We start from the raw sequence: 229,434 nt of genomic DNA, 5'->3' as shown, positions 1-229,434 counted from the left end.
GCGTCCTCCGGGACGTGGGCCGAGTGCCTCTATCCCACCCGCATGATAGCGCTTCTCCCAGCCCGCCAGGCAACTGGCATTGCGGATATTGAACAACGCCGCCGTCTGGCGATACGACAGACCTTCTCGCCACATCCGCTCGAGCACTGACAGCTTGAACGTCGCGTCGTAATGATCGTATTTGCCCGACAGTCCCGCCCAGCCATGCGCCTGGTACAAAGCCACCCACTTGCGGACAGTCGCCGCGTCAACTCCACGCTTCGACGCCGCACTCGCGTAGCTTTCATCCCCGCACAAATAGCTATCGACAACCGAGCGCTTGAAACGCGCACTGTGTTTGGACATGCAAAACCCCCGAAGGTTGTGTCCAACTTTCGGGGGTCAGTTCATTTTGGGCGGGGCGTTTTCTTGGTCTGTCAGCGCGTCAGGCGCTTGTGGCTCATCCGGTGCGGGGTGGCCGCATCGGCGCCGAGACGACGGATCTTGTCCTTCTCGTACTCTTCGAAGTTGCCTTCGAACCACTCGACATGCGCATCGCCTTCATAGGCCAGCATGTGGGTGGCCATGCGGTCGAGGAACATACGATCGTGGGAGATGATGACGGCGCAGCCGGCATATGCTTCCAGTGCGTCTTCGAGCGCGCCCAGCGTCTCGGTGTCGAGATCGTTGGTCGGTTCGTCGAGCAGCAGCACGTTGCCGCCGTTCTTCAGCATCTTGGCGAGGTGGACGCGGTTGCGCTGACCACCCGACAGGTTGCCGACGCGCTGCTGCTGGTCGCCACCGCGGAAGTTGAACGACGAGCAATAGGCGCGACTGTTTACTTCATGCTTGCCGAGCTTGATGACTTCGGCGCCGCCAGAAATCTCTTCCCAGACCGTCTTGGTCGGGTCGAGCGCATCGCGGCTCTGGTCGACATAACCGAGCTTGACGGTCTCGCCGACGCGGATCGTGCCGCTATCGGGCGTTTCCTGGCCGGTGATCATCCTGAACAGCGTGGTCTTGCCCGCGCCGTTGGGGCCGATGACGCCGACGATGCCGCCGGGCGGCAGCTTGAAGTTCAGGTTTTCGATCAAAAGCTCGTCGCCATAACCCTTGTTCACGCTATCGACCTCGATCACCACATTGCCGAGGCGTTCGCCGGCCGGGATGACGATCTGCGTGTCGGTCGGCTTGCGATTCTGCGACTGCTCGACCAACTCCTCATAGGCCTTGATACGCGCCTTCGACTTGGTCTGGCGTGCCTTGGGCGAGGATGCGATCCACTCGCGCTCGCGCCAGATCGCCTTCTGGCGCGAATCGTCTTCGCGACCTTCCTGGATCAGGCGCTTGGCCTTGGCGTCGAGATATTTGGTGTAGTTGCCCTCATAAGGGATGCCGCGGCCACGATCGAGTTCGAGGATCCAGCCGGTGACGTTGTCGAGGAAGTAGCGATCATGGGTGATGATCAGCACCGAGCCTGGATAGTCGCGCAGGTGCTTTTCCAGCCAGGCCGTGGTCTCGGCGTCGAGGTGGTTGGTCGGCTCGTCGAGCAGCAGAAGGTCGGGCTGTTCGAGCAGCAAGCGGCACAGCGCGATGCGGCGGCGTTCGCCACCCGACAGCTGGGTCACTTCAGAATCGCCGGGCGGGCACTGCAGGGCGTCCATCGCCATCTCGACCTGCTGTTCCAGGTCCCACAGGTTGAGACGATCCATCTCGTCCTGCAGCTTGGCGCCCTCGTCGGCGGTCTCGTCGGAGTAGTTCATCATCAGCTCGTTGTAGCGCTCGATGATGGCGGTCTTCTTGGAGACACCGTCCATGACGTTCTCGAACACGGTCTTGGCCGGATCGAGATGCGGCTCCTGCGCCAGGTAGCCGACGGTGGCGCCGTCAGCCAGCCAGGCTTCGCCCGACCATTCCTTGTCGAGGCCGGCCATGATCTTGAGCACGGTCGACTTGCCCGCGCCGTTGGGGCCGAGGATGCCGATCTTGGCATCCGGGTAGAACGACAGGTTGAGGTTTTCCAGCACCTTCTTGGTGCCGTAGGACTTGGTCAGTCCCGACATGTGATAGATGAACTGGCGTGCCACGCGCGCGTATCCTGCTTCAGGTGAACGGAGATTTGCGCGCTATGTAGGCCATCCTACCCCAAACGGCAAATGCTTTCGGGGCGAACATCGCGATGACACGCGCGTCCGAGCACTGTCCGGACACCACGCCTCGGTCGTGCCCGCGCCAACAGGCAGAGGACCATCCAGATCACCTTGGTGGTATTCTTGCCAAGGCAATATCTAAGGTTGCCAATGCCTCCCATGGGACTACATTAACTTCGCTCGAAGGCTGATGGGGGATGCAATGCTCCGGTTAGGTCAGAAGTACCAGCACCTCGTTCACGGAACCGGCTGCAGCTGCTTCAGCCCCGAGATTCAGCAGGCATCGCGACGCCTCGAGGCCCTTACGCGACGCGGCTTCATGGCGGGCATGGGAGCAAGCTTTGCCGCTCTTGCCTCGCCTTCCCTGGCCCAGGCACCCGGCCCGTCACAAAAAACCCTGTTCAGGCAGGTCAGGCTGTTCGACGGCACCTCCGACACACTCAAGACTGGCGTTCAGGTCCTGGTCGAAGGCAACCGTGTCACAGCGGTAGACACGAAAAACAGCGCAGCACCCTCCGACGCAACTGTCATCGACTGCGGCGATCGTGTGCTCATGCCGGGCCTGATCGACGCCCACTGGCATACGGTGTTTGCGGCGGTGCCGTTGAACGTACTGCTGGCGGGCGATCCGGGCATCATCTTCGCTGCCACCACCGCCGAGGCAGAGCGTACCTTGCTGCGCGGCTTCACCACGATCCGGGATTTGGGTGGTCCGGTTTTCTCGTTCAAACAGGCTGTCGACAGCGGCATCGTTCCGGGCCCACGCATCTTTCCCTGCGGAGCGATGATCACGACGACAGGAGGCCACGGCGATTTGCGCATGCCGACAGAGATCCCGCGAGATGGCAACCAGCTCAGCGTCGGCGAACTGATGGGAGCCAACGCGGTCGTCGATGGCATTCCCGACTTGAAGATGCGCATCCGCGAGCAGCTGATCCAGGGGGCATCGCAGATCAAGCTTGTCGGCGGTGGCGGGGTTTCGTCGCCGCGCAGCCCGCTCGACATGTCGACCTTTGCCGAAGACGAGATACGCGCTGCCGTCTCTGTGGCAAAAGACTGGAATACATACATCACCGTCCACGCCTATGCCCCCAACACCGTTCAGCGGGCGATCAACGCCGGAGCGGCCTGCGTCGAGCATGCGCACCTGATGGATGAGGCGACGGCAAAGCTCTTTGCCGAAAAAGACGTATGGCTCAGCATGCAGCCATTCCTCACCGTCGAGGATGCTGAGCCTCAGACCGGTCCAAGCGCGGAACGCATACAGCAGCTGTTCGCCGGCACTCCCAAGGTCTACGAGTTTGTTCGCAAGCACGGCATCAGGACCGCGTGGGGTTCCGACGTGCTGTTTTCGCCGGCAATGACCGCGCGCCAAAGCGTCATGTTCACCCATCTCAGCAATTTCTACTCCAATGCCGAGGCACTCCGCATGGCAACTTCGGGGAATGCGCAGCTGCTGGCGCTGTCCAATCTGCGCAATCCCTATCCCGGCAAGCTCGGCGTGATCGAACCAGGCGCCCTCGCCGACATGCTCCTTCTGGACGGAAATCCGCTCGAAAATATCGACCTGATCAGCGAGCCAGGAAAGAACATGGTCGTGATCATGAAGGACGGCACGATCCACAAGAACACACTTGGCTGAATGTCCCACCAACGTGCCAATTGCAGCCCAATCAGGCCCGTGCGACAGATGGTAAGCATTGCGCTTGAACAAAGGTTAGCTGGGAGGCAGCAGGCAGGTGTGGCCCGTATTCAGAAAGCTGTTCTCCCGGTCAAAATCTCTGAACGCTCTCCTTGGCGACGTCATTTTTGCAACGCCGCGAGAACGTGGCACCAACCTGAGCTCGTTCTTTGAGTGGCGCGTGAAGAAATCTATAGATGGCGCCAAATTCTACATATCGCTCGCCATGATACCTGACGGCTATGCCGGCGCGCAGGGCTCCCCTACCAATTACATCAACTTCGACCTGGAAACTGCTGAAAGGGTGCGCGAGCACCTGACCGAGTGCATCGACGTTGCACGCCGCAGCCAGAATTCGCCTGCCGCAGCGAGCGCCGACAACAGCTGATTTTTGGTATTGGCAATTTGGCTATACGCGTACGGCTGGAGCAGCCGAGCGCGAGCGCGACACATCGCTCGGACGCAAAGCAAAAATTAACCACATTTGTCCATCCTTTCTCCATCGTTCTGTCGAGTTGGGGACATTCCGGAAATCACGCACTGCGGTCGCTTCGCCGGCCGCACGATGTTGCGGGACAACTGGTCTGCTACGCGTTTTGAGTAAAATCGTTCGTCCACAATCCTTGCGCCGTCTGGTGCGCCCGTTTGTCATCGCTTGTGTCGGCACGGCTTTCGCCGGCATGGCAGCGTGGTCGATGGCCGGCATGGCCGCATTAAGCAATGTCAGCGCCTTCGATCCGGCCCACCTGGCGCCCAAGCCGCACGCGCAGCCGGTGATCGTCAAGCAGGCGCGGCTCACGGCCTATGTCAGTACCGACAAGGCATCGCGGCTCGCCGCCTCGACCAAGCCCTTGATATCCGCCAACGGCGCCAAGCCCGCCGCCATGGCCAGCCTAGCCGGCAGTCTGGGCAAATCAGCCCGCCATGCAACCGTAGCGGCTGCCGCGCCCGCAAACAGCAATGCCGCCCGCTTCGACACCATAGCCAGCAAGGCTGATCTGAGCTCCAAGAAGCTCGCCAGCCTGTTCGCGGCCAGTTCCGTCGAACTGAGACAGCTTGCCGACGCCGCAGAGAGCGCCGATCAGCCGGTATCCTTGCCAGCTTCGGTCGCAGAGCGCCCGACCATCCTCGCTTATGCTGATCCGTCGCCTGGCGGCGCTGCCGACACTGCACTGTCGACCCTTCTGACCGGGTCTTCCGAAGAGGAACTCGCCGCGGCACAAGCTGAAGCAGAAGCGGCCGCCCTGCCCGACTATGCCGAAACCCCGTCGGCCGGCCCCCGTCCGGAACTCCGCCCCGAAGTCGCTGCCGCCGAGCCTGCAGATGTCGGCAAGGCGAACGTCCCCGATCCCGAGGTCAGTGCACCGAAGGTGGTCGAAAAGCCAGAAACCCGAAAGCCGCAAAAACTCGCCTATGCGCGCCCGGAAATTCCCGAGGACAAGCCGGGCAGCACGCTCGGCCAGTCGCTGCGCAGCCTGTTCGGCGGTAAGACCCGCGCCGGCAACGGCGTAGCGGTCTATGACATCAGCGCCGCCAAGGTCTACATGCCCGACGGCAGCGTGCTCGAGGCACATTCGGGCATCGGCAACATGGCCGACAACCCGCGCTACGTCCACGTCAAGATGAACGGCCCGACCCCGCCCCACACCTACAATCTCAAGATGCGCGAGAGCCGCTTCCACGGCGTCGAGGCGATCCGCATGCTGCCGGTCGACGGCAAGAACAAATATGGCCGCGACGGCTTCCTGACGCATAGCTATTTGCTGCGCGGTGGGCGCGAGGAGTCGCATGGCTGCGTCGCCTTCGCCGACTACAAGCGCTTCCTCACCGCCTTCAAGCAGGGCAAGGTCAAGCAGATGATCGTGGTGCCGAGCGGCGGCCGCGAGAGCTTCCGCCTGGCCTCGAACGGCAAGGCGATCTGAGGCAAGACCGCCCTCAAGCCGTCAGCGATGGACATCCGCAGGCGGCTATTTCATAGCTGACCCATGAAAACCGAAACAAATCTGCTTCGGATGTCAATCGCCGTGACGTTCGTCGTCGCGCTGTTCGGCATCGTCTTCGGCGTCCTCAGCGGCTCCTTCTCCATCGCCTTCGACGGCGCCTATTCGCTCGCCGATGCGACGATGACCATCCTGGCGCTGATCGTCGCCCGCCTCATCACCAGCAATGCCACCCACAACCGACGCCTGCACAAGCGCTTCTCGTTTGGCTTCTGGCATCTCGAGCCCATCGTGCTCGGCCTGAACGGCATCGTGCTGATCAGCGTCTCCTGCTACGCGCTGATCAATGCTGTCGCCAACCTTTTGGCCGGCGGACATCATCTCGAATTCGATTTCGCCATCATCTATGCGGCCGTCACCCTTGCCGCATGCCTGACGATGGCGACCATCGGCAGCCGCGCCAACCGGACGATCCAGTCCGACTTCGTGGCGCTCGACGTCACCGCCTGGATGATGTCGGGCGGCATCACCGCGGCACTGTTGATCGCCTTCATCGGCGGCTGGCTAGTCGAAGGCTCAAAGCTTGCCTGGACAGCGCCTTATGTCGATCCGGCTGTGCTCGCGCTTGTCTGCCTGGTCATCATCCCGATGCCCATCGGCACAATTCGCCAGGCCTTCTCCGACATTCTGCTGATCACGCCCGAGGCGCTCAAGGCACATGTCGACGAGGTCGCACGGGCAACGGTGAAGAAGCACGGCTTCGTCTCATACCGCGCCTATGTCGCCAAGGTCGGCCGCCTGATGCAGGTCGAGCTCTATTTCATCGTCCCGCCCGGCCTGCCCGCTAGGACCATCGAGGAATGGGACGCCCTGCGCAACGAGATTGGCGACGAACTCGGCGACGAAGGCCCCGACCGCTGGCTGACGATCGCCTTCACCGCCGACAGGGAATGGGCCGAGTAAGCCTCCGCCCTTCTGTTACACCTTGATGCGCCAGCCAGTCCTGAAGATCCACCAGACGGCGGCAAGGCAGGCCGCCAGGAACACCAGCGTCATGCCGAGGCTGATGCCGACATTGACGTCGGAGACGCCGAAGAAGCTCCAGCGGAAGCCGCTCACCAGATAGACCACCGGATTGAACAGCGACACCGTGCGCCAGAACGGCGGCAGCATGTCGATAGAGTAGAAGCTGCCGCCCAGGAAGGTCAGCGGGGTAACGATCAGCAGCGGCACCAGCTGCAATTGCTCGAAGCTGCGCGCCCAGATGCCGATGATGAAGCCGAACAGGCTGAAGGTTACCGCCGTCAGCACCAAAAACAGCAGCATCCAGACCGGATGCTGGACCTGCAGCGGAACGAACAGGGCCGCGGTGGCAAGGATGATCACGCCTAAAATGATCGACTTGGACGCCGCCGCCCCGACATAGGCGATGACGATCTCCAGATAGGACACCGGCGCCGACAAAAGCTCGTAGATAGTGCCGACGAATTTCGGGAAGTAGATGCCGAACGATGCGTTGGAAATGCTCTGGGTCAACAGCGACAGCATGACCAGGCCGGGCACGATGAAGGCGCCATAGCTGATGCCGTTGATCTCGCTGATGCGCGAGCCGATGGCCGCACCAAAAACGACGAAATAGAGCGAGGTCGAGATGACCGGCGAGACGATGCTCTGCAGCAGCGTGCGCCACGTACGCGCCATTTCGAACAGATAGATTGCGCGGATCGCGTAAAAATTCATCGCCGTTCACTCACCAGATTGACGAAGATCTCTTCCAGCGAGCTCTGCTTGGTCTGCAGGTCGCGGAAGCGGATTCCGGCGTCGTTGAGGTCCTTGAGCAGGGCCGTAATGCCCGTCCGCTCGCCTTGGGTGTCGTAGGTGTAGATGAGCTCGTTGCCGTCCTCGGACAGTTCGAGCCCGTGGCTCGAAAGCGCCGGCGGTACCTGCTCCAGCGGCTGCTGCAGCTGCAGCGTCAGTTGCTTGCGGCCAAGCTTGCGCATCAGCTCGGCCTTTTCCTCGACCAGGATGATCTCGCCATGGCTGATCACGCCGACGCGGTCGGCCATCTGCTCGGCTTCTTCGATATAGTGCGTGGTCAGGATGATCGTAACGCCGGTTTCGCGCAGCAGGCGCACCACCTCCCACATGTCCCGCCGGAGCTCGACATCGACGCCTGCCGTGGGTTCGTCGAGGAACAGAATCTGCGGTTCATGCGACAGCGCCTTGGCAATCATCACGCGGCGCTTCATGCCGCCCGACAAGGTGATGATCTTGTTGTCCTTCTTGTCCCACAGGGAGAGGTCCTTGAGGATCTTTTCGATGTGGGCCGGATTGGCCGGCTTGCCGAACAGGCCGCGGCTGAAGCTCACCGTCGCCCACACCGTCTCGAAGGCGTCGGTCGTCAGCTCCTGCGGCACCAGGCCGATCAGCGTGCGCGCCGCACGATAGTCACGAACGATGTCGTGGCCATCGGCCAGTACGGTGCCCGAAGTCGGATTGACGATGCCGCAGATGACGCTGATCAGCGTCGTCTTGCCGGCACCATTGGGCCCGAGCAGCGCAAAAATCTCGCCGCGGCGAATGTCCAGATTGATGTTCTTCAGCGCCGAAAAGCCCGACGCATAGGTCTTGGAAAGATTGGAAACGGAAATAATCGGCTGCATGACGATCATCACTTCAGCTGGGAATGGTACGGAAAATCGCGAAAAATGCCGGCGGGGGCGGCCGGTTCTGAGGTTAGCGCAATATATGGGCTGGCTTCCGCCGAACAAGGGACGTCGTGACAACTCCTGACATTGTCCCTGTGCACCACGGTTCGCCGGCCTTGACGGGCGCACCTGACATCCCCGACAGTCCGCACCGGGGGAGACAGCAATGCCGTTCGACACCACCACCACGCTTGCCTCCCCGACCGGGGCAAAACTCAATCTTTATGTCAGGCACGCCGACACACCTGCCCGTGCCGTCGTCCAGATCAACCACGGCCTCGCCGAGCATGGCGCGCGCTACGCCCGTTTCGCCGATTTCCTTGCCGCGCGCTGCTGCCATGTCTATGCGCACGACCATCGCGGCCATGGCGCGACAACTGCCCCCGATGCGCCCAAGGGCCGTTTCGCCGGCAAGAACGGCTTTGACATCGTGGTCGCCGACATCGCGGCGATCCACGACCATATCGCCGGAAAGCATCCCGGTCTGCCGGTGGTCGTCTTCGGTCATTCGATGGGCGGGCTGATCGCGCTCAATTTCGTCCTGCGCCACTCCGAACGCGTTGCTGCTGCCGCGATATGGAACGCCAATTTCTCCGCCGGCATACTTGGCCGCCTGGCGCAGGCGATCCTCGCCTTCGAGCGCTTCCGGCTGGGCTCGGACGTGCCCTCCCGCATGCTGCCCAAACTGACCTTCGGCGACTGGGCCAGGAAGATTCCCAACCGACGCACCGAATTCGACTGGCTGTCGCGCGATGTCTCAGAGGTCGACGCCTATGTCGCCGATCCGCTCTGCGGTTGGGATGCGTCGGTGTCGATGTGGATCGACGTCTTCGACCTCGTCTTCGCCGGTGCCGACGACGGCAACTTCGCCGGCGTGCGCAGGGATTTGCCGTTCAATCTGGTCGGCGGTCAACGCGATCCCGCAACCGATGGCGGCAAGGCTGTCGAGGCGCTCGCCGGGCGGCTGCGCCGGATGGGCTTTTCGAATCTCGTTTCAAAGGTTTATCCCGAGACCCGCCACGAAAGCCTGAACGAGATCAACCGCGAACCCATCATGGCCGATTTCGCCGGTTGGCTCGACCGGACGCTTCCCCGGTGAATGGCAGGGCTGGCCCAGTCCAACGCTGTGGCGGCCAATCGGGACTCCTGTTAGAGCCAATTGTGTACAATCTGTTGAAATGACATCTGGTGCCTCATGAGCAATCCGCCTCTTCACGGAATCCGCGTCATCGAACTTGCCCGCATCCTTGCCGGTCCCTGGGCCGGGCAATTGCTGGCGGACCTCGGGGCTGATGTCATCAAGGTCGAAAATCCTGACGGCGGCGACGACACCCGCAAATGGGGCCCGCCTTTCGTCACCTCGCATGACGGCGAAAACCTTTCGGCGGCCTATTATCATTCCTGCAACCGCGGCAAGCGCTCGATCGCGCTCGACTTCTCGACGCCGGAAGGGGCCGAGATCGTGCGCAAGCTGGTCGCAGGCGCCGACGTGCTGATTGAGAACTTCAAGCTCGGCGGCCTGAAGAAATACGGCCTCGACTATGACAGCCTGAAGAAGATCAATCCGAAGCTGGTCTATTGCTCGATCACAGGCTTCGGCCAGGACGGACCCTACGCCCCCCGCGCCGGCTACGACTTCATCGTCCAGGGCATGTCCGGACTGATGTCGATCACCGGCCCCGCCGGTGGCGAGCCGCAGAAGGTCGGCGTCGCCGTCACCGACATATTCACCGGGCTCTACTCCGTCATCGCCATCCAGGCGGCACTGCGTCACGCCGAGGCCACCGGCCAGGGCCAGCATGTCGACATGGCGCTGTTCGACGCCCAGATGTCGGTGCTCGCCAACCAGAACCTGAACTACCTCGTCTCGGGCAACTCGCCGGTGCAGATGGGCAATGCCCACCCCAACATCTCGCCCTACGAGGTGTTGCCGGTGCGCGACGGGCACTTCATCCTTGCTGTCGGCAATGACGGCCAGTTCCAGAAATTCTGCGCCATCGTCGGGCTCGAAGCCATCGCCACCGACCCGCTCTTCGCCACCAACTCGGCCCGCGTAGCCAACCGCGTCGCGTTGCGCGAAAAGATCGTCGCAGCCCTGGCCGGCTTCGGCCGCGAAGAGTTGCTGGCAAAGCTCGAGGCTGCGGGGGTGCCGGCAAGCCCGATCAACACCATCGGCCAGGCTTTCGCCGATCCGCAGGCGATCGCGCGCGGCATGCGCTTGGACCTCGACGACGGCCTCGGCAACAGGCTGCCGTCGGTGCGCGCGCCGATGGTGATGTCGGAGACGCCGCTTGCCTATGACCGCCCGTCGCCGCGCCTCGGGCAACACACCGCTGAGATCCTTGCCGAACTGGAGAAGACTGCGAAATGAAGACCGGCGGAAAACTGATCGTCGAGGCGCTCGAGGCCAATGGCGTCGACCGCATCTATTGCGTGCCGGGCGAATCCTATCTGGCCGTGCTCGATGCCCTGCATGATTCCAGGGTCCAGAGCATCGTCTGCCGCCAGGAAGGCGGTGCCGCGATGATGGCCGACTGCCACGGCCGCCTCACCGGCAAGCCAGGAATCTGCTTCGTCACCCGCGGTCCCGGCGCCACCAATGCGTCGGCCGGTGTTCATATCGCCATGCAGGATTCGATCCCAATGATCCTGTTCATCGGCCAGGTGGCGAGCCACGCCAAGGAGCGCGAGGCCTTCCAGGAGGTCAATTACCGCCGCTTCTTCGGCGACATCGCCAAATGGGTTGTCGAGATCGACGACGCCGCGCGCATTCCCGAGCTGCTCACCCGCGCCTTTTCGGTGGCGACGTCGGGCCGTCCCGGCCCGGTCGTCATCTCGTTGCCCGAGGACATGCTGACCAGCGAAGTCGAGGCACCTGTCGCCCTTCCCGCCGTACAAGTGGAAACCCATCCTGGCGAGGCCGAGCTGGACCGGGTCGAGGCGCTGCTCAACGCAGCCAAGCGCCCGTTTGTCATCCTCGGCGGCACGCGCTGGGACCAGCGCCTGGCTTTCGATGACATTCAGGCGATATCAGAGAAATGGTCGCTGCCGGTCGGCGTCTCGTTCCGGCGCCAGATGCTGTTCGACCACCTGCACGCCAACTATGCCGGCGATGTCGGCATCGGCATCAATCCAAAACTCGCCACGCGCATCAAGGAAGCCGACCTCGTGCTGCTGATCGGCGGCCGCTTCGGCGAAATGCCGTCGTCCGACTACACGTTGCTCAAGAGCCCCTATCCGGACCAGCAGCTCGTCCACGTCCATGCCGATCCGGACGAGCTCGGCCGCGTCTACCGGCCAACGATCGCCATCAACGCCTCGCCGGCCGCTTTCGTGCGAGCTTTCGCCAGGCGCAAGGGTCCGGCAGTACCAGGCTGGGCCGAGGAGACGAAAAAGGCGCATGCCGACTATCTCGCTTGGTCGACCCCGCCGCTCACCGGCCCCGGCCCCGTGCAGATGGGCCCGATCATGAACTGGCTGGAAAAGGTGCTGCCCGAGGACGCCATCCTCACCAATGGCGCCGGCAACTACGCCACCTGGGTGCACCGTTTCCACCGCTTCCGCCGCTACGGCACGCAGGCAGCGCCGACCTCCGGCTCGATGGGCTATGGCACACCGGCAGCGGTTGCCGCCAAAGGTCTGTTCCCGGAGCGCGAGGTCATCGCCTTTGCCGGCGACGGCTGCTTCATGATGAACGGCCAGGAATTCGCCACCGCCGTGCAATACGGCCTGCCGATCATCGTGATCGTCGTCAACAACGGCATCTACGGCACCATCCGCATGCACCAGGAGCGCGAATATCCCGGCCGTGTCGAGGCAACCGACCTCAAGAACCCTGACTTCGCAGCCCTTGCCCGCGCCTATGGCGGCCATGGCGAGACGGTGCGTGAGACCGACGAGTTCGCCGCAGCCTTCGAACGCGCACGCGCCAGCGGCAAGCCGTCGATCCTCGAGATCAAGCTCGATCCCGAAGCGATCACGCCGACGCGCACGCTGAGTGACATCAGGGACAAGCGCTGAGCATTGCATTGGGGCAAGGGAGACCTTGCCCCAATGGACATCTCGAAAAAGTGAGACCTGCCCCAGCAGTCAACTGGGAACTTGGCTCAGGGAAAGGCGCAACCATCGTGGCAAAGACGCGGCTTTATGCTATTGAGGCCGCGAATTTCGCCATCCTGTTGTAACCTTCCCCAGGCAAACTGATGATTTCAATCGTCATTCCGTGCAAGAACGAGGCTGAGAACCTGCCGATCCTGATCGGCGAGGTTCACGCCGCGATGGCCGGCCGCGACTACGAGATCATCGTCGTCGACGACGGCTCCACCGACCGCACGCCAGACGTTCTCGCCGAGCTAGCGCGCAGCGCCGGCCGCCTGCGCCATGTCAGGCACGACCGTTCCGCCGGCCAGAGTGCGGCCGTCCGTTCCGGGGTTTTTGCCGCGAAAGGCGACGTCGTCGTCACCATGGATGGCGACGGCCAGAACGACCCGGCCTACCTGCCCAAGCTCGCCGACGCGCTTGTTGCCGCCGGCCCCACCGTCGGCATCGCCGCAGGGCAGCGTCTCAAACGCACCGACACCAAGCTCAAGCAGCTGTCTTCGCGCTTTGCCAACGGCCTGCGCGAGCGGATCCTGCACGACGGCACCCGCGACTCGGGCTGCGGCCTCAAAGCCCTGCACACTGACCTGTTCCGCCAGTTGCCGTTCTTCGACGGCTGGCATCGCTATTTGCCGGCACTTGCGCTGCGCGAAGGCCGTGGCGTGGTCCATGTCGACGTCGTCGACCGCTCGCGAATCCACGGCAAGTCCAACTACGGCATCCTCGATCGCGGCCTGCGCGGCGTTCTCGACCTCTTCGGCGTGTGGTGGCTGCGCCGCCGCCGCAAGGTCGTGCCATCAGTCACGGAGCTTGGCCAATGAACCTGATCTCGGAACTCGGCACCTGGCTGCACGACGTTTTCATCGCCCAGTTCGACGGCTGGATCCTGCTCGGCTTCGTTGCCCAGGGCTTCTTCACCATGCGCTTTGTGGTGCAGTGGCTCGCTTCCGAACGCGCCAAGCGCTCGGTCGTACCGATCGCCTTCTGGTTCTTCTCGCTCGGCGGCGGCGCGCTGCTTCTGATCTACGCCATCAAGCGCCAGGACCCGGTCTTCATTGCCGGCCAGGGGCTTGGCCTGTTCATCTACATCCGCAATCTCTGGCTGATCGCCAATGAGCGGCGCCTGGCTATGTCCAAGACGGACTGACCACGGGCATGTCGACCATCGGACTCAAAACCTCCGCAACGTCCCGCAAAACGTTGACGCCGCTGACTTATCTCCTCTTGGGCCTGCTCGCGTTGTTCGCCTTTGCGCCGGGCACCTCGACGTTGCCGCCGACCGACCGCGACGAGTCGCGCTTCGTCCAGGCGACCAAGCAGATGGTCGAGAGCGGCGACTATGTCGACATCCGCTTCCAGGACGTGCCGCGCTACAAGAAGCCCGCTGGCATCTATTGGCTGCAATCCACAGCGGTGCTTCTGAGCGGCCAGGGCAGCGACGCCCCGATCTGGGTCTACCGCCTGATCTCGGTGCTCGCCGGTACCTTCTCGGTGCTGGCGCTGGCCTTCATCGCCGACCGCATGTTCGGACGCAGCGCCGGGGTCATTGCCGGCCTCGGCATGATGGGCATCCTGATGTTGGGCGTCGAGGCGCGCATCGCCAAGACCGATGCCACCCTTCTCGCCACCGCCCTGCTCGCCCAGGGCGCGCTAGCCACCATCTATCTCGGCCACAAGGCCGGCAGGCCGCAGGGCAACGCCAACTGGCTGTTCTGGGCCGCACAGGGCCTGGCGCTGCTGATCAAGGGACCGGTGATCCCCTTCCTCAGCCTGCTCACCATCTCCGCCCTCGTCGTCTTCGACAAGGACCGCGCATGGTTGCGCAAGCTTCGACCATTCACCGGCCTGCTGTTGACCCTTCTGGTTGCGGCCCCTTGGCTGATCCTGATTACGCTCAAGACCGGCGCCGAATTCTGGCAGGAGTCAGTCGGCAAAGACCTGCTGAGCAAGGTCGGCTCCGGCCAGGAATCCCACGGTTTCCCGCCCGGCTATTATTTCCTGACCTATTCGCTGTTCATGTGGCCCTTCGCGCTGGTGGCACTCGAAGGCGGGCTCAAGGCGCTCAACAACTTCCGGCAGGACCCGCGCCTGCTGTTCTGCCTTGCCTGGTACCTGCCCTACTGGGTGGCGATCGAGCTGATTCCGACCAAGTTGCCGCATTACGCCCTGCCGGCCTACCCGGCGATGATCCTGCTGATGGCCTGGCTGCTGACCTCCAAATCGGCCGCCAGCATCGAGCTGTCGCGCTGGCAGCTCTGGCTGCGCCGCGCTTGCGCCTTCGGCATGTTCGGTATCAGCATCGGCCTTTCGGCAATCGCTTTCGGCATCACGCCCTACTTCCTCGGCTATGTCTCCTGGTGGGGGCTGCTGGCCGCCGTGCTCGTCCTGATCGCCGCCCGCTACGGCATCGGCGCGCCTGATGGCATGGACCCGGTCAAGCGCATCGCCTTCGCCGCGGCGGCGGCTGCTGCGGTCTTTGGCGTGCTGACGCTGAAGATCCTGCCGCCGCTCAAGCCGCTCTGGCTCAGCCCTGAGATCGCCGAGCGCTTCGAGAAGCTGAAGCCCTGCCCGACCTCCGTGCTGGCCTCGGCCGGCTATGGCGAGCCAAGCCTCGTTTTCCTCGCCGGCACGAACACCCAGCTGACCGACGGCAAGGGTGCGGCTGCGGCACTCATCGCCGATCCCGCCTGCGCCATCGCCGTCGTCGCAGAAGCCGAAAGCAAAGCCTTCCTCGCCGCCATTCCCGGTGGTGCCGACGCGCTCCGGCAGCGCGGTATCATTGAAGGCATGAACTATTCCAAGGGCGAGCCGCGCACGCTGACCTTCTACACGCTGGCGAAGTAGCGTCCGGCTGCCCGACGGGCGCACCTTGGTCGTGCGCGGGTCCTTCGAGGCCCGCTTCAAAGGCACTCAGGACGCAGGAGTTGGCCCCGCTCTCCTGACGGCGCTACGCCCTTCCGGGAAGCGCCTCTGCCACAACGGCCCTCGTCCTGAGGTGTTCGCCTGAAAGGCGAGCCTAGAAGAGGAGGCACCTCGAGCGCCAACCTCAAACAAAAAAGGGGCGGTCGCCCGCCCCTTTCCGATTTCCGAAATCATCCAAAAGCTTACTTGATCGCCTTGTCGGTGATTGCCGAAGTCCAGGCGCCCGAAGGCTCCTTGGTGATGATTTTCTGTGCCAGCAGCGCGTCGGCGGTGCGCTTGTAGGCCGCCTCGATCAGCTTGCCGTCGGCATTGTCGATCAGCTTGGCCACCTCGCCCATCATGCGCTTCTGGTGGTTTTCGTCCTGGCCGCCATTGTCGACGACGATACCGGCAGCCTCGTCTGGATTGTCGACGGCATATTTCCAGCCCTTCATCGAGGCGCGCACGAAGCGAACCATCTTGTCTTCGAAGGCCGGATCCTTGAGCTTGTCTTCCATGGCATAGAGGCCATCCTCGAGCAGATCGTTGCCCATGGCGGTGTAGTTGAAGACAGTCAGCTCTTCCGGCTTGAAGCCGGCGTCGATCAGCTGCCAGTACTCGTTGTAGGTCATGACCGAGATGCAGTCGGCCTGCTTCTGAATCAACGGCTGCACGTCGAAGCTCTGCTTCAGCACCGTCACGCCATCGGCGCCGCCCTCGGTCTTGAGGCCAAGCTTGTTCATCCAGGCGAAGAACGGATATTCATTGCCGAAGAACCAGACTCCCAGCGTCTTGCCCTTGAAGTCGGCTTCGGTCTTGACCGGGCCGTCCTTCGGGCAGACCAGCTCCATGCCGGCCTTCTTGTAGGGCTGGGCGATGTTGACCAGGCCGACACCCTTCTCGCGGGCGGCGAGCGCGCCGCCCATCCAGTCGACGATGACGTCGGCACCGCCGCCGGCGATCACCTGCTCGGGCGCAATGTCGGGACCGCCCGGCTTGATGTCGACGTCGAGGTTTTCCTCGCCATAGAAGCCCTTCTCCTTGGCGACGTAGTAGCCGGCGAATTGCGACTGGGTCACCCATTTGAGCTGCAGCGTCACCTTGTCGGCGGCGAGTGCCGCTTGTGCTGCGGCCAGCGACATCGCTCCCGCCATCAACGATACCATCAGTCTTTTCATCTTCTTCTTTCCCTCTGAAGTTGGACCGCGGCCCCGCCCAAGGAGCTCAGGTCACGCCCGCCCACCACGGACAGACGGATGCCAGAAAGTGGTGGCCCTCTCGATCAGGGCGACCACGCCATAGAAGACGGAACCGGCCAGAGCCGCAACAGCGATCTCCGCCCAGACCATGTCGACATTCATGCGCCCGATCTCGGTCGAGATGCGGAAGCCCATGCCGACGATCGGCGTGCCGAAGAATTCGGCGACGATGGCGCCGATAAGCGCCAGCGTGGAGTTGATCTTCAACGCATTGAAGATGAAGGGGGCGGCGGCCGGCAGGCGCAGCTTGAACAGCGTCTGCCAGTAGTTGGACGCATAGGTGCGCATCAGGTCGCGCTCCATGTGGCCCGATGCGGCGAGGCCGGCAACGGTGTTCACCAGCATCGGGAAGAAGGTCATGATGATGACCACGGCGGCCTTCGACTGCCACTCGAAGCCGAACCAGATCACCATGATGGGCGCCACGCCGATGATCGGCAGCGCCGATACCATGTTGCCAATCGGCAGGAGCCCGCGGCGCAGGAACGGCACGCGATCGGCCAGGATCGCGACGACGAAGCCCGAGGCGCAGCCGACGACGTAGCCGAACAGAACCGCCTTGAAGATCGTCTGGCGCACGTCGGCGGCAAGGGTCGGTAGCGATGCGCCGATGCGCGCGGCAATTGCGCTCGGCGGCGGCAACAGGATGAAGGGGATGCCCGCTCCGCGGGTCACCGCCTCCCATATGATCAGGATCCACGCCCCGAATATCGCCGGGATAAGCAGCCTGAGCAACGTCCTTGCCTGTTTCGACACCGGGCGGACTGCCGACAGCACGGCGACGCAACGCCAGGCCAGCAGCCAGGCGGCGGCAAGCAGCAGGAAGTATGGCAGGCGCGCCATGCCTTCATTGCCAGCAACACCCGCGATCAGCAACCAGGCAGCGCCATGCGCGCCGACGAACAGCAGGGCGGCACTGGCGATGCCGGCAAACATGGCGAAGGAGGCAACGCCGCTCAATGCGATCAGCCCGATGACAAGTGACGTCGTGCCTCTCGACATCGGTGCCGTAGCCTCCGTGGCGAGCATCGGCATTGTCGCCATGGCTACGGCGCAAAGCAGCACCGCCAGCCCGACCTGCCAGGACGGCTTGGAGTTCATCATGCCGGCCTCCCACCCATCGAGCGTTCGACAATCTTGCCGACGATCCCCACCAGCACCACCAGCATTGCCGCCACCACCGATCCGGCGACGAGCGCTGCCCACATGTCGATGGTCTGGCTGTAGTAGGAGCCCGCGAGCAGTTTTGCGCCGATGCCCGCAACCGCTCCCGTTGGCAGTTCACCGACGATGGCGCCGACCAGGCTTGCCGCCACCGCCACTTTCATCGAGGCAAACAGGAACGGCACCGAAGCCGGGACGCGCAGCTTCCAGAAGGTCTGCGACGCACTCGCATTGTAGGTATGCATCAGGTCGAGGTGCATGAGATCGGGCGAACGCAGCCCCTTCACCATGCCCACGGCGACAGGGAAGAACGACAGATAGGTCGAAATCAGCGCCTTGGGGATCAGCCCGGTAATGCCGATTGCCGCCAGAACGACGATGATCATCGGCGCCACCGCAAGGATCGGGATCGTCTGCGAAGCGATGATCCACGGCATCAGGCTGCGGTCGAGCGCGATCACATGCACGATGCCGACGGCGATCAGGATGCCCAGTGCCGTGCCGAAGGTGAAGCCGAGCAGCGTCGATGACAGCGTCACCCACGAGTGGTAGACGAGACTGCGCGCACTGGTGACCTTCCTGAGGAAGGTGTTTTCAAAGAAGTTCTGCGCCACCTGGTGCGGTGCGGGCATCGTCGGCTTGGGCTGCGACAGCGTCTTGCCGATGAATTCCATTGTCGTCGGCGTCTCGCCCGCCCGTCGGTCGAGATCGCGCTGGAACGGTGCGTTCATGAAGACGGCGAAGGCATACCAGGCGACGACGATGACAGCGAGGATGGTGATGACGGGCACGACCCGGTCTCGAACACGATCCATTGTGGCTCAATCCTCGTAGGAATGGCCGGCGCGCAGCCCGTCGCGGACGCGCGCGGCGATCGCCAGGAATTCCGGGCTCTCGCGGATGTCGAGCGGCCTTTCCTTGGGCAGCGTCGACTCGATCACGTCGGTGACCCGGCCCGGGCGTGGCGACATGACGACGATGCGGGTCGAGAGGTAGACAGCCTCGGGAATCGAGTGGGTGACGAAGCAGATCGTCTTGTTGGTCTGCCGCCACAACCGGAGCAGCTGTTCGTTGAGATGGTCACGCACGATCTCGTCGAGTGCGCCGAACGGCTCGTCCATCAGCAATAGATCGGCGTCGAAGGCCAGCGCGCGTGCGATCGAGGCGCGCTGCTGCATGCCGCCGGAAAGCTGCCAAGGGTACTTCTTTTCGAAACCGGAGAGATTGACCAGGTCGAGCGTGCGCTTGATGCGCTCCTGCTGCTCGGCCTTGGGCAGGCCGATAATCTCGAGCGGCAAGCCGACATTGCTCTCGATCGTCCGCCACGGGAACAGTGCCGCCGCCTGGAACACGTAGCCATAGGCGCGCGCCTCGCGCGCCTGCTCGGGCGACATGCCGTTGATCGAAATCTTCCCTTCCGTCGGCTGCTCGAGATCGGCGATGACACGCAGGAAGGTCGTCTTGCCGCAGCCCGAAGGGCCGATGAAGGAGACGAACTCGCCCTTGTTGATGGTCAGATTGACGTCCGACAGCGCCCGCACCGGGCCGTCATTGGTCTGGAAGGTCAGCCCCAGTTGTCTGGCTTCTACGACGGCGTTCTGATCGACACGCGTCGCCGTGGCTTGATTGACTGTCATGAGCATTGCCCGACTTTACCCCACATCATGCCATCCTCTCCGAAGTTGAGGTAGGCGTCCACTTGATCGGGATGTTTTTGCTGGCTTGCAGAACCCGGTTGTCGTCCCGGTGCCATCCTTGCGACCGCCATGCGGTCGCCATCCCTGTTCGGTACATGGAAATAGCCTGCGAACCGCAGGGGCCTACACTCCGGTCGCCGGGATGCCCGTGCGTTCGACCTTGCGCGGCGCGGTGATCTCCTTCCACTGCGACAGCGCCCGGTTGACGGCTGCATGCGGTTCGCGGGCGACGAATTCGCCATGGCCGGGATGAACCTTGACCTCGTGCTCCTGGATCGCCAGTTCACCGCGGGTGAAGACGAAGCGCGGCAGGCCGGTCAGCTCGATGCCCTCGAAGACGTTGTAGTCGATCACCGACTGCTGGGTCTTGGCGGCGATGGTCTTCTTGCGCCTCGGATCCCAGACGATGATGTCGGCGTCAGCGCCTTCGACGATGGCGCCCTTCTTCGGGTACATGTTGAGGATCTTGGCGATGTTGGTCGAGGTCACTGCCACGAACTCGTTCATCGTCAGCCGGCCGGTGTTGACGCCCTTGGTCCACAGAACCGGCATGCGGTCCTCAAGACCACCGGTGCCATTGGGAATCTTGGTGAAATTGCCGACGCCGGTGCGCTTCTGCGCCGTCGTGAACGAGCAATGGTCGGTAGCCACCACCTGGAGAGAACCCGCCTGGAGGCCGGCCCACAGCGAATCCTGGTGCAGCTTGTTGCGGAAGGGCGGGCTCATCACCCGGCGTGCGGCGTGATCCCAGTCCTTGTTGAAATATTCGGTCTCGTCGAGCACCAGATGCTGGATCAGCGGCTCGCCATAGACGCGCATGCCCTTCTGGCGGGCCCGGCGGATCGCCTCATGCGCCTGCTCGCAGGAGGTGTGCACGACATAGAGCGGCGAGCCCACCATATCGGCGATCATGATGGCGCGGTTGGTCGCCTCGCCCTCGACCTCGGGCGGCCGCGAATAGGCATGCGCCTCGGGGCCGTTATTGCCTTCGGCCAGCAACTTGGCCGACAGCTGGGCGACGACGTCGCCGTTTTCGGCATGGACCAGCGGCAGCGCGCCGAGCTCGGCGCAACGCTTGAACGACGAATACATCTCGTCGTCGTCGACCATCAGCGCGCCCTTGTAGGCCATGAAGTGCTTGAACGAGGTAATGCCCTTGTCGACCACCTGAGCCATCTCGTTGAACACCTGCTCGCCCCACCAGGTGATCGCCATGTGGAACGAGTAGTCGGAGCAGGCCTTGGAGGTCTTGTTGTCCCACATCTGCAGCGCTTCGAGCAGCGACTGGCCAGGCGACGGCAAGCAGAAATCGACAACCATGGTCGTGCCGCCGGACAGCGCCGCGCGTGTGCCGCTCTCGAAGTCGTCGGCCGAATAAGTACCCATGAACGGCATTTCGAGATGGGTGTGTGGGTCGATGCCCCCGGGCATGACGTAGCAGCCAGTGGCGTCGAACTCGTGGTCGGCATGCAGGTTCTCGCCGATGGCGACGATCTTGCCATGCTGGATCAACACGTCGGCCTTCCACGTCCGGTCGGCCGTGACGATGGTGCCGTTTCGGATGACTTTGGTCATTGTTCAGTTCCCCTATTGTTGCCGCGCTTCTTTGCGAGCGCTTCAGCAAAGTTTCACATCATGTAACGGCAGACACTCCACGCAGGCCAAGCGCAAGCCGCCCTTCCCCGTGATGGGAAAGGGCTGCGAGCGTGGAGATGTCGGCCCAAAGAATCACTCAACGATCTCCGCGGTCTCGACCACGGCGTGGAACAGCACGTCGCAACCAGCGGCGGCCCATTCCGGATAGATCTCTTCGTCTTCGTTGTGGCTCAGCCCGTCGACACATGGGCAGAACACCATCGCCGTCGGCGCGACGCGGTTTATCCAGCAGGCGTCGTGGCCGGCACCCGAAACGATGTCGCGGTGGCTGTAGCCGAGCCGCTCGGCGGCGTCGCGCACGGCCTTGACGCAGCTCTCATCGAAGGCGACCGGGTCGAAATGGCCGACCTGCTCGATCTCGTAGGAGATATCAAGCGCCTCGCAGATCGTGGCGATGCCCTCGCGGATGCGCCCGTCCATGGCGTCGAGCACTTCCTTCTCCGGCGAGCGGATGTCGATGGTGAAGACGGTTCGCCCGGCGATGATGTTACGCGAGTTCGGATAGACCTCCATGTGGCCGACGGCGCCGACGGCGTCGGGCTGGTAGTCCATGGCGATCTCGTGCACCAGCTCGGTCACCCGCGCCATACCGAGCCCGGCATTGCGGCGCTTGTACATCGGCGTCGAGCCGGTATGGGCCTCACGCCCCGTCAGCGTCACCTGCAGCCACTTCAGGCCCTGGCCGTGGGTGACGACGCCGATGTCGATGTCCTCGTCCTCGAGGATCGGCCCCTGCTCGATATGCAGCTCGAAGAAGGCCTTCATCTTGCGGGCGCCGACCTTCTCGGTGCCCTTCCAGCCGATGCGCTCGAGCTCGTCGCCGAAGCGCGCGCCATGGGCGTCGGTGCGTGCGTAGGCATAATCCTGGTCGAGCACGCCGGCGAATACGCCAGATGCCAGCATGGCGGGGGCAAAACGCGTGCCTTCCTCGTTGGTCCAGTTGGCGACGACGATCGGATGCCTGGTCTTGATGCCGAGGTCGTTGAGCGTGCGCATCACTTCGAGGCCGCCAAGCACGCCGAGCACGCCATCGAACTTGCCGCCCGTCGGCTGGGTGTCGAGATGGCTGCCGACATACACCGGCAGCGCATCGGGATCGGTGCCTTCGCGACGGGCAAACATTGTGCCCATCTCGTCGACGCCCATTTCAAGCCCGGCCGCGTCGCACCATTTCTTGAACAGATGGCGGCCCTCGCCGTCCTCGTCGGTCAGGGTCTGGCGATTGTTGCCGCCGGCAATGCCGGGGCCAATCTTCGCCATTTCCATCAGCGAATCCCACAAACGCTCTGAATTGATTCGTAGATTTTCGCCTGGTGCGGACATGGTTCGGACCCTTATGCTTTCAACTCGACTTCAACGAACGACATTGGCTTGTCGCCGGCATTGACCACATTGTGCTCGACGCCCTCGTCGCGCCTATAGGCGACGCCGGCAGCCATGTCGACGCGTCGCGTGCCGCCGCCGGGCTCTTCCAGCAGGAAAGCGCAAGGCGTGATCGTCGTTACGACATAGTCCATGCCATGGCGGTGCCAACGCGTTTCCGCGCCGGGATCGAAATCCCAGCGCGTGACGCGGACCCTGTCGTCGTCGACGAGCACTTCGCTCGTCGCCTGCTGCCGCGCCTGGTAGGTCAATCCACCATCCTCAGCACTTCCCGGACGTGGTCGATCAGCTCGTTGATCTGGCCCTTGGTGATGATCAGCGGCGGCGACAGGGCGATGATGTCGCCGGTCGTGCGGATCAGCGCGCCACGCTCGAACGCCTTGACGAAGGCCGAGAAGGCACGTTTGGTCGGCGCGCCAGCCATCGGCTGCAGCTCGATCGCGCCGATCAGGCCGATGTTGCGGATGTCGATGACATGCGGCTCGCCCTTGAGCGAATGCAGCGCCTCCTCCCAGTAGGATGCAAGCTCCGCGCCGCGGGTCAAAAGGCCCTCTTCCTTGTAGGTGTCGAGCGTGGCGAGTGCCGCGGCCGAGGCAATCGGATTGCCCGAATAGGTGTAGCCGTGGAAGAACTCGATCATATGCTCGGGGCCGGTCATGAAGGCGTCGTGGATCTCCTTCTTCACGAACACGGCACCCATCGGGATGACGCCGTTGGAGACGCCCTTGGCGGTGGTGATGATGTCGGGGATGACGCCGAAATAGTCGGCCGCGAACGGCGTGCCGAGACGGCCGAACCCGGTGATGACCTCGTCGAAGATCAACAGGATGCCGTGTTTGGTGCAGATGTCGCGCAGCTTCTGCAGATAACCCTTCGGCGGGATCAGCACGCCGGTGGAGCCGGCGACCGGCTCGACGATGACGGCGGCGATTGTCGAGGCGTCATGCAGCGTGACGATGCGCTCGAGTTCGTCGGCCAATTCTGCGCCATATTCCGGCTCGCCCTTGGTAAAGGCGTTCTTGGCCGGCAGGTGGGTGTGCGGCATGTGGTCGACGCCGCCAAGCAGCGTGCCGAACATCTTGCGGTTGGTGACGATGCCGCCGACCGAGATGCCGCCGAAATTGACGCCATGATAGCCGCGTTCGCGGCCGATCAGGCGGGTGCGCGCGCCGTCGCCCTTCACCCGGTGATAGGCCAGCGCCATCTTGAGCGCGGTTTCGACCGATTCCGAACCGGAATTGGTGAAGAAGACGTGGTCCATGCCCTTGGGCGCGATGTCGACGAGGCGGTTGGCCAGCTCGAAGACGATCGGGTGACCCATCTGGAAGGCCGGCGCATAGTCGAGCTCTGCCGCCTGCTTCTGGATCGCCTCGGTGATCTTGGGCCGGCAGTGGCCGGCATTGACGCACCAGAGACCGGCGGTGCCGTCGAGAACCTTGCGGCCGTCGCTCGAGGTGTAATGCATGTCCTTGGCCGCAACCATCATGCGCGGCGACTGCTTGAACTGCCGGTTCGAGGTGAACGGCATCCAGAATGCGCTGAGATCGTTGGGCGTAACTTTGAGCCTGTCCGACATGACCAAGCTTTCCTTTCTTCCCCTGTTTAGGTACGGCCAACGCTTGGTCTTCGGTGCGTTTTCATGCTACGCAATTTTTTGACCGAATGGACAAACGTTAGCACCGCCGCACTGGCGGTCAAGGGATTACTACCGGAAATGCGGCTTCTGAGGCGCGCTCCACAGGTCGGCAAGAACTGGTCCAGCGGATTGGTCCAGATGCGATCTCCGTCCACCCTCCAATGCGGGATGTCATGACCATGGAAGGCTCGACACCGCGCGGCCGCACCCGCATCCAGAAAGAGAAGCGTGAGGTCATCCTCGAAGCCGCCCTGGAGGTGTTTTCGACCAACGGCTTCCGTGGCTCGACCATCGACCAGATCGCCGAGGCGGCGGGCATGTCGAAGCCCAATTTGCTCTATTACTTCAGGCGCAAGGAAGACATCCACGAGACGCTGATGCACCGGCTGCTCGACACTTGGCTCGCGCCGCTGAAGGAGCTCGACAACATCGGCGACCCGATGACCGAGTTGCGCAGCTACATCAGGCGCAAGCTCGAAATGGCGCGCGACTATCCGCGCGAGAGCCGGCTCTTCGCCAATGAAATCCTGCAAGGCGCGCCGCGCATCATGCCGATGCTGGAGGGCGAGCTGAAGGAACTCGTCGACGAGAAGGCCGAGGTCATCAAAGGCTGGATGCGGGCCGGCAAGATCGCCAGGACAGACCCCTGGCACCTGATCTTCTCGATCTGGGCGACGACCCAGCATTATGCCGATTTCGACGTCCAGGTCCGCGCCGTGCTCGGCCCGGACCGTGGCGGCGACGGCCGCTTCGAGGATGCCGCCCGGTTTCTCGAACAGCTGTTCCTCGAAGGGCTCAAGCCGAAGGCTGGCTGACCGCGCTATCACGCCACTTCCGTGTCGTTTCCAGCGATCCTGCTCGAACACAAGGCCGTGGGTCGTCTCTCGGAGGCGCGATTGCGCGTCCTTGGGACGGTTTGGCACTCCAGCCACGGCGGCCGGAGCGCCGTCACCCACTACTCCTTCGGCGCCATGAACTCCTGGGGCGACAACCTGCCGTCGGCGTCGCGGTCGAAGGCGGCAACGAGAACAGCGCGATCGCCGTCACCACCGACCTCTCCCGGCGACAGGAAGCCGTCCTTGTCAGCGTCGACGGCAGCGAAGGCCCGGTCGACCAGCGCCCGGTGATGCGCCTCGAACTCCTCGAAGTTCAGCTTGCCGTCGCCGTTGAGATCCATTGTCCTGAACTGGCCGGCGCGATCCTTGGTGCCGCCGCTGTCGGGCACGCGCACTGACAATACCACCGGCTTGTCCCCCGTCTCGGGTGCCGCACGCATGACGAACATCAGTCCCGGCTGGGCCTTGTCAGCCTTGGGCGGTGCCGGCGGTTCGGCCGTATTGGCCGCTGGCCCGATCCGGAAGGTTCTTGACAATGTTCCGCCAAACTCGTCGGCGCTGAGCGCGCCATTGCCATCGGCGTCGGCTTCCTTGAAAGCGGCCTGCAGGTCCGGCAGTGCGGTGGCTGGCGAGACGGCGAGCCCGACGCCGCCTACGGCGACGAGGGTGGCAAAAAGGGCCATGGATGGCCGGGCGTAGAGGCGAAGTCTGGTCATGTTTCTGTCCCATGCTGAGGGGGTTGAACATGCCGCTTCGGACAGATAGGCGTCGATGAAACCGCGCACGACCTCGCTGGCCGGCCTCCCCTCTGCCCGACTGCGGGCCATCAGGGCCTGCTTGGTTTCGTGCGGAATCCGGATTTCCAGCGTTTCGCTTTTCTTGGGCGTTCTGGTCATGGCGTGTCTCGTCTTCGCCGTCGGCTTGGCGGCCCGCCAATGAGGACAGGCTGCAGCGTTCATTGAAACATGAGAGGCGTCCCGATGCAGGCGTTTTCGTGTCCGGACAAGGTGATTTCACCTTGTTTGAAGAGCGCAACGCCGCTGACCACAGGCCTTTCTCAAATCAGGAAAGCACTTTTTCTGGCATGACTTGGCAGCACAGATTGAATTTGTTCCTTCGCTGCAAAGCAGCTTAACCGCCTGTTGCGATCACCATCAGAAAACTGCCGGCCAGCGCCACGTTGCTGACCACGCCATTGATTCGCGAGGCGCGATCCGGCCCCTGATGATCCCAGAAATTGTTGAACATCAGCGTCCCGGCAATCAGGAACACGATCAGGGCCGCGGCTGCGTAGGCGGCATGAAAACCGACGACCAGCATCAGCCCGGCCACGACCTGCAACACGATACCGGCCCTTAGGACCAGCTTGGCCTGCGGCACCCCACGCGCGGTCATCATGCCGCTAAGCAGCTGGGTGTTGGCAATGTTGCGCAGGCCGGCAAAGACGAAGGCGCCGCCGAGCAAAAGACGGCCGACTGCGGTAAGCACGGAAATATCAGTTTCGAACATGCACAGCTCCTTGCGCGGCCGCCATCGGCGACCGCTGAAAATACGTCTGATTTTTTGGGAAGGCTGGAAAACTCAGGCGGCCTTGGCGTCGGCGACCGGATGGACGGCATGGAACGTCACGCAAAGCCGGTTCCAGGTATTGATCATACCGACCGCCATGGTGAGCTTGACCAGTTCCTCACCGGAGAAGTGCTTTTGCCCCTCGGAATAAAGCTCGGCCGGAACTCCGGCATCCGCAATGTTGGTGACCGCCTCTGTCCAGGCAAAGGCCATGCGCTCACGCTCGCTGAAAAGCGGCGATTCCTTCCATGCCGCAACGAGCCAGAGGCGCTGCTCGGTCTCGCCATCCTGCTTGGCCTCGCGGCTGTGCATGTCGACGCAATAGGAGCAGCCGTTGATCTGCGATGCGCGCAATTTGATCAGGTGCAGCAGGCTGTGCTCGAGGCCGCATTCATTGATTGCGGTGTTGAGCGAGACCAAGAGCTTCGTCAGGTCGGGTGCAGCGGTGTAGAAATTCATCCTTGGTTTCACGGTATCTTCCTTTCGTTGATGGTTCTCTTTTGCGGCCGCTGGTTCAGCGCGACGAATGCGCAACTGGCGGCAACGATGCGCTGGTCGGTGTTCTCGGTGAAGTCGGAGACGATATCGGACAGCTTTGTGCCTGCAAGTGCGGCGCGATAGGCACGCTCGGCCTTGAGCATGGCGACATTTATGCCGCAGGGCTTCACATAGGCCGAGGGGTCGAGGGCATATTTGCCCTTCTGCCTGATCTCGCCGCAGCGGAACGCCGGCTCCCTGCCCTCGACCGCCAGCACGATATCGAGCAGCGTGATCTGCTCGGCCGGCTTCGCCAGCCTGTAGCCGCCACTCGGACCCGGCAGCGATTCCAGCACCTTCGCCGCCGTCAGCGCCTTCAAGTGCTTGAGCAGGTAGCTCGGTGACAGGCCGAAGGCTTCGGCCATGGCATTGGCGGGCAGCGTGCCGTCGCCATCGACGCCGGCCAGCATCGCCGCACAATGGATCGCCGCCTCCACGCCATCACCCAGCTTCATCGTGGTCTCCTTATCGTGGATATGTAATATCGTGGATAAGCAATATCCGCAATAGGCGCATGCAAACAATCTGGGAAAAACCGTCCACGGCTCACTTCTTCGGCAGCTGCTCGATGGTGAAGATGCCATCGATCTCCTGTGCCGCGATGTAGGTCACGCCAGGCGGCAATCTCGTCCATAACAGGAAAGGCTTTGGCGCAGGCCGGGTCGACATCGATCTGCAAGCCGCCGATGGTCATCTCGCGCTCGAGCACGACATCGCAGCTCCTGTCGCCGGCCTCGTTGCGGATCCGCCATCTGCCGAGAAAGCCGTCAACCTCGGCCTTGTCGAGCGCATCGAGGTCGAGCGACTGAAGATCGTCGGCCCACGCCCCACGCGAAAGCAGGCTCGCCGCGACCATCACCCCAGCCCCGATCAGACGCATCGCCTGGTCCCTCGCTCGCCGCGACGATATCGACACAAGCGCAGCAGGGCACTCGGCCGAGTTGGCCGGAGCGAGTGTCAGTCGATGTCGGCCTGGCCTTGCGCTGCCGGCGTCACGTGGCTGAGCACGCATTTCCAGCCGGTTCCGTCGCGAACGAAGACATCGCTTGTCCATTCGTCGGCAGCAAAACGCTGTCCGCGAATATGACCGTTGTTGATCACCCGGGCGGTGTAGACCGCAGTCGCACCGTAAAACGCGACCCTGGCATCGCCGACCGTATGCATCATGTCGTGGGTGAGATCGCCCGAGGCGACAAGGCCAAGAAAATCCGCCCTGGCGGTCGCGCCGTCGGGGCCGATGATCACCCAGTCGTCGGCCATGAAGGGGCCGATGGCGGCAGCATCGTTGGCAACGATCGCCTCCGCCCAGGCAAGAGCGAGTTCAACGATCTCGCTCCTGTCGTCCATGGTTTGCCGCCCCTACTCCGCCGCCACCTTGGCCATCGGATTGTTGGGGTGCGTCGTCCAGTTGGCATAGTGCGGCGACACCGGCTTTCCGGTGCGCTTGTCCATGGCGCCCACGGCCAGCGGTTCCATGGTGATGCAGCCGTCGACCGGGCAGACATTGACGCAGAGATTGCAGCCAACGCACTCTTCCTCAATCACCTCGAAATGGCGCGCGCCGTCGAGCATGCTGGTAATTGCCTGGTGCGAGGTGTCCTCGCAGGCGATGTGGCAGCGGCCGCACTTGATGCAGGCGTCCTGGTCGATATGCGCCTTGGCGACGTAATTGAGGTTGAGATACTGCCAGTCGGTGACATTGGGCGTGGCGCGGCCGACGATGTCGTCGAGCGACTTGTGGCCCTTCTCGTCCATCCAGTTTTCGAGGCCGGCGATCATCTCCTGCACGATCTTGAAGCCATAGGTCATGGCGGCGGTGCAGACCTGCACGTTGCCGGCGCCCAGCGCCATGAATTCGGCAGCATCTCGCCAGGTGGTGATGCCGCCGATGCCGGAGATCGGCAGGCCCGCGGTCTCTGGGTCGCGCGCGATCTCGGCCACCATGTTCATGGCGATAGGCTTGACCGCAGGACCGCAATAGCCGCCATGCGAGCCCTTGCCGTCGATGGTCGGCATCGGCGCGAAGTTGTCCAGGTCGACGCCGGTGATCGAATTGATGGTGTTGATCAGCGACACGGCGTCGGTGCCGCCCGCGAGTGCCGCCCGTGCCGGCTTGCGCACATCGGTGATGTTGGGGGTCAGCTTGGTGATGACCGGCATGCGGGTGTTCGCCTTACACCAGCGCACGACCATTTCGATGTATTCGGGCACCTGGCCGACGGCGGCACCCATGCCACGCTCCGACATGCCGTGCGGACAGCCGAAATTAAGCTCGATGCCGTCGGCGCCGGTCTCCTCGACGACAGGCAGGATCGCTTTCCAGGCTTCCTCGACGCAGGGCACCATCAGCGACACGACGATCGCCCGGTCAGGCCACTCCATCTTGGTCTGCTTGATCTCGCGCAGATTGGTCTGCAGGTCGCGATCGGTGATCAGCTCGATGTTGTTGAGGCCGAGCAGGCGCCGGTCGGCGCCCCAGATCGCGCCATAGCGCGGACCGTTGACGTTGACGACGGGCGGGCCTTCTTCGCCCAAGGTCTTCCAGACCACGCCGCCCCAGCCCGCCTTGAAGGCGCGGACGACATTGTAGGCCTTGTCGGTCGGCGGGGCGGACGCCAGCCAGAACGGATTGGGCGACTTGATGCCGACGAAATTGTTGCGGATGTCTGCCATCTTGTCCTCCCTCAGCCGACCAGGGCGCGGTGGATGGATTCAGCCGCGTCGCGCCCTTGCGCCACAGCCGAGACGGTCAGGTCGTCGCCTCCCGCAATACAGTCGCCGCCGGCCCAGACCTTGGCGAGCGACGTGCGGCCTTCGCCGTCGACCTTGATGCGGCCGCCGTCCATGGCAACCGATGGACCACTGCCGTTGAGCGCCGAAGGCTCGAAACTCTGGCCGATCGCCTTGAACACCTGGTCGGCAGCAAGGCGCACGGTCTCGCCGGTGCCGGAGAGCTTGTCGCCCTTCATCGCAGTGTATTCGAGTTCGATGGCGACGACTTTGCCGCCTTCGGAGATGACCTTCTTCGGCTGCAGCCAGTGACGGATGACGACGCCATTGGCTGCCGCCAGATCCTGCTCGAATTCCGAGGCATTCATATGCTCCTGGCCGCGGCGGTAGCAGATCGTCACCTCTTCGGCTCCGAGCAGCTTGGACTGCACGGCAGCGTCAACCGCTGTCATGCCGCCGCCGATGACGACTACGCGGCGCCCGACCGGCAGGCCCGCGAGATCGCTCGACTGGCGCAGCGTCGAAATGAAGTCGACGGCGTTGGAGACACCCGAGGCGTCCTCGCCTTCGGCGCGCAGCGCGTTGACGCCGGCAAGGCCGAGGCCGAGGAATACCGCATCATAAGAAGCGGTGAGATCGGCGAGATGGTAGTCGCGGCCGAGCGCCTTGCCGTTCTCGGTCTTGATGCCGCCGATCGCGGTGACGTAGTCGACTTCGGCCTGGGCGAAATCGTCGGTGCTCTTGTAGGCGGCAATGCCGTATTCGTTGAGACCACCCGACTTCGGCCGCGCCTCGAGGATGGTCACGTCGTGGCCGTGGCGCGCCAAGCGGTGTGCGGCGGCAAGGCCCGCCGGGCCGGCGCCGACGATGGCGACCGTCTTGCCGCTCGGCTCGGCGCGGCTGTAAAACTGCTTGCCCTGCGCCATGGCCACATCGGTGGCATAACGCTGCAGGCGGCCGATCTGCACCGGCTTGCCTTCAGCGACCTCGCGGACGCAGACCTCCTCGCACAACGTTTCGGTCGGGCAGACGCGCGCGCACATGCCGCCGAGGATGTTCTGGTCGAAGATCGTCTTGGCCGATCCGATCGGATTGCCGGTCGAAATCTGGCGGATGAACATCGGGATATCGATCGATGTCGGGCAAGCCTGCATGCAGGGCGCATCGTAGCAGAAATAGCACCGGTCGGACTCCACCAGCGCCTCGTGATGGTCGAGCGGCGGGTGCAGGTCGGAGAAATTGTCGGCGTATTGTGCAGGCGCAAGGCGGCCGCCGACGATGCCTTCCTTGAAGTGACCTTCTGCCATTCCAGTTCCCCAATTTATTCTCATTTTGAGGAAGCGTAGCACGTTCTGTTTTTTTATCAATTGGTCAATTTTTTGCGTAAGTATCTGCTTTTACACAAAAATAAGATGATTATTTTGGTCATGATTTGACGATTCTGGGGCGTTCGCTTCCGTGGGGATAGGTGGGGCGTTGGTGAGACTTTCACCCGATGCGGGAGAAGGCAGGTTGCGCGCGTCAGAGTTGCTGACAGGTGAGCGTCGAGCGTGCCCCACGAAGCCAACCTTTGGCGCTGCGATCCGTCACACCCCCCGCTGACCTGCCGGCTATCTCCCCCACAAGGAGGGAGATCAGTCACGTCGCCGGCGGCGCTCGTCCTGAGAAGTTGCAAGGACTGCCCGTGCTGTCGGCTATGTTGGTGATTGGTTGCAGGGCAGATGACGCCCTGATCTCCACCCTTGTGGGGGAGATGCCCGGCAGGGCAGAGGGGGGTGTGAAGGATCGCGGCTAGGCGTTCTGCGGGAGTTCCGCTTGGCGATTGGTGTTAAAAAAGCGAGCGAGGAGAACCTCGCCACGCTCTCACCTGGTCAAACCGACGGTGTCACCTGCCCGTCAAGTTCCTCCAACCGCCCGCCCCTCACGCCTCCGGCGTAATGTCGTGCGCGCCTGAAGTCGCGCCCTTGCCGAGGCTGATGACCGGTTCCATGGCGTCGAAGGCGCTGGGCGGGAGGTGGCACTTGATCTGGTGGCCATCGCCGAACTCGCGCACCGGCGGCACCTGGGTTTCGCAGAGATTGCCCGGCACCTGGCTCTTGTAGCGGCAGCGGGTCTGGAACGGGCAGCCGGACGGCGGGTTCATCGCCGAGGGGATGTCGCCTTCGAGCACGATGTGCTTCTTTACCACCGACGTGTCGGCGATCGGGATCGCCGAAAGCAGTGCCTCGGTGTAGGGGTGATAGGGCGGGGAAAATATCTGGTCGGTGGTGCCCTGCTCGACGATGTGGCCGAGATACATGACCACGACGCGGTCGGCGATATAGCGCACGACGCTGAGATCGTGGCTGATGAACAGCATCGTTGTCTTCGACTTGCGCTGGATGTCCATCAGAAGTTCGGTCACGGCCGCCTGAACGGAGACGTCGAGTGCAGAAACCGGCTCGTCGGCGACGACGACCCTGGCTTGGCCCGCGAAGGCGCGGGCGACGCCGATACGCTGCTTCTGCCCGCCCGACAGCTGGCGCGGCATGCGTTCGGCGAAAGCGCGTGGAAGCTTGACGAGGTCGAGCAGCTCCAGCATGCGCTGCTTGCGGTCGCCAGCGGTCTTGCCGACCTTGAACTTCTCCAGCGTGCGCACGATCTGCGAGCCCACCGAATGGCTGGGGTTGAGCGTGTCGAACGGGTTCTGGAACACCATCTGGATCGACGCGACGGTGGCGACGTCGCGGTCCTCGATGCCGGTAGACTGGATCTCCTTGTTGCCGAGCAGCACCTTGCCGGAACTCGCGGTCTCAAGGCCGAGCAGCACCTTGGCGAGCGTCGACTTTCCGCAGCCGCTTTCGCCGACGATGGCGACGGTTTCGGATTCGCGCGCCTCGAAACTGATGGTCTCGTTGGCCTTGACAACCCTGCCCTCGGCTCCGCCGAAGACCTCGTTGCCGCCGACGCGGTAATATTTTTTGAGGTCATCGATCTTGAGCACCGGCGCGCCCGGCTTGACCGGCTCGTGCTTCTTTTCGGCGCCCGGCGGCATCGCAGCCCAGTCGATCTCGTTGAAGCGCACACAGCGGCTGAAATGGCCGTCATGGCCGGCCACAGGGATCATCGGGATCTCGGCGGCGTTGCAGACGCCTTCGACGAAATGGTGGCAGCGCGGGCCGAAATTGCAGCCCTTGGGACGCTGGTGCGGCAAGGGCAGCTGGCCGGGAATGGCAACCAGCGGGCGCGAGTTCTTGTCGGCGCCGGGCAGCGGGATCGAGCGGAACAGCCCTTGCGTATAGGGGTGGCGCATCCGGTCGAAGACGTCCTTGATCGAGCCGGTTTCCACCGCCTCGCCCGAATACATCACCGTTATGCGGTCGCAGGTCTCGAGGATCAGGCCGAGATTGTGCGACACGAAGATCATCGAGGTGCCGAACTGCTTGCCCAACCCCTTGACCAGTTGGACGATGCCGGCCTCAACGGTGACGTCGAGCGCTGTCGTCGGCTCATCGAGCAAAAGCAACGCCGGATTGGACAGCAGCGCCATGGCAATGACGATGCGCTGCTGCTGGCCGCCGGAGAGCTGGTGCGGGAAAGAGCGCATCATGCGCTCGGGGTCGGGCAGCTTGACGGAGCGGACCATTTCGAGTGCGCGTTTGTAGGCCTCCTCCTTCGACACCTTGTCGTGGATCATCGGCACTTCCATCAGCTGCTGGCCGACCTTCATCGCCGGGTTCAGGCTGGCCATCGGCTCCTGGTAGATCATGGCGATCTTGTTGCCACGGATGGAGCGCAGCTCGTCCTCGGACATGTCGCCCATGTCCTTGCCTTGGAACTTGATGCGGCCGCCGACGATCTTTCCGATGTTGGAGAGGTCGCGCATGATGCCGAGCGACACTGTCGACTTGCCGCAGCCGCTTTCACCGACGATGCCCATCGCCTCGCCCGGCATGACGGTGCAGGAGAAGTCCATAACGGCGGGGATCTCGCCGCGACGGGTGAAGAACGAGATCGACAGGTTTTCGATCTCGATGATCGGTTCCTGGGCGGTGGCGTTTCTGACGGTCTCGTTCATGACGCTCTCCTTCAGTCCTTCATCGATTGTTCGCGCAGCGCATCGGCAAGAAGGTTGAGGCCGAGCACGAAGGACATCAGCGCGATTGTCGGCGGCAATGCCGGGTGGATGAAGGAGCGCAGCAGGCGGCTGGCGTCCTTGATCGCGGTACCCCAGTCCGGGCTTTCGGGTGCCAAGCCGAGGCCGAAATAGCCGAGCGTGCCGAGCAGGATGGTGGTGTAGCCGATGCGCAGGCAGGCATCGACGATCAGCGGCCCACGCGCGTTGGGCAGGATCTCCCACAGCATGATGTACCAGGGCGTCTCGCCGCGGGTCTGTGCGGCGGCGACGTAGTCGCGCGTCTTGATGTCCATGGTCAGGCCGCGGACGATGCGAAACACGCCCGGGCTGGAAGCGAAGACGACGGCCACGAAGATGTTGAGCTGGTTGGGATCGATCGAGATGATGCCGAGCGGGTCTGCGTTGAAGACCAGTCCGACATAGACCCAGCCGCCGAGCAGCAGGGTGAGCCCGAGCAGCAGGTAGATACGTTCGGGCCGGCTCTTGAAGCGGGTGTAGAACAGCACAGAAAAGAAGATGATCGGGAACAGGAAGAACACGCCGGCCATGGCATAGGGAATCGGCGTGTCCATGATGCCGGGGGTGACCAGCAGGTAGAACAGAAGGATCACCGGGAAGGCGAGCACGAGGTTGGCGAGGAAGGACAGGAACGAGTCGATCCGTCCACCATAATAACCGGCCGGCAGGCCGAGCGTGATGCCGACCATCAGCGCGAAGGCGGTCGCGGCAGGTGCGATGATCAGCACGATCTGGCTGCCAAATACCATGCGCGAGAACACGTCGCGGGCGAGCTTGTCGCCGCCGAACAGATAGACCTGCTTCGACGCGGGTTCGATGGCACCGGGCAGCGCGTCCTTCATGACAGGGATCTGGCTGAGCGGATCGAAGGGCGCAACCTTGGCGGCAAAGATCGCCGTGAACAGCCAGAAGAAGCAGATGCCGACGCCGGCGATACCGACGCCCGAATCGAAGAGCTGACCGTAGAGGCCGAGATGCTTGCGGAAGTTGAAGCTAGCGACCAGCACGATGGCCATCGCCAACCACACCGGCCAGAAGCGGGCGAGCACGCCGAGGACAACCTGGAAGGCGCCGATATATTCGAGCTGCATGCGGCTGTCTCCCTACTGAACGCGGATGCGTGGATTGAGGTAGGCGTAGCCGACATCCGAGATCAGCTGGGTGATCAGCACGATGAAGACCGAGACCAGCGAGCAGCCGAGCAACAGGTCGATGTCGTTGTTGCCGGCGGCTTCGACCAGCGTGTAGCCGAACCCCTGGTAGCGGAACATCACCTCGACGATGACGACGCCAGTGAGCAGCCAGGGGAACTGCAGCATGATCACGGTGAACGGCGCGATCAGCGCGTTGCGCAGCGCGTGCTTGACCACGACATTGCCGAAGGACAGACCCTTGAGCCGGGCGGTGCGGATATATTGCTGGGTCATCACCTCGACCATCGAGGCGCGCGTCATGCGGGCGATGTAGCCGATGCCGTAGATGGCGAGCGTCATGACGGGCAAGGTGAAGTTGTAGAAGGTGATACCCTGGCTGGCGGAGGCCGCCGAGCCGTTGAGCCAGCCCAGCCACGAGGCGAAGATGACGGTGAAGATGACGCCCGAGACATATTCAGGCGTCGCGGTCGTGGCGATCGAGGCGACCGACAGCGTCCTGTCGGTGCGCGAGCCCTCGCGCATGCCGGCGAGGATGCCGATCAACAGCGATATCGGCACCATGGTGACGAGCACCCAGAACATCAGGATGCCGGTGGCGCCGAGTGCGGGGAACAGCTTGGTCGCAACCGGCGTCTTGAATTTGGTCGAGCAGCCGAAATCGCCCTGCAGGATGCCGGAATAGGTCGGCTCCGCCGCCTCGTTGCAGAAGCGGAAACGCGGCACCGCCTGGCCGGTGGCCGGGTCGATATTGGGCTGTTTCTGGACGACGCCGAGCCACTGGCCGTAGCGGACGAAGAAGTTCTGGCGGTAGCCGTTGCGCTGCAGCCAGCTTTCGAGCTGTTCGGCCGTCGTGCGCATTTCGGTCTGGCTGATCGCCAGCTTCTTCAGGTTGGGCTCGAGATTGATGAGAAAGAACACCACGAGGGTCAGGCACAGCATGGTCAGTGCCATGGTGCCGAGGCGGCGCGAGATGAAGGATAGCATTGGCGTCCCCTGCCTTTGTGGGTTTGGGGTCCGTGGCGATCAACCCGGTTGCGGAAGGCGGGAGGGGTGCAGGACACCCCTCCCTGAATTGCGGCCCGGCTCAGGCCTCGTCGAGCCACACCTTGCCGTAATCGTGCTCGAAGGTCGGATGCATGCCGCCACCCTTCACCGCAGCGACCGAGTGGTTGTAGAGCTTGCGCCAGAACGGCTGGATGATGATGCCGGAATCCTGCAGGGTCTGTTCGATGTCCTTCATCATTTCCTTGCGCTTGGCGACGTCGGCGACGGCAAGTGCGGCGTTCAGCTTCTTGTCCCACTCAGGGTTCGACCAGGCGCTTTCGTTCCAGGCTTCACCGGTGCGGTAGGCCAGCGCCAGGACCTGCACGCCGAGCGGGCGCATGTTCCAGTTGGTCATCGAGAACGGGTACTTCGTCCAGTCGTTCCAGAAGGTCGAGCCGGGCAGAACGGTGCGCTTGACCTTGATGCCAGCCTCGCGCAGCTGGGCGGCGATGGCGTCGCCGGTGTTCTTGTGCCAGTCCTCGTCGACGGTGATCAGCTCATGCTCGAAGTCGGCCTGGCCGGCTTCCGCCATCATCGCCTTGGCCGCCGCCGGATCGCGGGCCTGCTTGGGCAGCTCGAAATATTCCGGATGGATCGGCGCGACGTGGTGATTTTCGGCGACGGCACCCGCATTGCCATAGCCGAGCTGCAGCACGACCGCGTTGTCGACGGCCTTGTGCAGCGCCTGGCGCACCTTCTGGTCGTCATAGGGCTTGTTGGCGACGTTGGTGCGGGCGACGATGGTCGCCGCGGTCACGACTTCCGACTTGACCAGGCCGAGGCCGTCAAGGATCGACACGTAGTCGGCCGAGGTTTCGAAGTTGGTGTGGACTTCGTTGGCCTCGAAGGCGCTGACCATGGCGGCCGGATCGGTGCCGTAGTCGATCAGCTCGACGCCGTCGAGATAGACCTCGCCGTTCCACCACTTGTTGTCCTCGCGGCGCTTGTAGACCACCTTCGAGCCGACGTCATAGGAGACGAGCTCGAACGGGCCGGTGCCGATCGGGCAGGCTTTGAAGTCGCCGCCCTTCTCATCGAAGGTCTTGTGGACGATGAGGCCGGGATAATCGCAGAGGTTCGGGATGATCGAGATGTCGGAGGTGGTCAGCTTGAGCTTGACCGTCATGTCGTCGACCTTCTCAACCGAGCCCTCGCGCAGCTTGCCGGTCTTCTCGTCGACCAGCGTGCCGAGGCGGCCTGGCATCGAATTGCCTTCTGCGCTCTTGTCGGCCCAACGCGTGAAGTTGAAAATCACGTCGTCGGCGTTGAACACATCGCCGTTCGACCAGGTCACGCCCGGACGGACATGCAGGACATATTCGGTGGCGTCGTCATTCACTTCCCAGCTGGCCAGCAGATAAGGCTCGAAGGTGTATTTGTCGGTGTATTTGACCAGCGGCTCGATCGCCTGGCGCTCGGCATTGGCGATCTCGGACCAGTCCGCCTTGCGCGGATCCTTGGGGTCCTTGATCCACTGTGCGACCTTCAGGACGCCGCCTTTCTTGGCTTCCTGCGCCTGGGCTTCGACAGGCATGGCAAGACCGATCATGCCATAGGCCATGGCTGCGGATGCGCCAAAGGTCGTTGCCATCGCGAGGAACTCGCGACGGTCCATCTTGCCGTCGACGACAGCACTTGCCAGCTCACGGATGTGGCCGGGAACAAGATCAGAGTTGCTCTTGTAGAATGTCATTTCCGTCTCCCATTGCAGCTGTAACGTTACCATTTCGCATCCGATTGCCGTTGTCAAAACGGTCGGACGTCATCGTTCCCATAGGTAAGTCTGCAATTTTGAACGGAGAGCAGTTCGCGTGATAGCGACAGAGTTGGCGCAAAAATGGTAATGCGTTGCGGATTCGTCGGAATCTTCGCCCCAAGCTAATATGCCCGGGTTCCGACAATCGCCGGCAGTGCCACGACACATCGCCTGATATGTCAGTGCAGGGGTTACCCGAGCGGCAGCCCGCTCAGTATTCCTTCTCGTAGAAGATGCCGCCCTTGGCCTCGCCGGAGTCCGTCGCCTGGCCGCGCAGCTTGACGCCGCGGCCGACATTCAGGTCGATCGTCGCCTTGCCCGAGCCAGGCTGGTCGCCGGCCTCGATCGACAGATAGGTACGGTCGTTCAGATACTTGCCGACGGCAACCGAAGTATCACCTTGCTCGTTGGTCTTGATGTCGAGGTCGTCGACGCCGAGCGTCGCACGCAGGCTCGACAGCAGCGACGTCGAACCACCGATGCCGGCCATTTGGGCAGCGGCGTCGGCAAGCTGGGCGATCTGCAGCGGCGACAGATTGGACATCGAACGGCCGAAGATCAGCCGCGCCAGCACTTCGTCCTCCGGCAAAGCCGGAACCGAGGAGAAGGCGAATTTCGGATTGTTGGCCTCGCCCGAGATGCCGATGGTGACGGTGGCGTCGCCGGCTGTCGTCTCGGCGGCGAAGTTGATCGTCGGCACGAGCGAGCCCGAAAAACCGACCGAACCCTGGGTGAAGTTGAGTCGCTTGCCCAGAATGGACAGGCGGCCACGGCGCAGCGTGAACTCACCCACCGCCTGCGGCGATGCCGACGAGCCCGACAGGCGCAGCGAGCCACCGAGCTCGGCGTCAAGACCACGGCCCTGGACGAAGATCTGGTTGGGCGCGTTGACGGTGACGTCGAGCATCAGCGCGCCGCTGCCTCCGCTGGCCTTCGCCGGCGGACGCATCGCGTCCTGCTGGGCGACGACCGCCTTGGGCGCGTTCTTGTGCTTGACGTCGACGGCGGTCAGCGCGCCGGGGAACTTTTCCGGAATGCTGATGACGGTGCGTGCCAGATTGATTGTGCCCGACAGCACCGGCGCCGAAACCAGCGGTCCTTTGATCGCGATGTCGCCGCCAAGATTGGCGGTGACGACGCGGCCGTCGGTGTAGCGACCGTCGGTCAGCTTGATGGAGATGTCGGCCGGGAACCCCTGCGCCGCATTGGTGCCGACAGTACCGCTCGCGGTGAGCTGGCCGCCCGTCGACAGCGCGCCGGTCAGGCGGTTGATACGGGCAACGCCGGCGGCAATGCCGATGTCGAGATTGATGTCGTTGATGGCGATGCCCGACTGAGCAATCAGAAGCCGCGCACCGGAAGCGCGGATGCTGCCGCCGATGACAGGTGACGTGGCGGGGCCGCGCACCTGGACGTTGACGTCGGCGGAACCGTTCAGCGCCATGCCCTGGGCGGCCAGCGTGCGGCCAAGGAACTGGAATGGCACGGGCCCCTGGAAATTGAGGTCGAGCGCCACCGGCTTGGCAGTGGTGACGACACTGCCGCCCCCCTTGATCGCGAGGCCCGACCCTTCGCTGATCGTCGACTGGAAGGTGAGCTTGCCACCGGCGAAAGTGCCGGTCGAGCCGATGTTCATGGCGCCGAAGCCGGCCCCCGTTGTCTGTGCGGTCGCGGCACCCGCGACCTTGAGGTCGTAGCCGACTGTCGGATTGGCGGCAGCGCCCGAGACCTTGACCGTACCCGAGATCGAACCGGCGGCACCAAGACCAGGCGCGAAGGAATTGGCAAGCGAAGCCGGCACATTGGCCAGCGTGGCGTTGAGGTTGAGCGCCGAGCCCGCCGTGCCGGAGACAGTCGCCGTGCCGCCGCCGAGATTGAGCGCAAGCTTGTCGAGGCTCGTCGTACCGCCTGATATCGAAACCGTCGTCGGCCGCGCGATGGCGGCCTTGATGCCACGCATGACGGCTTCGCCCGAGGCGAGCTCGATGGTGGTGGTGCCGCCAGCGAGCTTGACGCGACCGGCGGCCTTGGCCGGAATGTCGGCAACGGTGGCACCACCGGAGAAGCCGGTCCATTCGCCATCACGCTTGAGGTCGACATCGATGCCGGAAATGACCGTCTTGCCCGAGGTCACCGACTTGGCCTTGATCGTACCAGAGATCGCCGGCGCCTTGAGGTAGTTGAGGATGTCGGCGTTGATGGAAACGCCATTGGCGGCGAGATCGCCACGCTTGAGCGAAGCGGTGCCCAGTTCAAGGCGCGCCTGCGGGACATCGCCTGAACGCGTGAAGTCGATCTTGCCGCGCAGATCGCCTTCGGCCTTTTCGAGCGCAAGTGCTGCAAGTGGGCCGATATCGGGCATTTTGATGGTGACCGTGCCGAGCGGCGCGAAATCCTGGTCGAGGACCAGGTCGCCCGACAGCTTGTTCTCGCCCAGCGACAGCGACAGGCCCTTGATCTCGCGCTTGCCGTCTGATGTGGCGAGCACGGCACTGCCCTGGAGCGGTTGACCGGCGACGTTGCCCGAAAGTGCCACATTGGCGGCCGGGTTGGCCGGGTCGACCTTGCCTGTTGCCTTCAGGCTGAGCCCGGTGATTTCGCGCGCCGCCGCTTCGATGCGGTCGCTGGTGACGGTCAGTGAGATGTCGGGGGCGGTGCGCGCGCCCTTGGCGGTCAGGGCGAAATCCACCGCACCCTTGGCATCCTTGGACAGAAGCGAGATGTCGGCGAAGGAACCCTTGAGGTCGGCATCGACATCGGTGCCTTTCATGCGGGCCGTGCCGCTGGCGGTGAGCGCGCCCGAGGTGAATTCGATGGCGTTGGCGGCGAAGCTGCCTTCGGCATCGCGGCTCGCGGTGGCCGAAAACTGCGTGCGCTCGGCGAGCGCAATACGGACGCCTGCCGGCAGCGCGCTGGAAGCTACGTCGGCCCTGACGCCGAGTTCGAGCGACAGGTCAGCCAGGTTGAGCTTGGCGTTCAGCGCGCCGTTGAGCGTGTCGCTGCGGATCGTGCCTTCGTCGACGGCGACCTGATCCTTGCTGATGGAGCCCGCCATGTCGACCGCGACACGGCCGGCGACCAATGGTGCAAGCGTGGCGACATCGGTCTTGAGTTCGGCGACGCCGAGCTTGATCGACAGCGGGCCGCTGCGGTTGGCAATGTCGAAGCCTTCGGAATGGGCGGCGGCGGCGATGTCGCGCAGCTCGGTATTGCCGGCGATGACCGACAGCAACGAGGCGCTGAAATCGACCCCCGGCTCCTTGCCGTCGCCGAAGGCGCGCAGGCTGGCGGCGTTGATGGCAACGGTGACCGGCTGGGCATCGCTGCCGAGGCTGAGCACGATCGGCCCCTCATTGGCCTTGACGTCGAGCGACAGGTCAGCGGCACCTTCCGGATCGAGCGAACCGGCTGCTGTGGCCGTCAGCGCGCTGCTGGCGACGGTGGCGCGTTCGATGTCGAGGCCGCCCGTCGTCGTGCGCGTGCCGGCGACGTCGAAAGTGGTGTTGCCGGCGAGCAGCGGCTTGAGCGCTGCGGGCAGGAAATCCTCGAAGGCGCCGTCGCCCTTGGCCGAGATGACGTTGCCGTTGTCGGTCAGCTGATGGGTGCCGGAAATCCGGGTGACGACCTTGCCATCGACGGCGAAGGTGCCGTTGCCGCTCCAGTTGGCAGCAGGCCCCTCACCCGCAACGACGAGTTCGACCGCCGGCTGGTTGGGCAGCTTTAGGATATTGGCGATGATGCCGCCAGCAGGCTCAGAGGCGCGGATGTTGAGCGCGATGCGGTTGTCGGCGGGCGCAAAGGCGATGTCGGCGTCGACGACGCCCTGCTTCCCGTCGCTGCGCGAAACGTTGAGCTTGGTCTCGATGCCCAGCGGCGAACGGTCGGCGCGCAGCATGCCCTTGGCGGCAAGCTCGGCGATGCCGGTTCCAGCCAGCGCTTCGCCGAGCGCGATCTCGGGCAACTCGATCGCCTTGATGTCGACGGAAACCGGCAACGACAGGCCGCCACCGCTGCTATCCTTCTTCGTGCCGCCCTGCGGCAGGCGGGCAAGCTCGATGCGGTCGGCGGCGATCCTGCCGGCGCGGAAGGTGCGCGACAGAAGCGCCAGCGGCGACCAGTCCACAGAGACGCCGCGCAGAGCGAGCCATGCGCCCTGGGCGTCTTCGATGACCACGTTGTCGAGCCGGAGATTGCCCGACCAGATGCCGTTTAGTCCGCTCAGCCTGATCTTTTGGTCGGGCGTCGAGGCGACGCTGGAGATCAACCCAGCGAGGTTTTCGCGGCCCTTCGAGGTCAGCGTGAAGACGGCGGTGGCGCCAATGACGAAGGCCAGCACGACAAGAACCGCGATGCGGAGGATGCGCAGGATTTTCTTCAGCATAACCATCGCGGTCAGAACGCCTGGCCGACGCCGGCGTAGAAGCCATAGCTGGGGTCGCCCGGCCCCGGATTGAGCGGCACGGCGACGTCGACACGCAGCGGGCCGAATGGCGTGAGATAGCGGACGCCGATGCCGGCGCCGACCTTGACGGTTCCGAAATCGGGGAACTGCCTGGCGGAAACCGTGCCGGCGTCGATGAACGGCACGATGCCGATCTTGTCGTTGTAATTGTAGCGGATCTCGACCGAGGTCTCGGCATAGGACAGGCCGCCCGTCGGCTTGCCGTTGATCTCCGGGCCGATGCCCTGGTAGGCGTTGCCGCGCACCGAGCCGCCGCCGCCGGAATAGAAGCGCCGGTCGGCCGGCACGTCGTCGAGGCCAGCGCCGAGGATCGAACCCATGGCGACGCGGCCGGCGAGAACGAACCGGTTCTGGTCGCCAAGGCCGTAATAGGCCGAGCCCTCGCCCTTCAGCTTGACGAAGGCGTTGCCGTTCAGCGCGTCATAGGTCGGCTCGACATAGGCGAGCGCGCGGAAACCGCGTGTCGGGTTGAGCTTGTCGTCGCGATTGTCGAAGGCATATTGCAGCGGTGTCGAGACCAGCAGGTAGCGCTTGCCATCCGGATTGAGTGCGTCCTCGATGTCGGAATAGTCGACAGCGAGCGAGGCCGAGACGGTCTGCTGCCTGGTCAGCTCGTAGGAGACGCCAGCATTGCCCTTGACCGAGAAGATGTCATAGGCATCGGGGTGCTCATAGGACGCCTTGAGGTTGGCGAAGAACTTCGAGGCAGGCCCGATGACGCCAGGCTTCTCGAACATGATGCCGGCATTGTAGTTGAGCTTGCCGAGTTCGGTGGTGTCGCTGATGCGGCCGATCGAACCGCTGATGCGCAGCTTTTCGGCACGGCCGAACAGGTTGCGGTGGCCCCAGTAGCCTTCGAGCCCCGCACCTTCGGTGTTGGAATAGGTGGCGCCGGCCCCGAAGTAACGCATCTTGCGCTCGCTGACGCGGACGTCCATCGGGATGTTGCCGGTCGGATCGAGCGCCAGCGCCTCATTGATCGACACCGAGCTGAACACTTCGAGCGCCAGGAGGCGGTTGCGTGCCTCCTCGATTTCCTTGGGCGAGTATTTCCGGCCGGGTTCCAGCCCCGTCATGTAAACGGTGAAGTCGCGATCGACCGCCTCGGTGCCTTCGACCGTCGTTGCGCCGTAACCGGCGATCGGGCCTGCGGCAACGTCGAGGGTGACGTCGAGCGTGGTGGTAGCGTGATCCGCGACGATGGTCCGGCTGGTCACCTTGGCGAGCGGCCTGCCCTCTTCCTTCAGCGCGCGCACGATGCCGGCCTCGGCCTTCAGGATGGCGTCGGAGGCGGCATTGCCGCCCGCGATCAGGCCGAAATCGGCGCCCCTGATGTTGGCGGCATCGCCCTTGAGCACAATATCGCCGAGCGTGAACATCGAGCCGGGCTGGACCGTAATGCTGACCGGGACGGGCTGTGGCCCGTCGAAGACGGCGTCAGGAGCGAGGTCGTCGAGATTCTTGCCGGCAATGGAAATGGTGACGACGCCATCATAGTGCGCCTTGGAGAACAGTGCGGCGACAAGGCGCTCGCGGTCGTTGCGCGCCTTGGCGAGCAGGCCGAGCGAGCCGGAGACCGGCCGATCCTCCTCGCCCTTCAGCAGCGAGGCGTTCTCGATCGCTTCCTTCAGGTCATCGTCAGTGGTGTCGACTTCGAAGGTAACGGCATAGTCGAGCGGGTCGACAACGTCGGCGTCGTCTTCCTTCGACGAGCCCCACAGCTTGATTCCCAAGATTTCAAAAGCTGAGGCGCGCTGGGTCTCCACGGCCAGGATGCCTGAAGACAACAGCATTGCAACCGCCGCGCGCGGAAGCGCACGGGCGATCGTTGGTCTGTCGAATCCACGCAAACGCCGCACAAACATCAAGGCACCGTAACCTCCAATCCTAAAATTGGAATGAAGTTTCTGGCATTTCGTAAAGCAGCCACATTCGATATGTCAGAATTCATTGGGCAAATGAACGACAGCCGGGCCAGGGATTCGGGTGTTGTCATCGGAGCGAACCGCATGGGCGGGCAATACCATGCACGGCGTCCAAGACAAGTATTAACGTAGCAGGCGGTGCCTGCGTGGCTGCAGTATTGACTGGACTGTGGCAAGCTTAACATGTCGTCTAGAGCGACGATCAGGGTGGTGGAGGGAATTGGCGATGCGTGCGCTGCGGGCTTTTCCGGTATTCGTTCTTCTCGTTTTGGCCATGGCATTCGGGCTGGCCAACACATTCGAGGCTGCTGCGGTCGAAGCCCGGCGCGTCGTGACGACCGACAACTCCGACTATTTCGGTTTCGACCTGCGCTCTGAGCAGAATGTCAGCCTCGACCAGTGCCAGACCTCGTGCATGGGCGACCAGTCCTGCCGCGCTTTCACCTACAACACCAAGGCGAAATGGTGCTTCCTGAAATCCGACTTCGCCACGATCAAGTCGTTCACCGGCGCGGTTGCCGGCAAGGTCGTGCCGGTCAGTGGCGAGCCTGACATCGGCGCGCCGGCCGAACTTACGTTCTTCCCGGCGTCGATGGTGGACGAGGCGCGCCAGTATCGCAGTGCGCTGACCACCAATGCGACCGTCGATCCGGCGCTCGGCCTCGCCGCGCTGATCGATGCCGGCGAGCAGGCGCTCCTGGGCGGCGACGGCCGCACGGCCATGCAGAAGTTCCGCGCTGCAGCGATCATCCTGCCCGACGACGCCGCGATCTGGACGCGCCTCGCCCGCGCCACGCCGATGGTGTCGCCGATCAACGGCGAAGAGACCGCGTCGCTGCAGCGCGACACGACCTCGACCGCCTACAACGCCTATCTTTTGTCGCGCTCCGCGACCAACCGTGCCGAGACACTGGCGTTTTTGGCGCGCGGCCTCGACAAGCGCGACATGTTCCGACCCTCGCTGCAGGCTTATGAAGCGAGTCTCGCACTCGACAATTCGGCCTCCATCCGCGCCGAATATGAAGACCTCAAGGCACGAAAAGGCTTCCGCGTCGTCGAGCACACCATCGACGCCGACACGACCTCGCCGCGCGTCTGCGCTCAGTTTTCCGAGGCGCTGGTCAAGACGGGCGTCGACTACGCCCCCTTCGTCACGATAGACGACCAGGCGCCGAAGAGCGTCGAGGCCAAGGACCAGCAGATCTGCGTCGAGGGTCTGCAGCACGGCCAGCACTACCGCGTGACCTTCCGCTCCGGCCTGCCGGCAGCGCTCGGCGAGGTGCTGGAAGCACCCGTCGTGCTCTCTGTCTATGTCCAGGATCGCGGCCAGTCTGCCCGCTTCACCGGCGACAGCTTCGTTTTGCCGTCGACCGCCCGCCGGGGCATCCCCGTCGTGACAGTCAACATGGAAGCTGCCGACATGAAGCTCTACCGCATCGGCGACCGCTCGCTGGCGCAGTTGCTTTCCGGCTATCAGTTCCTGCGCCAGCTCGACGGCTATGACCTGTCCTCGATCGCCGACCAGATGGGTGAGCCGGTGTGGGAAGGCCAGCTGGCGATCACAAACGAGCTCAACAAGGAAGTGACGACCTCCTTCCCAGTCGACGAGGCACTGCCCAACCGCAAACCCGGCGTCTATGTGCTGACCGCCCAGCCTGTCGACGACAAGAGCGACACCTGGGCGACCAAGGCGACGCAGTGGTTCGTTGTCTCCGACATCGGGCTTTCGACCTATACCGGCCAGGACGGGCTCAACGTCTTCGCCCGCTCGCTCGCCTCGGCCAAGCCTATCGCCGACGCGGAACTGACGCTGCTTGCCCGCAATAACGAAATCCTCGGCACCGGCAAGACCGACGCCGAGGGCCGCGCCACCTTCAATCCGGGCCTGACCCGCGGCAATGGCGGCCTGGCGCCGGCTGTGCTGATGGCGAGGCAAGGCGACGCCGATTTCGTCTTCCTCGACATGACCCGCGCCGGCTTCGACCTGTCCGACCGTGGCGTCACCGGCCGCGCTGCTCCTGGTGCACTGGACGTCTACGCCTGGACCGAGCGCGGAATCTACCGCGTCGGCGAAACCGTTCACGCGGCAGCCCTTGCCCGCGATGATGCTGCCAAGGGCGTCGACAACCTGCCGCTGACCTTCATCTTCACCCGCCCCGACGGCGTCGAGGACCGGCGCGTCGTCAGCCAGGGCGGCAATTCAGGCGGCCACAGCGTCGACCTGCCGCTGTCGTCAGCCGCCATGCGCGGCACCTGGACGCTTGCCATCTACACCGACCCGAAGCAGCCGGCGGTGTCGAGCCAGATGTTCCTGGTCGAGGATTTCGTACCCGACCGCATCGAGTTCACTCTAACTTCCGACCGTATCGAGATCGCCGCTGGCGAAACCGCCGAAGCCACCGTCGACGGCCGCTTCCTCTATGGCGCGCCCGCTGCGGGCCTGGCACTCGAAGGCGAGCTGACACTGTCGACCAAGCGCCAGTGGGACAGCTTCAAGGGCTACTATTTCGGCCTCGCCGACGAGCAGGAAGGCGAAGCTACACGTATTCCGCTGGCCGACCTGCCTGTCGTCGGCGATGACGGCAAAGCGACCTTCCCCATCTCCGTCGACCAACTGCCGTCGACGACGCGCCTGATCAATGCAGCACTCAGCGTGCGCATGCGCGAGACGGGCGGACGCGCCGTCGAGGAAAAGCTCGACATCGGCATCCGTCCGCAGGCAACGATGATCGGCATCCGGCCCGACTTCTCAGGCGAGGAAGTGCCGCAGGGTGGCACCGCCAAGTTCAGCCTGATCGCCGCCGAACCCGGCGGCAAGCGCACCGAGCTCAAGGGCGCGCAGTGGTCGCTGGTCAAGGTCGAGCGGAACTACCAGTGGTACCGCTCCGGCAATTCGTGGAATTACGAGCCGGTGACCTTCACCAAGTCGGTGGCATCAGGCCAGGTCGATCTCACCGCTGGCGCCGAAGCAACCGTTTCGCTGCCCGTAGACTGGGGCCGCTACCGCCTCGAAGTCGAGACGGCCGATCCGGCCGGCCCGGCGACAAGCTATGAGTTCGACGCCGGCTGGTATGTCTCGGCGACCTCGACCGAGACGCCCGACGGCCTCGAGGTCGCACTCCACAAAGAAAAGTATGTGGCTGGTGAAGTCGCCAAGCTGCAGGTTTCGCCACGCTTTGCCGGCGAGCTCCTGGTGACCATCGGCGCCGAAAAGCTGCTCAAGACCGTGACCGCCTCGATCCCGGCGGAAGGCGGTACCGTCGACATCCCTGTCGGCGAGGACTGGGGCGCAGGCGCCTATGTGACCGCAACGCTCTACCGGCCCGGCGACGCGCAGGAATCGCGCATGCCGGCCCGTGCCATCGGCCTGAAGTGGCTGGCGGTTGATCCTGCCGACAAGAAACTCAACGTTACACTTGCGCTGCCCGAGAAGACCGAACCGCGCAAGGCGCTGTCGATCCCGGTTTCGGTGACCGGCGCCGCAGCAGGCGAAAAGGCCTATGTCACGGTCGCGGCCGTCGATGTCGGCATCCTCAACCTGACCAACTACAAGGCGCCGGACCCGGAAGGCTGGTACTTCGGCCAGCGCATGCTGGGGCTTGAACTGCGTGACCTCTATGGCCGCCTGATCGACGGCTCGCTAGGTGCCATGGGCAAGCTGCGCACCGGCGGCGACGGTGCGGCACTGACCTCGCAAGGTAGCCCCCCCAAGGAAAAGCTCGTCGCCTTCTTCTCAGGTATCGTCGAGCTCGACGCCGACGGCAAGACGACGGTCGATTTCGACATTCCGCAGTTCAACGGCACGGTGCGCGTGATGAGCGTGGCCTGGACCAGAACTGCTGTCGGCCACGCCACCGGCGACGTCATCGTGCGCGATCCGATCGTGCTGACGGCGGGCATGCCACGCTTCATGGCACCGGGCGACTTCGCCGAAATGACGCTCGACATCGCCAACACCGACGCGCCGGCGGGCGATTACAGCCTGTCGGTCGCAACGACTGGTGATCTTGCGACCGGCGACGCCGCCCTGCCCGAGAAGCTGACGCTCGAACCAGGCAAGCGCCAGACGATCAGGATCCCGCTGATGCCTGTTACCGCCGGCACCGCCGGGCTGACCGTCAAGCTTGCCAATGGCGACGGCCTCGAGGTCGAGCAGGAGCTGTCGCTGCCGGTGCGCCCGGGCCAGCTGCCGGTGACCACTCGTATGGTCGTCGACCTCAAGCCCGCCACCTCACTGCGCGTCGACAAGGAACTGCTGGCCGCGAGCCTGCTCGACGACGCCCATGTCAGCGTCGGTGTGTCTCTGGCCTCTGCCTTCGACGTACCGTCGCTTTTGATGACGCTCGACCGCTACCCCTATGGTTGCGCCGAGCAGACGACGAGCCGGGCGCTGCCCCTGCTCTATGTCAGCGAGCTCAGCGCCGAAAACGGCATGGCCGAAGACCCCGAGCTGCGCGAGCGCATCCAGGGCGCGGTCTACCGCGTGCTCAACTACCAGTCCTCGTCGGGCAGCTTCGGCCTGTGGGGGCCGGGTTCGGGCGATCTGTGGCTCGACGCCTATGTCACCGACTTCCTGACCCGGGCACGCGAGAAGAATTTCGACGTGCCGCAGCAGGCGATGATGCAGGCGCTCAACAACCTGCAGAACGCGATCGGCTATGACGTCGACGTCGAGGACCGCGGCTCCGAGATCGCCTATGCGCTCTATGTGCTGGCGCGAAACAAGAAAGCCTCGGTCGGCGATTTGCGCTACTTCGCCGACACCAAGCTGGAGGCCTTCTCCAGCGCGATGGCAGTGGCCCAGCTCGGCGCGAGCCTCGCGCTCTACGGCGATGCCCAGCGTTCGGAAAGCCTGTTTGGCGCTGCGCTGCAGATCGCCAGGACGACCACCGAACACGACTGGTACCGCTCCGACTATGGCTCACGCCTGCGCGACGGCGCCGCCATGCTGGCGTTGGCCGCCGAAAGCAAGCCGTTGCCTTCGGTGGTGCCGGCACTGGTCCAGATGGTGGCGGCGGATCGTGCCGCGGCACGCTGGACCAGCACCCAGGATGATGCCTGGATGCTGCTTGCGGCACGCGCGCTGAAAGCCGGCAACGAGGCGATCTCGATCGACGTCAACGGCACGGCCCATAACGGCGCCTATTCCGAGCGCGTCGACGGGGCCGAGCTTCTGACCAACCCGATCGTCATCGCCAACACCGGCAAGGACGCATTGCAGGCCGTGGTGACGACGGTCGCCGCACCAGCCCAGCCGCTGCCCGCCGGCGGCGACGGCTTCACCATCGAGCGCACCTACTACCGGCTCGACGGCAGCGAGGCCAACGTCACCGAGGTCAAGCAGAACGAGCGCTTCGTCGTCGTGCTCAAGATCAACGAGCTCAACGACTGGCCCTCGCGCGTGGTGGTGGCCGACATGCTGCCGGCAGGCTTCGAGATCGACAATCCGGGGCTGGTCAACAGCGCCAACCTGTCGAACTTCTCCTGGCTGGAACAGACGGAAGCCGCCCATCTCGAATTCCGCAACGATCGCTTCGTCGCCGCCATGAACAGCGGCGAAGGCTCGGACCAGGAATTCACGCTGGCCTATGTCGTGCGCGCCGTGACGCCCGGCACCTATGCCCATCCGGCGGCCAATGTCGAGGACATGTACCGGCCGCAATATTCGGCACGAACGGCGACCGGCATGATGGAGGTGAAGGCAGAATAGCATGCCTGCTTTCAGCCCAGCAGCGACTTCTGCGGAGGGACCGCCCCACATCCGCCTGCCGACACCGGCTCCCCGTCATGACGGGGAGAAGGAAGACGGTCGCGACGTCGACGCCCCCCTCTCCCCGTTGTTCACGGCGAGAGGGTAAGGGTGAGGGGCAGAGCCATGCTCTCCGCAAGGACCACGCGCAGGATCGCTCTCTCGGCAATAGGCGCTGCCAGCCTGGCCGCCCTCGCCTTTGGCGGCCTGTTCGCGCTCGACCGCACCTTTCCGCCGCCCTTGCCCGAAAAACTGACTGTCTCGGCCGAAGTGCTCGACCGCGACGGGCAACTGCTACGCGCCTATGCGACACCGTCGGGTCACTGGAGGCTTGGCACGGACCTCGACCAGGTCGACCCGCAGTTGCTGAAGATGCTTGTCGCCTATGAGGACAAGCGCTTCTGGGACCATGAGGGCATAGACGTGCTAGCGCTCGGGCGCGCCGCGTGGCAGTTCCTGAGCAACGGCCGCATTGTCTCCGGTGGTTCGACGCTGTCGATGCAGCTGGCACGCCTGATCGAGCCGCGCGAAAGCCGCAGCCTCAGTTCCAAGCTCAAGCAACTGGCCCGCGCCGTCCAGATCGAGCGGCGGCTGCCCAAGGAAGAAATCCTCGAGCGCTACCTGACGCTGGCGCCTTATGGCGGCAATCTCGAAGGCGTGCGTGCGGCGGCGCTCGCCTATTTCGGCAAGGTGCCGAAGCGGCTGACAGTTTCCGAAGCAGCCCTTCTTGTCGCCCTGCCACAATTGCCCGAGCGCCGCCGGCCCGACCGCAACCCCGCAAATGCCCGAGCCGCGCGCGATCGCGTGCTCGACCGCATGGTGTTGGCAGGCGTGCTCGGCGAGACCGAGGCGGCGCGGGCATCCTTGGAGGCAGTCGCCGCCACCCGGCTTGCCTTGCCGCAGCTTGCGCCGCACGCCTCGGACACGGCACTTCGCAGCCAGCCAGGCCTCATCAGTCATCGCCTGACCTTGCGCAGAGACGTGCAGCAGGGGCTGGAGGTCGTGGCGCGCGAGGCCGCGACCCGGCTCGGCCCGAAAATCTCGGTCGCCATGGTTCTGGCCGACGCGATGACGGGCGAAATCCTCGGCGAGGTCGGCTCGGCCAACTTCTTCGACGCCTCGCGCTCTGGCTGGATCGACATGACGCGCACCGTGCGCTCGCCCGGCTCGACGCTGAAGCCCTTCATCTACGGCCTTGCTTTCGAACAGGGGCTGGTGGCTCAGGAGACGATGATCGAGGACCGGCCGGCCGATTTCGGCGGCTACCGGCCCAAGAATTTCGACATGAGCTACCAGGGTGACGTGTCGGTGCGCCAGGCACTGCAACTGTCGCTCAATGTGCCGGCGATACGGCTGCTCGACGCGGTCGGGCCACAGCGGCTGACGGCGCGCTTCCGCCAGGCCGGTGTCACCCCGCAACTGCCGCCGAATGAGGTGCCCGGCCTCGCCATCGGCCTCGGCGGCGTCGGTGTGACGCTCCGCGACCTCGTCCAGCTCTACACCGGGCTCGCCAATGGCGGCCGCGCCAAGATGTTGCGCGACGGAGCGGAGGCGGCCGTCCCTGCCCCGCTTGCCAATGGCACCATCCTGGAGGAGCAGGCCACCTGGCAGATCGCCGACATCCTTGCAGGCGTCAAGCCGCCCGAGGGCGCCGCGAAACGCACAATCGCCTACAAGACCGGCACCTCCTACGGCTACCGTGACGCCTGGTCGATCGGCTACGACGGTCGCTACGTTCTCGGCGTTTGGGCCGGCCGTCCCGACGCTGGTGCGGTGCCCGGACTGTCGGGCTACGTCTCGGCCGCCCCCATCCTGTTCGAGGGCTTTGCCCGTTCCAGCCTGCCATCGATGCCTTTGCCACGTCCGCCGGCCGGCACCCTGCGCACCGCACGCGCCGACCTGCCGGTGACGCTGGAGCGTTTCTCGACCGCCACCGAACTGCCGGTCGTCGCAGCCGTCATTACCGAACCGGCGCCGCAGATCGTCTTTCCGCCCGACGGCGCCCGCGTCGAACTGGGTGCCGCGACGTCAGCCGCCTCGCCGCTGGTGCTCAAGTTGCAGGGCGGCCGCGCGCCATTCCGCTGGCTCGCCAACGGCAAGCCGCTTGCCGCCCTCGCCCGCCGCCGCGAGGCGACCTGGCAGCCCGACGGCACCGGCTACTCGACGCTGACCGTCATCGACGCGGCAGGCCGCGCGGCGAGTGTCAGGGTGTTCGTGGAGTAGGCGCCGACTTTTTTGTTTGTGTGCAAATTGTCACAACCCACAACCGAGCAAGTTGATCACCCGTTCGGTTGTTGACTCGTCCATTAGCCTGCCAGCATAAACCACCTGTTAAGTTTCAGGGTTGGGGAACCATGGGTAGGGCAAAAGTGCTGAAGGTCGCATTCGGCGCGGCCGCGGCGTTTATGGCGTCGCAGATCCACGCAAATGCGGATCAGGTGATTGCGGACGATCTCATCGTCCAGGGCAGCACCTGCGTCGGGTTCGATTGCGTCAACAACGAGAACTTCGGTTTCGACACCATCATCCTGAAGGAAAACAACACCCGTATCTTCTTCAACGACACCAGCACCTCGGCCGGCTTTCCGGCGAATGACTGGGCGATCGAGATCAACGATTCGGCGTCGGGCGGCAGGTCGCATTTTTCGATCGTTGACCGAACCGCGGGCCAGACCTTGCTTCGCCTCTGCGCGGTGGCCGACACCGATTGCACGCCGATCCTGCCCGGTGCGGGTCTGGACCCGCAGACCGCGATCAACACCGCCGACATCGCCACCAACACCGCCAACATCGCCTCAAACACGGCCCGCATCGGCTCGCTGGAACAGACCATCGGCAACCTGCAGGAAGAAAACCAGACCAACAAGGAAGGCGTTGCCATGGCACTTGCCATGGGCGGCGGTGGGCTGGCTTCCGACGAGAACTACGCGCTGAACTTCAACTACGGCAATTTCGACGGCGCCAGCGCCGCCGCCATGTTCGGCAGCGCCCGCCTCGACGACCGCTGGTCGCTGAACGGCGGCATCGGCTACGGCTTCGGCAACCAGTCCGTCGGCGGACGTCTCGGCGTGCGCGTCGGCTGGTAGCTTTGTCTCGCATGCACTGGCGCACACTCACCTTGGCTTCGCTCGGCCTGTGCGCCATGCTGCCGGCGGCAGCACAGGAAAAGGCGGGGTCGGTTGCGGAGACGCCAGCGACAGCGGCACCTGCGCCGTCGGCCTCGGCTCCGGCCGGCAAGGCCGAGGACGTCAAGCCGAAGGCCGAGATCGTGACCGAGCCCAAGGCAGCATGGGACGTTTCGTGCAAGCCGGACGCCGCGGGCGTCAGGATGGCTTGCGTCATGTCGCAGGCGCTGACCCTCGCCGACACCAGCCGCCGCCTGCTGCGGGTCGAGATCGTGCCGCCGAAGACGATCGGCAACGACAACGCGCTGATCAAGCTCAGCCTGCCGCATGGGACCCTGCTCCAACCGGGTGCTGAAATTCGCGTCGATGGCGGCCAGAGCTTCCGCGTGCCGTTCCAGGTCAGCGACGCCGACGGCGTCTACACGACGCAGCCACTCGGCAGCGACCTGATCGCCACGATGAAGCGGGGCTCAAAGCTTTTCGTCACAGCAACTTTCTCGGACGGCAAGAGGCGAGAGATTCCGGCCTCGCTCGCAGGCTTCAGCCTCGCTTATGCGAAGATCGCGGAGTAGGAAGGCCGGAGCCCTGCCGCACCGGCTTCCATGGCTGTCATCGGCGCGCCGCAGGCCGGGCGGCGAGCGTCAGGGTCTTCGTGGAGCAGATGAAATGATCTCGCGGCAGGACATGTTCGACGTGCTTCTGGAAGTCGATCCGACATTCCAGCCGGTCTGGGACGCGTTTACAGACAAATGGCGCGACCAGATCGAACTGCCGCTTTACCTGGCCTTGGGAGACCTTGCCCGACATGTGATCGGCAAGCTGGAGGACGGCAAGGTCATCGAACTTCAGCAAATGTTCGCAGTCGTCGAGCGTTGGCTCGCCGATGGCGACGAGCTGGTATGGGAAGCCACGACGATCGGGCTTCTGGAAGACCTGCAAAACCCCTCCCTTCACAAGACCACATCTCCGGATCAACTGAAGCAGTGTCTGGGCCCGCTCGCCGCGACGCAATGGATCGAGGTTGAACGGTATTGGTCGCGGCAAATCACCAGGGCCTGACCGCCCTTGCCTCCCTCCTGAACTCCCCTACCTCTGATCGTTCGTGTCGAACGTTCCGATCGCCCCGGCGACGCAGGACTTCTTAAGCGAGCAAAAAAATATCCGACACGTCGGCAGGTCGCACGAAAATTTGCCCATGCGGCGTGAAATTCGGAACATTCGCCGCAGCTAATTTCTACCAGTTCGATAGAATAGAACCATATTCGAACGGAGGCGGAAATGACGACTTCACGCAGAACCATTCTGCTCTCGGCCATGCTGGCCGGCGCAGTTCAACTCGGCGGCCTGGGCCTTGCCCATGCCGACACAACGCTCCTCAACGTCTCCTACGACCCGACCCGCGAGCTCTACAAGGAGTACAACGAGGCCTTCGCCAAGCATTGGAAGGCGGAGAGCGGCGAGACGGTGACGATCCAGCAGTCGCATGGCGGCTCAGGCAAACAGGCCCGCGCTGTGATCGACGGCCTCGACGCCGATGTGGTGACGCTGGCGCTCGAAAGCGACATCAACGCCATCGTCGAGAAGTCAAAGAAGATCAACCCCGACTGGCGCTCGAAGCTGCCCAACAATGCCTCGCCTTACACCTCGACCATCATCTTCCTGGTGCGCAAGGGCAATCCCAAGGGCATCAACGACTGGGGCGACCTGATCAAGGACGGCGTCCAGGTGATCACCCCGAACCCGAAGACATCGGGTGGCGCACGCTGGAACTATCTCGCAGCCTGGGCCTGGGCCAACGGCCAGTTTGATGGCGACGAAGCCAAGATCAAGGAATTCGTCGGCAACCTCTACGCCCATGTGCCGATCCTCGACACCGGTGCCCGTGGCTCGACGGTGACTTTTGCCGAGCGTGAGCAGGGCGACGTGCTGCTCGCCTGGGAAAACGAGGCCTATCTCGCCCTAGACGAATTCGGCGCCGACAAGTTCGACATCGTCTTCCCGCCGCAGTCGATCCTGGCCGAGCCGCCGGTCGCCGTGGTCGACGCCAATGTCGACGCCAAGGGGACCCGAAAGGTCACTGAGGCTTATCTCAATTACCTCTATTCGGCAGAAGGCCAGATCATCGCCGCCAAGCATCACTACCGTCCGTCCAAGCCCGAGCTGGTGCCTGCGGCCGATCTGCAGAAGCAGCACGAGCTGAAACTGGTTTCTATCGATGACCCGATTTTCGGCGGATGGCAGAAAGCACAGCCCTATCACTTCGGAGATGGTGGTATATTCGACCAGATCTACAAGCCGGCCCAGTAAGCCAAGGTAAGACCAGGACGATATGACCACAGCACCCGCCAAGGCGGGGTGGCGGTTCAGACAGCCGAGCGTCATTCCGGGTTTCGGATTGACGCTCGGCTTCTCGCTTGCCTACCTCACGCTCATCATCCTCATCCCGCTCTCGGGACTCGTCTGGCGTTCGGCATCGCTGGGCTGGAGCGATTTCTGGGCCATCGCCACTGACCGCCGCACCGTCAAGGCGCTGGAGATCAGCTTCGGCACGGCCTTCATTGCAGCAAGCATCAACGTGGTGTTCGGCACCATCGTCGCGTGGGTGCTGGTGCGCTATCGCTTTCCCGGCCGCCGCGTCATCGACGCGATGGTCGACCTGCCCTTTGCGCTGCCGACCGCAGTGGCGGGTATCGCGCTGACGACGCTGTATTCACCCAAGGGCTGGATGGGCGCGCTGTTGGCGCCGCTCGGCATCAAGGTCGCCTACACCCCACTCGGCATCGTCATCGCACTCGTCTTCATTGGCTTGCCCTTCGTCGTGCGCACGGTGCAGCCGATCATCGAGGAGATCGACAAGGAGGTTGAGGAAGCCGCCGCCACCCTGGGTGCCAACCGCTTCCAGACCATCTTCCTGGTGCTGTTTCCGGGGCTGGCGCCCGCTGTCGTGACAGGCTTCGCGCTCGCCTTCGCGCGCGGCGTCGGCGAATATGGCTCGGTCATCTTCATCGCCGGCAACCTGCCCTATATCTCGGAAATCGCGCCGCTTCTGATCGTCATCCGGCTCGAGGAATACGACTACGCGGCTGCCACAGCGATCGCCACGATCATGCTGGCGCTGTCGTTTGCGATGCTGCTCGTCATCAACCTCATCCAGTCGTGGACCCGCAAGCGTTATGGCTGATCCAGAGCTTTACCCCGCCGACATCCATCACGAGCACGCCTCGCTTGCCGTCACCGAACGCCCGCTGGCGCGCGCGGCCTTGATGCTGCTCGCCTTCGGCTTCCTCGCCATCTTCCTGCTTCTGCCGCTGGTGGTGGTGTTCGAGCAGGCGTTTTCACGCGGCATCGGCGCCTTCCTCGGCGCCATCAACGAGCATGACACGATTGCCGCGATCAAGCTGACACTTCTGGTTGCCGTCATTTCGGTGCCGCTCAACCTGGTGTTTGGCGTCGCCGCCGCCTGGGCGATCGCCAAGTTCGAGTTCAAGGGCAAGGCTTTCCTGATCACGCTGATCGACCTGCCCTTCTCGGTCTCGCCTGTCATTTCGGGCCTGGTCTATGTGCTGTTGTTCGGCGCATCGAGCCTGCTCGGGCCCTGGCTCAAGCTGCACGGCATCGTCATCCTGTTTGCCGTGCCGGGCATCGTGCTGGCGACTGTCTTTGTCACCTTCCCCTTCGTTGCCCGCGAATTGATCCCGCTGATGCAGGAACAAGGCACCGGCGACGAGGAGGCAGCCCTCTCGCTCGGCGCCAATGGCTGGCAGACCTTCTGGCATGTGACGCTGCCCAACATCAAATGGGGCCTGCTCTATGGTGTCTTGCTGTGCAACGCCCGCGCCATGGGCGAGTTCGGCGCTGTGTCGGTGGTCTCGGGCCACATCAGGGGCCTGACCAACACCATGCCGCTGCATGTCGAGATCCTTTACAACGAATACAATGCCGTCGGCGCCTTTGCCGTGGCGTCCGTGCTCGCCGGCCTCGCGCTTGTAACGCTTGTGCTCAAAACCCTTCTCGAGCTCCGCTATGGCGCCGAGATCGCCGCCACGCGCGGACACTGACAGAGGTCGATCGATGGAAGTTCGCGTTTCAAATGTGCGCAAGGAATTCGACCGGTTTCCGGCGTTGCGCGACGTTTCGCTCGACATCAGGTCGGGTGAGCTGATTGCGCTGCTTGGCCCCTCCGGTTCGGGCAAGACCACGCTTCTGCGCCTCATCGCCGGCCTCGAGCGGCCGACGCGCGGCACAATCTTCTTCGGCGACGAGGACGCCTCGAACCGAACGATCCAGGAGCGCAATGTCGGCTTCGTGTTCCAGCACTACGCCCTGTTCCGCCACATGACGGTGGCCGACAATATCGGCTTCGGCCTTAAGGTCAGACCCTCGGCCAAACGCCCGACCAGAGCGGAGATCCGCCGCCGCGCCTCGGAACTGCTCGATCTGGTGCAGCTCGGCGGGTTGGAAAAGCGCTACCCGGCTCAGCTTTCGGGCGGCCAGCGCCAGCGCGTCGCCCTTGCCCGCGCCATGGCGATCGAGCCCAAGGTGCTGTTGCTCGACGAGCCGTTCGGCGCGCTCGACGCCCAGGTCCGGCGCGAACTTCGGCGCTGGCTGCGCGAGATCCACGACGCCACCGGCCACACCACCATCTTCGTCACCCACGACCAGGAAGAGGCGCTCGAACTCGCCGACCGCGTTGTGGTGATGAGCCAGGGCCGCATCGAGCAGATCGGCACCGCCGACGAGGTCTACGACACGCCGAACTCGCCCTTCGTCTACGGCTTCATCGGCGAGTCGAGTTCGCTGCCGGTCAAGGTCGAGGACGGCCAGGTGTGGATTTCGGACCGCCCGATCGGGCTGGCGACGCCCGAGCTCGCCGATGGCGAGGCCATCCTCTATTTCCGCCCGCACGACATCGAGCTGCTGGACGAGTGCAATGGCTGCATCGCCGGCACGGTGGCAGCCAGCCGCCGCGTCGCCGGCACCCGACGAGTCGAACTCGAAATCGGCGGCAGCCGCGAGCGCATCGAGATCGAGCTGCCGGTCGGGCACCCTGCGGCACAGAAGAGCCGCGTGGCGTTCAGGCCGAAGCGCTGGAAGGTGTTTCCCAAGGCCGTCGAAGGCTGAATATTGGGGCCGCGGACCCTCGCCTTGCCTCGATGGTTCTCGCCCGCCGGGTATTGAAGTACGAGGTGTCGCCGTCAAGCGGCGACACCTCGATGATCGCGGGATGGGGAACCGAAGGCGCCCGACGAATTTCGTGATCAGGGCGCTCCGACGATCAGTCCATGATGTAGACGACCTTGCGGGTCTGCGGGTCGATGAGAACGGTACGGCCGTCCATCACGACATACTGATACTGACTTGGCAGCGTGTTCTCTGCCAATGCGCCCGGCTTGAGAATGTCGGGAATGATCGCCCCGACCACGAGTTCGAAGTTGGATGGACGTTCAACGATGACCGGGTTGGTTTTGACATATTCCCGGACAACGACTTCCTGCTCGGGGGTGACGACCACCGTCTGGGCGACCGCGAATGCTGTGCCGGCGAGCAGGACGGATGCGGCAAGTGTGCTTCGGAAAATCATCTCGATAGCCTCCTCTGTTACTGGGGTAACAACAGGTGCGGGTCGAAACGGTTCCCTCGACGCGGGTGATTGGAGAAGTCCCGCGCCCCTCTCGTCAACTTCTCCAGCCCAGATGACTATCGATATGACGTGTTGAAGTGCCGCTCGAGAAAACGGCTGTAACCGCCCATCAAGGCACTGAACAGGAAATACACGGCGGCGGCGAAGACGTAGCCTTCGAGCACGGCGATGCCTTGCCAGTCGGGGTCGCGCAGGGCGGTGCGGACAGTGTCGAGAAAATCGAGCAGGCCGATGATCGTGACCAGCGTGGTGTCCTGGAAGAACGCGATGAACAGGCTGACCAGCGCCGGGATGACCTTCTTCAGCGCCTGCGGCAGGATGATCTTGAGCATGACCTGCCAGTAATGCAGCCCAAGCGCGCGGCCGGCTTCGAACTGGCCCGTCGGCACGTCCTGCAGGCCGCCGCGGACGATCTCGGCAATATAGGCGGCGGCAAACAGGATGATCGCCACCTGCGCGCGCAGCAGCTTGTCGATGGTGACGCCGTCAGGCATGAACAGCGGCAGCATGACGGCGGCCATGAACAGGATGCTGATCAGCGGCACGCCGCGCACCAGCTCGATGAAGCCGACACCGAGCACGCGGATCGCCGGCAGATGCGAGGCTCGCGCCAATGCCAGGCCGATGCCGAGCGGAAGCGCGAAGGCAAGACCGACGAAAGACAGCATGAAGGACAGCGGCAGGCCGCCCCATTTCGACGTCGGTACCGCCGTCAGGCCGAAGATGCCGCCGGCCATCAGCACATAGAGCCCGGGCAGGATGACGAGCGCCCAGGCGAGCAAAAGGCCCCTGCCCCAGACGCGCGGCACCATCGACACGCTGCACGCGCCGAGGAACAGGCAAAGGGCAACCAAGGGCCGCCATTGCTCCTCGAACGGATAGAAGCCGAACAGCATGTAGCGCAGCTTGTCGGCAAGGAACGGCCAGCAGGCGCCGGAGCTTTGCCTGCAGGCGTCGGCGCCGCCGTCGAACACGGCATCGAGGAACAGCCAGCCAAAGGCGAGCTTGGCAACGAGCAGGATGACGGCGCCGCAGATCAGCGTTACGAGCGCATTGCCCGGCGTGCCGAAATAGGCTGTGCGCCACACGGAGCGCCGCGCCGGGCGGGCAACCGGATTGACGGCCGTCGGAAGGACCTGGGTGTCGCTCATCTCAGCGCGCCTTCAGCGCGACACGCGCATTGTACCAGTTCATGAACAGCGAGATCGCCACCGACAGGCCGAGATAGATGCCCATGAAGATGGCGATCGTCTCCATCGCCTGGCCGGTCTGGTTCATGATGGTGTTGGAGACCATGACGAGGTCGGGATAGCCGATGGCGATCGCCAGCGAGCTGTTCTTGAAAACGGTGAGATAGGTGTTGGTCAAAGGCGGGATGATGACCCTGAGCGCCTGCGGCAGCACGACGAGGCGGAGCGTGCGCGAGCGCGGCAGGCCGAGCGCCTGGGCGGCTTCCCACTGGCCCTTGCTGACCGCCTGGATGCCCGCACGCACGATCTCGGCGACGCTGGCAGAAAGGTTGAGCATCAGGCCAATGAGCAGCGCCACGAACTCCGGACGGATCTGCAGCCCACCGGTGAGGCGGAAGCGCCCGGCTTCGGGTGCGCTCCAGCTCAGCGAGATCGCACCGCTGGCCCAGACGGCGAGCACCGGCAGCACGAGCAGGACGAGCGCAAAAATCCAGCCGGCATTGGCCTTGCCGCTTTGGATGCGCCGGCGCTGGCTGACAGCGCGCACGACGAGTGCCGCAACGACGCCGAACGCCAGCGCCGCGAAGGTCAGCCCGAAACCGCTCTGCCATTCGACCGCAGGCATGGCGAGGCCGCTGTTGGAGAGGAAGAAGCCGGGAAACAGCTGGATCGCCTGGCGTACCGGCGGGAACACCAGGATGATCAGGAAATACCACAGGAACAAATAGAGCAGCAGCGGCACGTTGCGCAGCAGTTCGACATAGGCAAGCATCAGCCGGCTGAGCAGCGGGTTCGTCGACATGCGTCCGATGCCGACGAGCACGCCGATGAAGGTGCCGAACAATGCCGCGAGGAGCGATACCTTGATGGTGTTGATCAGCCCGACGAGGATGGCGCGGGCCACTGTATCGGTCGGCCCGTAGGCGATCGAACTTTCGCTGATGGCGATGCCGGCCTGTCTGGAGAGGAAGTCGAAGCCGGTGGCGATGTCCTGCTTGGCCAGGTTCGCGCTCGCGGTCGCGTACATCGCCGAGGCGGCGAGCAGCACCAGCGAAATGGCCAGAAATTGGTAGAAGACCGCACGAAACCGCGCGTCGTTCAAAAACAGCATGGGCGCGCCGATGTCCGAAAGCCGATGTCAGATTGCTGGAGCCAGGGGAACAAGAACAAGGTCCGCGCCGGCTGAAGGCGCGGACCTTGCACTTCTTAGCGGACCGGCGGTGCGTAGAGCAGGCCCCCGGCATTCCACTGCGTGTTGGGACCACGCGTCATGCCGAGCTTGGTCTTTTCACCGAGATTGCGGTCAAACACCTCGGCATAGTTGCCGACGCCCTTGATGATGTTGTAGCCCCACTTGTTGTCGAGGCCGAGCATCTTGCCGAGTTCGTCGGCGCCGCCCAGCATGCGCTGGATCTCGGGATCCTCGCGTTTCGCCATCTCGTCGACATTGGCCTGGGTGATGCCCTTCTCCTCGGCGGCCATCAGCATGTAGACCGACCACGAAACGATGTCGCGCCAGTTGGAATCGTTCTGGCGCACGGCGGGCGCCAGCGGCTCCTTGGAGATGGTTTCGGGCAGCAGCACGTAGTCGTCGGGATTGTTGGCGACGGCGCGGATCGAAGCGAGGTCGGAACGGTCGGACGAGATTGCCTCGCAGCGGCCGGAATAGAACGCGGCGCGATTCTCGTCGGGGCTCTCGAACACCACCAGCTCGAACTTGCCGCCTACAGTGCGGAAGAAGTCGGTCAGGTTCTGCGAGGTGGTGGTGCCGGGCAGCGTGCAGATCGCAGCGTCGGTCAGCTCCTTGGCAGAGGCGACGCCGAGCGACTTGGGCACCAGGAGGCCCTGGCCGTCATAAAACACGGTCGGGCCGAAATCGATGCCGAGCGAGGCTTCGCGCGAGAAGGTCGCCGTCGTCTGGCGCGACAGCACGTCGATCTCGCCCGACTGCAGCGCCTGGAAGCGCGTGTTGATGTTGGTCAGGACGAAGTCGACCTTGTCGGCGTCGCCGAACACGGCAGCCGCGATCGAGCGGCAGATGTCGGCGTCAAAACCCTGCATGCGGCCCTTGTCGTCGGCAGCTGCAAAGCCCGGCGTGCTGAGCGAGACGCCGCAGATCAGCTTGCCGCGCGCCTTGACGGTTTCGAGCGTGGTGGCGGACTGCGCCGCGGTCGCGCCCACCATGAGTGCAGCCGTTGCAGCGCAGAGCGCCAGGAATTTACGTTTCATGCTTTCCCTCCCTTGATGTGACCGCAGGCCGCCATGCCGCGTCTCCCCCGGCATGGGCGCCGCCCCGGTCGGTCGCGGGGCTATGTATGCATAGGTTGTGTACGATTTGGAAGATTAATGTTGGCCAATATGTATACAATTATTCATGTATGTGGATTGCGCTCCGCCAGACCAGCGGAGCGCGGCAACGAATGTCGCCTAGCGAACGACAAGCACCGGCGTATGGGCGTATTGGACAACTTTGGCCGTCTGGCTGCCCAGCAGCAGGCGGCCCACCCCGCGACGACCGTGAGAGGCCATGACGATCAGGTCGCATCCAAGCGTCTGAGCTTTCTCTACGATCGCTTCCGCGGCAGAATCCGCCGTAACCTGAACAAGGTCGGGGGCGATGCCGATTTCGTCGGCGACTTGTCTGGCCGACCCCAGGATTGTCTCGGCAAATTCCTTCTGGCTGGCGTCGTAGCGGCGAATGTCGTTGTCCCCCGCAACCCAGCCCGTCACCGTCGTGCCCAGCAGCGGAAATGGCTTTGTCACGATGACGATAGTGGCCTTGCTTCCGACGCTCTTGGCCAGCTTGAGGCCGTGCTCGACACCCTTTTGTGAGATGATCGATCCATCGGTCGCAACAAGAATGTGGCTGTACATGCAATTCCCCTTTCTCGATGCCTTCGAGGCAAGGTGTAGCACTCAGCGCCGTTTCGGTTTTGACATAGGTCAAATAGCGGTGCAGGTCGTGTCCGGTCTGCTCCGGCCGCGCTCATTCCGCGGCGAGCGCGTGCAGCCTTCGACGACGGCCTCCTTACGGCGTGTTTCCAGTGACGATGGTATCGCCTGCCGTTGTCAGAACACCGCTGTTGCCTCGCCCGACGAGGCGATTGTCGCGTACGGCCACGCCGGAGGACCAGACGTAAACGCCAAACGGACCAGCTGAAGTCACGGTGTTGTTTTCCACCACCCCGTTGTGGCTGTTGAAGCCTAGGGAGACGCCATGCGAATTGTTCGGGTTCGTGGTCGTCAGGGTGTTGCCGCTGACAGTGTTGGAGGCTGACCCCACCACGGCGACGGCCGTTGCGTTCTCGCCGTTGGTCGTCACTGTGTTTCCGGATATGGTGCTGTTGGCGCTAAAGCGCAGAAGGATGCCGGTAGCGCCGCTCGCGCGCGTCGTCACAGAATTGCCGCTCACCGTCAGGTTATCGCTTCCTTCGGTCATGATGCCGAAGGCCGCCGTGTTGAGCGACAGGTAGGTATCGTTCGTTGTGTTGGTGGCCACGGTGTTGCCGGAAATGGTGGCGCCGTCGCTGTCGATAAGGCGTATCCCGCGGCTCATGTAGTTGTTGGTGGTCACCTTGTTGCCGGCAATTGCGATGCCGGCGCTGCCAGTGACGTTGATGCCGTTGGCCAGTTCGCCATTGATGGTAATGGTGTTGTTGGCAATCGTCAGGCCGCCGCTGTTGCTGACCGACAGGCCATGGGCCGGGCGCGCCAACGAATGGGCGTCGTTGTAGCCGCTGCCATTGCCATTGGTGGTGATGGTGTTGCCCTCGATACGGCCCGCGACATTGTCGGCGACGATGCCGATGCCGCTGGTGCCATTCTGGACGATGGTGGCGCCGCCGATGCTGACCCCGGTACTGTCGGTGATGGCGATGGCGCTGCCTTTGGCGGCAGTGATGCTGCCGCCCTGAAGGGTGAAGTTCGCTGTGCCGTCGACCCTACCCCCGTTGGCAGCCGAAATGACCGACACGTCGCGCAGGCTGGCGCCGCTGGCACCTGATATGGCCCAGGAGTTGGCATTCGACGAGGTGTTCTCGACGGAGATCCCGCGCATGGCGCTGTCCGTGGCCATCCTGACCAGGGTGTCGGTGGCCGCACCGGAAATGCGGCCCGCACTGCCCGCTGCAGCATAGTCGACGGCAACGCCGCTGGTCGCGCCCTTGAGCTTGAGCACTGTGCCGCCGCCGACGAGCAACTGCTTGTCGTTGAGGGATATGGCGCCCGCAGCTGCGAGGTTGCCGTTCAAGAGCACGATGCCCTGGGCCCCGACGCTGTCGAGCGCGGCCTGGAGGGCCGCCTGATCCTGGGTCGTGCCGTCGATCCGCACGACCGAGGTTATGGTCTTGCCGTTCCACGTGTTGACCGCATCTTCGGACGAGGTGAGCGTATCGTACTTCGACCTGGTTCCGTTGCGGGTGGTCGAGACGATATCGACGTCGCGCACCACCGTGTCGGTCATGCGCCGTTCCATGTAGGAAAGCGGCTCGCGCCCGGCGGATGAGGCTGCCTGCAGGGGAATGCGCAGCCGCGCCTGGGTGATCCACTGCTCGCCGCGGACATCGTCATGCTGGAAGGTCAGCCCGGCGGTCAGCTTCACGCCGGGAAGATCGATGAAGTCTGCGGCGGTGAATTCGAGCCGCGCGCGTGGGCCGGCAATCGCCTCCACGTCGGAGCCGCCGAAATAATAGCCGCCGACGAAGGCGCGCATGTCGAAGCCCGAATCCGGCTCGAACACCGGCAGCCTGATGCCGATCTCGGCGTCGGCGCCGGCCAGCGCCTTCTCGACCCTGTAGCTGGTGGTTGTCGTCTGCACCGCCTGGTGTTGGATCGCCAGCGACGTGCCGGTCAGCACGGCCTGGCTGCTCCAGGGACCAACTGTCGCGGTCGCGCCGAGGTCCATTCGCCGCTCGGTCTCGCCGACCGGCAGGTAGGCGTTGGCGCGCAGATCGAAGACCTCGCCCAGGGCCTCAGCGCCGAGCGTCAGCTGATGGAAATTGTTGCCATAGGGCGAGCGGCGGATGTCGTAATAGCCATAGGCTCCCAGGTTCCAGCCGGACGGCAGCATGTGCCTGATGCCGAGGCCGAAGTTGCCCTCGACGGAATCGTTGTTGTCGAACTTGCCGCGCAGATCGGTGAAGACAAGCGTGTCGCTGTTCTGGAGCAGCGGAACGAACAGGTTCATCTCACCGAGTGAACGGCCCTTGCCGAACTGCCCGCCGGTTTCGACCCACGGGCCCCAGCGCTTGGCCAGGAGGTCTTCCGCGTGAGCTGATGAAACGGCGCAGATCGCCAACAGGGACGCGGAAAGGGCCCATCTCGAATGCATGAATGGCTGTCCAGCAGATGCAAGGAACTGCTGGTTGCCACGCGCCGCAGAGCGCGGCTAGCCGGTTGGAAAGATGGTACCAAAGTTGGTTCGGGAGCATTGCCAGCCGGTTGGGTCGGCAATGTCCCCAGATTGACCAGAGCCTGTCCCTAAAGCTTCGTCCACGCGGCGTTCTTCTTCGACGAGCGCACGCAGGCTTCGACGAATGCCACGCCCTCAACCCCATCCTGCACCGTCGGGTAGATGACGTCCTTGGCCGGCTTGCCGCGTTTCTTGCGCGCGGCGCGGATGGCACGGGCGGCTTCCTGGTAGATGTTGGCGAAACCTTCGAGATAGCCTTCCGGGTGGCCGGACGGCACGCGGGTGACGCGGGCTGCGGCGAGGCCAGCGCCAACGCCGCCGCGGGTGATCAGCTGCTTGGGCTGACCGAAGGGCGTGTACCAGAGGTAGTTCGGATCGGCCTGCACCCATTCGATGCCGCCCTTGGAGCCATAGACACGCAGCTTGAGCCCGTTCTCGTGGCCCGGCGCCACCTGGCTTGCCCAGATCATGCCCTTGGCGCCGCCCTTGAAGCGCAGCATGACGTTGACGTTGTCGTCAAGCAGCCGGCCCGACACGAAGGCGTCGAGATCGGCCGACAGGCTGTCGAGCTCCAGGCCGGAGACGAAGCGGGCGAGATTGTAGGCATGGGTGCCGATGTCGCCGGTGGCGCCGCCGACGCCCGACTGTTTCGGATCGGCGCGCCAGGAGGCCTGCTTCTGGCCGGTCGCGGCGAGATCTTCGGTCAGCCAGTCCTGTGGGTATTCGGCCTGGACGACCCTGATGTCGCCGAGCTGGCCCTTGGCGACCATCTCGCGCGCCTGCCGGATCATCGGATAGCCGGTGTAGTTGTGGGTAAGAACGAAGACCTTGCCGGTCTTCTCGACGAGTGCCGCGAGCTTCTTCGCCTCGGCAAGCGTCGCCGTCAGCGGCTTGTCGCAGATGACGTGGATGCCGGCTTCGAGGAAGGCTTTGGCGGCGGGATAGTGTACGTTGTTCGGCGTGACGATGGCCACCGCCTCGATGCCGTCGGGCCGTTTCGCCTCGGCCTTGGCCATCTCGGCATAGGAGGTGTAGCTGCGCTCGGGATCGAGGCCGATCTCGGCGGCGGAGGCCTTGGCGCGCTCCGGATTGGACGACAGCGCGCCTGCGACAAGCTGGAAATCGCCGTCCATGCGGGCGGCGATGCGGTGGACTGCACCGATGAAGGCGCCCTGCCCGCCACCGACCATGCCGTAGCGGATCGGGCCGGCCGACTTGTCACCGCGTCCTTCGATTGTCATGCTTTCCTCCTGGTTGTTCCCCGACTGCGCTCCACGCCCTCTCTGTCCGGCCGGACAGAGGAGGTGCTGTCCCTCGGCACCTCCGGTGTCCGCTTACTCGATCCCCATCATCTTCCGCAGCGTCGCCGGGTCGCTCGTCCCGCCGGCGAAATCGTCGAACGCCTTGTCGGTGACGCGGATGATGTGGCTTTCGATGAATGGCGCCCCTTCGGCAGCGCCGTCTTCCGGATGCTTGAGGCAGCATTCCCATTCGAGCACCGCCCAGCTGTCGTAGCCATACTGCGCGAGCCTGGAGAAAATGCCGGTGAAATCGACCTGGCCGTCGCCCAGCGAGCGGAAGCGCCCGGCGCGGCCGAGCCAGCCCTGGTAGCCGGAGTAAACGCCCTGGCGGCCGTCGGGATTGAACTCGGCGTCCTTGACGTGAAACGCCTTGATGCGCTCGTGGTAGATGTCGATGAAGGCGAGATAGTCCAGCTGCTGCAACAGGAAATGCGACGGGTCGTAGTTGATGTTGCAACGCTTGTGGCCGCCGACGGCGTCGAGGAACATCTCGAAGGTGGCGCCATCGAAGGCGTCCTCGCCCGGATGCAGCTCGAAGCAGAGGTCGACGCCAGCCTCGTCATAGGCGTCGAGAATGGGCGTCCAGCGCTTGCCGAGCTCGGCGAAGGCCTCTTCGATCAGGCCGGCGGGCCGCTGCGGCCAAGGGTAGAGATAGGGAAACGCCAGCGCGCCGGTGAAGGAGACGCAGGCCGTGAGCCCGAGATTCTGCGATGCTTTGGCTGCGAGCTTCATCTGCTCGCCCGCCCATTGCTGGCGCGCCTTGGCATTGCCGCGGACCGCATCGGGCGCAAAGCCGTCGAACTGCGCGTCATAGGCCGGGTGCACCGCCACCAGTTGCCCCTGCAGATGGGTCGACAATTCGGTGATCTCGACACCCGCATCGGCGCAGATGCCCTTGATCTCGTCGCAATAGGTTTTCGACGTCGCAGCCTTCTGAAGATCGAACAGGCGCGCGTCGGGCGTCGGGATCTGCACCCCCTTGTAGCCGAGACCACCTGCCCACGATGTAATCGATTTCAATGAATTGAACGGCGCAGCGTCGCCGGCGAACTGGGCGAGGAAGATCGCGGGACCCTTCATTGTCGATGGCATGGCAAACTCCTCGTCCGATTCCGGCCTGCAACGTTGTAGCGGCCAGATGACCATTATTCAGGCCAGCTCCGCAAGAGGCCAGCAAACCTCCGACTTAACGGGCATCGGCACGGCGATAGATGGCGGTGACAGGGTTGCGCGAAAAGCGCCCGCTCTCGAACAATTCGCGCCTCAAAAGGGCCCAGTCGCCGAAGCTGTGGTAGCGCTTGAGGACGTCGTTGACCTCGCGCTCGCTGTAGTCGCGTCCGGTCTCGAATTTTGCGACGAGGAAATCGAGCACCACCAGCCGGTCGGCGGCCTTGGCCAGCCAGCGCGTGACGACGCCGTCGTCGGTGATCAAACCGGTCATGGCCTATCCCTAAGCAGTGCCTCGACGGCAAGGCCAGCGGAAAGCAGTCGGCGGTCGTGGCCATGGCGGGCCATCAGCATCAGGCCGGACGGCAGCGCCGTACCGGCCATCGGCAGCGACAGGGCGCAGAGGTCGAACTGGTTGGCGACCTGGGTATTGCGCAACAACAGCCCCTCGATGCGGTTGGCGTGCGCAAGGTCGGCCAGCATGTCTGACATCGGCTGTGCCGGCACGGGCGTCGTCGGCAGCACGACGAGATCATGCGCAGACAGCCGCGCGTCCATGGCGGCGGCAAGCTCGACGCGGCGGTTCATCGTCCTGATGTAGCTGACCGCCGGAACCTGCATGGCGCGGCCAAGCGCGCCGCTGACATTGGGGTCGATGGGCACAGACGCACCATTGGCCAGCCAATCGGCGTGGATCGAGGCCCCCTCGATCGCAGCGATGGTGCCTGTCCGCGTCGCGGCGCGGAAATCGGCCAACAGGTCGTCGATCTGGCAGTCGCCGATCACCGCACCGGCAGCCGAAAGCAGGTGCAGCGCGCGCTCGAAGCTGGCCGCCAGGCCGGGCGCCATCTCGTCGAGCAGGCGGCCACGCGGGATGGCGAGGCGCAGGCCAGCGAGCGACAGCGGTGGCAGCGAAAAATGCTCCTTGCCTGACATGACCGCATCGGTGGCGATGCATTGCGCCACTGTGTTGGCGAGCGGGCCGATGGAATCGAGCGACGGCGACAGCGGGAACGCGCCATCAAGCGGAATGCGCCGTGCCGTCGGCTTGAAGCCGACGACACCGTTGAGGGCGGCGGGCACCCTGACCGAGCCGCCGGTGTCCGAGCCGATCGAAATGTCGGAGCTGCCTTCGGCGACCGAGACTGCGGCGCCCGAGGACGAGCCGCCCGGGATCAGCCTGGAATCGGCGGCGTTGCCCGGCGTGCCGTAATGCGGGTTGATGCCGAGCGCGGTGAAGGCGAACTCGGTCATATGGGTCTTGCCGATGATGACAGCACCGGCGCGGCGCAAGCGCTTGACCACCAGCGCGTCGTCCCGTGCCGATTCGGCATCGCGCCGCAGCACCGAGCCGGCCAGCGTCGGCTCACCAGTGACGTCGAACAGGTCCTTGATCGAGACGATTGTGCCATCCAGTGGCCCGAGCATCAGCCCTGCCCGGCGGCGCGCATCAGCGGCATCGGCGGCGGCGCGCGACACATCGGCATAGAGCTTCATGAAGACTCGTTCTTCACCAGCGCGCGCAGCAAGCCGCGAAAGGATCGCCTCCAGCCGGTCCCTGGTCGTGGTCATCCACCCCTCCGATTCGCCATTGCCGCCGTTGGGCCGCGGCAGGGTCGCGACTGTTAGCACGGTCTGGCCCCATGCAACACGGTTGCCCGCCCCGTCAAACATCTTACAGTCGCCTTACCAAGCCCAGGAGCCGTCATGACCGCCCATCTGTTTTCGCCGATCAAGCTCGGCACGCTCGATTTCCCCAACCGCATCGCGGTTGCGCCGATGTGCCAGTATTCCGCCGACGACGGCTCCGCGACCGACTGGCACCTGCAGCACTGGATGAACCTCGCCATGTCCGGCGCAGGCATGGTCACCGTCGAGATGACTGATGTCGAACGGCGCGGCCGCATCAGCCATGGCTGCATGGGGCTCTATTCCGATGCCAACGAAGCGGCTGCGAAACGCGCCCTCGACGCAGCGCGGCGGGTGGCGACGCCAGGTGCGAAGTTCGGCGTGCAGCTTGCGCACGCCGGCCGCAAGGCCTCCAATCACAGGCCATGGGACGGCTCGGGCCCGCTCAAGCCGGAAGAGGATGCATGGCCTGTGGTGTCATGCTCGGCGCTTGCCTATGCCGATGGCTGGCAGGTGCCGCATGCGCTTGATGAAGACGAGATCGAGCAGACCATCGGCCATTTCGTCCAGGCGGCGCAGCGGGCCGAACGCGCCGGCTTCGACTTCATCGAGCTGCATTCGGCGCATGGCTATCTGCTGCACCAGTTCCTGTCGCCGCTGTCCAACCACCGCAGCGACCGCTGGGGCGGTTCGCTCGAAAACCGCATGCGCTTTGCCATGACGATCGCCCGCCGCGTCAAGGAAGCGGTGCCAAGCCTGATGCTCGGCGCCCGCATGTCTTTGACCGACTGGGTCGATGGCGGCTTCACCCTCGAGGAGGCGATCGAAGTCGCCAAGGCCTATCGTGAGGCGGGCGTCGCTTACCTATGCTGTTCGAGCGGCGGTAATTCCCCACACCAGAGCCTGCGTACCGGCCCCGGCTACCAGGTCCACCTCGCCGAGGCGGTGAAGAAGGCGACGGGCATCCCGGTCCGCGCCGTCGGCATGATCGACCAGCCTGAGCAGGCCGATGCCATAATCCGCGAGGGCCAGGCCGACATGGTGGCGCTGGGCCGCGCATTGCTCGCCGATCCGCGCTGGCCGTGGCGTGCCGCAGCCAGGCTCGGCCACGAGTTCCATCCTGCCCCGCAGTTGGCCCGCTCGGCGGCGCTGATGAAGCAATGGGGCTCGGCGGCCTGAGGAGTGGCGACACGTCTGGAGCTGCGGCTGCGGCGCGCTGGACCATGACACACCACCTCGGCTCTGGTGAATCACCAGCCGAGCGGTTAGGCAGCAGTCGAAGCATCGAGGGACATGGCATGGAAAAATCGGTCGAGACGATCAGGGGCGACAGCGAGGGCATCGCCTACGAATTTGCGCTCTACCGCATTTCGGGCACCTCGTCCGAAGCGCCCTCGGCCTACATCCAGGCGGCCCTGCATGGCGACGAACTCCCCGGCGTCGTCGCCATCGACGCGCTGATGCCAATACTGCGCAAGGCGGAAAACGAAGGCCGCGTGCGTGGCAACGTCACAATCGTGCCGCGCGCCAACCCGATCGGCGCCAATCAGTTGCTGTTCGGGGCGTCGCAAGGCCGCTTCGACCTCGGCACACGCGTCAACTACAATCGCGATTTCCCGTTGCTCGACAGGCCCGACACCGCGCTGTTGCCGGGTGACGAGGTACCGATGTCGTCGGACCGGCGGCTGAAGGCGCGCCTGCTCAAGCTGTCGCTTGGCCACGACATCGTGCTCGACCTGCATTGCGACGACGAGGGTGTCGCCTATCTCTACGTGCCCGACGAGCTGTGGCCGGCGATGGCCGACTGTGCCGCCAACATGGGCGTGGACGCCGTCATCCTGTGGAGCGGCCAGTCGGGCTCATCCTTCGATGAAGCCTCGCTGCATCCCTATCTCAAGATGCCGCGCAAGGAAGCAAGGCTCGAAAGCCGCGTCGTCACGACAGTCGAGTATCGCGGCGTCTCCGATGTCTATGCCACCGTTGCCGAAGCCGACGCTCAGGGCCTTTATCGCCTGCTTGTGGCGCGTGGCGTGATCGAGGACACGTGGATCGAAACTCAGAAGACGTTCGCCGGCGTGGTAGCGCCGATCGACCATATCGAGATGGTGCCCGCCCCTTGCGCGGGCGCCATCCTCTACCACGTCAATCCGGGCGACACCGTCAAGGCGGGAGCCCATATCGCGACGATCGTGCGCGCGGCCGGCGAGGACGGCGGCAGGGTCGAGGTGCTGGCACCGCAGGATGGATTCATCCTCACCCGCCGCTCGCACCGCGCCACGCGCGCCGGCGACGACCTCGTCAAACTGGTCGGCGTGGCCCCCAGCAGCGATGCGCGAACAGGCGCGCTGGAGGCGTAACCTAAGCTGGCGAGCCGAAATGCAAGCAGGCAGCGGACCAAGGAGCCCTGCCCGCCGAAGCGGGCCTTACGCCTCAGCCGCTCTTTGCCTTCTTCGGCGCGCGGGCAGCCTTGACCGACATGTTCAGCGCCACCGCCGCCTGAACCAGCGCCTTCAGCGCCGTTTCATCGAGCGTGTCGCCCTCATGGATGTCGATGGCGCGGCGGGTGTTGCCATCGAGGCTGGAGTTGAACAGGCCGGACGGGTCCTCGAGCGACGCGCCCTTGGCAAAGGTCAGCTTGACCACGCTCTTGTAGGTCTCGCCGGTGCAGATGATGCCGGCGTGCTCCCAGACGGGAACGCCCCGCCACTTCCACTCCTCGACCACTTCGGGGGCGGCCTGTTTGATCAAGGCGCGGACGTGGGCAAGCGTCTCGCCGCGCCAGTCGCCCAGGTCCTTGATCCGTGCATCGATCAGTTGCGAGGGCGTCGCGCCCGAGTTGCTGTCCATGGTCATCTCCTCATTTCCATGATCGTCGTCCACGATCTGGGCGTCCGCCAACGCCCAGATCGCAAGCTTCGCTCGCCTGCCGGCCAGCTCGTTGCCTTATGCCCCGTAAACCAGCCTGTCCTGCCTTGCGCGCAGCTCAGCGATCTTCGAACCTGGCGCAACGGCGGCGTTGGCCGTGGTGATCAGTTCGCCCTTTTTGATCGGGGCCGTCACCGTGCCGCCCTGCAGCAGGCCGCAGGGGATCGCTTTTGCCGCACGGGCCTCGCCCGCCGTCATGATCCAGGCGCGGTAGGTGTATTCGCCGATGGCATCGAGCGCGTCGCCGGGCGCAAGATCCTTCTTGGCAACCGCACAGACATCGGCCACCGGCTTGGCCAGCGGCACCATGTCGGCCTTGCCGTAGAGCACGACACGCGCACAGGTCAGCGGCACCTCGAGCGAGGTCAGGTGGTAGGGCCTGTGGAAGGTGAAATACGGGCCATGGCCCATCTTCAAATCTTCCATGCGCTCGCGGATGCGCGGATGCGACATGTCGGCGATGACGAAGACGCCGGGGGCCACACCCTTGCCGATCGAATAGTCGACGACGCCGACCTTTGAGAGAACACCGCCGTCCTTCTCCGGGACCAGCACCTTGTTGAGCTCGGGCAAGGTCGCGGCCGGGCCATGCATGCCGGCCTTGTCGGGCACCAGGCCGGTGGCGTTGGCGATCGCCGCCATCTCGACCATGGTCTTCGAGCCGTCGACGAACTCGACAAGCATGCGCACGTTCATGTTGCGGCGCTGAGCTTCCTCGGCATAGTCGTGGGGCACCGCATCGATGTTGAGCGGGTTGTTCTTGCCCTTGCCGGCGGCAACGATGGTGTGGCCCATCGCCGAAACGAATTCGATCAGCTCCATGCAGGACGACGGCTCGTCGCCGGCACCGAGCGAATAGGTGACGCCGAGCCGGTCGGCCTCTGACTTGAGGTAAGCGCCGATGGTGACGTCGGCCTCGACATTCATCATCACAAGATGCTTGCCATGCTCCATGGCGCGCAGGCCGATCTCGGCACCGACGGCGGGAACGCCCGTCGCATCGATGACGACGTCGATCAGGCCGCTGTTGAGGATCAGGTCGGCATCGTTGGTCACCGCGACCTTGCCGGCCTCGATCGCTTCGCTCATCGCCGAGCCGGAGGCGACTTCGCGGGCATGGCCCTTCTCCTGATAGGCGATATCCACGGCGCGATGCGCGTTGGGCAGGTTGAGCTCGGAGATCGCGCCGACCTCGATGCCGGGCATATGCGCCACTCGCGCCACGATGTCGGTGCCCATCTCACCCGAACCGATCAGGCCGATGCGGATCGGCTTACCCGACTTGCCTCGCTCGGCAAGATCCCGCGCCAAGCCGACAGGGGCTACGTTGATGGTCATCCGATGGGTCCTCCCGAGCACGCTGATATGTCCAACCTAAAGCGCGACGGGTATTGAATTATGGCGCCCTGTCAACTCGAATGTCGCCGGCACAGTCTGGGCTGTCGTTTGTCAGGAGCATGGCAGCTCAATCTGGCCCGCCTGCCGCTTTGCCGCTATGGTCGGCTGTCTTTGTCAGCATCTGGATCATCCCCGGGAGGAGCCGGGATCCCGAGCCGGCATTGCCGGGAAAAGCCAGTGTTTGAAATGCGATAGCAGCCGATCCGGAATCGATCCCTGAAGATCGGCACTGCGGGAGGAGACCATGGCAGAGAAAGTGCTTGTCCTGCTCGGCACCAAGAAAGGCGCCTTCATCGCCGAAAGCGACGCCGACAGGCGTTCGTGGCAACTGCGCGGCCCATTCTGCGAGACCTGGCCGATGAACCATGTCGTCGCCGACCCGAAGACCGGCACTATCTGGGGCGCCGGCGGCAATGAATGGTTCGGCCCTGCGGTGTGGAAATCGACAGATCTCGGTGAGACCTGGACGCATTCGTCGGAGGGGCTCGCTTATGCCGAGGGCGAGGAACCGATCAAGGCGGTGTGGAGCCTCGCCAAGGGCAATGGCAGCCTCTATGCCGGCGTCCAGCCCGCCGGCCTGTTCCGCAGCGACGATTCCGGCCAGAGTTGGCAGCACATCGACGGCCTGCAGCAGCATCCGTCCCGGCCGCACTGGAACCCCGGCGGTGCTGGCCTCATCCTGCATTCGCTGGTACTCGATCCCGACGACCAGGACCGCATCTGGATCGGCATTTCGGCGGCCGGCGTGTTCTACACTGGCGATGGCGGCGCAACCTGGGAGCCGCGCAATCTCGGCACCCGCGCCGATTTCATGCCCGAGGGCGAAAACTACCCAGAATTCGGCCAGTGCGTGCACAATCTGGTGATGGCGCCGGGCATGCCCGACCGGCTCTACCAGCAGAACCATTGCGGCATGTACCGGTCAGACGATGGCGGCAAGCGCTGGGTGAGCATCGAAAAGGGCCTGCCCTCGACCTTCGGCTTCCCGGCGGCAGCGCATCCACGCGACCCCGAAACGCTCTATCTCGTGCCGCTCAACGGCGACAGCGCCGGCCGCTACGTGCCCGATGCCAAGGCCGCCGTCTGGCGGACCCGCAACGGCGGCCGAGAGTGGCAGGCGATGCGCAACGGCCTGCCGCAGGAAAACGCCTATATCGGCGTGCTGCGCCAGGCGATGGCAACCGACAGGCTCGACCCATCAGGCGTCTATTTCGGCACCAGTTCGGGCGCGCTGTTTGCCAGTGCCGACGAAGGCGAGAGTTGGGTCAATGTCACCCAGCACCTGCCGGCAATCCTGTCGGTCGAAACGCTGGTCGTAGACTGAGCGGCGGCCGTGGACAACAGCCCTGCCCCGGAAAGCCGAAAAGCAGCGCTCGCCACCGTCGTGGTGCGCCTGCCCGGGGTGCTGGTCGATCTGTTTCCGGGTGCTTCGAGGCGCGTCGAAGTTCCGGCTGAAACCGTCCGCGACATGGTCGACGAGCTCGACAGCCGCTGGCCCGGTATGCGCGACCGCATCTGCGACAGCCGCCCGGCGATCCGCAAGCATATGAACGTCTTTGTCGAAGGCGAACGCGCCACGCTGACAACCAGGCTCAAGCCCGGTGTCGAAGTCTTCGTATTGACGGCGATCAGCGGCGGTTAGGCCCTCCGTCGAAATTGGATTCCTCTGTGCCGGCACATCGGCTAACATCCCCAAGCTATTGATCAAGCGGGGATACCAGATGCGGAAACTCGGTCTTCTCTTTGCAGCGATGCTGACCTTTGCGCCTGCCGTGCCGCAGGTCGTGGCAGCCCAGGAGCGCATGGAAACGCTGCGCATGCGCCCTGGTGCTACGCAGACGACGGTGCGCGGCATTGTCTTCGGCCCGATCAGCGCCTCCTACCGGCTCGAGGCGCGAGCCGGCCAGCGCATGAGCCTCGACCTCAATTCGCGCAACACCTTCCTCTATTTCAACGTGCTCGACCCGCGCGGCCGCGCCATAGCGCGTGAGCAGACGCGGTGGGACGGACGCCTGCCCGCCTCCGGCCTCTACACCATCCAGATCTATTTGGTGCGTGCCGAAGCGCGGCGCAATCGGCCCGCCCCCTTCTCGCTCAGCGTCTCGATCTTCGGCCGCGGTGGCGAGCCCGGCCCGGGCCCGAACCCGGGTCCTGGCCCCGGGCCCGATCCGCGCTCCTGGCGTGTCGTCGGCGTGACGCCCAACGACGTGCTCAACATGCGCTCGACGCCTTCGCCGCGCGGTTTCTTGATCGCCGAAATCCCGTTTGATGCCAGCGGCCTGCGCAATCTCGGCTGCCAGGATCGCCAGAGCTGGTGCAAGGTGCGCTATCGCGGCCAGGAAGGCTGGGTTAACGGCCGCTTCCTGCGCCCGGAATAAGATCAGTCGCGGAAAGGGCCACCGGCGAAACGGTGGCCTCCATCAGGCGCCTCAGATCTCCGGCACGGGATCGACGAGAAGCGGGCCGCTGTGCAGGTAACGCGTCGTCTTGCGCTTGGAGGCGATGTCGGTCCAGACGCGGCCAACCTGCTCGGCGGTCAGCCCGGCAGCAAGGCCGACTTCTTCCGCCGCAATGCCGTTGTTGAGCCCGTAGAGGCACAGGTCCATGCGATCATATGGCAAGGAGAAATAGAACTCCTCCTGCGTCTGCTGCAGCGAATAGGTGTCGGTGGTCGGCGGCCGCCGGCGGATTTCCTCCGGCACGCCGAGATGGGCGGCCAACTGGTAGACCTGCGACTTGTAGAGATGGGCGATCGGCTTGACGTCAGCGGCACCGTCGCCGTTCTTGACGAAGAAGCCTTGGTCGTATTCCAGCCGGTTCGGTGTGCCGATGACGGCGTAGTTGAGTCGGTCGGCGTGGAAATATTCGACCTGCTTGCGCGTCCGCTGCTTCATGTTGGTCGAGGCGACGATGCCGAGATAGACATGCGGCGGCATGCGCAGCTTGGTCTGCTTGCCCTCGGGATCCTGCACCACCAGCGACGAAATGTTGTAGCCTTCGTTGGTCAGCGCATTGGCGATGACGATCTTGCACGCCCAGCCGGCGCCGTATTCGGGCACCAGTTCACGGATGAAGGCGTCGCGGCGCTCGTAGCAGCCCATCGCCTTGAGCGTCGGGCCGATGTTCTCGACGACCGCGGATATCCCGAAGGTTTCGGCGACGAGGCGTCCGAGACGCAGGCTTTCGGGATCGGAATCGTCCTCCGGCATGAACAGAGCAAAGACGTTCTTGGCGCCGACGGCGCGCACCGCGAGGGCAGCACTGACGCTCGAATCGACGCCGCCCGACAGGCCGAGCACAAGCCCGCGCCGGCGGAGCGTGCCGGTCAGTTGGCTGCGCAAGGCGGCTGATATTCTCGTCGCTTCGGCTTCGGGATCGATGGTCAGCGTCGCCGCGCCGAAACTAACGGTTTGCGCCAATGGCATGTTCATTGCGTCGGCTCCATGGATTCGGCGGCGAGACGCCGGCTGACCTTGCCGGTGTCGGTCCGGGGCAATTCGGATCGGAACTCGATGATCTTGGGCACCATGAAATCCTCGAGATTGGCTTGGCAGTGGCGCAGGATTTCACGCTGGGTCAGGTTGGGATCGGAAAGCACGATCAGCGCGCCGATGGCGTGACCGAGGATAGGGTCGGGTATGCCGATCACCACCGCCTCGGCGACACCGGGACAGGCGTGAAGAACGGCCTCGACCTCCTTGGGCGCCACCTTTTCACCACGCGTCTTGATGATGTCGTCCTTGCGCCCGACGAAATAGAGGAAACCTTCGGCGTCGCGGCGGAACAGGTCGCCGGTGTAGAGCAGCTTTTCCCACGGGTTGAAGCCCGGGCGCAGCATGCGGTTGGTCGCTTCCGAATTCTCCCAGTAGCCCTGCATGACATGCGGCCCGCGGATGACCAACTCGCCCGGTGTCTCAGGCGGCACCGGCTGGCCGAGATCGTCGACGACGAAGGCTTCGGTGTTGGGAATGGCGATGCCGACCGATCCGGGGCGCCGGTCGAGCTCCGCCGGCGGCAGGTAGGTGCAACGCTTGCACTCGGTCAGGCCATACATGGAATAGAGCCGGGCGCCGGGGAACAGCTCGCGCAGCCGTGCGATATGGGCCGGCGGCAGGGCGGCGGCGGTGTTGGTGACGTAGCGCAGGCTGGGCAGGAAGCCCGGCTTGATGTCGCGCATCTGCAGGATCAGTGCTGCCATCGTCGGCACCAGCGGGAAACCGGTGACGTTTTCGGCACGGATAACGTCGAAGATCGCCTGCGGGAAGGAGAACGACTTCTCCAGCACCAGCGTCGCGCCCATCTTGACCGACATGATCAGCTGGTAGAGCCCGTAATCGAAGGCCAGCGGCAGGACGTTGAGGATGATGTCGTCGGGCGTGTTTTCAAGATAGGTGGTGATCGAGCCCGCCGCCGCCTCGATGTTGCGATGGGTCATCATCACGCCCTTGGGCCGGCCGGTCGAGCCCGAAGTGTAGATCAGCATGGCAAGGTCGACATCGATGCCGCCGTGAGTGGGCGGAACCGCGCTGCCTTGCAGGCATTCTTCGAACGAGACGGCCCCTTCGGGCGCCTTGCCGCCGGCGGCCGTCGAGACGACGATCAGCTCGCCGCCATCATTCGCCTCGGTGACGACCGGCAGCAGCCGGGCCTGGGTCAGCACGGCGCGCGCGCGGCAGTTGCCGATGATGAAATCGAGCTTGTCGGCCTTGGTCGACGGGTTGATCGGGCTGAAAACAGCGCCGGCCTTGGCGATGGCGAACACCGACACCGCGGCTTCCCAGCAATTGTCCATGAAGACCAGCACGCGGTCGCCGCGGCCGACGCCGAGGTCACCAAGCCTTGCCGCCAGCCGGTCCGACATGCTGTCGAGATCGGCATAGGTCAGGCGCATGTCGCGGGCAATCAGCGCGGTCTTGTCGCCCCGCAACCGTGCACTGTCGCGTAAGAACTGCTCCAGTCGCATTGCCCCCTCCCGGACGCCTCAGGCGGCGCCAGCTGCCTGCTTGACCGGCTGCGCAGCAGCCTGCTTGGCCTCGATGAAGGCGGCGATCCGCACCAGCGAGTCGAGATTGGCCGGAACGATGTCGGAATCGGCCATTTCGAGCCCGAACTGGTCCTCGATATAGGTCACCAGTTCCAGCACCCCGGTGGAGTCGATCACGCCGCTTTCGATCAGCGAAACGTCATCGGCGAGCGCGTAGGTGGTGTCGCCGAACAAAAAGTTGTCGATGATGAAGGCTTTGACCGTGTCCTTGATCTGCTGCGTCATGCTCTCTCCTTTTGATCAATCCTCAGGCGGCCTCGGTAACGTCGGACCTCGATCCGGCAAACGACCGGTGCCACAGCTGCGTCGACAGGATGCCGACGAAGGCAGCATTGTCCCGGAAGCCCGACACTGCCTGCTGCCGGCACTTTTCAGTCAGCTTCCTTACCGTCGAAACGTCGAAAAATCCTGAATCGGTGATCGCCTCGGAACTCATCGCCTCACGCAGCCACGGCTGCTCGCCAGCACCGACGAAGGATTGCGAATCCGGGGCGCGGTAGGGTTGCTTCGTGCGTTGGCCGATCGACGGCGGCAACAGGTCCTTGGTCGCCTCGCGCAAGATGTGCTTTTCGACCAGCCCCTTGAGCTTCATGCCGGGTGGCAGCCGGCTGGCGAACTCGACAAGGCGATGATCGAGGAACGGGAAGCGGCCCTCGATGCCGTGCGCCATCGACATGCGGTCGCCCTGGCTCGACAGGATGTAGCCCGGCAACAGGTAGCGGCTTTCGAGATATTGCGCCTGGTGCAGTGGATGCCAGCGGCCGAAACGCTCCGGCAATTGCGAGACGAGCTCGGCCGCCGCGTCGTAGGAAGCGAGCCTGGCACGCAGGTCACCGGAAAAGAACAGCTTTGCCGCAGCCGTGTTTCGCATGCGCGGGCGGTGCGAATAGAGCGGGTCGTCGAGGCTGTCCTTGCCGGCGCCGAAGAAGGCGGCGAGATAGGACGCCGACTGCTTCTGCAGCCCCGGCAGATAGGGATAAAGCTTGCGGAACAAATGCGGCCGGCTGGCCGAGCCGGGCTGACGGTCGCAGAAGCGCCGCACCAGCGTCTCCTTGAAGATGTCGTAGCCGGCGAAGACCTCGTCGGCGCCCTCGCCCGTCAGCACGACCTTGATGCCCTTGGCGCGCACCAGGCCGGAGAGCTGATAGAGCGGCGCCGGGGCCGTGCGGATGACCGGCCGCTCGGTGGCATTGATCACTTCAGGGAAGATCGAAGCAATGTCGCCGGGGCCGACATTGACCGCGCTGTGGTGCGAGCCGATGGCCAGCGCCATCTCTTCCTGAAACTCGCTTTCGTCATGCTCGGCACTGTCGAAGGTGACCGAAAAGGTGCGCAATCCCCCGGTTGCCATAGGTGCCGCCAGCGCCGAGACGATGGAGGAATCGAGGCCGCCCGAGAGGTAGGAGCCGACGGTCACGTCGGCACGCATGCGGATACGTGTCGCGTCGGTCAGAAGCTCACGGAGTTCCTCCGCCGCCTGCCTCTCGTCGCGCGGCGCCCGGGATGCTTCGGCATCGGGGAAATCAAGCTGCCAATAGGGACGCGTCACCAGCCCGCCCTTGTCGGCGATCATGATGTGCCCGGGTTCGAGCTCGTAGACATTCTTGAAGGCGGTGCGCGGCGCGATCGGCGCCCACAAGGTGAAGATCTGGTCGAGCGCGATTTCGTCGAGTTCGGCGGTGAAATCGGGCACCCTGGCAAAGGCCTTGACCTCTGAAGCGAAATACAAAGTGCCGCCGACTTCGGTGTAGAACAGCGGTCGCACCCCCATCCGGTCCCGGGCGAAGAACATGCGCTGCCGCGGCGCGTCCCAGACGGCGAAGGCGAAGTCGCCATTCATCAGGTCGACGCAGTCGGGGCCCATCTCCTCATAGAGATGCAGGATCACTTCGGTGTCACTGCCTGTGCGAAATCGGCGGCCGCGCGCCTTCAGCTCGTCGCGCAGTTCGACATAGTTGAAGATCTCGCCGTTGAAGGCGATGTGGAGGTCGCCCGAAGCGCTGGCCATCGGCTGCTGGCCGTCGCCAAGGCCGACGACCGACAGGCGGGCATGGCCAAGGCCGGCCGAAGGACAGACGAACACGCCCTGCTCGTCGGGACCCCGATGGGCGATGCTGCCGGTCATGCGCCGCAGCAGCCCGTCAGCCGTTGCTGGCTCGACATTCCCGAGATACCCGACAAATCCACACATACGCCGGACTCTGTTTCGCTAGTGCGACAAGCGCACGTGTTTAGCGCAAGTTAACCAATGGCAGGAAAGCACACTTCCGATATCAAAACACATCACAAAGCCGATAGTCTCGGTTTCGCAACCGTCGATACGATAGTAGATATTGATAGAAGGTTCTTTGTGTAACGAATTGTATGAACAAGTCATGTTGATGACAATCGCACCCGGGAGAAGCATTGATCGGTTGACGATCCGGGGCGCTGGGGTTGTCATGGAGCGGGCAAAGGACTTGGCGAGGGCAACCATGCATATCGTTGAGAACAACGGCGACAAGTCTGGCATCAGGCTGCACAAATTCATGGACATCGAGCTCGAGCTCGGGAGCGACGTGCTCGTGCCGCGCGAGGAAACCGAAATCCTCGGCCGTGCAGCGCTCGGCCTGCTCTACGGCCGCGGCGCCGACGCCAGGGTAATCGACATGTGCTGCGGCTCCGGCAATCTCGGCCTGGCGATCGCCGCCAAGATGCCGGGCGCGCGCGTCTGGAGCGCCGACCTGACCGACAGCACCGTCGCCACCGCCCGTCGAAATGCCGACCGTCTCGGTCTGGCCGACCGGGTGACCATTGCCCAGGGCGACCTGTTCAGCGCCTTCGACGGGATGGACCTAGCCGGGTCCATCGACCTTGTCGTCTGCAATCCGCCCTACATCTCGTCTGCACGCCTCGAAGGCGATCGCAGCGAATTGCTGGCCTCCGAACCGAGGGAAGCCTTCGACGGCGGCCCCTACGGTCTGTCGATCCACCAGCGGTTGATCCGCGATGCGGTGACCTTCCTCAAGCCCGGCGGCTGGCTCGCCTTCGAATTCGGCGTCGGCCAGGACCGCCAGGTGGCAGCCCTGCTTGCCCGGGCGCGCGTCTATGCACCGGTGGAATTCGTCTCCGACGCCGCCAAGACACCGCGCGCGGCGATCGTCCGCAAGCTCGATCCCGCGTGACCGGGAGCCCGACCTTCACCCTTCCTAGATGTTTCCCGCCTAAGCCATTGCTGCCGTGACATGACCGAGGCTTCGCCCGATGCCTGAAATTCGTCCATTGCAGGCCGCTGATATGGCGGTCGTCGCAGACATGTTCCAGCGCGTGCTGCGCAAGCGGCGCACGCCGACGCCCGCCTCGCTGCCCGGCTATCTCCAGCGCCTCTATCTCAATTCCACCGACGCTACGGCGGGGTCGCCATCCCTGGTCAATGTCGCCGACGACGGCAGCATTTCGGGCTTCATCGGCGTGACGTCACTGCCCATGCGGTTTGGTGACAGGAAGCTGAACGCTTCGATCTGCGGTTCGCTGATGGTCGACGAGGACCAGCGCAACGACCTGTCCGGCGCAAGGCTGCTCAAGGCATTTCTCGCCGGTCCGCAGGACCTGTCGTTCAGCGAGACGGCAAGCGACGTTACCGCCAATATGTGGACGACGCTGCGCGGCTCGATCCTGCCTGACTACAGCCTCGACTGGATCAAGGTATTCAGACCGGCAGCCTTCGCCGTTGCCGGTGCCAGACAGCGCCTGCCCATCGCACGCCTCGGCGCGCCGCTGGCCCGCGCCGTCGATGCCTGTCTCGGCCTTCGCCGCAGCGGCGAGTTTTCGCGCTGGTTCGGCGCCGGCGACGCGGCGGCCTCGCAAGGCCGCTACACAGTGGCAAGCATCGATGCCGACGGCTTCGCCGCACTGCTCGGCAAATTCACCTCGCGCTTCGCCATTCATCCGGACTGGAACGAAAACGCACTGTCGCGCATCATGTCGGATGCCTCGGCCAAGACGGATTTCGGCGACATCTGCCGCTCTACGGTTGCGGCGCGCACAGGTGCCGTGATCGGTGCCTTTGTCTATTTCGGCCGGCCCGGTGGCATCGGCCATGTGCTCCAGGTTCTGGCCTTGCCCGGCCAGGCTGGTGCCGTGATCGACTGCCTGATCAACCATGCCGCCGGCGTCGGCCTCGCCGGTCTCAGAGGCAGGACCCAGCCAGCCCTGCTGGAAGCGATGCTCGGCCGGCGCATCATCTTCATCAACGTCAACTCGACGGTGGTGCATTCGCGTGATCCCGAGCTCGTCCGGCAGTTCCAGACTGGTAACGGCTTTTTCAACGGGCTGGTGGGCGAGCATTGGAGCCGCATCTTCGGCGATCATTTCGACTGACGTAATCTAGAACGCGTAGGACAGGACGTCCCCGGCCTGGCTGCTCATCGGGCCAAAGCGGCAGGCATTGGGCAGCGACCTGGCCGCGCAAAAGCGGCTGACCGCGCGCGTCGTGGAGCCGCTGAGCACGCCGTTGACAGGCCCGTTGTAATAGCCGGCCTGCTTGAGTTGCTGCTGTGCCAGATAGATGTAGCCGTTCGGATGGGTCGTCCGCATCATGCGGACCAGCGACTGGCGCTGCTCGGCAGAAAGTTCGTGCATGCGCGCCACGATCGACTGGTAGCCCTTGGTGTCATTTGCGGCGGCGGCAAACAGCATCTCCTCGACGAGGCGATCGCCGCGCGACAGCCATGGCGACACGCCTGTCATCAGCTGCTCGGCGCGTTTGGCATCGGCCTTGATGAAGGTGGTGCGGCCATAACGGCGGCCGTCACGATAGTAGCTGATCAGATGACGCGCCGCCGCGACGTTGCCGGTGCCGGCTGCCTGTTCAAGCAGGGCTACGGCTGCCTTGGCGTCACGCTTGGTGCCCATGCCGTAAAGCATGGCGTCGGCGAGCGCGGTCGCAGCATCGTCCAGACCCGTTGCTTCGGCCTCACGCAAGGCGGCAACTCCGTCGGCCGGCTTGCCCGCATTGCGCAACAGGCTTTCCGACAGCGCCGAGCCGAGGATGAGCAGCCCGTAAGCATCGCCTGCCTCGGCCGCCTGGCGATAATAGCCGGCGGCCTTCTTGCCGTTGCTCTGCAGCAGCTTGCCTTCGCGATAGAGATCTCCGAGCCTGATCAGCCCTTGCGTCCGCCCGAGCGCCGCCGCCTCGGCATACCAGCGCATTGCCGCCTGGACATCGGGCGGGCCGCCATCGCCCCGGCTCAAAAGGTCGCCCATCACGATATGCGCCTCGGCTTCGCCGCTCTCGGTCGCAGCCTTCACCATAGCCCGGCCGGCAGTGACATCCTGGGCTATGCCTTGTCCGCGCGCCAACATGGCGCCGGCGCGGACGGCCCCAATGACATCGCCGAGCCCGGCGGCCTTGCTGTAATAGTCGAGCGCCTTGGGCAGATCCACGGCAACGGTCATGCCGTCGCTGTAGAAGTCGCCCAGGCGCACCAGCGCCTCCGGTTCGCTCAGGCCGGCTGCACGTTCATAGGCTGCAACGGCGCCGTCTGCGTCGACCGCGCCCGACTGCGGCTCACGCAGCAGGTCGCCAAGGCTGATCAGTGCCAGCGGATTGCCCGCATCGGCGAGCCGGCGAACCATGTCGCGCCCACCCGAGACGTCGCGCAACGTACCCAAGCCATGCGCCGTCATCTCGCCGACCCTCAGGGCCGCCCGCGTGTTGCCGGCGTCGGCAGCACGCTGGTAGTAGGCGAACGCCGCAAGAGGATCCTTTGCGACCGGCGCTGGCGTGGCTCCGCTGTAGACATCGCCAAGGAAGCTCAGTGCTTCGGCGTCGCCGCCATCGGCCAGTTCCTTGATCGACGCCAGTCCGCCCTCGACGTCCTGCCGCGTGCCCTGACCACGGAATGTCAGTTCGGCGACGCGCAGCCTGCCGACCTGCTGACCGGCCTCGGCAGCCTTTTCGTAATACCCGAACGCCTTGGCATAGTCGGGCTTGCCGGCGCGGCCACTGCCGAAGAGATCGCCGAGGCGCAGCAAGGCGTCGGGATGCCCGAGTGCGGCTGCCTTGGCATAGGCTGCCTCCGCCCCTGGCATGTCGGGCACGCCGGCATCGACATCGCTCATCAGGTCGCCCTGGGAGACCAGCGCATAGATGTTGCCGCGATCGGCAAGCGACCGCACCAGCGCCAGCCCAGCTGCGCTGTCCCTGGCGATACCTTGGCCGCGCGCCAGCATCTCGCCGCTGCGCAGGATGCCGGTTTCGTTGCCGGCAGCGGCGGCACGGCGGTAGTAGTCATAGGCGCGCGGCAGGTCGAGCGGGATCGCCCTGTTGTCGGCATGGCTGTAGAGGCCGCCAAGCGAGGCGAGTGCTGCGCCGTCGCCGGCCGATGCCACCTCCTCGATGGCCAAAAGCCCAGCGCTGATGTCGCGTTCGGTGCCTTCGCCCAGCACGCGCATTTCACCGACGCGGAGCCGCGCCGCAGCACTGCCGGCATCCGCCGCCTGGCGGTAATAGTCGAACGCCTTGGCCGGATCGCGGTTGGCGTTGTCGGCATTGCTGTAGAGATCGCCGAGCCGCAACAAGGCGTCGGCGTTGACCGCACGCTCCCGGGTAACAGCGCCTGGCGTGGCCGGCGCGCCCGCGTCGGGCGCGGTTTCCGCCGACAAGGCGGTGCTCGCCGAAAGTGCGGCGAACACCGTCATCAGAGCCACATGGCAGATACGCGACAATGCCAACTCCCTGACTGGCGCCTGGCAAGCGGGGCCAGCAAAACTCAGTTCTGCACATCTCCCGCTGAAGCCGCCGGATTCTCCGCGTCGACTGCCTTCAGATAATATTCGGCCGCCTTGCCACCGTCGGCCGGAACGCCTTTGCCGTCACGGTAGAGGTCACCGAGCCTGAGCAAGGCATCGGCGCGTCCCTTCCGGGCCGCATTCTCATAGGCCGCGACAGCGGCAGCACCATCGACCGGCCCGACCGCGCCAGACAGATGCAGGTCGCCAAGCACCACATAGGCGTAGGGATCGCCTGCGACGCCGACCTGCCTGACCAGATCGAGACCGGCCGGAATGTCCTGGCGCGTGCCTTCGCCGCGTGCGGTCATCTCGCCCTGACGCAGCCTGCCGGTCTCGTCGCCGGCCATGCCGGCGCGGCGGTAATAGTCGAACGCCTTGGCGGGATCGGCTGGTATCGTCCCGCCTAACCGATAGATGTCGCCGATGCGCACCAGCGCATCAGGACGCCCCAGCGCCGCTGCCTTCTCATAGGCCAGCACGGCTTCCGTCGCGTCGACCTTGCCGGTCGAGCCGTCGGCCAGAAGGGTGGCCAGCGACATCAGCGCCTCGCCATTGCCGGCATCCGCCACCGCCTTGACCATCTGCAGGCCGCCCACGACGTCCTTTGACGTCCCTTGTCCGCGCACCTTCATTTCGCCGGCACGGACGGCGCCCATCACGCTGCCGGCCTCGGCAGACTTGCTGAAATAGTCGAACGCCGTCACCGGATTGGCCGGCAGCAGTCCGCCTATGCCGCGCTGGTAAAGCCCGCCGAGCAGGTTCATCGCATTGGCATCGCCTTCGTCGGCGAGCGAGTTCATCTGCGCCAGGCCGGCGGCGACATTGCGGTCGGTGCCCTGTCCGAGAACCGTCATTTCGCCGACGCGCAGCTTACCGGCCAGATTGCCGGCCCGCGACGCCCTGACATAATAGGCGAATGCCTTGGGTGGGTCGGAGGCGATCGCGCCGTTGCGGCTGTAGAGATCACCGAGCCTGACAAGTGCGTCGCTGTGGCCGAGCGACGCCGCCTTTTCATAGGATGTGACGGCAGCGGCAAGGTCGACGGGGGCGACCGCCGCATCGCTGAGCAAATCGCCGAGCGCGATCAGCGCAAAGGTATCGCCATGATCGGCAAGACCGGTCAGCATCGCCCGCCCAGCCTGATAGGACTGAGCAGTGCCGCGTCCCCGCGCCAGCATCTCGCCGGTGCGCAGGATGCCGGTCTCGTCGCCGCTGTCGGCGGCGCGGCGGAAATAGCCGAAGGCCTTGCCGAGATCGATGGCAATGACACCGCCATCGGTGCGGCTGTAGAGTGAGCCGAGCAGGACGAGCCCTGCCGGGTTGCGCGTGCGCGCCACCACCTCTTCGATCATCGCGAGCCCGGCCTGGACGTCCTGCGTCGTGCCCTGGCCGGTAGCTGTCATCTCGCCGACGCGCAGCTTGCCGACGTCGTAGCCAAGGCTGGCGGCCTTGCGGTAATAGTCCAGCGCCTTGTCCGGCTCCATCGCGACCATGCCCTGGGCGCCGGGGCGATAGAGGTCGCCAAGCAGCACCAACGCCTCGGAATTGCCGGCATCGGCGAGTGCTGCGATCATCGCCAGCCCCTTGCCAGTGTCGCGCGCAACACCTTGCCCGCGCGCCAGCATCTCGCCGACACGCAGCTTGCCGTCAGCGTTGCCGGCCTTGGCGGCCTGGTCGTAGAACAGATAGGCGCGCCTGGCGTCGGCCGCGACCACCCTGCCCTCGCGATAAAGGTCGCCGAGCCGCATCAGGGCTTCCGAGCTGCCCATATTCGCCGCCTGCAGATAAAGCTTCGATGCCGCGAACGGATCGGCTGGCGCGTCCTTGACGACGCCGATCAGGTCGGACGGTGAGATGACCGCATAGATCGCTGCGGGACGGCCCGGATTGTCGAGGCCGCGATAATATGCAAGTGCGGCCTCCGCCGCAGCAGCGGTGGTCTTGCCGTCGCGGTAGAGGTCGCCCAAAGCGATATAGGACGCCGCAAGTGCCAGGACAAAGCCATCCCGGCTGTCTTCGCTCGGCTTGGTGGCCTGGATTGCGCGGGGTACATCAGGGGACGCGAAGCCCAGCGCCGGCGATGTTGGAGCCTGTCCGGCGGGACTGGCTTCAGCACTTCCCGACACAACAACGCTGGCAACCAACAACCAGCCGATACGCATGGGCCCAAGCTCCCAACAGCGCGGGCGCATCCTGGATGCGCCGCAGCTAATATGAAACAGTCATTGCATTTTTCCGGCAAGAGCATTCTTGAGCAGCGCCGTTCACGAAGCCGTATCCTCCGATGTGTCCGGCCGCTTCTTCATGTTCATGCTTCGCCGCGTTCATTACTTGATCCACTCACCCATCCCGATCCCATGGTTATCAGGCGCAAAGACGCTCGCGTCGGCTGTGGCACGCACCAGCTTGAAACGTGCTGAGTTGCGCAACGCCTTTTCGATCGCATCGAGCGAACCTTTCGGCATCACGCCGAGATCGTCGATATAGGCCTTCTGGCTGCGCGTGATGATGATGAAGGCCGAGCCTGGCGGCACCGCCCGCAGCCAGTCCCCGAGTTCGACCACCGGATCGGCGAGAACCGCTGAGATAGATTGCTTGCTCTCGTTGGAGATCGGCACATAGGTGAAATTCTCGTAATTCATGAACTGCTCGGGATAATTGGGTGCGCCCTCGACAAGCACCGAGCCGGCCGGCGCGTTGCTGTAGAGCCATTCCGACGCCTCCACTTCGGCCCGTGAGAAGGTGTACTGGCGGTCCTTGCCGTTGTTGGCGAGGACGAAAGCGACCGTGAGCACGGCGCCGAACGTGCCGATGGCGTAGCGCGCGATGGCGTCGCGCTGGGAGCCGGACCATGGGAAAAACAGTGCCGCGGCAAAGAAGGTCAGGAAAGGCAGTGCAAAGAGATAGACGCGGAACACGATCTCGCCGCCATAGGAGGTGGCAACGATCATGAAGGCTGGAGCCAGCGTCAGCACGATGGCCGGACCGTCGCGGAACCCCGCCACGAGCCGGCGCAGACCGCCGAGGACCGCCGCCAACGCGATCGCACCGGTCAGCGCTCGCGACGCCAAGGACACCACCACCTGTCCTTCACTGACGATCGAGGTATCTACCAGGCGCTCGCTGATCTCGTTCGAGGTGTCGCCGAAACGCTGGACCAGCTCGGGCAGGACCGAGGCCATGTAGCCGTCGGCGTAGAACAGCAGCCACGCGACTTCGACGAGGCCGGCAAAGACGAGGTAGCCAAGGCTCAATTGTCCGATGACCCAGAGGCCGCCAAGGGCCATGAGCACGACTATCGGCGTGAGCGGGTGGGTCGCCGTGATCATCACGATCAGCGCCATGGCCGCCAGTGAGGCTACGGCACGCAGTTTTGGCGGGACGGCCAGCGTCACCGGCGGCTGGCCACGCGAGACGAAGGCGAAATAACGGCCGCAAAACTTGGAAAAGCCACGCCCGTTCGGGTCGGCCCAGCCGGGCACGATCCGCAGCGGGCCGACACAAAGCGCGACCAGCAAGAGATAGAACAGAAAGGCGACGCCCTGCGGCGAGAAATAGTCCTGGCCGATCCAGTTGCCGATGACGAACAGCCAGACCCCGCCCCACACCAACCGTGGGTCGGCGGTGAAGCGGCGATAGATCTGCGGCAGCACCAACACATAGAGCAGGTTAAGCGCCGGCGGCGAAAAGCGGGCGATGTCAGCCAGTTGGATCGGTTTGATGTCGAACAGGTTGGCGATCGCGGCGCAGAAGACAAACAGGCCGGGCCAATTGGCGTAGGTGGCAAGGAATGGCGCCTTCGGATCGATCTGGCCGTGCCGCTGGGCATAGTCGACGACACCGACATGTTTCCAGGCCCAGGCGTAACGCAACTCGTCATAGACGATGGCCGGGGTGCCATGAAGCAGCAGCACCAGCATGACGATCATCAACAGCGGCATGCGGGTCTCGCAGACACCGCGCTTCAGGCTGAAGGCAAAGCCGAGGCCGACGGCGGCATAGGCCACCCAGATGATACCAGGCAGGACCGATATCAGGCCGTAGTCGTCGACACCGGCAGTATCCGTGACGAATAGGACGGCCAGCCACAAAGCAAAGGCCAGGCAAAGACAGATCGACGCGAGGTTGAACGGCGCTGTCGAGACACGGCCAGCATCCGCCAAGGGCGGCGCCTTCAGCGCCGGCGACATGGCAAGACTGGATTCCCGCGTCATCACATTCATATTGCGCCTCCATCGGTGGAGACGATCCTAAGAACACGGTCGACATTTGACGCAATCCAAAGCCGGCCGACGCCCGAATGCGCCGGGCGCCGCGCCCTTTCGCTGACCTGATGCAGCCAGACGAGGCCGACCATCGCACGGATGGCCGCGCTATCGCCGCTCCAGTCATCGTCCCCCTCCGAGCCGATGCCCAGCCACTTCAGCTCGTCGCCGCGCCACTCCGGCGTCCACAACAGATCGGCAACGGCCGCGCCCAGCGGCTCGCTGCTGGTCATCATGCGCATGGCAACCGCCAGCACGCAGCCGTCATAGCCGCGCGGCGCGTTGGATCGCGCATTGCCCCATTCCAGCAAGCTGGCAAGCTGGGCCGACTTGCCCTCCCCAGCGGCGAAATTGAGGTTTTGCGGCCAGAGGTCGCCATGGCACCAGCCGAGACGCACCTGGCGGCCGAGCCAGTAGCGGCGCTGATAGGCGACGAAACGTTGAACCGCCCGCCGACGTGCCGCTGCAGTCATTGTCGCCCCACCGAGCTGGGCGAGTTTTGCCGCCGGGCGCTCGACCCATTCGTGGAACCAGACGTCGTCTATGGTGCGCATGGCGGCTGTCTGACCGTGCAGGGTAGCCATGGCTTTCGCGACGGTTTCGAGGCCCGCCTGCCGCTCGGAGGTGCCGCGCAACTGCATCCGCCCATCCGTGCCCGGTGCTATCGCCTCGATGCAATCGACGGCGCCATCGACGCGGGTGACGGTCAGCCTCGTCGGCAGCAGCGGCCACAGCGCTTCGACGCGCCTGTCTGACCGCAGCAGGTCGAGATTATCGACCAGGCGTTCGAGATAGGCGGCGGCGATCGGCTCGTGCGCGCTGCGAAGCACCGCATAAGTGCCTTGCGACCGAACCGGCTCGTGCCGTCCCTCCCCGTCCAGCACCCGGTCGCCGAGATAAACGATGTCAGTTCCTTCGGGCCCGTGCTCGGATTTCAGCGCATGCCAGCCCGAAGCGCCGGCACTTCCTGTCTTTGCCAAGAGCGGCCGAAGCTCGGCGTCGCCAGGAACGGCGATGCCCTTGTTGCGGCCGAAGGGCAGGAACTGGGCCGAGAGCGACTTCAGCGAGGCGGCGACCGCAAGTCCCCAGTCGTGAAGGCTGTGGCGGCGGCTGGTGAAAAGGGCGAGCGCGCCCACGCCAACAGTGACCACCAGCATGGCCAGCAGCCAGGCATGCGCCATGCCGATCGGCCCTTCGCGACGCACCAGAAGGGCGCCGGCGCCGAGTGCGATGACCAGCGTGGCGAATTCAGCCGCCGCCACCGAACGCATCCAGCCCTTGGTGCGGGCAATCGACAGATAGATGGAGAGCACGGCGGATACGACGCTCGCCAGCGTGAACACCCTGAGGATCGACGCACCTTCGGTGGCGTAGGCAGAACCGAACACCGACATGATGGGATGGGCGAACACCAGCATCAGCGCGACGAGGCCGAGCAGCGGCAGCACCGACATCACAGCCGCATCCGCCGCCAGCGCGCGCAGCCGGCCGGTGTCGCTGGCGCCCTCGGCGAGCAGCGACAGCCCCATCGAGCTGCCGACATAATAAAGCGAGGTGAAGATCGTCCAGGCGACGAAGAAGCTGGCGCTTTCGGCCGCGCCGACAAAATTGAGCACGACCAGCGGTGTCGCCGTCCAGGCCACCATCATCGACACCGAACCGATGTAGTCCCAGCCGAAGAAGCGCGCCATGGCGCGGCGGTCAATCAGATTGGCATGGCCGGTTCCGGCTTGCGCCTTGGGCACGAGGCGCTTGAAAATCAGCATGTTGACGGCGAGAACGAAGACCAGAACCGGTGCGGTCCACGACAGTGCGATGGCCTCCCATCCGAGCCCGGCGAGCGCCAGCGGGATGAGCATGGCGATCTTGACGACCTGGTAGATTGTCTTCGAGACCGGCACCCAGATCGACTGGCGCAGGCCCGACAGCGCACTGTCCTGCAGCGCGAACACCGACCAGACGGCGACGGTCGCCACGAACCACAGGATGACGCCCGCGCTCTCGGTCAGCACGTCGAGCTTGGGCATGAAGGCGCCGACGACCAGCAGGAAGACGATAGCGACGACGACCGAGGCGATGAAGGACGTGGCGTAGGCGAACAGGATCAACCGGCCGGCGCGGCCGCCGACAGTCGGCACGAAACGAACCAGCAGGTTGCCAAAATTGAGCTGGGCAGCGTTGGACAGGTTGACGATGGTGGCGGTGATGGCGCCGCCGAGACCGATCGCCTCCTGCGAACAGTAACGCGCCGCCAGGAACCAGAACGCCAGCCCCAGCACCGCACTCAGGCCGCTGTTGGCGATCAGCGCGTAGCCGTTGCGCATCAGCGACGAGCCCATCAGCGCCTGCGGGATGAGTGATCGCCAACCACTGCCGCCCGCCTGTGCCGTGGGCTCTCGGTGCCGCAGGGTGGGCGGGTGCGCGGTCATGACCCGGCACGCCGCCAGACACGAACATAGTCGATCAGGAAATCGGCCGGGAATTTGGTCCTGGCGTCAGGCGACCCCGGCCAGTTGCCGCCGACGGCCAGGTTGATGAGCAGGTACATCGGTTCCTGCGAGATGCCGTCTGGCTTGGTGTAGCGCCACATCTCCTTGCCATCGAGATACCAGACGACGGCATCCTTGCGCCATTCCAGGCCATAGGCATGCCAGTCGGCCGAAAGGTCGACCACCTTGGCGTTCTTGCCCTCGCTCTTCCAGTCCTTCTTCTTGTCGAGATAATGCAGGTGCATCTCGTAGACGTCGGGCGCATGACCCAGGACTTCGAGGATGTCGATTTCCGGACGCGGCTCCTGCGTCGATGGCAGAAGCCAGATCGCCGGCCACAGCCCTTTGCCCCTGGGAATCTTGGCGCGGATCTCGAAATAGCCGTATGTGGTGGCGAAACGGTCTGGCTTGGCGCGCTCGAGATAATCACGCCCCGTGGTCACCATGCCCGACGTGTAGTCGAAGGTGCGCCCTTCATGGCCGGTCACCGTCTCCGGCCGCGCCGTCAGGCGCAGCACGCCATCGGCGACGCTGACATTGTCGGGCATGTACCACTGCAGTTCGTTGTTGGCGAGATTGGTACAGCCGTCCTTGTCCCACCAGTAGCAGCGGGTCCACTTGTCGCGATCGAGCTTTGGCTGGTCGAACTCTTCGGTGAAGATCCGCTCCCATTGCCCCTTGATCAGTGGCGGCTCGACGCCTTGCGCCAAGGCGCTCGCATGCCCGAACCACCAGGCGCCCGCCAGCGCCACGCCCCACAATTCCTTACCCATGCACCAACCCGATAGGCCTGAACACACTGGCTCGTCGCGATAGGGGGTGCCGGCCGTTGCCTGCGTGGTTCCGCGAAAGGCGGTTCGCGCGCATTGCCGGTTACCCGGAAATCTGTCGCTTACGATCTGTTAACTAGGACGGTTGCCAGACGCCGCGTCAAGCTGTTTCACCGCGCCAGGTAAATGACATGACCCATTCCAACTCATATCCAAGATCATGTTCTGGGATTTTCCACGCATCGACTTGCTTGTCAAAATAGCGGCTATCTGTCCGGAATGCTTTATTTAAGTGACTTTGACTTTGATTGGCGTTTCGGAGATTGTTTTCCATCACGAAGAAATAACAAAATTGTGATAAACAATATCTTTATGGCAGTGCGGTAACCGTTTCTGAACAAAGGCGAATCTGGAAAGCAACGCCGGGGCTGCAAAGGTAGTGATATCTCACAAAATCTGCGACATTGGGTGGAAAGTGGGAGGCTTCGGACGGATACCGATCCGACAAATTTTGGGAGCGCACAGGACGTGCACGCCGCGGCGAGCACGACGGCGGTTTTCGACGTGCAGAGCCCGGCGCCGCGCGACCTCTGGCATCGCCTGATGCTCGCCGATCCCGAAGCCCTGCCCTACCAGTCGCCGGCCTGGCTCGACAGCCTGTGCGCCCTCGGCAAATACCAGGACGCCAGCCGCGCCTACCGTTTTGCAGGCGGACATCACTACGTGCTGCCGATGGTGCGCAACAGGCACCTGCCGGCCCGGCTGTCGGTCGCCGAGTCGATGCCTTATGCCTGGGGTCGCGGCGGCGTGCTCTCATCGCTAGTACCGAAGGTTGAACATCTGCGCGCGATTTTCGAAGACCTGGGCCGTCTGCCCTACCTCAGGATCTCGGTAAGACCCAATCCGCGCCATGCCCATCTGTGGGCCGCCGCGGCACCTGCCCATGTCACCTCGGTGCCTGGCCTTGCCCACATCCTCGACCTCGACGGCGGCTTCGACGCGGTCTGGTCGACGCGCTTCAAGAAGACGACGCGGACGCGGGTGCGCAAGGCCGAACGCGGTGGCATCGTCGTCGAGCGCGACACCACCGGCAAGCTGGTGCCCGCCTTCCACCAGCTGCTGCGCACATCCTTCGACCGCTGGGCCGACAAGCAGCACGAACCGCGCATGCTGGCACATCTGCGTGGGCGCAAGCGCGATCCGATGGCAAAATTCAGCTCGATCGCCCGGCATTTCGGCGAGGCCTGCCGCATCTGGGTCGCCTGGGTCGACGGCAAGCCGGCGGCGGCCGCCTTCGTGCTGCAATATGGCAACGTCAACGACGCCCGCGGCGCGATCGACCGCCATGCGCTGGGCAGCTCAGGCGCCAACGACCTGATCCAGAAACTCGCCATCGAAGAGGCCTGCCACAGCGGCTGCCGCTACTACCATTTTGGCGAGACCGGCGCCTCGGCCTCGCTTGCGCACTACAAGCAGCGATTTGGCGCGACCCCACACGCGCACGCCGAATACTTCCTGGAAAAGCTGCCGATCACCGCCGTCGACGCCCGCGTGCGGCACGCGGCGAAATGGACGATCGGCTTCAAGGATACCTAGAGTTCTGTCCGGACGGAAAACGCTACGCAGTTTTCCTGGAATTGCCGTGTCCCGCCCCTCAGCCAGGGAACGCCAACAGCAGCATCCTTTGCGCGATCACGTAGAATGCAGCGGCGAGCAGCAGCACCGGCACCACCTCGAACCAGAGCGGCCAACGCGAGCGGCCAGGACGCAGGCTGGCGACTGAAACCTGCCGGATCGCCAGCGCGGCAATCGCCGAAACGGCCGCAACGAGCCCGGTCCGATAATTGCCGGCCACGTCTTCGGCGCGGAGCTGATCTTCCTCGATTTCGGCGCGAAGCTGCAACTGGCCGTCGGCGTCCACCGCCTCCGGCAGCCGCAGCCTGACGGCCTTGACCGACGGATGTCCGAGCAGCGCCTCGCGGAAACGCTCGAGCACATCGGGATTGTACGGATCGCCCTGCTTGAAGGGCTGCAGGCGGCCCAGCTCGTCTTGCCTGAGACCGACAAGGCCACTGTAGGCGACGGCGCCAAACCGCGCCGACGCCCCCGGCTCGACGACGATACGGGCTGTCGCCAGCGCCCGCCCCGGGATCGGCAGCAACTCGCGTTCGGTGACGCGGACAAACGGATAGGATGCAGTGCGAAGCCGCCACAAAACTTCGTCTTCGAGGGTCGCCAGAAGATCGCCGCGTGCTGGCTTGCCGACCGCCTCCATCATCTGTCGGGAAACGTCGTCGCGCACTGTATCGGTGGCAACGTCTTGGAGACCGTCGACCTCGACCATGCCGACACGGAAAATCGGGCCGGTGACCGGCTTGAGCGTGACCTTGTCGGAAGAGCCCGCGTCATCGGCAGCATCCGGCATCTCGACCCGCGCGTGGAGATAGCCCTGGCCGCGGATCAGCTCTTCCAGCCGGTGGCGTTCGGCTTCGACGAAGGGTTGCCAGCCTTTTGCGTCCCCTCCCTCTGCTGCGCGATCGAGCTCGGGAGCGTTCAACGCGGCGCGCAACACACCGTCAAGCGTGTCACTGGACGTCGTCTCGAGTTCGATCGAGGGAAACTCTGCGGTGACGGTCGCACCGGCAAACAGCGACAGCATCGCCAGCCAAGCCAGCGTCGCCGCGATGGCCGGCAAGAAAAATGCGCTTCGCTGGGCGTCTCGCGTTCTCACTCATCCTAAATACACCGCAACCGCGCACGCTGGAAATAGCCCTTAGATGCCCAGGCCCATGGAGGTTGCGTGCGCGGCCACCACGCGAGCGGATCGCCCGGCACGGTGCAGCTCGCGCCTACTTCTTGTCGGGATCGTGCTCGGAACTGGGAGACGTTTCGCCCTCGTCACGACCGATCCTGCCGACGACGAGGGAGCCGCCGATGGGCTGGCGTCGTAGCCGCGTCTCGGCCACGACCTTGTCCATCTCGGCCTTGATTTCAGCCAACGTAGCCAGCGCTTCGTCCTCCCAGCGCTTCAACTCAGGATCAGGCGTGCCCGACGCGGCCTCAGCCGTGGCCCGCGCTTCGCGTACGGTCAGGTAGTCCTTGTAGGCCTCGTCCCACTTGCGGGTCAGGAGAACCCAGTCGTCGAAAGCATCGGGGGCAGGAGGAGTTTCGGGTCGCTGTGGGCTAGGCAAGTTTGGTCCTCGAACAATCGGGCGCACGGAACATGTCACAGGCGCTGTGTCCGAACGCCGCTGATCGTGCTGGTGGCCCCCGCCTCCTGATTTCCTCCCAACCTAACATGAACGCCCCGGCCCGTCATTCAACCACAGGCATTATCTCAGCAGTTGCTAACAGACATATGTATGAATGTTGCGATTTCGCCGCACCGGCGCCAGGCGGCGGCAAGATCACGCTTTTCATGCTGATCACAATATTGCGAACGGTTCGTGCACGGCATGGCTGCGTGCAACCATCACGGGACTGCAGCGTGCATCTCGACCAGGAATACCCGAATTTGCCGAGACTTCGAGTGAAAGGATTTAATATTAAAGCACCACCTAATACGCCGCGCATGAATTGACGTATGCCTGTCGCAGAGCGCATGCCAACGCGTTCGCAGCAGTTTAATTCAGATTAACATCTGTTTTTCTAATAATAAACATTGATGTGGAAAGTTCATACAAATCCACATCTACCAGCAGAACCAATAGCGCGGAAACTTCACACGAATACTACATATGGTTTACAAAAACACAATATATGGTAAATTTCATATCGGCGAGTGGGGCTAACAAGACACTTGCGTCCAGATTTTTTGATCGGTAACGACCTCCCTGCGAAGTTGTGCTCGTCAGGCTGTGCTGTGCTGCGTCTGTAACATTTGGTTCGCGTCGTCATTGGATATGCCGCACCAACTTTGGGTTGGAGTAACCAGTATGACGGCGGCAGCATTTCCGCATCGGCCTGCAATGGAGGTCTTCAAGCTGGCAGGCTTGGCGACCAGCGGCACACCGCGCATCAGTGTGGTGGTGCCGGCGAAGAACGAGGCCAAGAACCTTCCTCACGTCCTGCCGCACATCCCTGTATGGGTGGATGAGGTCATCCTCGTCGATGGCAACTCGACCGACGACACGATAGAGGTCGCAAGGTCGCTTCTGCCCGACATCGTCGTGCTGCAGCAGGATCGACGCGGCAAGGGTGCTGCCCTGCGCACCGGCTTCAACGCCGCCAAGGGTGACATTATCGTCACGCTCGACGCCGACGGCTCTGCCGATCCCGGCGAGATCCCGGCCTTCGTCGGCGCGCTGCTCGCGGGCGCCGACTTCGTCAAGGGCTCGCGCTTCATGCAGGGCGGCGATACCACTGACATGGAGTGGTATCGCCGGCTCGGCAACTGGGGACTTTTGACGCTCGTGCGCATGCGCTTCGGCGGCAAATTCACCGATCTCTGCTACGGCTACAATGCCTTCTGGCGCGACGTGCTGCCTTATCTCAACATCGAGGACGCGACGGGTTTCGAAATCGAGACCGAAATGAACGTCCAGGCACTGCGCGCCAACCTCAATGTGTTCGAGGTTGCGAGCAAGGAGTTCCCGCGCATCCATGGCGTCAGCAACCTGCGCACCATTCCCGATGGTTGGCGGGTGCTGAAGACGATCGTTCGCCTTGGCGTCTCCCGCCCGGCACGACCGGCCGTCCCGCCCCGCAGCTCGACCGGACAACACCAACCCAGCGTCTAGGCCAGCGATCATGACGGCGTCGGCGACTTCGGTATCAGTCATCATCTGCGCCTACGCCGACAACCGTCGCGAACAGCTTCATCGCGCCATCGCCTCCGTGCTCGCGCAACGCACCAAGGCGACCGAGATCATCGTGGTCATCGACCACAACATGCCGCTGTGGGCTTTTTTCTTCGCCACCTATCCGGCCATAACCGTCATCGTGAACGAAGGCGCGCGCGGCCTTTCGGGTGCCCGCAACACCGGCGTCAGGCGGGCGAGCAGCGAAATCCTGGCCTTCCTCGACGACGACGCGGTCGCCGCCCCCGATTGGCTGGAAAAGATGCTGCCGCATTATCGCAACCCCTCGGTCATCGGCCTTGGCGGCCAGGTGCTGCCGATGTGGCAGGTCGATCGTCCGCGCTGGTTCCCGGAAGAGTTCCAGTGGGTTGTCGGCTGCAGCTATCGCGGCCAGCCCGAAAAGGTCGAGCCGGTGCGCAATCCCATCGGCTGCAACATGTCGTTCCGCCGCAGCATCGTCGAGTTGACGGGGGGGTTCCGCGAAGGCATCGGCCGCACCGCGGCCGATGCTGCCGGCTGCGAGGAGACGGAGCTCTGCATCCGCGCGCTCCAGGCCATTCCCGGCTCGCTCATCCTCTACGATCCTGATGTGAGCGTGCACCATCAGGTCACCGCCGAGCGTGCCGCCTGGGGCTACTTCCGCAAGCGCTGCCTCGCCGAAGGTCGTTCCAAGACGCAGGTCGTCAACGCCGTGGGCGCGCTGGACGGATTGTCCAGCGAACAGCGCTATGTCATGCGCGTCCTGCCGGCAGGCGTTCTGCGTGGGCTTGGCGATGCGATGCTGAAGTTCGACATGTGGGGGCTTGCCCGCGCGGCCGGCATCTTCTTCGGCCTTGGCTACACGACGATGGGTTATGTCGGCGCCCGCTTGAGCCGCCCACGGAGGCAAGCATGAGCGTGCCCGAGTTTCACCCGATCAAGATCCTCGACGTCGACGTCTGCCGGCCGATGAACGATGTGCCGATGTTCGACGCGGCAACCGACCAGCGCTACGGCGGCGTCTTCTGTCTCATTCGCCGTCAAGGCCGTCCGGTGACGATCATGGAGTTCGATTTCGACGAGGACGTGCTGACGACGTTCGAGCTGCGCCGCCGCATCAGCGAGAACCAGGCGGTGCAGGACAGCACGTTCCAGCACGACGCGCCGCTGCCCAGGAAGGACGGGCCGTTCGCCAGCGTCGTCATCGCCACGCGCGATCGCGCCGAAAGCCTGGCGCGATGCCTCGATTCACTGCTGCTCCAGACCTATCAGCCCTTCGAGATCGTCGTCGTCGACAATGCGCCGTCCTCCTCGCAGACTGCTGATCTGATCGCCCGGCGTTACGGCGGTGCGCGCGCGGTGCGTTATGTCAGGGAAGACGTGCCGGGCCTTGGCCGCGCCCACAATGCCGGGCTTGCCAACCTGTCGTCCGAGCTGGCGCTGTTCACCGACGACGATGTCGTCGTCGACCCCAACTGGGTGGCGGCGATGGCCGCAAATTTCGACCGCGACGGCCGGGTCGGCTGCGTCACCGGCCTGATCCTGCCGGCAGAGCTCGACACACGCGCGCAATTCTGGACCGAGCGCCATGGCGGCTTCGGCAAGGGCTTTGCGCGTAAGGTCTTCGATCTCGCCGGCAACAGGCCGGCGGGGTCGCTTTTTCCCTTCACCGCCGGACAGTTCGGTTCGGGCGCCAACATGGCGTTCAGGACCGAGGCGCTGCGTCAGATTGGCGGCTTCGATTCAGCGCTGGGCGCCGGCACGCTGGCGCGCGGCGGCGACGATCTCGCCTCCTTCTACGCCGTGGTCCAGGCCGGCTTCCAGCTTGTTTACGACCCGCGTGCGCTGCTTTGGCACCATCATCGCCGCGGCGAGGACGGCATGCGCCGCCAGGCCTTCGGCTATGGAATGGGCCTCGGCGCCTATCTCACCAAGGTCGTCATCGACGAACCGGCGGCAGCCTTGCGGCTGGCGCGCGCCATGCCTGCCGGCATCGCCCACATGGCCGGCCCGACATCGCCCAAGAACCTGCGCCTGCCGGGCGATTATCCGAGCAATCTGGTCTGGCGCGAGAGGCTCGGCATCGCTGCTGGCGTGCCGGGCTATCTGCGCAGCCGCTATGCCGCAGCACGCAGCCCGTCATCCGGCATCGCTCCCTCGGCAAACGGGCACGAGGTCGCCTTCAAGGGAGGATCGACAGCTATGCGCCCATCCGTGCCTATCCTGGTTTATCACAGCATCGACACCAGCTGTGCTGCGCCCTACCGGCGCTGGATGATGCTGCCCGACGAGTTCGAGCGCCACATGCAGGTGCTGGCCGAAGGCGGCTTCCGCCCGGTGACGATCTCGGCGCTGGCGACGATCTTCAGGGAAAAGCGGCCTTTGCCGCCGCGCACCGTCTGCATCACCTTCGACGACGGGCTGCAGGATTTTCTCATCGGCGCCATGCCCATTCTGGAACGCCACGGTTTTGCCGCGACGCTCTATGTCGTCTCTGGCTTGGTCGGCAAGACCAGCCAGTGGCTTGCTTCATCTGGCGAAGGCGACCGGCCGATGCTCGGGTGGGGTGATCTGCGCGCGCTGGCCTGCGAAGGCATCGAAATCGGCGCCCATACAGTCAGCCATCCGCAGTTGGACATCCTGTCGGCCAGCGATGCCGCACGCGAGATACATGACAGCAAGCTCGCCCTCGAACACGGCCTGAAGCGGCCGGTGCACAGCTTCGCCTACCCGCATGGTTATTCGAGTCGCACCACGCGCGCGCTGGTGCGCGGCGCCGGCTTCACCTCGGCGTGCCGGGTCAGGCATGCGATGACGACGACGACGGAAGACCCGTACACCTTGTCGCGCATCGTCATGACCAGCGAGATCGGGCCAGCCGAATTGCGCCGTATGCTAACCCAGCCGGTGCTGCCGGTGGCGCCGCCGGCCGACCGGCTGGTGGCTTCTGGCTGGCGCATGGTTCGCCGCTTCCAGCATATGGCGCATGCCGGCAGCTAGGATCGAGTTGCAGAGCAATCGGAACGACAAGGCTGTTCAGGCGGCAGCCAGCTTGCCATCGGCTTTGACGATACGGTCGCGACCATTGGCTTTGGCGAGATAGAGGTTCCTGTCGGCGGCCAGGAGAAGCGCATCGAGGCTTTGGCCCCGCTGGTGTTTCGATACGCCGATGCTGACAGTGACCTCGCGGCCGCTCATGCCGACGATGGCTGATATCGCCTTGACCTTGCGCCGCAGGCGTTCGCACACCAGCGTTGCCGTGTCCTCGCCGGCACCCACCAGCAGTACGACGAATTCTTCACCGCCCAGCCGCCCGGCAATATCCCCAGCGCCAATGCTCGAAGCCAGCGCCGCGCCGATTTCCTGCAGCACGGCATCGCCCATGGCGTGACCCTCGCGGTCGTTGATCGCCTTGAAATGATCGGCATCGATAAAGAGCAGCATTCCGGCGCCCTTGCCATCTGCGTGGTCACTGACGATCTGCCTGGATTGAAGCAGGAAGGTTCGCCTGTTCAGCAGGCCGGTCAGGTCATCGAGGCGATTGGCCCGGTCGAGCTCGGCCGCAAGCTCGACCAGCCTGGCGCTGCGGCCCATGAAGAAATAGGACAACGGCCCCGCCACGGCGACAACGATCAGGCTAGTCAGCACGAGGTCGAGCAGCAGCCGGTCCGAGAAGAAGATCGAGTAGAAGATCAGCGTCAGAAGGTCGGCACCGAGCGTCGCGGTGGCCACGATCACGCAGGACTGCCCCAGCACCGACAGGCCGTTGAACCGTTCAGCGATGCGACTTGCCCCAACCATTCCCTGGCCGCCCTCCCTGTTGCGGCTTGGGATTAGCAGCAATTGGTAAAGACCAGCCTGACTGGCTTTGTTAATTGTTTGTTTCGCTGGGCCTTCGGGTAGGCGACACGGCAGAGATACGTGTCAGCCAAAGCGCTCCATTGCGTAAGGCGCAGGATCGGTGAATGCCTTTTCGCCCGTCATCATTTCGGCGAGCAGGCGTCCGGTGATCGGGCCGAGCGTCAGGCCGTGGTGGTTGTGGCCGAAGGCGAACCACAGCCCCTTGTGCCTGAAGCCCCGGCCGATCACCGGCCTCATGTCGGGCAAGCACGGGCGCGATCCCATCCAGGGTTTTGGCTCGATACGCTGCCTGAGCGGGAAGATCTGGCGCGCCAGAGGTTCTGTCCTGTCGAGTTGGACCGGGCTGGGCCTGCTGCCGCGCGAGGCGAATTCGACGCCGGTGGTCAGCCTGACGCCCTGGGCCATCGGCGCCAGCACGAATCCGCCATCGGCATCGACGACGGGATGATTGAGCAAGGCGTCGCCCTCGGCTTCGAAATGCACGTGGTAACCGCGCTTCATCACCAGCGGGACCTTGTAGCCAAGCGAACGCGAGATCTTGTCCGTCCAGGGCCCAAGTGCCACGACCGCTTCCGGCGCCTTGAGCCGAGCGCTGCCGGCAGCTATGCTCCACCCTGTTTCCTCCCGTTGCAGATGAAGCGCATCGCCGCGCAGGAACACCCCACCCCGTTCGACAAAATGACGGGCATAGGCCTTCACCAGTGCGCCCGGATCGGCAACGGTGGCCGGATCGAGCCAGTGCACGGCGCCAACCACGGCATTGGTGAGATGCGGTTCGCGCTGTTGCAGCGCCTTACGGTCGAGGACTTCGTAGTTCAGCCCGAATGGGTGAAGGGCGGTGGCGGCTCCCCGCGCCTGCACGAAGGTCTTTTCATTTCGATAGACCTCGAGCCAGCCGGCCCGGCGCAGTTGTGGCAATGCGCCGGCCTCCGACATCAGCGCCTCGTGCTCGCTCACCGAGCGCTCGATCAGCGGCTGCATGTCGGCTGCGGCGCGAGCCAACGGCTTGGGCGCCGACTCGCGCCAGAACTGCCACAGCCACGGTGCGATGCGCGGCATCTGCCGCCAGTCGAAACGCACCTCAGTCGACAGATTGAACGCATAGCGCATCAGCTTCGAAAGCTCGCGCGGCGCACCATAAGGCACGACGCTGGAGCGTTCGATCAGCCCGGCATTGCCGTAGCTCGTTTCCTCGCCGGCGTCGCGGCGGTCGACGAGGATGACGGAACGGCCGCGCCGCTGCAGCTGCAGTGCGACCGAAACGCCGATGATCCCGGCACCGAGCACGATGACGTCGGCCTGCTGGATATGTGACTGCGCCATCGGTTTCCTTGCTGTCATTGCCATACACTCAAAGGGTCATGTCGCGGTCGAGCGGGAAGATCGGTCGTGCGACATTGCGATAGGGCATCCTGGAATAGTCCATTGTGCAGAGTGCGCCGCTGTCGCAGACGATGACCTTGCCGGCGATAGGTTCGAAGGCAGCGCGGAAATGCTGCATCGACTTGAGCCCGACCACGCGATGCCGCGCCGGATCGATGCCGAAGGCCCGGAACTGCTGGAGGTCGCGCATCTGCGACGGCTCGGTAACGACCAGCACGGCGATGCCGTCGATCTGCACCACGGCCGTCGGGCCAAACGAGAACTCCAGCCCACCCAGCTGTTCTCCGTCGCCGATCAGCTTGCCGTCGCTGATGACGAGCAGCTTGCCGGTCACTTCGAGCGGATCGCCTCCGAAGCGCGGATCGGTCTTGCCGCCGAGCCTGAGCTTGACGGTGTCGCCGACCGTGGCGCGGTGCAGTTGGTTGGCCGTCTCCGGATCGACGATCGGGCCGAAGCACGCATCATCTACGCCGACATGGAGCAGCGCTCCAAGCAAAGCGGTGGCATCGCCATAGCCGCCGGCGCCGGGATTGTCGGCATAGTCGGCAATGATCAGCGGACGGTCGCCGCGATAGTCATGCGCGATCTCGGCAGCCTGCATCACCGTGTAGAAGGTGTTCAGCACATTGAAGCGGTTGTCCCAGATCTCGTCGGCGATGCCTTCGGCGAAGGTGCGGTGCCGCGCCGGGTCGCCGTCATAGGTGACAAGCACGGTCGGCCCAACCTCGGGAATGTCGGCGTTGGGAAATGCGCCATTGATGCTGACGGCCAGCGCACCAGGCGTCTCTTCATAGGCGCGGGCTCTGGCGATCCACTCGACCATCGGCCCGATATCTGTACGACCGGCATTGGCCTCCTCCAGCATTGGCCGGCGGACCAACAGCGTCTTCGGACGGATCTCGCCGGCCATCGTGCGCTGCAGCAGCTCGCCAGCGTGGTGAGCGATCGCCCGCATGTCGATGTGCGGATAGGTCTTGAACGAGATCAGTATGTCGGCGAGCTCGCACATTTTGGCCGTGACATTGGCATGCGGGTCGAGCGTGACAGCGATCGGCAGGTCCGGCCCGACGACGGCGCGCAGCCGCTCCAGCAGTTCACCTTCGCCATCAGGCGAGAAGTCGGTGACCATTGCTCCGTGCAGGCCAAGCAGGATGCCGTCGATCTTGCCCTTGTTGTCGGCAGCCGCCTTGACGATGGCGCCGCCGATCCGGTCGAAGGCATCGCGCGTCACCGGTCCTGCCGGTTCGGCCGCGGTGCTCAGAACATGCTCGACGGCCCAGCCATATTTGCGGCCGATATCGAGGAAGCCTGCAATCTCGGTGTTCGCGTCGCCCCTGGCACGAATGGCGTCGTCGCCGAACAACACGCCTTCGACGGTAAACGCGTCATAGCCGGTCTTGCGGACGCTGAACGTGTTGGTCTCATGGGCGAATTCTGCGGTCAGAACACGAAAGCTCATTATCGGTCTCCATCTGGTCGTTCAGGCATTTCGAATCGAACAGGCGCACTTGTCCGTTGCGTCCCTCGCCGAGGGATACGCAGCGCCTGATCAGGCTCAGCAGTTGGTTTGACGTGTCAGCAACGGTGGCCTCGCCGGCTGGGCCGCGGCCACCGTTGCGGCTACTCCATGTGGAAGCGCATTTCGCTCACCCGGTCCTCGCTGTCGCGGCTGATCGTCCAGTGCAGGTGATAGCCGCCCATCTCCAGCCGGTAGCGTCGGCCGCCGTCGCCTTCCTGATGGGTGAGCTCGAGCGGCACTCCAGCCACCGCAACGCCGCTTGCCGCGATCTGCTCGAACCAGCCGTTGCTCCACAGGCGCCAGGCCTCTTCGCCAAAGCTCTCGCGCGGCGCACGGCGCTCGACGATGGCCTGCAGCAGCTCGTGGTCGCGCCTGGTCAGAGCTTCGTTGCCGTCGGCGATCGGTTCGTAGGGTGCGAGCGCCGGATCGACGATGCCGGCGATCTTCTGGCCTATCCGGGCGACCTGGGCCTCGTCAGTGTTGCCGAGCACGCAGACCGACAGCTTGCGCGCCGGGAAGCGAGCGATCTCGGCGCGGAACCCGTCCCAGGTGCCGCCATGCCGGATCTTGCGATGACCGCGTATCGTGGAATTCTGCCAGCCCAGCGCATAATTGTTGAACGACGGCTGGCCGTTCTTCATCAGCACCGGCTCGGACACCAGTGCGATGCTTTCAGGGCTCAGCACCGTGGGATTGTCGAGCTCAAGCAGCCAATGGGCGATGTCGCGCGGCGAAAAATAGAGCCCGCCATCGCCGGTGCGCTGCAGTGTCGGCGCCGCCCAGTAGCGGTTTTCCAACTTGCCGTCGCGGATACAGTGGCCGGCGGCGCGGTTCGGCACGATGTCGAACCACGAGGCCTCGCGCGCCGTCGCCATGCCGATCGGCTCGAACAGCCGTTCGCGCAGGAGCTCGTAATAAGGCTTGTTCGAAACACGGGCGACAACCAGCCCGGCCAGGATGTAGCCGGTATTGCTGTACTGATAGCCCTCGCCCGGTCGGTACATGAACGGCGAACGTCGGGCGAGGTCGATCAGTTGCTCGTCGCTATGGTCCTGCCACAGGTTGAGCGGCACGGCGCCACCCTCCCCGCCTTCGCCCGCCGAGAAGGCGATGTCGAAATTGCCGAAGCCGGCCATCATCGACAGCAGGTTGCGGATGGTAATGCCGGACCAGCTTTCGGGCCCTTCCGGAATATAGCGGATCAACGGGTCGTCGAGCTTGATGTGGTCGTCCTGAAGCAAAAACATCACCGCCGCCGCGGTGAACATCTTGCCGGTCGAGCCGGAATGGAAAACGGTATCGGGCGTCACCGGCACCTGGTTCTCGACATTGGCAAGGCCATAACCTCCGAGATGCACGATCTCGCCATCATGGACGATGGCGACGCCGAGTCCGGGAACCTGGCTGTTGTCGATTTCCGACTGCAGGTAGCGGTCGAGTTCTCCGGTGTAGCTCATGCTGATTTCCTGGTCTTCAAAGTCATCTGCAAACGATGCGAAGCGCCTGAAGCGTCTCGGTGATTGGCGTTCATGCGACCGACCTCTCGTCGATAATCGCGTCGGGCGCGGCGGTGAGCGGATGGTGACAGGCGACCTGATGCGCACCGCCTTGTGACCAAAGCGTCGGCAGCTCGCGGCGGCAGAGATCGGTGACGCGCGGGCAACGGTTGGCGAAGGCGCAGCCGGTCGGCAGGTCGTAGCCGCTGGGGATCTCACCGGCGAGCCGCGTCACCGTACGGCGCCGCTTCGGATCGGGTTCGAAGGTGCTGTCGAGCAGCGCTCTTGTGTAGGGATGCTTGGGCGCCGCGGTGCTCGGCAGCACTTCGACGATGCGGCCGAGATACATGACCAGGATCTGGTCGCAGAAATAGCGCACCAGTCCGAGATCGTGGGAGATGAACAGATAGGTCAGCCCGAGATCCTGGCGCAGCCGCTCCAAGAGCGACACGATCTGCGCCTGCACCGAAACGTCAAGTGAAGCCGTCGGCTCGTCGAGCACCACCAGCGACGGGTTGAGCGCCAGGGCACGTGCGATGCCGATACGCTGCTTCTGGCCGCCCGACAACTGATGTGGATAGCTTGCCGCCAGCGCGCTGTTCAGACCGACCATGTCGAGCAGCGATGCGACGGTCTCATCGGCGGATCTTGGCATTGCGCCCTGGACGCGGAACGGTTCGAGCAGCGCGTCCCGGATCGAGTAGCGCGGATCGATCGCCGAATAGGGATCCTGGAACACCAGTTGCATGCGCTGGCGCAGGCGACGCATGTCTTGCCGCGACAGCGATGCCATGTCGACACCGTCGAACGTGACCTGCCCCTCGCTGGGCGTGATCAGGCGCAGCACCAGCCGCGCCAGCGTTGACTTGCCGCAGCCGGACTCGCCGACGACTCCGAGGATCTGACCTTTCTTCAACGCGAAAGAAACGTTGCTGACGGCATGGAACGTCTTGCGCTTGCGCAACAGCCCGCCATCACTGAAACGGCGGCTGAGCCCGTTGACGGTGAGAAGATCGCTCATGCTGCCTCCGCCACGTGGCAGGCCACGCCATTGCCGCTGACGCCTATGCGCAGCTCGGGGATCTCGATGCGGCAGCGGTCGGCGACACGGGCGCAGCGCGGATTGAACCTGCAGCCCGGCGGCTGTGCTGCGGCACTCGGGACCACGCCTGGGATGGCGCTCATCGTGCCGCGCGCCATATCGTGCCTGGGGATGCAGCGGATCAGCGCCTGTGTGTAGGGATGACGCGGTTGCGCGAAGAGTGCGTCGACCTCGGCCAGCTCGACCACGCGGCCGCAATACATCACGGCCACCCGGTCGCAGGCCTGGGCGACGACGCCCATGTCGTGGGTGATCAGGATCAGGCCGAGGCCGCGCTGCCGCACCAGGTCGACGAGGATCTGAACGATCTGCGCCTGCACCGTGACGTCGAGGGCGGTGGTCGGCTCGTCGGCGATCAGAAGCTCCGGGTCGCCGGCAAGCGCCATGGCAATGACGATACGCTGTTTCATGCCGCCGGAGAGCTGGTGCGGAAACAGGTCGTAGACCGAGGCGGGATCGGGAATGCGCAGGTCGGCCATCAATTTCAGGCTTTTTGCCCGCGCCGCACTCCGGCCAAGGCCGAGATGCAGGCGTGCGGCCTGATCGATCTGCGGCCCGATCCGCATCATCGAATCGAGCGAAGTCATCGGGTTCTGCGTAATCAGCGCGATGCGCCCGCCGCGCAGCCTCCGCATCTGCCGCTCCGGCAGCCCGACGAGATTGGTGCCGTCAAAGCGGATGGTGCCGGCAGCGACCTGGCCGCCGATGCGCGGCAACAATCCCATGATCGCGGTTGCCGTCAGCGACTTGCCCGAACCGGATTCACCGACGATGCCGAGGATTTCGCCACGGTCGACGCTGAGCGTGACTTGGTCGACCGGCGCGAAGGCACCAAAGCTGATGCGCAGCATTTCCAGATCCAGCAGCATCGTTACGCCTCCCTGAACTTGGCGCGGACATCGAGCGCAGCGATCACCGCGTCGCCGAACAGGTTGATGAAGACGACCGTCAGCGCCACGGCGAGACCGGGAAGCAGAATCACCCAGGGCGCAATGAACAGCTGGGCCGTGCCGGAACTCATCATTGCGCCCCAACTCGGTGTCGGCGGCTGGGCGCCCAGACCGAAGAAGCCGAGAGTTGCCTCGAGAATGATCGCATCGCCGGTTGCCAGCATCGCCGCCACCAGCACCGGCGCCAGCGCGTTGGGCAGGAGATGCGAGAACAGGACGTGGGCGTGGCCGGCGCCCAGACTGATTGTCGCCTCGACGTAGGTTTCGCTCTTCAGCGACATGATCTGGGTTCGCGTCAGTCGGGTGAACTGCGCGAGGTAGGCGATGGCGATGGCGATCACCACGCCTTCCAGCCCGGGCCCGATGATCGCCACCAGCATCAGCGCGATCAGGATTTCTGGGAACGACCATGTCAGGTCGATCACCGTCATGACGATGCGGTCGAAGGTGCCGCCGAAATAGCCGCAGGTGGCGCCGAGGACGAGGCCGAGCGCCACGGAGATGCCGATCGCTGTGATGCTGACCGAGAGCGAGGTGCGGGCCCCGGTGATCATCCGCGACAGCACATCGCGTCCGAACTCGTCGGTGCCGAACAGATGCGTCAGCGACGGCGCCTGGTTCATGATGCCCAGGTCCTGCTGGTCGTAGGGATATGGCGACAGCCACGGCGCAAACAGCGCGCCGATGACCAGAAGCAGCAGAAACGCTCCCGATATGCCGCCCTTGAAGGTCGAGACGGCCTTGAGCATTGCCAATGCACGATGTCTGATCATGCCCGTGCCTCGCGCTGGCGTGGATCCATCGCCGCCTGGACGATGTCGCCGATCAGGGCGCCGATGATGACGGCCATGGCCAGCATGAGAAGACAGCCCTGAACCAGCGGGTAGTCTCGCTGATTGAGCGCCCGGATCAGCAGCGAGCCGAGGCCGGGACGGGCGAAGACATATTCGATCGTCACGGCGCCTCCCAAAACCCAGCCGATGCGCAGGCTGAGGATGGTGACGACCGGAACCATGGCGTGGCGCAGCACATGCCGCAGTTGGATGATGAAGGGCGGCAGCCCCTTGGCGTGCAGCAGTGTCACGAAATCCTGCCTGGAGGTCTCGATCATGGCGATCCGCGTAACGCGGGCCACGAGTGCGATACCGCCGAGGCCGGCGGCGATGGTCGGCAGGATGAGCGAACTCCAGCCGCGCGCGCCCGACACCGGGACCCAGCCGAGCCAGACCGCGAAGACAAGGATCAGCAGCAGGCCGAGCCAGAAGCTTGGCACCGTCGAGCCGAGCAGAATAAAGCCGGTGATCGAGTCGTCGACGCGGGTGCCCTGATAGCTCGCCGCGATCACGCCGGCGGCGATGCCAGTCAGCGTCGAAAACAGCAGTGCTGCGATGCCCAGCTCGAGGCTGTAGGGCAGGTTCCGGGCGATCAGGGCGCTGACCGGGCGCCCCTGGATGATCGAGGTGCCCAGGTCGCCGGTCAGCAGCCGCCCCATCCAGGTGACATATTGCTCGACCAGGCTGCGGTCGAGACCGTACTTCGCCGCAATCTGCAGGCGCTGCTCCGGCGTCGAACCGGCGCGCATGAGATTGTCGATGGGGTCACCCGGCACCAGATGGATGATGAAGAACACCACCAGTGAGACGACAAAGAAGACAGGCAGCAGCAGGACGAGCCGCCTCAAGGTGAAGCCGATCATGACGTTCTGCCGACCCGCTCAGCCAATGACCTTGATGTCGACGGCCGTTGCCTGCACCAGCTGCGTGCCACGCAGCTTTGCCGGCACATCGAGCATGGTCTTGTTGAACGCGTAGTTCTGAACCGGCTCGTGGACAGGTACAAACAGGAAGTTGCCGATCAGGTTCTCCTGATACTTCCTGAAATTGGCCACCCGCTCGTCCTGCGTCTTCGACTGCTGCATGGCGACGTTGCGAAGCTCCTGCGATTTCTCGTCCTGCCACCCGGAGGAGTTCGGATAGGGAATGTTGGTGGTGCTGAAGAACCAATCGAGAATGTCGGCGTTGTTCCAGCCATACTGACGCACCGCGAGCTGATGCTGGCCCTTCTTGAGCTGGTCGACGACCGTCGTGCTGTCGAAGATGTCGATCTCGACAACCATGCCGATTGCCTTGAGCTGCGCCTGGACGATCTCGGCAGTACGTTTGATCGCCGTCTCCGACTGCGCCGTCAGCTTGATCTTCAGCGGCTTGCCGTCCTTGACCCGGATGCCGTCATCACCTCGCTGCCAGCCGGCCTTGTCCAGAAGTTCGTTGGCCTTGGCCAGGTCGTGGTGGATTTCCAGCTTGGGATCGATCTTCGATTCCACCAGCGTGCTGATGAGGAACTGATGCGCTTCGAGGCCTATGCCGTTGAAGACGCTCTTGAGGATCGCGCCCTGATCGACCGCCAATGCGGTTGCCTGGCGCACGGCGGCGTCGCCGAACGGCTCGGCTCGGGTGTTGAACGCGAGATACGTGATCCCGAAGCCAGGCAGGCTCCGGAAGTCCAACATCTCTTCTGCCTGAAGTTGCGGCAGGAACTGGTCCGGCACGCCGAGCAGCAAGCCGACGCCGCCTGTCTTCAGTTCGAGGAAGGCCGTCGAGGCGTCGGGAATTTCGCGCAGGGTCAGCCGCTTGACGTGCGGGGCTCCCTTGTTGTTCGAGAGGTCGCTGCCCCAGCTGTAGTCCTCGTTGGCGACCAGCACGGTTTCCTGTCCGACGGCAAAGCTCTCGAACATGAAGGGTCCGGTTCCGACGGCCTCGGTCACGCCAAAATTGTCGCCGGCCGCGTCGTAGGCCTTAGGAGACGGGATGCCCATGAAGGACGATGCCAGATTGTAGATCAGATTTGGCTCCGCCCGCTTCATGACGAAGCGAACAGTATAGTCGTCGACGACCTCGACACGGTCGACGGCGTCGACAAGGTACTCGTTCGGGCTGCCTTTGAACTTGGGGATCCACCACGCTATGGTCGCGGCATTGAACGGTTCACCATCATGAAAGCGAACGCCTTGCCGCAACTTGAAGGTCCAGTTCATACCGTCGGGACTGTTCTCCCAGGATTCGGCGAGGTGGGGATGATAGCTCTGGTCGACATCCTGCTCGATCAGCCGGTCGTAGATCAGGGTCGCGACGGTGCTGAGCAAGGTGGCGCGAATTGGATCGTGATGAGGGGCGCCGATTTCGGCACTGCCGAGAGCAAACACGGCCTCCGGTTCTGATGCTCGCGCCGAATATCCCCCAGCCAGGCCGAGGCCCGCGGCCAGCGTGACCACCGATACCGAAGCAAGAAACCCACGTCGATTCATGTTCAACCTCCCCTTGGAAAATCGGCAAAAGCCAGCCATGCCGCGGAAGCAGCATTTTCTCGACAACAGACAAGAATTCGCGATGTGGCATGGTCATATGACCTGAGCCAGATGCGCGTCGTTTCCTCCCGGTTGCTGGGCGTTACTGGCAATATCCAGCGGCTCAGCAACATTTTCTTCCCCGCTCCTCAACGAGGGTGCGTTCAAGCTATTTTGAAAAAAAACAAACGTCAATCGATTCTGTGATAGAATTCTTACAAGAAATCCCGCCCCGCACAGGGAGAGCAAAATGACGGAATCGGTTCGCCGCAGGCTGGTCGAAAGCCTGGCTACCGCCACCAATGCCGAGAAGGCGCTTGCCAACTACATGTTGGCAAACCTCAACGGCGTGCCGTTCGAGACCTCGGCAACCTTGGCCGCCAAGGTCGGCGTCAGCGAGCCGACTGTCGGGCGCTTCTGCCGGACGCTGGGTTACGCCCGCTTCAAGGACCTCAAGGAGGATCTCCGCGACAACATTGGCGCCCAGCCCTGGCTGGCCGGCGACCGCCTGAAGGAGTTCCGCGACCGCAGCCAGAACGGCGATGCCCTCGCCCGCAGTCTGGAGCTGGAGATCGCGGCGTTGCTGAGGATCTACGAGCTCGCCAACACCAAGGAATGGGCCCGCGCCGTCAAGCGCCTGGCCACCTCGCCGCAGCTTTTCGTCGCCGGCTTCCAGACGGAGCGCGGCATCGCCCAGTACTTCGCCAATCAGCTGCAGTATCTCCGCCCAGGCGTCCAGCTCGCCGACATTGCCGGCGGCAACTTTTCGGAGATCTTGCTGAGCCCATCCAAATCGACATGCCTGGTGATTTTCGAGGCCCGCCGCTACTCGCGCCTGAACCTCCTGCTGGCGCAGGAAGCCAAAAAGGCGAAGATCCCGATCACGCTGGTCACCGACGCCTTCTGCGACTGGGGCCGCGACCTTGCCGACGAAATGTTCGTCGTGCCCACCGAATTCGGCATGTTCTGGGAATCGACAGCGCAGATGGCCAGCCTCGGCAACCTCTTGATCAACGGCATCTTCAACGAACTCGGCGTCGCGATCGAAGGTCGCATGAACAAGGTCTCGGAACTGCACGGCAAGATCACCGGCTATGTCGGCGACTAGCCGAAGTGCCCAAGCCTTGTTGCTTCAATCCTCTGGCGTCACCTGCCTCAGGATCCAGTCGAACAGCTGATTGGTCAGCTGGCCCGCCGCCTTTCGTTCGGGAACCACGAAGTAGTAGCTCTTTTCGGTCTGCAGCGGCATATCGAGAACGACCTGCAGCTTGCCGTCGCGCAGCTCGCTTTCGACGAGATAGCGCGGCAGCAGAGCCACCCCCAGGCCGGCAACCGCCGCCTCGATCAACATGGTGAACTGGTCGAAGCGATGGCCCTGATAGGCGCCTTGCGCCTCGACGCCGGCGGCCTGGAACCAGTTGGCCCAGGCCTTTGGTCGCGTCGCCATGTTGAGCAGCGGCGCATGCGCCAGCGCTTCGGGCGAGCCGATGTCGCGGCCTGCGAGAAACTCTGGACTGGCCGCCGGCACGATCACTTCGCGGCAGATATAGCGGCACACGGCATTGGCCCAGACCGGCTGGCCGTAATGGATCGCCGCGTCAAACCCCTGTTCCTCCAAGTCGAACTGCTCGGCGCGCGACACCACGTTGAGCGCGATGCCGGGATGGGTTTTCAGGAAGCCCGGCAGCCGCGGCACCAGCCAGCGGCTGCCGAAGGTCGGCAAGGTGGCGAGGCTGAGCAGCGATACGCCCGAACTGGCCATCGCCCTCAGCATCGCCGCCTCGCCCTGCTCAAGCAGCTTGCGCGCGTCGGGCAGGAATTTCTGACCGGCCGCCGACAGCACCACGCGCTGGCGCACCCGCTCGAACAGCAGCAGGCCGAGTTGGGCCTCGAGATCGCGGATTTGCCGGCTGACAGCGCTTTGCGAGAGGTTGAGCTCGCGCCCTGCCAGCGTGACGTTGCCATGGCGGGCAGCGGCCTCGAAGGCCTGCAGCTTGCCCAGGTCGGGAAGGAGCGTGCGCGCAGCAGTCATTCGGTTTCCGCATCAACCTAGATGGATTCAGCGCAATTCAGCGCCGACAGAACCGTATATAGCATTGTTCAAGCATGAAGTCGCCCATGCCGAACGTGAAACAGAGGGTTCGAATGTCTCCGTCTCCCTTCTTGTCGCCCGATGCCATCCGCGCCGCCTTCTCGGCCGCCATGTCGGCGATGTACCGCGATGAAGTGCCCGCCTATGGCACGCTGATGGCCCTGGTCGCCGACGTCAACGAAGCCACCCTCGCCAGCCAGCCGGCGCTGCGCGCCAGCCTGGAAGCGACAGAGACGCTCGCCCGCATCAGCGAGGAGCGCCACGGCGCCATCCGCCTCGGAACCGAAGCCGAGCTCGCCATGATGCGGCGTGTCTTCGCCGTCATGGGCATGCTCCCGGTCGGCTATTACGATCTCAGCGAAGCCGGCGTGCCGGTGCACTCCACCGCCTTCCGGCCGGTCGGCGAGACCGCGCTCAACTTCAACCCGTTCCGGGTGTTCACCTCGCTGCTGCGGCTCGACCTGATCGCCGACGAAGGCCTGCGCGCCACCGCCGAACAGACCTTGGCCCGCCGGCAGATCTTTTCCGACGCGGCCGTGGCACTCGTCGACAAGGCTGAACGTGACGGTGGCCTGTCGCAGGAGGACGCCGGACTGTTCGTCACTGAAGTGCTCGACACGTTCCGCTGGCACAGCGAGGCAAGCGTCGACCAGACGCTCTATGCCAGGCTGCACGATGCACACCGGCTGATCGCCGACGTGGTCTCGTTCAAGGGTCCGCACATCAACCATCTGACGCCGCGCACGCTTGATATCGACGCCGTGCAGGACCAGATGCCATCGCGCGGCATCGTTCCCAAGGCCGTCGTCGAGGGGCCGCCCAGCCGCGCTTGCCCCATCCTGCTGCGCCAGACGTCGTTCAAGGCCGTCGAGGAGCGCGTGTCGTTTCCCGACGAAAACGGCAAGCTCCAGACAGGCTCGCACACCGCGCGCTTCGGCGAGATCGAGCAGCGCGGCATAGCGCTCACGCCCAAGGGTCGAACCCTTTACGACAAGCTTTTGAACCAGGCTCGCGCCGCGGTACGCCCTGCCCCGGACGGTTCGAATGCAGACGCCTATCGCGTAGCACTCACTCGGAGCTTTGCCGAATTCCCTGACGACTGGAACGCCATCCGCAGGGCCGGCCTCGGCTATTTCCTCTACACCGTCGACGACGCAGTCGCCGGTGCGCGCGGCAGCGACATCGAAAGCCTGATCGCCGCCGGTGCGGTGCGTTTCGACGCAATTGTCTACGAGGACTTCCTGCCGGTCTCTGCCGCCGGCATCTTCCAGTCCAACCTGGGTGACGACGCTGTGCAGGAGTTCACCGCCAGCCCCAACCAGCGCCTGTTCGAAAAAGCCCTGGGGGCCGCCGTCCTCAACGAGTTCGAGCATTATGCCGGCATCGAACGGGCATCGATCGAGCGCTGCCTAGCCGCGCTGAAGGCGTTTTCGGACGCGGCTTGATGCTGGCGCGCGAACACATCGACACTCTCGGCGCTCTGCTCGGCGCAGGCGGGTTACTGACCGCAGAAGCCGACATGGCCGGCTACGAAAGGGGCGCGCGTTATGATAGCGGCCGCGCAGCCTTCGTGGCACGCCCGGCCTCGACCGAGGCCGTCTCGGCCGTCGTCGCTTATTGCGCCCGCCATGCCATCGCGCTGGTGCCGCAGTCAGGCAATACCGGGCTGGTCGCCGGTTCGACGCCCGACGCCACCGGCACCCAGGGCGTGCTGAGCCTCGACCGCCTGCGCTCCACCTTCGAGCTCGACTTCGACAACCGCAGCCTGCGCGTCGACGCCGGCTTCCGCTTGTCCGAAATCAACGCTCGGCTCGAACCGCACGGCCTGTTCTTCCCGATCGATCTTGGCGCCGACCCGATGGCAGGCGGCATGGTGGCGAGCAACACCGGCGGGGCGCGTTTCCTGCGCTTCGGCGACGTCCGCCGCAACACGCTGGGCATGAAGGTGGTGCTCGGCGACCACGCCGGCACCGTTGTCGATTTCGGCGCAGGCCTGCGCAAGGACAACACCGGCGTCGACTGGAAGCAGCATTTCATCGGCACGGCGGGCGCGTTCGGCGTCGTCACCGAATGCATCTTCAACCTGGAAAGGCTGCCGCAGCAGGTGGCGACCGCCTATCTGGTACCGCGTTCACCCGAGCATGTGACGGTCCTGCTCAACGCCATGGAAGTGCGCCTAGGCACCTATCTCAGCGCCTTCGAAGGCATGTCGGGCGCAGCGATCACCCGCACGCTCGCCCATGTCGAAGCGCTGCGCAATCCATTCCCCGGCGGGGCCGTGCCCGATTTCGTCATCCTCGCCGAGGTTTCCAGGTCATGGCTGCCACGCGCGGCCGAGCAGCAGCTCGACGCCGTGCTCGAAGAGGTGCTGGCAGACATATGGAGCCTGCCGGAGGAGCCGCTGGGCGACGCCTTCGTCGGTCCCGTGCACGAAATGTGGGCGCTGCGCCACGCTCTGTCCGAAGGTGTGAAGTCGTCGGGCTATGTCGTCGGCCTCGACCTGTCATTCCGCCGCGGCGAGCTGATGCGCTTCCGCCAGCACATGAGCGACCTGCTGGCCCTGGAATTCCCCGCTGTCGCCATCTGCGATTTCGGCCATGTCGGCGACGGCGGCGTGCATTTCAATCTAGTCGTGCCGAAGCTGGCGGACGGGACGAACGACATGGCAACCGCCGAGGCGTTGCGCGAGCGGGTGATCTCGGTTGCCGTCGAGGAGCATGGCGCAAGCTTCAGCGCCGAACACGGACTTGGACGCCGCAACCAGCGTTTCTACGACCGCTACACGACGGAAAAACTGAAATCGATGGCCGCGCAGCTGAAACAGGCGGTCGCCCCCGCTCCGATCGGCACCGCACGGCTGGGCTGATCATGGCGTACAGCGCCACAATGAACCCGACAAACAAAAGGACAAGAAAATGACCATAGCAAAAGAAACCGCCGCTCTTCTGGAGCGGCTTGGCGTTGCGTCAGCTGCCTTCACCGGCGGCGACCTGATCGTGCGCAGCCCGGTGACGGGCGACCAGATCGGCGCGCTCAAGTCGATCTCATCAGCCGAGGCGGAAGCCGTAATTGCCCGCGCCGATGCCGCCTTCAAAGCCTGGCGCAACGTGCCGGCGCCGAAGCGCGGCGAGCTTGTCCGCCTGCTCGGCGAGGAGCTGCGCGCTTCAAAGGCCGATCTCGGTCGCCTGGTCTCGATCGAGGTCGGAAAGATCGCCTCCGAGGGCCTCGGCGAAGTCCAGGAGATGATCGACATCTGCGACTTCGCCGTCGGCCTGTCGCGCCAGCTTTATGGCCTGACCATTGCCACCGAGCGTCCCGGCCATCGCATGATGGAAACCTGGCATCCGCTCGGCGTCACAGGCGTCATCTCGGCCTTCAACTTCCCCGTTGCGGTGTGGTCGTGGAATGCAGCCCTGGCCTTTGTCTGCGGCAATTCGGTGGTCTGGAAGCCGTCGGAAAAGACGCCGCTGACCGCCCTTGCCTGCCAGGCGATCTTCGAACGTGCGGCAAAACGTTTTGGCGCTGATGCGCCCGCAGGCCTGTCGCAGCTTTTGATCGGCGACCGCGCCATCGGCGAGGTGCTTGTCGACCACCCCAAGGTGCCGCTGGTCTCGGCCACCGGCTCGACCCGCATGGGCCGCGACGTCGGCCCGCGTCTGGCCAAACGTTTCGCCCGCGCCATCCTCGAACTCGGCGGCAACAATGCCGGCATCGTCTGCCCTTCGGCCAATCTCGACATGGCGCTACGCGCCATCGCCTTCGGCGCCATGGGCACCGCCGGCCAGCGCTGCACCACCATGCGCCGCCTGTTCGTCCATGACAGCGTCTACGACCAGCTCGTGCCGCGGCTGAAGAAGGCCTATCAGAGCGTCTCGGTCGGCAGCCCGCTGGAAAGCTCGGCCCTCGTCGGCCCGCTGATCGACAAGGCCGCCTTCGACGGCATGCAGAAGGCGCTGAAGCACGCGGCCGAGGCCGGCGGCGAGATCACCGGCGGCATGCGCGTCGACCAGGGCCATGACGGCGCCTATTACGTCAAGCCGGCGCTGGTCGAGATGCCTGATCAGACAGGTCCGGTGCTGGAAGAGACCTTCGCACCGATCCTCTATGTGATGAAATATTCCGACTTCGATGCTGTGCTCGACCTGCACAATGCGGTCGGCGCCGGCCTGTCGTCGTCGATCTTCACGCTCGACCTGCAGGAAGCCGAGCGCTTCCTGTCGGTCGAGGGTTCGGACTGCGGCATCGCCAATGTCAACATCGGCACCTCGGGTGCGGAGATCGGCGGCGCGTTCGGCGGCGAGAAGGAGACCGGCGGCGGCCGCGAAAGCGGCTCGGACGCCTGGAAGGCCTATATGCGCCGCGCCACCAACACGGTGAACTACTCCAAGGCGCTGCCGCTGGCCCAGGGCGTCAGCTTCGACATCGACTGAGCAGCCGACACCGGTTGCGGCGCTGGCATCGGCCACGCCGCAGCCGCCGCATGACTTCAGGCGCCGTCCGCAGAAGCGGGCGGCGTGAATGGCCCCGGCTTGATGTCATGCCCGGGCCAATCCTTCCCCGCCAACCTGCAGCCACGGACGTCTGCCGATGCTCAGCACCCCTCACAAGCCGCATTCCCATGGACCGCGCTCGCATGGGCTTTGGGAAGCGACGGCGCCGGCGGCACCGGCAACGACAGCGCTCGACGGGCATGTTTCGGCCGAGGTCGTCATCGTCGGCGGTGGCTATACCGGCATGTCCTGCGCGCTGCATCTTGCGGAGGTCGGCCGCCGGGTGGTGCTGCTGGAAGCCAGGGAAATCGGCTTCGGCGGCGCCGGGCGCAATGTCGGCCTGATCAATGCCGGCCTGTGGCTCGCGCCTGACGACGTCTCTTCGGCTCTCGGCCCCGACCATGGCGAACGGCTGCTCAAGCTGCTCGGCGACGCGCCGGCACAGGTCATGGCGCTGATCGACGGGCACGGCATCGACTGCGAGCTGGAGCGCAACGGCACGCTGCATTGCGCCGTCGGCGCTTCGGGCCTCGCCGAGATCAGGGAGCGCGAGGCGCAGTGGCAAAAGCGCGGCGCGCCGGTCAAGCTGCTCGACGCGGCCGAAACCGCAGCACGGCTCGGCACGTCGGCCTATCTCGGCGCTTTGCATGACGCACGCGCCGGAACGCTGCAGCCGCTGGCCTATGCCCGCGGGCTGGCCACGGCCGTGGTCAAGGCGGGCGTGACGCTGCATACGTCCAGCCCCGTCACAAAAGCCGAGCGCAAGGACAATCGCTGGCACCTGACCACTTCAGGCGGCAGCGTCGACGCCAATTGGGTCGTCGTCGCGACCGATGCCTACAGCACCGGCCCGTGGCAGATGGTGCGCACCGAGCAGGTCCACCTGCCCTATTTCAACCTGGCCACTAAGCCGCTCTCGCCGGAGCTGCTGCGCAAGATCCTGCCCGGGCGCGAAGGCGTGTGGGACACCAAGACCGTCCTCTCCTCCTTCCGGATGGATCGCGCCGGGCGGCTGGTGTTCGGCAGCGTCGGCGCGCTGCGTTACTCCGGCACGGCCATCCACAAGGCCTGGGCCCGCCGCGCCCTGTCAAAACTGTACCCCGAGCTCGGCGACATCACCTTCGAGCACGAATGGTACGGGCAGATCGGCATGACCGGCGATGCCTTGCCGAGGTTCCACACCTTCGGCCCCAATGCCGTCGGTTTCTCCGGCTACAACGGACGCGGCATCGCCCCCGGCACCGTGTTCGGCCGCGAACTCGCCCTGCTGATCAAGGGCGAGAAGACCTACGCCGACCTACCCCTCCCGGTCTCCGACGTCACGCCCGCCACGTTCCGCCGAAGCCGCGAGGCCTGGTATGAAGCCGGGGCCCAGATCGCGCATCTCGTCTGATGCCAGTCAGGCCAGCTTCAACGAACCTACGAAGCGCACACCAACTGCATGGAACGTCATTCAGCGGCGGGTCGGCGCCGGCCTTCTTCCTGAAGTTGGGTCGGCGTTGCTCGTCGGCATCAGCTGCTCCTAAAGGGGAGACTAAAGGGGAGAATTGCGAGCGCCCTCGATCGGCTACCCGCGGTTCGCCAGCCTTTCGCCGACCAGTGTCGTCCAGTAGCTGATACCGTGGACGATCGCGCCGTCGTTGAAGTCGTAGGCGGGGTTGTGGAGGCCGGCGGAGTCGCCGTTGCCCAGCCAGATCATGGCGCCGGGCCGCTTTTCGAGCATGTAGGAGAAATCCTCCGCGCCCATCGTGCACTGGCAGTTGCCGTTGACCTTGTCGGCGCCGGCGACGTCGGAGGCAACTGAGATCGCAGCCTTCGTCATCTCGGGATCGTTGACGGTCACCGGGTAGCCGGGGCGCCAGTCGATCTCGGCCTGGGCCTCGAACAGCCGGGCAGTGTTGGCGACGATGTCCTTGAAGCGCTGCTCGACGGCCTTGCGCGTCTGCGGATTGATCGTTCGGATCGTGCCTCCGACGACGGCCTGCTCAGGGATGACGTTGAGTGCGGCCTCGCTGCCGCCGGCAAGATAGGTGACCGAGACGACGACGGGATCGAAGGGGTCGACGTTGCGCGAGGCGATCGATTGCAGCGCCGTCACCAGATGCGCAGCGACCAGCACGGGATCACGCGATTCATGCGGCGAAGCAGCATGCGAACCCTTGCCGTTCAGCTTGACGACGAAGCGATCGGCGGCGGCCAGCATCGGGCCCGGCCGGATGGCAAAGGAACCGACAGGCAGGCCCGGCTCGTTGTGCATGCCGAACACCTCCTCGATGCCGAAGCGCTCCAGTAGCCCCTCCTCGATCATGACGCGCCCACCAGCGCCGCCCTCCTCGGCCGGCTGGAAGATGAGCACGGCGCTACCGGCGAAGTCCCGTGTCGAGGCAAGGTGACGCGCAGCGCCGAGCAGCATCGCCGTGTGGCCGTCATGGCCGCAGGCATGCATCTTGCCGGGGTTCTTCGACGCATGGGCAAGGTTGGTCTGCTCGGCGATCGGCAGAGCATCCATGTCGGCCCGCAGCCCGATGGTGCGGCCGGCGCCCAGCTTTCCCTTCACCACCGCGACGACACCCGTCTTGGCAATGCCGGTGACGACCTCGTCGCAGCCGAACGACTTCAGCTTGTCGGCGACGAAGGCCGACGTCGCGGGCAGATCGAACAGCAACTCGGGATTCTGGTGCAGGTGGCGGCGCCACTGCCCGGCTTCTTCCGCAATCGTCTCGATCGTCTGTACTGACATCATTTCCTCTTTCAGGCAGTTCAATCTGGAGTGTCGGCGCCAATGGGCCTGTCAACCCGCGCCTCCGCTCACATCTTCGAGGCCTAGGACGAAACGCTTGCCTTCACAAGACGCCAGTGCCACTGACGGGCCAAAGCCACGAAAGACGGTCCGCCATGCCTGTGATTGAACAGATTGCCCAGTTTGCCCAAGATCTCACCGCGATACGCCAGGATTTCCACCAGCATCCCGAACTCGGTTTCGAGGAGCATCGCACCTCGCAGCGCGTGGCGGATCTGCTTGCAAGCTGGGGTGTTTCAGTCGAGCGCGGCATCGGCGGCACCGGCCTCGTCGGCGTCATCGACGGCAACAGGCCGGGGCGGAGCATCGGCCTGCGAGCCGACATGGACGCGCTGCCGATGGACGAACTGACCAACCTGCCCTACGCCTCGAAGAACCCCGGCGTGTTCCATGGCTGCGGCCATGACGGGCACACCACCATGCTGCTTGGCGCTGCGCGCTACCTCGCCGGCAACCGCGATTTCGCCGGCCGCGCCGTGCTGATCTTCCAGCCGGCGGAGGAAGGTCTCGGCGGTGCGCGCGCCATGCTGCGCGACGGCCTGTTCGATCGCTTCCCCTGCGACGAGCTCTATGGCATGCACAATTCGCCCTACCAGGGCCATTCCCAGCTGACGATCCGGCCGGGCAAGGCGCAGGCCGGCGCCAGCTTCTTCGACATCACGATCCACGGCCGCGGCAGCCACGGCGCCATGCCCCAGGCCAGCCGCGATCCGATCACCATCGGCTCGGGCCTGATCAAGGAGATGCAGGAAATCGTCTCGCGCAACATGGACCCGACGCGTCCGGCCGTCGTTTCCGTGACCCAGTTCCATGCCGGCTCGGCCTACAATGTCATTCCGGAAACCGCCGTGCTGCGCGGCACCTTCCGCTATTTCGACGAGGCCGACGGGGTAATGATCGAAAACCGCATCCGCAAACTCTGCGCCGGCCTTGCGCTCGCCCACGAAATCGAGATCGTGGCCGACATCCGCAACATCTTCGACGTGCTGTCGAACGATCCGGAGCGGGTCGGCAACCTGATCGAGGTGGCCCATGAGATCGTCGGCGACAAGGCGCAGCCGAATGCGGAACTGACGATGGGATCGGAGGACATGGCCGATCTGCTGCGCGTCGTCCCGGGTGCTTTCTTCAATCTGGGGCATGGCGGAACCGTTCCGCTGCACAATTCCGGGTTCATTTTCGACGACACGATTCTTCCCGTCGGCGCCAGCCTGCTGGCCCGGCTCGTCGAGGTGCGCGGCGCCGCCTGAGCGCGGCCGCGCCAATAAAATCAATTTCTTGATCTGAGGACTTCGCTCGATCCCGGCATGGCTGTCGGGACGGGCGGAGCTTTGCCTGTTCGGTCCGAGATGCCGCCTGCCTGGCGGCATCGCGAAGTCGGCTCATTTTTTAGCTTGACCGAATGCAAGGACGAGAGCATTAGTTGCATAAAGTGGAACTTGAGTTCCATTTAATGGAACGACTCGGAGGAGCAATGTCGGTCCTGAACAATGCCGCAGACGTGCTGAGGTGCTTCGGAAACGACTGTCCCGACCTGACGGTTTCGGACGTCGTGCGGCTGCTCGGCATGCCGAAAGCCAATGCGTCGCGCCTGCTGAAGGCGATGCGGGAGGCGAACATGCTGGAGACGATCGGCGACAGTCACCGGCATCGCCCGGGCCGGCTGATGCTCGATCTCGCCGCCGCCTACCGCCGTTCCTCGCTGCTGATCGGCCGCGCCAGCGAAGTCGTCGCCGAAGCCAGCAACACCTTTGGCCATACCGGATACATCTCGGTGCGCGACGGCAAGGAAGTGACTGCCGTCGCCGACTTCCAGGGCACCAACGCGCTCCGCGTCGTCAGTAACATCGGCCGCCGCCTGCCTGCCCATCTCAGTGCGACCGGTCGGTCGCTGCTGGCGCGGCTTGGCGAGGAGGCAGTGCATGCGCTCTATGCCGGGCACAGCGCTTTGCATGAACTGAGCGAGCAGCTTTCGAAAGTGCGGCACCAGGGCTTCGCCTATTCGAGCCAGGAAGCCACGCCCGGCGTCGACGCCATCGCGATATCGGTCGCCGATCCGCGCACCGACGAAGCCGTCAGCCTCTGCATCGTCTACCCCCACGCACTCGTCGACACCAAAGGCCGTGACGAGATGATTGCCGCCCTCGCCAAGGGGGCCGCCCGCATAGCCGAGGACCTGGGCGACAGCGCCTTCGTCGCCCCCCGGATCTGAAGAAAAGGACATCAGTAATGAGTGATCTGCCCAACCGCTGGCGCGTGGGGTTCGACATTGGTGGAACCTTCACCGACTTCGTGCTCTATGACAGCCAGAACCATTCAGTCACGTTGCACAAGCGCCTGACCACGCCACACGATCCGTCCCAGGCGGCTCTGCTCGGCCTGCAGGAACTGCTGGATCTCAAGAGCATCAAGCATAGCGACGTCGGCGAGATCGTCCATGGCACGACGCTGGTCACCAACGCCGTCATCGAACGCAAGGGCGCACCGGTCGGTCTCATCACGACGCGCGGCTTCCGCGACCTGCTCGAAATGGGCACCGAGCAGCGCTACGACATCTATGACCTGTTCGTCTCCTTCCCCGATCCAATGGTCAGCCGCGACCTGCGCCTCGAGGTCGACGAGCGCATGAATGCCTCGGGCGAGGTGGAGACCGCGCTCGACGAAGCCCAGGTCCTGCAGGCGGCCAAGGCGCTCGTCGCGCAGGGCTGCGAGGCGGTCGCCATCGCCTTCATGCACTCTTATGCCAATTCGGTGCATGAGCGCCGCGCCGCCGACATCATCCGCGCCGCCTTCCCCGAGCTGTCGGTCTCGATCTCGAGCGAAGTCGTCGCCGAAATGGGCGAGTACCAGCGCATTGTCACCACCTGCGCCAACGCCTTCGTGCAGCCCTTGATGCACCGCTATCTGACCAAGCTCGAGAAATCGCTGCGCGGTGCTGGCTTTGCCGGCGCGCTCAGGCTGATGCATTCGGCCGGCGGCCTGATGTCTCTGGAAACCGCACGCGACTTCCCGATCCGGCTGCTCGAAAGCGGCCCCGCCGGTGGCGGTCTCGCTACCGCCCTGTTCGGCAAGGCTGCCGGCCTGTCCGACGTCATTTCCTTCGACATGGGCGGCACCACCGCCAAGGCCTGCATGATCGAAGACGGCCGCGCCGAAATTTCGCCGATGATGGAGGCCGCGCGCGTCCACCGCTTCGTCAAGGGTTCCGGCCTGCCGATCAAGGCCCCCGTCATCGAGATGATCGAGATCGGCGCCGGCGGCGGTTCGATCGCCGCCATCGACGACGTCGGCCTGCTGAAGGTCGGCCCGCATTCCGCCAGCTCCGATCCGGGCCCGGCCTGCTACGGCATGGGCGGCAAGCAGCCGACGGTCACCGACGCCAACCTCACGCTCGGCTATTACGACCCCAACTTCTTCCTCGGCGGTCGCATGAAGCTCGACCTCGAGGCCGCACGTGCAGCGATTGCGCGGGTGGCTGAACCGTTGAACCTGACCATCGAAGAAGCCGCGCTTGGCATCCACAAGGTGGTGGTCGAAAGCATGGCCTCGGCTGCCCGCGTACACCTTGTCGAACGCGGCAAGGATCCGCGCGAATACTCCATGGTCGGCTTCGGCGGCGCCGGTCCGGCCCATGCGGTCGACGTGGCACGTGCCATGGGCATCAGCTCCGTGCTGATCCCACCGGCATCAGGTGCGGCATCTGCCCTCGGCTTCCTTGCAGCCCCACTGTCCTTCGAGGGTGTGCGGTCGCTGCGTGTCGAGCTGAAGACTGGCTTTGACACGGACGCCGTCAATGGCGTGCTGACCACCCTCGAAGACGAAGGACGGCACCAGCTCACCCGCTCCGGCATCGCGGCAGGCGACATCGTTGTCGAGCGCAGCGCCGACATGCGCCTCGTCGGGCAGATGCACGACATCAGCGTGGCGCTGCCCACGACGACTCTTGGCGAAGCCGATCTGCCGGCCATTCGCGAAGCCTTCGTCCGCGCCTACTCGGCCCGCTACGCCGAGCCTTTCGAGGGCGCGCGTTTCGAATCCGTCAACTTCCGCGTCCGCGTCGCCGGCCCGACGCCGCAGTTGTCGCTCACCGGCGCCACCGGCGGCGGCGATACTGCAGCTCGGATCAAGGGCCATCGCGTCTGCTGGTTCGACGAAGGCAAGTTCGAGACGGCCGTCTACGATCGCTACGCGCTGCGCAGCGGCGACACCATTGTGGGTCCGGCAATCATCGAAGAGCGTGAATCCACAACCGTTGTCGGCCCATCCGACAGCGTCATGATCGACGCCGGCCAGAACCTCTGCGTCCAGGTCGGCGCGCTCAAGGCCGCCGATGCGTTCGTCACCGACGACATGACCCGCGCCGAGGCTGTCGCCCGCATCAAGGGCGATCCGATCGGCCTCGAGATCATGTGGTCGCGTCTCGTCAACGTCGTTGAGGAGATGTGGCTTACCGTCTGCCGCACCGCCTTCTCGCTCGTCATCGCCGAGGCGCAGGATTTTGCCTGCGAGCTGCTCGACAAGGACGGCGAGACGCTGGCCCACAGCCCGCGCGCCATGCCGGTGTTCAACCTGACGCTGCCGCGCGCGGTCAAAGCCCTCCTGGAGCGCTATCCGGCCGAGACGCTGAAGCCCGGCGACGTGCTGATCACCAACGATCCGTGGCTCTGCGCCGGTCACCTGTTCGACATCGCCATCGTCACGCCGGCCTTCCGCAATGGCAAGCTCGTCGGCCTGATGGGCACAGTCGGCCACGTCTCCGACATCGGCGGCACCAAGGACTCGCTGCATGCCCGCGAGATCTATGAAGAAGGCCTGCAGATCCCCCCGATGAAGATCTTCGAGGAGGGACGGCCCAACGAGACCCTGATCCAGCTCATCCGCCAGAACGTCCGCAACGGCGAACAGGTGCTGGGCGACATCTTCTCCTTCGTCGCAGCCAACAAGCTCGGCGCGGAACGTCTCGATGCCTTCATGCATGACTATGGCATGCATGGCCTCGGTGCCCTCGCCGAAGTGGTGCAGGGCCTGTCGGAAAAGGCGATGCGCGACGCAATCCGCGCACTGCCCGATGGCGAGTACCGCTCGGTCATCACCAACAATCCGCTCGGCGAGACCATCACTTACCCCGTCCTGGTCAAGGTCGAAGGCGACAGCATCACTGTCGATTTCGACGGCGCCCCGCCGCAGTTGCCACAGGGTGGTCTCAACTCGACGCTGAACTATACCGCAGCCCATGCGACCTACCCGCTGAAGTGCATGCTGACGCCTGCGGTGCGCGGCAATGCCGGTTGCTATCGCCCGTTCACGGTGACGGCACCAGAAGGTTCGATCCTGAATCCGACATATCCGGCGGCCGTGAACCTGCGCACCCGCACCGGCTGGTATCTCGCGCCGAACATCTTCGCGGCCCTGTCGTCGGCCTCACCCGAAATGGTCCAATCCTTCACCGGGCTTGCGGTTGCGGCGAACGTCTACGGCCAGACCAAGGACGGGCAGTTCTATTCGGACATGCTCTTCTGCGGCGGCGGCCAGGGCGGCTCCGAGCGCGGCGACGGCCACTCCTCGCTGTTGTGGCCGACCTCGGCTGCCAACACCTCCATCGAGTTGATGGAAAGCCGCGTTCCAGTGCTGGTGCTGGAGAAGGCATTCCGCGCCGACAGCGGCGGTGCCGGCAAGATGCGCGGAGGCCTCGGCCAGGTCGTTCGCTTCCGCAAGCGCGAAGAGGACGGACTGGAGATGCTCGTCTCCGTCTACCCAGAAGGTGTCGACAACCCGATCGACGGCCTGTTCGGCGGCCAGGCCGGCGGTGGTGCCCGCGGCCGGGTGCTCTCCACCGACGGCCGCGTGCTGCGCGACTGCGGCACCGGCGAGTTGGTGTCGCTGCATCGGACCGACCAGGTGGTCGAGCTCGTGCTCGCCGGCGGCTCCGGCTACGGCAACTCCGCCGAGCGTTCCCCGGCAGCGATCTCCCGCGACCTCGCGCTTGGCTTCGTCACGCCCGACCACGTCGCGCTCAACTACCGCCACGAACCGGGAACGTCCGGCACCGTGGCACCGCAGGAAAATGTGGCCTGGGCCTGACTGCCCCATCGAGATCCGGCGGCGCCCGGCCAACTGGCGCCGCCCATTTGCAATGACGACCAGACATTCGACAGGAGCAATGCAATGACCTCTGACCAGTTCAACATCTCGCGGCGCGGCCTTCTGGCCCTCGCCGGCGTCGGCCTCGCCACCACGGTGTTCCCGCGTCAGCTCTTCGCCCAGTCGGGCGGCGTCCTGATCATCGCCGCCGGCCAGGACATCCCCAATTTCGACCCGCACACCGCGACCGGCTATTCCGCCTCGTTCTTCATGCGCAACGTCTATGACCCGCTGGTGCGCATCTCGGGCAACCCGCCGGTGCCCGCCCCCGGCATCGCCGAGAGCTGGACGGTCAGCCCCGACGGCACGGAATTCACCTTCGTCCTGAACAAGGCCGCCAAGTTCCACTCCGGCAATGCCGTTACGGCAGACGACGTCGTCTACTCGTTCGCCCGTGCGCTGAAGCTCGCCAAGGGCAACTCCTGGATGATCCGTGATATCGTCACCGCCGAGGGCGTGACGGCCGTCGACGCCGGCACGGTCAAGTTCAAGCTCACCGCCCCCTTCGCGCCGTTCCTGCAGGTTCTGCCCTGGATCTTCATCGTCGAGAAGGCGGTGGTCGAAGCCAATCTCGGCAGTGATTCAGGCGAAACCTATCTTATGACCAATACTGCCGGCTCCGGCCCATTCTCGGTTGCCCGCTTCGAGGTCGGCACACTCTATCAACTGGCCCGCGCGCCTGAGGCCTGGCAGGCCGGCGGCGGCAACCTCGAAGGCGTGATCTGGCAGATCGTCCGCGAAACCGCTACCCAGCGCCTGATGATCCAGCGCGGCGAAGCCCACATCGCCACCGACCTCACCAGCGAGGATATGGACGCGCTGAAGGACGCCTCGGGCGTCGTCAGCGTCATCGAGCCGGAATACCGCACCTTCTCGATCAAGATGAACACCCAGCACGGCCCCTGCGCCGACATCAACCTGCGCAAGGCGATCTCCTACGCCACCAACTACCAGGCGATCCTCGACGCCGCGGGTTATGCCGACCTGATGAAAGGCCCGCTGCCGATGGGCATCCTCGGCTTCGACGCCAACCTTGCCGCCTATGGCACCGACATGGCCAAGGCCAAGGAGTTCATGGCCAAGTCGGCCAAGCCGGAAGGCGGCTTCAAGCTCAAGATGTACCACGTCTCGGGTCTCGAGCAGCAGCGCCGCTGGGCGCTGATCATGCTCGACAGCCTCAAGCAGCTGAACATCGACCTCGAGATCGTGCCGATGAACTGGCCCGACATGGTCACCGCCTGCAAGTCGCCGGAAACCTTCCCCGACCTGTTCCCGGTCTACCAGACGGCAAACTACGGCGACCCCGACAACATCGCCTATGCGGCCTACCACTCGTCGCGCAACGGCGCATGGCAGAACGCGGTGTACAAGAACCCCGAAGTCGACGCTCTCATCGAGGCCGGCCGCAAGGAAATCGACCAGGCAAAGCGCGTCGCGATCTATGGCGAATTCCAGAAGAAGGTCGTCGAGGACGCCCCCGACGTCTTCGGCGTGCTGGAGCGCCGCAAGCTCGCCATGCGCGACACCGTGAAGGACTATCACTTCACCCCGGTCGCCTCCAATGCCATCGAGGCCTGGGGCCTGTCGCTCGGCTAAGTCGAACATTTGGCGGGCCTTCGGGCCCGCCAAAGCTCCAACCAAAGGACATCGGCAATGCTGCATTTCATCCTGCGGCGGCTTCTGCTGCTCATACCGGTCATCGTCGGACTGACGATCATCATGTTCGCCATCGCTCGCCTCCTCCCGGGCGATCCGGTGGCACTCGCCGCAGGTCCGAACGCAACGCAGGCCGAAATCGCAGCGCTTGCCGTAGAGTATGGCCTGGATAAGCCGGTCTGGGTGCAGTACGGCACCTATGTCTCCGGCCTGATGCATGGCGACCTCGGCACCTCGCTGCTGACGCGCCGACCCGTCGCTGCCGATATCAAGGCCTACCTGCCCGCGACCCTTGAACTCGTTTTCGCAGCGATGTTCATCGCGGTTGCCGTTGGCATCCCGCTCGGCCTCATCACCGCCGTCTGGCGCAATCGCTGGCCCGACTACCTGGCCCAGGTCGGCGCCATCGGCGCGATCTCGATGCCGCGCTTCTTCCTCGGCTTGCTTCTGCAGCTTTGCTTTGCCATGTGGCTGATGTGGCTGCCGCTCGGCGGCCGCCTGCCGATCGTCGTCATCCCGCCCCGTTTCGTCACCGGCTTCCTGACCATCGATTCCCTGATCGCAGGCAACTGGAATGCCTTCTTCATGTCGCTGCGCCACCTGGCGTTGCCGGCCATCGCCATGTCGCTGTCGCCGCTTGCCACGATCATGCGCATGATGCGGGCCTCGACGATCGAGGTGATGCAGCAGGATTATGTGATGACCGCCCGTGCGCTCGGCCTGCCGCAGCGCAAGATCATCACCAAATACGTCGCGCGCAACGCCGTCTCGGCGACGCTGACCGTGATCGGCCTCTATTTTGGCTGGCTGCTCGGCGGCACCGTGCTGGTCGAGACAGTGTTCGACTGGCCCGGCCTCGGCCTCTACGCCACCAAGGCCATCGTCTCGCAGGACATGATGCCGGTGATCGGCGTCGCCCTGGTCATCGGCCTGCTGTTCGTCTTCGCCAATCTCGTCATCGACCTGCTCTACGGCGTCATCAACCCCAAGGTCCGCTACTCATGAGCACCACCGAACACAACATTGCGGACGATTTCGCCACGCCGCGCCGCGACAGGCTGCGCCGCGCCTTCTTCCGCTTTTCACAGAGCAAGCTGTCGATGCTCGGCGCCGTCATGGTCGCGGCGGTGATCTTCTTCACCGTCTTTGGCACCGTGCTCGCCCCCTATCCCGAACATGTCGCCGGCGGCGTCGACACCGCTTCGCGCTTCATGCCGCCATCGGTCGCCCATCCCTTCGGCACCAATGAACTCGGCCAGGACGTGCTGTCGCTGGTCATGGCCGGCACCACCGTGTCGGTGCTCGCCGGCTTCGGCGTCGTGCTCATCGGCTCGGTGATCGGCACGCTGGTCGGTGCGGTCGCCGGCTTTGCCCGCGGCTGGATCGACGAGGTGCTGATGCGGCTGACCGACCTCACCTTGACCATTCCCGGCCTGATCCTTGCCATGGCGATTGCTGCGGCCCTCGGCTCGGGTTTCGGCAATATGGTCATCGCCATTGCCCTGTCATGGTGGCCCGGCTATGCGCGGCTGGTGCGTGGCGAGGTGCTGGCAGCGCGCGAGGAGGTCTATGTCACCGCCGCCCGCGCCCTCGGCGCAACGCCCAAGCGCATCCTCTTCCGCCATATCCTGCCCAATGTCGTCTCGCCGATCATCGTCAAGATGTCGCTCGACATGGGTTTCGCCATCCTGACCGTCGCCGGCCTCGGCTTCATCGGCATCGGCGTTCGTCCGCCGACACCCGAATGGGGCACGCTGCTGTCTGTTTCGCGCTCCTACATGCCCGATTACTGGTGGACGGCGATGGCGCCCGGCTTGGCGATGTTCCTGGCCGTGTTCGGCTTCAACCTGCTCGGCGATGGCCTGCGCGACGTCCTCGATCCGAAGGCGAGGCGCTGATGACCCAGCCTCTCCTTTCGATCCGCGACCTGCACCTCAGGATGTCCAGCTTCGACGGCCGGGCGCATGTGCTGAACGGCATCAACCTCACAGTCAACCGAGGCGAGATCTGGGGTCTCGTCGGCGAAAGCGGCTGCGGCAAGTCGCTCACCGGCCTTTCGGTCTCGCGCCTGCAGCCGACGCCGCCGGCGCACTACACCGCCGGCGAAATCCTGCTCGAAGGCAAGGACCTGCTCAAGCTCAGCCAGACTGAGATGCAGCGCCTGCGCGGCAAGCGCATCGGCATGATCTTCCAGGATCCGACGACCAATCTCAATCCAGCCTTCCGCATCGGCGAGCAGCTCGTCGACGTGGCGCTGGCCGCGGCCGACCGCGATCCTGATGTCATCGGCTGTTCGCCCGATGCCGGCCAGCGCGAACGCCGCCAGGCCGCGCGCAAGCTGGCCGGCGAGATGCTCACCCGCGTCGGCATCCCCAACGCATTGGCCCGGCTCGACGACTATCCGCACCAGTTCTCCGGCGGCATGCGCCAGCGCGTTCTGATCGCCATGGCCCTGATCGGCCGCCCCGACCTTCTGATCGCCGACGAGCCGACGACGGCGCTTGACGTCTCGGTCCAGGCGCAGATCCTCAAGCTGATCAAGAACAGCGTCAACGACTTCGACATGGGCGTCGTGCTCATCACCCACAATCTCGGTGTCGTCGCCCAGACCTGCAGCCATGTCGCTGTCATGTATGCCGGAAACATCGTCGAAAGCGGGCCGGTCGGAGCCGTCATCGGCAACCCGGTCCATCCCTACACACGCGCCCTGATGTCGGCGATCCCGACCCGTGAAACCAAGCGCGGCGAGCTTCGCGGCCTTGCAGGTTCGGTACCGAACCTGATCACGCCGCCGCCGGGCTGCCGCTTCGCGCCGCGTTGCCAGTTTGCCCAACCCGCCTGCACGGCGGCCATGCCGCCCCTAGTGTCGGTGGGCGACAGCCATGCCGCCGCCTGCATCCGCGTCAACGAAATGGAGGCGCTCGTCGATGACTGAGATCATGCTTGAGATCGACAACGTCTCGAAGATCTACCCGGGACGGCGCGGCATATTCGGCACCTCAGCCGAGGTCCATGCGCTGAAAAACGTCTCGCTCAGCGTTCGCAAAGGCGAGAGCTTTGGCCTTGTCGGCGAAAGCGGCTCGGGCAAGACGACGCTGACCCGTTCGATCCTGCATCTGGAAACGCCGACATCGGGCAGCATCCGCGTGCAGGGCCAGGACCTGGGCAAACTCTCCGACGCCGAACTGCGTCGCCTGCGCTCGCGCGTCCAGATCGTCTTCCAGGATCCTTACGCCTCGCTCAACCCGCGCATGTCGGTCTACGACATCGTCACGGAACCACTTGTCATCCACCACGAGACGCTCGGCCTGACCAACAGGCAGCGCAGCGACCGCGCCGCAGAACTGCTTTCGCTCGTCGGCATGGGCCCGCAGCACCTGCACCGCTATCCGCACGAATTCTCCGGCGGCCAGCGCCAGCGCATCTGCATCGCACGCGCCCTCGCCTCGGGTCCTGAACTGCTGCTGCTCGACGAGCCGACGTCGGCGCTCGACGTCTCGGTTCAGGCGCAGGTTCTCAACCTGCTGTGCGAGCTGCAGGACCGCCTCGGCCTGACCTATTTCTTCATCAGCCACGATCTCGCCGTCGTGCGTTATCTCTGCGACCGGGTGGCGCTGATCAACCGTGGCGAGCTCGTCGAACAGGGCGACTGCGCCGAGATTTTCGACGCCCCGAAAAGCGAGTACGCCCGCATGCTGATCGGCGCTATGCCGGAGGTGAAGGTGCCGGAGACTGCCTGAGTGATCACGGAATATCCGCAGTTCGAAAGAAATGCCGACGGTTCGGCCTGACTACGCCCGGCCAATACACGCCAGCGGTGGCCCGTGGGCTCCAATAGGCACCCAATCGAAATATACCGATGTTACAGCTTCACAGCGCCGGCGATCGACGGGAGGCTTCCGTCGGCGACAGGCCGGTCATCTTACGGAACACCCGGCTGAAGTGCCCGGCATTGGCGAAGCCGGACTGGAACGCCACCTCGCCGACCGGATTCTTGCCGGAGCTCAACAGGCGGGTGGCCAGGCTAATGCGCAGCTTCAGATAGGCGCGCGCGGGGCTGGTTCCGAGCTGACTGGCGAAATCGCGGTCGAGCTGCCGGGTGGACACGCCGACCGACCGGGCTACGTCGACGATCGCAAGCGGTTCCTGGAGGTTGCTTTCCATCACCAGCAAGGCCCTGCGTACCGAAAGCGTCTTCGCCTCGGGGAAAAGCTCGAGATTGGGCTGCACGGCATCGGCATCCCTGACCCTGTCGAGCAGCAAGATGCGCGACGCCTTGGCGGCCGACTGCTCGCCGATGACCCCTGAGACCAGATGGGCCGCGAGGTCTGCGGCGCCTGCCCCGCCCGAGCATGTCGCCCTGTTGCCATCGACGATGAAAAGCCGGTCGCAGGAAGCGTCGACGTCGGGGAAACGGGAGCGGAAATCCTCGATGTGGAACCAGCTCACCGAAGCCCTGTGGCCGTCGAGCAAGCCCATCTCGGCAAGTACGAAGCTGCCGGTGCACAGGGCACCAACGGGAACGCCCTTTCTTGCCGCGCCTTCGACGAACCGCTCGGCCGATGCCGGCAGCGAATTTTTCCGCCCGAGCAGCCCGCCGACCACAAGGATGTTGTCGTAATCCTCAGGCCGGAGGGCCGGTGCGGTCGGCATCAGCTCGATGCCGGAACTCGCCCGGATGGGCAGCCCCAGCTCGCCGATGATCTGCCAGTCGAAGGCCGCACGTCGGCTGCGGTCACCCTCATCCCCGGCCAGTCGGAGCGTGTCGACGAACAACGACAGCGGCGACAGCGTAAAGTCGCGGGCGAGGACGAATGCGAAGCGCTTCATGCCGGCATAGTCGACCGAAAATTCCGACTTTTCAAACTCCGATGGCTGGTCTCCCCTGCTTGCTTCCGGCGCGCCAGGAAGCAATCAGGCTCGCCGCTACGGCAATGGCCGCGAGGATGGCGCCTGTCCACGGCAAGGCCGCTGCGGAACCTCGATCGAGCGCCAGCCCGCCGATCGCGGTGCCAAGAGCCACGCCGACATGCATCGCCGACAGGTTGAGGCTGACGCCGGCTTCCGCGGTCTCAGGCCCCGCGCTGATCAGGAAGCTCTGCACCACGGGCGAGATCATCCAGCTGATGCAGGCCCAGACCATCATCAGGCCGAGGAACGCCATCGGCATGGAAGAGACGGCCGGAATGGCAAGCAGGACCGCCAGATAGGCAAGCGGGACGACAAGGATCGCGGCACGCGGCGTGACGACGTCCGTCAGCCAGCCGCCGAGATAGCCGCCGCTGACGCCGGCCACGCCAAAGGCCACGAAAATGGGTACGAGCGTGTCGTCGTCGAAGCCGACCGCATCGACTGCATAAGGTGCGAGATAGGCAAACAGGACGAAGTGACCACCTATCATCAGGATCGACACGAGCTGCCCGGACAAAAGGCGCAGCGACCCGACATGGCGACGATAGCCCGCCATGTCGCGCGGCCCTCTGCTTGAAACAGGCAGCAACAGCTGGCAGAGCGCAAGAATCAACAAGGCCAGCAATGCCAGCGCCACGAACACGCTGCGCCAGCCGAACAGGCTGCTGATCAGCATTCCGGCGGGCACGCCCAGCACCATCGAGCCGCTGATCCCCATGAAGATCAGGCCGATTGCCCGTCCGCGCCTGTCGGGCCCGGCGAGCTCGGTCGCCAGGATGGTGGCCACGAGACAGGCGGTGGCGCTTGCCGCTGCCATGGCGATGCGTGCTGCAAACAGCACCGCGATGCCAGGACTCAAGGCTGCAGCCAGATTGCTCAGAACGAACGCCGCCAAGGCGAAAACGAGGATCGTCCTGCGCTCCATGCACCGGGTCAGCACAAGCGCTGCCGGCGCGGCGAGCGCAAAGGTCAACGAAAAGACGGCCGTCAGCTGACCGGCAAGCCCAAGCGAAACGCCAAGGCCCAAGGCAACATCGGGAAGAATGCCGATGACGATGTTTTCGGCCGTGCCGGTGGCGAACGTCGCCAAAGCCAGGAGAAAGATGCGAGGGTCCATATTCTGCCTTCCGAGACATGGCCGCACCATGCCGGGAAGGAAACAACTGTCCCGACACAGCACGTGCTTGTCGGGTTTCGAGGCTGAGCTTCGGTTATCCCTCTGCGAAGTTGATACCACGCGACCGCACCAGAGTGGAAGAGTGGCTTCGCGGCTGGTCGCCAAACTCAGCCAGTTCTGCGGGAGAAGAGTTCCAAACGGCTGGCTACGCCTCAAGAATTCTCAGCATTGCCTCGCGTTCATTGTCATCAACCTCCCCATCAATGATGTCGCCGATCTCATCGAGCCGCCCGATGACTTCCACGATCAAATTTTCGTCGAGTGCATCGTACTCGATATCGATTGGGCGCACTGCGCCACGGACACCACCGGCGATGTAGCCACGCCGGGCAAATGAAGCCCACTGCTGGACAACATCGGCACTGCAATGACCGCTGCGCCATGACTTCAGCACCTTTGCCAAGGCTGGTCGCGCGATGGTTAGTTGAGGCAGCCTAGCAGCCGCATCGAGCAGATCAGCGTGGCTGGCTGCCTTGAGAACAGGGATTCCGCTTAGGTCGCCTGCCACTATGGCCGTAATCGTCATTTCCAGAGTCTTCATTTCGAACCGCCGTTACTCAAGGCCAGTATCGGGAACCGTTTTCCGGCAAGGCCTAGTCGTTTGCCGGGAGCCCCAGCCGCGCCCACTCACCGGGCGGGATCGTCGCTCCGACGCGGAAGGACAAGGACCGGATCGTTGTCGCCTCGGCATCGACCTCGCATCGGAAGCTCAAGGCGTGCCATGCCGTGCGCGTGCGGAAGGCCGCCTCCGGAACGTCGAGCACATTGCCGCGCCTGAGCGGGACGAGAGGCACAAGGTCGGGAGAATAGGAAGCGTCGACCAGTCGCCGTTGCAGCGCGCTGGCGCAGAGTTGGGCGGCCCGCTTGTCGCGAGGCAAGCCGGCCATCGCCGTCGTGCTCAGTGCAGCACCGGTAGCGCCTTGCGATTGCGGCCTTCGAACCCCCGGCAATCCCGAAAAGGGCTGCGAGGCGGCAGCGTTCGCATTGCCGGAGGCTGGGGCCCTGGCCTTGCCGCTTCCAGGTTTATGGATCTGCGCAAGACTGGGTTTCGACGTATTGGCGGGCCTGGGCTCAGGCGCCGTGGCCATGGCGGGCAGCGCGATCTCGCCGTCAGCGCCGATGGCGCCCAACGGCGCTGGCTCCGACGCTGCCTGCGTGTCGGCACCCTCCGTCAGTCCCTCCTGCTTGTCTGCTTCCTGCTTGCCATTGTCCTGGTTTGGAGCTGGCTCGCTCTCCGCGTCCTGAACCGCCCCGAAATCCTTTGCAGCCGCCGCCTGCTTTGCGGCGTCATCGGCTGCATCGGGCCGTTCCTCGGAAGGCGCCTTCACAGTCTCGTCCTTTGCCGGGGACGGCGCGGTGTCCTGCACGCTGCCGCTCTCCGGAGACTTGCCGGAACCGGCATCCTTGTCTCCGAACCTGAAGACAGGCTTCAGCACCTCGATTTGCGCCGGCTTGGTCGGCGATGTCTCCGGCGCCGGCGACCGCTTCGGCTCCGCAGGCTTTTCGGCTTCGGCCTTCGCGGGAGGCGGAGGAGCCGGTTTCGGCTTCGGCTGTGCTGGCGGCGGCACGAGAGTGACGTTTACCGCCTCCTCCTGCTGCTGTTCAGGAAGCCTCGGCTGACTGTAGGCCAGCATCACCGCGATCAGAAACCCATGCAGAATCAGCGATGCGGGCCAGGCCCACAGCAAATCCCGACGCAGGTTTCTTGCCTCATCCGACATGCCGAGCGATGTGCAGTGAAATATTGGCGGCATCAAGCATGATCGTCGGCATCACGCAAAATAATGGCTGGACTCCCCGGGTAAGAAAGTGCTTGACGCGGGGACCATTCGTTGCAGTCGCGTTGGCAGATCTGTCTCGATGGGATTGCCGGCTTGGCCATCAGCTGCTTGACGCGGTCCGCGAATACACGCCATCTCTGATGTCAGCCAGTCGCATGACGGTTGGCTCGCCTTGCCGTGCGGATATTTGCGCACTCGTCCCCATCGGCATGAGACGACCATTGGCCGCGACGTCCAGCAGTCGCCAACCAACCCTTTTGCGCCGACCCGCTCGACTGAAAAATCAATCGCGACAAAGGATCTGCAAAGCGGCCCGGTGGAGCTCGGCGTTCGCCGCCATCAGCACCGTGGCGTAGTTTCGGGCATTCCGGAGCGGCTGCCCTTGCCAGTCGGTGACGAGGCCGCCAGCGGCCTGCACGATGGGCATTTGCGGGAGGATGTCGTAGTCGAAAACATCGCTTTCGACGAGGAGATCGATGCCGCCGAGCGCCAGTAGTCCGGCAGCATAGCAGTCGTGCGACAGCCGGGTGAAGCGGACGCTGGCGGCAAGCGCCGAGAACCGATCATGGCGTGGCCGGTCGAACTGTTCGAGCGCCGAGGTGTAGAGGATCGCCTGATCGAGTGCGGTTCTTTCGCTGGTGCGGATCGGTTTTCCGCCGAGGGTCGCGACACCTGCCGCCCCGACCCAGCGTTCTCCCGTGATCGGCTGGTTGATGATGCCGAGCACCGGCTCGCCGTGATGGAGCAGTGCGATCTGCGTGCCGAAGGCGAGCGAACCGGAGACGAAGGATTTCGTGCCGTCGATCGGATCAAGCACCCAGACCCACTCGGCATCGGTGCGGCAGGCGCCGAGCTCCTCGCCCCTGATGCCGTGATCTGGGAACTCTCTTTCGATCATTCGCCGCATCGCGGCTTCGGCGTCCCGGTCGGCAATGGTGACGGGGCTGGCATCGGCCTTGGCGTCGATGGCGATGGGTTGGCGGAAATGCGGTCGGATCACTTGGGCAGCGGCATCCGCCATCGTATGGGCGAGCGCCAGGTACGCCGGGGGGCAGGCAGGGCCCTGGTTCATTGTGGCATCCTTTCAGCTTCGGTGGCGATCTCATCCAGCATCGCCCTGACGGTTTCGACCTGCCGGTGGGCAGCGTGGACCTCCCGTTGCAACCGCTCTGCAAGCTGGCTGGTCCCAATGTCGGTGAAGCTGGCTGAACGAGCGGGGATGAAAGGATCGGCCTCCTCAGCGGCGAAACGCAGGGCGGGAGCGAAATAGCCCTCTTCTTCCTCCAGCCCGAAGGCCAGGACCTGCGGACGGTCATCGCCAAGTAGAAGCAAGTCGACGAACATCGCCTGCATCGGCAGGTGCCCGCCGCCCGACTGACAGGCGAGATGCGCCCAGCCGCCACGATCAGGCATGACGAGACAATCCTTGACGTGAACCTCGGTGACATGGGGCGACTGTGCGTCGAGCGCCGGCAGCGGCATTTCATAGGCATTGATCATGTTGCCGAAATCGAACAGCAGGCTGAGGCGAGGATTGGCCACGGCCTCCAGGATGTCGATCAGCTCATCCGACTTGAGGTCTTCATGCTGCTCGAGCGTAAAACGCAGCTTCCCTTCGGGGTCGAGGGCGGTCAACCGGCGAAGGTCTGCGATCGTCCAGGCGACGATGTCGGAAACGCGGCCCTCATAGCGCGGATAGCAGCGCAACGAGGTGGCACCGGTGGCAAGAGCGATCCGCACCGCATCCGCCAGCCCGGCCGCATCTGTCGTGCTGGTCTCGACATGCAGCTCCAGCCCAAGATCGCTCACCGCCGTTCCGTAGGCACGCAGCGCCGCGTCGGCCATTCGGGCAAGACTTGCGCCTTCGCCATCCTCAACATGGACCTTCACGCCGAAAAGCCGCTGCTTCCTAGCGAATTCGGCAAGATGCAGCGGCGTCATGCCGCCGAAGCGCATGTTAAGATGAAAGGCATAGGCATGGGCGAAGAGCGGCGCGCTCCTTGCTCGTGCGGCGAGCCGGGTCCGGCTGTGCGCCGGAAGTTGCGCGATGCGCGCGCGCCAGTCGGCGGACGGCGCCGTGTCCCAAGGCATGTCGATCAATATGCCAGCTCCTCCGCTGGTGATTTCAAAGCTTCGAGCCCCATCAGGCGGCGAGTACCAGAAGGTCGCGATGCGACATGCTGATATCGACCGGCGCACCGATCAAAGGTGGCAGCCTGTCGGCCTGATTGAACGTGTCGAGCGCGATGGAACCGCCGCCTTCCACCGAGACGCGGACACGGATCACGGGCCCAAGGAAATGCACTTCGGCGATCCGCCCCGGCAGGACGATGTCGCCTCCCCCGCGCCCGAGCGTCACCGTCTCAGGCCGCAGCGCCAGGCTGATGCGCTCCCCGGCTCTGCCCGGCGATGCTCTGTCCAGTGTCATGGGCACACCGGCCAAGCGGATGTGGCCAGCCGCGGCGTCGACCAGATCGGCATCGATGAGGTTCAGCGTGCCGACGAATTCGGCAACAAAGCGCGTCGCCGGCCGGTTGTAGATCTCGAACGGCGTACCGATCTGGTCCGCAACGCCCTGATGCATGACAACGACGCGGTCCGACATCGACAGCGCCTCCTCCTGGTCATGGGTCACGAAGATCGTGGTGATGCCGAGGTCGCGCTGGATACGGCGGATTTCGTCGCGCAGGCTGACGCGAATCTTCGCATCGAGCGCCGACAGCGGCTCGTCGAGCAACAGCACCTCAGGCCGCGGCGCGAGCGCGCGGGCGAGCGCCACGCGCTGCTGCTGGCCGCCGGAGAGCTGGAAAGGATAGCGGCTGCCGAGTTGTGGCAGGCCGATCAGCTCCAGCATTTCGGCAACCCGCCGTGCGATCTCCGCTTTGCCTTGGCCGGCCACCTTGAGGCCGAAGCCGACGTTCTCCGCCACCGTCAGGTTCGGGAAGAGTGCATAGGACTGAAACACCATGCCGATCTTGCGCCGGTTTGCGGGCAGAGCGGTGACGTCGCGTCCGTCGATGCTGACGGCGCCCGACGTCGGCGCCTCGAAGCCGCCGACCATGCGCAGCACGGTGGTCTTGCCACAGCCGGAGGGCCCCAAGAAGGACACGAACTCGCCCTTGTCGATGCCGAGGGTGAAATCCTTCACGACGCGATGCGCGCCGAAGGACTTTTGCAGATGGCGAATGTCGAGAAAGGACACGGTCAGCGCCTCGCTGTCGAGAATTTGGAAAAGCGGGTGAAAAGCTGGATCAGCCCCATGCAGGCCCAGGTGATCGCGAAGGCGACGACGGCGAGCGCCGAGGGCTCATAGGCCCGGTTGCCGCCCATCCAGACCATGTAGGGGCCGAAGGAATTGACGTTGAGCAAGGCAGCGAAGACGTACTCGCCGATGACGATGGCGAAGGTCAAGAAGGCCCCTGACAGAACCGAGACGAAGACGTTCGGCAGGATGACGACCGCAAGGATGCGCGCCCAGCCGGCACCGAGCGACTGCGCGGCCTCGGTGAGACTGGCGATGTCGATGGTGCGCAGGCCCGTGTCCACCGAGCGGTACATGTAGGGCAGCGACAGCACCGCATAGCCACAGAGCAGCAGGATGTTCGTGCCCCACCAACTCCCCGTCAGTGGCAGCACGGACGAGGTGTTGTAGATGCGGATGTAGCCGAAGACGATGACGATGGGCGGGATGACCAGCGGCAGCAGCGTGATGAATTCGATGGCCGGCCGAAGACCAGGAAAGCGGAGACGCACGAAATAGGCGGTGGGCACGACGAGCAGGATGCCGAGGATGATGGTCAGCAAGGCCAGCGCGACCGAGTAGCCGAAAGTCTGCTGGAACTGGGGATCGGCGAGCACGACGCGATACGCTTGGAACGAATAGACGCCACGCTGCATGCGCATGGAGAAGTCGAACATGCCGACGAGCGGAAGCAGGAAATAGAGCCCGCCTAACGCGACGGCGAGCCAGGACCACAGCTGTCTTCCCGTCATTTGAGCCACCTTTCGGCACGCATGCGCAGGAGGATGTAGATGCAGTTGGCGATGGCCGTCAGCACGATCATTGCAAAGGCGATGGCGTAGCCGAGGTGGGGATCGTTGAGCACGTCGCCGCGGATCTGCGCGAAGAGCACGATGGGCGCGATCGATAGCGAGGAACCTGTCAGCGCAATGGCGGTGGCGACTGCTCCAAAAGCATTGGCGAAGAGCAGCGCCAGCGTGCCGAGCAGCGAGGGCCACAGCACCGGCAGCGCCACCATCCGCCAATATTGCGCACCGGAAGCCCCGAGGCTCTCCGCCGCCTCCCGCCACTCACGCCTTAGCCCTTCCAGCGCCGGCGTGATGATCAGCACCATCAACGGGATCTGGAAATAGAGATAGGTGAGCGCGAGGCCGAGGAAGGAGACGACGTTGAAGCCGCTGCCATAGAGATTGATGCCGAACCAGTGGCGCAGCAGCATGGTGACGAAGCCAAGGCGTCCGAGCGTCGCGATGAAGGCGAAGGCAAGCGGTACACCAGCGAAATTGGAGGCGACGCCGGAAAAGGTGAGGATGGCATTGCGCAACGGGCGCGGCAGGCCGCCGAGGGTGATAGCCGCTGCGATGAGGAAGCCGAACAGACAGCCAAGCACCGCCGTCAGCAGGCTGAGCTCGATCGAGATCCAGAAAGCCGACAGGATGGAGGGCGAGAGCAGCTTTCCGAGGTTCTCCAGCGTGACCTGCCCCTGCGGGTTGCGGAAGGCGCCGACCACGATATTGAGTGTCGGCAAGATCAGGAACAGCAGGGCGAAGAGGAAGAATGGGGCAACCCCGAACCAGCTGAGCACCTGCCTCGGCTGCCGCACCGATGGCAGGGATAGGGTTATTGTCGTCATCCGATTGCTCCCAACGGGCGCGATGGCCGAAGGCCTGCCGTGAGCAGGCCTTCCCACCGTGTGCGCGGCTTACTTGATGTTGGCGCCGACGACCTTGTCCCATCCGCCGGTGATGGCGGTCTTGTTGGCGTCCAGCTCTTCGACAGCCGGAAAGATCGCCTTTTCGTAGGCTTCGGCCGGCGGCAGCTTGTCGAGCAGTTCTTGCGGAAACTTTCCGGCCTTCAGCATGGCGGCGAAGCGCGCCGGGTGGCAGTAACCTTTCAGCCAGCCGGTCTGGCCTTCGTCGGAGTAGAGATATTCCATCCAGAGTTTTGCCGCGTTCGGATGGGGCGCATAGGCGGAAATCGCCTGGACATAGACGCCGGCCACAACGCCGCTCTTGGGCACGACGACGTCCATCGGCGGATTGCCGTTCAGCGCGTCGCGCCAGGCAAGCAGGTTGTAGTCCCAGGCAGCGACGATCGGCGTCTGGCCCTGCGCGATCGTGCCGGCCTTGCCGAGCACCGGAACGAAGTTGCCGGCCTTGTTCAGCTCGGCAAAGAGCTCCAGTCCCTTGGCGCCGGATTCGGCGCCGGGCTTGGCACCACGCGAGATGCCGGCTGACATCAGTGCCAGGATCGCCTGCGCCGAGGAACGCGGATCGCCGGTGAGCGCCACGGCACCGGAATATTCAGGCTTGGAAAGATCCGACCAGTCAGCCGGCGCCGTCGCCAGCAGGTCCTTGTTCACGCCAAAGGCCATGACGCCGTAATAGTCGCCATACCAGTAGCCGTCCGCATCCTTGATGTTGTCGGGGATCTCGTCCCAGGTGGCCACCTTGTGGGGCTGGAGCAAGCCCTCCTTGGCAGCGGCCGGCGCAAAGGCGAGGCCGAGATCGACGACGTCGGGGGCCTGCGAGCCGGTGTTGCCCTTGTTGGCGCGGATCGCTTCCAATTCATCGGCCGTACCGGCATCGGGGTTCAGTTCGTTGACCGTGATACCAGGATATTTCGCCTTGAAGCTGGCGATGACCTCACCGTAGTTGCACCAGTCATGCGGCAGGGCGATGACCGTCAGCATGCCCTCCTTGGTGGCGGCGTCGACGAGGTCCTGCATCGGCTCTGCCCGAACAACTGTCGGCAAAGCCGCCGCGAGGGCGAGCGCGGACACGAATGCGCGCGAGATGAAGCGGTTCATGAAGTCCTCCTGTTGACCGTCTGCGACGGTTCGTGGGCGATGCGTTGATCCATGCGTCCGGTCGTCGGCCCTGCCGTGCGCACCGGTTCCCCTGGCACCCGTCTGCGTCCTCTGGGGCTGCATCGGTGTGTTCTCGTGTAGGCAGAGCATGTAACAATTGGACAACAATCAAACGTCCATTATCATGCATTCGACTAGACCAATTTGGAGGGACATAAGCTTGGCCAAGCAGTTCGAAGGCCCGATCCTGCCCTTCCTTCGCCTCGAAGGGTCCGCCTCCCTGCCAAAGTTCCGGCAGGTGCAGGACCAGTTGCGCACGGCGATCCTGCGCGGGCATTTGCGGGCGGGCACGCGTCTGCCGGCGAGCCGCATCCTGGCCCAAGAATTGGGCCTGTCGCGCCAGACACTGGTTCGCGTCCTGGAAAACCTGAAGGCGGAGGGCTATCTGGAGGCGCGGCAAGGCGCCGGCACATTCGTTTCCATCGCCCTGCCCCGCCAGCCATCGCAGCCGCGCGCCGCGCAGCCGCTTGGCGACACACCGCCGCGACTGTCGCGGATCGGCACGCTGGCGGGCGGCGTGTCGGCCGAGATCGATAAGATGGAGCATCGGCCCTTCCTGCCCAACCAGCCGGCGCTCGACCGTTTTCCCTTCGCCCAGTGGCGGAAATGCTGGAACGCGGTGACGCGCGGCGGCAAGGCCGCCATGGGCTATGGCGATGTCGCGGGGGAACTGGTACTGCGACAGCGGATCGCCGAGTACCTGGCCCTGCACCGGCGCGATCCCTGCGACCCTGAGCAGATCATCATCACACCGGGAGGACACGCAGCCTTTACGCTTGCGGCGCTGGCGCTCGCCGATCCCGGCGACGGCATCTGGTTCGAGGACCCAGGGCCCGTTACCACCAGCAACCTGTTCCGTACGCTTGGCCTGGAACTCTGCCCCGTGGATGTCGATGCGGATGGCATGGATGTCACAGGTGCCATGGCGCGCCACCCCCATGTGCGCCTCGCCTTCGTCATGCCCTCACGACACCATCCGCTTGGGGTGACGCTTTCGCTGCCGCGCCGGCTTGCACTGCTGGAATGGGCGCGGACAAACGATGCCTGGATCATCGAGGACGACTATGACAGCGAGTTCCGCTATGACGGCGCGCCGCTGCCCTCGATGCGCTCCATCGATAGCCACGGCCGGGTGATCTATGCCGGCAGTTTCAGCAAGGCGCTCTATCCCGGCATCCGCATCGGTTATCTCGTGCTGCCTCCGGCACTCGTCGGCGCCTTCCGCAACCTGGCCGGCCTCATTCATCGCAGTGCGCCGGTGGAAACCCAGCTCGTGCTGGCCGAGTTCATCGGCGGCGGGCATTTCGCCAGCCACCTGCGCCGGATGCGCGGGCTCTATGCCGAGCGTCGCGACGCCTTTAAGGAAGCGGGCCAAGTGGCCCTCGCCGGCCTCGCCCGCATGGACTGTTCCGAGAGCGGGCTCAATGCGCTCGCCTGGTTGGACGGCGGGCGAGAAGACCGGCTAGCCCACCGCGCGGTGATCGAGGCCGGGCTCCAAAGTTATCCGCTGTCCGACTATGCGATCGGCCCGGTAGCCCGGGCCGACGCGCTCATTCTCGGCTATGCCGGTGTTCCGGCAGAGCGCATGAAGCCCTATCTCGGCCGCCTCGCCGAGGCACTCGTCCGGATGTGAGGCCGCCGCGATAGAGCTGTCACGAACACGCCGGTGAAGCAGGCTCGCCACCGGCGAAAGAACGCCTCCACGAAGGCCGCCTGATCGAACTCCTCCGGTCCGCCATGATCCCGTCGGCAAAGCACATAGCCAATTCCACGTTCGACCATGCTGGCCTCCAAAAACGGCTCAGTGTTGGACGGCACGTACCGGATTGCGGCTGCGCTGGCTGACCCCGACACCGGGGGCGATGCCCACCTGCGCATTGGACGCTGCGAGCAGCGGTTTTCCACGCACGATGTCGGAAGCCCGTTCGGCGAGCATGATGGTCGGCGCGTTGAGGTTGGCGTTCGGCTCGGACGGGAAGACCGAGCTGTCGATCACCCTGAGCCCTTCGACGCCACGTACCTTGAGGTTGCTGTCGACGACGGCCATCGCGTCCTCCCCCATGCGGCAGGAGCCGCAAGGGTGGTAGGTGCTCTCCATCGTCTCGCGCACCCAGGCGTCGATCTCGTCATTGCTACGAACGTCCTTGCCCGGAGCCATCTCCTCACCACGGAACCTGTCGAAGGCCGGCTGTGCGATGATCTCGCGCGTCAACCTCAGACAACGACGGAAACCTTCCCTGTCCTCCTCGCGATCGAGATAGTTGAACAAGATGTCGGGCTGCTCATGCGCTTCGGGTGACCGCAATCGGACATAGCCACGGCTCTTGGGCTTGTTGGGGCCGGTCAGCACCATGAAACCGTGCCCCTTGAGCGGCTTCTTGCCGTCATAGCGCATCGCTGCCGGCAGAAAGTGGAACTGGATGTCGGGCCATTCGAGCGATGCATCGGAACGGATGAAGCCGCCGCTCTCGAAATGGTTGGAGACCGACAACCCCTTCTTGAACAGGATCCATTCGGCCCCGATCAGCGCCTTGCTCAACAACCCCATCTTGCCGTTGAGCGTAATCGGCTCCTTGCAGGCATACTGTATGTAAACCTCGGAATGGTCCTGAAGATTTTCACCGACGCCGGGCAGGTCATGCAGCACCGGCACGCCGGCCTTTTGCAGCACCGCCGCAGGCCCGATGCCGGAGCGCTGAAGGAGATGCGGCGAGCCGATCGGGCCGGAGGAAATGAGCACCTCTCGGCTCGCCTTGGCCACGACGCGTTCGCCGCCGAGTTCATACTCGACACCGATGGCGCGCTTGCCCTCGAGCAACACGCGACGCGTCATGGCATGGGTGACGACAGTGAGGTTCGGGCGGCTCATCGCCGGCTTGAGATAGGCATTGGCCGTCGACCAGCGTACACCGTCCTTGACGGTCATGTGCATGGCGCCGAAGCCCTCCTGCATCTGCCCGTTCGGATCCGCCGTCGTGATGTAACCAGCCTCGTGGCCGGCATCGACAAAGGCCTTGTAGAGCGGGTTCTGCATCTTGTTGCCGGCATTGGTGGCGAGCGGACCACTGTCGCCGCGATAGGAATCACCGCCCTCTTGCCAGCTTTCGGCGCGCTGGAAATAGGGCAAGCAATTGGCATAACCCCAGCCGCGCGCGCCGAGCTCGGCCCATTCGTCGAAGTCGCGTGCGTGGCCACGCATATAGACCAGTCCGTTGATCGAGGACGAGCCACCGATGACCTTGCCGCGCGGGCAGTGCACCTGCCTGCCGTCGAGGCCGGGCTCCGGCAGGGTCATGTATTTCCAGTTGTACTTCGTGCCGTTCATCGGGATCGACAGTGCCGTCGGCATCTGGATGAAGATCGAGTTGTCGCTGCCGCCATATTCCAGCACCAGTACCTTGCAGGACGGGTCCTCCGTCAGCCGGTTGGCCAGGACGCAGCCGGCCGAACCGGCGCCGATGATGATGTAGTCGAAGGTGGCATCCATGGCGGTCATCCCGATGGGTTTCGGATCACTATTGGGTACGGGGTTCGAGGCGGCGCGTGGCCCACCTCGATGTAGGGGCTCAGCGTCGGGGGTAGTTGCCCCAGCCGGCGCCGCGGGCGAACAGCCTGGTGAGCACGTAGTGGACCACGCCGGCCGCCAGGCAGGACGGCACTGAGGCGGTCAGGTACTTGAAGGCCGGAATGCTCGCGAGCGTCTGCGGGTTGAAGATCGCAACGTAGACGATGAAGCCCATGGCAAGTGCCGCGAGCCCGATCGGGTTGAATCCTGCCCAGAAACGGTACGGACCGCTTTCCTGCGGACCATGCAGGCTACGCATGTCCAGCTTCTGGCCGCGCAGGAAGAAGTAGTCGGCGATGCCGATGCCGGCGAGCGCGGAATTGAGCGCCGACGTCCAGACGAGGAAGATGAAGAAACCGTCATACATCTGCGGGTAGAAGATCACGAGGCCGAGCGGGATGAGGCAGAACAGGAACAGGATCGTGCTCCAGGAAATGGCGCGCACCGACGCCGTTCCCACCTGCCTGAGACCGACGATGGAGGTGTAGAGAATATTGGCCATCGAGGTCATGTTGGCGAAGGCAACAAAGAGCAGAGCGATGATGCCGATGATTGGACCTGCGATCTTGGTCATCCAGATCGTCGGGTCGCTTTCACCCAGGGCAACGGCGGCGAGCAGGCCGACGATTTCGCCAAGAGCCGCGGCGCCGAAGATACCCAGAATGTTCGGCCAGAAGGCGGTGCGCTCGTTCTTGGTGAGACGTGCCAGGTTGCCGATATAGGGCCACCAGGAGAAGCCGGCAGCAAGGTTGACTTCAACGGCGATGATGAAGTTGAGCGTGTTGTCTTCGAAGGGCGGAGCAAGCGCCGGCATCTCAAGCAGCTCAGCAAAGGATCGTTGCTGGAGGATGAGGTAGAGCATTACGATCATCAGGATCACCAGCGCTGGCGAGACGACCATGTTGAAGAACTTGATCGAAGTCGGCCCCTTGGCGACGATGAACCAGGTGACGAGGATCGCGCCGACCGCGGCGATGACCATCTTGATGCCGGTCGGATTGGCCGCCTCGCCTGCGCTGAGCGCCGCCAGCCCATCGATCGAGCGGCCGAACATCATGGCGAGCACCGCGAGCCAGCCCATGGTGAGCACGACGACAGCGAGCACATAGACGATGCGGCTGCCGTTGTAGCCGAACTGGCTGCGCAGCGCGACGAACTGCTCGATGCCATAGCGACCGGAGAGCGGTGTTGTGGCGAGCGCCGTCAGCACGACACCGACGATGTTGCCGATGACGATGGCCGCGATGCCTTCCTTCGGCCCGACGAAGAGGCCGATGGCACCGCCGATCAGGAATGCCCAGGTGGCAATGGCAAGCGCCGAATTGGCGTAAGTGAACTCCCAGAAGCCCCAGAGGCGTTCGGAAGGAAGCAAAGGCGCATCGCCTCGTTCGGCGGCAGCGCGATTGCGGGCGGCCTCTTCCTGCTCAGTTTCGATGGCGGCAAAGCCGCCGCGGCTGACATGGTCGGTCATTTCACGCCCCCCAGATCCAGAATCCGACGACCAGAACGAGCGTCAGGGCGGCCATGCCGGCGTAGTCTAGCGTGGTCATCACCCCTTCGAAGCGGCCGCCAGCCTCGATGTCCTCATAGATGCGGGCCCGCCGCTCGAGTTCTTTCTGCCAGGCGATATCTGTTTCCATTGTCGTTCCCCTTTCGCGTCGCGCCTTCGGCGTCTATCCGCGATGCATGCGGCTCCATCAGCCGCCGATCTTGCCAACCGGCCGCCCATGGGCGACGGCCGGAGAATTGCTCATCAGGCCGAGCACCTCATGGCAGCGTGATCCACACGGCCTTGGTCTCCATCAGGTAGTCGAGCTGCTCGGGACCCAGGTCCTTGCCAAAACCCGAGGCCTTGAACCCGCCGAAGGGCATGGAAGGATCGATCGTGCTGTGGGCATTGACGTAGATCGAACCCGCATGCAGGCGCGGGATCAGCCCGTGCACCCGCGACAGGTCATTCGAGTAGATCGCAGCCGCCAGGCCGAACGGCGTGTCGTTGGCCAGGGTAACCGCATCATCGAGATCGTCGAATGCGTCGGTCACCAGAACGGGGCCAAAGATCTCCTCGCGGACGATCGTCATGTCGGGCTTGCAGCGCGCGAAGATCGCCGGTTCGATGAAGTGGCCCGGCCGGTCGAGGCTCACGCCGCCATGGATCAGTTCGGCGCCTTCGCGGCGGCCGGCCGCGATATAGGACGAGACGACTTTCTTCTGTTGCGCCGAGACCAGCGGGCCGATGTAGCAGTCGCGGTCGAGGCCAGGCGCGATCTTGAGCGTCTTGGTGACGGCGACCAGTTCGTCGAGGAAGGCGTCATGCACCGAGCGCTGGACATAGACGCGCGTGCCGGCGTCGCAAACCTGCCCGGAGTTGAAGAACACGCCGTTCACCACCGCCTTGGCGGCACTCGCGATGTCGGCATCGTCCAGAACGAGCACCGGCGACTTGCCGCCGAGTTCCAGCGTGACATGCTTGAGATTGCCGACGGCGGTGCGGCCGACCTCCTGGCCGACCGGTGTCGAACCGGTAAACGTCACCTTGTCGATGCCGGGATGCGTCGACATAGCCGCGCCGATCACACTGCCGCGGCCCGTCACGATGTTGACGACGCCATCAGGGATGCCTGCCTCCTGCACCAGTTCGGCAAAGCGCAATGTGGAGAGCGAGGTCAGTTCGGCGGGTTTGACGATAACGGTACAGCCGACTGCCAGCGCTGCCGCAAGCTTCCAGGCCATGGTCTGGAGTGGAAAGTTCCACGGCACGATGGCCGCGACCACACCCAGCGGTTCCTTGCGGGTGTAGGCGAGATAGTTGCCGGGAATGGACGGCTCGACGGTGCGCCCATGCAGCTTGGAAGGCCAGCCGGCAAAGTAGCGGAACGTATCGACCGTGCCCTGGATGTCGATCTCGCGGGCAAAGGTCACCGACTTGCCCATGTCGATCGCCTCGATCTCCGCCAACTCGTCGGCATGGAGCTCGATCAGGTCGGCAAGGCGGTGCAGCAGGCGCTCGCGCTCAAGCGGCTTGAGGCGGCGCCAGGCACCGCCATCGAACTGGCGGCGGGCGGCATGGACGGCCCGGTCGAGATCCTCGGTCGTGCCGGAAGGCGCGCGGCCGACCAGACCGCCGGTCGAAGGCTCGAAAATATCGAAGGTCGCGCCGTTGCTGGCATCCACCCAGGCGCCGTCGATGAACATCTTTTGCGGCTTCGCCAGAAACCGCCGGGTCGCGTCGCTGACACCATAGTGGTCGAGATAATTGCGGACGTTGTCGTCCATGTGTTCCTCCTTCTCAGCCGAAAACCGCGAGCGGCCGGCTCTCCTCAGTTCCTCGTTCGGCGTTGGTTTGCCTGGCATGCATGACGCGGCCGATGAGGTTCATCAGCACCTGTGCCGCCAGGATTGCGGTACCGCCTGTTTGGTCGTAGTCGGGGGCCACCTCGACCAGGTCGATGCCGACGATGGTGCCGCGCTTGGCGAGTGCGGCCAGGATCTCCAGCACCTCGTAATAGATGAAGCCGCCATGCGAGGGCGTGCCGGTGCCCGGCGCGATCGACGGGTCGAAACCGTCAATGTCGATGGTGACGTAATAGCGCGCGCCGGCGGGAACACGCTCCGCGACGGCGGCACTTCCCAGGGCGCGGATCTGGCGCACCGACAGGATGTCGGAGCCCATCTTGCGCGCGTCCTCGTAGCCTTCCTTGGCGGTGGACGAGACGTTGCGGATGCCGAGCTGCGACAGGCCGCTGACATAGGGCTTTTCGGCGGCGCGGCGCATCGGGTTGCCGTGGCCGTAGCGCACGCCGTGGCGCTCGTCGACGAAGTCGAGATGAGCGTCGATCTGGACGATGTGGATCGGGCCGTTCTCGGCGCAATCGTCGGAGAAGGCGTTGATGCAGGGAATATTGACCGAATGGTCGCCGCCCAGCACCACCGGCAATGCGCCGGCGGCGAGGATCTTGCGCACGCCGAACTCGATGTTGGCGTGGCTCTTCATCGTGTCGGTATGGACGATGTCGGCGTCGCCGATGTCGACGATGGAGACCTCGCCGCTGGGCAGGTAAGTGACATCGTCCTCGTGGTCATAGGCGCCGCCATGGCCGAAGGAGAACAGCGTCGAGGCTTCGCGGATCGAGCGCGGCCCGAAGCGCGTTCCGGCCCGCCACTGGGTACCGCAGTCGAACGGCGCGCCGAGGATGGCGACATCGGCGTCGATGGCATCCCAGTTCGGCTGGTAGGGATATTTGCCGAAGGTGCAGATGCCGACGAACGGCAGGTTCAGACGTCCGGTTTCATAGGAATTGCTGGCCATATGCCCTCCTCCAAAGGTCGGAGGAGTGTGCCCAATGCCGATACGTTTAAAAGTATCTATGATTGGATGTTTACTTGTGCATTAATCAATGAATGATCAACAAGGTCCGCCATCGCGTCCTCAACCTCTCGCTTGGCGATGCGGAACTCAGGCTGCTGCGCGTCTTCGCCTCCGTCGTGCAGCACGGCGGCTTTTCCGCAGCGCAATCGGCGCTAGGCATGACCCAGGCGACGATCTCCACCCACATGCGCCACCTCGAGGAACGGCTGGGCTTGCGCCTGTGCAGCCGCGGGCGCGGCGGCTTCGAGCTCACCGACGAGGGGCGGCTCGTTTATGACGCAGCGCTCGAGCTCTTTGGGTCGCTCGAAAAGTTCCAGAGCCGCATCGGCGAGGCGCAGGGGGAGCTGACGGGCAATCTCAGCTTCGGCACCGTCGATGCCATGATCACCAACCGCGACCTCGACCTGCACGGAGCATTGGCCGCCTTTCACCGCGCCGCGCCGCGCGTTCATCTGGAAATCGACGTCGCCGCACCCCAGGTGCTGCACCAGGGCCTGTTGAACGGCGCCTATCAGATCGTCCTGATGCCGTCGGTCGGTAGTGTCACGCCGCATTTCCGCACCCAGGCAGCCTTCTCCGAGGTCCAGAAGCTCTACTGTGCCGAGGGCCACGCGCTCTTTGCCGTCCCCGACGCCGACCTCACCGACGACCGCCTCGCCGCCCAACCCTTCGCCGGCCGCACCTACATGCTCAACGAGACGATCTGCGGGGTGAGCTTCACCTGGGCAGCAGCGACGCCTCATATGGAAGGCACCCTGCTGCTGCTGCTCTCTGGTGCCTATATCGGCTTCCTGCCCGACCACTATGCCGACGAATGGGTTCGCACGGGCCGCCTCCGGGTGCTGGCACCCGAGCGCATGGTTTTCGAGGATATGTTCCACATAGCCTATCCCCGCAACAAACCTTCGCGCGCGGCCGAAACCCTGGCGCAGACCATCACGGAATCGGTGCGCAAGCCGCATTGACATCAATCCGGGTCCCACCTGTCGGCATACCGCCCTGCCCTTCGACGACTGCGCCTTCGTCGCTCTGATGGCCCTAACTGAACGCGGCTTGACTCCATTCGAAGCGCCTCATATTAAGTTGTAGGCCTAACCCTACAATTGGGTGCTCAACTCTACCATTGGATGCCATGTCCCAGTCGCTTCCACCTTCAACCGCTGCATTGCCGCTGGCCGATCTGCCGGCGCGCGACGTCGCCGTTCGCCACCTCCATCATCCCGGCCGCTGGATAAGCGGTGGCGTCGTGCTTCTGCTGCTCGCCGTCATCGGCCGTGCCTTTGCCGTCGGGCAGATCCAATGGCCGGTGGTCGGAGAGTTCCTGACGGCAGGCGTCATCGTGACCGGCTTCGGCTGGACTCTGCTGATCTCCGCCGTCGCATTGGCGCTCGGCGTAGCGCTCGGCTTCGCCTTCGGCATCATGCGGCTGTCGGCAAATCCGATCCTGCGTTTCGCCGCCTGGCTCTATGTCTGGGTGTTCCGCGGCACGCCGGTGCTGCTGCAGCTGCTCATCTGGTTCAACATCGCGCTGGTCTTCCCGCGCCTCTACATTCCCGGCCTGGTCGACGCGCGCATGGTCGACGTCGTCACGCCCTTCGTCGCTGCCGTGCTCGGCCTCGGCGTCAACGAAGGTTCCTACCTAACCGAAGTGGTGCGCGGCGGCATCGCTTCGGTGGACCGTGGCCAGACCGAAGCCGCCCATACGCTCGGCATGACGCCTGGCCAGACCATGCGTCGCATCATCCTGCCGCAGACGCTGCGGCTGATCCTGCCGGTCCTTGGCAACAGCGCCATCGGCATGCTGAAGTTCTCCTCGCTCGCCGCCACAATCGCCATGGGCGAGATGCTGAACGCTGCACAGCGTATCTACTTCATCAATGGGGCCGTCATCGAGCTGCTGTTCGTCTGCGCCGCCTGGTACCTGGCCGGAACCACAGTCCTCTCCATCGGCCAGTATTACCTTGAACGCCACTTTGGCCGCGATGCCACGGCAGCTGCCGGCCAGCGCAGCTGGTTCAAAGGCTGGACGCGCCGGGCCGTCGCCAGGGGGCAAGCATGAGTCTCGCGGTCAAGGCGGTCGGAATCCGCAAGAGTTTCGGCGAACACGAGGTCCTCAAGGGCCTCGACCTGGAAGTCGCCTATGGCGAAGTGCTCTGCATCCTCGGCCCTTCCGGCAGCGGCAAGAGCACGTTCCTGCGCTGCATCAATCATCTCGAGACACCCAATGGCGGCTATGTCTGGGTCGACGGCGCCATCATGGGCTACCGTTACGCCAATGGCGCGCTGCAGGAACTGCCGGTCAAGCACCTGCGCGCCCAGCAAAGCCAGCTCGGCATGGTGTTCCAGCATTTCAACCTGTTCGCCCACCGCACGGTGCTCGGCAATGTCATCGAAGGGCCGATGGTGGTGCGCGGCCTCAAGCGCGCCGAGGCGGAAAGCCGCGCGATGGAGCTTTTGGAGCAGGTCGGCATGGCCGGCAAGGCCTCGGCCTATCCTTCCCAGCTTTCCGGCGGCCAGAAGCAGCGCGTGGCAATAGCCAGGGCGCTCGCCATGGAGCCGCGCGTCATGCTGTTCGACGAGCCGACCAGCGCGCTCGACCCGGAACTGGTCGGTGAAGTGCTGGAGGTGATGCGCACCCTGGCCCGCGGCGGCACCACCATGATCGTCGTCACCCACGAGATCGGCTTTGCCCGCGAGGTCGCCGACCGCGTCGTGGTGATGATCGACGGCGAAATCCGCGAAATGGGGGTGCCGGGCGACGTGCTCAGCAACCCTGCCGATCCACGCGTGCGCTCGTTCCTGAGCCGCGTGCTCGCCTGACCCTTTCAGTCCAACACATGGGAGTACGGACAGTGAAGAAAATGCTACCGATGGTTCTGGGGCTCGCCTCGGCCACGTTTATCAGCCTGGCCGGCGCGGCATACGCCGCCGGCGACGAAAAGCTGGCAGCCGCCCTGCCCGAGGCCGTGCGCTCGGCCGGCAAGCTCAACGTCACGATCAGCCTTGCCTATCCCCCGATGGAATACAGCGATGCCGGCTCGACCGAACTGAAGGGCTTCGACATCGATCTCGCCAAGGCGATTGCCGAACGTCTCGGCCTGACGGCGGAATTCCAGAACGTCGAGTTTCCGCAGCTCATCCCGCAGATCGTCACCGGCCGTTCGGACCTGATCATGACGGCGTTTTCCGACAAGGTCGAACGCCAGACCCAGCTCGACTTCATCGACTACTTCAAGACTGGCAACGTCTTCTATTCGAGCGCCGATCATCAGGGTGAGATCAAGACCGAGACCGACCTTTGCGGCAAGACGGTCGCCGTAGCAACAGGCACGAGCTGGGTCACCTGGGCCGAAGAGCTCGGCAAGTCGATCTGCCCGGCCGACAAGCTGATCACCGTCATCCAGATCCCAACCCAGGCCGAGCACATCATGCAGATCCGCCAGGGTCGCGCCCAGGCATCGGTCATCGGTCTTGAGGGCCTGCTCGACCTGATGAAGCAGGAGCCGGGCAAGTTCTACCAAATCGGCCAGGTCGGCGACGTCAACCACTACGGCATCGCCTTTGCCAAGGCGAACGGGCAATTGCGCGATGCCGTCCTGGCCACGCTCGACGCGCTCAAGGCCGACGGAACTTATGCACAGATCCTCGACCGTCACGGCTTGAAAGAGGCCGGCGTGGAAGCGTTCAAGATAAACGGATCCACCAAGTAACGGGACCGCACCGGAGCCGCCCTTGACCCAACCTTCCGCACCAGATGCCTCCGTGACTGGGGAGCGCCCCGATGACAGGCTGTCGCGCTTTCGCCTCGATCCCTATTCGAGCGAACAGCTCTACCGGCAGCTCTACAGGGCGTTGCGCGCCGCCATATTGAGCGGCGATTTCTCCGAAGGAGAAGCCATTCCTTCGGAGAACCAGATGCGCGACCAGTTCGGCATCGCCCGGACGACAGTGCGCAATGCGATGGCGCTTCTGGTGTCGGAAGGACTGGTGCAACAGGTGCGAGGCCGGGGCACGATCGTCTCGCACCGCCCGATCAGCCACAACATCTGGAATTTCGGCAGCTTCACGGAACTGGCACGCCGGCAAGGCCTGCGACCGGTGACGAAGATGCTGGAGCATCGGGTGGACAACGGCGAGCTCCGTCTGGTGCGCGCCCGCGGCCTTGCCAATGGCGAGACGATCAACTGGCTGAACGTCGACACGTCCCAGCTCGACCTGGCGCTTTATCCCGGCATCGAGGCCTACGATTTCGCGGCGCAATCGCTCTACGAGGTTTTGCGCCGCGACTATGACCGCCATCCATTGCGCTCGGAACTGCTGCTCACCGTCGTGCCGCCGTCCGATCAGCTGCGGACGGTTTTCGGCCCGGCACCTGCGGTGCCTGGCTACCTTTGCGCCAGCGGAGACGTGCTCGATGCCGACGACCGATTGGTCGAGCGCACGTCGATCGTCTACTCGCCGGCTGTCCAGATGAAGTTCGCTACCCGCTGGGGACGCGATACCGCGCCTGCCTGAGGGCGGCGCGCAGGAGAAGAAGCATGAGCCGCCTCAGTCAGACATTCACCACCGTAAAGCCGATCCTCGGCATGCTGCACCTTGCCGGTGACGGCGCTGCTGCAAAACTTGTCCAGGCCGAGGAAGAAGCGCGCATCATGGCGGGCGAAGGCGTCGACGGGCTGGTGGTGGAGAACTATTTCGGCGAAGCCGATGACGTCGAGCGTGTGCTCGATCGCCTGTGCGGCCTCGACCTTGGCGCGAAGATCGGCGTCAATGTGCTGCGCGACGATGCGCGTGCCTTTGCGCTGGCCAGGCGCTACCCGGTCGCGTTCATCCAGGTCGACTCCGTCGCCGGCCACTTGCCGCCGGAAGCCGACGGCCACTTCGCCACGGGCCTCGCAGAAAGACGGGCAAGCGTTCCCGCGCTGCTGCTCGGCGGCGTGCGCTTCAAATACCAGCCCGTCCTTTCCGGCCGTCCGGAGGAAGTCGACGTGCGCATCGGCGCATCTCGCTGCGACGGTCTGGTCGTAACATCCGATGCAACCGGTCAGCCGACCGACATGGACAAGGTGGCGCGTTTCCGCGCCGCCACAGGCGGCACCGTACCGCTTCTGATCGGCGCCGGCCTGACCGAGGCGAATGCTGCCGAGCAGCTCGCCTCGGCCGATGGCGCAGTGGTCGGCAGCTGGTTCAAACATGACCACAAGGACACCGGCCGCGTCGAGGCACCGCATGTCGCCCGCCTGATGCGCGCCGTCCGTTCGCTCAGGAGCGCTGCATGAGCGTGCCGGACGCAATCGTCGCCCAGCCGGTGACGCCGGAAAATTTTGCCCCCTACGGCAGGGTCTATGATCTCATGGGCGACGCAGATGCCGCCGTGATCTGGACCGCCGGCGACGGCTGGAACGACGGGTTCACCCGCACGCCGTTGATCGCGGGTGCCGGTCATCTCGGCATCACCCGCGGCGGCGGAGCGCCATGGTCATGTGCGGCGATGGAACGGCATCCCGGAACGGAGGAAGCGATCTTCTGCGCCGCCGAGCCGGTCATTCTCGCCGTGGCCCCGGCGTCAGAGGCGAGCGCACCGCACCGCGACGACATCAAGGCCTTCGTGATCGCCCCGGGCCAGGCAGTGGTGATGCACCGCAATGTCTGGCACGACGCCTGCCGGGGTCTTTCTGGCCCGGCGCCCTATTACTGGATGGCGGTCTGCGGCCTCGGCGAAAGCCCATGGGTGCCGGTCGAAGGCGGGCCGCGCCAGATACAGGCTGCGCAAGGACAGCGCGGATGACCACTTTCTTTGTCGGCGACGTCGCACTCGACGAATATTACACCGCAGATCGCTGGCCGGGACGAGCCGACAAGGGCATGGTCACGGAACTGCCGGCCGAGATCGGCGGCTCCATCGCCAACGCCGCGGTCATGCACGCCGCGCTCGGCGGCGACACCCAGTTCATTTCACTGCTCAATGACAGTGCGCTGTCGCGCCGGCTGATCGACGACCTCAGGCAAAATGGCGTCGGCGTCGACCATATGCTGATCGATCCGGCCATTGCGGAGTCGCGCAACCTGATCTTCCTGATCGACGGCGAGCATGTCGTGCTTACAGTTGAGATGGGCGAGCAGCCGATGTGGCTGGCGCCTGAGACATTGGCAGCCTTGCGCCAACCGGGATTGCTCTACACGACGCTCTATCGCGTCCGCCGGCTTCACGCCCAGACGGAACAGGGACGGCTCAGTCAGGCAGACCTCGTCGCTGATCTGCAGCGCCACGGTCGCCGCGCCATCTTCGACCTCGACGTCGGCGGCTGCACGCCTGAAGACATGCCCTACCTTGCAGGGGCAGCGGTCGTCATCTTCAACCAGGTCGGCTTCCGCGCCGCCTTCGGCCATGACGACATCTCCCGCATCGTCGACTGGATGCACGATCACCAGATCGGCTGGGTTGTGCGCACGCTGGCCGCTGACGGCGCCGAAGCATCTGACGGCCAAACGCGCCTGCAGGCAGCCGGCTACCCTGTCCAAGTGGTCGATGTGACCGGCGCCGGCGATACGTTTGGCGGCGCGCTGACCTGGTGCCTGACGCAGGGCCGGCCCTTCGCCGATGCCCTGGATTTCTCCATCGCCGCCGCCTCCCGCTCGGTCACCATCCACGGCCCGCGCGGCGGCAAGGCCGACGCGGTCGCTGTGCAGACATGGCGCGCGGAAAACCGTCGGCCCTAGCAATGCGAACGCAAAAGACGCCTCCATGGTGTGACGCTTTCGGGGCCGCTTGCTGTTGTCCGGATTGCGGCGACCGACCGTGACAGATGCCGTTTGACGACGACCTGTAGCCTTCAAAGGGAGAGCAACGAACGTCAGGCGCGGTCCAGCATTCGCAATTCGCTCGGAAGCATGCCGAAATGATCGCGAAATGTTTTGGAGAAATGCGAGGACGAGACGAAGCCGCAGGCCACCGCCACGTCCATGATCTGCATATCGGTCAGCTCGATGAGCTGGCGCGCCTTGGTCAGCCGCAGCGCGACATAGTGCTGAAAGGGCGTACGCGCCAGATGGCGCTCGAACAGCCTTTCGATCTGCCGCCGCGAGATCGCGACACTGCGCGAGATTTCCTCGAGCGACAGCGGATCCTCCAGAGTGGCCTCCATGAGCTTGATGATCGGCAATAGCCGCTTTCCGGCAGCGTTGTAGCGCAGGCCCGGCGGCACTGCCTGGCAACTGGCACCATCGCGCCAGCGATCAGCCGCAACATGCTGGCAAATCCGGGCGGCGAGGCTGCCCCCGTCCCGCTTGTGGACCAGATCCATTGCCAGATCGAAAGCGGCAAACTCGCCTGCACAGGTGACGATCTGTCCGTCGCGAACAAACAGCGCATCCTCGACGGCCAACTCCTCGAACCTCTCGGCAAGAGCGGCCATTCGTCCCCAGTGGATGGTGCAACGCGCATCGCGCAACACAGCTGCCTCGGCAAGCAGCCAGGTCGCCGTGCCGAGCGCGTAGATCGGCACCTTGGCCCGCACCATCCGGCGCAGGCTGCGGCGCAATTCGGCACCGCCATGCCTCTCGACATTCTCGCCCGCACACAGGACCAGGCTAACATTCGGAAGGATGCCCTTTGCCGCGTCCAGACTTCCGCTTACCCCCACCGTCAGGCCGCTGGCGCAGCCAACGGGGTTGCCGTCCAAGCTTATAAGCTTCCAAGCGAACATGGTGGAACGCGTCAGTGAATTGGCCAATCGAAGGGGCTCGATCAGCGCCGCAAGGCAGAGCTGGGAGAAGCCTGGCAACACCAGCACAAGGAACTCCGTCACAGAGCTCGGACCAGGCAGGAGGGCCGTGCCATCGGCGTCCGGCAGCGACACCACCGCGGAAAAGGCCGCCTGCCAGTTCGGCGCATTCATGCATCTCTCCTGATGTTTGATCGGACGCTTTGCCCATTCCGGCCCGCCCTCCCGGCGCACGGCTGGGGCCAGCGCCGATCGGCGCGGTCATGTCCGGCCGCGCCAACTCGCGGGCGAAAGCGATACAGACGCCTTCGGCCAGAGGAAACGGCTAGAGGGTGGCCAGCCAGTGGGAGATTGCGACGACGGCAACACCACCGGCGAGCGCCAGATACGGCAGCATCCCCGCCTTGGTGTCGCCCCCTTCCTCGTGCCCGAGATGCATGTCTTCCTTCATTGCAGCGGGGAAATGCCCCTTGTCCTGTACGTAATGGCGGAAAACGAAGACGGGCAGGATGAGCGAGGCGAAGAACAGGCCGGTCACCAGCGTTCCCTCGCCCCAGATGTCGGCGCCCATGCCGAGGAAGACGAGGTTGACATAACCCAGGAAGGTGCCTGCCGCGAGCAGCCAGTTCGGCGCCCGGAACGGGCGTGCCCAGCTCTTGCGGTCGATGCGATGGATCCACCCGGCATTCAGGTTCATGAAGATGAAAATGATGTAGCCGACGTTGGAGGCCGCCAGGATGAAAACGATGTCCGACAGCAAGAGCAGTATCAGGTTGAAGCCGAGATCTGTCCACATGGCACGGGTCGGCGCACCGTGCTCGTTGACGTGATCGAGGTAGCGCGGCAGCCACCCGTCGGCAGCGCCCTGATAGAGGGTGCGCGAGGAGCCCGCCATGGCGGTCATGATCGACAGCAACAGGGTGCAGACGAGCATCGCAACGATGCCGTTGGTCATGACGCCGCCGGCATGTACCATCGCGGCCATCGCCTTGGCCACGCCCATGCCGCTGTAGATGTCGGGCGCAAGCATGCCGGCGAGGCCGAGTGCTCCCTGGAAGGCAAGCGGCACGAGGATGAAGATGGCGAGGCAAAAAAGGCCTGAATAGAGCAGCGCCTTGAAAGTGTCGGCAGCGGGGTTCTTGAACTCGCGGGTGTAGCAGACCGCCGTCTCGAAACCGTAGGTCGACCACGCCGCCATCAGCATGCTGCCGGCAACGACGACCACGCCTTGCCAGTTCCAGGCGCCGTTGACGGCATTGCCTGCAGCATCATGGGTCAGCGGGACGAACGGGGTGAAGTTTGACGACACCACGTCGCCGGTAAAGAGCGGAACGACGCCGATCAGCACCAGCGGCAACAACGACGATACCGCAAAGATCTTCTGCAGCTTGGCCGTCGACAGGATGCCGCGGTGCTGGATCGCGAAGACGAGCAGCATCAGCACGAGGCCAAGGAGGAAGGTCGAGTTGATGCGCAGGGTCAGGCCGCTGCGCAGCCAGCCCAGATCGAGCAGGGTTATCTGCCAGGTGTTGACCACCGAGTCGGCTGGAAACACCAAACCGAGGATGTATCCGGCGCCGAGGCTGACACCGATCGCCAGGACGGGCGACCAGGCAAACCAGTTGCACCATACCGATATGGGGGCGAGCAGCTTGCTGTAGCGCACCCAGGCGATGGCACCGTAGACGGACGCCCCGCCTGACTTGTGCGGGAATAGGCTGGCAATTTCGCCATAGGTGAAAGCCTGGATGAAGCCCATCACGATCGAGGCGGTCCAGATCGCCACCGAGATATTGCCGGCGGTCGCAGCAATCGGGCCGATCGTGAACAAGACCAGCGCCGGCACGCCACTGGTGACCCAGAAGGCGTCGACCCAGGTCAGGGATCGTATGAGCCTGTGGTCCCGGTTCAAGGGGACCGACATAGGTATGTCTGTCATTGCTTTTCTCCTCCCAGAGCTACGCCGACGTTTTGGCCTGCAGGTGGAAACGCCCCTCCCTCAGGCGTCGGCAGCATTTTATTAGTACCACAATACGATTAAAGCAAGCCAGACTCGACACCCAGGCACTACAACGCCCTCCGATTTACGCAGGTGACGCGCCTCAAGATTTTTTTGCGCATGGCGATGGAACACCTCGGCAGCGACAGTCACTCAGCGAAAATATCGTCTATACTTCTGATATTGCTACATTAATTATGCGCGAGCGGCGCCATGCCCAGCAGAAGCCACCACCGAACCGGACACGGCCCCACCCAAGCTCCACGCACCTCCGCCCAAAATGCAGTCTTGCTATTATCGTATAGCCATACTATTTACGGCGACACATGATCGATCGAAGGCGAAAGTTGCGCAGCTCGACGTCATGGGATTAACGGGAGGAACGAATGAAATTGTCGGTCACGAGAAGTGATCTCGACGAGACCATTGGCGGGCTCGTCGGCAACTTCTCCATAGAAGCTCTACCGAAAGACACGCAGAAGCTGGATGATCTTCGCAATCATCTTCCGGCGGGCACGCGTGTCTATGTCGCCTACACGTCGGGCTCCACCTCGGAGATCGTCGAGGCGGCCGAAAAACTCCGGCATCACGGCATGGAGCCTGTGCCGCATATCCCCGCGCGTCGTTTCTCGAGCCACGACGAACTCAGGGACTTCCTCGGCAAGCTCGCCGCGCGCGCCGCGGTCAAGCAGGTCCTGTTGGTGGGCGGCGACACAACGCGGCCCGAAGGCCCCTACGCCGCCTCGCTGGATGTGCTGAAGACAGGCATGCTCGAAGGCCATGGCATTGAGGCGGTCGGCTTGGCCGGACATCCCGAAGGCCACCCTTCGGTTAGCCGTGACGCGTTGCGCGGCGCCCTGATCGACAAGTGCGATTATGCGACAAAGGCTGGCCTGGAGGTGTCGCTGGTCACGCAGTTCCTCTTCGACACGGACAAGCTATTTGCCTGGCACGCCGATTTTGTCGAGCAGACCGCGCCGGGGATCCCCGTGGACGTCGGCCTGCCCGGCCTCGCCAAGATGACAACCCTCATGCGTTTCGCCAAGGACTGCGGCGTTGGCGCTTCGCTCGGCATGCTCACGCGCCACGCCGGCCGCGCTTTCAAGCTGGCCACATCCTTCTCACCCGAGGCCACGCTCGTCGACCTCGCGGGTGGTGTCCGCGCGGCGGGGCGACCGCTCTTCCGGTCAGTACACTTCTATCCGTTCGGCAGCTTCGAGCGCACCGCCGAATGGCTACGCGGTCTGCAGTCGCAAGGACCGACGCGCAGCAAGAAGCACCTCGCCGAGGCGCTCTGAACACCTCTCTTCACCATCCATTCGCCAGAAAAGTCGTTGTCATCAAAGGAGGAACCATCATGACAGCCAACCTTACCCGTCTCGTTGTCTCGGCCCATGAAGAGCCCGGCTGGGACTACGGCACCATCCGCAGCCCCTATTCTCGCTTCCATGTCGCCAATGGCGCAAAATACACGGTCTACAACAACCGGCTGATGCCGGTGTCGCAGAAGATCGACCGCCTTGACGGTTACTGGGCCCTGCGCACCAAGGCCGGGCTGTTCGACACTGGCGAACGGCCGATCCAGATCAAGGGACCGGACGCCGCCAGCTTCTGCAACCGCGTCTTCACCCGCGACTGCGCCAAGCTGAAGCCGGGCCGTGCCGGCTACGGGCTGCTTTGCTACCCCAATGGCGGCATCCTGTGTGACGGCGTATTGATGCGCCTCGAAGAAGACACCTACTGGTACGTCCAGGCAGACGGCCCTGTCTTCTCGTGGTTCATTGCCCACTCGCAGGACCTTGATGTTGAGATCTCCGATCCCGATTCCTGGGCCACCCAGATCCAGGGCCCTGCCTCGCTCGACATCCTGGCCAAGCTCAGTGACACGGGAGTGCCGGCCGAGTTCAAGTACTTCGCCGTGGCCAGGACGACCATCGGCGGACAGCCGGTGATCCTGTCACGCACCGGCTGGACCAATGAGATGGGCTTCGAAGTCTACACCTTGCCGAACGGCGGCAAGTTCGACGGCGCCGCCATGTGGGAACGTTTCCTTGCCGCCGGCAGGCCGCACGGCATGGAAATCTGCGCGCTCGACAGCATGGACATCCGCCGTATCGAAGGAGGCATCCTCAACAATGGTTCCGACATGGACGAGACCATGACCCCGTTCGAAGCCGGTCTTGGCGCTTTCGTTGATCTCGGCAAGGATGACTTCGTCGGCAAGGCAGCACTTGCCAAGGTGACGAGCTCGAACCGTGTCGTCGGCCTCAAGTGCCCCGGCGGCGAACCGCTTCGTCTTGGCGCGGTCTCGGCGAATGGCAAGAAAGTCGGCTTCGTCACCGCCGGCGCCTGGTCGCCCTATCTCAAGCAGGGTGTGGCGATCGTCCGCCTCGACAACGCCATGGCTGCCGGGACGGCGGTCGAGGTGCTCTGCCGAGACGGCAACAGCCATGTCGCGATCCTCGATGACATGCCGCTGTACGACAAGGAAAAGAAGATCCCGCGCGGGCTCGAACCGAGCATTCCGGTCCAGCACGCCGCGGAGTAGCCACTCGTCGCCTGGCGATACCGGGCCTACCTCGCATCGGACCGCGGACGGCCACGGCTGTTCGCGGTCCTCGTGTTTGTTCGGGCAGTTCAAATCCCGACATGGCAATCGATCTCATCGCCGACACTTTAGGGGCGCGCCGACAAAAGGTTGTCGGCAACACAAGCATCGGGCTGCGGGCACGACTGGAGCGAAGCTCAAAAGCCGATTATTGCCTGATGCGAACGTTGTCAGCACTGTCATCCGAGATCTCGCTGTGGTTTTTGGCGAAGCGGGATACTAGTGTAACGTGACTGCGCATGAGGATTTATTGAAATGCCGAAATTGGGCATGGCGCCCATTCGCCGAAAACAGCTGATCGATGCCACCTTTCTGGTTCTGCATCGCGATGGCATCGATGATCTGACGTTGAAGAAGATCGCGACGGAAGCGGGTGTCGCCACCAGCATCATCACCCACTATTTCGGCACCAAGGAAGCACTGATCGCCGAAACCATGTCGGACCTGGTCGGCAGCTTGCTCCGCGAAGTCCGCGACAGGCGCAAGCAAGCCAAAAGCACGATCGACGAAATCGTGGCGATCGTCGACGGCAACTTCGCGCCCTCTCAGGTGTCTCCCATGGCCGTGTCGGCCTGGCTTTATTTCTGGAGCCGCGTCCCCTACGACCCGGCTTTGAATCGCATGCAGCGCCTTTGCGACTATCAATTGCGCAAGTATCTCGCCAGATCGCTGAAGGACCTGGTTTCGAAAGAAGAAGCCGACGACATTGCCGAGACCATTGTTTGCCTGTCCTACGGGTTTTGGCTGCAATTCGCCCATCGCCAGGGCGAATTCGACGTCGCCCGTGCCCACCGCATGGCACTCCAGGTCATCGAAGCCCGGATCCAGACCGCCTGGCAGAAAAACCTCCACCTCACCGAGCGGACCTCGCTGGTTGGATGAAAGGCCGGGATCTCAGGCGCAGCATGGTTCTTCGCCGCCCGTGATCCGTGGCGCCTCGGCACTCCTCCTCATTTCTGTTGCAGGCCGGTGACCATCGCGATGATCCCGTTCTGTCGGTCCGGCCTGTCTCGCGCCCCTCGCGCGGCAGCGACTTTGCCCGGCCGCACCTCTCACCTAGGCCGGCACCACCACGTCACGTCGAGAGCACGAACCGGAGATGTCGCACAGAACGAATTGCGAGACGATCTCGCGACCCAGCACCGGGTCGCGAAGTTTCATGCAGAAATTTCGCATGTCGGCGCCAGGGGGGCGCAGTGCCGGTATGGTTCCTGAAAAAAGCAGGATGCCGCCGGTGTCGAAACTGGCCTGGCAGCGGGCGCGTTCGAGCAATCTGTCCGGCTCCAGCAGCATGTCAAGGCAACCCTGTTGCAGCAACTCGTCATTGCTCCAGAGCTCCAGCACCAGCCTGTCCCAATGGAGGATCACGTCGTCCACCGGCCACGCCGTGCCGGCGACGATCTTCTGGCACAGGTTCTTGGATTTCTCGCCCCATCCGTGCCGTTCGACCGCCAGGTCGAACTGGTCGTTGCCAACCGTGACATAGCGGCGCCCGTTCCAGGAAAGCAGCACGAACTCGACTTCCGGCCGCGTGTCCAAGCCGACGACATCGACACTCCCCGCCTGTGTCAGAAGGCAGGGCATCGCGCGATAGAATACCGGCAGCTCGGCCGGCACCGGAACGCCCAGGCGGCGCATCTCCAAGATATGAGCCTCGACATCGGCTCGGTTTCGGCCGGCATAGCCGGCAAGCAACAATTGCTCGGCAGCAATCGAAAGCGCGTTCCCCGCCGGCGTCTGGAATTTGAGAATGGACAAGCCAGACCTCCGCCGTGACATCAACGCCGCGGCAGGACACGGCCGATCGGCCGCTGGTATTGGGGCAGAAGCTCCACCATCGGCTCGTGGCGGCCGGCTTCGGTCTCCGCGCGCACATGCGCGGCAATCTCCTCCATCGGTGCAAACCAGACGTCACCCTTTGTGACGACCTGCTCCAGGAACTCCCGGAAGACGTGCCAGCGCGACAGCCGCCCGGTCACGAACGGATGCAGGACAGGCACCCATAGCGCACCATATGCGTAGGCCGCCTCAAACTCGCGCAGATAGAGGTCGAAGCCGTTGCGCGCGCTGCGCACCGGCATCATGTAATTCAGGTCGAACGACTGGACATATTGCGGCCAGTCGTCGAGCCCCCAATGGCTCGGCAATTCGATGAGCTCACGGCCCGTCTTCCGGCTCTTCAGGATGTAGGGAATGTCGGCGCCCATAAGCGAGGCGTCGTAGCTGAAGCCGCGCTCCAAAAGCAGATCCAGCGACTGGTTGGAGAAGTTGTAGAGCGGAGCGCGCCAGCCACGCGGCGACTGTCCCGTCGCGCGCCTGATCACCTCGATACCGGAGTCGAGCCAATGGGCTTCGTCCTCTGCCGTCTGTTCCAGTGGATTCTCGTGGATGTAGCTGTGGTGGGCGATTTCGTGCCCACCGGCCAGGATCGTCTCGACGGCCTGCGGATACTGCTCGATGCACCAGGCGGGAATGAAGAAGGTCTGCCGGATGCCGAGCTGGCGATAGGTTTCGACGATGCGCGGCACCGCCACCTGGGGTCCGTAGCGCAGCATCGAGATCGCCGAGACCCTGCGGTCGCCGTCGTTGGGATAGTCGACGTGAATCAGACTGTCAGCGTCCATGTCGAACGTCAGGCAGCAGGCACATTTGGCACCGTTGGGCCAGGCAATCTGATTGGAAATCATCGGTTCTGCTCCTGCGAAGATGTTGGCGACAGCGTGGAAAGGGCGGCCTCGACCGCCCGCATGTCGATGAGGACGTCCCTGCTCAGGAACACTTCCTCGTAGTCCTGGTTGAAATCGGGACCTGGGCCGTCGCGGTCGACGACGAGAAAATCGCCGCCATCCAGGGCCACCAGCGGGTGATGCCAGGTGGCGCGATGGTAGTTCACCCCCTGGCGCCCGTCGGTGACGAAGGCCCGAAGCATTTCAGGATCGGGACGGCACTGGGCAGGCGCGACAATGACGACGAAGCGCTGGCCGGCGAGCGGTATGAAAGCCTGGCTCGACAGAGGATGACGTTCCATCATTTTGACACGCGGCGGCAATCCGGCGTGCAGCACGCGAAAGATGCTGAGCAATGCCGCACCACCTTCCGCACCGCAGTCAGCGACACCAAGACGGTGAAAGCGATGGGCAGCGCCGCCATTTGTGGGGAAAGACTCCGGGCCGCCGGCGTCAATCACGTCGCCATAGGGTGCGAACCCATCCCGGGAGAGTGGCTGCACGGGGATGAAGCAGCGGGCCATCTCAGTACTCGTTCGACCGCAGCCATTCGACATAGGCCGCAAGCCCCTGCTCCAGCGTGTAGCCCGGGGCATAGCCAAGCGCGCGCCTGGCGGCTGACTGGTCCCAGGGTCCCTGGCGGTCGAGGTGGCAATATCCGGGGCCGATTGCGATATCTGCTTGGGGCAAGAGCTTGCGGATAAGGCCGACTGCTTCGGAAAGCGTCCAGCAACGATCGCCGAAGACGTTGAACACCGAGCCGTCCGGCTTGTCGGCAAAAGCGGCGAGGATGGCCGCACGGCCGACGTCCTCTGCATGGATGAAGTGAAACAGATGGTCGGCGCCGTTCTCCATCCGGAAGGCCTGGCCGCGCAGCACCGGCTTGATGATGTCACGCAAGATCTGCGGCATCCTGTTGCCGGGTCCATAGACCTCGCTGAAGCGCAGGCACAGCGCCTCGAGCCCATAGAGCTCGTTGTAGATGCGGCTGAAGTGCTCAACCGCCACCTTGGTGACACCGTACGGAGTGGTCGGCACGGTGGCGGAGCGTTCGTCGATCGGCTCGACGTGATTGCCGTAGACGGTTTCCGACGAGAAGTTGACCAGTCGCCTGATGCCGGCCAGCCGCATCGCCTCCATCAGGTTGACGGTGCCGTCTATGTTGGCCACGACGGTGGTGACAGGCAGTTCGATCGACAAGTCGGGATGCGACATTGCCGCGGTGTGGATGACACGGTCGACCTCATGGCGTTCGATCGTCCTGACAAGGCGCGGAATGTCATAGAGCTCCCCCTGGACGGGCGTGATCAGGTCGGTTGCCCACTCGGAGTAGTCGCGGTTGTAGTTGACGACCTTGACGCCTTGCTCGGCGAGCTGGCGAACAATGATGCGGCCGGTGTAGCCGAGGCCACCGGTAACCAGAATCGAAGTCATGCTCTGTTCCTTGGTTGTAACGGGGATTGTGACGGGTCAGATCGGCCGTCGCGCGAGGTATCTGGCGCCGAGCGCCTGCGAGATCTTGGCCGTGTGGGCGAGGATAAGATTGCCCAGGCGGTCCGGGGTCGGGTTGAGAATGCGCGTGGTTGGGCCGGGTACGCTGACCGCTGCGATCGCCACGCCCTTGCGATCGAGGATGGGAGCCGCGATGCAGCTCACCCCCTCGTCGACCTCCTCGCGTTCGATCGCAAAGCCGCGCTCCCTGGTGCTTTGCAGATCGGCCCGGAATGCATCGGCCTGCACGATCGTGCGCCTGGTGTAGCGCTTGGCCCTGCCGTCGCCGAAGATCAGCCTCAAGGCCTGTTCCGGGTTCTGAAACGCCAGGATCGCCTTGGCGGAAGCGGAGGTGTTGGCGGGAAAGGTGCTGCCCACGCGGATCGACATGTGCAGGACGCGCTTGCCTTCCGCCTGGTCGATATAGACCGAACTGCGGCCGTCCAGCGCCACCAGGTTCGCCGTCTCACCGCTTTCCTCGGCTATGGCCTCGAGATATGGCCGGACGATCACCCTGAGATGCGCCGTACGCAGTTGCACCGAACCCGCAATCCCGATGATGCGGTGACCAAGCACGTAGGAACTCCGTTCCCTGCCGCGCGTCACATAGTCGGCCTCCACGAACGTCGTCAGCAGCCGATGTGCAGTGCTGGGCGACAGGCTGGTCTTCTCCGACAGTTCCTGCAGCGACGCGCCGCGTGTGTCGAATTCGGCCAGGGCCTCCAGCAACGAGAGACCGCGCAGGAGCGATTGAACTTCGCTGGTCATCGGCGTTTCCCTAGATGGCCGTGCCGCCATTGGGGCTCACGATCTGGCCGACCATGTAGCTGCCGCCGGGGCCTGCCAGGAACTCGACCATCGCCGCGATCTCGTCCGGCTGCCCGAAACGCCGCAGCGGAATCTGCTCGCGCGTCTCGTCGTTGTATTCAACGGTGTCGTATTTGAGCATGTCGGTCTCGATCGGACCCGGTGCGACCGAGTTGACCAGCACGCCATGCGGCGCCACCTCCTTGGCCACCGCCTTGGTCAGCGCGATCACGCCGCCTTTGGAGGCGCAATAGGCGGCATAGGTTGCGAAGCCGATCAGCCCGAGCTCGGACGAGACGTTGATGATGCGACCGGAGCGGCGCGCGATCATTCCGGGCAGAACGGCATGCAGGCAGTTCCAGGTCCCGGTCAGGTTGATGCCGATCACCCGTGCCCAATCCTCGGCACTTGTGTCGACGGTCGCCTTGGACAGAAGCACGCCGGCATTGTTGACCAGGACATCGATGCGGCCATGACGGTCCATCGCCGTGGTAACCAGGGCGGCAACGTCTTCGACCCGCGACACGTCGCCGGTGACGAAGGCGACGTCGCCGCCGCACGACTTTGCCTGCTCGACGATCTCGGCAGCCTCGTCACCAAACTGGCGGTCGTTGAGAACCAGAAGGTCGCCCGTCGCCGCGAACCTTCTTGCCACGGCGAGCCCGATACCACGGCCGGCACCGGTTACGATGATCACTCTCTTCATGTTGTGGTCCCTTTTTTGATCTGCTGGAGGGTGGCGGGCTGTGCTGCCCGCCCGTCCTCATGCTTTGGTTTGCGACCACATCCTCGACAGGACGAAGAGGCCGAGCCCGGCAATCGCCAGCACCAGTTCGCCGATCAGGAATTGTGATTCCTGCTGCGCCAGCGCAAAGGCGGTGAACAGGGTGACGGCCAGCGCCGGCAGTGGCCAGAGCGGCATGCGAAATGGACGGACACCGTCCTTGTCCTTGATCCGGCTCCACAATGCGGCCAGGCCGATGCAGAAATAGACAGCCGCAATCATCGTGCCGGCGAAGATGATGAGCCAGTCGAGTTGGCTGACGAAGAGCAGCGGAATGGCGGGAACCACCAGCACCACCACACCCCAGCCCGGCACGCCGTGTTTGTTGAGCGAGCCGAGCTTGTCGCTGACTGCGGCCGGCCACAGACGATCGCGACCGGTGGCGAACACGCCGCGGGCGAAATACATGATCAGCGAAAGCGCGCCGTTGAACAAAGCAATGATCACGCCGACGTCGACAATGGCTTTTGCGGAAGGCCCGAGCGCCTGCTCGACCGAGTAGACCACCGGAGCGGGGCTTGTCAGGAAGGCCAGCAGGTCGGGAGCGGCCACGACCGCAGCCGTGAACGGCACGGTGATCAGAAAGCTGGCGAGGATCGCCGTGATGACGACCGCCTTGGCGATCTGGCGTCGCCCGTCATGCATTTCTTCGGCGAAACCCAATGTCGCGTCGTAACCGTTGATGATGTTGAAAGCGGGCGCCAATGCCGTGATGGCAATGGCGAAGGTCACCGGCACGAGATGGCCGTCAACGACATGCACGGGCGCCATCGTCACCGCAACGATGTCCTGGTTCCAGTTGAGCACTGCCGCCACCGTTATGATGCCCAGCACGGCCACCTCGACGACGACCATTATAGCTGTCGTCCAGGCGCCGACTTCGACGCGGGTCAGGGCGATCAGCCCCGCCGCCATCAAGGCAATGAAGGCGACCAGTTCACTGGAAACGGAAAGTCCGGGAACGAGGTCTTTCAGGAAGACGGCGATGCCGAGGACCAGGGCGGCGGGAATGAAGACACCCTGCAACAGGTAGTTCAGAAGCGTGATCCAGGCGATCGGTGCCGGCAGCACGTCCTTGACGATCGAATACATGCCGCCGGCGGAGGGGTTGCGCGCCGCGAGTTCCCCGAGGCACAGCGCGATCAGCACGACCACTGCACTCAGGATGAGGCAGGCGCCGATCGTGAACGTTCCGCTGATGGAGACGACGCCGCCGGTCAGCAGCAGCACTGCCATTGTCGGCGACACGTCGGCCATCGCCAGTCCGACGACATGCCACACGCCGAGCGATTTTCGAAACTCGTGGGTCTTTGAACCATCCGCGAGCGTCGCCGCCCCCCGTGTGCCGCCTTCGAGCGGCGTATCCAAGCCTGTCGACATCTTTTCCTCCCAGAAACCAGACTGTCAGTGGCAGGCAGGATTGCGTGACGCCCAATGTCTCTCAAGATGAGGATTCCACGATGCGGAATTCGCCGACGTTTTTTTCTACCGGCAGGAAGATTGGCCATCGAAGGGATCTACGACGACGCGATACGCGCCTGCCAACACCCTTGCCCGGTGTCGGTATCAGGGCCCTCGTGGTGAAATCCGCCCCCCGGGGAGCGTCGAACGCCGACGCCTGGGTCGCTGCACTGCCCGGCGCCAAGCCCGGTCGTCACAGGTCCTGAGAAGGCGGAGGCAAGCGCAGCAATCGCCTGACGAACCGAGGCAGGCATGCCACCATGCAACGAACGAGCGGCCGCCCCGCAGGCTGGGCGACCGGTTCATCGCAAGGGTCGCCGGCGGGGGCCGCCGCGCCGCCCTTGTTCCGGCCCGCAACCACGTAGCCCACACCGCGCTCCTGCATGCTTACCTCCGTCTCCTCGGAGCTCCAGCCCGTTACCGAACCTGCACCGGCTCGGCGTAATAGGGCAGCCGGTCGACGCGTGGCGTCCACGCCCCGTCGGCCGTCACCTTCAGGACGTGTGCCGCGATCTCCTCCATCGGCGCGAACCAGACGTCGCCGCGATCGAGCACGCCTTCGAGGAAGCGGTGGACGACTTCCCAGCGCGCCAGGCGACCGGTGGCAAAGGGATGAACGACCGGGATCCACAGGCCGCCATTGCGGTACGCCGCCTCGAACTCCTGCGCGAAGATCGCAAAACCCTGCTCGGGCGCGCGGATCGGCATCATGTAGTCGAGGTCCATCGACTGGACATATTGCGGCCAGTCGTCGAGTCCCCAGTGCGACGGCAGCTCGACCAGCCGTCCCGCCTCGCAGTCGAGCAGATAGGGGATGTCGTCACCCATCAGCGAGGCGTCATAGCTGAAGCCGCGCGACACCAGCAGATCGGCAGAGCGATGCGAGAAATTGTAGAGCGGCGCGCGCCAGCCCCTGGGATGCCTGCCGCTCACCCGCTTGATCACTTCGATGCCGCGGTCGAGCCAGTGGGCCTCCTCCTCTTCCGACAGTTCGCGCGGATGCTCGTGCAGGAAGCCGTGATGGGCGAGTTCGTGCCCGCCCTCGAGCATCGCCTCGATGGCCTCGGGATATCGTTCGATGCACCAGGCGGGCACGAAGAAGGTCTGTTTGATGCCGAGTTGCCGGTAGCTTTCGACGATGCGCGGAACGGCGACCTTGGGGCCGTATTGCAGCATCGAGATCGCCGCCACACGTGAGTGGCCGTCCTTCGGATGGGCGATGTGGACGAGGCTGTCGGCATCCATGTCGAAGGTGATGCAGGCAGCGCATTTCGCGCCGTTCGGCCAGGGGATTTGATTGCGGATCATGATCCTGTCCTTATCCCTTCCTGGCATGCATGACGCGGCCGATGAGGTTCATCAGCACCTGTGCCGCCAGGATTGCGGTACCGCCTGTTTGGTCGTAGTCGGGGGCCACCTCGACCAGGTCGATGCCGACGATGGTGCCGCGCTTGGCGAGTGCGGCCAGGATCTCCAGCACCTCGTAATAGATGAAGCCGCCATGCGAGGGCGTGCCGGTGCCCGGCGCGATCGACGGGTCGAAACCGTCAATGTCGATGGTGACGTAATAGCGCGCGCCGGCGGGAACACGCTCCGCGACGGCGGCACTTCCCAGGGCGCGGATCTGGCGCACCGACAGGATGTCGGAGCCCATCTTGCGCGCGTCCTCGTAGCCTTCCTTGGCGGTGGACGAGACGTTGCGGATGCCGAGCTGCGACAGGCCGCTGACATAGGGCTTTTCGGCGGCGCGGCGCATCGGGTTGCCGTGGCCGTAGCGCACGCCGTGGCGCTCGTCGACGAAGTCGAGATGAGCGTCGATCTGGACGATGTGGATCGGGCCGTTCTCGGCGCAATCGTCGGAGAAGGCGTTGATGCAGGGAATATTGACCGAATGGTCGCCGCCCAGCACCACCGGCAATGCGCCGGCGGCGAGGATCTTGCGCACGCCGAACTCGATGTTGGCGTGGCTCTTCATCGTGTCGGTATGGACGATGTCGGCGTCGCCGATGTCGACGATGGAGACCTCGCCGCTGGGCAGGTAAGTGACATCGTCCTCGTGGTCATAGGCGCCGCCATGGCCGAAGGAGAACAGCGTCGAAGCCTCGCGGATGGAACGAGGGCCGAAGCGGGTGCCGGCCCGCCACTGCGTGCCGCAGTCGAAGGGCGCGCCGAGGATGGCGACATCGGCGTCGATGGCGTCCCAGTCGGGCTGGTAGGGATACTTGCCGAAGGTGCAGATGCCGACGAACGGCAGGTTCAGACGTCCGGATTCATACGAATTGCTGGTCATTGTCGACCCTTTCAGGACAGTGGGGAAGGAAGGGGCTGCTACTTTCCGCCCCTGACATATTTCGTGCCGATGGCCGCCGGCGGACGCACCCGGCCGGCGAAGGCAACCAGCGCCACGAAGGAAGCGAGGAATGGCACCATCGAGAACAGCTGGTAGGGCACATCGGGGTTGTTGAACTGCAGGCGCAGCTGCAGGGCCTCGGAGAAGGCGAAGAAGATACAGGCGACGAAGACCAGGGCCGGGTTCCACCGCCCCAGGATCACCGCCGCAAGCGCGATCCAGCCCTTGCCGGCGCTCATGTTCTCGGTGAAGACGAAAACCTGGCAGAGCACCAGATAGCAGCCGCCGAGGCCACCGAGCACGCAGCTGGTGATCACGCAGATCGCCCGCACACCGGGAACGCTGACGCCGACGGTGTCGGCCGCGACCGGATAGTCGCCGATGGCGCGCACGTTCAGCCCCCAGGGCGTCCGGTACAGGAACCAGTAGGACAGCGGCACCACCAGATACATCAGGTAGGCGAGCGGATCCTGGTTGAACAGGACCGGCCCGATGAGCGGAATGGAGGACAAGAGCGGTATCGCCACGGGCGCAAAGCCGGGCAAGGTCGAGGTGGCGTCAGCTCCCAGTATGAGCCGCGCGAGATAGGAGGTGAGGCCAAGCACCAGGATGTTGATCGCGATGCCGGTGACGAGCTGGTTGATGCCGAGCCCAACGGCCAGGCCGGCAAGGACACAACCAATGGCGGCCGCAAAGAGGATGCCGAAGACGAGCCCGCCGACCGGCGTGCCGAGCAGATAGGCGCCTGTGGCGGCGCCGAAGGCACCACCGAGAATGCAGCCCTCTAGCGAGACGTTGAACACCCCTGCCCGCTCTGCCAGCACGCCGCCGAGCGCTGCGAAGACAATCGGCGTCGACAGCCTGAGAACGGTCGAGAAGAAATCCACCAAGCTCGAAACATCGCCTGCCCAGCTCATGACCTGCCTCCGGAATTGTTCGTGATGCCCCCGGCGATGCCGGCATCCAGCAGCCGGCGCCGTTCGAGGAACCGTCGCCAGTTGCCCCGATCGAACCGGAAGGCGAGACTTGCCGCGACGAAGATGATGACCAGGCCCTGGATTGCCTCGACGACCGTGCTTTCAAGCCCGACGGCGCGCTGCATGATGAGGCCGCCGACCTTGAGGCCGCTCAGGAAGAAGGCTGCAACCGGCGCCATCAGCGGCGACAGCTGGGCCAGGAAGGCGACGACGATGCCGTCGAAGCCGTAGCCCGGCGAAAACAGATGGTAGAGACGGTGCTTGAGGCCCAGCACCTCGAAGGTACCCGCCAGCCCGCCGATGGCGCCAGCGACGAACATCACCGCCACGACGTTGCGCCGGACACGGATTCCCGAATAGGTCGCGGCGACAGGGTTCTTGCCGATCATGCCGAGGCCGAAGCCGACAGTGGTGAAGCGGAACACGAACCATGCCACGACGCAAAGCACGATGCCGACGACCACGCCGAGATGAGCGTCGGTCTGGGGCATGATGTAGGGGAGCCAGAGCCCCTCGCGGATTTCCTCCGAATAGGGATAAGGCGCGCCCTCCTGCATCATCGGTCCGCCGGCGACATAGCTCACCAGGTTGATGGCGATGAAGTTCAAAAGGATGGTGATGATGACTTCGTTGATGCCGCGATAAGCCTTCAGATAGCCGGGGATCAAACCCCACAGACCACCGCCCAGAGCTCCGGCGAGAACGCACAGCGGCACCTGAACGACGGGCGACATTTCCGGCAGCAGCAGTGCTGCCATCGACGAAAACAGGCCGCCCATGTAGATCTGGCCCTCGGCGCCGATGTTCAGCAGGCCGACCCGGAGTGGGATGATGACTGCGAGGCCGGCCAGAAGGATCGGCGACATCTTCGCCAGCGTGCTGGAAAGGCCGTAATAGTCGAGGAACGCGCCGCCGAAGAGCGCCGCGTAAGCCTCGCCGGGATTGACCCCGGCGATGGCGATGAGACCAGCTCCGGCAAGGAGCGAGAGCAGGACGGCCCAGACCGGCCGCAGCATGTAGATACCTTGGATGGCTCGTAGCATCACGCCACCTTTTCCTCTTCGAGCCCGCCGATGAGGGCGCCGATACGCTCTGGCGTCGCCTCCTCGGGAGCAATGATTCCGGTGATCCGCCCGGCGCACATGACGGCGACGCGGTCGCAGACGCTCAGGATGTGTTCCAGTTCGGTGGAGATGTAGAGGATCGCCGTACCGCGCTCGCGCTCGGCGAGAACAGTCCTGTGCACGGCTTCGATCGCCCCGACATCGAGACCCTTGCAGGGCTGCATGATGACCAGCAGCCGCGGCCGGCATTCGACCTCGCGGGCAAAAATGAGCTTCTGCTGGTTGCCGCCCGACAGGAAGCGGATCGCCTGGTCCACCGACTGCAGGCGCACGTCGTAACGCTTGACCCAGTCTTCCGCGACCTTCCGGGCGCTTGCCGCGCGCAGCATCGGACCTGAGGAGAACGGGCTTTCCCGGAAGTCGCGGATCATGGCGTTCTGATAGACCGGCAGGTCGAGGACCAGGCCGGTGCCATGGCGGTCTTCCGGCACGAACGAGATGCCGAGCCGATGGCGACGCTCGTAGACGCCGGCAGCAGACACATCCTCGCCTGACAGCTCGACGGTGCCGCCCTCTGCCTGGCGCAGTCCGGTCAAGGCCTCGGCAAGTTCTGCCTGGCCATTGCCGTCGACACCGGCGACACCGAGGATTTCACCCGCCCGGATGTCGAACGACACGCCCTTCAGGGCCTGGTTGCCACGGTTGTCGCGCGCCTTGAGGTCGCGGATGCGCACCAGAACCTCATCCGACGTAGGCGAGGTCTTTTCGAGCGTGGTCAGCACGACGTCGCGGCCGACCATCATGCGCGCCATTTCGCTCGGCGGCGTTCCTGCGACGGCAAGATCGGCCGAAACCACGCCGCGGCGCAGCACCGTGACCTGGTCGGCAACGGCTGCCACCTCGTCCAGCTTGTGACTGATGAAGATGATTGTCTTTCCCGCGGCCCGAAGCCGCCGCAAGCCTTCGAGGAACCCCTCGACCTCGCTCGGCGCCAGCACGCTTGTCGGCTCGTCGAGGATGATGAGGTTGGCGTCGCGGTAGAGGACCTTCAGGATCTCAACCCGCTGGCGCATACCCATCGGCAGTTTCCACACCTCCTGATGTGGGTCGATGTCGAAGCCGAAACTTTTGGCGAGTGCCTCGAGCTTGCGGGCATGTTCGGCGAGCGAAAGCCGCATTCCCTGCCCCTGCAGGCCGAGCACCACGTTTTCGACGACCGTCAGCGTTTCGACGAGCATCAGATGCTGGTGGATCATGCCGATGCCGAGTTCCATCGCCCGGCGCGGAGACGTGATCCTTTGCGGGGCGCCATCGATGAGGATGCGGCCGCCATCGGGCTGGTAGAGACCGTAAAGTATGTTCATCAGTGTCGTCTTGCCGGCACCGTTCTCGCCGAGAATGGCGTGTACGGTTCCCCGGGGAACGGTCATGTCGACACCGTCCAGCGCCTTGAAGTCGCCGAAGGTTTTGGAGATTTTCTCCAGCCGAAGTCCTTGCGCGGTCATGGCACAATCCAGCATTCAAACGAGTGGCAAGTGGGTGCGCGAGGCAGGCGCCAGACCATCCTCGCGCGAGAGGCCGGCATGGCCTCAGTGGACGTCGATTTCGCCGGCCTTTATCTTCTCGATGATGGCCGCGGCATCGCTTTGCACGGCGGCGGGCACGGCGGCGGAATAGGTGCCGATGCGGGCCGCCGTCGGCGTTTCCAGTCCGTATATGTAGGCCTTGCCCTCGAGCTTGCCTTGCTTGGCCTCGCCGAGCAGCGTCAGAAGCGCGCCGCGCATGTCGAAGATCGCCGACTGGATGACAGTGTCGGGCCAGTTGGAAATCGCATCGTAATAGATGCCGATCGCCTTCTTGCCCTTTTCCTTCACGCCCTGGAGGCTGCCGACGACGGCATTGTCCATCGACGGGAAGATGACGTCGGCGCCCTGGCTGATCTCGTTGAGCGCGGCTTCCTTGCCCTTGGCGACGTCGTCCCAGTCATTCGTCCAGGCAGTCAGCACCTCGCCATCCGGACGGGCGGCCTTGAAACCCTTGGCATAGCCGTTGCCCAGATCGACGTAGAATTTGAGCTTCTGCGCGCCGATGTAGCCGCCCTTGCCGGTCTCCGACACCTTGCCGGCAACATAACCCATGACATAGCCGAGGGCCCGGAAGTCGAAGCTCATGATGGCGACATTGCCACCCGGCTCGGTCCCGTTGACGACGACGAACCTGGTATCGGGAAAGCGATTGGCAACCTTGGCCACCGAATCCTGGAACTCGCCGCCGTGGCCGATCACCACGGAATATCCACGCCTGGCATAGTCGGCCAGCGCCTCTGGCTGGTCGGGCTGGGCTACCTTTTCACTGTAGGCGAATTCCAGCCCCAGCTCCTTGGCGGCATGCTCGACGCCTTCGTAACCGGCCTGATTGAACGACTTGTCGGTCTTCACGCCCGGCAGGACGATCGCGACCTTGAGATTTTCGGCGAGTGCCGGTGCCGACAGGCCAAAGCCCGTCACGACCGCGGCTGCGGCCAGAATGCAGAAAGAACGTCGGATAATGCCCATCGTAAGGTCTCCTCCCTTTAGAGCATCAAAAGTTTTAGTCTCTAAAATTTTCGTGTCAACGTGTTTTTTGTTGCACCTAAAGGAAATTGGAGGCAAAAGCCGTTGAAGGGGGCAGACTGAAGCATGGCGTCGATGGGACTGAGAGAGCGACAGAAGGCAAGCCGCCGCGAGCGCATCCTGGAAATCGCCAAGACCCGCTTCCAGACAGATGGCTACACCGCGACGACGATCGAACTGATCGCCAAGGACGCGGATATTTCCGCTGTCACCGTCTACAACTACTTCGACAGCAAGGCCGGCTTGCTCCTCGCCCTCGTCAGCGAGAGCGACCAGCTGCTGATCCGGCAGCTGAAAACGATGATCGCCCGCAAGCCTGCAAACCTGGTCGATGCGGTGGCGTCCTTCGGCCAGATCCTCCGTCGCCACGCCATGAGCTACCTGACGAAATCGACGTGGCGCGAGGTCCTGTCAGCCAGCATCAACGAAGGCAGTAGCGACTTCGGGCGCACCTATCTCGAGCTCGACAACGTGCTGATCGAGCTGATGCACGCCATGATCGTCGAGTTTCAGGAGCGCGAGCTGATACCGGCATCCGTCGACAGTGCAGCCCTCGCCGACTGCCTGTTTTCGCTGCAGAACATAAGGTTCTTCCAGTTCATTGCCGACGACAACCGCGATGACGAGGACATCGACCGCCGGCTGCGCCGTGATCTCGAGTCGCTGAAGGCAGTCTTTTCCGCCTAGACAGTTTCCGCTTTTCTTCGAAGCGGGGAATCTCTCTATGCCTTTGTCTTGCGCAATTCCGGACGGAAAACCGCTGCACACCTTTCCTGGAATTGCGCTGGCGCCGCATCGGCTGCGGATCAGGCGGAGATCGCCAGCCGTCCCGCCGTCTGGCCGATCTGCTCGGTGATATAGGTTTCCAGATAGTCTATCGCTTCTTCGGAATGCGCTGCGGCAAGCCGGTGCAGGCGCAGCGCAAGATGCCCAAGCGGCGCGAGCCCATTGTCCGGGCCGAGACGCCGGACGTCGTCAGGAACGGTGCTTTGCGCCATGGCGGTCACGCCAAGCCCTGCCCTGACCGCCGCCAGGATCGCGCTATGGCTCGAGCTGAGATAGGCGATCCGGCAGGCTTTTGCCTCCCGCTTCAGTTGCTGCAGGATCCGGTGCCGATAGACGCATGGGGGCGGTGCCAGCACCAATGGCAATGGGCTCTGCGTATGGCCGAAGTGGTCGGCGCTGCTGAACCAGACCAGCGGCTCGGTGTGGATGGGCCTGCCACCCCGGCTCTCGCTGTCATCGTGCAGCGCGACGACGAGATCGAACTCGCCGTTCTCCTGCCGGGCCAGAAGGTTCTTGCTGAGGTCGCTGGTCACTTCCAGCATGACGTTGGGATGGGCCTGGGCGAAGCGCCCCAACAGATGCGGCAGCAGGGAGTCGGTGTACTCGCTCGGGGCGCCAAGCCGCACCCTGCCCGACACGTCAGGGCTTTGCATCAGTGCCAGGACTTCGTCGTTCAGGGCCAGGATGCGACGCGCATATTGCGCGAAGCTGCGCCCTTGCGCGGTGAGCTGCAGATTGTGGGCGTCGCGCTGGAACAGCCGCACGCCGACCACCTCTTCCAGCCGTTTGATCTGCAGGCTGACCGCCGACTGCGTGCGCCCCACCATTTCGGCCGCGCGGGTGAAACTGCCGCCGTCGATCGCCTTGACGAAGCTGCGCATCAGGTCTGTCGGGATGTTGCGCATGGCCGATCCTATCATGAGTATCCCTCATCCTAGCATGAGAACTATGAAGTTCAACAATGATGGCCGTTCGATATCCTTGGACGAGATCGGGCAGCCTGCGCTGGCCATCGTCACAGGAGGAGAAGACATGACCGACGGCACATCAGCGCTTGCCACTTTCGACCCGGACCTGTGGGCGGCCATCGAGGCCGAGGGACGGCGCCAGGAGGGCGAAATCGAGCTGATCGCGTCGGAAAACCACGCCAGCCCAAGGGTGATGGCGGCGCAGGGCTCGGTGCTGACCAACAAATACGCCGAAGGCTATCCCGGCAAGCGCTACTATGGCGGCTGCGGCGAGGTTGACGTGGTCGAGCAACTGGCGATCGATCGCGTAAGACAGCTGTTCGGCGCGCAATTCGCCAATGTGCAGCCCCACTCCGGCGCCCAGGCCAACGGCGCTGTCATGCTGGCCTTGCTGCAGCCGGGCGACACCATCCTCGGCATGTCGCTGGATGCCGGCGGCCATCTCACCCACGGTGCGCGTCCGGCGCTTTCAGGCAAGTGGTTCCGCGCCATCACCTATGGGCTGACCCCGGAAGGGCTGATCGACTACGATCAGGTAGCTGCCCTGGCTGAGGCCGAGCGCCCGAAGCTGATCATCGCCGGCGCCTCGGCCTATTCCAGGGTGATCGACTTTGCCCGCTTCCGCGCCATCGCCGACAGCGTCGGCGCCATGCTGATGGTCGACATGGCCCATATTGCGGGGCTGGTCGCCACCGGCCATCACCCGAGCCCGATGCTCCATGCCCATGTCGTCACCTCGACCACACACAAGACCCTGCGTGGCCCGCGCGGCGGCATCATCCTGAGCAATGACGAGGCCATCGCCAAAAAGATCAATGCGGCGGTTTTTCCCGGCCTGCAGGGCGGACCGCTGATGCATGTGATCGCCGCCAAGGCCGTCGCCTTCGCCGAGGCGCTGGAACCGGATTTCACGGAATATGCCGGACGGGTCGTGGCCAGCGCCAAGGCGCTCGCCGCGGTTCTGGTCGAGCGAGGTGCTGCGATCGTCTCCGGCGGCACCGACAACCATCTGATGCTGGTTGATTTGCGTCCCCTTGGCCTCAAGGGCAACGAAGCGGCCGAGGCGCTGGAGCGCGCCGGCATCACCTGCAACAAGAACGGCGTGCCAGGCGACCCCGAGAAGCCCACGGTGACCTCGGGCATCCGCCTGGGCACCGCAGCCGGTTGTTCGCGCGGCTTCGGCCCCGAGGAGTTCCGGCAGATCGGCCATCTGATCGGGGACGTGCTGGACAGCCTGCGCAGCGGCCCGAACGCTGCCGTCGAAGACACAGTCCACCGGAGAGTAACCGCGCTCTGCTTCGCCTTCCCGATCTACGGGAGCAAGGCCGATGCCTGATTTCGACCTCGCCGTCATCGGCGCCGGACCGGGAGGCTATGTCGCCGCACTCAGGGCCGCACAGGCCGGCATGCGGGTGGCCTGCATCGATGAGCGGTCCACGGCGGGCGGCACCTGCCTGAATGTCGGCTGCATTCCCTCGAAGGCGCTGCTGTCATCGACCGAACACTGGGCAGGGCTGAAATCCCTCGCCGACCAAGGCATCGAGACCGAAGCCGCCCGCTTCGACCTTTCGCGCATGATGGCGCGCAAGGACAAGGTGGTTTCCGACCTGACCAAAGGCATCGCTTTCCTGTTCAAGAAGGCCGGCGTGGAATTCATCCAGGGGCGTGCGAGCATCGCCGCTCCGGGGCGGGTTACGGTTGGTGAGCGCGAGATCTCCGCACGGCACATTCTGATCGCCACCGGGTCCGCGCCTGCTGCCCTGCCCAATGTCCCCTTTGACGAAAAGCTCGTCCTGTCGTCGACAGGTGCCTTGTCGCTCGGCAAGGTGCCGGACCGGCTGGTGGTGGTCGGCGCCGGTGTCATCGGCTTGGAGATCGGCCAGATCTGGTCGCGCCTCGGCGCCAAGGTGACTGTCGTCGAGTATCTCGACCGCATCCTGCCCGGCATCGACGGCGAGCTGGCCAGGAACGCGCAGCGGATCCTCGCCCGCCAAGGCATCGGCTTCACCCTGAACGCGGCCGTCAAGACAATCGCCCGCGACGGCGAGGCGGCCAGCGTCGAGATCGAAACCCGCGGATCGGGCGAACTGGAAACGCTGGCAGCAGATGCCGTGCTCGTCGCTATCGGCAGGCGGCCCCACACCGCAGGCCTTGGGCTTGAGGCGCTGGGGGTCAGGCAGGACGCCAGGGGCTTTGTCGAAGTCGATGCACAGTTCCGCACCAGCGTGCCCGGCGTCCTGGCCATCGGCGACGTGGTGCCCGGGCCGATGCTCGCCCACAAGGCCGAAGAAGACGCCGCTGCCTGCATCGATGCTCTGGCGGGCAAGGCGCATGGCGCACCCGACTATCGCCTCGTGCCGGGGGTGGTCTACACGGCGCCCGAAATCGCCGGCGTCGGCCTCACGGAGGACGATGCCGGCACCTCCGGGCGCGCGTTTCTGGTCGGCAAGGCCAGCTTCCTGGCCAACGGCCGCGCCCGTGCGATCGGCGCCACCGACGGCTTCGCCAAGGTCATCGCCTGCGCCGAGACAGGCCGGCTTCTCGGCGCCCATATCCTCGGACATGGCGCGGGGGAACTGTTGCAGGAACTGGTCCTCGGGCTTCGGCTCGGCACGACGCTAGCCGAAATTGCCGGCACCTCCCATCCGCATCCGGGCATGGGTGAGGCTGTGAAGGAGGCATGCGTGGCGGCCCTTTCCAGCGCAGCGACCTGAGATGTCAGGCGGCCCTTTCCCGCCCTGACGGGATGGCCGCCTGTTCCATGCCCGAACAAGTTCGACAGCGCTCTGTTTTCCAGCCTTGGAGGCTCTTCATGACCTTGCCATTCCAGTTGCGGCAAACCCCGCTGACGGCATTCAACGTTTCACGCGGCGGCAGGATGGTGCCGTTCGCCGGTTATGAGATGCCCGTCCAGTTTGCCGACGGCGTCCTGAAGGAACACCTGCACTGCCGCGTCGCCGCCGGGCTTTTTGACGTCAGCCATATGGGACAGGTCATTCTTCGCCCGAGGACGGGCAGGAGCGAGGATGCGGCGCTGGCGCTCGAACGGCTGGTTCCGGTTGATGTCCTCGGCCTGAAGCCGGGGCGCCAGCGCTACGGGCTCTTCACCGCGGACGATGGTGGCATCCTCGACGACCTGATGATCGCCAACCGCGGCGATCACCTCTTCCTGGTGGTCAACGCCGCCTGCAAGGCGCAGGATGTCGCCCATCTTCGGGCTCACCTCGGCAAAGACTGCGAGATCGAGGAGCTCACGGATCGTGCCTTGATCGCGTTGCAGGGCCCTGATGCCGAGGCCGCGCTCGCGGCACTCGCTCCTGAGGTGGCAGAGATGCATTTCATGGAGGTCGCCGACATCAATCTGCTGGGAACGCCCTGCATCGTGGCGCGGGCGGGCTATACTGGCGAAGACGGCTATGAAATTTCGGTTCCCGCCGACCGCGCCGCAGCACTCGCCGAAGCGCTGCTGTCCGATTCCAGGGTTCGCCCTGTCGGCTTGGGCGCGCGGGACAGCCTGCGGCTGGAATCGGGCCTGTGCCTCTATGGCCATGACATCGATGCCACCACCACCCCTGCCCAGGGCGCGCTGGAATGGGCGATCCAGAAGGTGCGGCGGCGAGGCGGAGCACGCGCCGGCGGCTTCCCCGGGGCAGAGATTATCCTCGAAGAACTGGCAACGGGGGCTTCGCGCCGCCGTGTCGGACTGCGGATCGAGGGCCGTGCGCCGATCCGAGAGGGCACGGAGCTGTTTGCCGCCGAAGTCGGCGGCGAACCGGTCGGACAGGTGACCTCAGGCGGCTTCGGCCCCTCCGTCAATGCGCCGGTCGCCCTGGCCCATGTTCCGACCGAACTGAGCAGCACGGACACGCCCCTGTTCGCCGAAGTCAGGGGCAAACGCCTTCGCGTCTTCGTCTCCCCGCTGCCCTTTATCAAGCAACGCTACAAACGGTACTGAGGAGCCCCGATATGCTGAAATTCACCGAAGATCACGAATGGCTGTCCATCAAGGGTGGCATAGCCACGGTCGGCATCACCCGCTACGCCAGCGAACTGCTGGGGGATCTGGTCTTCGTCGACCTGCCGGCGGTCGGCACCGTGCTCGAAAAGGGCGAGACGGCAGCCACCGTTGAGTCCGTCAAGGCCGCCTCCGACGTCTATTGCCCGCTGGCGGGCGAGATCATTGCGGTCAATGAATTCCTCCACAGCGACCCTGCCATGATCAACAGGTCGCCCGAAGGCGAAGGCTGGTTCTTCAGGCTGCGCCTCGCAAACGTGGATGATGCCACAGCGTTGATGGATGAAGCCGCCTATCTGGCACTGGTGGGATGAGGAGACTGAGATGAGCTACACCCCGACCGGCTACGCGCCATACGACTTTGCAAATCGCCGCCACATCGGCCCCTCCCCGCGCGAAATGGCGGAGATGCTGGAAACAGTCGGCGCCGAAAGCCTCGATGCCTTCATCGACGCAATCGTCCCGGCAGACATCCGGCAGACACGCCCTCTTGCCTGGGGCAAGGCGCTGTCCGAGCGCGGCGTACTGGAACGGCTGCGCAACGTGGCGATGAAGAACACGGCCAATGCCAGCTTCATCGGACAGGGTTACCACGGCACCTTCACCCCGCCGGCGATCCAGCGCAACATCTTCGAGAACCCGGCCTGGTACACCGCCTACACGCCTTATCAGCCTGAGATCAGCCAGGGCCGGCTCGAGGCGCTGCTCAACTATCAGACCATGATGTGCGACCTGACCGGGCTCGACATCGCCAATGCGTCGCTGCTTGACGAAGGCACCGCCGCGGCCGAAGCCATGGCCCTGTGCGAGCGTGCGTCACGCTCGAAGGCCCGCGCCTTCTTTGTCGACCATCATTGCCATCCGCAGACAATTGCCGTGGTCGCGACCCGGGCGGAACCGCTCGGCTGGGACGTGATCATCGGCGATCCTTTCACCGATCTCGATCCGTCGCGCGTTTTCGGCGCGCTGTTCCAGTATCCCGGCACCTATGGCCATGTGCAGGACTTCACCGCCCCGATCGCAGCGCTCAAGGACGCGGGCGCGCTGGCCGTCGTGGCCGCCGATCCGCTGGCCCTGACCCTGCTGAAGCCGCCGGGCGAGATGGGCGCCGACATCGCTATCGGCTCCAGCCAGCGTTTCGGCGTGCCCCTGGGCTATGGCGGTCCGCACGCCGCCTACATGGCCGTGCGCGCCAACCTCGCGCGGTCGATGCCGGGCCGGATCGTCGGCGTCTCCATCGACGCCCGCGGCAACCGCGCCTATCGGCTGTCGCTGCAGACGCGCGAGCAGCATATCCGCCGCGAAAAGGCGACGTCGAATGTCTGCACCGCACAGGCGCTGCTGGCCGTCATGGCCTCGATGTATGGCGTTTTCCACGGCCCGGACGGATTGCGGGCGATCGCCGAGCGCATCCACCGCAAGCTGGTTCGGCTGGTCAAGGGACTGGAGACCCTTGGCTTTCCTATCCAGCCGGCAAGCTTCTTCGACACGGTAACAGTGGAATGCGGCCCCCGCCGCGACGCCATCCTGGCATCGGCCCTGCGTGAAGGGATCAACCTTCGCCCGATCGGCGAGACGCGCATTGGCATAACCTTCGACGAGACTGTCCGACGCAGCCACACCGAGGCGATCTGGCGCGCCTTTGGCGGCGGCATGGCGGATGACGACCTGACGCCTGAGTATCGCCTGCCCGACGCGCTGCTGCGGACCTCTGTGTTCATGACCCACCCCGTCTTCCACATGAACCGCGCCGAAGCCGAGATGACGCGCTACATGCGCCGCCTTGCCGATCGCGACCTTGCGCTTGACCGGGCCATGATTCCGCTCGGCAGTTGCACGATGAAGCTCAATGCCACCGCCGAAATGATGGCGCTGAGCTGGCCGGAATTCGCCAACCTTCACCCCTATGCCCCCGCCGACCAGGCGCAGGGTTATGCCGAGATGCTGAGCGACCTCGAGGCAAAATTGTGCCAGATCACCGGTTATGACGCATTTTCGATGCAGCCCAATTCGGGTGCCCAGGGTGAATATGCCGGCCTGCTGACGATCCGCCGCTATCACGAGGCGCGCGGCAACGGCCATCGCAACGTCTGCCTGATCCCGACCTCGGCGCATGGCACCAATCCGGCATCCGCACAGATGGCTGGCATGAAGGTGGTGGTGGTCGGCGTGGCCGCCGACGGCAACATCGATGTCGCCGACTTCCGCGCCAAGGCGGAAGCCCATGCCGAAAACCTGGCCGCTTGCATGATCACCTACCCCTCGACCCACGGCGTGTTCGAGACGACCGTGCGCGAGATCTGCTCACTCACCCATGACAATGGCGGACAGGTCTATATCGACGGCGCCAACATGAACGCCATGGTTGGTCTCGCGCGCCCTGGCGATATCGGCGGCGACGTCAGCCACCTCAACCTGCACAAGACCTTTGCCATCCCGCATGGCGGCGGCGGGCCGGGCATGGGGCCGATCGGGGTCAAGGCGCATCTCGTGCCGCATCTGCCGGGCAATCCGGCTGCCGGCGCATTCGCCATATCATCCGCACCATTCGGCTCCGCGTCGATCCTGCTCATCTCCTGGGCCTATTGCCTGTTGATGGGTGGCGAGGGCCTGACCCAGGCGACCAAGACTGCGATTCTCAGCGCCAACTACATTGCGCGGCGATTGGCGTCCGCCTATCCGATCCTCTACAGCTCGGCCGCCGGCCATGTCGCGCATGAGTGCATCCTGGATACGAGAGTGCTGAAGGAACGCGCCGGGGTGACCGTCGACGACATCGCCAAGCGCCTTGTCGACTGCGGTTTCCACGCGCCGACGATGAGCTGGCCGGTGGCCGGCACGCTGATGGTGGAGCCGACGGAGAGCGAGCCCAAGGCCGAACTCGACCGCTTCATCGCCGCCATGCTGGGCATTGCCGCCGAAGCGGAGGCCATCGTCGCCGGCACGCTCGATGCCGAGGACAATCCGCTGAAGCGCGCGCCCCATACCGTCGAGGATCTCGTCGGCGACTGGGACCGCCCCTACAGCCGCGAGGCCGCCTGCTTCCCGGCGGGCTCGTTCCGGGCCGACAAATATTGGCCGCCGGTCAACCGGATCGACAATGTGCATGGCGACCGCAACCTCGTCTGCACCTGCCCGCCGCTCGAAAGCTACGCGGAAGCCGCCGAGTGAGCCTGTCGCCCCCGGTCGCGCGCCGGGGGCACACCCCTTCAAGGATCGATCCATGTTCCTGTCCGTCTTCGATATCTTCAAGATCGGCATCGGCCCGTCCTCGTCGCACACGATGGGCCCGATGGTCGCCGCTTCGCGCTTCCTCAAGGCCCTCGCCGCCCTGCCCGGGCGGACCGAATGCCGGCGGCTGACGGTCTCCCTGCATGGATCCCTCGCCTACACCGGCAAAGGCCACGCAACCGACCGGGCAGTGTTTCTGGGGCTCATGGGATTTCTGCCTGATACACTCGACCCCGACCAGGCAGAAGCCTTGGTCGCAGGCCTCAAGGTCACGCGTAACATCACGGCGCCCGGGATCGGCGCCATCGCCTTCGATCCGGATCACGACCTCGTCTTCGACTACGGACCGCCGCTGCCGGGCCATGCCAACGGCATGGTCTTCACCGCGCACGGGCTTTCCGGCAATGTCGTTCTGCGTGAGGTCTGGTACTCGATCGGCGGCGGTTTCGTCGTCAGTGAAGACCAGCTTTCCAGTGTGTCCCCTTCGCGGGACACAGCCGCAGGCGACGTGCCTTATCCCTTCACCTCCGCCGTCGAGATGCTGCGGATGGGGCGTGAATCGGGACTGCCGATCGCAGCGATGAAGGAAGCGAACGAACGGGTGCGCCATGGCCGCGATCTGGAGCCGGGACTTGAACGACTCCAGGCGGCAATGAACGGCTGCATCGATCGCGGCCTCAGCCAGGAAGGTATTCTTCCGGGAGGACTGTCGGTGCGACGCCGCGCTAAGGGCCTGCACCAGCAATTGCTCGGCGAGCGCGGCAGCAACCGGGCACAGCCGCACGCGGCGACCGACTGGCTGCTCGTCTATGCCATGGCCGTCAACGAGGAGAATGCGGCGGGAGGGCGCGTCGTGACAGCGCCGACCAATGGTGCTGCCGGCGTCGTACCTGCCGTGCTGCGCTACTACAGCGATCACTGCGTCGGTGCCAATGCGGATGGCGAACGGCAGTTTCTCCTGACTGCGGCCGCCATTGGCGGGCTGATCAAGCACCGCGCCTCGATCTCCGGCGCGGAATGCGGTTGCCAGGCCGAGATCGGCTCGGCGTCCGCCATGGCCGCGGCGGGGCTTTGCGCAGCGCTGGGCGGAACCAACGAGCAGATCGAGAACGCGGCCGAAATCGCGCTCGAGCATCATCTCGGCATGACCTGCGACCCGGCCGGCGGCCTTGTCCAGGTGCCCTGCATCGAACGCAACGGTCTTGGCGCGATCAAGGCGGTCTCGGCGGCCAGCCTGGCGCTCCGCGGCGATGGTCAGCACTTCATGCCCCTCGACAACTGCATCGAGACCATGCGCCAGACCGGCCAGGACATGGCGACGAAATATAAGGAAACATCGCTGGGCGGGCTTGCGGTGAACTTGCCCGAGTGTTGACGAGGCCTGGTCATCGACCTTGGAAGCAACACGCCCGCTAGGCATCGTCACAGTCGACATGAGGGCCGCTAGTCCACCGGGGCCACCGGTGAAGTGGTCAATGCCTTCGTCTCGGGCTTCGGCTACTCCAAGGATTGCGCCATGGCCTCGACCATCGCGCATGACAGCCATCACATCATCGTCGCCGGCACCAACAAGGCCGACATGGCCCAGGCAGCCAACAGGCTGCAGAGGTCAGCGGCGGCATCGTGATGATCAGCGAGGGCAAGGAGCTTGCGCTGGTCGAGCTTCTGGTCGCCGGCCCGATGTCGGACGAGCGGGCCGAGGTGGTCGCCGTGAAGGCCGGCATGTTGGTCGAAGCGACGCCTATATGCAGCACTCGCTGCTGGCGCTTGTCGTGATCCGGGAACTGCTCATCTCGGACAAGGGGCTGATCGACGTCACCAAATTCGACAAGGCCGACGTCATCATCAAGGACTGACTGGCCGACGGTTACGCGCGGAGCGAATGAACTGGCACGTCGTTGCATGCCAGTTCGAGAGGCTGGTTCGATCGACCAAGTCGCGTCCCGATATTGCGCATGCCGGCCGCGGCGTTGAACTGAGTCGGCAGTCCGCAAGGCCGAACGTGATATGGCACGGGCTGCTTCCGCCTGTCGCACCGCGCTGCAGCGCTGGTCGAACCCGTCCTTGGCCAGATAGCCGTTGTCGGCGAGCTTGTTGCCGCGGGTGAGGCTCGACTTGAGCTATTCGAGCGATGCCTGGTCACGCTCGATCTGCGCCTTGGCCTGATCGAGCGCGGCCTGATAGTCCGTGTGCCTGCAGATAGCCTGACGCCTTGGCGCGCAGCGTCACGATGCGGATGGCTTCGGTGCGCGCGGCATGTTCGAGATGGATCTGTCTTCTTACCACGACAGGCACCGGCATTGCCTTGGGCGCTGGCGCCGAAGGGCGGCATCCGCAGTCGTGCTGCCGACGTCCCAGCCATGTCAAGCGAGGAGGTAGCCGCGCGCCACATTCCTACCGAAACGTTCAAGATTGCGATGGGAAGATTTCGCCCCTGAGATGACTAACCTCAACTTATTCCGATTGGCATCCAAGAATACTTCTTGAGCACTCATGGCCTGACCAAAGATACACGCGTGTTCCAGTGTACGCCGTGGTGTACGCCCGGACTAAAACGGAGAAAATATAAATAAAATCAAAAACTTAGTTTTTGGTGGGCCCGGAGGGCAGGCGCGAACTACATGAAATCAACTGGTTAACCGGTGGTTCGCCAAATCGAGTTTTGCGTTTGTTCTCGCCCGGTCTGGCTAACTAATATCCGCCCCATGATCACCCTCCTAGCCGCCACCATCCTCTCCTGCTCCACCCTGACCGCAGTTGATGGCGACACCATCCGTTGCAACGGTCAGAACATGCGCCTGATCGGTGACGGTGTTCCGTTCAAGACAGGGATCGACACACCCGAGATCGGCCGGGCCAAATGCGAGCGGGAACGCATGCTCGGTCGCGAGGCCAAGAAGCGCCTGGCGGAGCTTATCCAAGACCCCGGCTTGCGGATCGAGGACACTGGCCAGCGGGACAAGACCTCAGACCGCCGGCCGCTGGTGCGCATCAGGCTATCTGATGGGCGGCTGGCAGAGAACGTGCTGCTGGCAGAGGGCTATGCGATCATTTGGCGCCCAAAGGTCAAACGGCCTTGGTGCGGGTGATCAACGACCAGCCGCTGCAAAGAAATCTGACCTTCGCATCGATTTAGTGGCAGTGGACCGAACCGGCGCTATTATCCATATGGCAGCATTGACCAGGCGGTGAACTTTTCCGGCATCCACCGCCATGAGCATAAGCAGACATGGTTAGAGCAAGAACCGCCAAAGCGGCCAGAAACACTGATTTCATATCTCCCCCCTTACTTCGCCGCCCAACAGATCATCTATCACTCAGTCTGTCGATCAGGCTGAATCGAAAATAACACGGATGCCCGTGGAAGTGTCGTTGACCGTACCCACCGCCTCGAATGACGGCCGATATGGGCGCGCTAGGCATTCTCGCGTTTCTTGGCGGCTGTCATTCTTCCCGCCATACCGGAATGCGTTGAACCCTGATGGCAACAAGCCGGCGGATCTTCTTTCCTACCATCTCCCTGGAGCCGGAGAAAACGCGCTCGACCTTGAGGAACCCATGGCCGCCGGGGACGCTCTCGCACTTCATCCGGCCCGAAAGTGAATCGACGTCGACGTCGCCGAACAACTGGATCAGGTCCGTCGGGTAATACACGTGAGCTCGCTTGCAATAGGCGCACCGAACCTCGACCAGATCGCGGGCATCGTTCAGCTTCGACAGTGGAAAGGGCGTGGCTCGGTTCGGCTGCGGCATGAGAACGAAATAGGAACAAACTCCTTGCGGAGTCAATTCACATCACGCTAACCTATGGGCATGTGATGGAGGCCCGGTCATGGGATTGCACCTGAAGATCGAGGGAGTTTCCCCGGAGGACAAACAGCGAGGCATCGCCGCCGCGGAAGCCGTGTTGCATGCCGCCGGCATGACAGCTGATCGCGCCTGCGCGGGGATGTGGGCGCTCGAATGCTGGGATGACGATGGTTTCCAGGGAGAGTTGAGCGACGAGGACTCGAAAGCGGCTCGCGTTTGGCTTGATGCGGAAGCAGCCGCCATAGATGCCTGTTGCGTTGGCTGGCCCGAGGACAAGAAGCCCGGCATGTCGTCGCTTGAGTACTATCGAGACGGCGAGAGCCTGCCTCACTGATTGACGGCACGCACCGCTCAAGGCAGGTTTTGACCATGTGCAACCTCTACAATTTCTCTTCCTCGCAAGATGAACTGCGCGCCCTGACCAAGGTGCTCGACGACATCGCCGGCAACCTTGAGCCGTCGATCGACGTCTATCCAGGCCGCAATGGGCCGGTGGTGCGCAACTTCGAAGGGCGCCGGCAGTTGGCCATGCTCAACTGGGGCATGCCCACAGCTTCGAACGTGCAATTCCAGGCGACCAAGGCCCGCGCGGCAAAGCTCGAGGCGAAGGGTCAGACCGTCGATTTCAAGGCTCTGCTGGAGAAGGAACCCGACAAGGGCGTCACCAACATCCGAAGGACGGACAGCAAGCACTGGGCGCCTTATCTTGGCGTCGAGAACAGGTGCGTGGTGCCTTTCACCAGCTTCGCCGAGCCGAGCCCGACCGAAGGGGACAAAGACCCCCTCACCGGCCGGCATCGCAATTTCTGGTTTGCGCTCAATGAAGTTCGGTCGCTGGCGGTCTTCGCGGGGCTGTGGACGCCATGGCGCGGCGCGCGCACTATTCGTGACGGCGTGCTCGACTGGGAAGTCTATGCCTTCCTGACGACCAGCCCGAACGGTGTCGTTGCCCCGATCCACGAAAAGGCAATGCCCGTCATCCTGACGACGTCAGAAGAGATTGAAACGTGGCTGACCGCGCCCTGGTCAGAGGCGAGCAAGCTGCAGCGTCCGCTGCCTGACGACATGCTGACCGTCGTGGATCTTCCGGAGACGCAGATCGTTTCACCTCAATCCCTGGCGTCGTTGATCTAGGAGATTCCTCGATGTCGAACACCGGTCACATCGTCCCGCAACAGAAAATGCCGAAGCTGATCGTGGTTGCCGCTTTCAATCGCGACGACGAAGGCGACCTGAAACCCGCATTCGATCCTCGTCAGATGCAGAGCGAGGATGCAGCCAAGCGCTTGGCGAAGATGATCGAGAGTGAGCATGCCGGCGTCATTGCCTGGAGCCGCGAAGCGAGCCCAGCCATTGGCGAATATGGCGAGCCCACAATCCTCTATCGGGCCGGCGAAGTGCCCGACATGGAGTAACGGTCGCGCGCGTAACATGGGCGCAAGCGGAACGCTCCGGATCTACAAGGCCGGATCAGGCAACACTCCATGCCCAAAGCAACAAATTGGCTAGGTCACCCTTATCTAATGGGCTATTGCCTGCAACCGTGGCGAGAGCAACACTAAGCTTTGCACGGTGAGGTGCGGCGTCGATGCAGGGCCTAAATCCGAGAGTTGAGTATTGCGTCGGCTGCCATGCCCACACCCACCACGCAATGCAGGCGGCCCGACTTGGCAAAGTCCAGGCGGGCCGCTTTTGCTGCGTCTAACCGATGAAGACCCTGCGTCAGACTGCATTCATCCCGCCCTGTATCCCGACGCTGGTCGACAGTCCGCCAGAAGGCGAACGATGGGCCCACGAAATCAAATACGACGGCTACCGGACGCAAATCCACCTGGCCGGCAGCCAGGCGCGAGGGTTCACCCGCAACGGGCACGATTGGTCCAAGAAATACATCCCAGTACTAGCGGCAGCGCGTGAGCTGATCCACCACGACGCAATTCTCGACGGCGAGATGGTGGTGCAGGACGAAACTGGCCGATCCGACTTCAAGAAGCTTGCGACTGCCATTCGATGGGAGGGCGCCAGTCTGGTCTTCTATGCCTTCGACCTGCTGAGCCTGGACGGCAACGATCTGCGCAAGCAACGTTGCGAGGATCGACGGGAGCGGCTGCACGAGGTCGTGGGCGATCCGCGACCCATCTCTCCGATCCAGTTCAGCCAGTCGTTCGAAGGCTCGGGTGCCGAGTTCTTCGCTGCCGTCGAGAAAATGGACCTCGAGGGTATCGTCTCAAAACGCAAGGCCAGCATCTACCGAAGCGGCGACAGCAAGGACTGGCTGAAGACGAAAGCCTACATCACGGGGGAATTCGTGGTGATCGGCTATGAGCGCAAGCGCGGGGCTGCGCCGTCGCTGCTTCTGGCCGAGGAGACAGATGCTCGGCTGCACTATGTCGGCCGGGCGATCCCCGCGGTACCTGGCGCGCAACGTGACGAACTATGGCAGGCACTGGAGTATCTGCACACAAGCCACTTCGCGACACCCATCGGCGCCGGCAACAAGGCTGCTGTTCCAGTCCAGCCGATCCTCAAGGTCATGGCGAAGCATCTTCGCGGCGAGGAAAAGCTTCGGCACGCAACAGTGGTGGAAATCCTCACCCCATGACACAATGAGGCTTGCGGCTTGATTTCCGATGGCATTCGCTCACACTCCGTCCAAACGCGGGAGGGGGAAATGCGCTTTGTTGCGGCGTTGTTCAAGCTCGTGCTCGTCGGTGCCGGGGTGATACTTGCGCTAGGCTTCGCGATTATCGGAGTGTTTGCCTGGTCGCATAACAACGTGGCTAGGGCGCATGGCAGCTGTGCAATGCGCATCATGGAAAACAAGATCGGCGAGGATCAGTCTAGCGAGTACCGCCGGGCCTGCATGAAGTCGCATGGCTATTTGATGACGGGCGATTGTTTCGTGAGGGGCTTTTCAACTGCCTCCTGCTTTGTTCCCCGATGGGCTGTTTGGATTGAGAAAATCGACTTCTGAAACGCAAAAAGCCCCGCCACCTTTCGGCAGCGGGGCATTGCGTCCTACGGCGCTAGAGATTCATTTCTTTGAGAATGGCTGGGTCGCTGAGCCACTTGCCAGAGCCTTGCCGCTCGCATCAAGCGCCTTCACCGTAATCTTATAGAAATGTGTACCAGAAGGTGGGCAAGGCCCTTTGTACTTGAAGGCGCCGTAGGGCAATTGGCTCTGGCCGCTGAAGGCTACGTTGCCGCCGCCATGATTGTAGCTCGCATTCTGATCAATCATCTTGATCTCGAGCTTCACCGTTCCAGCTGGCACATTCGACAGCACGATCGGTGGGGACTTTGAATCGAAGCACTTCTTGGTTGGGCCCCATTCAAAGGAAACGCCCATGCCGGCAGCAAACGAGCTAGAAGCGACCACCGACAACGCGGCGGCCATGACAAAAAGTCTACGCATTCTCTCTTCCCCCTAGTCGACGCTGAAGGACCTTCCCTCAGGTTGCCCCGACCACAACCATTGATCGGCGATTCCGGGGGATCACGTCACAACAAAAAGCCCTCGCCAGCCGAAGTCAGCGGGGCATATACAAAATGTACATTTTGATCAGGGCAGCTTGAGGCCTCCGCCCATCATGAAGACTACGATCGCCAGGATGATTCCGCCGATGATTAGCGGACGATCCAAGCGAAATTCGAAGACGGTTGAAGTGACCGATCAGCCGGCACCAGATTTAGTCAGGCAGAGTTAGGCGCTCCAATTGCCAATCTACACCGATGCCGATACCAACCTTACGGGCTAATATTGGGGGTTGGCGGGATGTTTAGCGAGAGCTATCCGGAATTCATGGTGCGGTGGCATTTGTATCGGCGTTGGAAGAGACCGCCGAACCCGACGCGCAAGGCGGAATACACCTTCTACAAGCTAATGAAGTCTGCGCCTCGGGGGGGACTGTTCGTTGATCTCGGCGCCAATGTCGGGGATGTGACCAACCGTGCGCTTGCGTACGGGATGCGGGTGATCGCATTCGAACCTGATCCGGTCGCCAGGAAGGTTCTCGTCGAGCGATTTGGACGCAATGACCGGGTCACAATCATCCCGAAGGCGGTCGGCGCTTCGGCGCGTACCGCTGTTTTTTATCAGCGGCCCGATATCGCGAATGTTGGCAAGACACAGTCGTCGTCGCTGCTTGAGACCCACGAACATGCAAGCGGCAGCCAGATCGAGGTGGAGGTTATCGACCTAGTGCAATTCCTACGGGATCTGCGCGAGCCCGTTTCGGTGATCAAGATGGACATCGAAGGTGCTGAGGTCGAATGTTTGGAAGCGCTGTTTGAGTCGGGCATCTATCGCAGCATTGGTGCGATGTTGGTCGAGACCCATGACCGCCTTTTCCCGCAACTGACACCGCGCCTGGATCGAATTCGAAACCGGATCACAGTAGAGCAGCTATCTCACGTCTGTTTGGACTGGGGTTGATGTCGCGCCAGTGGCCGCGCTGTCGTGCCTTCGAAAGGGGGCTAGCAGACGCATACCAGTAGCGATAAGACTGGACCATGCGCCTATTCGTGATCAACCTTGATGCCGCAACCGATAGACTTCAATGGATGTCGGATTCGTTCGCGTCATTGGGGTTAGATTTTGAACGCATTGCAGCCATCGACAAGAACAACTTGCGTGACGAAGACACATCCCATGTCGTTGGAACGGGATGGACGGGCGGGGAAGTCGGGTGCTTCCTAAGTCACATCGAGGCGTGGAAGATAATTGCCAGCGGCACCGATGAATTCGGGTGCATATTTGAGGATGACGTTCATCTCGCCCCTGACGCGACCCGGTATCTGAAGGATTCCAACTGGATCCCTCAAGGACTCGACCTGATCAAGCTCGAAACAACGTTAAACCCGGTACGCACCGGTAGGGATGTGGTCAGGCTGGGAAGCCATAAGCTGGTTTCCCTCAAGAGTTTTCACAACGGCTCGGCTGGATACGTCATATCGAAAAAGCTCGCCGCTAAGCTCGTCTCGTCGGTGAAAATTGACCGCCCCGTCGACAACTTCCTGTTTGACCAAGGTTCCTACTGGCAGATCAGCCCTGCCTTGTGCATTCAGGACATGTTCCTGCCAGGAAGCGCCAAGTTGCTCCCCAGTAGTTTGGAGGGCGGGCGCCAGGCGGTTGCGCCGACGCGCCAACGGTGGAGGCCCCGCGCAACAGTTGAACAGAGAATACGCCGAGAAATAGCGCGTTTTTGGCGAACGACTCGAATGGACCGAGGACGGGTAATCCCCTACGCAGTCACGGCGGCGGGCGCCCCGTAATAGCATACCAGGCTGCCGCAGCGCCGGCCGCAGCCGCGAGGACCTGTTTGCCGACGGCCCACAGCGCTTTACCGAGTGTGCCGGCGAACGCCACGCGATCACGAACCTGGGCATATTCGGTCGTGGTCGGCTTGATGGCGTCGACCGCCTTTTCCAGGCTGTCCAACCGGCGCTTGAGATCATGGACATCGAGACGCGTCGCCTCAGCGGCCTCATAGCCCCGCCTTCGACCTTCGGCCGCCTCGACCCCCTGCTGGGCCAGAACGACCAACGCCTTTTCAACCGCCTTCAACTGCTCTTCCACGCGTACCTGCCGCTCGCCGATCGTTTCGCGTGTCACAGCCGGCTTTCCTTTCCATGCCGAGCGCATTCGCTCCTGGTCCACACGCCAGCGGCGCAAAGGCCTGCGGCCATATCGTCGATGCCTGCCTGGTCTGCCGGCGCCCTGCCCCTCACGCCGACCAGGGACGTGCCAACGACGGCGCGCAGCCCGTCAGTGCTGACAGGCGCCGGTTTCGAAGTCGAACAGCCCGCCAGTGCCAGTGCAGCGGCGAAGCTCAGCGCGCCAGTTCTCAGCAGCGGTGCCCGCATTGTCGTTCTCCTTGGTGATCTCAGCGGCGAACCTCGCCTGTTCGGTCGAACGGCCGTAGCGATAGGCCGCTGTGTGGCTCCAGGTCAGCGCCAAGGCGATCGCCGCCGCGGCACCAGCGAGCAGATAGGCTCTCATCCGCCCAACTCCGCTTTGAGCCCTTTGACGGCCTTGAAAAGGTCCACCCGGCGCTTGATCGCGTATACCGCAAATGCCGCGATGATCAGGACAATCGCGAGTTGAACGCGCCAGTCCTGAAACACCGCCAGCATCGGCACGATCACGCTCGTAATCACCCACTGCCAGACGGTCTTGCTCTTCAGCGGATGCTGCTCGAGCTCGCCAGGATCCGCGACCACGGACTTTTCGATAACGACGGGCTCGGAGGTGACCGGAGGCGCGGTGACCGGAGGCGAAGCGGGTTTCGGTTCGGACATCTTCAGCGCCGCCGCGCGAACCCGGGAGACGCGGGCGGTCCAGCCCTTGCCGAACGTCGGCCAGGTCTTCAAGACACGCAGAAATTTCATGCGCTTGTCGCACAGGTCGTTGATGACCGTGGCGCGCATCATGGCGCTGGTGGCGGCAAGTGTGGCCGGGCCGATCCTGCCGTCCTGGACGACGCCGACGACGCCTTGCAGGTACTTCGCCGCCCTGCCCGTCCCGCTGTTCACAGCAAAGTCGAAGACGGCGTAATCGATCCCATCGGGAAGCTCGGCGCCGTGCACCGCATCCCAGTAGAAGCGCCGGTAAACCGTGGCCAACTGCGCGTCAGTGATCCGGCGCAGGTCGTCCTTGGTTGCGCCCGGTTTCACGTAGCGGCGGAAGTTCGCCAGCGTCACTCCCTTCATGGTAGCGCCGCCCGGATCTGCCGGATGATCCGACCAACCACCTTCATGTTTCAGAACGAGCGAAAGCGCCCGCGCGAAGTTGCGGTCCATGGGAATGTCCTCAGTATGGGGATAGTGGGCAGCGCCGGTTGTGCGCCAAACGCCTAGAATGCTAGACCGTCACCGAAAGTGAGGGGTGACGCCTTGGGGTTCACGAGACTATTTCTCGCGCTAGTCGTGGTGCTTGATCATGCCGCTTACTCGAAATGGCTAGGTGTCGATGGCCACTTCGCAGTGATGTTTTTCTTCATGATCTCGGGCTTCTACATGGCCCTCGTGCTGAATACGAAGTACCCAGAAGGGAGCGCATTCCGCTTCTACATCGCTCGATTTCTCCGACTGTGGCCGACCTATATCGTAGCGTTTGCCGCCGTCCTTTTGTTCGTGCACGAAATGAACAGCATCGCCGACAAGGCGCCGATCACGGATCTCTACGTCAAGTTCGTCGCGGTCGCCTTGGTCGGGTACGACACCCTGACTTGGTTCGCGTTGGACACGGTGTCGGGCACGATCATCGCCACCAACGACATCCGTAGAACCGCGACGGTGCATCCGCTCGATGCGTTGCCGATGATGCGGCAGATGTGGACGCTCGGCATTGAGATCTGGTTTTACGTCGCGGCCCCATTTCTGGCCCGCAGACCGCGCCGTCTCATTCTCGCATTCGCCGGAGCCTACGCCATCCACGTCTGGATCTCGTCGAATGTCGGCCCGCTTCATCCGCTGCGCGGCCGATCGGCATTCAATTTCTTCTACCTGTTCTTCGCAGGCATGATCGCCTACCACGTATACGCGGCGGTGAAGCCGTGGTTTGAAACCATCCCGTCCCGAAACGCAGCCTACGCAGGTGTGATCTGCTTCACCGCAGGGCCGGCATTCATGATCCTGGCCGAATTCGTCGGGGCCTACGCAGGGCATTGGGGCTTGATGCAGGACGTCACCTACCTGCTATTCGCCATGGCGCTTATCCCCATCTTCGGCCTCACTCGCAACTGGCGCAGAGACCGGGCAATCGGAGAACTGAGCTATCCGGTCTACGTGATCCACATGCCGATCGTGACGAACTGGATGATCATCGAGGGCCGCGGCGACCCCATGATGGCCCCCGTATTCCTTGGGATCGCGATAGCGTTGGGCGCCCTCCTCCATTTCGCAGTCGAGCGCCCGGCCGACAAGTTGCGAGCTCGGTTTACCGACCCGTTAGAGCATCGCCCACCAGCGCCAGTTGGGGGATCCGCTGGTGTAGCTCAGGGTTATTGATGCCCCGACCGGAAGGATATGGGTGCCGTTACCGAGATCGTTCGGGGCCGACGCCACATTCGCACCGTTGATCGAGACATTGGCAGTTCCCGCAAGGCCACCGATGTAGATGACGACCGGGAAGGGATACGGATTGTTGACGGATACCCCGGTCGCAGGCAGCGTTGGCTGAGCGTCAAGGCTGTTCGAGGCGGCCGTCAGCACGCCTATGCCTGTCACGCCCTCGAAATTGACCAACTTAGCCGTCTTGTAGCGGTCGGAATTGTCGCCACCCCGGAAGCGCTTGTTGGTGATCGTGCCAAACTTGAAGTTTCGATACTCCTGACCGGACACGCCACTGTCGGACTGATCGACACCATCGGCGTGGTTGTCGATGAAGAACTCATCGAACACGTTGTTGCGAACCAACTGTGAATCCGTCGTGGTCAGCCTGATGCCATCCGAATTCGCCGTTCCGTCGCCGTAAATCTTGAAGCCCCGGAAGATGTTTCGTTCGGTCGGCCCGTCGGTAGTTCCGAGTTCAGGATGATCAGTAGCGCTGTTGAACAGGTAAATGCCGCGTGACGAAGAGCCCCTGATGACGAAATTGACGAACTGATTGTCGTAGGTGTGAGCACCGACATAAAGCTGCGGTGATGCCTTGCCGGCGGCCGAAGGCGTGTCGAGAACGACGTTCGTGAACACATTGTTCCAACAGTCCATGTGGATCCACAGACCGACATTGTCGCAGTTCTTGATCCAGATGTTGGTGAAGACATTGTCATGGCTTCGGTAGCCGACAATTAGCCCTGCACGCTTGCAGTCCTCGGCCGTGTAGTTGTCGACGATGTTCCCATATGAGCCTTCGCTCATGTTGGTGCCACGGTGACCGCAATTTCGAGAATGCGTGTTGATCTGGAAATTGCGGTTGGAAGCGCCACCGTTGTAGGCGAACCCATGGAACCCATGGTTTTCGGAGAGAATGTTTTCCGCCGTGGAATAGCTGCCCTGGAAGAGCACGCCTCCACCACCGGCAACATCATCGACGGTGACACCGTCCAGCGTCACGTCGCTGACTGTGCTTCGGCTGTTCAGGATGACGAGATTGACGCCGGTGCTCTTCGCCCGGATGGTGGTCGAGCCGATCCCGGCGCCCTTGATTGCGCCGTTGTTCGGTACGTTCATTGGTGCATTAGACCCCCAGGTGCCGGCGCCCAACCGAACACAGGTACCAGCGATCAAATTCAGAGCCGATTGGATCATGGGCTGGTTGTCAATCGTTCCACCATCGGCGACAGCTCCAAACCAGGTCCCCCAGACATCTAGGTCCGAGCGCTGTCGCACCCATGCGCCGGCAGACGACGCGACAGCGTCAGCTTTGACGTAAATTCCCTCGTAGACGTCCGCAGAGACCAGCGAGGTGAAGTTGCCGGAGCGCCAGACAAATACCCCTTCGCGGCCGAGTTCCTTCAAAAAGACAGCGGTGTGCGCTGATGTATCCACCGCCTTAAGGGCCGCCCTGTCCGCAACTGCCAGATAATCGATGCTCGCCGCGGCCGCCTCAGCCGCCACCCGCGCCGCATCGGCCGCAGCGACGATCGCCGCGCTTGCAACATCAGACAGCAGACGGAAGCTAGTCCCGTCGTCGATGAAACTGACCATCATGCCGGCGGTCAGGTAGTTGGCGGCCAGGTCGTTGCCCGAGTTCGTCTTCAGCGGCTTGGCTGCCGCGCCATTCGCGGCGATGGTCACCGGGCCGGTGTTGGCCTCAAACACGTTCATCACCAGCAGCGCCGCCGACGACGAGGCCGGCAGGGGGATGCTCGACGTCGCAACGATAGCGTTAGCCGTGCCCGCGCCGGCATCGTTCAGCCGGATGAAGCTGTAGGGCAGATCGGCGACACGGCTCCACGAGCCAGCACCGGAAGCCCCGACCTTGCGGTAGATGCCATTGTAACCCACCGTCGGATCCGTGATGACCCATGCCGAGGTATTGGCGGCGTGCGCAAGGTCGGCGAACAGGTTGGCGCGCGTGTCGTAGATCAGGCCGCCATTGGAGGTAAAGGCAGTGATCGTCGCCTCGTAGCCAGTAAGAAGCTCCCTGATTTCAGCCTTCTTCGGCTGGTGCTTGCCACTGGCCGCAACACCGTCCGTTACGAAGTCGCGATAGACGTCATTGGCCTTCATGGTGCGGTTTCCCCAGTGGTCTCGCCGGCAAATTCGGAGCCGTCGTCGAATGTCGCGTCGTCGTCGAACGGCACTGTTTCAGGCGCGCGCTGTCGGTCGCCGCTCGGGGCGGTGTTGGGATTTTTCATCGATGATTTTCCTTGGGAGAGGCGTCTTAGGTGACGGTCACAGAACCGGTGGCAACGCTGGCGCTTTCGACGCCGGAAGCATTGCGAGCCTTGATCCAGTAATAGTAATTGCCGGCGGCAAGGCCGGTATCCTGCCAGGTGTCGTTGGCCGATGGGCCGCCATACTCGGTGCGAACCAGTGTCGCAGTCCCCTCGGTGTTGACCGTGTTTCGGCGGATGTTCGCCGCCGAGTAGTTGGCGCTGTTCGGGCTCTTCCAACCGAGATCGACAGTGCCAGCACCACCGGACTTGGTGACATTGGTCACGACACCTGGCGCCGTTGTGTCGGCGACCACGGTTACGGTCTGACTCGCCGACCATGCGCCTTGACGGCCGGTAATGGTGATGTGGCGAACCTGCGCTTCATACTGATCACCATCGGAAAGAGCGCCGGTCTGCGCCTCGGTCGCCTTGTCGCCGATCGGGATCACCTGCCATTCGCTGACAGCGGTGCGCTTGTACCGGCCTTCGACAATCAGGGCGTCGGAGGGCGGCGCGTCGAACTGGATCACGCCGACCGGCACCTGCTGCCCGCCGATGGTGATGCGGTTGACGCCGAAGGACAGCCCGGTCGGGACCGGAATGGTTCGGTCGACAACGACATCCTCGCTGATCGGCGCCGTGCCTTCTTCGGTGGCCGCATCCCAGGCATAGGCCGCCGCCGGCATCGAGATCACCTGCAGCGACACACCGGTGAGAATGCCGCCCTCGCCGATGTTGAAGCGGAAGTCCTGCACCTCGAACACCTCGTCGATACCGAACAACGGATAGCGGATGCGCACGAACCTTTTGCCGAAGGCTGCAAGCGCCTTGAGGTTGCACTGGAAGCCGCCAACCCAAGAAGGGTTCGCGCGATAGGCCGCGAGCTTCATCAGCCGGCGCGCCTGGCCGTGGCTGGGCGCCAGCAGGAACTGCTTGTCGGTGGCGATCTCGCCGCGCAGTGCCGCGTCAGCGTCGTCGATCCACTGATCGGCATCGGTCGACTGATAGTCGTGTGTCGGCGACAGATAGGTGGCGCGAATGGTGTTGGCCGTCGTCAGGATATCGCGACCGCGTGCGAGCTCGGAGAACCCGACGATTGCATCCTCGTCGAGGATGACGGTCGGCTCTTCCCATGTGCCGATGTCGAGCGTCACCCCACCATCCGGTGTCGGTACGATCCGCCCGTCGCAGCACTCCTGAAACCGCCCCAGAACATCGGCCGGCCGTTCATCAAAACGATAAGTGCCCCAGAGCCGATATCGCGGCTCAGTGCCGCCGGCCTTGCGCTCGACAGCTTCTGCCGCCCTGTTGTAGGCGGCGAGCCACCCCGCTGCAGCCTGGGGTGTCGAGACCAGAGAGACGGGCAACCGCATGCCATCCGAATGGGTGATGTAGTCGCGAATGATCGCCGCGGCGTTGTCGCTCCAGGCGGTCAGCCCGGTTGACGGATTGAGAACCTTGGAACCCCGCGTCACCACGCGATAGAGCGTGTTCGACAGGTTCGGAAACAGCGAGGAAATCTGATCCTGCGCCACGGCATGCTGAATTGCGTAAATGGACGACACACCGTCGCCTCGATGCGCGGAGGTCCATTCCGGGAAGTTGCCCGTCAGATGCGAATAGTGCGTTTCGGTTGCCAGCCCCAGCCGCGTTTGCAGGCGAAGCCGGTTGTTGTAGGGCGCGGTAGGAACAAGACCTCCTGATCCGCTGTTCACGACCAGGTTGTCGTCGACCCAAAGCTCCTCAATGGCATCCAGTTCGCCCGTGCCAAGCGCCAGAACCTTGTGCAGCCCTCCGTTCTTGCTCTCGGCAAACACCCATGAGCCCGATGTCTTCACCCGGCCATAGTGCCTTTGACGCGGCGCCACTGGGCTTTTCACGGTCACCTGCACGTCCTCAGGCTTCGGCGGTTCGGGCCGGAACAGCGACGAAGCGAGGTAAGACAGGCCGACGCTCAGGCCGATGCCGATTGCGCCGGCAATAAGCGACACGCCGATGGTCAGCGCAGCGCCCGTCACACCCGCCGACGTCAACGCCAGCAGCACGAAGCTTTCGATCAGTCCGGGCATTCAGACGACCTTCCAGGCTTTCCAGACGGAACAGAGCGGCGCGCCGATCAGCCCGTCGGCATCGCGGGAAAACCAAAGCTCGCCGGCATGAATGGCCACGCAGAGCTTTTCGCGGTGAATGATCAAGCCAATGTCACCGATGACCGGCGCGGCCGTCTTGCTCATGCCGGCATTGCGCATCACACGGTTGACCGCGACAGCAATGCCGCCGGGTTGCGACAGCCACTCACGGGCTTCATCCTCGTCATGGTGCACCCTCCCGAAGATGCGCAGTGGCGAAGCGCCGAGCACCCCCGTCACCCAGCGGTCTGCCGTCGAGGCACAGTCGGTCTTGCCCCATTCGAACGGCTTCGCGATCTCGGACGCGATGAACTCGCGCACGGCATCAATGGCTTGCTGCAATGGAGCGGCCCCTAGTAGTCAGGATAAGTGATCGTCTTGGAGATCAGCGAGGCGACGAAGCCGAAGAACTTGTCTCCCGGCGACCTGGCTTGCTGGTCGCGGTCGGTGTTGCGGCCATAGGCAGGGCGAGAGCGGCTGTAGAAGATGTTCTCGGCCGTCAATGAAATCGACTGTGTCGCCCCTTCCGTGCCCTGCATCGCCGACCGAGAAACGCTGGGCGGCTGCATGAAGCCGCGGAAGATCGGGATCGGCGTCCCCGCCGGCTGCCACTCGTCGGTGAACAGCTGCAGGAAGATCGTCAGCATCTGCTGGTCGACCTCGGGTGTGTCGTCGAGCGCAACCGACAAAAGGTCCAGCGCCTGCCCCGGCAAGCCGCTCAGCGACAAGGTCACATTCTCCGACACCGTGCCGCCGCTCATGCCGAGCCCGTCGATCTGGCCGAAACCGAACATCGGCAGATAGGTGTCGCCAGCCACCACCAGCTCGGTGTTGCCGTTCCATGCCCGCATGGTCGACGACGCGAACTCGAACTTCACCAGGAAGTCGCAGCGCACCGTCGAGGCCGACAGCATCGCGATCTGATCAGGCGTGAAGAAGTCAACCATCCAGTTGAAACCCCTAAATGAGATCGATTAGATGCGCGCCGGTCGCACTGAGTGGCGTCATCGGTTGACCCCCAACATTTGCAGTGGCTTGCAAGATAGTCGCCGCATCTCGATGAATGAGGCTTTTGGGCCGAAAACCACTCAGTGCGGCTATCAGAGATCCTCGATGAAGTTCACGCTCGGGAACGACCAGCGGCCGAGCTCGAGCGGCAGGTCCATTTCCTTGTCGCTCGCCAGCCTGACGCGCAGCACCGGCCGATCGAACTCGAGCCGGGCGCCGGAACTCCACGCCTCGCGCAGGGGCGGCCATATCTTGATCGTGGCCGAGGCGGCATCCTGGGCGGTGACGCTGCGGATCTGATAGAGCCGTTCGCCAATAGAGAAGCGATGCCCCGGCTCCAGGTCACCCGACAGCGCTTTCGTCACGTACAGCGTCGTGGCCCGCACGGCCGCATCGGCGGACAGCGACACGTCGATCACCGACGAGACATAGCCGGTGTCGTCGTCGAAGAACGCATTGTCGGAATGCGGCACCTGCCCTTCGAGGTCAGCATCCGACGTTCCGGCCGGATACGGCTTGCGCTCGATGTCGTGCACGCAGATCAGCAACGGATTAAGCCGGCCTTCCGCTTGCACCGAAATCGCCCGCCACAGCTGGACCAGGTTCAGACCTTGGGTGTCTCTTACAGGGATTTCCCCGTAGGTCGCTTTCCAAAGACCGGCATCCGAAGCGACCACCTGAGCAAACCCACTGACCGAAGCCGGCCCCGCCATAGTACGCGAAGCGGGGTCGACCGAGATGTTGCGGGGCACCAGCCGTGAGCATGGCCAGATGATCGCCATTACAGCTGCCTCGATTGTGCGTTGGCTATCTTGCCACCCAGGGTCCGGTTCAATTGCTTGTCGTACTGGCCGATTCCGGCCTGCGTGACCTGGACAGCGACGTCCTTGCTTTCGGCCTGGATCGTGGGGATGAACATGGGACCAGCCTCACCGACCACGCGCACGATGACCTCTCGTGGCGAGCCATTACCGTGCGCCGGAACCTGGATACGAGGCATAGAAGGCTGGACATGGCCACCATTGGCATAGCCTTTGGCAGTGCGATGAAGCTGTTCAAGCGCTCCTACGCCTATTCGATCGGTTGCACGCTTGGAGAAGACGTATTCCCCACCATGGACCACTCCCGCGACCTCGGATGCCCCGCCTCTACCGGTATATCCCCCCCTGGCGAAGCCGAAGATGGAGAAGATGCCCCCGAGCAGACCACCGATGCCGCCGCCACCGCCCCCTATTCCTGACCCGGCTGTGTTGACCTGGAACAGGGCGTCGAGGACGTTGTTCAAAAGCTTGTCTACGATCTTGTCGAGTGCGTTCAGTGCGGCGTTCTTGAAGCTCGCCCAGAACCCCTCGCCCTGCTTAAGGCCACTTCGGAGATCAGAGAGGAACCCACCCGCCAGGTCGCGGGCAAAGCTCATCGCTTCCTTGGTGCGGTCGACTGCATTGCGCAACCCGTTCCAAGGATCTTTCGCGCCCTCGGCGGCATCCTTTGCTGCCCGTCCGGCCTTGCCCGCGGCGCCTTCGACGTTCGTGAAACTGCCGGCGAGTTCCTTCAGCTTCCCTGAGGCGGCCGACGCGCCATTCGAAATGGCAGTGCCGAACTCTCCGAGATAATCTCGGCTCAAGGCGCCCTGTACCGCAGCGTTTCTATCCGCAACCGCACCAGAGAGTGCGTCGGCATAGGGATTGGCGATCTTGCCAATCTCAAACGCACCAATCTTGCCGATGCTGAACCCGCCAGGCAGCATCGAAAGCGCTCCGTTCACCTTGTCGATGAACTGGTCGAGCAGTCCCGCGGCAGCATTGAGCATGCTTTCGATCCCGGAGATTGCCGCATTCGCCGCCCCTACCGCAGCCGCCCCAACGATGTTCGGGAACTGGTTCCAGACAAACTTCAGATCCTCAAAGGCGGCAACGAACGACCCGATGACGTAGTTCGCCCCCGTCTTGGCCGCGCCCACGATGTCGACGCCGAAAATCTGGGTGAGTTCGTCGCGAAAAATGTTCGCAGCAGCGACGGCCGCGGTGACGCCGAGAACGAAAGCCGCGGCCGGGTTGGCTGCCGCCATTGCAGCAGCCGCAATGCCTGCCGAAACTGCAAGGCGCCCCATCAATGCGATGAGCGAGACAACGCCACCGATAATCGCGGGCGCGTAGAGCAGCGCCAGGCCAGCAGCCGCCATTGCGGCATAGGGAGCAACGGGCTCAAGGACGCCCGCTAGGCCCTTGAGAAGCATCGAAGCCACTCCAGCCCAATCGATCATCTGTAGCCCGGAGGCGGCCAGTGCTGTCAGCGCAATCGTCACGAATGTCAGGGGGGAGAAAAGCGACTTGAACGCCTCACCCAGAACCCCGACCGCAGATCCTCCGCCCTGCATCGCGGCCTCCAACTGCCCCGCGATCTGCGTTCCCTGCTGCAGCGCGATGAGCATCGGGTTCATGTCCATCGCAGCAGTCACGCCGATGTCTTGAAACTGTGCAGCAAGGCCGGACATGCCGCCACCCATGCGCCGGAGGTTGTCATTCACCGCCGTCACCCGGACACTCGTCGCGGTGGCAGCCTTCTGCGCCGCCGCCGCTTCCACGTCATAGGCAGCCGCGGCCTTGAGTGCCGCTGCTGCATCACGGGCAGATGCCGTCGCAGCGGCATTTGCGGCAGCAACGCGAGCATGATCCGCCTTGGCTACTTCCAGTGCCTGCTTGGCCTTCCGCTGCGCTGCCATCGCGGCCTGGATGTCGACCTTTGAGGCGTTTTCCGCAGCACGGGCAGCGGCCGTCTTTGCTACCGACTCTTGGTAGGCCGAGCGCGCTGCGGCGACCGCTGCGGCGCTGGCATTCTTTGTGGAGGTGGCAAGACCGTCGTTTGCCGCCTGGGCACGTTTGGCCGCATTCGACAGTTGATCTAGCGAAAGCTTGCCCTTGTCGACCTGACTGGAATCGACAGCCAGGCCCAAAGAGGCGACGTCAGCCATGGGTCACTCCTTGTGCTTGGCTCGTTCGGACGCTTCCGCCTGTTCGTTGGCGGCAGAAGAGAGGTATGCGGCATCCATGGCGCGGAGGATCGCAATCTCCTCACGCCGGATGACCGTGCCAGACAGCGCCGACCAGTTGGCGATCTCGGTCATGGAGAGTGGGTTCGGCCCGCTGAAACCATGCGATCGGCCGGCGCTGATGTCCCAGAACCATTCGAGCAGATACTCGAAGTCGGGGTTGATGGGATCTACGTCAACCGCCGGCAGTCCGAACCGTTCGTTCCGCTGCCGGCGCGTCTCTCCATTCTCGTCTGGGGTGTTGAGCCTAACGTGCTGGGCTATGTGCTCGGCGAGGACCGGGCCGAGCTCGAGAAAAAAGCGGCTTCGTCTCCGAGCGCCTGATCGATCTGTTTGGCGATCCACGCGACGGCAAAGAGCTTGCCGACATTGATCTTCGACAGCGTCGGGTTCTTGAGGTCGCCCAAGGTAAGACCGTCAGCCCATTCCCAGCCGACGACAGCCGCCGACAGAATCTCGACCGTGTTGTCCTCGATCTTCTCGGCGGTGACGGTGTTGCGGCCGCCGCGGAGAGCCCGGTTCTTGATGGAGCGCTCGACCTGCTTGACCCGGTCATCTTCCAGGCTGACGCACTCGACCTTGAGACCGATCGGCGCACCGGTGGCTGGGTGTTTGATGTCGACCGAGATGGTCGACGGCTGAATAGCCAGAATGTCCATGTTTCACCTTGTCGGAAGTCGGGATGTCGGGGGGGGGGGGCCGCTCTGCCCCGACAGCAAGAGCGGCCCGTTCTGCGCAGAAACGGGGTTAGGCGGCGACGAGGCCAACGGGCAGCGAGTAGGCCACCGTGGAGGCGCCAGCGGGGTTCACGGCGATGACACCCACGCGCACGGCGTCCCCGGACTGGCCCGCTGCAAGGATGTGGGTCTTGCCCGTGGCGCCGCTGATGTTGGTGAAGGTGCCGTTGCCCGAAGTGTCAGCCTGCCACTGATAGGTGTAGCTGGTCGGGTTGCCGGTCCACGTTCCTTCGAGCGCGGTAAGGGTCGCGCCCTGTGCCAGACTGGCACCGGTGATCGAGGGCAGCGCCGAGTTGGTTCCGACGACGAGCGACACCGGATCGACGACGATCTCGCGCTGGTTCAGGGCCAGCGTGAACACTTCCAGGATAAAGTCTTCGTTGCGGCCGTTCGGGCGCGTGGGGCCGGTCACCAGGCCGCGGTTGTAATAAACCGAGTTGGTGTGGCTGGCGTCAGGTGCGTCCTTGTCCTCGAACTTGAACGCATAGGTGAAGTTGGTCTTCGCCGCTGCACGCAGGGCGATCTGGCCCGGATCGGTCGGGTTGCGGGCGCATTCGATCGTGGGATCGCCGGCATTCGAGATGCCCTTGCCCTTCTGGGTGACGTCGGTCGAAAGCTCGTCATAGCTGACGATGTTGGTGTTTGTGCCGGCCTCACCGACGGCACCGACATTGCTGACCTCGACCCACGTCAGGGCTTCATATGCAGCCTGATTGAGGTCGGTAGGCTGAGGCGTCGTGCAGATATAGACCTTACGGTCCTTGTTGGTCCGCGCCATCGGGTTTCTCCTTTTCAATGGCTGGCATGAAAAAGGCGGCCCGAAAGCCGCCTGATGAACCCGGATGGCCGGGAATGGTTATGCAAAGCACTCGTAGGCGATGGTGACTGGCACCTGCTGATGAGTGTCATTGTCGATCGACTGGCCCATGTCGGGAGCCTTGGCGACGCTCACCCGGAGGCCGTCGCGCCACATGTCGGTGCCGCACGCAAAGTGCTCGGCCACCTTACCGGCAATCTCGACTGCAACCGCAGCATTCTCGTTCTTCTTGCCGAAGACGTCGATCTGCAGAAGCCCGAGGCGTTGATGTGGATCGGTCGAACTGAGAAACAACCGGCGGTTCACATTCGGTACGTGCGTGACCCTGAGATAGCCGCCGGTAGGCTTGGTGAAGCTCTCGTTCGGCCATGCAACCGGGAGCACTGGCGACAGGACAAGCGCCTGCGCCCTCGCCTTCAGAGCGAGCCAGATCGATGTTTCGATGGATGGCATGAGATATGGTCCCGGCGCGGGTTCCCGATCAGGGCAAACCCGCTATCAATTGTTTATCCCGCTCGTGGAGAAACCGGACTGGAACAGAAAGCAGCTGGTTTTTGGCGCTCCATTGCGCCGGCTTAAGCTTTGGCATTGCCCAGCGGCACTCGTTAGCGACAACCCAATGTTTCCGGCGGCGGCTCAGAAAATCTGGACCACCATCATCGTCATATCCAAACTCTACCCCACAGCAGGGGCAGATTTCATTCGAAGGCATGTGGCCATCAGCACCCCAAGGGGCGTCCGGATAGTTATCAAAACCACACACGCGACAAAGGTAGATGTCACTTTCAGCCATAAAAGCAGCATATGACCAGCATCGATGCGTACTCAAGGGGACAGTCTACAGCCCTAACCTTGTTTTCACTTCACGCGCCTTCTCGGCGACGATCATTTCCCACCGTTGAGCAACCATCGTCACCCACGGTCGCGGCGTCCTGCCCTGAGCTCCGAAGTGCACGAAAGCGGCATAGTTGGCGGTGTAGCCGAGAAAGATGGTGTCCCCGAGATCGGCGCTGTTGATGACCAGCAGGATGTCACCGAGATCGGCCGGCACTGTCATGCCTGGGTTGGCCCGGGTCAGCGTCGGCATAGCCGTGGTTGACGCCATCAGCGAGGACCGAAGAAACCCCGTCTCGCCGACAGGTACGAGTTGGTTCAGTTGCGACACCAACTCCTGGGCGGCTTCTTTGAACACCGCCTCAAGCGCACCTTCGACCTTCTGGGCCCACTGACCGACAGTTGCGGCGAAGCTGGCCATTAGCGCACCAACTGAGCGACAAAGTCGATCTTGTATTCGGCGAAGCACTTGCAACCGATCGTATGGCGCGAGGGCGTCCCGGGGGCATGTGGGTAGCGAATTGACGTCCCGTCTGGAGCGATAAACGGCTGATCGAATGGCACCACCTGCCCATGCATCACAACGTGCTGCGCCCTGGGATGTTCCTGTGGGGTGTGGCGCCATGTCTTGGTGATGTGCTGAGCCTGAACCCTGCCCGCCTCGATCTGCTGGCGGAATGCGATGTCCCGTGACGCACCCAGCGCCGAAAACGTCTCATGCAGCGCGATTGTGTCGGCCCTGAGCTTCAGCAGCCCGTCCGAGTACCTGCCAACGATCCTGGCCACGGCATCAGCCGGCAGGGGCTTGCCTTCATTCAACGCCTTGAGAATGGTCCTGTCGAACCGCTTGTCCCGCCGGGTGCGCTCCAGATAGTTCCGCATCGCCACAGGATCGCCAGAGAGCAGTTCCTGGCGCGCAGTGTCGACATAGGCGGCCTGCTGAGCCGTGAGCCCAAGGATGCCCCCTTCTCGCTGGCCTGTGACCCGATTGACCCGCCCCACTATGTCCAGCGCGCTCCGGGTTGGATTGTCGCCTCGGGCAAGCCCTTCAGACAGCGCGGCGCGGATCGCGGCCTGCTGATCGGTGATGATGTTGCTGACCAGCGTGCCGCTGTGCTCGCGCAGCCATTCCTCGGCGGCCAGGTTCCTCGCATCCCACCGGATGACGATCTGGTGGCCGTTCGGGTCGCGCAGCGTGGGCATCTGCTCGACGGTCGCGACACCGCCTCCGTTGAACGCCTGCCGGATCGCCTCGTCCAGCGGCCGGAATGCTGCCTGGTCGAGATGCATGGCGGCGATAGCGCCATTGATGTCACCGCGCTCCAGGCGCTCCACGATCCTGCGCAGCACGATGTTCGAGCGGATGTCGTCGATCGCCTCCATGAAGGCGGCTCGCAACGTCGGCGTGAGGTCGGAGCCAAGCTGTTCGAGCCGCTCGCGAGGTGATAGGCGTTTGAGCACAGGCAGCGTCTCGGATTTGAGGGAACATGCGGGCTCAATTTGTCGACCAGGCCACTGGGAAGCTCATTCACAGCGCGGAAGATGTTGCGAGATCTGAGATAGTAGTCGGCGACCGGATCAGAATTTCCAGGCACCGGACTTTCAGCAGCAAGCTCGCGTTTACAGGAACAATCGTAGCCGTAGAGCTGGCCATTTACGACCTTGCCACCCAACCGTCACCCAAGGAGTTGACGGTATTCCTGAAAGCCGACTAGGCCGCGCACCAAGCCTTGTAGGCAACAACAGTGCCTGCCGGCGGTATTGGCGTCAGGTTGGTGATGACGCGCTCGGCGCCGTCGATGACGAGCTTGTCAGTGATCTGCGGCTCCACCTCTGGCACCGCGAACGTCACCATGTCGCCTGTCTCGACGATCAAGACGCCGTTCTCGTAACGCTGGTGCAGCCGTTTGACGGTGGCAGCCAGGGGCCAGGTCTCAACCGTCTCGGGCGCAGGCGTCCATTCGTTGGGCGGCGTGCCTAGCGTCACGCGCTTCAGCCGAACCGCACCCTGCTTGAACCGCACCATGAGCCGGGTTGCGGTGCCCTGCATGCGGCCGTAGTCAAAGCCGCTCATCACACCACCAGAATGCCGGGCAGCGCCGCTGTCAGCAGCGGGGCGAGCAGGCCGTCGATCACGGTCACAACTGGGCGTGCGGCGGTTGCAAGGTCGGTTTTGTCCGAGACCGCATACTCCACCTCTACCGCGCCCTCGACCCGCTCGCGCTTGACCAGCGATGAACCGGACACGACAGCGGAAAGCGAGCCGGGAGACTGCAATTCAAGAAGCGCAGCCTCGTAGGAGGCATTGACCACGCGAAGCGGAATTATGCCGTCTGCCAGCGCATTGCCATAAGCCGTGGCGCCGGTGCGAGGCCATGCCCGTTCCTGCTCAATGCCCCCGGTCGGAAGGCCTGAGAAACGAGCCCCATAGGTGCCGTCAATGTAGGTGCTCCCACGCTGGCGGGCTGCTGCAATATCACCAGCGGGTACAGCATAGCCGGCAGCGGCAGCGTAGGCGGTGAACCCCTCATTTGTTCCGTAGCCGGCCATCTGAGATTACCTTCTCGCTTGAATGTCGCATGAGGCAATTTGCCTTTGTGGTCAAAGGCCTAGCCGCCATCTTTCGGTTGCAATCTTAAGCACCTTGGGCGCAGCGCCGACAACGGCGCCTCAAGGAGGAATTGTAAGATGCATGCCCGTCGGTTCTGTCAGTTTTGTGCAGGACCCATTCCACGCGCAGCGCCCCGCTGCCCGTGGTGCCTGAAGAGCTTCACCAGTGCTGAAAGCAGTCGCCCGCGCCTATCTCAACAGGGGGAGGACGAATGGAAGCAAACTCGAAACGTGGACTCGGAGCGCTAGCTTTTAGCGGACGCTCAAGGAACAGGCCCGGCTCCAGGGTGCCGGGCCATTTAGCTTTTACGAAGTTGCCAACTCCTCAAGCGCGGCGACAATCTCGTCCTTCTTCGACGGGGTCTTGTCGCCGAGCAACTTGGATGCTGCCGATTTGAAGGCCATGAAGTTGCCGTCGGCCAGCGCTAGAACATCAGCCGCCGACTTGGGTTCGCCGTTGCCCTGGTTTACCTTGGCCAACTGCGCTTCCAGATCGGCGACCTTCGCCTTTTCCGCCTGAAGTTCGGTTGTCACGGCCGCAAACGAGGCATCGAAACGCCTGCGCATTTCTGCCATCTCGGCGGTGTCGCCGTTCTCGTCGCGCTCATCACCGGCTGAGTACTTCTTCTTGCCCTTGCCATCAACGATGAGGTGACCGCCGTCGACCATGGCCTTGACTACCGGATGGTCCTTGGCTGCCTCCCAGATTTCAGGCTCCACGACGATGGAACCGTTGCCGGGCACGACCTGACCAGTTGGGAGGCCAAAGCCTCCCGCACGGGTGTTTTCCAGAGTGACTTGCTTCGTCATAGCGATCTCCTCAGATGCCATCGAGGTAGCGCATCGCGCCCGGACGGCGCACTTCAACGCCGCCGGTCCGGAAGATGCCCGGAACCTCGAATTTCAGGAGACGCTGTTCAGCTTGGAGCCAACGCAGCGGCATCGGTACGTGCATCTTCACGACATCCGGCGTACGGCGGTAGGCCACCATACGCTGAGTGCCGCCGGCGCCGGCCGTTTCCAGACCGAAGACCGCCCGGATGGTCAGCGGACGCCCTGTACGCGCCGTGTAGACATTCGCCCGCAGGACATAGTCCAGCAGGTTCACCTCCGACGTCGCATCGAGGCGCTTGCCGATCAGGAAGTTGTACCGGTCCTGACTGATCAGGATCGTATCCGCCGTCTCGATGCCGTTGGACTCGGTGAAGATGACGCCGAGAACACGGTTGAAGTCTGCAACGACCTCATCCGGAGTTTTGGTTGGCCACGTTGCCGTACCGCCAGCACCGTTCGCCGCCGTCAGTGCGGTAACACTGGCCGTGTTGATCAGACCCGACATGCCGAGCTTGGCACGACCGATGAAGGCGAGATTGTCGACGAACTGCTCATACTTGCGGCGGGCAGCGTCGGCGCGCTCGTCCGTCAGTCGAATGCCATATGCCTGAGCATGGGCAAGCTCCTGAAGGTTGTAGCGATATCCGATACCAACCATGAAGACGCGGCTCGAGCCCTTGTCGAGCTTGAAGTCGACAAAGTTGATGTCGTCGCCGTCAGGGGCGAACTCACGGGCCTCGCCGACGTCATCCCCCATGGAGAAGAAGTCGATCGCCGTGGTCCAGTCGGGAGCGGAGTTATCGACAGGAACCAGCTCCCGATACTGGAAGTCCGGATACTGGCGAGCATAGATGCCCGGCTCGATGTAGTTCTGCGCAGTTCGCAGGAAGTTAAGCGCCAAGGCTGGCGCGTCAGTCGTGAACATCTTGGTGTTCCCCTTACTTAGTCACGCCGAGGCGGATCTTGGCGATCTGGTTGGTGGTGGACGTGACCGTCGCCCACTCAGCATTCTCGATGAGCTGATTGGCGCTGGAGTTGGACACGTTGGTGAAGGTGCCGGTCGGCGTCATGTAGACCGGATCACCCTGGGCGACGGCAACAAGCGCCGTGACCCAGATCGAGCCGTTCTTGATGACGCTGATCTGGTCGTAAGGCTTGTAGACCTCACCCTGTTCAGCAGGGATCGTGCGATCGACCACTGCGATGCCGGCGAACTTGCCGACGGCGGCCGGGAGGGCAACGGTGTCCTCCAGAGTGCCGAACAGCACGCCGCGGCCGAACGGGATATCAGCGGACCCGACTGCCACGATCATCGAGATGATGTGGTGAGGCTCGGTCGTCGCGATCATGCCCGGATAACCGCGAGGCGTGTCGCGGCTGTAAGACACGGGAGGGATAGCCATTACGCGGTCTCCTTCTTGCCCTGCCAAGCGTTGCGATCACGCTCCAGCATCAGGTTGTAGGCATCGTTGACGTTGGCGGCGTCGCTGACAGTCTGGACGCCCGACTGAACGACCTGCCGGAAGGGATCAGGCGGGTTCTTGGCTGCGTCCTCGACCAGGATGTCGAAGCGGGCGTCGATGTAGGCGTCGGCTTTGTCGGCCACGGCAGCGTCACCGAGCTTGGCGACAACGGCAGCGCGACGGATCGCTGCATCCGAGAGGCCGTCGGTCTTGACGTCCTTGGCGATCGCCTTGGCTTTGCTGATCAGGTCAGAACGGGCCGCCACCTTCTTGTCGAGGTCAGCATCGGAGAGGATCTTGGCCTTGAGGCCATCGATCTCGGCGTCTTTCTTGGCCAGATCGGCATCCTTGGCTGCAAGAGCCTTGGCATGGTCGGTCTGGGCGTCGGTGAACTTCGCTGCGGACGATGCAAGATCGGCCTGCAGCTTGGTGATGGCCTGGGCGCCCTGATCGGTGGTTTGCACCGACAGTCCGTCCACGACCACAGTACGAAGTGCGTCACTCATGGTGACAATCTCCTTGTCAGTGGTTGAAATCGGGGCGGCGCCCCAGTTCCCCGCATCACCGATGCGAGCTTGTGAACCGGCCCGCGCACGATCGACAAGCGCGAGATGGTTGATCTTGATGGAGCGCTGCTGCGCGTCGTAGGCCTCGCCATCGGCCGTAATGCCGGGCGTCCAGTCCAATTCGCAGTTGTAGCCGGCGGACAGCTCGCGCTTGCCGCTCACCATGGCTGTGATGGCCGCGGCATCCTTGAGGATCAGCGGGAGCATGACCCACTGGCCGTCCTGCTTGGCCGCGGTGCTGACCTCGCCGACCGACAGTTCCTTCCAGTTGTCGGCCGTCACTTCCTGGTCAGGGTGATCGATAGTGATCGGCGCGTGGCTGAACGACTGCAGGCTGTCCTGGGCGAAGACCTGATCGGCTGCGCGGTAGACACGCACGGTCGCCAGATCCGGCTTGCCGACCTCGTGGCCAGCGTAAAGCTGGATGCCAGTACGCACCGCCCTCGCCTCAGCGATAAGGTAGCCGTCTCCGGTCCGGCGCGTTCCCGCGACGGTTACAGCGTCTGTGAATTGCATGGTAGGCTTCCTCAGAATCAAACGGGAGGAACGGGATGGCTACTTTTAGGATTGAAACCGACTATGACTCGGGAACAGGCTTGATCTACGCCGAGTTGTACTACCCCAAGAACGCAACAAGCCCCTCGGCAGTCACCAAGCCGATTTATCATTCACACGAAAACGCTGCGCTCGATGTGATCAACATGTTCAAGAAGGCATTCCCAGACAAGCCGATAAGGATCACCCCTCCTTGAGTTCCTCGAACACTTCCGGCCCCAGCACGATCCTGCCCCGATATGGCTCGATCGTGTTCAGGTCGACCGGTGCCTTTGTCAGGCTGATGTGCGGCTGGTAGTCCTCGAAGTCGTGTGACGCACCAGCCCGCACGATTTCCTCGTGGCGCCAGCACAGTTGCGACGAAGCGAACATCAGCACAGCGGTCATGTTGCCGAGTGGCTCCACCACGCGCGGGCCACCCTTGGGGATCAGCATTGACCCATCACGCTCTGGGCCCCACTCAAAGGCGTTGCCCGCCTTGATCCAGTCGATGGGCGTGCGCGAGTAGACAATCGTGACGTGCAGGTCGGGCACAATGTCCGTGATGCCCTGCCCTTCGGCCCACGCCTTGATCTCTGCGGCGTTCACCACATCGCGGCGAACATACAGCGTCCGAGGCTCGGCATCGTTCGCAGCCTGCCTCTCGGTCGGCTTCGGAGGCGTTGCCGCCGCTGCCTGCTCGTCTTCGTCCGGTTCCTGCTCGGCGAGCGTACCATATTCCTCGATCGCCGCCTCAAGCCCTGGCAGAGAGCCATCCTCAACGAAGGTGTTCACCAACGCATCAGACAGCGCATCGATCGGCATAAGCGACTGCTGGCCACTGCTGCCGGCAATTGCTCGAGCAGCGTCGGCCTTGGTCTTGAAGACGTCGGCCTTTTCCTTTTCCGACATGCCCCAGAGCGGTGCCCACTCGTAATAGACATCGGCGGGGCGTGAACCGAGCGCCGAGCGGATTAGCGCTTCGTCCATGCGATACATGGCGGGCGTCATCTCCAGCGACTGCATGGCCTGGAGGCGGTCATAGTAGTTGCGCAGGTCAGATTCGCCCGTGGCATTCATGCCTGCCGGCGCCTGGCCGAGAAGTCGGGTAGCCGGAATATCGGCCGCACCGGACACGATCTGCAAGAACCGGTCCAGCACGTCGGGAAGTGTGGCAAACGAGGCAGACTTGCTCTCGTATTCCTCCTCCTTGTCGAGCATCAGCGTACCGTTGATGCCCTTGGAGGTGTTGGCCAAGGTGTAGCGCTCGATGATCTTGCGCTTGTAGCCCTCGTCTCCGAGCGAGGCCATGAAGTTCGGAATGCGGATAATGTCGATCTTGGCTTCGAAGATCAGGCTGGCGATGTTCGCCGCGGTGCCATCGGCCTGCTTGATCGCCTCCATGACAGCGAGCAGCACGCTGTCGCCCCAGACCAATTCACTGCTTCCGACCAATTCGACGTCAGGCTGCGGGCTGCCGCTGAAGATGACCAGGCGCGAAGGATGGATGTCCACCTGCACCTTGTCGCCGGCCGTGAGCTTGTAGTCCTTCGGCTTGCCGTACCATTCCGAGCCTGGATCGCGCTCGATCTCTCCGGCGGAAAGCTGACGGCGGGTCAGCACGGTTAGATGCTTGATGCCGCCCTTGCCGATGCGCTCGACATCGAGGGGCTTGGCGAGTTCCAGATCACCCGTGCCGATATGGATGGCAGCACCGCCCCATAGACGAGCCTTGGTCCTCGCCTCGAGCACCTTGCCACGAACATTGAGGCGCTTTTCCTCCGCCTCGATGTCCTCGATCTTGGTCCCATCAGCCTGCCAGTCACGCCATGCCCGGACACTGTCAAAGGCGGGAATGTCGACAATCTTCCGGGGCAGCCAAGCCCCACGATAGGCGTTCAGCAGCTCAGAGTCCGACAGGACAGGCAACGAGTAGAAAGAGCTTGCCGCCTTGTCCCGGTCCGTACCGAGGCGCGACACAAGATTGGTCAGGCTGTCGCGAAACATCGCGATCACATTTGTCATCGGCCTGGCTTCCTTCGGAACGGACAGATGTTTCAGGTGTTGGGGATGTCCAACCCCAGAGGAGACCAGCAATGGATCACAGCACTCACGTTCGCCTCACCGAAGCTGAGCTCACGGCCGAAATGCTGGAAGGCGCCAGTGTCTTCGGGCCCGACGACGAAGACATCGGATTTGTGTCACATCTTCACGGCTCTGGAAGCACCGCTCAGGTAGTCATTGATGTTGGCGGTTTCCTTGGCATCGGCGCCAAGCAGGTGGCGGTTCCTGTCAGCCAACTCCAATTCATGCGTGACGAGGAAGGCGTAGTTCATGCCGTCACGACCTGGACGGAAGATCAGCTCAAAGACATGCCCGAGCATGTCGATTGAACGCATGGGGCTTAGCTGTGGCTGAGCCCCCTCCCTTAAATATTGTCGAGCGTGAAGGTTGAGCCCAACGCCAGCTCATTCAGAGCATCGGCAAAGGCGTCCACCTGGTCATCGAATTGTGCGTTGGGGAACGAGCAAACCTCGTCGAGGAAGGTGTCGTTCCACAGTCCGCGAATAAGCTTCACGTTGCCGGCCTCAGCCTGGGCTGATGCTGGCTTGGCGCGTACCGCCTTCTCACCGGTCGGCCTGACCACACCCACGTTGTAACCAGCCAGCAGTTTGACCTTGGTTGCTGCATCGGCCTTGCCGGCAGCGCCCGGGTCTTCTGGCATCCTAATCCGCACGTCCAAGCCGTCTTGGCTGGCAGTCGACTTCAAGTTCTTCTCGACGTCGTTTGGTGACCACCGATCGCGCCGAACGTCCTCGACATAGAAGATGCCTGCGGCGTAGGCCATCTTTAGGCCCACGGTCCAGTCTGGCTGCTTTCCCGGCGCCTGCTGGGTTGCCGCGAAGTCCCATGCTCTGCATCGAACGGCGCCGGCAGGAACTGCGTCAACAACCTCGAAGTCGCCGCGCTGGAACATACCGCCAGAGCGGGGCGCCGGCCGCTGCTGATACTGCCCGGAATAGGCGTAGGAACCCTTCGCCCGCTTGAGGCGCTCAATCTCCGTTGGCGGGAATCGCTCTGGGAAGAGCAGTTCCCCGTCGACCGTCCGCGGATCTTCGAAGAACAGCTCGCCGTCGACATATGTCCGGCAGGCTCGATCCGGATCGAACTCCATCGGCAGGTTGAGATGGATGAACCCGATGTCGAGTTCCAATGCGACAGCGGCGACATCCTGCTCGTGCAGTCGCTGCATGATGATGACGATGGCCGACTTGGTCACATCGTTGAGACGGTCCGAGATACCCTCTCGGAAGATGCGAACCGCGTTGGCGCGCTCAGTGTCGCTCTCGGCGGTTTCGGTCGAATGCGGATCGTCGATCTTCACCCGATCGCCGCGGCCACCGGTCATCGAACTGAATGGACGCGCCTCGCTGAAGCCGCTGCCGGTGTTCTCGAATTTGCCCTTGGCGTTCTGGTCGTCTCGAAGCTTGAGAGGCCAGAGCGTCTGGAACTTCTCGCTTTCGACCAGGCGCCGGAGTTTGACGTTGTCGCGCAACACATTGGGCTGGCTGTACGATGTTGCCAGCACCTGCATGTCGGGCCGCTCGATTGGCCCCCATTCCCACGCGGTCCAGAAGACCAGCACCAGCGACTTCATCATGCCTGGCGGCACGGTCATCATCAGGAACTGGATGCGCCCCTCGGTGACAGCCTCCAGGTGGTGGCACATCGCCCGGAGAGCCCAGCCGAACTTCAGCTCTTTCTTTGGCTCCAGGACATCCCAGAACTCGGTGATGAAGCCTTCAAGGGTCTGGCACCGTGCCCTGATGCGCTCGGCATCTCGAGCAACCCGCTCCCGCTCGGCCTCTGCCGCCCTACGCGCCCTCTCCTGCCTGATCTGGCGCATCATCGTCACCGGGTCCGGCAAGCGGGCCGAAGATGCTTTCGAGCTGATCGAGTTCATCACCACTCAGTTTCGTCAGGTCGACTACAGGGATTGGGCCGCCACGTGGCCCACTGTGCTGCATGGATGCGAGCTTGGGGTGCACATACGGCGCCGCGGCCTTAGCCATGTCATCGCGCCGCGAGGCATCGGCTTTCGGGTTGCGCATCACCTTCAGCATGTAGTCGAGAGGTGTATCGCCAGTCGCTGCGACCTTCTTCTGACGCTCTACTGACGCTTTATTCGGTGCACCACGCTTGCGCCCGGCACCCGGCCTATTGCCGCCGCGAGACATGTTTGATTTCCTGCATCGGGGTTTGATTGTTTTTCAAAGGGGGCGGACAATGTCCGAAGCTGTTTCTCTGCACGTGATTTGCCGTCAGGAGGGCTCTCGCCCAAAGGGTCTCGTGCTGGTTGATCGGGACACTGGCGCCCACGATTCCTATTCCTGGCGCGTCAAGGACGAGCAAATCGCCGGACTGATCGGCAAAACCTTCTGCATGCATGCCGCCAAGTCTGAGCTATCGTATCTAGGTGGCCAGATCATCGAGATCAGGCGCGAGCCCATTGAGGCAAACGATGGAGAGGTTCGGGCAATTGTGCGCTTCCAGGTAACAAAAGACGCTCGCGGTATTGCGTGGCCACCGACCTCAAACCCTAACGAGTATCATCAGGTCAATACTGAGGTCCCCCTCGATAGACTCAGATAGCGCTGCTGCTTGTCGGTCAGCGGCATTTCTGGTTTACCTCGGCTACTTTCAGAATGGGGACTTAAATGACTATTGGATGCGCTGCCGACAATTTGCCCGATGAGTTTATCGACCCGGACCCGTACACAGTTGTGGCTTGCTGGATTGCGGCGGCGTCCTTTGCTTTGCAGTTCGTCGATTTTGTGCGCAACCTAGATGAGCAACCACCAGCGATCGCGCAGGCAGCCGGATCGATTACTCCGCTTGAGAAATTGGAGAGTAGCCTCGAAGAGGTGGAGCGCCATTTCGAACTACTAGTGCGGACTATCGAGCGCGGGTCGAAAGATTCGGATGGGGAATTTTTCAACGTTGAGTTCGGGATTGGCAAGGCGTCACTGAAGCTGGAAAGCTCCCGCCATGACGCCTTCTCGACTCAACTTGCTGAAACATTCGCGAAGGTTTCGGCTCTTTCGCTCTGGTCAAACCATGTCATTGGAAAGCTCCCCAACGCGGCCGCCATCTTAGGCAATTCCGTTCTAGCTGAATTGTCGGTTAGTTCGGAGCGACTCAACAATCTGATGAGGTCAGGCGCAAGAAATCGCGAACTCATCGTAGAGTGCCGAATTACCATCGAGACGCTACGCCTGGCGGTGAACACCATGCTTAAATCCCGCAGCAATTGACATTTGCAGCCACCGCTCGACAGGTGCCGAGAGTGATGGGAGGATGCGCGTCTGACAGAGGGAAAGGGAACCACATGGTTGACCCAGAAACTGCAGCTGCCCGCGCTAAGGCGCACTTCGAGAAAGACTTTGCCCCGGCTCAGACGGCAGACAGCACTATGCGGATCGCTGCCGCCGCTGAGTATGCGGCCTACCATATTGGCCAGATCAGCAGACAAATAGCCGAAGCGAACGAAACGATGCGCCGTATTGCCGACAGGCTCGATGACCCAGTTCGTTGGCCCCCGTCCTGATTTGGTTGCAGGGGCAGGATTCGAACCTGCGTCCTCTTGGTTATGAGCCAAGCGAGCTTTTCAGCAGGCCTCGCTCTGCCAGACGTCGCCGATACCGGTCATCCACAAACGCCTTGATTATGACTGCGGTCGTGCACGCAACGCCCGCACCTAGAAACCAGCCTATCGGGCCGAAAAGCCAGCCGGCGATTAGAACCGCGACGGCTACTGCTACGATGGCGCCAAGAGATCTGGCAATGAACTTACGGCTGTCGATCATGGAGGGAAGACTAGGCACCTTCGCGAGCGTCAGCAATATCACCCCGCCCGCTTAACGGGTGGCCTTTGATCCAGAAGTTCAGGGAGGTGCTGGGGCTTGGCATCGGCAGCGCGCCAGTGGTTGGCGTAGCTCACCGAAGATATCTGTTCTGGGTGTAGTTCTGACTGATTTTCGGACACCGGGTCAACGGCACTGTTCAACCGAACAAGCTGAATTCGGTTGAGGTCGTTCGCAATCAGTTGACAGATACGGGTTACAGCGCGGCGAAGTGTTCTGACATTCATGCCTTCGCGGCTGGCAAAATCGTTGATGGAGCGGCCCCGACGGGCCTTCACCCACGCCCACGCATACAGAAGCACACGATCTGCCTGGTCGGGAAGTCGGTTTATCCAGTCCCAGACCTTCTCCATGCGGTCGATAGCGGCACCTGTTGGACGCACGATCACCTTCGTCCTGGTTGGCCCATACTCATCCTTGTACTGGCCCCAAACGCTGCCACCGCCGCCGACGCGATAGTCGTTTGGCATCCGCATCAACGTCTCGGCCGCCTCGAGCACGCTTTCCTCGACCGCCTTTGCCGTCCATGCCTGATAGGTCATTTGCATAGCGAAATGACCCCAAGAACAACACCAGCGGCACCGAGAAAAACAGACCACAGCGCAAGCCAGGCAGGTATCCTTACGGCGGGATCGGCAGCGCTGAGGTACCACCATAGCTTATCCAACGGCCCCGCAGAGGAAACCGTGATCTCAATCTTGTCATCTGCCTTCACGCCAAATCGATTACGGAGGTCAAAGTCCATCCAGATTTCTTCCTCGCCTTCATCGTGACCGAGCGCCGAAACAAGAGTTTGAACTCGGTTCGCAGATGTGAGCCGCATCACCGAGTATCGCGGAGCTCCTCCGCGGCGCTTGTAGTGAATTCGAACTCGCCCTCGCCCAGCGTCGTCCGCTTGGGCCTTCTTCACCACGAAATTGTAGGTGCTCATGCGGCTTTCCCCATCCACTCGAGTAGGTCCCCCTGCAGCGGCTCAAAGAACCGCAGCGATACTAGAACACGCAACACGTCAGTTGTCGCAACCGGGGCGTTCATGGCCTTGGCCTTACGCCTGAGGTCGCCCAGATCGATCGCGTTGAAGTCGTCGACCAGCGATGGCCGTCGCATCAGGTCGGGCTTGCGCACCAGCACCGACGACACCGCCTTGATCATGTCCGCATAGAGCTCGGCGGAATTGACCTTGGTCCCGGTCATCAGCATCAAGACGAGACGCAAGTGGTCTTCGCCGTGATCCTGGCCGATCTCGCGCAGGGTCGGCTTGCAAAAGCATTCCCGCGGCTTCCGGCTGGTCGGGCTGTGCTCATGCCCTTCCCGCAGGATCACCCCGCATTCGCGGGCTACCTTCCAGATGTCGCACGGATGCTTCATTCAGTTGCCACCGGCGCCGGGAACTTGGCCTGCAGCCTGCCGAACATCGGCTCGCCGCTGGTGCTGAGACAGTCGGCGGGAACCTCTACCGCTGCGGTGAAGAGGTCTTCCTCGCCCTTTGGGACGCCGGGCTTTTCCTCGTGGTAGACGACCGGGCACCAACGCCCGAAATGACGCTCGTATCGGAACCAGGCGCTCATATCTTCGGGCTCCTTCTCTCGACCTTGACCTGCCGCCCCTTGACGATGATAGCGCCCAATGTGGCTTCCTGATCCTCGGCGGCTCGGGCTGCGCGTTGCTCATGCCACGCGGCCACACCGAGGACGTCTTTGGTGAGTTCGGCCCGCTCGGCATAGATCGTCGGGTTCAGGATGCGCCGAACACACGCCTTGGCCGCCTCGATTGCCTGGCTGGCGGTTTCGCACTCCACCGGAGCACCATCCTTGCGGACATAGCGCCAACGCTCTGAGGCAAAGAGCCTGAACAGCGGCCGATAGCGCCCGTTCCAGGGCATCTGAGAATAGTCGGGGAGGAATTCGCCGCTCATGCCTTGGTCCCGTTCCTGATCTTCGCAATCGTCTCAATGGTGGTGAAGCGGTAGGCACACACGTTGCAGACCTTCCGCCGACGGATACCGCCGCGCGTGGGCCGGCTGTCGACAGTAGCGAGCTTGCGCTTTCCGCATGATGGGCAGTGAAGCCCGGTGGGGAGCTTCGCCATCAGAAGCCCTCATCAAACAGTTGCGGCGGTGCTTCCTCCCGAAGGGACGCGTAGCGCGTGAACTCCTTTTCGAAGCCGAGTTTGCGGCGCTGCGTCGGATCTCCGAAGCGCACCTTCAGCGCGCCGATCTCGGCCTTCCCTTCCCAGCCGACGAATCGCTCTTCGATGTTGGCCGCGTCCTTGGTGTCCTTAGCGATGCGGATCTGATCCTCTTTGTATTTGTCGGGCCGGTACAGGTAGAGGATCGCGTCGTAGTCCTCCTTGGCCTGCTCGCCGCCGAACATGTCGGACGAGATCGGCCGCGGGTTCTCTCGCTTCATGCCGGCGCTGTTGCGCTGGTTGAGGTTGAGCCAGACACACTCAAGCTCGCCGGCGTAGGCCTTGCAGGCGCCATTGATCTCGGAAGCAATGCGGCCTTCGTGGGCCTTGGGGTCGCGCGGGGCGACCTTTCGGACGTGGTCGAGAAGAACCAGGGGGACACCCCCGTCGCGGGCGTATCGCTTGGCGAACCGTCGAGCATGGTTGCCGATCTGGCTGATGCCTTCGCGATGGCACTTCTGGATGACGATCGGCAGCTCGGACAGCAGGTCGAGCGCATTGTAGTAGCGGTCCCATTCCTTTTCGGTCAGGGCTCGACGCTTGATCCTCACACCTTCGATACCAGTCATCTGGCCGGCGATCTGGTCGATGCACTGTTCCGGCGACTGGTCGTAGGAAAGAAACAGCACCGGGTGGCCACGCATCGCCGCATAGTGGACGATCTGTAGAGCAAGGCTGGTTTTACCTTCACCGGACGACGACAGCAGCCCGTAGAGGTTGCCGACTTCCAGATCTCCGCCAAGCACCTCTCGGACTTGCTCGAGCGGCAACGGGATCGACGGAATCTTCTCGTTCTTGGTTGAGCGCTCCTTGAGCCGCATGGCCACAGCCTTTGCGGTGCCAGGCCCTTCCTCCTTGGGGCTCTCGGCCCGGAGTTCAGCGAGCCTGCCCTCGAAATCGCCAGCAATGGCAACGCCTGTCTGTTCGGGCCCAGCCTGGAACGCGGTGTCGATCATTTCGTGAGCAATGGAGACCAGTTGCCGGCGTTCGTATGCCTCGACGATCGCCAGCCCGTGTGCCTTGGCGTGGTAGGCGCCGACGGTGTCCGACATCAGCGCGGCCATGTACTGCATCAAGGACATTCCCTCGATGGTCCGATCTGCCGGCAGGAACGGCTTGATTGTGATCGGGGTCGCGGCCTTGCCTGCCCCGATCATCTTGGCGATGAGGTCGAATATCTCCCGGTGAATAGGCTCGAAGAAGTGGGCCGAGGTCAGGAAGGCCGACACGGCATGGAAGGCGTCATTGGAAACGAAGATCGAGCCAATGATCTGCTGCTCGGCCTCGATGTTGTTCGGGAGATCGATGTTGAAGTCGCCAGGGTGCGCGTTCACCAGAACGTCCTTCCATCTTTGAATACACGCAACGTGATCGTGTTGACGTTGGTCCCGACGCTGGAGAACGAATTGCGCGGGTTGTCGTCCCACTGCGCATTCATCTTCGCCATGAGGTCGCGAAATGCCGCGGCCTTGCGGGTCTCGGCAAACTCGGTGTGTGCCGACATGATCGCGATGAGGAAGCCTTTCGGCTCCAAGAACTTCAGCGCGTGCATGACGTGGTCTATGTCCCGCTCGCGGTCGAACGGTGGGTTCATGATGACCCGGTCATAAAGCCCGGTCGTTTCGGGCTTCAGTGACAGGAAGTCGACGCAGAAGACCTTGCGGAAAAGGTTTTGGCCCCGAAGACGTTCGGCCAGGTCAGGTTGGATTTCGATGCAATCCACCGTGGACAGCTTCGCAGCGGCGCGGGCAAGCTGCCCGGTGCCGGCCGACGGTTCGAGCACACGATACTTGCCGTCGCGATTGTGGAGGTTGGCGCGATCGACGACGCGCTCGGCCAGAGCGTCCGGAGTTGGGAAGAACCCGTAATTCTTGGCTGGCGTCCGCTTCGGCTCATGAAGGCCGCCGTCGTCATCGTACTTCCGCTCTTCCGGAATGACCTCGCCGTAGTACTCGCCGATCATCCGGTTTGCGGTCTGCACCAGATCATCGCGCTTGAACCATAGATGCGCGTTGCCGTTCTGGAAGATGCGGACCTTGTAAAACTCGCTTTCGATTTCTGACTGGCGCGCGCCCCGACCGTCTCCTCGTCTGTGTTCGTCGATCTCGCCGACGATACCGGCGTAGTCAGCGACTGGCTTGCGCCCGTCGAGAATGAGGAACGTCCGTTCGATATCCTGGAGCGTGGACCGATGGTCGCGATTGTAATTCCAGTGACCCCAGACATCGAAGGCGCTCGACAGGATTACCCGGTTCCCGATCTTCCAACCCGAGTGCGAACGAAACCGGCGGTCGAGGGTAGAGAATGCTTCGGCGATTCCACGCCGGAAGATCATGCCGGCCTCGGAGGCAAATTTCTCGATGGTGGAATAAGCGCTGTCTTCGGTGAACTCCGGCGGATCGGTCATAAGCTGCTGCCGCAACTCGTCCTTGGCCTTCTTGTCCATCAGGTGGTTGAGTTCGGTCGAGCGGACCAGCGAGTCCCAGACACGGGCGTCGATAAACTGCCGATCCTGGATTTTCGCCTCGTCTTCCTTCGACATGTAGAAGCCTTGGGAAAACGGCGCCGCTGACTTCAGCAGCTGGTGCGCTGCGGATAACTCCTCGGCTGCGCGGGCTTCAATCTCCCGTGCCCGCTGGAAAGCTGCGAGACAGGCATCGCGACGCTGGGCGATATCGGAAATGCTGGCGCGGGAGACGAGCGCGTTCATGACGCCACCGCGCGAGGTAACATGCCGAGATGAAGGTCATCGTCGGTAGGCTCTTCAATGTGATCAACTTTGGTGCGATCCCACATGCACGATAGATCGCCGCCTTTGAGCAGCAAGCCCGTGAAGCAACCAGCGCTGTCGGAATCGTTGTCCCATACCTCTATCCGAGCGCCCGATTGCATCACGGCAATCTTGCCGACCGGCGGATAGAAAAGCGGCCCCGGCCAAACATTCATGCTGCTGCCCTTTCCCGAAGCATCCTGAACCGCTGGCAAGCCTCACCAGCCATGGCGATGCCGACGGCCTCGGCCGCGTCCGCGTTCTTCACCTCGATCTTGAATGCTCGGCACCGGTCGACTGCGGCACGCTTCCACGCTGCCCGGTCAAACCCAGGCGAGCGCCCCATGCCGAGGAAGTGCTTGCGCCACGTCGCAGACGGCACTGTCTCCCAAGGGATGCGATAGGCCGCGATGATGGCCACAGCCGCACACACCAGCCCTTCGAGCTGCAGCGCGTTCGGGTTGATGGTCTGCTCGTCGACTGGACCGGTCAGCGTCTGCTTGGTCTTCTTGAATGAGACGACGTTGCGCATAGGCTGCTCGATCGACACGAAGTCGGGCCGACCGGCCTTGAACATCGCAACGAGTTGCTGAGCGAGTGATGCCGCCTTCTCTTCGGCGTTGTCGCCCACGGCCTTGATGAGGCCGGTCTTGATGGATGCGAGAGGCGAGCCGGGCTCGTACCAAGCGAATCCGGTGGTCGTTGCGATGTCGAGGCCAAGGATGATCATGCTGCCACCCTCGCCGGCTCGCGCCCTTCCCAGAGCATCCGCGGCGTATACACGGCACCTTTGGGGCCCCAGACGTACCAAGCGTGGTCTTCGGTCCCGCTCGTATCGCCGGGGAACCACTGGATCCTGTCAACGAGCGCAATCTTCGCCCAGAACCTGGGATTGTTGCGGAACAGATCAGCGCGGGTTTTGCCGAAATCGAACTTGGCCGTGAGAAGCAGGGCAACGAGGCCGTCGCACCGTTCCAGCGCCAACCGGGCAAACTTCACTGCGTCCCGGTTGCTCTTGCCGTAGGGCGGGTTCGTGATGATGGCTTGGATCGACGGTTCACTATGCGGGCGATCGAGGAGGAAATCGAAGAGGGCATTGTGCGGCCGGTCATAGACAGTGATGTCCGACGTGCAAACTGAAGCACCGTGTTCTCGGAGAACATCGGCCATGAGGTGGTTGCCAGCCGCCGGCTCCCACACGGTCATGCCGCGAACCGGGAATTGGCGAATGAACGCCTCCGTCGCCCATGGCTCCGTCTGATAGAGGTCGTTTGCCGCGCGGGCGTAGTTGGAGGCGACGACCGTCATTTCTACGCCGCCTTCGTTTCTTCGAACGGGTCGCCGTCCTCGTCGCCACCCTGGATCAGCTCGTCGCCGCTGGCCTCCTCTTCCTTCTTCTTGATGCCGGCGAAGAGAGCGCCCTGCCCGTCGTGCCAGCCGCGGGCATATTCCTGCCCTTCGGCTGACGCCTCGTTGTAGGGATTGGACAGGCTGTCACCGCGAAGACCAGCTTCCTCACCGTCGCGATAGGCGCGCTCATCCAGTGGTGCGCGGTCGGTGAAGATGTCGAGTTGGGTATTGATCGGAACGCCGGCGAACGCCATGGCCTGGCGCTCGGCCTCCTGCTTGGCCTTGAGCTTCGCTTGGCCTTCGGGCGTCTGCGCCTTCTCGTAGGTCTTGATCTGGTCGAGGCCGTACTCGCCGAGGTCGGCTTTGATGACCTTGCCGACCTGCTTCATGCGAGCGTTGGCGGCTTTCTGTGCTGCCTGCGCCTCGAGATAGTTCTTGCGGTTGATGAAGAAGAGTACCTTCCGGTCCTTGTCGCTGATCTCGTTCGCTGGATGCGTCGACTTTGCCGGCGCCGCCGCCGGGCCGCGCGAGGTGTACGGGTCGTAGGTGTCGCTCTCGTTTACGCGGGTCTTGGTCCTAGCCATGTTTGTCTCCTCCTCACCACACAGTGGCGCGCTGGGTTGTTGGTCGTTGCGTGATCGCCATTCCGTTGGCGTCCATGGCCCAGATCGTCACCAGGATCGCCGCTGCTGCACCTGCCGCTACGAAGACGAAGCCCCGCACTGGCTGGTGCCTCGCCTTTTCAATTTCGAGCATCGTTCGCTCTGCGACCCGCTTGCGCAGGCTTGTCAGTAACCGCATGTCGGATTGCCTTTAGTTCCAGCCGCTCGGCCCTGTGCCGCTCGGCGGCAGCCTCGTTGCGCTCACAGAACTGGTCGTGAGCGAGCTTGAGCCGGCGATAGACTTCGCCAGCTACGTCCTTCATTTCTTCAGCGCGGTATTGGAGACGGAAGAGGTAGTTTTCCTTGATGCCAAGCCGGGTGGCGAGGCGATAACGTGCCGCTCCATCGGTATCCTTCCGCCCCTGAAATTCCGCGTCGTGCAGAACTTCCAGGAAGGTGCGCGCTTCACTCAACGCTTCGGTAGTCATGCTGCCCTCGACAAAACTGTTGTCGGATTTGGAAAAGCTTTTTCGTTCCATTGCGGTGCCCCACGGCTATTTTCGAACCGTTGGCGACCGGGATTAACCGCCGGGTAGCCCACAAGGCGGGGCGTCCCGTCGGAGTAGTCCAACGTCAGATCCATGAAAGGATCGAACCATGCACGCTCATCAGAACCGCCGAGCCCGTCAGAGTGTGCAGTTGCAGTTTTCGTTCTCATGGCCTGCAAGCCTTGCGAACGAAGGTGTAAAGTCCCAGGCCAATCGCGGCTGCAACCGCCAAAGGCCAGCAAATGACGACGGTGTTTTCGCGCAGGCCCGAGGGTACATACCGCCCATCGGGGCCCCGGCTTACGGCCGAGGCGGCACCAATGATGCCGAGCGCATAAAGGGCTGAAGCAAGCCAGACCACGAGCTAGGCTCCGGTCACAGCGACATAGAGTTCATCGAGAACAGCGGCCTCCGAGAGCGTTTCCTCGCCCTTGCGCCGCTTGTACTTGCGAGCATCGTCCAGCCACTCTGGGTTGGCGATCAGAAGCGGGACAGGCACGTATTGCCCCAACATCTCGACGTAGTGAGCATCCTTCTTCAGCCGCGAAACGATGGGCGTCAGGGCCGACGGGATATCCATCTCGAATTGATCCGCATCCATCTTCGGCGCTCGCTTGAAATAGGCCGAGAGGAAGGCAATCACGCCGTTGCGGAGCATGGTGTCCGCGCCCTCGTGGGTGGCAGCTGCCATCGTGTCTGGGAACGCTTCTGCGATCACCTCGTCGGCAACCGCCTTGGCATTCAGGCCGTGGACGGCAACGGCGTCATTCACCTTCTGGTAAAAGAGGCGGAGCTTGTCACTGAGCATTGAGACCTCCGAGAAACTCATTGAGGGTGTCGCGCGCCTTTTGGACGGCAGCGACGTTCGCGGACTGATCGTCGGTACGTTCCGCATGTCCGTGCTGAGCGAGCAGCATTGTCTCTGCCGTTGCC

212 protein-coding genes, 1 tRNA gene and 1 pseudogene (2 of these 214 only partly in view) are annotated in these 229,434 nt (G+C 63.6%); 78 read left to right on the top strand and 136 right to left on the bottom strand.

Annotated features, from left to right (window positions below):
• Both H5P29_RS14505 and ettA read right to left on the bottom strand, forming a co-directional pair.
• The gene (locus tag H5P29_RS14505; RefSeq protein ID WP_371818561.1) for an IS3 family transposase occupies positions 1-345 on the bottom strand; it reaches 1,010 nt to the left of the window's first position. Within the gene, positions 1-345 belong to an annotated coding region that runs on past the window's edge; the region does not span the whole gene.
• 71 nt (positions 346-416) lie between these two features.
• Positions 417-2,066 (bottom strand): energy-dependent translational throttle protein EttA, encoded by a 1,650-nt coding sequence (ettA, locus tag H5P29_RS14500; RefSeq protein ID WP_067960305.1) that lies wholly within the window; start codon positions 2,064-2,066, stop codon positions 417-419.
• 265 nt (positions 2,067-2,331) lie between these two features.
• Between ettA and H5P29_RS14495 the strand changes: the two genes are divergently transcribed.
• From H5P29_RS14495 to H5P29_RS14480, 4 genes are all read left to right on the top strand, one after another.
• The gene (locus H5P29_RS14495; RefSeq protein ID WP_067960304.1) at positions 2,332-3,771 is read left to right on the top strand and encodes an amidohydrolase family protein; all 1,440 of its coding nucleotides are present in this window, start codon (positions 2,332-2,334) and stop codon (positions 3,769-3,771) included.
• Between the two features lie 97 nt (positions 3,772-3,868).
• The gene (locus tag H5P29_RS14490; protein WP_154386316.1) at positions 3,869-4,198 is read left to right on the top strand and encodes a hypothetical protein; all 330 of its coding nucleotides are present in this window, start codon (positions 3,869-3,871) and stop codon (positions 4,196-4,198) included.
• Between the two features lie 247 nt (positions 4,199-4,445).
• Entirely contained in the window at positions 4,446-5,732 is a 1,287-nt protein-coding gene (locus H5P29_RS14485; RefSeq protein WP_246786984.1) for a DUF2778 domain-containing protein, read from the top strand.
• A 63-nt stretch (positions 5,733-5,795) separates the two neighbouring features.
• Positions 5,796-6,713, top strand: coding sequence for a cation diffusion facilitator family transporter (locus H5P29_RS14480; RefSeq protein WP_154386317.1), 918 nt, complete (start codon positions 5,796-5,798; stop codon positions 6,711-6,713).
• Between the two features lie 15 nt (positions 6,714-6,728).
• Here the strand turns inward: H5P29_RS14480 and H5P29_RS14475 are convergent, their stop codons facing one another.
• Together H5P29_RS14475 and H5P29_RS14470 are read right to left on the bottom strand one after the other, a co-directional pair.
• Entirely contained in the window at positions 6,729-7,490 is a 762-nt protein-coding gene (locus tag H5P29_RS14475) for an ABC transporter permease (protein ID WP_154386318.1), read from the bottom strand.
• The gene (locus H5P29_RS14470) at positions 7,487-8,413 is read right to left on the bottom strand and encodes an ABC transporter ATP-binding protein (protein WP_067966320.1); all 927 of its coding nucleotides are present in this window, start codon (positions 8,411-8,413) and stop codon (positions 7,487-7,489) included. Before H5P29_RS14470 ends, H5P29_RS14475 begins: the two co-directional genes overlap by 4 nt.
• 211 nt (positions 8,414-8,624) lie before the next feature.
• On the opposite strand from H5P29_RS14470, the gene H5P29_RS14465 reads away from it, so the two are divergent.
• The 6 genes from H5P29_RS14465 to H5P29_RS14440 all read left to right on the top strand — a co-directional run bounded on the left by H5P29_RS14465 (position 8,625) and on the right by H5P29_RS14440 (position 15,400).
• On the top strand, positions 8,625-9,557 hold the full coding sequence (locus H5P29_RS14465) for an alpha/beta fold hydrolase (protein WP_154386319.1): 933 nt from the start codon (positions 8,625-8,627) through the stop codon (positions 9,555-9,557).
• A 96-nt stretch (positions 9,558-9,653) separates the two neighbouring features.
• Positions 9,654-10,829, top strand: a complete 1,176-nt coding sequence (locus tag H5P29_RS14460) for a CaiB/BaiF CoA-transferase family protein (RefSeq protein WP_067960299.1) — start codon at positions 9,654-9,656, stop codon at positions 10,827-10,829.
• Positions 10,826-12,478: a thiamine pyrophosphate-binding protein gene (locus H5P29_RS14455; protein WP_154386320.1), complete on the top strand. Its 1,653-nt coding sequence runs from the start codon at positions 10,826-10,828 to the stop codon at positions 12,476-12,478. Before H5P29_RS14460 ends, H5P29_RS14455 begins: the two co-directional genes overlap by 4 nt.
• 182 nt (positions 12,479-12,660) lie before the next feature.
• Complete coding sequence (locus H5P29_RS14450) at positions 12,661-13,377, top strand: glycosyltransferase family 2 protein (protein WP_067960294.1); 717 nt, start codon at positions 12,661-12,663, stop codon at positions 13,375-13,377.
• Positions 13,374-13,703: a lipid-A-disaccharide synthase N-terminal domain-containing protein gene (locus H5P29_RS14445; RefSeq protein ID WP_067960293.1), complete on the top strand. Its 330-nt coding sequence runs from the start codon at positions 13,374-13,376 to the stop codon at positions 13,701-13,703. The genes H5P29_RS14450 and H5P29_RS14445 overlap by 4 nt, the downstream gene beginning before the upstream one ends.
• Positions 13,704-13,711: 8 nt before the next feature.
• On the top strand, positions 13,712-15,400 hold the full coding sequence (locus H5P29_RS14440; protein ID WP_154386321.1) for a glycosyltransferase family 39 protein: 1,689 nt from the start codon (positions 13,712-13,714) through the stop codon (positions 15,398-15,400).
• Between the two features lie 260 nt (positions 15,401-15,660).
• On the opposite strand, the gene H5P29_RS14435 is transcribed toward H5P29_RS14440, so the two are convergent.
• The 8 genes from H5P29_RS14435 to H5P29_RS14400 all read right to left on the bottom strand — a co-directional run bounded on the left by H5P29_RS14435 (position 15,661) and on the right by H5P29_RS14400 (position 24,192).
• Entirely contained in the window at positions 15,661-16,635 is a 975-nt protein-coding gene (locus tag H5P29_RS14435) for an ABC transporter substrate-binding protein (RefSeq protein ID WP_067960286.1), read from the bottom strand.
• 51 nt (positions 16,636-16,686) lie between these two features.
• Positions 16,687-17,820, bottom strand: a complete 1,134-nt coding sequence (locus H5P29_RS14430) for an ABC transporter permease (RefSeq protein ID WP_371818560.1) — start codon at positions 17,818-17,820, stop codon at positions 16,687-16,689.
• Positions 17,817-18,695, bottom strand: a complete 879-nt coding sequence (locus tag H5P29_RS14425) for an ABC transporter permease (RefSeq protein WP_154386322.1) — start codon at positions 18,693-18,695, stop codon at positions 17,817-17,819. Before H5P29_RS14425 ends, H5P29_RS14430 begins: the two co-directional genes overlap by 4 nt.
• Before the next feature lie 6 nt (positions 18,696-18,701).
• On the bottom strand, positions 18,702-19,523 hold the full coding sequence (locus tag H5P29_RS14420) for an ABC transporter ATP-binding protein (protein ID WP_182573203.1): 822 nt from the start codon (positions 19,521-19,523) through the stop codon (positions 18,702-18,704).
• 177 nt (positions 19,524-19,700) lie between these two features.
• Positions 19,701-21,152: a dihydropyrimidinase gene (gene hydA / locus H5P29_RS14415; RefSeq protein ID WP_154386323.1), complete on the bottom strand. Its 1,452-nt coding sequence runs from the start codon at positions 21,150-21,152 to the stop codon at positions 19,701-19,703.
• A 153-nt stretch (positions 21,153-21,305) separates the two neighbouring features.
• Complete coding sequence (locus H5P29_RS14410) at positions 21,306-22,556, bottom strand: Zn-dependent hydrolase (RefSeq protein ID WP_067960275.1); 1,251 nt, start codon at positions 22,554-22,556, stop codon at positions 21,306-21,308.
• Between the two features lie 11 nt (positions 22,557-22,567).
• Positions 22,568-22,867, bottom strand: coding sequence for a cupin domain-containing protein (locus H5P29_RS14405; RefSeq protein ID WP_067960273.1), 300 nt, complete (start codon positions 22,865-22,867; stop codon positions 22,568-22,570).
• The gene (locus H5P29_RS14400; RefSeq protein WP_067960270.1) at positions 22,864-24,192 is read right to left on the bottom strand and encodes an aspartate aminotransferase family protein; all 1,329 of its coding nucleotides are present in this window, start codon (positions 24,190-24,192) and stop codon (positions 22,864-22,866) included. The genes H5P29_RS14405 and H5P29_RS14400 overlap by 4 nt, the downstream gene beginning before the upstream one ends.
• Before the next feature lie 239 nt (positions 24,193-24,431).
• On the opposite strand from H5P29_RS14400, the gene H5P29_RS14395 reads away from it, so the two are divergent.
• Positions 24,432-25,067, top strand: coding sequence for a TetR family transcriptional regulator C-terminal domain-containing protein (locus H5P29_RS14395; protein WP_154386372.1), 636 nt, complete (start codon positions 24,432-24,434; stop codon positions 25,065-25,067).
• Between the two features lie 140 nt (positions 25,068-25,207).
• On the opposite strand, the gene H5P29_RS14390 is transcribed toward H5P29_RS14395, so the two are convergent.
• From H5P29_RS14390 to H5P29_RS14325, 14 genes are all read right to left on the bottom strand, one after another.
• Positions 25,208-25,804, bottom strand: coding sequence for an EF-hand domain-containing protein (locus tag H5P29_RS14390; RefSeq protein WP_210328468.1), 597 nt, complete (start codon positions 25,802-25,804; stop codon positions 25,208-25,210).
• 415 nt (positions 25,805-26,219) lie between these two features.
• On the bottom strand, positions 26,220-26,597 hold the full coding sequence (locus H5P29_RS14385; RefSeq protein WP_154386325.1) for a DoxX family protein: 378 nt from the start codon (positions 26,595-26,597) through the stop codon (positions 26,220-26,222).
• A 72-nt stretch (positions 26,598-26,669) separates the two neighbouring features.
• Positions 26,670-27,116, bottom strand: coding sequence for a carboxymuconolactone decarboxylase family protein (locus H5P29_RS14380; protein WP_154386373.1), 447 nt, complete (start codon positions 27,114-27,116; stop codon positions 26,670-26,672).
• Between the two features lie 8 nt (positions 27,117-27,124).
• Positions 27,125-27,649, bottom strand: coding sequence for an Rrf2 family transcriptional regulator (locus H5P29_RS14375; RefSeq protein WP_154386326.1), 525 nt, complete (start codon positions 27,647-27,649; stop codon positions 27,125-27,127).
• Entirely contained in the window at positions 27,646-28,074 is a 429-nt protein-coding gene (locus H5P29_RS14370; protein ID WP_067960267.1) for an AprI/Inh family metalloprotease inhibitor, read from the bottom strand. The genes H5P29_RS14375 and H5P29_RS14370 overlap by 4 nt, the downstream gene beginning before the upstream one ends.
• Before the next feature lie 77 nt (positions 28,075-28,151).
• Positions 28,152-28,541 (bottom strand): nuclear transport factor 2 family protein, encoded by a 390-nt coding sequence (locus H5P29_RS14365; protein WP_067960265.1) that lies wholly within the window; start codon positions 28,539-28,541, stop codon positions 28,152-28,154.
• A gap of 12 nt (positions 28,542-28,553) precedes the next feature.
• Positions 28,554-29,867, bottom strand: a complete 1,314-nt coding sequence (preA, locus tag H5P29_RS14360; RefSeq protein WP_067960262.1) for an NAD-dependent dihydropyrimidine dehydrogenase subunit PreA — start codon at positions 29,865-29,867, stop codon at positions 28,554-28,556.
• 11 nt (positions 29,868-29,878) lie between these two features.
• Positions 29,879-31,231, bottom strand: coding sequence for an NAD(P)-dependent oxidoreductase (locus H5P29_RS14355; RefSeq protein ID WP_067960259.1), 1,353 nt, complete (start codon positions 31,229-31,231; stop codon positions 29,879-29,881).
• A 614-nt stretch (positions 31,232-31,845) separates the two neighbouring features.
• Positions 31,846-33,981 carry an ABC transporter ATP-binding protein gene (locus H5P29_RS14350; protein WP_154386328.1) on the bottom strand — a complete coding sequence of 712 codons (2,136 nt, stop codon included), beginning with the start codon at positions 33,979-33,981 and terminating at the stop codon, positions 31,846-31,848.
• A gap of 11 nt (positions 33,982-33,992) precedes the next feature.
• Complete coding sequence (locus tag H5P29_RS14345) at positions 33,993-35,150, bottom strand: ABC transporter permease (protein WP_067960251.1); 1,158 nt, start codon at positions 35,148-35,150, stop codon at positions 33,993-33,995.
• 12 nt (positions 35,151-35,162) lie between these two features.
• Entirely contained in the window at positions 35,163-36,197 is a 1,035-nt protein-coding gene (locus H5P29_RS14340; protein WP_154386329.1) for an ABC transporter permease, read from the bottom strand.
• Between the two features lie 100 nt (positions 36,198-36,297).
• A complete protein-coding gene (locus H5P29_RS14335) occupies positions 36,298-37,950 on the bottom strand; it encodes an ABC transporter substrate-binding protein (RefSeq protein WP_067960245.1) in 1,653 nt (550 codons plus the stop codon).
• A 274-nt stretch (positions 37,951-38,224) separates the two neighbouring features.
• Complete coding sequence (locus H5P29_RS14330) at positions 38,225-42,394, bottom strand: translocation/assembly module TamB domain-containing protein (protein ID WP_348640624.1); 4,170 nt, start codon at positions 42,392-42,394, stop codon at positions 38,225-38,227.
• Positions 42,395-42,405: 11 nt separating this feature from the next.
• Entirely contained in the window at positions 42,406-44,340 is a 1,935-nt protein-coding gene (locus H5P29_RS14325; protein ID WP_154386331.1) for an autotransporter assembly complex family protein, read from the bottom strand.
• A gap of 334 nt (positions 44,341-44,674) precedes the next feature.
• On the opposite strand from H5P29_RS14325, the gene H5P29_RS14320 reads away from it, so the two are divergent.
• From H5P29_RS14320 to H5P29_RS14280, 9 genes are all read left to right on the top strand, one after another.
• A complete protein-coding gene (locus H5P29_RS14320; protein WP_371818655.1) occupies positions 44,675-50,110 on the top strand; it encodes an alpha-2-macroglobulin family protein in 5,436 nt (1,811 codons plus the stop codon).
• Between the two features lie 165 nt (positions 50,111-50,275).
• Complete coding sequence (gene pbpC, locus H5P29_RS14315; RefSeq protein ID WP_154386333.1) at positions 50,276-52,372, top strand: penicillin-binding protein 1C; 2,097 nt, start codon at positions 50,276-50,278, stop codon at positions 52,370-52,372.
• Between the two features lie 131 nt (positions 52,373-52,503).
• Complete coding sequence (locus H5P29_RS14310) at positions 52,504-53,235, top strand: YadA C-terminal domain-containing protein (RefSeq protein WP_154386334.1); 732 nt, start codon at positions 52,504-52,506, stop codon at positions 53,233-53,235.
• A gap of 11 nt (positions 53,236-53,246) precedes the next feature.
• Positions 53,247-53,846, top strand: a complete 600-nt coding sequence (locus H5P29_RS14305) for an invasion associated locus B family protein (protein ID WP_154386335.1) — start codon at positions 53,247-53,249, stop codon at positions 53,844-53,846.
• A 94-nt stretch (positions 53,847-53,940) separates the two neighbouring features.
• Positions 53,941-54,333 carry a hypothetical protein gene (locus H5P29_RS14300; protein ID WP_154386336.1) on the top strand — a complete coding sequence of 131 codons (393 nt, stop codon included), beginning with the start codon at positions 53,941-53,943 and terminating at the stop codon, positions 54,331-54,333.
• A 219-nt stretch (positions 54,334-54,552) separates the two neighbouring features.
• Entirely contained in the window at positions 54,553-55,581 is a 1,029-nt protein-coding gene (locus H5P29_RS14295; protein ID WP_067960220.1) for a sulfate ABC transporter substrate-binding protein, read from the top strand.
• A 22-nt stretch (positions 55,582-55,603) separates the two neighbouring features.
• The gene (cysT, locus tag H5P29_RS14290; RefSeq protein WP_067960215.1) at positions 55,604-56,455 is read left to right on the top strand and encodes a sulfate ABC transporter permease subunit CysT; all 852 of its coding nucleotides are present in this window, start codon (positions 55,604-55,606) and stop codon (positions 56,453-56,455) included.
• Positions 56,448-57,332 (top strand): sulfate ABC transporter permease subunit CysW, encoded by an 885-nt coding sequence (gene cysW, locus H5P29_RS14285; protein ID WP_067960211.1) that lies wholly within the window; start codon positions 56,448-56,450, stop codon positions 57,330-57,332. The genes cysT and cysW overlap by 8 nt, the downstream gene beginning before the upstream one ends.
• Before the next feature lie 13 nt (positions 57,333-57,345).
• Positions 57,346-58,395, top strand: coding sequence for a sulfate/molybdate ABC transporter ATP-binding protein (locus H5P29_RS14280; RefSeq protein ID WP_154386337.1), 1,050 nt, complete (start codon positions 57,346-57,348; stop codon positions 58,393-58,395).
• 154 nt (positions 58,396-58,549) lie between these two features.
• On the opposite strand, the gene H5P29_RS14275 is transcribed toward H5P29_RS14280, so the two are convergent.
• The 10 genes from H5P29_RS14275 to H5P29_RS14230 form a co-directional block, all read right to left on the bottom strand.
• Positions 58,550-58,855: a DUF1236 domain-containing protein gene (locus H5P29_RS14275; protein ID WP_067960206.1), complete on the bottom strand. Its 306-nt coding sequence runs from the start codon at positions 58,853-58,855 to the stop codon at positions 58,550-58,552.
• Positions 58,856-58,971: 116 nt separating this feature from the next.
• A complete protein-coding gene (locus H5P29_RS14270; protein WP_067960202.1) occupies positions 58,972-60,066 on the bottom strand; it encodes an amino acid ABC transporter permease in 1,095 nt (364 codons plus the stop codon).
• A 1-nt stretch (position 60,067) separates the two neighbouring features.
• Positions 60,068-61,216, bottom strand: coding sequence for an amino acid ABC transporter permease (locus H5P29_RS14265; protein ID WP_154386338.1), 1,149 nt, complete (start codon positions 61,214-61,216; stop codon positions 60,068-60,070).
• A gap of 95 nt (positions 61,217-61,311) precedes the next feature.
• Positions 61,312-62,334 (bottom strand): amino acid ABC transporter substrate-binding protein, encoded by a 1,023-nt coding sequence (locus tag H5P29_RS14260; RefSeq protein WP_154386339.1) that lies wholly within the window; start codon positions 62,332-62,334, stop codon positions 61,312-61,314.
• Between the two features lie 198 nt (positions 62,335-62,532).
• Positions 62,533-62,979: a universal stress protein gene (locus H5P29_RS14255; RefSeq protein WP_154386340.1), complete on the bottom strand. Its 447-nt coding sequence runs from the start codon at positions 62,977-62,979 to the stop codon at positions 62,533-62,535.
• 154 nt (positions 62,980-63,133) lie between these two features.
• Complete coding sequence (locus tag H5P29_RS14250) at positions 63,134-65,434, bottom strand: right-handed parallel beta-helix repeat-containing protein (RefSeq protein WP_154386341.1); 2,301 nt, start codon at positions 65,432-65,434, stop codon at positions 63,134-63,136.
• A gap of 149 nt (positions 65,435-65,583) precedes the next feature.
• Positions 65,584-66,756: a Gfo/Idh/MocA family protein gene (locus H5P29_RS14245; protein ID WP_067960186.1), complete on the bottom strand. Its 1,173-nt coding sequence runs from the start codon at positions 66,754-66,756 to the stop codon at positions 65,584-65,586.
• Between the two features lie 93 nt (positions 66,757-66,849).
• Positions 66,850-67,908, bottom strand: coding sequence for a sugar phosphate isomerase/epimerase (locus H5P29_RS14240; protein ID WP_067966312.1), 1,059 nt, complete (start codon positions 67,906-67,908; stop codon positions 66,850-66,852).
• A gap of 94 nt (positions 67,909-68,002) precedes the next feature.
• A complete protein-coding gene (locus H5P29_RS14235; protein WP_154386342.1) occupies positions 68,003-68,257 on the bottom strand; it encodes a DUF2087 domain-containing protein in 255 nt (84 codons plus the stop codon).
• Positions 68,254-69,555, bottom strand: coding sequence for an amidase (locus H5P29_RS14230; RefSeq protein WP_067966311.1), 1,302 nt, complete (start codon positions 69,553-69,555; stop codon positions 68,254-68,256). The genes H5P29_RS14235 and H5P29_RS14230 overlap by 4 nt, the downstream gene beginning before the upstream one ends.
• A gap of 135 nt (positions 69,556-69,690) precedes the next feature.
• Between H5P29_RS14230 and H5P29_RS14225 the strand changes: the two genes are divergently transcribed.
• Both H5P29_RS14225 and H5P29_RS14220 read left to right on the top strand, forming a co-directional pair.
• Positions 69,691-70,791 (top strand): NADH:flavin oxidoreductase/NADH oxidase, encoded by a 1,101-nt coding sequence (locus H5P29_RS14225; protein ID WP_154386343.1) that lies wholly within the window; start codon positions 69,691-69,693, stop codon positions 70,789-70,791.
• A gap of 119 nt (positions 70,792-70,910) precedes the next feature.
• Positions 70,911-71,969 (top strand): succinylglutamate desuccinylase/aspartoacylase family protein, encoded by a 1,059-nt coding sequence (locus H5P29_RS14220; protein ID WP_154386344.1) that lies wholly within the window; start codon positions 70,911-70,913, stop codon positions 71,967-71,969.
• Between the two features lie 73 nt (positions 71,970-72,042).
• Here the strand turns inward: H5P29_RS14220 and H5P29_RS14215 are convergent, their stop codons facing one another.
• On the bottom strand, positions 72,043-72,459 hold the full coding sequence (locus H5P29_RS14215; protein WP_246670835.1) for a DUF1801 domain-containing protein: 417 nt from the start codon (positions 72,457-72,459) through the stop codon (positions 72,043-72,045).
• 96 nt (positions 72,460-72,555) lie between these two features.
• On the bottom strand, positions 72,556-73,875 hold the full coding sequence (locus H5P29_RS14210; protein WP_154386346.1) for an NAD(P)H-dependent oxidoreductase: 1,320 nt from the start codon (positions 73,873-73,875) through the stop codon (positions 72,556-72,558).
• Positions 73,876-74,179: 304 nt separating this feature from the next.
• On the opposite strand from H5P29_RS14210, the gene H5P29_RS14205 reads away from it, so the two are divergent.
• From H5P29_RS14205 to H5P29_RS14195, 3 genes are all read left to right on the top strand, one after another.
• Positions 74,180-75,259 (top strand): exo-alpha-sialidase, encoded by a 1,080-nt coding sequence (locus tag H5P29_RS14205; protein ID WP_154386347.1) that lies wholly within the window; start codon positions 74,180-74,182, stop codon positions 75,257-75,259.
• Between the two features lie 9 nt (positions 75,260-75,268).
• Positions 75,269-75,577, top strand: a complete 309-nt coding sequence (locus H5P29_RS14200; protein WP_067960169.1) for a MoaD/ThiS family protein — start codon at positions 75,269-75,271, stop codon at positions 75,575-75,577.
• Positions 75,578-75,656: 79 nt separating this feature from the next.
• Positions 75,657-76,313 carry an SH3 domain-containing protein gene (locus H5P29_RS14195; RefSeq protein WP_154386348.1) on the top strand — a complete coding sequence of 219 codons (657 nt, stop codon included), beginning with the start codon at positions 75,657-75,659 and terminating at the stop codon, positions 76,311-76,313.
• A 51-nt stretch (positions 76,314-76,364) separates the two neighbouring features.
• Here H5P29_RS14195 and nadE read toward each other — a convergent pair whose 3' ends face one another.
• The 4 genes from nadE to asnB are packed head-to-tail and all read right to left on the bottom strand — an operon-like array spanning position 76,365 to position 81,170.
• Positions 76,365-77,366 carry an NAD(+) synthase gene (nadE, locus tag H5P29_RS14190; RefSeq protein WP_154386349.1) on the bottom strand — a complete coding sequence of 334 codons (1,002 nt, stop codon included), beginning with the start codon at positions 77,364-77,366 and terminating at the stop codon, positions 76,365-76,367.
• Positions 77,363-78,898 (bottom strand): class I adenylate-forming enzyme family protein, encoded by a 1,536-nt coding sequence (locus tag H5P29_RS14185; protein WP_154386350.1) that lies wholly within the window; start codon positions 78,896-78,898, stop codon positions 77,363-77,365. The genes nadE and H5P29_RS14185 overlap by 4 nt, the downstream gene beginning before the upstream one ends.
• An 18-nt stretch (positions 78,899-78,916) precedes the next feature.
• On the bottom strand, positions 78,917-79,204 hold the full coding sequence (locus H5P29_RS14180; RefSeq protein ID WP_154386351.1) for an acyl carrier protein: 288 nt from the start codon (positions 79,202-79,204) through the stop codon (positions 78,917-78,919).
• Positions 79,205-79,226: 22 nt separating this feature from the next.
• A complete protein-coding gene (gene asnB, locus H5P29_RS14175) occupies positions 79,227-81,170 on the bottom strand; it encodes an asparagine synthase (glutamine-hydrolyzing) (RefSeq protein ID WP_154386352.1) in 1,944 nt (647 codons plus the stop codon).
• Positions 81,171-81,453: 283 nt separating this feature from the next.
• On the opposite strand from asnB, the gene H5P29_RS14170 reads away from it, so the two are divergent.
• Together H5P29_RS14170 and H5P29_RS14165 are read left to right on the top strand one after the other, a co-directional pair.
• Positions 81,454-82,143: a HemK family protein methyltransferase gene (locus H5P29_RS14170; RefSeq protein ID WP_246670836.1), complete on the top strand. Its 690-nt coding sequence runs from the start codon at positions 81,454-81,456 to the stop codon at positions 82,141-82,143.
• Positions 82,144-82,222: 79 nt separating this feature from the next.
• Positions 82,223-83,338 carry a hypothetical protein gene (locus tag H5P29_RS14165; protein WP_154386354.1) on the top strand — a complete coding sequence of 372 codons (1,116 nt, stop codon included), beginning with the start codon at positions 82,223-82,225 and terminating at the stop codon, positions 83,336-83,338.
• Positions 83,339-83,344: 6 nt separating this feature from the next.
• On the opposite strand, the gene H5P29_RS14160 is transcribed toward H5P29_RS14165, so the two are convergent.
• From H5P29_RS14160 to H5P29_RS14140, 5 genes are all read right to left on the bottom strand, one after another.
• Positions 83,345-85,687: an SEL1-like repeat protein gene (locus H5P29_RS14160; protein ID WP_154386355.1), complete on the bottom strand. Its 2,343-nt coding sequence runs from the start codon at positions 85,685-85,687 to the stop codon at positions 83,345-83,347.
• A 44-nt stretch (positions 85,688-85,731) separates the two neighbouring features.
• The gene (locus tag H5P29_RS14155; RefSeq protein WP_185910372.1) at positions 85,732-87,915 is read right to left on the bottom strand and encodes a tetratricopeptide repeat protein; all 2,184 of its coding nucleotides are present in this window, start codon (positions 87,913-87,915) and stop codon (positions 85,732-85,734) included.
• A gap of 165 nt (positions 87,916-88,080) precedes the next feature.
• Positions 88,081-89,976 carry a hypothetical protein gene (locus tag H5P29_RS14150; protein WP_154386357.1) on the bottom strand — a complete coding sequence of 632 codons (1,896 nt, stop codon included), beginning with the start codon at positions 89,974-89,976 and terminating at the stop codon, positions 88,081-88,083.
• Entirely contained in the window at positions 89,973-92,447 is a 2,475-nt protein-coding gene (locus tag H5P29_RS14145) for a phosphotransferase (protein WP_154386358.1), read from the bottom strand. The genes H5P29_RS14150 and H5P29_RS14145 overlap by 4 nt, the downstream gene beginning before the upstream one ends.
• Positions 92,444-93,280, bottom strand: coding sequence for a family 16 glycosylhydrolase (locus H5P29_RS14140; protein WP_083948543.1), 837 nt, complete (start codon positions 93,278-93,280; stop codon positions 92,444-92,446). Before H5P29_RS14140 ends, H5P29_RS14145 begins: the two co-directional genes overlap by 4 nt.
• Positions 93,281-93,805: 525 nt before the next feature.
• On the opposite strand from H5P29_RS14140, the gene H5P29_RS14135 reads away from it, so the two are divergent.
• Positions 93,806-94,873, top strand: coding sequence for a GNAT family N-acetyltransferase (locus H5P29_RS14135; protein WP_154386359.1), 1,068 nt, complete (start codon positions 93,806-93,808; stop codon positions 94,871-94,873).
• Between the two features lie 58 nt (positions 94,874-94,931).
• Here H5P29_RS14135 and H5P29_RS14130 read toward each other — a convergent pair whose 3' ends face one another.
• Together H5P29_RS14130 and H5P29_RS14125 are read right to left on the bottom strand one after the other, a co-directional pair.
• The gene (locus H5P29_RS14130; protein ID WP_067960128.1) at positions 94,932-95,972 is read right to left on the bottom strand and encodes a hypothetical protein; all 1,041 of its coding nucleotides are present in this window, start codon (positions 95,970-95,972) and stop codon (positions 94,932-94,934) included.
• Between the two features lie 154 nt (positions 95,973-96,126).
• A complete protein-coding gene (locus tag H5P29_RS14125; RefSeq protein ID WP_067960125.1) occupies positions 96,127-96,468 on the bottom strand; it encodes a hypothetical protein in 342 nt (113 codons plus the stop codon).
• A 744-nt stretch (positions 96,469-97,212) separates the two neighbouring features.
• On the opposite strand from H5P29_RS14125, the gene H5P29_RS14120 reads away from it, so the two are divergent.
• Genes H5P29_RS14120 through H5P29_RS14110 form a run of 3 tightly spaced genes read left to right on the top strand, consistent with a single transcriptional unit; the run spans position 97,213 to position 101,055 of the window.
• A complete protein-coding gene (locus H5P29_RS14120) occupies positions 97,213-98,016 on the top strand; it encodes a glycosyltransferase family 2 protein (protein WP_246670837.1) in 804 nt (267 codons plus the stop codon).
• Positions 98,017-98,026: 10 nt separating this feature from the next.
• A complete protein-coding gene (locus tag H5P29_RS14115) occupies positions 98,027-98,971 on the top strand; it encodes a glycosyltransferase family 2 protein (RefSeq protein WP_154386360.1) in 945 nt (314 codons plus the stop codon).
• Positions 98,968-101,055 (top strand): polysaccharide deacetylase family protein, encoded by a 2,088-nt coding sequence (locus H5P29_RS14110; RefSeq protein ID WP_067960116.1) that lies wholly within the window; start codon positions 98,968-98,970, stop codon positions 101,053-101,055. Before H5P29_RS14115 ends, H5P29_RS14110 begins: the two co-directional genes overlap by 4 nt.
• Before the next feature lie 36 nt (positions 101,056-101,091).
• On the opposite strand, the gene H5P29_RS14105 is transcribed toward H5P29_RS14110, so the two are convergent.
• From H5P29_RS14105 to H5P29_RS14065, 9 genes are all read right to left on the bottom strand, one after another.
• The gene (locus H5P29_RS14105) at positions 101,092-101,856 is read right to left on the bottom strand and encodes a GGDEF domain-containing protein (RefSeq protein WP_067960113.1); all 765 of its coding nucleotides are present in this window, start codon (positions 101,854-101,856) and stop codon (positions 101,092-101,094) included.
• Positions 101,857-101,979: 123 nt separating this feature from the next.
• Complete coding sequence (locus tag H5P29_RS14100; RefSeq protein WP_154386361.1) at positions 101,980-103,239, bottom strand: FAD-binding oxidoreductase; 1,260 nt, start codon at positions 103,237-103,239, stop codon at positions 101,980-101,982.
• 28 nt (positions 103,240-103,267) lie between these two features.
• The gene (locus H5P29_RS14095) at positions 103,268-104,758 is read right to left on the bottom strand and encodes a M81 family metallopeptidase (RefSeq protein ID WP_154386362.1); all 1,491 of its coding nucleotides are present in this window, start codon (positions 104,756-104,758) and stop codon (positions 103,268-103,270) included.
• Between the two features lie 161 nt (positions 104,759-104,919).
• Entirely contained in the window at positions 104,920-106,275 is a 1,356-nt protein-coding gene (locus H5P29_RS14090; RefSeq protein ID WP_154386363.1) for a serine hydrolase, read from the bottom strand.
• Between the two features lie 70 nt (positions 106,276-106,345).
• Positions 106,346-107,335, bottom strand: coding sequence for an ABC transporter ATP-binding protein (locus H5P29_RS14085; protein WP_067960101.1), 990 nt, complete (start codon positions 107,333-107,335; stop codon positions 106,346-106,348).
• Positions 107,332-108,285, bottom strand: coding sequence for an ABC transporter ATP-binding protein (locus tag H5P29_RS14080; RefSeq protein ID WP_154386364.1), 954 nt, complete (start codon positions 108,283-108,285; stop codon positions 107,332-107,334). The genes H5P29_RS14085 and H5P29_RS14080 overlap by 4 nt, the downstream gene beginning before the upstream one ends.
• A gap of 2 nt (positions 108,286-108,287) precedes the next feature.
• Positions 108,288-109,139 carry an ABC transporter permease gene (locus H5P29_RS14075; protein ID WP_067960095.1) on the bottom strand — a complete coding sequence of 284 codons (852 nt, stop codon included), beginning with the start codon at positions 109,137-109,139 and terminating at the stop codon, positions 108,288-108,290.
• Positions 109,136-110,062 carry an ABC transporter permease gene (locus H5P29_RS14070; protein WP_154386365.1) on the bottom strand — a complete coding sequence of 309 codons (927 nt, stop codon included), beginning with the start codon at positions 110,060-110,062 and terminating at the stop codon, positions 109,136-109,138. The genes H5P29_RS14075 and H5P29_RS14070 overlap by 4 nt, the downstream gene beginning before the upstream one ends.
• An 18-nt stretch (positions 110,063-110,080) precedes the next feature.
• A complete protein-coding gene (locus H5P29_RS14065; RefSeq protein ID WP_154386366.1) occupies positions 110,081-111,670 on the bottom strand; it encodes an ABC transporter substrate-binding protein in 1,590 nt (529 codons plus the stop codon).
• A 289-nt stretch (positions 111,671-111,959) separates the two neighbouring features.
• Between H5P29_RS14065 and H5P29_RS14060 the strand changes: the two genes are divergently transcribed.
• Positions 111,960-112,817: a MurR/RpiR family transcriptional regulator gene (locus H5P29_RS14060; RefSeq protein ID WP_067960085.1), complete on the top strand. Its 858-nt coding sequence runs from the start codon at positions 111,960-111,962 to the stop codon at positions 112,815-112,817.
• A 24-nt stretch (positions 112,818-112,841) separates the two neighbouring features.
• Here H5P29_RS14060 and H5P29_RS14055 read toward each other — a convergent pair whose 3' ends face one another.
• On the bottom strand, positions 112,842-113,741 hold the full coding sequence (locus H5P29_RS14055) for a LysR family transcriptional regulator (protein WP_154386367.1): 900 nt from the start codon (positions 113,739-113,741) through the stop codon (positions 112,842-112,844).
• A gap of 113 nt (positions 113,742-113,854) precedes the next feature.
• On the opposite strand from H5P29_RS14055, the gene H5P29_RS14050 reads away from it, so the two are divergent.
• The 4 genes from H5P29_RS14050 (at position 113,855) to H5P29_RS14035 (ending at position 119,684) form a co-directional block, all read left to right on the top strand.
• The gene (locus H5P29_RS14050) at positions 113,855-115,246 is read left to right on the top strand and encodes a VOC family protein (protein WP_154386368.1); all 1,392 of its coding nucleotides are present in this window, start codon (positions 113,855-113,857) and stop codon (positions 115,244-115,246) included.
• The gene (locus H5P29_RS14045) at positions 115,246-116,667 is read left to right on the top strand and encodes an FAD-binding oxidoreductase (protein ID WP_154386369.1); all 1,422 of its coding nucleotides are present in this window, start codon (positions 115,246-115,248) and stop codon (positions 116,665-116,667) included. The genes H5P29_RS14050 and H5P29_RS14045 overlap by 1 nt, the downstream gene beginning before the upstream one ends.
• A gap of 49 nt (positions 116,668-116,716) precedes the next feature.
• On the top strand, positions 116,717-118,231 hold the full coding sequence (locus H5P29_RS14040; RefSeq protein ID WP_185910371.1) for an aldehyde dehydrogenase family protein: 1,515 nt from the start codon (positions 116,717-116,719) through the stop codon (positions 118,229-118,231).
• A 157-nt stretch (positions 118,232-118,388) separates the two neighbouring features.
• On the top strand, positions 118,389-119,684 hold the full coding sequence (locus H5P29_RS14035) for an FAD-binding oxidoreductase (protein WP_154384949.1): 1,296 nt from the start codon (positions 118,389-118,391) through the stop codon (positions 119,682-119,684).
• 174 nt (positions 119,685-119,858) lie between these two features.
• Here the strand turns inward: H5P29_RS14035 and H5P29_RS14030 are convergent, their stop codons facing one another.
• Positions 119,859-121,034, bottom strand: coding sequence for a M20 aminoacylase family protein (locus tag H5P29_RS14030; protein WP_067960065.1), 1,176 nt, complete (start codon positions 121,032-121,034; stop codon positions 119,859-119,861).
• Positions 121,035-121,186: 152 nt separating this feature from the next.
• Here H5P29_RS14030 and H5P29_RS14025 point away from each other — a divergent pair, with 152 nt between their 5' ends.
• The 8 genes from H5P29_RS14025 to H5P29_RS13990 all read left to right on the top strand — a co-directional run bounded on the left by H5P29_RS14025 (position 121,187) and on the right by H5P29_RS13990 (position 132,628).
• Positions 121,187-122,341: a M20 aminoacylase family protein gene (locus tag H5P29_RS14025; protein ID WP_067960062.1), complete on the top strand. Its 1,155-nt coding sequence runs from the start codon at positions 121,187-121,189 to the stop codon at positions 122,339-122,341.
• Between the two features lie 224 nt (positions 122,342-122,565).
• Entirely contained in the window at positions 122,566-123,303 is a 738-nt protein-coding gene (locus H5P29_RS14020) for an IclR family transcriptional regulator (protein ID WP_067960057.1), read from the top strand.
• A 17-nt stretch (positions 123,304-123,320) separates the two neighbouring features.
• Positions 123,321-127,172, top strand: a complete 3,852-nt coding sequence (locus H5P29_RS14015) for a hydantoinase B/oxoprolinase family protein (protein WP_154384948.1) — start codon at positions 123,321-123,323, stop codon at positions 127,170-127,172.
• 84 nt (positions 127,173-127,256) lie between these two features.
• The gene (locus tag H5P29_RS14010) at positions 127,257-128,828 is read left to right on the top strand and encodes an ABC transporter substrate-binding protein (protein ID WP_067960050.1); all 1,572 of its coding nucleotides are present in this window, start codon (positions 127,257-127,259) and stop codon (positions 128,826-128,828) included.
• A gap of 57 nt (positions 128,829-128,885) precedes the next feature.
• Complete coding sequence (locus H5P29_RS14005; protein ID WP_067960048.1) at positions 128,886-129,893, top strand: ABC transporter permease; 1,008 nt, start codon at positions 128,886-128,888, stop codon at positions 129,891-129,893.
• The gene (locus H5P29_RS14000) at positions 129,890-130,786 is read left to right on the top strand and encodes an ABC transporter permease (RefSeq protein WP_067960045.1); all 897 of its coding nucleotides are present in this window, start codon (positions 129,890-129,892) and stop codon (positions 130,784-130,786) included. Before H5P29_RS14005 ends, H5P29_RS14000 begins: the two co-directional genes overlap by 4 nt.
• Positions 130,786-131,823, top strand: a complete 1,038-nt coding sequence (locus H5P29_RS13995) for an ABC transporter ATP-binding protein (protein ID WP_067960042.1) — start codon at positions 130,786-130,788, stop codon at positions 131,821-131,823. The genes H5P29_RS14000 and H5P29_RS13995 overlap by 1 nt, the downstream gene beginning before the upstream one ends.
• Positions 131,816-132,628 (top strand): ATP-binding cassette domain-containing protein, encoded by an 813-nt coding sequence (locus H5P29_RS13990; protein ID WP_067960040.1) that lies wholly within the window; start codon positions 131,816-131,818, stop codon positions 132,626-132,628. The genes H5P29_RS13995 and H5P29_RS13990 overlap by 8 nt, the downstream gene beginning before the upstream one ends.
• A 130-nt stretch (positions 132,629-132,758) precedes the next feature.
• On the opposite strand, the gene H5P29_RS13985 is transcribed toward H5P29_RS13990, so the two are convergent.
• The 10 genes from H5P29_RS13985 to H5P29_RS13940 form a co-directional block, all read right to left on the bottom strand.
• Positions 132,759-133,718, bottom strand: a complete 960-nt coding sequence (locus H5P29_RS13985; protein WP_067960037.1) for a GlxA family transcriptional regulator — start codon at positions 133,716-133,718, stop codon at positions 132,759-132,761.
• 31 nt (positions 133,719-133,749) lie between these two features.
• Positions 133,750-134,916, bottom strand: a complete 1,167-nt coding sequence (locus H5P29_RS13980) for an MFS transporter (RefSeq protein ID WP_067960033.1) — start codon at positions 134,914-134,916, stop codon at positions 133,750-133,752.
• 205 nt (positions 134,917-135,121) lie between these two features.
• Positions 135,122-135,517 carry a hypothetical protein gene (locus H5P29_RS13975; protein ID WP_067960030.1) on the bottom strand — a complete coding sequence of 132 codons (396 nt, stop codon included), beginning with the start codon at positions 135,515-135,517 and terminating at the stop codon, positions 135,122-135,124.
• 52 nt (positions 135,518-135,569) lie between these two features.
• Positions 135,570-136,730 carry a DUF930 domain-containing protein gene (locus H5P29_RS13970; protein ID WP_246670748.1) on the bottom strand — a complete coding sequence of 387 codons (1,161 nt, stop codon included), beginning with the start codon at positions 136,728-136,730 and terminating at the stop codon, positions 135,570-135,572.
• Between the two features lie 310 nt (positions 136,731-137,040).
• Positions 137,041-137,829 carry an inositol monophosphatase family protein gene (locus tag H5P29_RS13965; RefSeq protein WP_067960024.1) on the bottom strand — a complete coding sequence of 263 codons (789 nt, stop codon included), beginning with the start codon at positions 137,827-137,829 and terminating at the stop codon, positions 137,041-137,043.
• The gene (locus H5P29_RS13960) at positions 137,826-138,848 is read right to left on the bottom strand and encodes a sugar phosphate isomerase/epimerase (protein ID WP_246340520.1); all 1,023 of its coding nucleotides are present in this window, start codon (positions 138,846-138,848) and stop codon (positions 137,826-137,828) included. Before H5P29_RS13960 ends, H5P29_RS13965 begins: the two co-directional genes overlap by 4 nt.
• A 52-nt stretch (positions 138,849-138,900) precedes the next feature.
• Complete coding sequence (locus H5P29_RS13955; protein ID WP_210328473.1) at positions 138,901-139,959, bottom strand: ABC transporter ATP-binding protein; 1,059 nt, start codon at positions 139,957-139,959, stop codon at positions 138,901-138,903.
• A 2-nt stretch (positions 139,960-139,961) separates the two neighbouring features.
• Positions 139,962-140,750, bottom strand: a complete 789-nt coding sequence (locus H5P29_RS13950; protein ID WP_067960015.1) for an ABC transporter permease — start codon at positions 140,748-140,750, stop codon at positions 139,962-139,964.
• Positions 140,747-141,631 (bottom strand): ABC transporter permease subunit, encoded by an 885-nt coding sequence (locus H5P29_RS13945; RefSeq protein WP_067960012.1) that lies wholly within the window; start codon positions 141,629-141,631, stop codon positions 140,747-140,749. The genes H5P29_RS13950 and H5P29_RS13945 overlap by 4 nt, the downstream gene beginning before the upstream one ends.
• 69 nt (positions 141,632-141,700) lie before the next feature.
• A complete protein-coding gene (locus H5P29_RS13940) occupies positions 141,701-142,807 on the bottom strand; it encodes an ABC transporter substrate-binding protein (RefSeq protein ID WP_083948542.1) in 1,107 nt (368 codons plus the stop codon).
• Between the two features lie 310 nt (positions 142,808-143,117).
• Between H5P29_RS13940 and H5P29_RS13935 the strand changes: the two genes are divergently transcribed.
• Complete coding sequence (locus H5P29_RS13935) at positions 143,118-144,500, top strand: PLP-dependent aminotransferase family protein (protein WP_185910370.1); 1,383 nt, start codon at positions 143,118-143,120, stop codon at positions 144,498-144,500.
• 168 nt (positions 144,501-144,668) lie between these two features.
• Here the strand turns inward: H5P29_RS13935 and betA are convergent, their stop codons facing one another.
• The 5 genes from betA to speB (H5P29_RS13910) all read right to left on the bottom strand — a co-directional run bounded on the left by betA (position 144,669) and on the right by speB (H5P29_RS13910) (position 150,741).
• Positions 144,669-146,354: a choline dehydrogenase gene (gene betA, locus H5P29_RS13930; protein ID WP_067966305.1), complete on the bottom strand. Its 1,686-nt coding sequence runs from the start codon at positions 146,352-146,354 to the stop codon at positions 144,669-144,671.
• Between the two features lie 79 nt (positions 146,355-146,433).
• A complete protein-coding gene (locus H5P29_RS13925; protein ID WP_083948540.1) occupies positions 146,434-147,903 on the bottom strand; it encodes a cytosine permease in 1,470 nt (489 codons plus the stop codon).
• Position 147,904: 1 nt separating this feature from the next.
• Entirely contained in the window at positions 147,905-148,072 is a 168-nt protein-coding gene (locus tag H5P29_RS13920; protein ID WP_154384946.1) for a hypothetical protein, read from the bottom strand.
• 127 nt (positions 148,073-148,199) lie between these two features.
• Positions 148,200-149,708 (bottom strand): aldehyde dehydrogenase, encoded by a 1,509-nt coding sequence (locus H5P29_RS13915; RefSeq protein WP_154384945.1) that lies wholly within the window; start codon positions 149,706-149,708, stop codon positions 148,200-148,202.
• Between the two features lie 13 nt (positions 149,709-149,721).
• Positions 149,722-150,741 (bottom strand): agmatinase, encoded by a 1,020-nt coding sequence (gene speB / locus H5P29_RS13910; protein WP_154384944.1) that lies wholly within the window; start codon positions 150,739-150,741, stop codon positions 149,722-149,724.
• 92 nt (positions 150,742-150,833) lie between these two features.
• On the opposite strand from speB (H5P29_RS13910), the gene H5P29_RS13905 reads away from it, so the two are divergent.
• The 8 genes from H5P29_RS13905 (at position 150,834) to H5P29_RS13870 (ending at position 157,521) form a co-directional block, all read left to right on the top strand.
• On the top strand, positions 150,834-151,766 hold the full coding sequence (locus tag H5P29_RS13905; RefSeq protein ID WP_154384943.1) for a LysR family transcriptional regulator: 933 nt from the start codon (positions 150,834-150,836) through the stop codon (positions 151,764-151,766).
• Between the two features lie 158 nt (positions 151,767-151,924).
• Positions 151,925-152,860, top strand: coding sequence for an amino acid ABC transporter permease (locus tag H5P29_RS13900; protein WP_371818645.1), 936 nt, complete (start codon positions 151,925-151,927; stop codon positions 152,858-152,860).
• A complete protein-coding gene (locus H5P29_RS13895) occupies positions 152,857-153,621 on the top strand; it encodes an amino acid ABC transporter ATP-binding protein (protein ID WP_067959998.1) in 765 nt (254 codons plus the stop codon). The genes H5P29_RS13900 and H5P29_RS13895 overlap by 4 nt, the downstream gene beginning before the upstream one ends.
• Before the next feature lie 41 nt (positions 153,622-153,662).
• Positions 153,663-154,511 carry an ABC transporter substrate-binding protein gene (locus tag H5P29_RS13890; RefSeq protein ID WP_246670752.1) on the top strand — a complete coding sequence of 283 codons (849 nt, stop codon included), beginning with the start codon at positions 153,663-153,665 and terminating at the stop codon, positions 154,509-154,511.
• Between the two features lie 22 nt (positions 154,512-154,533).
• The gene (locus tag H5P29_RS13885) at positions 154,534-155,316 is read left to right on the top strand and encodes a GntR family transcriptional regulator (RefSeq protein ID WP_154384940.1); all 783 of its coding nucleotides are present in this window, start codon (positions 154,534-154,536) and stop codon (positions 155,314-155,316) included.
• A 23-nt stretch (positions 155,317-155,339) separates the two neighbouring features.
• Positions 155,340-156,080 carry a BtpA/SgcQ family protein gene (locus tag H5P29_RS13880; RefSeq protein WP_154384939.1) on the top strand — a complete coding sequence of 247 codons (741 nt, stop codon included), beginning with the start codon at positions 155,340-155,342 and terminating at the stop codon, positions 156,078-156,080.
• Positions 156,077-156,589 (top strand): ureidoglycolate lyase, encoded by a 513-nt coding sequence (locus tag H5P29_RS13875; protein ID WP_067959984.1) that lies wholly within the window; start codon positions 156,077-156,079, stop codon positions 156,587-156,589. Before H5P29_RS13880 ends, H5P29_RS13875 begins: the two co-directional genes overlap by 4 nt.
• Positions 156,586-157,521 carry a carbohydrate kinase family protein gene (locus H5P29_RS13870; RefSeq protein WP_067959980.1) on the top strand — a complete coding sequence of 312 codons (936 nt, stop codon included), beginning with the start codon at positions 156,586-156,588 and terminating at the stop codon, positions 157,519-157,521. The genes H5P29_RS13875 and H5P29_RS13870 overlap by 4 nt, the downstream gene beginning before the upstream one ends.
• A gap of 134 nt (positions 157,522-157,655) precedes the next feature.
• On the opposite strand, the gene H5P29_RS13865 is transcribed toward H5P29_RS13870, so the two are convergent.
• Positions 157,656-158,699 carry a GlxA family transcriptional regulator gene (locus H5P29_RS13865; protein ID WP_154384938.1) on the bottom strand — a complete coding sequence of 348 codons (1,044 nt, stop codon included), beginning with the start codon at positions 158,697-158,699 and terminating at the stop codon, positions 157,656-157,658.
• Between the two features lie 151 nt (positions 158,700-158,850).
• On the bottom strand, positions 158,851-160,464 hold the full coding sequence (locus tag H5P29_RS13860; protein WP_067959977.1) for an APC family permease: 1,614 nt from the start codon (positions 160,462-160,464) through the stop codon (positions 158,851-158,853).
• A 446-nt stretch (positions 160,465-160,910) separates the two neighbouring features.
• On the opposite strand from H5P29_RS13860, the gene H5P29_RS13855 reads away from it, so the two are divergent.
• From H5P29_RS13855 to betI, 3 genes are all read left to right on the top strand, one after another.
• Positions 160,911-161,822 carry a methylenetetrahydrofolate reductase gene (locus tag H5P29_RS13855; protein ID WP_067959974.1) on the top strand — a complete coding sequence of 304 codons (912 nt, stop codon included), beginning with the start codon at positions 160,911-160,913 and terminating at the stop codon, positions 161,820-161,822.
• A gap of 59 nt (positions 161,823-161,881) precedes the next feature.
• Positions 161,882-163,072, top strand: a complete 1,191-nt coding sequence (locus H5P29_RS13850) for an aminomethyltransferase family protein (RefSeq protein WP_067959970.1) — start codon at positions 161,882-161,884, stop codon at positions 163,070-163,072.
• 315 nt (positions 163,073-163,387) lie between these two features.
• Positions 163,388-164,014: a transcriptional regulator BetI gene (gene betI, locus H5P29_RS13845; RefSeq protein WP_083948535.1), complete on the top strand. Its 627-nt coding sequence runs from the start codon at positions 163,388-163,390 to the stop codon at positions 164,012-164,014.
• Between the two features lie 174 nt (positions 164,015-164,188).
• On the opposite strand, the gene H5P29_RS13840 is transcribed toward betI, so the two are convergent.
• The 13 genes from H5P29_RS13840 to H5P29_RS13780 form a co-directional block, all read right to left on the bottom strand.
• The gene (locus H5P29_RS13840) at positions 164,189-164,827 is read right to left on the bottom strand and encodes a DUF2848 family protein (protein ID WP_185910368.1); all 639 of its coding nucleotides are present in this window, start codon (positions 164,825-164,827) and stop codon (positions 164,189-164,191) included.
• Between the two features lie 83 nt (positions 164,828-164,910).
• A complete protein-coding gene (locus H5P29_RS13835; RefSeq protein WP_154384936.1) occupies positions 164,911-165,819 on the bottom strand; it encodes a polysaccharide deacetylase in 909 nt (302 codons plus the stop codon).
• Complete coding sequence (locus tag H5P29_RS13830; protein ID WP_185910367.1) at positions 165,816-166,382, bottom strand: ureidoglycolate lyase; 567 nt, start codon at positions 166,380-166,382, stop codon at positions 165,816-165,818. Before H5P29_RS13830 ends, H5P29_RS13835 begins: the two co-directional genes overlap by 4 nt.
• Position 166,383: 1 nt before the next feature.
• On the bottom strand, positions 166,384-167,292 hold the full coding sequence (locus H5P29_RS13825) for an NAD(P)-dependent oxidoreductase (protein WP_154384934.1): 909 nt from the start codon (positions 167,290-167,292) through the stop codon (positions 166,384-166,386).
• A 36-nt stretch (positions 167,293-167,328) separates the two neighbouring features.
• Entirely contained in the window at positions 167,329-168,117 is a 789-nt protein-coding gene (locus tag H5P29_RS13820; RefSeq protein WP_067959955.1) for an IclR family transcriptional regulator, read from the bottom strand.
• Positions 168,118-168,127: 10 nt separating this feature from the next.
• The gene (locus tag H5P29_RS13815) at positions 168,128-168,862 is read right to left on the bottom strand and encodes an SDR family NAD(P)-dependent oxidoreductase (protein ID WP_154384933.1); all 735 of its coding nucleotides are present in this window, start codon (positions 168,860-168,862) and stop codon (positions 168,128-168,130) included.
• A gap of 57 nt (positions 168,863-168,919) precedes the next feature.
• Positions 168,920-170,320 (bottom strand): APC family permease, encoded by a 1,401-nt coding sequence (locus H5P29_RS13810; protein WP_154384932.1) that lies wholly within the window; start codon positions 170,318-170,320, stop codon positions 168,920-168,922.
• A 498-nt stretch (positions 170,321-170,818) separates the two neighbouring features.
• Positions 170,819-171,709 carry a polysaccharide deacetylase gene (locus H5P29_RS13805; RefSeq protein ID WP_067959947.1) on the bottom strand — a complete coding sequence of 297 codons (891 nt, stop codon included), beginning with the start codon at positions 171,707-171,709 and terminating at the stop codon, positions 170,819-170,821.
• 10 nt (positions 171,710-171,719) lie between these two features.
• A complete protein-coding gene (gene speB, locus H5P29_RS13800) occupies positions 171,720-172,691 on the bottom strand; it encodes an agmatinase (RefSeq protein WP_154384931.1) in 972 nt (323 codons plus the stop codon).
• Between the two features lie 38 nt (positions 172,692-172,729).
• Positions 172,730-173,668, bottom strand: a complete 939-nt coding sequence (locus H5P29_RS13795; protein WP_154384930.1) for an ABC transporter permease — start codon at positions 173,666-173,668, stop codon at positions 172,730-172,732.
• Complete coding sequence (locus H5P29_RS13790; protein WP_154384929.1) at positions 173,665-174,771, bottom strand: ABC transporter permease; 1,107 nt, start codon at positions 174,769-174,771, stop codon at positions 173,665-173,667. Before H5P29_RS13790 ends, H5P29_RS13795 begins: the two co-directional genes overlap by 4 nt.
• Entirely contained in the window at positions 174,771-176,297 is a 1,527-nt protein-coding gene (locus H5P29_RS13785) for an ABC transporter ATP-binding protein (RefSeq protein ID WP_154384928.1), read from the bottom strand. Before H5P29_RS13785 ends, H5P29_RS13790 begins: the two co-directional genes overlap by 1 nt.
• An 84-nt stretch (positions 176,298-176,381) precedes the next feature.
• Positions 176,382-177,347: a BMP family protein gene (locus H5P29_RS13780; protein ID WP_083948530.1), complete on the bottom strand. Its 966-nt coding sequence runs from the start codon at positions 177,345-177,347 to the stop codon at positions 176,382-176,384.
• A gap of 132 nt (positions 177,348-177,479) precedes the next feature.
• Between H5P29_RS13780 and H5P29_RS13775 the strand changes: the two genes are divergently transcribed.
• A complete protein-coding gene (locus H5P29_RS13775) occupies positions 177,480-178,091 on the top strand; it encodes a TetR/AcrR family transcriptional regulator (RefSeq protein ID WP_185910364.1) in 612 nt (203 codons plus the stop codon).
• A 119-nt stretch (positions 178,092-178,210) separates the two neighbouring features.
• Here the strand turns inward: H5P29_RS13775 and H5P29_RS13770 are convergent, their stop codons facing one another.
• Entirely contained in the window at positions 178,211-179,095 is an 885-nt protein-coding gene (locus H5P29_RS13770; protein WP_067966297.1) for a LysR substrate-binding domain-containing protein, read from the bottom strand.
• A 127-nt stretch (positions 179,096-179,222) separates the two neighbouring features.
• Here H5P29_RS13770 and glyA point away from each other — a divergent pair, with 127 nt between their 5' ends.
• The 8 genes and pseudogenes from glyA to H5P29_RS13730 all read left to right on the top strand — a co-directional run bounded on the left by glyA (position 179,223) and on the right by H5P29_RS13730 (position 189,493).
• Complete coding sequence (glyA, locus tag H5P29_RS13765; protein ID WP_067966296.1) at positions 179,223-180,494, top strand: serine hydroxymethyltransferase; 1,272 nt, start codon at positions 179,223-179,225, stop codon at positions 180,492-180,494.
• Positions 180,487-181,872, top strand: a complete 1,386-nt coding sequence (lpdA, locus tag H5P29_RS13760; protein ID WP_154384927.1) for a dihydrolipoyl dehydrogenase — start codon at positions 180,487-180,489, stop codon at positions 181,870-181,872. Before glyA ends, lpdA begins: the two co-directional genes overlap by 8 nt.
• 98 nt (positions 181,873-181,970) lie before the next feature.
• Entirely contained in the window at positions 181,971-183,113 is a 1,143-nt protein-coding gene (gene gcvT / locus H5P29_RS13755) for a glycine cleavage system aminomethyltransferase GcvT (protein ID WP_154384970.1), read from the top strand.
• A gap of 11 nt (positions 183,114-183,124) precedes the next feature.
• On the top strand, positions 183,125-183,487 hold the full coding sequence (gcvH, locus tag H5P29_RS13750; RefSeq protein WP_067959924.1) for a glycine cleavage system protein GcvH: 363 nt from the start codon (positions 183,125-183,127) through the stop codon (positions 183,485-183,487).
• A 10-nt stretch (positions 183,488-183,497) separates the two neighbouring features.
• The gene (gene gcvP, locus H5P29_RS13745; protein ID WP_154384926.1) at positions 183,498-186,344 is read left to right on the top strand and encodes an aminomethyl-transferring glycine dehydrogenase; all 2,847 of its coding nucleotides are present in this window, start codon (positions 183,498-183,500) and stop codon (positions 186,342-186,344) included.
• A gap of 52 nt (positions 186,345-186,396) precedes the next feature.
• Complete coding sequence (locus tag H5P29_RS13740; protein WP_154384925.1) at positions 186,397-187,779, top strand: L-serine ammonia-lyase; 1,383 nt, start codon at positions 186,397-186,399, stop codon at positions 187,777-187,779.
• Between the two features lie 84 nt (positions 187,780-187,863).
• Positions 187,864-188,260: pseudogene (locus tag H5P29_RS13735) on the top strand (adenine deaminase C-terminal domain-containing protein); the annotation flags it as partial.
• Positions 188,261-189,109: 849 nt separating this feature from the next.
• Entirely contained in the window at positions 189,110-189,493 is a 384-nt protein-coding gene (locus H5P29_RS13730) for a thermonuclease family protein (RefSeq protein ID WP_154384924.1), read from the top strand.
• 355 nt (positions 189,494-189,848) lie between these two features.
• Here the strand turns inward: H5P29_RS13730 and H5P29_RS13725 are convergent, their stop codons facing one another.
• Positions 189,849-190,157: a hypothetical protein gene (locus tag H5P29_RS13725; RefSeq protein WP_154384923.1), complete on the bottom strand. Its 309-nt coding sequence runs from the start codon at positions 190,155-190,157 to the stop codon at positions 189,849-189,851.
• Between the two features lie 79 nt (positions 190,158-190,236).
• Between H5P29_RS13725 and H5P29_RS13720 the strand changes: the two genes are divergently transcribed.
• The 5 genes from H5P29_RS13720 to H5P29_RS13700 all read left to right on the top strand — a co-directional run bounded on the left by H5P29_RS13720 (position 190,237) and on the right by H5P29_RS13700 (position 193,188).
• On the top strand, positions 190,237-190,548 hold the full coding sequence (locus H5P29_RS13720; protein WP_154384922.1) for a hypothetical protein: 312 nt from the start codon (positions 190,237-190,239) through the stop codon (positions 190,546-190,548).
• A gap of 35 nt (positions 190,549-190,583) precedes the next feature.
• Positions 190,584-191,348, top strand: a complete 765-nt coding sequence (locus tag H5P29_RS13715; RefSeq protein WP_154384921.1) for an SOS response-associated peptidase — start codon at positions 190,584-190,586, stop codon at positions 191,346-191,348.
• 11 nt (positions 191,349-191,359) lie between these two features.
• Positions 191,360-191,629 (top strand): hypothetical protein, encoded by a 270-nt coding sequence (locus tag H5P29_RS13710; RefSeq protein ID WP_154384920.1) that lies wholly within the window; start codon positions 191,360-191,362, stop codon positions 191,627-191,629.
• A gap of 293 nt (positions 191,630-191,922) precedes the next feature.
• Positions 191,923-192,816 carry a non-homologous end-joining DNA ligase gene (gene ligD / locus H5P29_RS13705; protein ID WP_154384919.1) on the top strand — a complete coding sequence of 298 codons (894 nt, stop codon included), beginning with the start codon at positions 191,923-191,925 and terminating at the stop codon, positions 192,814-192,816.
• 69 nt (positions 192,817-192,885) lie between these two features.
• On the top strand, positions 192,886-193,188 hold the full coding sequence (locus H5P29_RS13700) for a hypothetical protein (RefSeq protein ID WP_154384918.1): 303 nt from the start codon (positions 192,886-192,888) through the stop codon (positions 193,186-193,188).
• A 60-nt stretch (positions 193,189-193,248) separates the two neighbouring features.
• On the opposite strand, the gene H5P29_RS13695 is transcribed toward H5P29_RS13700, so the two are convergent.
• A complete protein-coding gene (locus H5P29_RS13695; RefSeq protein WP_154384917.1) occupies positions 193,249-193,629 on the bottom strand; it encodes a phospholipid-binding protein in 381 nt (126 codons plus the stop codon).
• Positions 193,630-193,989: 360 nt separating this feature from the next.
• Here H5P29_RS13695 and H5P29_RS13690 point away from each other — a divergent pair, with 360 nt between their 5' ends.
• Positions 193,990-194,649, top strand: coding sequence for an FkbM family methyltransferase (locus H5P29_RS13690; RefSeq protein WP_154384916.1), 660 nt, complete (start codon positions 193,990-193,992; stop codon positions 194,647-194,649).
• A 77-nt stretch (positions 194,650-194,726) separates the two neighbouring features.
• Entirely contained in the window at positions 194,727-195,488 is a 762-nt protein-coding gene (locus tag H5P29_RS13685) for a glycosyltransferase family 25 protein (RefSeq protein WP_154384915.1), read from the top strand.
• Here the strand turns inward: H5P29_RS13685 and H5P29_RS13680 are convergent.
• Genes H5P29_RS13680 through H5P29_RS13670 form a run of 4 tightly spaced genes read right to left on the bottom strand, consistent with a single transcriptional unit; the run spans position 195,466 to position 197,015 of the window.
• Positions 195,466-195,828 carry a hypothetical protein gene (locus H5P29_RS13680; RefSeq protein WP_185910362.1) on the bottom strand — a complete coding sequence of 121 codons (363 nt, stop codon included), beginning with the start codon at positions 195,826-195,828 and terminating at the stop codon, positions 195,466-195,468. The genes H5P29_RS13685 and H5P29_RS13680 overlap by 23 nt on opposite strands.
• Positions 195,825-196,079, bottom strand: a complete 255-nt coding sequence (locus H5P29_RS32575; protein WP_246670747.1) for a hypothetical protein — start codon at positions 196,077-196,079, stop codon at positions 195,825-195,827. Before H5P29_RS32575 ends, H5P29_RS13680 begins: the two co-directional genes overlap by 4 nt.
• Positions 195,982-196,215 (bottom strand): hypothetical protein, encoded by a 234-nt coding sequence (locus H5P29_RS13675; RefSeq protein WP_154384914.1) that lies wholly within the window; start codon positions 196,213-196,215, stop codon positions 195,982-195,984. The genes H5P29_RS32575 and H5P29_RS13675 overlap by 98 nt, the downstream gene beginning before the upstream one ends.
• A complete protein-coding gene (locus tag H5P29_RS13670) occupies positions 196,212-197,015 on the bottom strand; it encodes a glycoside hydrolase family 108 protein (RefSeq protein WP_154384913.1) in 804 nt (267 codons plus the stop codon). Before H5P29_RS13670 ends, H5P29_RS13675 begins: the two co-directional genes overlap by 4 nt.
• Before the next feature lie 93 nt (positions 197,016-197,108).
• On the opposite strand from H5P29_RS13670, the gene H5P29_RS13665 reads away from it, so the two are divergent.
• A complete protein-coding gene (locus H5P29_RS13665) occupies positions 197,109-198,224 on the top strand; it encodes an acyltransferase (RefSeq protein WP_154384912.1) in 1,116 nt (371 codons plus the stop codon).
• Here H5P29_RS13665 and H5P29_RS13660 read toward each other — a convergent pair.
• From H5P29_RS13660 to H5P29_RS13575, 19 genes are all read right to left on the bottom strand, one after another.
• A complete protein-coding gene (locus H5P29_RS13660) occupies positions 198,165-200,390 on the bottom strand; it encodes a right-handed parallel beta-helix repeat-containing protein (RefSeq protein WP_154384911.1) in 2,226 nt (741 codons plus the stop codon). The genes H5P29_RS13665 and H5P29_RS13660 overlap by 60 nt on opposite strands.
• Complete coding sequence (locus H5P29_RS32805; RefSeq protein ID WP_256438691.1) at positions 200,387-200,518, bottom strand: hypothetical protein; 132 nt, start codon at positions 200,516-200,518, stop codon at positions 200,387-200,389. The genes H5P29_RS13660 and H5P29_RS32805 overlap by 4 nt, the downstream gene beginning before the upstream one ends.
• A 26-nt stretch (positions 200,519-200,544) precedes the next feature.
• On the bottom strand, positions 200,545-202,608 hold the full coding sequence (locus tag H5P29_RS13655) for a fibronectin type III domain-containing protein (RefSeq protein ID WP_154384910.1): 2,064 nt from the start codon (positions 202,606-202,608) through the stop codon (positions 200,545-200,547).
• Complete coding sequence (locus tag H5P29_RS13650; protein WP_246787042.1) at positions 202,609-202,989, bottom strand: hypothetical protein; 381 nt, start codon at positions 202,987-202,989, stop codon at positions 202,609-202,611.
• Between the two features lie 32 nt (positions 202,990-203,021).
• Positions 203,022-203,615 (bottom strand): hypothetical protein, encoded by a 594-nt coding sequence (locus H5P29_RS13645; protein WP_154384908.1) that lies wholly within the window; start codon positions 203,613-203,615, stop codon positions 203,022-203,024.
• A gap of 153 nt (positions 203,616-203,768) precedes the next feature.
• A complete protein-coding gene (locus tag H5P29_RS13640) occupies positions 203,769-204,458 on the bottom strand; it encodes a hypothetical protein (RefSeq protein ID WP_246670746.1) in 690 nt (229 codons plus the stop codon).
• On the bottom strand, positions 204,458-206,647 hold the full coding sequence (locus H5P29_RS13635) for a phage tail tape-measure protein (RefSeq protein WP_154384907.1): 2,190 nt from the start codon (positions 206,645-206,647) through the stop codon (positions 204,458-204,460). The genes H5P29_RS13640 and H5P29_RS13635 overlap by 1 nt, the downstream gene beginning before the upstream one ends.
• A 3-nt stretch (positions 206,648-206,650) precedes the next feature.
• Positions 206,651-206,800: a hypothetical protein gene (locus tag H5P29_RS32570; RefSeq protein WP_246670745.1), complete on the bottom strand. Its 150-nt coding sequence runs from the start codon at positions 206,798-206,800 to the stop codon at positions 206,651-206,653.
• A 185-nt stretch (positions 206,801-206,985) separates the two neighbouring features.
• Positions 206,986-207,384, bottom strand: a complete 399-nt coding sequence (locus tag H5P29_RS13625) for a hypothetical protein (RefSeq protein ID WP_154384906.1) — start codon at positions 207,382-207,384, stop codon at positions 206,986-206,988.
• An 88-nt stretch (positions 207,385-207,472) separates the two neighbouring features.
• Complete coding sequence (locus tag H5P29_RS13620) at positions 207,473-208,240, bottom strand: hypothetical protein (protein WP_185910360.1); 768 nt, start codon at positions 208,238-208,240, stop codon at positions 207,473-207,475.
• Positions 208,241-208,318: 78 nt separating this feature from the next.
• Complete coding sequence (locus H5P29_RS13615) at positions 208,319-208,732, bottom strand: DUF4128 domain-containing protein (protein ID WP_154384905.1); 414 nt, start codon at positions 208,730-208,732, stop codon at positions 208,319-208,321.
• A 385-nt stretch (positions 208,733-209,117) separates the two neighbouring features.
• Entirely contained in the window at positions 209,118-209,534 is a 417-nt protein-coding gene (locus tag H5P29_RS13610; RefSeq protein WP_154384904.1) for an HK97 gp10 family phage protein, read from the bottom strand.
• Positions 209,534-210,496 (bottom strand): head morphogenesis protein, encoded by a 963-nt coding sequence (locus H5P29_RS13605; protein ID WP_246670744.1) that lies wholly within the window; start codon positions 210,494-210,496, stop codon positions 209,534-209,536. Before H5P29_RS13605 ends, H5P29_RS13610 begins: the two co-directional genes overlap by 1 nt.
• 328 nt (positions 210,497-210,824) lie before the next feature.
• Entirely contained in the window at positions 210,825-211,187 is a 363-nt protein-coding gene (locus H5P29_RS13600) for a hypothetical protein (protein ID WP_154384902.1), read from the bottom strand.
• A complete protein-coding gene (locus H5P29_RS13595; RefSeq protein ID WP_154384901.1) occupies positions 211,187-211,663 on the bottom strand; it encodes a DnaT-like ssDNA-binding protein in 477 nt (158 codons plus the stop codon). The genes H5P29_RS13600 and H5P29_RS13595 overlap by 1 nt, the downstream gene beginning before the upstream one ends.
• A 366-nt stretch (positions 211,664-212,029) precedes the next feature.
• Positions 212,030-212,554 carry a hypothetical protein gene (locus H5P29_RS13590; protein ID WP_154384900.1) on the bottom strand — a complete coding sequence of 175 codons (525 nt, stop codon included), beginning with the start codon at positions 212,552-212,554 and terminating at the stop codon, positions 212,030-212,032.
• Positions 212,544-213,482 (bottom strand): DUF2184 domain-containing protein, encoded by a 939-nt coding sequence (locus H5P29_RS13585; RefSeq protein WP_154384899.1) that lies wholly within the window; start codon positions 213,480-213,482, stop codon positions 212,544-212,546. Before H5P29_RS13585 ends, H5P29_RS13590 begins: the two co-directional genes overlap by 11 nt.
• A 13-nt stretch (positions 213,483-213,495) precedes the next feature.
• Positions 213,496-213,960, bottom strand: coding sequence for a DUF2190 family protein (locus tag H5P29_RS13580; RefSeq protein ID WP_154384898.1), 465 nt, complete (start codon positions 213,958-213,960; stop codon positions 213,496-213,498).
• On the bottom strand, positions 213,960-215,102 hold the full coding sequence (locus H5P29_RS13575) for a DUF2213 domain-containing protein (protein ID WP_154384897.1): 1,143 nt from the start codon (positions 215,100-215,102) through the stop codon (positions 213,960-213,962). The genes H5P29_RS13580 and H5P29_RS13575 overlap by 1 nt, the downstream gene beginning before the upstream one ends.
• A gap of 35 nt (positions 215,103-215,137) precedes the next feature.
• Here H5P29_RS13575 and H5P29_RS13570 point away from each other — a divergent pair, with 35 nt between their 5' ends.
• Positions 215,138-215,338: a hypothetical protein gene (locus H5P29_RS13570; RefSeq protein WP_154384896.1), complete on the top strand. Its 201-nt coding sequence runs from the start codon at positions 215,138-215,140 to the stop codon at positions 215,336-215,338.
• Here H5P29_RS13570 and H5P29_RS13565 read toward each other — a convergent pair.
• Positions 215,325-217,145, bottom strand: coding sequence for an anti-CBASS protein Acb1 family protein (locus tag H5P29_RS13565; protein ID WP_154384895.1), 1,821 nt, complete (start codon positions 217,143-217,145; stop codon positions 215,325-215,327). The genes H5P29_RS13570 and H5P29_RS13565 overlap by 14 nt on opposite strands.
• 71 nt (positions 217,146-217,216) lie before the next feature.
• Here H5P29_RS13565 and H5P29_RS13560 point away from each other — a divergent pair, with 71 nt between their 5' ends.
• Positions 217,217-217,513 carry a PRC-barrel domain-containing protein gene (locus tag H5P29_RS13560; protein WP_154384894.1) on the top strand — a complete coding sequence of 99 codons (297 nt, stop codon included), beginning with the start codon at positions 217,217-217,219 and terminating at the stop codon, positions 217,511-217,513.
• 35 nt (positions 217,514-217,548) lie between these two features.
• On the opposite strand, the gene terL is transcribed toward H5P29_RS13560, so the two are convergent.
• Complete coding sequence (gene terL, locus H5P29_RS13555) at positions 217,549-219,030, bottom strand: phage terminase large subunit (protein ID WP_154384893.1); 1,482 nt, start codon at positions 219,028-219,030, stop codon at positions 217,549-217,551.
• A complete protein-coding gene (locus H5P29_RS13550) occupies positions 218,996-219,358 on the bottom strand; it encodes a hypothetical protein (protein ID WP_154384892.1) in 363 nt (120 codons plus the stop codon). The genes terL and H5P29_RS13550 overlap by 35 nt, the downstream gene beginning before the upstream one ends.
• A 49-nt stretch (positions 219,359-219,407) precedes the next feature.
• Here H5P29_RS13550 and H5P29_RS13545 point away from each other — a divergent pair, with 49 nt between their 5' ends.
• The 3 genes from H5P29_RS13545 to H5P29_RS13535 all read left to right on the top strand — a co-directional run bounded on the left by H5P29_RS13545 (position 219,408) and on the right by H5P29_RS13535 (position 220,728).
• The gene (locus H5P29_RS13545; RefSeq protein WP_154384891.1) at positions 219,408-219,773 is read left to right on the top strand and encodes a hypothetical protein; all 366 of its coding nucleotides are present in this window, start codon (positions 219,408-219,410) and stop codon (positions 219,771-219,773) included.
• 65 nt (positions 219,774-219,838) lie between these two features.
• Positions 219,839-220,435, top strand: a complete 597-nt coding sequence (locus tag H5P29_RS13540) for a hypothetical protein (RefSeq protein WP_154384890.1) — start codon at positions 219,839-219,841, stop codon at positions 220,433-220,435.
• Positions 220,436-220,509: 74 nt separating this feature from the next.
• Positions 220,510-220,728, top strand: coding sequence for a hypothetical protein (locus H5P29_RS13535; RefSeq protein WP_154384889.1), 219 nt, complete (start codon positions 220,510-220,512; stop codon positions 220,726-220,728).
• 6 nt (positions 220,729-220,734) lie between these two features.
• Here the strand turns inward: H5P29_RS13535 and H5P29_RS13530 are convergent.
• The 17 genes from H5P29_RS13530 to H5P29_RS13455 all read right to left on the bottom strand — a co-directional run.
• Positions 220,735-220,807: transfer RNA gene (locus H5P29_RS13530), tRNA-Met, on the bottom strand.
• A 218-nt stretch (positions 220,808-221,025) separates the two neighbouring features.
• Entirely contained in the window at positions 221,026-221,586 is a 561-nt protein-coding gene (locus tag H5P29_RS13525) for a DUF6362 family protein (RefSeq protein WP_154384888.1), read from the bottom strand.
• On the bottom strand, positions 221,583-221,975 hold the full coding sequence (locus H5P29_RS13520; protein WP_154384887.1) for a hypothetical protein: 393 nt from the start codon (positions 221,973-221,975) through the stop codon (positions 221,583-221,585). Before H5P29_RS13520 ends, H5P29_RS13525 begins: the two co-directional genes overlap by 4 nt.
• Complete coding sequence (locus H5P29_RS13515; RefSeq protein ID WP_154384886.1) at positions 221,972-222,412, bottom strand: hypothetical protein; 441 nt, start codon at positions 222,410-222,412, stop codon at positions 221,972-221,974. Before H5P29_RS13515 ends, H5P29_RS13520 begins: the two co-directional genes overlap by 4 nt.
• Positions 222,409-222,612 (bottom strand): hypothetical protein, encoded by a 204-nt coding sequence (locus H5P29_RS13510; RefSeq protein ID WP_154384885.1) that lies wholly within the window; start codon positions 222,610-222,612, stop codon positions 222,409-222,411. The genes H5P29_RS13515 and H5P29_RS13510 overlap by 4 nt, the downstream gene beginning before the upstream one ends.
• On the bottom strand, positions 222,609-222,959 hold the full coding sequence (locus H5P29_RS13505; protein WP_154384884.1) for a hypothetical protein: 351 nt from the start codon (positions 222,957-222,959) through the stop codon (positions 222,609-222,611). Before H5P29_RS13505 ends, H5P29_RS13510 begins: the two co-directional genes overlap by 4 nt.
• Entirely contained in the window at positions 222,956-223,132 is a 177-nt protein-coding gene (locus H5P29_RS32940) for a hypothetical protein (RefSeq protein ID WP_371818637.1), read from the bottom strand. The genes H5P29_RS13505 and H5P29_RS32940 overlap by 4 nt, the downstream gene beginning before the upstream one ends.
• Positions 223,132-224,565, bottom strand: coding sequence for a DnaB-like helicase C-terminal domain-containing protein (locus H5P29_RS13500; RefSeq protein ID WP_185910357.1), 1,434 nt, complete (start codon positions 224,563-224,565; stop codon positions 223,132-223,134). Before H5P29_RS13500 ends, H5P29_RS32940 begins: the two co-directional genes overlap by 1 nt.
• Positions 224,562-225,941 carry a DUF4942 domain-containing protein gene (locus H5P29_RS13495; protein WP_154384882.1) on the bottom strand — a complete coding sequence of 460 codons (1,380 nt, stop codon included), beginning with the start codon at positions 225,939-225,941 and terminating at the stop codon, positions 224,562-224,564. Before H5P29_RS13495 ends, H5P29_RS13500 begins: the two co-directional genes overlap by 4 nt.
• A complete protein-coding gene (locus tag H5P29_RS13490; RefSeq protein WP_154384881.1) occupies positions 225,938-226,177 on the bottom strand; it encodes a hypothetical protein in 240 nt (79 codons plus the stop codon). Before H5P29_RS13490 ends, H5P29_RS13495 begins: the two co-directional genes overlap by 4 nt.
• On the bottom strand, positions 226,174-226,731 hold the full coding sequence (locus H5P29_RS13485; RefSeq protein WP_154384880.1) for a hypothetical protein: 558 nt from the start codon (positions 226,729-226,731) through the stop codon (positions 226,174-226,176). Before H5P29_RS13485 ends, H5P29_RS13490 begins: the two co-directional genes overlap by 4 nt.
• A complete protein-coding gene (locus tag H5P29_RS13480) occupies positions 226,728-227,309 on the bottom strand; it encodes a hypothetical protein (protein ID WP_154384879.1) in 582 nt (193 codons plus the stop codon). The genes H5P29_RS13485 and H5P29_RS13480 overlap by 4 nt, the downstream gene beginning before the upstream one ends.
• A gap of 2 nt (positions 227,310-227,311) precedes the next feature.
• A complete protein-coding gene (locus H5P29_RS13475) occupies positions 227,312-227,935 on the bottom strand; it encodes a hypothetical protein (protein WP_154384878.1) in 624 nt (207 codons plus the stop codon).
• 13 nt (positions 227,936-227,948) lie between these two features.
• Positions 227,949-228,107, bottom strand: a complete 159-nt coding sequence (locus H5P29_RS13470; RefSeq protein WP_154384877.1) for a hypothetical protein — start codon at positions 228,105-228,107, stop codon at positions 227,949-227,951.
• Entirely contained in the window at positions 228,094-228,492 is a 399-nt protein-coding gene (locus H5P29_RS13465) for a hypothetical protein (RefSeq protein WP_154384876.1), read from the bottom strand. The genes H5P29_RS13470 and H5P29_RS13465 overlap by 14 nt, the downstream gene beginning before the upstream one ends.
• A gap of 373 nt (positions 228,493-228,865) precedes the next feature.
• On the bottom strand, positions 228,866-229,309 hold the full coding sequence (locus H5P29_RS13460; RefSeq protein ID WP_154384875.1) for a hypothetical protein: 444 nt from the start codon (positions 229,307-229,309) through the stop codon (positions 228,866-228,868).
• A protein-coding gene (locus H5P29_RS13455; protein WP_154384874.1) for a ParB/RepB/Spo0J family partition protein crosses the window boundary here: on the bottom strand, positions 229,299-229,434 show its 3' end. It continues 746 nt past the right edge of the window; 136 of the gene's 882 nt are visible here — the last part of the coding sequence; the start codon falls outside the window, past its right edge — the gene reads right to left on this strand; the stop codon is at positions 229,299-229,301. The genes H5P29_RS13460 and H5P29_RS13455 overlap by 11 nt, the downstream gene beginning before the upstream one ends.

It is taken from the genome of Aminobacter sp. MDW-2, assembly GCF_014250155.1.
GTDB classification, from domain to species: domain Bacteria; phylum Pseudomonadota; class Alphaproteobacteria; order Rhizobiales; family Rhizobiaceae; genus Aminobacter; species Aminobacter ciceronei.
This window is presented reverse-complemented; position numbering and strand designations above follow the sequence as displayed.

Bases quoted from the DNA above. Each gene is read 5' to 3' on its own strand.
- H5P29_RS14495 (WP_067960304.1), top strand. From the start codon at position 2,332: ATGCTCCGGTTAGGTCAGAAGTACCAGCACCTCGTTCACGGAACCGGC.
- H5P29_RS14480 (WP_154386317.1), top strand. From the start codon at position 5,796: ATGAAAACCGAAACAAATCTGCTTCGGATGTCAATCGCCGTGACGTTC.
- H5P29_RS14475 (WP_154386318.1), bottom strand. From the start codon at position 7,490: ATGAATTTTTACGCGATCCGCGCAATCTATCTGTTCGAAATGGCGCGT.
- H5P29_RS14470 (WP_067966320.1), bottom strand. From the start codon at position 8,413: ATGCAGCCGATTATTTCCGTTTCCAATCTTTCCAAGACCTATGCGTCG.
- H5P29_RS14465 (WP_154386319.1), top strand. From the start codon at position 8,625: ATGCCGTTCGACACCACCACCACGCTTGCCTCCCCGACCGGGGCAAAA.
- H5P29_RS14460 (WP_067960299.1), top strand. From the start codon at position 9,654: ATGAGCAATCCGCCTCTTCACGGAATCCGCGTCATCGAACTTGCCCGC.
- H5P29_RS14455 (WP_154386320.1), top strand. From the start codon at position 10,826: ATGAAGACCGGCGGAAAACTGATCGTCGAGGCGCTCGAGGCCAATGGC.
- H5P29_RS14450 (WP_067960294.1), top strand. From the start codon at position 12,661: ATGATTTCAATCGTCATTCCGTGCAAGAACGAGGCTGAGAACCTGCCG.
- H5P29_RS14445 (WP_067960293.1), top strand. From the start codon at position 13,374: ATGAACCTGATCTCGGAACTCGGCACCTGGCTGCACGACGTTTTCATC.
- H5P29_RS14440 (WP_154386321.1), top strand. From the start codon at position 13,712: ATGTCGACCATCGGACTCAAAACCTCCGCAACGTCCCGCAAAACGTTG.
- H5P29_RS14435 (WP_067960286.1), bottom strand. From the start codon at position 16,635: ATGAAAAGACTGATGGTATCGTTGATGGCGGGAGCGATGTCGCTGGCC.
- H5P29_RS14430 (WP_371818560.1), bottom strand. From the start codon at position 17,820: ATGATGAACTCCAAGCCGTCCTGGCAGGTCGGGCTGGCGGTGCTGCTT.
- H5P29_RS14425 (WP_154386322.1), bottom strand. From the start codon at position 18,695: ATGGATCGTGTTCGAGACCGGGTCGTGCCCGTCATCACCATCCTCGCT.
- H5P29_RS14420 (WP_182573203.1), bottom strand. From the start codon at position 19,523: ATGCTCATGACAGTCAATCAAGCCACGGCGACGCGTGTCGATCAGAAC.
- hydA (WP_154386323.1), bottom strand. From the start codon at position 21,152: ATGACCAAAGTCATCCGAAACGGCACCATCGTCACGGCCGACCGGACG.
- H5P29_RS14410 (WP_067960275.1), bottom strand. From the start codon at position 22,556: ATGTCCGCACCAGGCGAAAATCTACGAATCAATTCAGAGCGTTTGTGG.
- H5P29_RS14400 (WP_067960270.1), bottom strand. From the start codon at position 24,192: ATGTCGGACAGGCTCAAAGTTACGCCCAACGATCTCAGCGCATTCTGG.
- H5P29_RS14395 (WP_154386372.1), top strand. From the start codon at position 24,432: ATGGAAGGCTCGACACCGCGCGGCCGCACCCGCATCCAGAAAGAGAAG.
- H5P29_RS14390 (WP_210328468.1), bottom strand. From the start codon at position 25,804: ATGACCAGACTTCGCCTCTACGCCCGGCCATCCATGGCCCTTTTTGCC.
- H5P29_RS14385 (WP_154386325.1), bottom strand. From the start codon at position 26,597: ATGTTCGAAACTGATATTTCCGTGCTTACCGCAGTCGGCCGTCTTTTG.
- H5P29_RS14380 (WP_154386373.1), bottom strand. From the start codon at position 27,116: ATGAATTTCTACACCGCTGCACCCGACCTGACGAAGCTCTTGGTCTCG.
- H5P29_RS14375 (WP_154386326.1), bottom strand. From the start codon at position 27,649: ATGAAGCTGGGTGATGGCGTGGAGGCGGCGATCCATTGTGCGGCGATG.
- H5P29_RS14370 (WP_067960267.1), bottom strand. From the start codon at position 28,074: ATGCGTCTGATCGGGGCTGGGGTGATGGTCGCGGCGAGCCTGCTTTCG.
- H5P29_RS14365 (WP_067960265.1), bottom strand. From the start codon at position 28,541: ATGGACGACAGGAGCGAGATCGTTGAACTCGCTCTTGCCTGGGCGGAG.
- preA (WP_067960262.1), bottom strand. From the start codon at position 29,867: ATGGCAGACATCCGCAACAATTTCGTCGGCATCAAGTCGCCCAATCCG.
- H5P29_RS14355 (WP_067960259.1), bottom strand. From the start codon at position 31,231: ATGGCAGAAGGTCACTTCAAGGAAGGCATCGTCGGCGGCCGCCTTGCG.
- H5P29_RS14350 (WP_154386328.1), bottom strand. From the start codon at position 33,981: ATGAACGAGACCGTCAGAAACGCCACCGCCCAGGAACCGATCATCGAG.
- H5P29_RS14345 (WP_067960251.1), bottom strand. From the start codon at position 35,150: ATGCAGCTCGAATATATCGGCGCCTTCCAGGTTGTCCTCGGCGTGCTC.
- H5P29_RS14340 (WP_154386329.1), bottom strand. From the start codon at position 36,197: ATGCTATCCTTCATCTCGCGCCGCCTCGGCACCATGGCACTGACCATG.
- H5P29_RS14335 (WP_067960245.1), bottom strand. From the start codon at position 37,950: ATGACATTCTACAAGAGCAACTCTGATCTTGTTCCCGGCCACATCCGT.
- H5P29_RS14330 (WP_348640624.1), bottom strand. From the start codon at position 42,394: ATGCTGAAGAAAATCCTGCGCATCCTCCGCATCGCGGTTCTTGTCGTG.
- H5P29_RS14325 (WP_154386331.1), bottom strand. From the start codon at position 44,340: ATGTTTGTGCGGCGTTTGCGTGGATTCGACAGACCAACGATCGCCCGT.
- H5P29_RS14320 (WP_371818655.1), top strand. From the start codon at position 44,675: ATGGCATTCGGGCTGGCCAACACATTCGAGGCTGCTGCGGTCGAAGCC.
- pbpC (WP_154386333.1), top strand. From the start codon at position 50,276: ATGCTCTCCGCAAGGACCACGCGCAGGATCGCTCTCTCGGCAATAGGC.
- H5P29_RS14310 (WP_154386334.1), top strand. From the start codon at position 52,504: ATGGGTAGGGCAAAAGTGCTGAAGGTCGCATTCGGCGCGGCCGCGGCG.
- H5P29_RS14305 (WP_154386335.1), top strand. From the start codon at position 53,247: ATGCACTGGCGCACACTCACCTTGGCTTCGCTCGGCCTGTGCGCCATG.
- H5P29_RS14300 (WP_154386336.1), top strand. From the start codon at position 53,941: ATGATCTCGCGGCAGGACATGTTCGACGTGCTTCTGGAAGTCGATCCG.
- H5P29_RS14295 (WP_067960220.1), top strand. From the start codon at position 54,553: ATGACGACTTCACGCAGAACCATTCTGCTCTCGGCCATGCTGGCCGGC.
- cysT (WP_067960215.1), top strand. From the start codon at position 55,604: ATGACCACAGCACCCGCCAAGGCGGGGTGGCGGTTCAGACAGCCGAGC.
- cysW (WP_067960211.1), top strand. From the start codon at position 56,448: ATGGCTGATCCAGAGCTTTACCCCGCCGACATCCATCACGAGCACGCC.
- H5P29_RS14280 (WP_154386337.1), top strand. From the start codon at position 57,346: ATGGAAGTTCGCGTTTCAAATGTGCGCAAGGAATTCGACCGGTTTCCG.
- H5P29_RS14275 (WP_067960206.1), bottom strand. From the start codon at position 58,855: ATGATTTTCCGAAGCACACTTGCCGCATCCGTCCTGCTCGCCGGCACA.
- H5P29_RS14270 (WP_067960202.1), bottom strand. From the start codon at position 60,066: ATGAGCGACACCCAGGTCCTTCCGACGGCCGTCAATCCGGTTGCCCGC.
- H5P29_RS14265 (WP_154386338.1), bottom strand. From the start codon at position 61,216: ATGCTGTTTTTGAACGACGCGCGGTTTCGTGCGGTCTTCTACCAATTT.
- H5P29_RS14260 (WP_154386339.1), bottom strand. From the start codon at position 62,334: ATGAAACGTAAATTCCTGGCGCTCTGCGCTGCAACGGCTGCACTCATG.
- H5P29_RS14255 (WP_154386340.1), bottom strand. From the start codon at position 62,979: ATGTACAGCCACATTCTTGTTGCGACCGATGGATCGATCATCTCACAA.
- H5P29_RS14250 (WP_154386341.1), bottom strand. From the start codon at position 65,434: ATGCATTCGAGATGGGCCCTTTCCGCGTCCCTGTTGGCGATCTGCGCC.
- H5P29_RS14245 (WP_067960186.1), bottom strand. From the start codon at position 66,756: ATGACAATCGAAGGACGCGGTGACAAGTCGGCCGGCCCGATCCGCTAC.
- H5P29_RS14240 (WP_067966312.1), bottom strand. From the start codon at position 67,908: ATGCCATCGACAATGAAGGGTCCCGCGATCTTCCTCGCCCAGTTCGCC.
- H5P29_RS14235 (WP_154386342.1), bottom strand. From the start codon at position 68,257: ATGACCGGTTTGATCACCGACGACGGCGTCGTCACGCGCTGGCTGGCC.
- H5P29_RS14230 (WP_067966311.1), bottom strand. From the start codon at position 69,555: ATGACCACGACCAGGGACCGGCTGGAGGCGATCCTTTCGCGGCTTGCT.
- H5P29_RS14225 (WP_154386343.1), top strand. From the start codon at position 69,691: ATGACCGCCCATCTGTTTTCGCCGATCAAGCTCGGCACGCTCGATTTC.
- H5P29_RS14220 (WP_154386344.1), top strand. From the start codon at position 70,911: ATGGAAAAATCGGTCGAGACGATCAGGGGCGACAGCGAGGGCATCGCC.
- H5P29_RS14215 (WP_246670835.1), bottom strand. From the start codon at position 72,459: ATGGACAGCAACTCGGGCGCGACGCCCTCGCAACTGATCGATGCACGG.
- H5P29_RS14210 (WP_154386346.1), bottom strand. From the start codon at position 73,875: ATGACCATCAACGTAGCCCCTGTCGGCTTGGCGCGGGATCTTGCCGAG.
- H5P29_RS14205 (WP_154386347.1), top strand. From the start codon at position 74,180: ATGGCAGAGAAAGTGCTTGTCCTGCTCGGCACCAAGAAAGGCGCCTTC.
- H5P29_RS14195 (WP_154386348.1), top strand. From the start codon at position 75,657: ATGCGGAAACTCGGTCTTCTCTTTGCAGCGATGCTGACCTTTGCGCCT.
- nadE (WP_154386349.1), bottom strand. From the start codon at position 77,366: ATGAACATGCCATTGGCGCAAACCGTTAGTTTCGGCGCGGCGACGCTG.
- H5P29_RS14185 (WP_154386350.1), bottom strand. From the start codon at position 78,898: ATGCGACTGGAGCAGTTCTTACGCGACAGTGCACGGTTGCGGGGCGAC.
- H5P29_RS14180 (WP_154386351.1), bottom strand. From the start codon at position 79,204: ATGACGCAGCAGATCAAGGACACGGTCAAAGCCTTCATCATCGACAAC.
- asnB (WP_154386352.1), bottom strand. From the start codon at position 81,170: ATGTGTGGATTTGTCGGGTATCTCGGGAATGTCGAGCCAGCAACGGCT.
- H5P29_RS14170 (WP_246670836.1), top strand. From the start codon at position 81,454: ATGCATATCGTTGAGAACAACGGCGACAAGTCTGGCATCAGGCTGCAC.
- H5P29_RS14165 (WP_154386354.1), top strand. From the start codon at position 82,223: ATGCCTGAAATTCGTCCATTGCAGGCCGCTGATATGGCGGTCGTCGCA.
- H5P29_RS14155 (WP_185910372.1), bottom strand. From the start codon at position 87,915: ATGCGTATCGGCTGGTTGTTGGTTGCCAGCGTTGTTGTGTCGGGAAGT.
- H5P29_RS14150 (WP_154386357.1), bottom strand. From the start codon at position 89,976: ATGAATGTGATGACGCGGGAATCCAGTCTTGCCATGTCGCCGGCGCTG.
- H5P29_RS14145 (WP_154386358.1), bottom strand. From the start codon at position 92,447: ATGACCGCGCACCCGCCCACCCTGCGGCACCGAGAGCCCACGGCACAG.
- H5P29_RS14140 (WP_083948543.1), bottom strand. From the start codon at position 93,280: ATGGGTAAGGAATTGTGGGGCGTGGCGCTGGCGGGCGCCTGGTGGTTC.
- H5P29_RS14120 (WP_246670837.1), top strand. From the start codon at position 97,213: ATGACGGCGGCAGCATTTCCGCATCGGCCTGCAATGGAGGTCTTCAAG.
- H5P29_RS14115 (WP_154386360.1), top strand. From the start codon at position 98,027: ATGACGGCGTCGGCGACTTCGGTATCAGTCATCATCTGCGCCTACGCC.
- H5P29_RS14110 (WP_067960116.1), top strand. From the start codon at position 98,968: ATGAGCGTGCCCGAGTTTCACCCGATCAAGATCCTCGACGTCGACGTC.
- H5P29_RS14105 (WP_067960113.1), bottom strand. From the start codon at position 101,856: ATGGTTGGGGCAAGTCGCATCGCTGAACGGTTCAACGGCCTGTCGGTG.
- H5P29_RS14100 (WP_154386361.1), bottom strand. From the start codon at position 103,239: ATGGCGCAGTCACATATCCAGCAGGCCGACGTCATCGTGCTCGGTGCC.
- H5P29_RS14095 (WP_154386362.1), bottom strand. From the start codon at position 104,758: ATGAGCTTTCGTGTTCTGACCGCAGAATTCGCCCATGAGACCAACACG.
- H5P29_RS14090 (WP_154386363.1), bottom strand. From the start codon at position 106,275: ATGAGCTACACCGGAGAACTCGACCGCTACCTGCAGTCGGAAATCGAC.
- H5P29_RS14085 (WP_067960101.1), bottom strand. From the start codon at position 107,335: ATGAGCGATCTTCTCACCGTCAACGGGCTCAGCCGCCGTTTCAGTGAT.
- H5P29_RS14080 (WP_154386364.1), bottom strand. From the start codon at position 108,285: ATGCTGCTGGATCTGGAAATGCTGCGCATCAGCTTTGGTGCCTTCGCG.
- H5P29_RS14075 (WP_067960095.1), bottom strand. From the start codon at position 109,139: ATGATCAGACATCGTGCATTGGCAATGCTCAAGGCCGTCTCGACCTTC.
- H5P29_RS14070 (WP_154386365.1), bottom strand. From the start codon at position 110,062: ATGATCGGCTTCACCTTGAGGCGGCTCGTCCTGCTGCTGCCTGTCTTC.
- H5P29_RS14065 (WP_154386366.1), bottom strand. From the start codon at position 111,670: ATGAATCGACGTGGGTTTCTTGCTTCGGTATCGGTGGTCACGCTGGCC.
- H5P29_RS14060 (WP_067960085.1), top strand. From the start codon at position 111,960: ATGACGGAATCGGTTCGCCGCAGGCTGGTCGAAAGCCTGGCTACCGCC.
- H5P29_RS14055 (WP_154386367.1), bottom strand. From the start codon at position 113,741: ATGACTGCTGCGCGCACGCTCCTTCCCGACCTGGGCAAGCTGCAGGCC.
- H5P29_RS14050 (WP_154386368.1), top strand. From the start codon at position 113,855: ATGTCTCCGTCTCCCTTCTTGTCGCCCGATGCCATCCGCGCCGCCTTC.
- H5P29_RS14045 (WP_154386369.1), top strand. From the start codon at position 115,246: ATGCTGGCGCGCGAACACATCGACACTCTCGGCGCTCTGCTCGGCGCA.
- H5P29_RS14040 (WP_185910371.1), top strand. From the start codon at position 116,717: ATGACCATAGCAAAAGAAACCGCCGCTCTTCTGGAGCGGCTTGGCGTT.
- H5P29_RS14035 (WP_154384949.1), top strand. From the start codon at position 118,389: ATGCTCAGCACCCCTCACAAGCCGCATTCCCATGGACCGCGCTCGCAT.
- H5P29_RS14030 (WP_067960065.1), bottom strand. From the start codon at position 121,034: ATGATGTCAGTACAGACGATCGAGACGATTGCGGAAGAAGCCGGGCAG.
- H5P29_RS14025 (WP_067960062.1), top strand. From the start codon at position 121,187: ATGCCTGTGATTGAACAGATTGCCCAGTTTGCCCAAGATCTCACCGCG.
- H5P29_RS14020 (WP_067960057.1), top strand. From the start codon at position 122,566: ATGTCGGTCCTGAACAATGCCGCAGACGTGCTGAGGTGCTTCGGAAAC.
- H5P29_RS14015 (WP_154384948.1), top strand. From the start codon at position 123,321: ATGAGTGATCTGCCCAACCGCTGGCGCGTGGGGTTCGACATTGGTGGA.
- H5P29_RS14010 (WP_067960050.1), top strand. From the start codon at position 127,257: ATGACCTCTGACCAGTTCAACATCTCGCGGCGCGGCCTTCTGGCCCTC.
- H5P29_RS14005 (WP_067960048.1), top strand. From the start codon at position 128,886: ATGCTGCATTTCATCCTGCGGCGGCTTCTGCTGCTCATACCGGTCATC.
- H5P29_RS14000 (WP_067960045.1), top strand. From the start codon at position 129,890: ATGAGCACCACCGAACACAACATTGCGGACGATTTCGCCACGCCGCGC.
- H5P29_RS13995 (WP_067960042.1), top strand. From the start codon at position 130,786: ATGACCCAGCCTCTCCTTTCGATCCGCGACCTGCACCTCAGGATGTCC.
- H5P29_RS13990 (WP_067960040.1), top strand. From the start codon at position 131,816: ATGACTGAGATCATGCTTGAGATCGACAACGTCTCGAAGATCTACCCG.
- H5P29_RS13985 (WP_067960037.1), bottom strand. From the start codon at position 133,718: ATGAAGCGCTTCGCATTCGTCCTCGCCCGCGACTTTACGCTGTCGCCG.
- H5P29_RS13980 (WP_067960033.1), bottom strand. From the start codon at position 134,916: ATGGACCCTCGCATCTTTCTCCTGGCTTTGGCGACGTTCGCCACCGGC.
- H5P29_RS13975 (WP_067960030.1), bottom strand. From the start codon at position 135,517: ATGAAGACTCTGGAAATGACGATTACGGCCATAGTGGCAGGCGACCTA.
- H5P29_RS13970 (WP_246670748.1), bottom strand. From the start codon at position 136,730: ATGCCGCCAATATTTCACTGCACATCGCTCGGCATGTCGGATGAGGCA.
- H5P29_RS13965 (WP_067960024.1), bottom strand. From the start codon at position 137,829: ATGAACCAGGGCCCTGCCTGCCCCCCGGCGTACCTGGCGCTCGCCCAT.
- H5P29_RS13960 (WP_246340520.1), bottom strand. From the start codon at position 138,848: ATGCCTTGGGACACGGCGCCGTCCGCCGACTGGCGCGCGCGCATCGCG.
- H5P29_RS13950 (WP_067960015.1), bottom strand. From the start codon at position 140,750: ATGACGGGAAGACAGCTGTGGTCCTGGCTCGCCGTCGCGTTAGGCGGG.
- H5P29_RS13945 (WP_067960012.1), bottom strand. From the start codon at position 141,631: ATGACGACAATAACCCTATCCCTGCCATCGGTGCGGCAGCCGAGGCAG.
- H5P29_RS13940 (WP_083948542.1), bottom strand. From the start codon at position 142,807: ATGAACCGCTTCATCTCGCGCGCATTCGTGTCCGCGCTCGCCCTCGCG.
- betA (WP_067966305.1), bottom strand. From the start codon at position 146,354: ATGGATGCCACCTTCGACTACATCATCATCGGCGCCGGTTCGGCCGGC.
- H5P29_RS13925 (WP_083948540.1), bottom strand. From the start codon at position 147,903: ATGACCGACCATGTCAGCCGCGGCGGCTTTGCCGCCATCGAAACTGAG.
- H5P29_RS13920 (WP_154384946.1), bottom strand. From the start codon at position 148,072: ATGGAAACAGATATCGCCTGGCAGAAAGAACTCGAGCGGCGGGCCCGC.
- H5P29_RS13915 (WP_154384945.1), bottom strand. From the start codon at position 149,708: ATGGACGACAACGTCCGCAATTATCTCGACCACTATGGTGTCAGCGAC.
- speB (WP_154384944.1), bottom strand. From the start codon at position 150,741: ATGGCCAGCAATTCCTATGAAACCGGACGTCTGAACCTGCCGTTCGTC.
- H5P29_RS13905 (WP_154384943.1), top strand. From the start codon at position 150,834: ATGATCAACAAGGTCCGCCATCGCGTCCTCAACCTCTCGCTTGGCGAT.
- H5P29_RS13895 (WP_067959998.1), top strand. From the start codon at position 152,857: ATGAGTCTCGCGGTCAAGGCGGTCGGAATCCGCAAGAGTTTCGGCGAA.
- H5P29_RS13890 (WP_246670752.1), top strand. From the start codon at position 153,663: ATGCTACCGATGGTTCTGGGGCTCGCCTCGGCCACGTTTATCAGCCTG.
- H5P29_RS13880 (WP_154384939.1), top strand. From the start codon at position 155,340: ATGAGCCGCCTCAGTCAGACATTCACCACCGTAAAGCCGATCCTCGGC.
- H5P29_RS13875 (WP_067959984.1), top strand. From the start codon at position 156,077: ATGAGCGTGCCGGACGCAATCGTCGCCCAGCCGGTGACGCCGGAAAAT.
- H5P29_RS13870 (WP_067959980.1), top strand. From the start codon at position 156,586: ATGACCACTTTCTTTGTCGGCGACGTCGCACTCGACGAATATTACACC.
- H5P29_RS13865 (WP_154384938.1), bottom strand. From the start codon at position 158,699: ATGAATGCGCCGAACTGGCAGGCGGCCTTTTCCGCGGTGGTGTCGCTG.
- H5P29_RS13860 (WP_067959977.1), bottom strand. From the start codon at position 160,464: ATGACAGACATACCTATGTCGGTCCCCTTGAACCGGGACCACAGGCTC.
- H5P29_RS13855 (WP_067959974.1), top strand. From the start codon at position 160,911: ATGAAATTGTCGGTCACGAGAAGTGATCTCGACGAGACCATTGGCGGG.
- H5P29_RS13850 (WP_067959970.1), top strand. From the start codon at position 161,882: ATGACAGCCAACCTTACCCGTCTCGTTGTCTCGGCCCATGAAGAGCCC.
- betI (WP_083948535.1), top strand. From the start codon at position 163,388: ATGCCGAAATTGGGCATGGCGCCCATTCGCCGAAAACAGCTGATCGAT.
- H5P29_RS13835 (WP_154384936.1), bottom strand. From the start codon at position 165,819: ATGATTTCCAATCAGATTGCCTGGCCCAACGGTGCCAAATGTGCCTGC.
- H5P29_RS13830 (WP_185910367.1), bottom strand. From the start codon at position 166,382: ATGGCCCGCTGCTTCATCCCCGTGCAGCCACTCTCCCGGGATGGGTTC.
- H5P29_RS13825 (WP_154384934.1), bottom strand. From the start codon at position 167,292: ATGACTTCGATTCTGGTTACCGGTGGCCTCGGCTACACCGGCCGCATC.
- H5P29_RS13820 (WP_067959955.1), bottom strand. From the start codon at position 168,117: ATGACCAGCGAAGTTCAATCGCTCCTGCGCGGTCTCTCGTTGCTGGAG.
- H5P29_RS13815 (WP_154384933.1), bottom strand. From the start codon at position 168,862: ATGAAGAGAGTGATCATCGTAACCGGTGCCGGCCGTGGTATCGGGCTC.
- H5P29_RS13810 (WP_154384932.1), bottom strand. From the start codon at position 170,320: ATGTCGACAGGCTTGGATACGCCGCTCGAAGGCGGCACACGGGGGGCG.
- H5P29_RS13805 (WP_067959947.1), bottom strand. From the start codon at position 171,709: ATGATCCGCAATCAAATCCCCTGGCCGAACGGCGCGAAATGCGCTGCC.
- speB (WP_154384931.1), bottom strand. From the start codon at position 172,691: ATGACCAGCAATTCGTATGAATCCGGACGTCTGAACCTGCCGTTCGTC.
- H5P29_RS13795 (WP_154384930.1), bottom strand. From the start codon at position 173,668: ATGAGCTGGGCAGGCGATGTTTCGAGCTTGGTGGATTTCTTCTCGACC.
- H5P29_RS13790 (WP_154384929.1), bottom strand. From the start codon at position 174,771: ATGCTACGAGCCATCCAAGGTATCTACATGCTGCGGCCGGTCTGGGCC.
- H5P29_RS13785 (WP_154384928.1), bottom strand. From the start codon at position 176,297: ATGACCGCGCAAGGACTTCGGCTGGAGAAAATCTCCAAAACCTTCGGC.
- H5P29_RS13780 (WP_083948530.1), bottom strand. From the start codon at position 177,347: ATGGGCATTATCCGACGTTCTTTCTGCATTCTGGCCGCAGCCGCGGTC.
- H5P29_RS13775 (WP_185910364.1), top strand. From the start codon at position 177,480: ATGGGACTGAGAGAGCGACAGAAGGCAAGCCGCCGCGAGCGCATCCTG.
- H5P29_RS13770 (WP_067966297.1), bottom strand. From the start codon at position 179,095: ATGCGCAACATCCCGACAGACCTGATGCGCAGCTTCGTCAAGGCGATC.
- glyA (WP_067966296.1), top strand. From the start codon at position 179,223: ATGACCGACGGCACATCAGCGCTTGCCACTTTCGACCCGGACCTGTGG.
- lpdA (WP_154384927.1), top strand. From the start codon at position 180,487: ATGCCTGATTTCGACCTCGCCGTCATCGGCGCCGGACCGGGAGGCTAT.
- gcvT (WP_154384970.1), top strand. From the start codon at position 181,971: ATGACCTTGCCATTCCAGTTGCGGCAAACCCCGCTGACGGCATTCAAC.
- gcvH (WP_067959924.1), top strand. From the start codon at position 183,125: ATGCTGAAATTCACCGAAGATCACGAATGGCTGTCCATCAAGGGTGGC.
- gcvP (WP_154384926.1), top strand. From the start codon at position 183,498: ATGAGCTACACCCCGACCGGCTACGCGCCATACGACTTTGCAAATCGC.
- H5P29_RS13740 (WP_154384925.1), top strand. From the start codon at position 186,397: ATGTTCCTGTCCGTCTTCGATATCTTCAAGATCGGCATCGGCCCGTCC.
- H5P29_RS13730 (WP_154384924.1), top strand. From the start codon at position 189,110: ATGATCACCCTCCTAGCCGCCACCATCCTCTCCTGCTCCACCCTGACC.
- H5P29_RS13725 (WP_154384923.1), bottom strand. From the start codon at position 190,157: ATGCCGCAGCCGAACCGAGCCACGCCCTTTCCACTGTCGAAGCTGAAC.
- H5P29_RS13720 (WP_154384922.1), top strand. From the start codon at position 190,237: ATGGGATTGCACCTGAAGATCGAGGGAGTTTCCCCGGAGGACAAACAG.
- H5P29_RS13715 (WP_154384921.1), top strand. From the start codon at position 190,584: ATGTGCAACCTCTACAATTTCTCTTCCTCGCAAGATGAACTGCGCGCC.
- H5P29_RS13710 (WP_154384920.1), top strand. From the start codon at position 191,360: ATGTCGAACACCGGTCACATCGTCCCGCAACAGAAAATGCCGAAGCTG.
- ligD (WP_154384919.1), top strand. From the start codon at position 191,923: ATGAAGACCCTGCGTCAGACTGCATTCATCCCGCCCTGTATCCCGACG.
- H5P29_RS13700 (WP_154384918.1), top strand. From the start codon at position 192,886: ATGCGCTTTGTTGCGGCGTTGTTCAAGCTCGTGCTCGTCGGTGCCGGG.
- H5P29_RS13695 (WP_154384917.1), bottom strand. From the start codon at position 193,629: ATGCGTAGACTTTTTGTCATGGCCGCCGCGTTGTCGGTGGTCGCTTCT.
- H5P29_RS13690 (WP_154384916.1), top strand. From the start codon at position 193,990: ATGTTTAGCGAGAGCTATCCGGAATTCATGGTGCGGTGGCATTTGTAT.
- H5P29_RS13685 (WP_154384915.1), top strand. From the start codon at position 194,727: ATGCGCCTATTCGTGATCAACCTTGATGCCGCAACCGATAGACTTCAA.
- H5P29_RS32575 (WP_246670747.1), bottom strand. From the start codon at position 196,079: ATGCGGGCACCGCTGCTGAGAACTGGCGCGCTGAGCTTCGCCGCTGCA.
- H5P29_RS13675 (WP_154384914.1), bottom strand. From the start codon at position 196,215: ATGAGAGCCTATCTGCTCGCTGGTGCCGCGGCGGCGATCGCCTTGGCG.
- H5P29_RS13670 (WP_154384913.1), bottom strand. From the start codon at position 197,015: ATGGACCGCAACTTCGCGCGGGCGCTTTCGCTCGTTCTGAAACATGAA.
- H5P29_RS13660 (WP_154384911.1), bottom strand. From the start codon at position 200,390: ATGAAGGCCAATGACGTCTATCGCGACTTCGTAACGGACGGTGTTGCG.
- H5P29_RS32805 (WP_256438691.1), bottom strand. From the start codon at position 200,518: ATGAAAAATCCCAACACCGCCCCGAGCGGCGACCGACAGCGCGCGCCT.
- H5P29_RS13655 (WP_154384910.1), bottom strand. From the start codon at position 202,608: ATGCCCGGACTGATCGAAAGCTTCGTGCTGCTGGCGTTGACGTCGGCG.
- H5P29_RS13645 (WP_154384908.1), bottom strand. From the start codon at position 203,615: ATGGTTGACTTCTTCACGCCTGATCAGATCGCGATGCTGTCGGCCTCG.
- H5P29_RS13640 (WP_246670746.1), bottom strand. From the start codon at position 204,458: ATGGCGATCATCTGGCCATGCTCACGGCTGGTGCCCCGCAACATCTCG.
- H5P29_RS13635 (WP_154384907.1), bottom strand. From the start codon at position 206,647: ATGGCTGACGTCGCCTCTTTGGGCCTGGCTGTCGATTCCAGTCAGGTC.
- H5P29_RS32570 (WP_246670745.1), bottom strand. From the start codon at position 206,800: ATGACCGAGATCGCCAACTGGTCGGCGCTGTCTGGCACGGTCATCCGG.
- H5P29_RS13625 (WP_154384906.1), bottom strand. From the start codon at position 207,384: ATGGACATTCTGGCTATTCAGCCGTCGACCATCTCGGTCGACATCAAA.
- H5P29_RS13620 (WP_185910360.1), bottom strand. From the start codon at position 208,240: ATGGCGCGGACCAACAAGGACCGTAAGGTCTATATCTGCACGACGCCT.
- H5P29_RS13615 (WP_154384905.1), bottom strand. From the start codon at position 208,732: ATGCCATCCATCGAAACATCGATCTGGCTCGCTCTGAAGGCGAGGGCG.
- H5P29_RS13610 (WP_154384904.1), bottom strand. From the start codon at position 209,534: ATGGCCAGCTTCGCCGCAACTGTCGGTCAGTGGGCCCAGAAGGTCGAA.
- H5P29_RS13605 (WP_246670744.1), bottom strand. From the start codon at position 210,496: ATGGAGGCGATCGACGACATCCGCTCGAACATCGTGCTGCGCAGGATC.
- H5P29_RS13600 (WP_154384902.1), bottom strand. From the start codon at position 211,187: ATGAGCGGCTTTGACTACGGCCGCATGCAGGGCACCGCAACCCGGCTC.
- H5P29_RS13595 (WP_154384901.1), bottom strand. From the start codon at position 211,663: ATGGCCGGCTACGGAACAAATGAGGGGTTCACCGCCTACGCTGCCGCT.
- H5P29_RS13590 (WP_154384900.1), bottom strand. From the start codon at position 212,554: ATGGCATCTGAGGAGATCGCTATGACGAAGCAAGTCACTCTGGAAAAC.
- H5P29_RS13585 (WP_154384899.1), bottom strand. From the start codon at position 213,482: ATGTTCACGACTGACGCGCCAGCCTTGGCGCTTAACTTCCTGCGAACT.
- H5P29_RS13580 (WP_154384898.1), bottom strand. From the start codon at position 213,960: ATGGCTATCCCTCCCGTGTCTTACAGCCGCGACACGCCTCGCGGTTAT.
- H5P29_RS13575 (WP_154384897.1), bottom strand. From the start codon at position 215,102: ATGCAATTCACAGACGCTGTAACCGTCGCGGGAACGCGCCGGACCGGA.
- H5P29_RS13570 (WP_154384896.1), top strand. From the start codon at position 215,138: ATGGCTACTTTTAGGATTGAAACCGACTATGACTCGGGAACAGGCTTG.
- H5P29_RS13565 (WP_154384895.1), bottom strand. From the start codon at position 217,145: ATGACAAATGTGATCGCGATGTTTCGCGACAGCCTGACCAATCTTGTG.
- H5P29_RS13560 (WP_154384894.1), top strand. From the start codon at position 217,217: ATGGATCACAGCACTCACGTTCGCCTCACCGAAGCTGAGCTCACGGCC.
- terL (WP_154384893.1), bottom strand. From the start codon at position 219,030: ATGATGCGCCAGATCAGGCAGGAGAGGGCGCGTAGGGCGGCAGAGGCC.
- H5P29_RS13550 (WP_154384892.1), bottom strand. From the start codon at position 219,358: ATGTCTCGCGGCGGCAATAGGCCGGGTGCCGGGCGCAAGCGTGGTGCA.
- H5P29_RS13545 (WP_154384891.1), top strand. From the start codon at position 219,408: ATGTCCGAAGCTGTTTCTCTGCACGTGATTTGCCGTCAGGAGGGCTCT.
- H5P29_RS13540 (WP_154384890.1), top strand. From the start codon at position 219,839: ATGACTATTGGATGCGCTGCCGACAATTTGCCCGATGAGTTTATCGAC.
- H5P29_RS13535 (WP_154384889.1), top strand. From the start codon at position 220,510: ATGGTTGACCCAGAAACTGCAGCTGCCCGCGCTAAGGCGCACTTCGAG.
- H5P29_RS13525 (WP_154384888.1), bottom strand. From the start codon at position 221,586: ATGACCTATCAGGCATGGACGGCAAAGGCGGTCGAGGAAAGCGTGCTC.
- H5P29_RS13520 (WP_154384887.1), bottom strand. From the start codon at position 221,975: ATGAGCACCTACAATTTCGTGGTGAAGAAGGCCCAAGCGGACGACGCT.
- H5P29_RS13515 (WP_154384886.1), bottom strand. From the start codon at position 222,412: ATGAAGCATCCGTGCGACATCTGGAAGGTAGCCCGCGAATGCGGGGTG.
- H5P29_RS13510 (WP_154384885.1), bottom strand. From the start codon at position 222,612: ATGAGCGCCTGGTTCCGATACGAGCGTCATTTCGGGCGTTGGTGCCCG.
- H5P29_RS13505 (WP_154384884.1), bottom strand. From the start codon at position 222,959: ATGAGCGGCGAATTCCTCCCCGACTATTCTCAGATGCCCTGGAACGGG.
- H5P29_RS32940 (WP_371818637.1), bottom strand. From the start codon at position 223,132: ATGGCGAAGCTCCCCACCGGGCTTCACTGCCCATCATGCGGAAAGCGC.
- H5P29_RS13495 (WP_154384882.1), bottom strand. From the start codon at position 225,941: ATGAACGCGCTCGTCTCCCGCGCCAGCATTTCCGATATCGCCCAGCGT.
- H5P29_RS13490 (WP_154384881.1), bottom strand. From the start codon at position 226,177: ATGAATGTTTGGCCGGGGCCGCTTTTCTATCCGCCGGTCGGCAAGATT.
- H5P29_RS13485 (WP_154384880.1), bottom strand. From the start codon at position 226,731: ATGATCATCCTTGGCCTCGACATCGCAACGACCACCGGATTCGCTTGG.
- H5P29_RS13480 (WP_154384879.1), bottom strand. From the start codon at position 227,309: ATGACGGTCGTCGCCTCCAACTACGCCCGCGCGGCAAACGACCTCTAT.
- H5P29_RS13475 (WP_154384878.1), bottom strand. From the start codon at position 227,935: ATGGCTAGGACCAAGACCCGCGTAAACGAGAGCGACACCTACGACCCG.
- H5P29_RS13470 (WP_154384877.1), bottom strand. From the start codon at position 228,107: ATGCTCGAAATTGAAAAGGCGAGGCACCAGCCAGTGCGGGGCTTCGTC.
- H5P29_RS13465 (WP_154384876.1), bottom strand. From the start codon at position 228,492: ATGGAACGAAAAAGCTTTTCCAAATCCGACAACAGTTTTGTCGAGGGC.
- H5P29_RS13460 (WP_154384875.1), bottom strand. From the start codon at position 229,309: ATGCTCAGTGACAAGCTCCGCCTCTTTTACCAGAAGGTGAATGACGCC.